The 229,413-nt window shown below is 66.6% G+C and carries 197 protein-coding genes, 9 tRNA genes and 2 pseudogenes (2 of these 208 running past the window's edge); 108 read left to right on the top strand and 100 right to left on the bottom strand.

Annotated elements, in window-relative coordinates; genetic code table 11:
• The 5 genes in view from ASE58_RS18140 to bglX are tightly spaced (at most 30 nt apart) and all read left to right on the top strand, a layout consistent with a single transcriptional unit that may run on beyond the window.
• A protein-coding gene (locus ASE58_RS18140; protein WP_055820752.1) for an alpha/beta hydrolase domain-containing protein crosses the window boundary here: on the top strand, positions 1-1,760 show its 3' portion. 208 nt of this gene lie to the left of the window's left edge; only the last 1,760 of its 1,968 coding nucleotides appear in the window; its start codon lies off the left edge, out of view; it ends in the stop codon at positions 1,758-1,760.
• Positions 1,747-3,258, top strand: coding sequence for a tannase/feruloyl esterase family alpha/beta hydrolase (locus tag ASE58_RS10485; protein ID WP_055820749.1), 1,512 nt, complete (start codon positions 1,747-1,749; stop codon positions 3,256-3,258). Before ASE58_RS18140 ends, ASE58_RS10485 begins: the two co-directional genes overlap by 14 nt.
• Entirely contained in the window at positions 3,255-5,477 is a 2,223-nt protein-coding gene (locus ASE58_RS10480; protein WP_327196338.1) for a glycoside hydrolase family 3 C-terminal domain-containing protein, read from the top strand. Before ASE58_RS10485 ends, ASE58_RS10480 begins: the two co-directional genes overlap by 4 nt.
• Positions 5,478-5,507: 30 nt before the next feature.
• Entirely contained in the window at positions 5,508-7,172 is a 1,665-nt protein-coding gene (locus ASE58_RS10475) for a carboxylesterase/lipase family protein (RefSeq protein ID WP_055820746.1), read from the top strand.
• 25 nt (positions 7,173-7,197) lie between these two features.
• Positions 7,198-9,552, top strand: a complete 2,355-nt coding sequence (gene bglX / locus ASE58_RS10470) for a beta-glucosidase BglX (RefSeq protein WP_200909334.1) — start codon at positions 7,198-7,200, stop codon at positions 9,550-9,552.
• Between the two features lie 538 nt (positions 9,553-10,090).
• On the opposite strand, the gene ASE58_RS10465 is transcribed toward bglX, so the two are convergent.
• The 7 genes from ASE58_RS10465 to ASE58_RS10435 form a co-directional block, all read right to left on the bottom strand.
• A complete protein-coding gene (locus ASE58_RS10465) occupies positions 10,091-11,170 on the bottom strand; it encodes a PLP-dependent cysteine synthase family protein (RefSeq protein WP_055820744.1) in 1,080 nt (359 codons plus the stop codon).
• Positions 11,160-13,196: a M3 family metallopeptidase gene (locus ASE58_RS10460; RefSeq protein ID WP_055820741.1), complete on the bottom strand. Its 2,037-nt coding sequence runs from the start codon at positions 13,194-13,196 to the stop codon at positions 11,160-11,162. Before ASE58_RS10460 ends, ASE58_RS10465 begins: the two co-directional genes overlap by 11 nt.
• 25 nt (positions 13,197-13,221) lie before the next feature.
• Positions 13,222-14,067, bottom strand: coding sequence for a hypothetical protein (locus ASE58_RS10455; RefSeq protein ID WP_055820738.1), 846 nt, complete (start codon positions 14,065-14,067; stop codon positions 13,222-13,224).
• The gene (locus tag ASE58_RS10450; RefSeq protein WP_055820735.1) at positions 14,064-14,390 is read right to left on the bottom strand and encodes a thioredoxin family protein; all 327 of its coding nucleotides are present in this window, start codon (positions 14,388-14,390) and stop codon (positions 14,064-14,066) included. The genes ASE58_RS10455 and ASE58_RS10450 overlap by 4 nt, the downstream gene beginning before the upstream one ends.
• Before the next feature lie 46 nt (positions 14,391-14,436).
• Complete coding sequence (locus ASE58_RS10445; RefSeq protein ID WP_235513570.1) at positions 14,437-16,239, bottom strand: ABC transporter ATP-binding protein/permease; 1,803 nt, start codon at positions 16,237-16,239, stop codon at positions 14,437-14,439.
• A 17-nt stretch (positions 16,240-16,256) separates the two neighbouring features.
• A complete protein-coding gene (locus ASE58_RS10440; protein WP_082467890.1) occupies positions 16,257-18,566 on the bottom strand; it encodes a TonB-dependent siderophore receptor in 2,310 nt (769 codons plus the stop codon).
• A 71-nt stretch (positions 18,567-18,637) separates the two neighbouring features.
• Positions 18,638-21,421 carry a M16 family metallopeptidase gene (locus tag ASE58_RS10435; RefSeq protein ID WP_082467888.1) on the bottom strand — a complete coding sequence of 928 codons (2,784 nt, stop codon included), beginning with the start codon at positions 21,419-21,421 and terminating at the stop codon, positions 18,638-18,640.
• A 53-nt stretch (positions 21,422-21,474) separates the two neighbouring features.
• On the opposite strand from ASE58_RS10435, the gene ASE58_RS10430 reads away from it, so the two are divergent.
• Positions 21,475-22,902: an aminotransferase-like domain-containing protein gene (locus ASE58_RS10430; protein ID WP_055820724.1), complete on the top strand. Its 1,428-nt coding sequence runs from the start codon at positions 21,475-21,477 to the stop codon at positions 22,900-22,902.
• A 28-nt stretch (positions 22,903-22,930) separates the two neighbouring features.
• Here ASE58_RS10430 and ASE58_RS10425 read toward each other — a convergent pair whose 3' ends face one another.
• The gene (locus tag ASE58_RS10425) at positions 22,931-26,479 is read right to left on the bottom strand and encodes a hydantoinase B/oxoprolinase family protein (RefSeq protein ID WP_235513568.1); all 3,549 of its coding nucleotides are present in this window, start codon (positions 26,477-26,479) and stop codon (positions 22,931-22,933) included.
• A gap of 112 nt (positions 26,480-26,591) precedes the next feature.
• On the opposite strand from ASE58_RS10425, the gene ASE58_RS10420 reads away from it, so the two are divergent.
• The 12 genes from ASE58_RS10420 (at position 26,592) to ASE58_RS10360 (ending at position 37,723) form a co-directional block, all read left to right on the top strand.
• The gene (locus tag ASE58_RS10420) at positions 26,592-27,101 is read left to right on the top strand and encodes a winged helix DNA-binding protein (protein WP_055820721.1); all 510 of its coding nucleotides are present in this window, start codon (positions 26,592-26,594) and stop codon (positions 27,099-27,101) included.
• 11 nt (positions 27,102-27,112) lie between these two features.
• Positions 27,113-27,778, top strand: coding sequence for a DUF969 domain-containing protein (locus ASE58_RS10415; protein ID WP_055820718.1), 666 nt, complete (start codon positions 27,113-27,115; stop codon positions 27,776-27,778).
• Positions 27,775-28,740, top strand: coding sequence for a DUF979 domain-containing protein (locus ASE58_RS10410; RefSeq protein WP_055820715.1), 966 nt, complete (start codon positions 27,775-27,777; stop codon positions 28,738-28,740). Before ASE58_RS10415 ends, ASE58_RS10410 begins: the two co-directional genes overlap by 4 nt.
• Positions 28,737-29,723: a DUF2891 domain-containing protein gene (locus ASE58_RS10405; protein ID WP_055820711.1), complete on the top strand. Its 987-nt coding sequence runs from the start codon at positions 28,737-28,739 to the stop codon at positions 29,721-29,723. The genes ASE58_RS10410 and ASE58_RS10405 overlap by 4 nt, the downstream gene beginning before the upstream one ends.
• A gap of 863 nt (positions 29,724-30,586) precedes the next feature.
• Entirely contained in the window at positions 30,587-31,012 is a 426-nt protein-coding gene (locus ASE58_RS10395; protein ID WP_055820709.1) for a curli assembly protein CsgF, read from the top strand.
• Entirely contained in the window at positions 31,012-32,091 is a 1,080-nt protein-coding gene (locus tag ASE58_RS10390; RefSeq protein WP_055820706.1) for a CsgG/HfaB family protein, read from the top strand. The genes ASE58_RS10395 and ASE58_RS10390 overlap by 1 nt, the downstream gene beginning before the upstream one ends.
• Positions 32,092-32,385: 294 nt before the next feature.
• Positions 32,386-33,816: a hypothetical protein gene (locus tag ASE58_RS10385; RefSeq protein WP_055820704.1), complete on the top strand. Its 1,431-nt coding sequence runs from the start codon at positions 32,386-32,388 to the stop codon at positions 33,814-33,816.
• A gap of 68 nt (positions 33,817-33,884) precedes the next feature.
• On the top strand, positions 33,885-34,451 hold the full coding sequence (locus ASE58_RS10380; RefSeq protein ID WP_055820702.1) for a hypothetical protein: 567 nt from the start codon (positions 33,885-33,887) through the stop codon (positions 34,449-34,451).
• Between the two features lie 23 nt (positions 34,452-34,474).
• Positions 34,475-34,984, top strand: a complete 510-nt coding sequence (locus ASE58_RS10375; RefSeq protein WP_156347690.1) for a hypothetical protein — start codon at positions 34,475-34,477, stop codon at positions 34,982-34,984.
• Positions 34,981-35,331, top strand: a complete 351-nt coding sequence (locus ASE58_RS10370) for a hypothetical protein (protein ID WP_055820695.1) — start codon at positions 34,981-34,983, stop codon at positions 35,329-35,331. The genes ASE58_RS10375 and ASE58_RS10370 overlap by 4 nt, the downstream gene beginning before the upstream one ends.
• Positions 35,332-35,543: 212 nt before the next feature.
• The gene (locus tag ASE58_RS10365) at positions 35,544-37,097 is read left to right on the top strand and encodes a PAS domain-containing sensor histidine kinase (RefSeq protein ID WP_235513566.1); all 1,554 of its coding nucleotides are present in this window, start codon (positions 35,544-35,546) and stop codon (positions 37,095-37,097) included.
• Positions 37,094-37,723 carry a response regulator transcription factor gene (locus ASE58_RS10360; RefSeq protein WP_055820692.1) on the top strand — a complete coding sequence of 210 codons (630 nt, stop codon included), beginning with the start codon at positions 37,094-37,096 and terminating at the stop codon, positions 37,721-37,723. The genes ASE58_RS10365 and ASE58_RS10360 overlap by 4 nt, the downstream gene beginning before the upstream one ends.
• Here the strand turns inward: ASE58_RS10360 and ASE58_RS17920 are convergent.
• Positions 37,684-37,992: a hypothetical protein gene (locus ASE58_RS17920; RefSeq protein WP_156347689.1), complete on the bottom strand. Its 309-nt coding sequence runs from the start codon at positions 37,990-37,992 to the stop codon at positions 37,684-37,686. The two genes, ASE58_RS10360 and ASE58_RS17920, sit on opposite strands and share 40 nt — an antisense overlap.
• 151 nt (positions 37,993-38,143) lie before the next feature.
• Between ASE58_RS17920 and ASE58_RS10355 the strand changes: the two genes are divergently transcribed.
• The 3 genes from ASE58_RS10355 to ASE58_RS10345 all read left to right on the top strand — a co-directional run bounded on the left by ASE58_RS10355 (position 38,144) and on the right by ASE58_RS10345 (position 41,060).
• Complete coding sequence (locus tag ASE58_RS10355) at positions 38,144-39,427, top strand: tyrosine-type recombinase/integrase (RefSeq protein ID WP_055820688.1); 1,284 nt, start codon at positions 38,144-38,146, stop codon at positions 39,425-39,427.
• A 493-nt stretch (positions 39,428-39,920) separates the two neighbouring features.
• Entirely contained in the window at positions 39,921-40,148 is a 228-nt protein-coding gene (locus ASE58_RS10350; RefSeq protein WP_055820685.1) for a helix-turn-helix transcriptional regulator, read from the top strand.
• Between the two features lie 123 nt (positions 40,149-40,271).
• A complete protein-coding gene (locus ASE58_RS10345) occupies positions 40,272-41,060 on the top strand; it encodes a DUF3987 domain-containing protein (protein WP_055820683.1) in 789 nt (262 codons plus the stop codon).
• A gap of 254 nt (positions 41,061-41,314) precedes the next feature.
• On the opposite strand, the gene ASE58_RS10340 is transcribed toward ASE58_RS10345, so the two are convergent.
• The gene (locus ASE58_RS10340; RefSeq protein WP_082467880.1) at positions 41,315-42,079 is read right to left on the bottom strand and encodes a DUF4145 domain-containing protein; all 765 of its coding nucleotides are present in this window, start codon (positions 42,077-42,079) and stop codon (positions 41,315-41,317) included.
• Between the two features lie 308 nt (positions 42,080-42,387).
• Here ASE58_RS10340 and ASE58_RS10335 point away from each other — a divergent pair, with 308 nt between their 5' ends.
• From ASE58_RS10335 to ASE58_RS17915, 5 genes are all read left to right on the top strand, one after another.
• On the top strand, positions 42,388-43,143 hold the full coding sequence (locus ASE58_RS10335) for a hypothetical protein (RefSeq protein WP_055820677.1): 756 nt from the start codon (positions 42,388-42,390) through the stop codon (positions 43,141-43,143).
• A gap of 29 nt (positions 43,144-43,172) precedes the next feature.
• Positions 43,173-43,670, top strand: coding sequence for a DUF5681 domain-containing protein (locus ASE58_RS10330; RefSeq protein WP_235513565.1), 498 nt, complete (start codon positions 43,173-43,175; stop codon positions 43,668-43,670).
• A 90-nt stretch (positions 43,671-43,760) separates the two neighbouring features.
• Positions 43,761-44,180 (top strand): hypothetical protein, encoded by a 420-nt coding sequence (locus ASE58_RS10325; protein WP_055820674.1) that lies wholly within the window; start codon positions 43,761-43,763, stop codon positions 44,178-44,180.
• Positions 44,170-44,358, top strand: a complete 189-nt coding sequence (locus tag ASE58_RS10320) for a hypothetical protein (RefSeq protein ID WP_055820671.1) — start codon at positions 44,170-44,172, stop codon at positions 44,356-44,358. Before ASE58_RS10325 ends, ASE58_RS10320 begins: the two co-directional genes overlap by 11 nt.
• An 83-nt stretch (positions 44,359-44,441) precedes the next feature.
• Positions 44,442-44,585, top strand: a complete 144-nt coding sequence (locus ASE58_RS17915) for a hypothetical protein (RefSeq protein ID WP_156347688.1) — start codon at positions 44,442-44,444, stop codon at positions 44,583-44,585.
• A gap of 501 nt (positions 44,586-45,086) precedes the next feature.
• Here the strand turns inward: ASE58_RS17915 and ASE58_RS17530 are convergent.
• Both ASE58_RS17530 and ASE58_RS10310 read right to left on the bottom strand, forming a co-directional pair.
• Positions 45,087-45,368, bottom strand: coding sequence for a hypothetical protein (locus ASE58_RS17530; RefSeq protein WP_082467878.1), 282 nt, complete (start codon positions 45,366-45,368; stop codon positions 45,087-45,089).
• Between the two features lie 40 nt (positions 45,369-45,408).
• Positions 45,409-45,498, bottom strand: a tRNA-Ser gene (locus ASE58_RS10310).
• A gap of 115 nt (positions 45,499-45,613) precedes the next feature.
• Here ASE58_RS10310 and ASE58_RS10305 point away from each other — a divergent pair.
• The 10 genes from ASE58_RS10305 to mazG all read left to right on the top strand — a co-directional run bounded on the left by ASE58_RS10305 (position 45,614) and on the right by mazG (position 54,752).
• A complete protein-coding gene (locus tag ASE58_RS10305; protein ID WP_055820665.1) occupies positions 45,614-46,636 on the top strand; it encodes a lytic murein transglycosylase in 1,023 nt (340 codons plus the stop codon).
• On the top strand, positions 46,633-47,400 hold the full coding sequence (locus ASE58_RS10300; RefSeq protein WP_055820662.1) for an SPOR domain-containing protein: 768 nt from the start codon (positions 46,633-46,635) through the stop codon (positions 47,398-47,400). The genes ASE58_RS10305 and ASE58_RS10300 overlap by 4 nt, the downstream gene beginning before the upstream one ends.
• A 17-nt stretch (positions 47,401-47,417) precedes the next feature.
• On the top strand, positions 47,418-48,584 hold the full coding sequence (locus ASE58_RS10295) for a D-alanyl-D-alanine carboxypeptidase family protein (protein ID WP_055820659.1): 1,167 nt from the start codon (positions 47,418-47,420) through the stop codon (positions 48,582-48,584).
• Positions 48,581-49,207 carry a dTMP kinase gene (tmk, locus tag ASE58_RS10290; RefSeq protein ID WP_055820656.1) on the top strand — a complete coding sequence of 209 codons (627 nt, stop codon included), beginning with the start codon at positions 48,581-48,583 and terminating at the stop codon, positions 49,205-49,207. The genes ASE58_RS10295 and tmk overlap by 4 nt, the downstream gene beginning before the upstream one ends.
• Positions 49,204-50,190 carry a DNA polymerase gene (locus ASE58_RS10285; RefSeq protein WP_055820653.1) on the top strand — a complete coding sequence of 329 codons (987 nt, stop codon included), beginning with the start codon at positions 49,204-49,206 and terminating at the stop codon, positions 50,188-50,190. The genes tmk and ASE58_RS10285 overlap by 4 nt, the downstream gene beginning before the upstream one ends.
• A gap of 11 nt (positions 50,191-50,201) precedes the next feature.
• Entirely contained in the window at positions 50,202-51,749 is a 1,548-nt protein-coding gene (gene metG, locus ASE58_RS10280) for a methionine--tRNA ligase (protein WP_055820650.1), read from the top strand.
• Positions 51,746-52,525 (top strand): TatD family hydrolase, encoded by a 780-nt coding sequence (locus ASE58_RS10275; RefSeq protein WP_055820647.1) that lies wholly within the window; start codon positions 51,746-51,748, stop codon positions 52,523-52,525. The genes metG and ASE58_RS10275 overlap by 4 nt, the downstream gene beginning before the upstream one ends.
• Positions 52,522-53,286 (top strand): MBL fold metallo-hydrolase, encoded by a 765-nt coding sequence (locus ASE58_RS10270; RefSeq protein ID WP_055820643.1) that lies wholly within the window; start codon positions 52,522-52,524, stop codon positions 53,284-53,286. The genes ASE58_RS10275 and ASE58_RS10270 overlap by 4 nt, the downstream gene beginning before the upstream one ends.
• Positions 53,283-53,888, top strand: a complete 606-nt coding sequence (locus ASE58_RS10265; protein ID WP_235513563.1) for a retropepsin-like aspartic protease family protein — start codon at positions 53,283-53,285, stop codon at positions 53,886-53,888. The genes ASE58_RS10270 and ASE58_RS10265 overlap by 4 nt, the downstream gene beginning before the upstream one ends.
• 144 nt (positions 53,889-54,032) lie before the next feature.
• Complete coding sequence (mazG, locus tag ASE58_RS10260; protein WP_055821118.1) at positions 54,033-54,752, top strand: nucleoside triphosphate pyrophosphohydrolase; 720 nt, start codon at positions 54,033-54,035, stop codon at positions 54,750-54,752.
• Between the two features lie 182 nt (positions 54,753-54,934).
• On the opposite strand, the gene hflX is transcribed toward mazG, so the two are convergent.
• From hflX to dusB, 7 genes and pseudogenes are all read right to left on the bottom strand, one after another.
• On the bottom strand, positions 54,935-56,221 hold the full coding sequence (gene hflX, locus ASE58_RS10255; protein ID WP_055820640.1) for a GTPase HflX: 1,287 nt from the start codon (positions 56,219-56,221) through the stop codon (positions 54,935-54,937).
• Positions 56,218-56,724, bottom strand: a pseudogene (hfq, locus tag ASE58_RS10250) (RNA chaperone Hfq); the annotation flags it as partial. The pseudogene hfq and the gene hflX, both read right to left, overlap by 4 nt.
• Before the next feature lie 116 nt (positions 56,725-56,840).
• Positions 56,841-58,223 (bottom strand): nitrogen assimilation response regulator NtrX, encoded by a 1,383-nt coding sequence (gene ntrX, locus ASE58_RS10245; protein ID WP_055756642.1) that lies wholly within the window; start codon positions 58,221-58,223, stop codon positions 56,841-56,843.
• Positions 58,220-60,487, bottom strand: coding sequence for a sensor histidine kinase NtrY-like (locus tag ASE58_RS10240; RefSeq protein ID WP_082467874.1), 2,268 nt, complete (start codon positions 60,485-60,487; stop codon positions 58,220-58,222). The genes ntrX and ASE58_RS10240 overlap by 4 nt, the downstream gene beginning before the upstream one ends.
• Positions 60,488-60,555: 68 nt before the next feature.
• Entirely contained in the window at positions 60,556-62,010 is a 1,455-nt protein-coding gene (gene ntrC / locus ASE58_RS10235; protein ID WP_055820633.1) for a nitrogen regulation protein NR(I), read from the bottom strand.
• Positions 62,007-63,077, bottom strand: coding sequence for a two-component system sensor histidine kinase NtrB (locus tag ASE58_RS10230; RefSeq protein WP_055820630.1), 1,071 nt, complete (start codon positions 63,075-63,077; stop codon positions 62,007-62,009). Before ASE58_RS10230 ends, ntrC begins: the two co-directional genes overlap by 4 nt.
• Positions 63,053-64,048 (bottom strand): tRNA dihydrouridine synthase DusB, encoded by a 996-nt coding sequence (gene dusB / locus ASE58_RS10225; RefSeq protein WP_055820627.1) that lies wholly within the window; start codon positions 64,046-64,048, stop codon positions 63,053-63,055. Before dusB ends, ASE58_RS10230 begins: the two co-directional genes overlap by 25 nt.
• A 92-nt stretch (positions 64,049-64,140) precedes the next feature.
• Between dusB and ASE58_RS10220 the strand changes: the two genes are divergently transcribed.
• The 3 genes from ASE58_RS10220 to ASE58_RS10210 are packed head-to-tail and all read left to right on the top strand — an operon-like array spanning position 64,141 to position 66,339.
• Positions 64,141-65,283: a bifunctional 2-C-methyl-D-erythritol 4-phosphate cytidylyltransferase/2-C-methyl-D-erythritol 2,4-cyclodiphosphate synthase gene (locus tag ASE58_RS10220; protein ID WP_055820625.1), complete on the top strand. Its 1,143-nt coding sequence runs from the start codon at positions 64,141-64,143 to the stop codon at positions 65,281-65,283.
• The gene (locus ASE58_RS10215; RefSeq protein ID WP_055820623.1) at positions 65,280-65,795 is read left to right on the top strand and encodes a hypothetical protein; all 516 of its coding nucleotides are present in this window, start codon (positions 65,280-65,282) and stop codon (positions 65,793-65,795) included. The genes ASE58_RS10220 and ASE58_RS10215 overlap by 4 nt, the downstream gene beginning before the upstream one ends.
• 4 nt (positions 65,796-65,799) lie before the next feature.
• Positions 65,800-66,339, top strand: a complete 540-nt coding sequence (locus tag ASE58_RS10210; RefSeq protein WP_055821115.1) for a CinA family protein — start codon at positions 65,800-65,802, stop codon at positions 66,337-66,339.
• Here the strand turns inward: ASE58_RS10210 and ASE58_RS10205 are convergent.
• Positions 66,261-66,761 carry a type II toxin-antitoxin system RatA family toxin gene (locus ASE58_RS10205; RefSeq protein WP_055820620.1) on the bottom strand — a complete coding sequence of 167 codons (501 nt, stop codon included), beginning with the start codon at positions 66,759-66,761 and terminating at the stop codon, positions 66,261-66,263. The genes ASE58_RS10210 and ASE58_RS10205 overlap by 79 nt on opposite strands.
• Entirely contained in the window at positions 66,761-67,687 is a 927-nt protein-coding gene (gene lipA, locus ASE58_RS10200) for a lipoyl synthase (protein WP_055756943.1), read from the bottom strand. The genes ASE58_RS10205 and lipA overlap by 1 nt, the downstream gene beginning before the upstream one ends.
• A 107-nt stretch (positions 67,688-67,794) precedes the next feature.
• Between lipA and ASE58_RS10195 the strand changes: the two genes are divergently transcribed.
• Positions 67,795-68,421: a carbonic anhydrase gene (locus ASE58_RS10195; RefSeq protein ID WP_156347687.1), complete on the top strand. Its 627-nt coding sequence runs from the start codon at positions 67,795-67,797 to the stop codon at positions 68,419-68,421.
• A gap of 44 nt (positions 68,422-68,465) precedes the next feature.
• On the opposite strand, the gene aspS is transcribed toward ASE58_RS10195, so the two are convergent.
• Positions 68,466-70,262: an aspartate--tRNA ligase gene (aspS, locus tag ASE58_RS10190; RefSeq protein WP_055821111.1), complete on the bottom strand. Its 1,797-nt coding sequence runs from the start codon at positions 70,260-70,262 to the stop codon at positions 68,466-68,468.
• A gap of 113 nt (positions 70,263-70,375) precedes the next feature.
• Here aspS and rnd point away from each other — a divergent pair, with 113 nt between their 5' ends.
• Both rnd and ASE58_RS10180 read left to right on the top strand, forming a co-directional pair.
• Complete coding sequence (rnd, locus tag ASE58_RS10185) at positions 70,376-71,551, top strand: ribonuclease D (protein ID WP_055756624.1); 1,176 nt, start codon at positions 70,376-70,378, stop codon at positions 71,549-71,551.
• The gene (locus ASE58_RS10180) at positions 71,548-71,835 is read left to right on the top strand and encodes an I78 family peptidase inhibitor (protein WP_055820614.1); all 288 of its coding nucleotides are present in this window, start codon (positions 71,548-71,550) and stop codon (positions 71,833-71,835) included. Before rnd ends, ASE58_RS10180 begins: the two co-directional genes overlap by 4 nt.
• Before the next feature lie 134 nt (positions 71,836-71,969).
• Here the strand turns inward: ASE58_RS10180 and ASE58_RS10175 are convergent, their stop codons facing one another.
• From ASE58_RS10175 to ASE58_RS10160, 4 genes are read right to left on the bottom strand one after another with little or no spacing between them, the layout of a single operon-like run.
• On the bottom strand, positions 71,970-73,466 hold the full coding sequence (locus tag ASE58_RS10175; RefSeq protein ID WP_235513562.1) for a Ppx/GppA family phosphatase: 1,497 nt from the start codon (positions 73,464-73,466) through the stop codon (positions 71,970-71,972).
• Positions 73,463-75,637, bottom strand: a complete 2,175-nt coding sequence (locus ASE58_RS10170; protein ID WP_055756620.1) for an RNA degradosome polyphosphate kinase — start codon at positions 75,635-75,637, stop codon at positions 73,463-73,465. Before ASE58_RS10170 ends, ASE58_RS10175 begins: the two co-directional genes overlap by 4 nt.
• The gene (locus tag ASE58_RS10165) at positions 75,634-76,272 is read right to left on the bottom strand and encodes a hypothetical protein (protein ID WP_055756618.1); all 639 of its coding nucleotides are present in this window, start codon (positions 76,270-76,272) and stop codon (positions 75,634-75,636) included. Before ASE58_RS10165 ends, ASE58_RS10170 begins: the two co-directional genes overlap by 4 nt.
• Entirely contained in the window at positions 76,269-77,507 is a 1,239-nt protein-coding gene (locus tag ASE58_RS10160) for a hypothetical protein (protein ID WP_055756616.1), read from the bottom strand. The genes ASE58_RS10165 and ASE58_RS10160 overlap by 4 nt, the downstream gene beginning before the upstream one ends.
• A 59-nt stretch (positions 77,508-77,566) precedes the next feature.
• Here ASE58_RS10160 and purM point away from each other — a divergent pair, with 59 nt between their 5' ends.
• The 4 genes from purM to ASE58_RS10140 are packed head-to-tail and all read left to right on the top strand — an operon-like array spanning position 77,567 to position 80,091.
• Positions 77,567-78,673, top strand: a complete 1,107-nt coding sequence (gene purM / locus ASE58_RS10155; RefSeq protein WP_055820610.1) for a phosphoribosylformylglycinamidine cyclo-ligase — start codon at positions 77,567-77,569, stop codon at positions 78,671-78,673.
• Positions 78,666-79,235 carry a phosphoribosylglycinamide formyltransferase gene (gene purN, locus ASE58_RS10150; protein ID WP_443024653.1) on the top strand — a complete coding sequence of 190 codons (570 nt, stop codon included), beginning with the start codon at positions 78,666-78,668 and terminating at the stop codon, positions 79,233-79,235. Before purM ends, purN begins: the two co-directional genes overlap by 8 nt.
• Positions 79,232-79,492 (top strand): hypothetical protein, encoded by a 261-nt coding sequence (locus tag ASE58_RS10145; RefSeq protein WP_055820604.1) that lies wholly within the window; start codon positions 79,232-79,234, stop codon positions 79,490-79,492. Before purN ends, ASE58_RS10145 begins: the two co-directional genes overlap by 4 nt.
• The gene (locus ASE58_RS10140) at positions 79,489-80,091 is read left to right on the top strand and encodes a hypothetical protein (RefSeq protein WP_055820600.1); all 603 of its coding nucleotides are present in this window, start codon (positions 79,489-79,491) and stop codon (positions 80,089-80,091) included. The genes ASE58_RS10145 and ASE58_RS10140 overlap by 4 nt, the downstream gene beginning before the upstream one ends.
• 228 nt (positions 80,092-80,319) lie before the next feature.
• Here the strand turns inward: ASE58_RS10140 and ndk are convergent, their stop codons facing one another.
• The 3 genes from ndk to ASE58_RS10125 form a co-directional block, all read right to left on the bottom strand.
• Positions 80,320-80,742 carry a nucleoside-diphosphate kinase gene (gene ndk / locus ASE58_RS10135; protein ID WP_055756278.1) on the bottom strand — a complete coding sequence of 141 codons (423 nt, stop codon included), beginning with the start codon at positions 80,740-80,742 and terminating at the stop codon, positions 80,320-80,322.
• Between the two features lie 81 nt (positions 80,743-80,823).
• Complete coding sequence (locus ASE58_RS10130; RefSeq protein ID WP_055820597.1) at positions 80,824-81,261, bottom strand: DNA polymerase III subunit chi; 438 nt, start codon at positions 81,259-81,261, stop codon at positions 80,824-80,826.
• Between the two features lie 58 nt (positions 81,262-81,319).
• Positions 81,320-82,789, bottom strand: coding sequence for a leucyl aminopeptidase (locus ASE58_RS10125; RefSeq protein ID WP_055821105.1), 1,470 nt, complete (start codon positions 82,787-82,789; stop codon positions 81,320-81,322).
• 170 nt (positions 82,790-82,959) lie between these two features.
• On the opposite strand from ASE58_RS10125, the gene ASE58_RS10120 reads away from it, so the two are divergent.
• The 4 genes from ASE58_RS10120 (at position 82,960) to rsmA (ending at position 88,487) form a co-directional block, all read left to right on the top strand.
• The gene (locus tag ASE58_RS10120; protein WP_055820594.1) at positions 82,960-85,197 is read left to right on the top strand and encodes an LPS-assembly protein LptD; all 2,238 of its coding nucleotides are present in this window, start codon (positions 82,960-82,962) and stop codon (positions 85,195-85,197) included.
• A gap of 86 nt (positions 85,198-85,283) precedes the next feature.
• Positions 85,284-86,645: a peptidylprolyl isomerase gene (locus ASE58_RS10115; RefSeq protein ID WP_235511759.1), complete on the top strand. Its 1,362-nt coding sequence runs from the start codon at positions 85,284-85,286 to the stop codon at positions 86,643-86,645.
• A 13-nt stretch (positions 86,646-86,658) separates the two neighbouring features.
• A complete protein-coding gene (gene pdxA, locus ASE58_RS10110; RefSeq protein ID WP_235511758.1) occupies positions 86,659-87,657 on the top strand; it encodes a 4-hydroxythreonine-4-phosphate dehydrogenase PdxA in 999 nt (332 codons plus the stop codon).
• Positions 87,654-88,487, top strand: coding sequence for a 16S rRNA (adenine(1518)-N(6)/adenine(1519)-N(6))-dimethyltransferase RsmA (gene rsmA / locus ASE58_RS10105; protein ID WP_055756596.1), 834 nt, complete (start codon positions 87,654-87,656; stop codon positions 88,485-88,487). The genes pdxA and rsmA overlap by 4 nt, the downstream gene beginning before the upstream one ends.
• A 27-nt stretch (positions 88,488-88,514) precedes the next feature.
• Here the strand turns inward: rsmA and ASE58_RS10100 are convergent, their stop codons facing one another.
• From ASE58_RS10100 to ASE58_RS10080, 5 genes are all read right to left on the bottom strand, one after another.
• Positions 88,515-89,036, bottom strand: a complete 522-nt coding sequence (locus ASE58_RS10100) for a tetratricopeptide repeat protein (protein ID WP_055756934.1) — start codon at positions 89,034-89,036, stop codon at positions 88,515-88,517.
• Positions 89,037-89,065: 29 nt separating this feature from the next.
• Positions 89,066-90,247 carry an RsmB/NOP family class I SAM-dependent RNA methyltransferase gene (locus ASE58_RS10095; protein ID WP_055820590.1) on the bottom strand — a complete coding sequence of 394 codons (1,182 nt, stop codon included), beginning with the start codon at positions 90,245-90,247 and terminating at the stop codon, positions 89,066-89,068.
• 128 nt (positions 90,248-90,375) lie between these two features.
• Positions 90,376-91,833 (bottom strand): IMP dehydrogenase, encoded by a 1,458-nt coding sequence (guaB, locus tag ASE58_RS10090; RefSeq protein ID WP_055820586.1) that lies wholly within the window; start codon positions 91,831-91,833, stop codon positions 90,376-90,378.
• 18 nt (positions 91,834-91,851) lie between these two features.
• Entirely contained in the window at positions 91,852-93,303 is a 1,452-nt protein-coding gene (locus ASE58_RS10085; protein ID WP_055820582.1) for a M28 family peptidase, read from the bottom strand.
• A 37-nt stretch (positions 93,304-93,340) separates the two neighbouring features.
• On the bottom strand, positions 93,341-94,141 hold the full coding sequence (locus ASE58_RS10080) for an HpcH/HpaI aldolase/citrate lyase family protein (RefSeq protein ID WP_055820577.1): 801 nt from the start codon (positions 94,139-94,141) through the stop codon (positions 93,341-93,343).
• A 51-nt stretch (positions 94,142-94,192) separates the two neighbouring features.
• Here ASE58_RS10080 and ASE58_RS10075 point away from each other — a divergent pair, with 51 nt between their 5' ends.
• The 3 genes from ASE58_RS10075 to ASE58_RS10065 are packed head-to-tail and all read left to right on the top strand — an operon-like array spanning position 94,193 to position 97,478.
• A complete protein-coding gene (locus tag ASE58_RS10075) occupies positions 94,193-95,170 on the top strand; it encodes an SPFH domain-containing protein (RefSeq protein WP_055820573.1) in 978 nt (325 codons plus the stop codon).
• Positions 95,167-95,601, top strand: coding sequence for an NfeD family protein (locus tag ASE58_RS10070; protein ID WP_055820570.1), 435 nt, complete (start codon positions 95,167-95,169; stop codon positions 95,599-95,601). The genes ASE58_RS10075 and ASE58_RS10070 overlap by 4 nt, the downstream gene beginning before the upstream one ends.
• A gap of 56 nt (positions 95,602-95,657) precedes the next feature.
• A complete protein-coding gene (locus ASE58_RS10065) occupies positions 95,658-97,478 on the top strand; it encodes a DUF885 domain-containing protein (protein WP_055820568.1) in 1,821 nt (606 codons plus the stop codon).
• Between the two features lie 39 nt (positions 97,479-97,517).
• Here the strand turns inward: ASE58_RS10065 and ASE58_RS10060 are convergent, their stop codons facing one another.
• Positions 97,518-98,645, bottom strand: coding sequence for a mechanosensitive ion channel family protein (locus ASE58_RS10060; RefSeq protein ID WP_235513559.1), 1,128 nt, complete (start codon positions 98,643-98,645; stop codon positions 97,518-97,520).
• Between the two features lie 77 nt (positions 98,646-98,722).
• Here ASE58_RS10060 and gyrA point away from each other — a divergent pair, with 77 nt between their 5' ends.
• Together gyrA and ASE58_RS10050 are read left to right on the top strand one after the other, a co-directional pair.
• Positions 98,723-101,506: a DNA gyrase subunit A gene (gyrA, locus tag ASE58_RS10055; protein WP_055820562.1), complete on the top strand. Its 2,784-nt coding sequence runs from the start codon at positions 98,723-98,725 to the stop codon at positions 101,504-101,506.
• Positions 101,507-101,544: 38 nt separating this feature from the next.
• A complete protein-coding gene (locus ASE58_RS10050; RefSeq protein ID WP_055821103.1) occupies positions 101,545-101,850 on the top strand; it encodes a DUF952 domain-containing protein in 306 nt (101 codons plus the stop codon).
• Between the two features lie 132 nt (positions 101,851-101,982).
• Here ASE58_RS10050 and ASE58_RS10045 read toward each other — a convergent pair whose 3' ends face one another.
• Positions 101,983-102,414 carry a DUF488 domain-containing protein gene (locus ASE58_RS10045; protein WP_156347685.1) on the bottom strand — a complete coding sequence of 144 codons (432 nt, stop codon included), beginning with the start codon at positions 102,412-102,414 and terminating at the stop codon, positions 101,983-101,985.
• A 95-nt stretch (positions 102,415-102,509) separates the two neighbouring features.
• On the opposite strand from ASE58_RS10045, the gene trmFO reads away from it, so the two are divergent.
• On the top strand, positions 102,510-103,829 hold the full coding sequence (trmFO, locus tag ASE58_RS10040; RefSeq protein WP_055820557.1) for a methylenetetrahydrofolate--tRNA-(uracil(54)-C(5))-methyltransferase (FADH(2)-oxidizing) TrmFO: 1,320 nt from the start codon (positions 102,510-102,512) through the stop codon (positions 103,827-103,829).
• Here the strand turns inward: trmFO and ASE58_RS10035 are convergent.
• The 4 genes from ASE58_RS10035 to ASE58_RS10020 are packed head-to-tail and all read right to left on the bottom strand — an operon-like array spanning position 103,826 to position 108,193.
• The gene (locus ASE58_RS10035; protein WP_055820554.1) at positions 103,826-104,077 is read right to left on the bottom strand and encodes a DUF3325 family protein; all 252 of its coding nucleotides are present in this window, start codon (positions 104,075-104,077) and stop codon (positions 103,826-103,828) included. The genes trmFO and ASE58_RS10035 overlap by 4 nt on opposite strands.
• Positions 104,074-105,660 (bottom strand): PepSY-associated TM helix domain-containing protein, encoded by a 1,587-nt coding sequence (locus ASE58_RS10030; RefSeq protein WP_055820552.1) that lies wholly within the window; start codon positions 105,658-105,660, stop codon positions 104,074-104,076. Before ASE58_RS10030 ends, ASE58_RS10035 begins: the two co-directional genes overlap by 4 nt.
• Positions 105,657-105,971 (bottom strand): hypothetical protein, encoded by a 315-nt coding sequence (locus ASE58_RS10025; protein WP_055820549.1) that lies wholly within the window; start codon positions 105,969-105,971, stop codon positions 105,657-105,659. Before ASE58_RS10025 ends, ASE58_RS10030 begins: the two co-directional genes overlap by 4 nt.
• Complete coding sequence (locus ASE58_RS10020) at positions 105,968-108,193, bottom strand: TonB-dependent siderophore receptor (RefSeq protein ID WP_235513558.1); 2,226 nt, start codon at positions 108,191-108,193, stop codon at positions 105,968-105,970. The genes ASE58_RS10025 and ASE58_RS10020 overlap by 4 nt, the downstream gene beginning before the upstream one ends.
• A 125-nt stretch (positions 108,194-108,318) precedes the next feature.
• On the opposite strand from ASE58_RS10020, the gene ASE58_RS10015 reads away from it, so the two are divergent.
• Positions 108,319-108,945: a hypothetical protein gene (locus ASE58_RS10015; RefSeq protein ID WP_055820545.1), complete on the top strand. Its 627-nt coding sequence runs from the start codon at positions 108,319-108,321 to the stop codon at positions 108,943-108,945.
• 40 nt (positions 108,946-108,985) lie between these two features.
• On the opposite strand, the gene ASE58_RS10010 is transcribed toward ASE58_RS10015, so the two are convergent.
• Both ASE58_RS10010 and ASE58_RS10005 read right to left on the bottom strand, forming a co-directional pair.
• Entirely contained in the window at positions 108,986-110,944 is a 1,959-nt protein-coding gene (locus tag ASE58_RS10010; protein WP_055820542.1) for a sialate O-acetylesterase, read from the bottom strand.
• 88 nt (positions 110,945-111,032) lie between these two features.
• On the bottom strand, positions 111,033-111,773 hold the full coding sequence (locus ASE58_RS10005; protein WP_055821097.1) for a FadR/GntR family transcriptional regulator: 741 nt from the start codon (positions 111,771-111,773) through the stop codon (positions 111,033-111,035).
• Positions 111,774-112,103: 330 nt separating this feature from the next.
• Here ASE58_RS10005 and ASE58_RS10000 point away from each other — a divergent pair, with 330 nt between their 5' ends.
• From ASE58_RS10000 to ASE58_RS09990, 3 genes are read left to right on the top strand one after another with little or no spacing between them, the layout of a single operon-like run.
• The gene (locus ASE58_RS10000) at positions 112,104-113,687 is read left to right on the top strand and encodes a glycoside hydrolase family 43 protein (RefSeq protein WP_082467866.1); all 1,584 of its coding nucleotides are present in this window, start codon (positions 112,104-112,106) and stop codon (positions 113,685-113,687) included.
• A 1-nt stretch (position 113,688) separates the two neighbouring features.
• Positions 113,689-115,038: a glycoside hydrolase family 27 protein gene (locus tag ASE58_RS09995; RefSeq protein WP_055820539.1), complete on the top strand. Its 1,350-nt coding sequence runs from the start codon at positions 113,689-113,691 to the stop codon at positions 115,036-115,038.
• A gap of 31 nt (positions 115,039-115,069) precedes the next feature.
• Positions 115,070-116,710 (top strand): glycoside hydrolase family 43 protein, encoded by a 1,641-nt coding sequence (locus tag ASE58_RS09990; RefSeq protein ID WP_055820536.1) that lies wholly within the window; start codon positions 115,070-115,072, stop codon positions 116,708-116,710.
• Between the two features lie 59 nt (positions 116,711-116,769).
• On the opposite strand, the gene ASE58_RS09985 is transcribed toward ASE58_RS09990, so the two are convergent.
• Positions 116,770-116,846: transfer RNA gene (locus tag ASE58_RS09985), tRNA-Arg, on the bottom strand.
• Positions 116,847-116,982: 136 nt separating this feature from the next.
• Positions 116,983-117,059, bottom strand: a tRNA-Arg gene (locus ASE58_RS09980).
• An 83-nt stretch (positions 117,060-117,142) separates the two neighbouring features.
• Between ASE58_RS09980 and ASE58_RS09975 the strand changes: the two genes are divergently transcribed.
• On the top strand, positions 117,143-117,637 hold the full coding sequence (locus ASE58_RS09975) for a hypothetical protein (RefSeq protein ID WP_055756561.1): 495 nt from the start codon (positions 117,143-117,145) through the stop codon (positions 117,635-117,637).
• A gap of 4 nt (positions 117,638-117,641) precedes the next feature.
• On the opposite strand, the gene ASE58_RS09970 is transcribed toward ASE58_RS09975, so the two are convergent.
• The 3 genes from ASE58_RS09970 to hemB are packed head-to-tail and all read right to left on the bottom strand — an operon-like array spanning position 117,642 to position 121,347.
• Positions 117,642-119,837 carry a fused MFS/spermidine synthase gene (locus ASE58_RS09970; protein ID WP_082467943.1) on the bottom strand — a complete coding sequence of 732 codons (2,196 nt, stop codon included), beginning with the start codon at positions 119,835-119,837 and terminating at the stop codon, positions 117,642-117,644.
• Positions 119,834-120,364, bottom strand: coding sequence for a GNAT family N-acetyltransferase (locus tag ASE58_RS09965; protein ID WP_055820533.1), 531 nt, complete (start codon positions 120,362-120,364; stop codon positions 119,834-119,836). Before ASE58_RS09965 ends, ASE58_RS09970 begins: the two co-directional genes overlap by 4 nt.
• Entirely contained in the window at positions 120,361-121,347 is a 987-nt protein-coding gene (gene hemB / locus ASE58_RS09960; RefSeq protein ID WP_055820530.1) for a porphobilinogen synthase, read from the bottom strand. The genes ASE58_RS09965 and hemB overlap by 4 nt, the downstream gene beginning before the upstream one ends.
• Positions 121,348-121,430: 83 nt before the next feature.
• Between hemB and ASE58_RS09955 the strand changes: the two genes are divergently transcribed.
• Entirely contained in the window at positions 121,431-122,315 is an 885-nt protein-coding gene (locus tag ASE58_RS09955) for a diacylglycerol/lipid kinase family protein (RefSeq protein ID WP_055820526.1), read from the top strand.
• A gap of 19 nt (positions 122,316-122,334) precedes the next feature.
• Here ASE58_RS09955 and ASE58_RS09950 read toward each other — a convergent pair whose 3' ends face one another.
• Together ASE58_RS09950 and ASE58_RS09945 are read right to left on the bottom strand one after the other, a co-directional pair.
• Positions 122,335-123,384, bottom strand: a complete 1,050-nt coding sequence (locus ASE58_RS09950; RefSeq protein ID WP_055820523.1) for a Glu/Leu/Phe/Val family dehydrogenase — start codon at positions 123,382-123,384, stop codon at positions 122,335-122,337.
• 26 nt (positions 123,385-123,410) lie between these two features.
• Positions 123,411-123,487, bottom strand: a tRNA-His gene (locus ASE58_RS09945).
• Positions 123,488-123,568: 81 nt separating this feature from the next.
• Here ASE58_RS09945 and ASE58_RS09940 point away from each other — a divergent pair.
• Positions 123,569-124,240 carry a prolyl hydroxylase family protein gene (locus ASE58_RS09940; protein WP_055820520.1) on the top strand — a complete coding sequence of 224 codons (672 nt, stop codon included), beginning with the start codon at positions 123,569-123,571 and terminating at the stop codon, positions 124,238-124,240.
• Between the two features lie 57 nt (positions 124,241-124,297).
• Here ASE58_RS09940 and ASE58_RS09935 read toward each other — a convergent pair whose 3' ends face one another.
• The 5 genes from ASE58_RS09935 to lon all read right to left on the bottom strand — a co-directional run bounded on the left by ASE58_RS09935 (position 124,298) and on the right by lon (position 132,170).
• Positions 124,298-127,105 carry a TonB-dependent receptor domain-containing protein gene (locus ASE58_RS09935; protein ID WP_055820517.1) on the bottom strand — a complete coding sequence of 936 codons (2,808 nt, stop codon included), beginning with the start codon at positions 127,103-127,105 and terminating at the stop codon, positions 124,298-124,300.
• A 103-nt stretch (positions 127,106-127,208) separates the two neighbouring features.
• Positions 127,209-128,840 (bottom strand): hypothetical protein, encoded by a 1,632-nt coding sequence (locus ASE58_RS09930; RefSeq protein ID WP_055756549.1) that lies wholly within the window; start codon positions 128,838-128,840, stop codon positions 127,209-127,211.
• Positions 128,841-129,103: 263 nt separating this feature from the next.
• Positions 129,104-129,178: transfer RNA gene (locus ASE58_RS09925), tRNA-Val, on the bottom strand.
• Between the two features lie 51 nt (positions 129,179-129,229).
• Positions 129,230-129,502: an HU family DNA-binding protein gene (locus tag ASE58_RS09920; protein ID WP_055756411.1), complete on the bottom strand. Its 273-nt coding sequence runs from the start codon at positions 129,500-129,502 to the stop codon at positions 129,230-129,232.
• Between the two features lie 184 nt (positions 129,503-129,686).
• On the bottom strand, positions 129,687-132,170 hold the full coding sequence (gene lon, locus ASE58_RS09915; protein WP_055820513.1) for an endopeptidase La: 2,484 nt from the start codon (positions 132,168-132,170) through the stop codon (positions 129,687-129,689).
• A gap of 94 nt (positions 132,171-132,264) precedes the next feature.
• Here lon and ASE58_RS09910 point away from each other — a divergent pair, with 94 nt between their 5' ends.
• Together ASE58_RS09910 and ASE58_RS09905 are read left to right on the top strand one after the other, a co-directional pair.
• On the top strand, positions 132,265-133,944 hold the full coding sequence (locus tag ASE58_RS09910; protein WP_055820510.1) for a M1 family metallopeptidase: 1,680 nt from the start codon (positions 132,265-132,267) through the stop codon (positions 133,942-133,944).
• The gene (locus ASE58_RS09905; protein ID WP_055820507.1) at positions 133,941-134,168 is read left to right on the top strand and encodes a hypothetical protein; all 228 of its coding nucleotides are present in this window, start codon (positions 133,941-133,943) and stop codon (positions 134,166-134,168) included. Before ASE58_RS09910 ends, ASE58_RS09905 begins: the two co-directional genes overlap by 4 nt.
• A gap of 1 nt (position 134,169) precedes the next feature.
• Here the strand turns inward: ASE58_RS09905 and ASE58_RS09900 are convergent, their stop codons facing one another.
• The 7 genes from ASE58_RS09900 to ASE58_RS09870 form a co-directional block, all read right to left on the bottom strand.
• The gene (locus ASE58_RS09900; protein WP_235513557.1) at positions 134,170-135,336 is read right to left on the bottom strand and encodes a calcium:proton antiporter; all 1,167 of its coding nucleotides are present in this window, start codon (positions 135,334-135,336) and stop codon (positions 134,170-134,172) included.
• A gap of 69 nt (positions 135,337-135,405) precedes the next feature.
• Positions 135,406-136,104 carry an HAD family hydrolase gene (locus tag ASE58_RS09895; protein ID WP_055820505.1) on the bottom strand — a complete coding sequence of 233 codons (699 nt, stop codon included), beginning with the start codon at positions 136,102-136,104 and terminating at the stop codon, positions 135,406-135,408.
• A gap of 146 nt (positions 136,105-136,250) precedes the next feature.
• Positions 136,251-137,516 (bottom strand): ATP-dependent Clp protease ATP-binding subunit ClpX, encoded by a 1,266-nt coding sequence (clpX, locus tag ASE58_RS09890; RefSeq protein WP_055756400.1) that lies wholly within the window; start codon positions 137,514-137,516, stop codon positions 136,251-136,253.
• A 129-nt stretch (positions 137,517-137,645) separates the two neighbouring features.
• On the bottom strand, positions 137,646-138,275 hold the full coding sequence (locus tag ASE58_RS09885; protein WP_055756397.1) for an ATP-dependent Clp protease proteolytic subunit: 630 nt from the start codon (positions 138,273-138,275) through the stop codon (positions 137,646-137,648).
• A gap of 94 nt (positions 138,276-138,369) precedes the next feature.
• On the bottom strand, positions 138,370-139,308 hold the full coding sequence (locus tag ASE58_RS09880; protein ID WP_055820501.1) for a glycosyltransferase family 2 protein: 939 nt from the start codon (positions 139,306-139,308) through the stop codon (positions 138,370-138,372).
• A gap of 105 nt (positions 139,309-139,413) precedes the next feature.
• Positions 139,414-141,024: a trigger factor gene (gene tig, locus ASE58_RS09875; protein ID WP_055820498.1), complete on the bottom strand. Its 1,611-nt coding sequence runs from the start codon at positions 141,022-141,024 to the stop codon at positions 139,414-139,416.
• Positions 141,025-141,091: 67 nt separating this feature from the next.
• A tRNA-Leu gene (locus ASE58_RS09870) sits at positions 141,092-141,176 on the bottom strand.
• 136 nt (positions 141,177-141,312) lie between these two features.
• Here ASE58_RS09870 and ASE58_RS09865 point away from each other — a divergent pair.
• Both ASE58_RS09865 and ASE58_RS09860 read left to right on the top strand, forming a co-directional pair.
• Positions 141,313-141,540, top strand: a complete 228-nt coding sequence (locus tag ASE58_RS09865; RefSeq protein WP_055756392.1) for a hypothetical protein — start codon at positions 141,313-141,315, stop codon at positions 141,538-141,540.
• 1 nt (position 141,541) lies between these two features.
• Positions 141,542-141,760 (top strand): hypothetical protein, encoded by a 219-nt coding sequence (locus ASE58_RS09860; RefSeq protein ID WP_055756390.1) that lies wholly within the window; start codon positions 141,542-141,544, stop codon positions 141,758-141,760.
• 89 nt (positions 141,761-141,849) lie between these two features.
• Here ASE58_RS09860 and ASE58_RS09855 read toward each other — a convergent pair whose 3' ends face one another.
• From ASE58_RS09855 to gatC, 4 genes are all read right to left on the bottom strand, one after another.
• Positions 141,850-142,476: a peptidylprolyl isomerase gene (locus ASE58_RS09855; protein ID WP_156347683.1), complete on the bottom strand. Its 627-nt coding sequence runs from the start codon at positions 142,474-142,476 to the stop codon at positions 141,850-141,852.
• Positions 142,476-143,960, bottom strand: a complete 1,485-nt coding sequence (gatB, locus tag ASE58_RS09850) for an Asp-tRNA(Asn)/Glu-tRNA(Gln) amidotransferase subunit GatB (RefSeq protein ID WP_055820494.1) — start codon at positions 143,958-143,960, stop codon at positions 142,476-142,478. The genes ASE58_RS09855 and gatB overlap by 1 nt, the downstream gene beginning before the upstream one ends.
• Positions 143,961-144,112: 152 nt before the next feature.
• Positions 144,113-145,594 (bottom strand): Asp-tRNA(Asn)/Glu-tRNA(Gln) amidotransferase subunit GatA, encoded by a 1,482-nt coding sequence (gatA, locus tag ASE58_RS09845; RefSeq protein ID WP_055820491.1) that lies wholly within the window; start codon positions 145,592-145,594, stop codon positions 144,113-144,115.
• The gene (gatC, locus tag ASE58_RS09840; RefSeq protein ID WP_055756383.1) at positions 145,594-145,881 is read right to left on the bottom strand and encodes an Asp-tRNA(Asn)/Glu-tRNA(Gln) amidotransferase subunit GatC; all 288 of its coding nucleotides are present in this window, start codon (positions 145,879-145,881) and stop codon (positions 145,594-145,596) included. Before gatC ends, gatA begins: the two co-directional genes overlap by 1 nt.
• A 107-nt stretch (positions 145,882-145,988) precedes the next feature.
• Here gatC and ASE58_RS09835 point away from each other — a divergent pair, with 107 nt between their 5' ends.
• Genes ASE58_RS09835 through ASE58_RS09820 form a run of 4 tightly spaced genes read left to right on the top strand, consistent with a single transcriptional unit; the run spans position 145,989 to position 149,794 of the window.
• Entirely contained in the window at positions 145,989-147,098 is a 1,110-nt protein-coding gene (locus tag ASE58_RS09835; RefSeq protein WP_055820488.1) for a DUF3089 domain-containing protein, read from the top strand.
• Entirely contained in the window at positions 147,095-147,565 is a 471-nt protein-coding gene (gene ruvX, locus ASE58_RS09830; protein WP_055820485.1) for a Holliday junction resolvase RuvX, read from the top strand. Before ASE58_RS09835 ends, ruvX begins: the two co-directional genes overlap by 4 nt.
• A gap of 40 nt (positions 147,566-147,605) precedes the next feature.
• The gene (locus tag ASE58_RS09825) at positions 147,606-148,595 is read left to right on the top strand and encodes an aspartate carbamoyltransferase catalytic subunit (RefSeq protein WP_055756377.1); all 990 of its coding nucleotides are present in this window, start codon (positions 147,606-147,608) and stop codon (positions 148,593-148,595) included.
• Positions 148,592-149,794: a dihydroorotase gene (locus tag ASE58_RS09820; RefSeq protein WP_055820483.1), complete on the top strand. Its 1,203-nt coding sequence runs from the start codon at positions 148,592-148,594 to the stop codon at positions 149,792-149,794. Before ASE58_RS09825 ends, ASE58_RS09820 begins: the two co-directional genes overlap by 4 nt.
• Before the next feature lie 43 nt (positions 149,795-149,837).
• Here ASE58_RS09820 and ASE58_RS09815 read toward each other — a convergent pair whose 3' ends face one another.
• The 3 genes from ASE58_RS09815 to ASE58_RS09805 are packed head-to-tail and all read right to left on the bottom strand — an operon-like array spanning position 149,838 to position 152,260.
• Entirely contained in the window at positions 149,838-151,148 is a 1,311-nt protein-coding gene (locus ASE58_RS09815; RefSeq protein WP_055820478.1) for an SPOR domain-containing protein, read from the bottom strand.
• Entirely contained in the window at positions 151,145-151,549 is a 405-nt protein-coding gene (locus ASE58_RS09810) for a hypothetical protein (protein WP_055820476.1), read from the bottom strand. Before ASE58_RS09810 ends, ASE58_RS09815 begins: the two co-directional genes overlap by 4 nt.
• Before the next feature lie 3 nt (positions 151,550-151,552).
• Positions 151,553-152,260 (bottom strand): AAA family ATPase, encoded by a 708-nt coding sequence (locus ASE58_RS09805; RefSeq protein WP_055756370.1) that lies wholly within the window; start codon positions 152,258-152,260, stop codon positions 151,553-151,555.
• 154 nt (positions 152,261-152,414) lie between these two features.
• Between ASE58_RS09805 and ASE58_RS09800 the strand changes: the two genes are divergently transcribed.
• Positions 152,415-153,344, top strand: a complete 930-nt coding sequence (locus tag ASE58_RS09800) for an SPOR domain-containing protein (RefSeq protein WP_055820472.1) — start codon at positions 152,415-152,417, stop codon at positions 153,342-153,344.
• Between the two features lie 4 nt (positions 153,345-153,348).
• Here ASE58_RS09800 and serB read toward each other — a convergent pair whose 3' ends face one another.
• Positions 153,349-154,230 (bottom strand): phosphoserine phosphatase SerB, encoded by an 882-nt coding sequence (gene serB, locus ASE58_RS09795; protein ID WP_055820469.1) that lies wholly within the window; start codon positions 154,228-154,230, stop codon positions 153,349-153,351.
• Here serB and miaA point away from each other — a divergent pair.
• From miaA to ASE58_RS09770, 5 genes and pseudogenes are all read left to right on the top strand, one after another.
• Positions 154,229-155,161: a tRNA (adenosine(37)-N6)-dimethylallyltransferase MiaA gene (gene miaA / locus ASE58_RS09790; RefSeq protein ID WP_200909346.1), complete on the top strand. Its 933-nt coding sequence runs from the start codon at positions 154,229-154,231 to the stop codon at positions 155,159-155,161. The two genes, serB and miaA, sit on opposite strands and share 2 nt — an antisense overlap.
• 85 nt (positions 155,162-155,246) lie before the next feature.
• Entirely contained in the window at positions 155,247-156,992 is a 1,746-nt protein-coding gene (locus ASE58_RS09785) for an acetolactate synthase 3 large subunit (RefSeq protein WP_055820464.1), read from the top strand.
• A 144-nt stretch (positions 156,993-157,136) separates the two neighbouring features.
• A complete protein-coding gene (ilvN, locus tag ASE58_RS09780; protein ID WP_055756359.1) occupies positions 157,137-157,652 on the top strand; it encodes an acetolactate synthase small subunit in 516 nt (171 codons plus the stop codon).
• A 39-nt stretch (positions 157,653-157,691) separates the two neighbouring features.
• Positions 157,692-158,729 (top strand): annotated as a pseudogene (gene ilvC, locus ASE58_RS09775) (ketol-acid reductoisomerase); the annotation flags it as partial.
• Between the two features lie 335 nt (positions 158,730-159,064).
• Positions 159,065-159,670, top strand: a complete 606-nt coding sequence (locus tag ASE58_RS09770) for a YceI family protein (protein ID WP_055756354.1) — start codon at positions 159,065-159,067, stop codon at positions 159,668-159,670.
• A 21-nt stretch (positions 159,671-159,691) separates the two neighbouring features.
• Here ASE58_RS09770 and ASE58_RS09765 read toward each other — a convergent pair whose 3' ends face one another.
• The gene (locus tag ASE58_RS09765; RefSeq protein WP_235513556.1) at positions 159,692-160,099 is read right to left on the bottom strand and encodes a BLUF domain-containing protein; all 408 of its coding nucleotides are present in this window, start codon (positions 160,097-160,099) and stop codon (positions 159,692-159,694) included.
• Positions 160,100-160,338: 239 nt separating this feature from the next.
• On the opposite strand from ASE58_RS09765, the gene leuA reads away from it, so the two are divergent.
• Complete coding sequence (gene leuA / locus ASE58_RS09760; RefSeq protein ID WP_055820458.1) at positions 160,339-162,015, top strand: 2-isopropylmalate synthase; 1,677 nt, start codon at positions 160,339-160,341, stop codon at positions 162,013-162,015.
• A 120-nt stretch (positions 162,016-162,135) separates the two neighbouring features.
• On the opposite strand, the gene ASE58_RS09755 is transcribed toward leuA, so the two are convergent.
• The 4 genes from ASE58_RS09755 to ASE58_RS09740 are packed head-to-tail and all read right to left on the bottom strand — an operon-like array spanning position 162,136 to position 167,818.
• Complete coding sequence (locus tag ASE58_RS09755; RefSeq protein ID WP_055820455.1) at positions 162,136-164,946, bottom strand: valine--tRNA ligase; 2,811 nt, start codon at positions 164,944-164,946, stop codon at positions 162,136-162,138.
• Between the two features lie 46 nt (positions 164,947-164,992).
• Positions 164,993-165,547, bottom strand: coding sequence for a DUF2497 domain-containing protein (locus tag ASE58_RS09750; RefSeq protein ID WP_235513555.1), 555 nt, complete (start codon positions 165,545-165,547; stop codon positions 164,993-164,995).
• A 20-nt stretch (positions 165,548-165,567) separates the two neighbouring features.
• Positions 165,568-167,139, bottom strand: coding sequence for a TolC family outer membrane protein (locus tag ASE58_RS09745; protein ID WP_055820452.1), 1,572 nt, complete (start codon positions 167,137-167,139; stop codon positions 165,568-165,570).
• A gap of 7 nt (positions 167,140-167,146) precedes the next feature.
• The gene (locus tag ASE58_RS09740; protein ID WP_055820449.1) at positions 167,147-167,818 is read right to left on the bottom strand and encodes a protein-L-isoaspartate O-methyltransferase family protein; all 672 of its coding nucleotides are present in this window, start codon (positions 167,816-167,818) and stop codon (positions 167,147-167,149) included.
• A gap of 169 nt (positions 167,819-167,987) precedes the next feature.
• Between ASE58_RS09740 and ASE58_RS09735 the strand changes: the two genes are divergently transcribed.
• Positions 167,988-168,061 (top strand) — tRNA-Cys (locus tag ASE58_RS09735).
• Between the two features lie 85 nt (positions 168,062-168,146).
• Here ASE58_RS09735 and ASE58_RS09730 read toward each other — a convergent pair.
• Together ASE58_RS09730 and ASE58_RS18200 are read right to left on the bottom strand one after the other, a co-directional pair.
• Positions 168,147-169,742 (bottom strand): isocitrate lyase, encoded by a 1,596-nt coding sequence (locus tag ASE58_RS09730; protein ID WP_055820446.1) that lies wholly within the window; start codon positions 169,740-169,742, stop codon positions 168,147-168,149.
• A gap of 120 nt (positions 169,743-169,862) precedes the next feature.
• Positions 169,863-170,018, bottom strand: a complete 156-nt coding sequence (locus ASE58_RS18200; RefSeq protein WP_200909333.1) for a hypothetical protein — start codon at positions 170,016-170,018, stop codon at positions 169,863-169,865.
• 231 nt (positions 170,019-170,249) lie between these two features.
• Here ASE58_RS18200 and cysS point away from each other — a divergent pair, with 231 nt between their 5' ends.
• From cysS to ASE58_RS09715, 3 genes are all read left to right on the top strand, one after another.
• The gene (gene cysS, locus ASE58_RS09725) at positions 170,250-171,689 is read left to right on the top strand and encodes a cysteine--tRNA ligase (RefSeq protein WP_055820443.1); all 1,440 of its coding nucleotides are present in this window, start codon (positions 170,250-170,252) and stop codon (positions 171,687-171,689) included.
• A gap of 108 nt (positions 171,690-171,797) precedes the next feature.
• Positions 171,798-172,238, top strand: coding sequence for a TM2 domain-containing protein (locus ASE58_RS09720; protein WP_055820442.1), 441 nt, complete (start codon positions 171,798-171,800; stop codon positions 172,236-172,238).
• Between the two features lie 98 nt (positions 172,239-172,336).
• The gene (locus tag ASE58_RS09715; protein ID WP_055821074.1) at positions 172,337-173,710 is read left to right on the top strand and encodes a class II 3-deoxy-7-phosphoheptulonate synthase; all 1,374 of its coding nucleotides are present in this window, start codon (positions 172,337-172,339) and stop codon (positions 173,708-173,710) included.
• A gap of 45 nt (positions 173,711-173,755) precedes the next feature.
• Here ASE58_RS09715 and paoC read toward each other — a convergent pair whose 3' ends face one another.
• On the bottom strand, positions 173,756-175,933 hold the full coding sequence (gene paoC / locus ASE58_RS09710) for an aldehyde oxidoreductase molybdenum-binding subunit PaoC (protein ID WP_055820439.1): 2,178 nt from the start codon (positions 175,931-175,933) through the stop codon (positions 173,756-173,758).
• A gap of 12 nt (positions 175,934-175,945) precedes the next feature.
• A complete protein-coding gene (gene mutL / locus ASE58_RS09705) occupies positions 175,946-177,721 on the bottom strand; it encodes a DNA mismatch repair endonuclease MutL (RefSeq protein WP_055820436.1) in 1,776 nt (591 codons plus the stop codon).
• 140 nt (positions 177,722-177,861) lie between these two features.
• Between mutL and ASE58_RS09700 the strand changes: the two genes are divergently transcribed.
• From ASE58_RS09700 to ASE58_RS09670, 7 genes are all read left to right on the top strand, one after another.
• A complete protein-coding gene (locus ASE58_RS09700) occupies positions 177,862-178,902 on the top strand; it encodes a rod shape-determining protein (protein WP_055756338.1) in 1,041 nt (346 codons plus the stop codon).
• A gap of 17 nt (positions 178,903-178,919) precedes the next feature.
• Complete coding sequence (mreC, locus tag ASE58_RS09695) at positions 178,920-179,819, top strand: rod shape-determining protein MreC (RefSeq protein ID WP_055756337.1); 900 nt, start codon at positions 178,920-178,922, stop codon at positions 179,817-179,819.
• Positions 179,816-180,316, top strand: coding sequence for a rod shape-determining protein MreD (gene mreD, locus ASE58_RS09690; RefSeq protein WP_055820433.1), 501 nt, complete (start codon positions 179,816-179,818; stop codon positions 180,314-180,316). The genes mreC and mreD overlap by 4 nt, the downstream gene beginning before the upstream one ends.
• Positions 180,313-182,349: a penicillin-binding protein 2 gene (gene mrdA / locus ASE58_RS09685; protein WP_055820429.1), complete on the top strand. Its 2,037-nt coding sequence runs from the start codon at positions 180,313-180,315 to the stop codon at positions 182,347-182,349. Before mreD ends, mrdA begins: the two co-directional genes overlap by 4 nt.
• On the top strand, positions 182,346-183,482 hold the full coding sequence (rodA, locus tag ASE58_RS09680) for a rod shape-determining protein RodA (protein WP_055756334.1): 1,137 nt from the start codon (positions 182,346-182,348) through the stop codon (positions 183,480-183,482). The genes mrdA and rodA overlap by 4 nt, the downstream gene beginning before the upstream one ends.
• A gap of 112 nt (positions 183,483-183,594) precedes the next feature.
• Positions 183,595-183,670, top strand: a tRNA-Lys gene (locus tag ASE58_RS09675).
• A 13-nt stretch (positions 183,671-183,683) separates the two neighbouring features.
• Positions 183,684-183,759: transfer RNA gene (locus ASE58_RS09670), tRNA-Lys, on the top strand.
• Positions 183,760-184,022: 263 nt separating this feature from the next.
• Here the strand turns inward: ASE58_RS09670 and ASE58_RS09665 are convergent.
• Positions 184,023-187,337, bottom strand: coding sequence for an autotransporter domain-containing protein (locus tag ASE58_RS09665; RefSeq protein WP_235513554.1), 3,315 nt, complete (start codon positions 187,335-187,337; stop codon positions 184,023-184,025).
• A 329-nt stretch (positions 187,338-187,666) separates the two neighbouring features.
• On the opposite strand from ASE58_RS09665, the gene ASE58_RS09660 reads away from it, so the two are divergent.
• Positions 187,667-190,963, top strand: coding sequence for a glycosyltransferase (locus tag ASE58_RS09660; protein ID WP_055820426.1), 3,297 nt, complete (start codon positions 187,667-187,669; stop codon positions 190,961-190,963).
• A gap of 15 nt (positions 190,964-190,978) precedes the next feature.
• On the opposite strand, the gene ASE58_RS09655 is transcribed toward ASE58_RS09660, so the two are convergent.
• From ASE58_RS09655 to ASE58_RS09635, 5 genes are all read right to left on the bottom strand, one after another.
• Positions 190,979-191,332 (bottom strand): hypothetical protein, encoded by a 354-nt coding sequence (locus tag ASE58_RS09655; protein WP_055820423.1) that lies wholly within the window; start codon positions 191,330-191,332, stop codon positions 190,979-190,981.
• Between the two features lie 38 nt (positions 191,333-191,370).
• Positions 191,371-191,676: a hypothetical protein gene (locus tag ASE58_RS09650; RefSeq protein ID WP_055820418.1), complete on the bottom strand. Its 306-nt coding sequence runs from the start codon at positions 191,674-191,676 to the stop codon at positions 191,371-191,373.
• 61 nt (positions 191,677-191,737) lie between these two features.
• Positions 191,738-193,057, bottom strand: a complete 1,320-nt coding sequence (locus ASE58_RS09645) for a sensor histidine kinase (protein ID WP_235513553.1) — start codon at positions 193,055-193,057, stop codon at positions 191,738-191,740.
• A gap of 23 nt (positions 193,058-193,080) precedes the next feature.
• Complete coding sequence (locus ASE58_RS09640; RefSeq protein WP_055756286.1) at positions 193,081-193,764, bottom strand: winged helix-turn-helix domain-containing protein; 684 nt, start codon at positions 193,762-193,764, stop codon at positions 193,081-193,083.
• The gene (locus ASE58_RS09635) at positions 193,736-194,140 is read right to left on the bottom strand and encodes a PDZ domain-containing protein (RefSeq protein WP_055820415.1); all 405 of its coding nucleotides are present in this window, start codon (positions 194,138-194,140) and stop codon (positions 193,736-193,738) included. The genes ASE58_RS09640 and ASE58_RS09635 overlap by 29 nt, the downstream gene beginning before the upstream one ends.
• Before the next feature lie 130 nt (positions 194,141-194,270).
• Between ASE58_RS09635 and ASE58_RS09630 the strand changes: the two genes are divergently transcribed.
• The 6 genes from ASE58_RS09630 to ASE58_RS09605 all read left to right on the top strand — a co-directional run bounded on the left by ASE58_RS09630 (position 194,271) and on the right by ASE58_RS09605 (position 200,656).
• Positions 194,271-195,314, top strand: coding sequence for a LacI family DNA-binding transcriptional regulator (locus ASE58_RS09630; RefSeq protein ID WP_082467936.1), 1,044 nt, complete (start codon positions 194,271-194,273; stop codon positions 195,312-195,314).
• Positions 195,315-195,448: 134 nt separating this feature from the next.
• On the top strand, positions 195,449-196,453 hold the full coding sequence (locus tag ASE58_RS09625) for a ferritin-like domain-containing protein (protein WP_055820413.1): 1,005 nt from the start codon (positions 195,449-195,451) through the stop codon (positions 196,451-196,453).
• A gap of 20 nt (positions 196,454-196,473) precedes the next feature.
• Complete coding sequence (locus ASE58_RS09620) at positions 196,474-197,487, top strand: ferritin-like domain-containing protein (RefSeq protein WP_055820410.1); 1,014 nt, start codon at positions 196,474-196,476, stop codon at positions 197,485-197,487.
• Positions 197,488-197,512: 25 nt separating this feature from the next.
• The gene (locus ASE58_RS09615; protein ID WP_055820407.1) at positions 197,513-198,841 is read left to right on the top strand and encodes an Nramp family divalent metal transporter; all 1,329 of its coding nucleotides are present in this window, start codon (positions 197,513-197,515) and stop codon (positions 198,839-198,841) included.
• Between the two features lie 253 nt (positions 198,842-199,094).
• Positions 199,095-199,670, top strand: a complete 576-nt coding sequence (locus ASE58_RS09610; protein WP_055820405.1) for a manganese efflux pump MntP — start codon at positions 199,095-199,097, stop codon at positions 199,668-199,670.
• Between the two features lie 38 nt (positions 199,671-199,708).
• Entirely contained in the window at positions 199,709-200,656 is a 948-nt protein-coding gene (locus ASE58_RS09605) for an NAD(P)H-dependent flavin oxidoreductase (RefSeq protein ID WP_055756275.1), read from the top strand.
• A 2-nt stretch (positions 200,657-200,658) separates the two neighbouring features.
• Here ASE58_RS09605 and ASE58_RS09600 read toward each other — a convergent pair whose 3' ends face one another.
• Complete coding sequence (locus ASE58_RS09600) at positions 200,659-201,117, bottom strand: DUF1465 family protein (protein WP_055756274.1); 459 nt, start codon at positions 201,115-201,117, stop codon at positions 200,659-200,661.
• 82 nt (positions 201,118-201,199) lie between these two features.
• Positions 201,200-201,397, bottom strand: coding sequence for a DUF465 domain-containing protein (locus ASE58_RS09595; protein ID WP_055756272.1), 198 nt, complete (start codon positions 201,395-201,397; stop codon positions 201,200-201,202).
• 152 nt (positions 201,398-201,549) lie between these two features.
• Here ASE58_RS09595 and ASE58_RS17525 point away from each other — a divergent pair, with 152 nt between their 5' ends.
• Positions 201,550-201,705: a YdcH family protein gene (locus ASE58_RS17525; RefSeq protein WP_082456888.1), complete on the top strand. Its 156-nt coding sequence runs from the start codon at positions 201,550-201,552 to the stop codon at positions 201,703-201,705.
• A gap of 45 nt (positions 201,706-201,750) precedes the next feature.
• Here ASE58_RS17525 and dksA read toward each other — a convergent pair whose 3' ends face one another.
• The 3 genes from dksA to ASE58_RS09580 all read right to left on the bottom strand — a co-directional run bounded on the left by dksA (position 201,751) and on the right by ASE58_RS09580 (position 203,983).
• The gene (gene dksA, locus ASE58_RS09590) at positions 201,751-202,218 is read right to left on the bottom strand and encodes an RNA polymerase-binding protein DksA (RefSeq protein WP_055756271.1); all 468 of its coding nucleotides are present in this window, start codon (positions 202,216-202,218) and stop codon (positions 201,751-201,753) included.
• 331 nt (positions 202,219-202,549) lie between these two features.
• Positions 202,550-203,434 (bottom strand): hypothetical protein, encoded by an 885-nt coding sequence (locus tag ASE58_RS09585; RefSeq protein ID WP_055820402.1) that lies wholly within the window; start codon positions 203,432-203,434, stop codon positions 202,550-202,552.
• Positions 203,435-203,551: 117 nt separating this feature from the next.
• Complete coding sequence (locus ASE58_RS09580) at positions 203,552-203,983, bottom strand: host attachment family protein (protein ID WP_055756267.1); 432 nt, start codon at positions 203,981-203,983, stop codon at positions 203,552-203,554.
• 96 nt (positions 203,984-204,079) lie between these two features.
• Between ASE58_RS09580 and serS the strand changes: the two genes are divergently transcribed.
• From serS to ASE58_RS09555, 5 genes are all read left to right on the top strand, one after another.
• The gene (gene serS / locus ASE58_RS09575) at positions 204,080-205,357 is read left to right on the top strand and encodes a serine--tRNA ligase (RefSeq protein WP_055820400.1); all 1,278 of its coding nucleotides are present in this window, start codon (positions 204,080-204,082) and stop codon (positions 205,355-205,357) included.
• Between the two features lie 65 nt (positions 205,358-205,422).
• Complete coding sequence (locus tag ASE58_RS09570; RefSeq protein ID WP_055820397.1) at positions 205,423-206,499, top strand: M23 family metallopeptidase; 1,077 nt, start codon at positions 205,423-205,425, stop codon at positions 206,497-206,499.
• On the top strand, positions 206,496-207,506 hold the full coding sequence (locus ASE58_RS09565) for a potassium channel family protein (protein ID WP_055820394.1): 1,011 nt from the start codon (positions 206,496-206,498) through the stop codon (positions 207,504-207,506). Before ASE58_RS09570 ends, ASE58_RS09565 begins: the two co-directional genes overlap by 4 nt.
• A 59-nt stretch (positions 207,507-207,565) precedes the next feature.
• A complete protein-coding gene (rimO, locus tag ASE58_RS09560; protein ID WP_055820391.1) occupies positions 207,566-208,897 on the top strand; it encodes a 30S ribosomal protein S12 methylthiotransferase RimO in 1,332 nt (443 codons plus the stop codon).
• A gap of 171 nt (positions 208,898-209,068) precedes the next feature.
• Entirely contained in the window at positions 209,069-210,451 is a 1,383-nt protein-coding gene (locus tag ASE58_RS09555; protein ID WP_055820389.1) for a leucyl aminopeptidase family protein, read from the top strand.
• A gap of 141 nt (positions 210,452-210,592) precedes the next feature.
• On the opposite strand, the gene ASE58_RS09550 is transcribed toward ASE58_RS09555, so the two are convergent.
• Complete coding sequence (locus ASE58_RS09550; RefSeq protein ID WP_055820385.1) at positions 210,593-212,044, bottom strand: ATP-binding protein; 1,452 nt, start codon at positions 212,042-212,044, stop codon at positions 210,593-210,595.
• Positions 212,045-212,138: 94 nt separating this feature from the next.
• Here ASE58_RS09550 and ASE58_RS09545 point away from each other — a divergent pair, with 94 nt between their 5' ends.
• Positions 212,139-212,564 (top strand): ribosomal maturation YjgA family protein, encoded by a 426-nt coding sequence (locus ASE58_RS09545; RefSeq protein ID WP_082467860.1) that lies wholly within the window; start codon positions 212,139-212,141, stop codon positions 212,562-212,564.
• On the opposite strand, the gene ASE58_RS09540 is transcribed toward ASE58_RS09545, so the two are convergent.
• From ASE58_RS09540 to ASE58_RS09530, 3 genes are read right to left on the bottom strand one after another with little or no spacing between them, the layout of a single operon-like run.
• Positions 212,489-212,815, bottom strand: a complete 327-nt coding sequence (locus ASE58_RS09540; RefSeq protein WP_055820383.1) for a 2Fe-2S iron-sulfur cluster-binding protein — start codon at positions 212,813-212,815, stop codon at positions 212,489-212,491. The genes ASE58_RS09545 and ASE58_RS09540 overlap by 76 nt on opposite strands.
• Positions 212,812-213,921, bottom strand: a complete 1,110-nt coding sequence (locus ASE58_RS09535) for a cysteine desulfurase family protein (protein ID WP_200909332.1) — start codon at positions 213,919-213,921, stop codon at positions 212,812-212,814. Before ASE58_RS09535 ends, ASE58_RS09540 begins: the two co-directional genes overlap by 4 nt.
• A complete protein-coding gene (locus ASE58_RS09530; protein WP_055821061.1) occupies positions 213,903-214,865 on the bottom strand; it encodes a cysteine desulfurase family protein in 963 nt (320 codons plus the stop codon). The genes ASE58_RS09535 and ASE58_RS09530 overlap by 19 nt, the downstream gene beginning before the upstream one ends.
• Before the next feature lie 128 nt (positions 214,866-214,993).
• Here ASE58_RS09530 and ASE58_RS09525 point away from each other — a divergent pair, with 128 nt between their 5' ends.
• On the top strand, positions 214,994-215,650 hold the full coding sequence (locus ASE58_RS09525; protein WP_055756254.1) for an alpha/beta hydrolase: 657 nt from the start codon (positions 214,994-214,996) through the stop codon (positions 215,648-215,650).
• Positions 215,651-215,831: 181 nt separating this feature from the next.
• Positions 215,832-216,050 (top strand): hypothetical protein, encoded by a 219-nt coding sequence (locus ASE58_RS09520; RefSeq protein WP_055820378.1) that lies wholly within the window; start codon positions 215,832-215,834, stop codon positions 216,048-216,050.
• Positions 216,051-216,058: 8 nt separating this feature from the next.
• Here ASE58_RS09520 and ASE58_RS18195 read toward each other — a convergent pair whose 3' ends face one another.
• Both ASE58_RS18195 and ASE58_RS09515 read right to left on the bottom strand, forming a co-directional pair.
• Positions 216,059-216,226: a hypothetical protein gene (locus ASE58_RS18195; protein ID WP_200909331.1), complete on the bottom strand. Its 168-nt coding sequence runs from the start codon at positions 216,224-216,226 to the stop codon at positions 216,059-216,061.
• The gene (locus ASE58_RS09515; RefSeq protein ID WP_055820374.1) at positions 216,223-217,185 is read right to left on the bottom strand and encodes a threonine ammonia-lyase; all 963 of its coding nucleotides are present in this window, start codon (positions 217,183-217,185) and stop codon (positions 216,223-216,225) included. The genes ASE58_RS18195 and ASE58_RS09515 overlap by 4 nt, the downstream gene beginning before the upstream one ends.
• Before the next feature lie 139 nt (positions 217,186-217,324).
• Here ASE58_RS09515 and ASE58_RS09510 point away from each other — a divergent pair, with 139 nt between their 5' ends.
• Together ASE58_RS09510 and ASE58_RS09505 are read left to right on the top strand one after the other, a co-directional pair.
• Positions 217,325-218,566: a type III PLP-dependent enzyme gene (locus ASE58_RS09510; protein ID WP_082467858.1), complete on the top strand. Its 1,242-nt coding sequence runs from the start codon at positions 217,325-217,327 to the stop codon at positions 218,564-218,566.
• Positions 218,567-218,750: 184 nt separating this feature from the next.
• Positions 218,751-219,803: a 1,9-bis(guanidino)-5-aza-nonane synthase gene (locus tag ASE58_RS09505; RefSeq protein WP_055756247.1), complete on the top strand. Its 1,053-nt coding sequence runs from the start codon at positions 218,751-218,753 to the stop codon at positions 219,801-219,803.
• A 75-nt stretch (positions 219,804-219,878) separates the two neighbouring features.
• On the opposite strand, the gene ASE58_RS09500 is transcribed toward ASE58_RS09505, so the two are convergent.
• Complete coding sequence (locus tag ASE58_RS09500; RefSeq protein WP_235513552.1) at positions 219,879-222,686, bottom strand: DUF3857 domain-containing protein; 2,808 nt, start codon at positions 222,684-222,686, stop codon at positions 219,879-219,881.
• Positions 222,687-222,836: 150 nt separating this feature from the next.
• On the opposite strand from ASE58_RS09500, the gene ASE58_RS09495 reads away from it, so the two are divergent.
• Complete coding sequence (locus tag ASE58_RS09495) at positions 222,837-223,805, top strand: alpha/beta hydrolase (RefSeq protein ID WP_055820368.1); 969 nt, start codon at positions 222,837-222,839, stop codon at positions 223,803-223,805.
• A gap of 50 nt (positions 223,806-223,855) precedes the next feature.
• Here the strand turns inward: ASE58_RS09495 and ASE58_RS09490 are convergent, their stop codons facing one another.
• The 4 genes in view from ASE58_RS09490 to ASE58_RS09475 are tightly spaced (at most 1 nt apart) and all read right to left on the bottom strand, a layout consistent with a single transcriptional unit that may run on beyond the window.
• Positions 223,856-225,742, bottom strand: a complete 1,887-nt coding sequence (locus ASE58_RS09490) for an XrtA/PEP-CTERM system amidotransferase (protein ID WP_055820365.1) — start codon at positions 225,740-225,742, stop codon at positions 223,856-223,858.
• 1 nt (position 225,743) lies between these two features.
• Positions 225,744-227,264 (bottom strand): exosortase A, encoded by a 1,521-nt coding sequence (gene xrtA, locus ASE58_RS09485; RefSeq protein WP_055820363.1) that lies wholly within the window; start codon positions 227,262-227,264, stop codon positions 225,744-225,746.
• Positions 227,261-228,418, bottom strand: a complete 1,158-nt coding sequence (locus ASE58_RS09480; protein WP_055820360.1) for a TIGR03087 family PEP-CTERM/XrtA system glycosyltransferase — start codon at positions 228,416-228,418, stop codon at positions 227,261-227,263. The genes xrtA and ASE58_RS09480 overlap by 4 nt, the downstream gene beginning before the upstream one ends.
• Positions 228,415-229,413, bottom strand: partial view of a FemAB family XrtA/PEP-CTERM system-associated protein gene (locus tag ASE58_RS09475; RefSeq protein WP_055820358.1) — the 3' portion only. 51 nt of this gene lie beyond the right edge of the window; 999 of the gene's 1,050 nt are visible here — the last part of the coding sequence; the start codon falls outside the window, past its right edge — the gene reads right to left on this strand; its stop codon occupies positions 228,415-228,417. The genes ASE58_RS09480 and ASE58_RS09475 overlap by 4 nt, the downstream gene beginning before the upstream one ends.

The following is a 229,413-nucleotide window of genomic DNA, read 5'->3' as shown; positions in this document are numbered from 1 at the left end:
GGACGGTCGCCTATGGCGCGACCTTCGCGATCGTACGGCCGAACGATCCGGCGCAGACCAGCGGCGTGCTGTTCTACGACGTCCCCAATCGCGGCAACGCCCGGATCGAGCCGGACCCTGCCGGCCACATCCGGGTCGTCAGCGGCTGGCAGGGCGATATCGCGCCGCAGCCGGGGGTACAGACCGCGACGGTACCCATCGCCGCCGGACTGACCGGGCCGGTCCTGCAACGCTTCGTCGGCGTCGCGACCGGCAGCGGTAGTGTGCCGATCGTCGGCGGCATCGTCCGCCCGGTCGCGCGTCCGCTGCCGGTATCGCTCGACACCCGCACAGCGCGGTTGTGGACGCAGACATCCGACACGGCGCCGCTGGTCCCGGTCGCGGCGGGCGACTGGGCCTTCGCAGATTGTCGCACGCGCCCGTTCCCGGGGACGCCGGACCCGCGACAGCTCTGCGTACGGGGCGGTTTTGTCACGGACCGGGCCTATACGCTGGTCTATACCGGGCGCGATCCGCAGGTGCTGGGCATCGGTTTTGCGGCGGTGCGCGATCTGGTCGCGTTCCTGCGGCACGGATCGTATGACGATCATGGCAACGCCAATCCGGTCGCCGATCTCGTCCGCTGGCCGATCGTTACCGGCACGTCGCAGTCGGGCAATTTCGTCAAGAGCTTCCTGCATCTGGGCTTCAATGCCGATGAAGCCGGTCGGCGGGTATTCGACGGCGCCAATCCCGATATCGCTGCGCGGCAGGTGCCACTCAACATCCGCTTCGCCGTGCCGGGCGGCGGCGCCGACCTGTTCGAACTGGGCAGCGAGGGCGCGCTGTGGTGGCGCCGCTACCATGACCGCACGCGCGGACGCGGTACCTCCAGCCTGCTCGACCGGTGCCGCGCGAGCAACACCTGTCCCAAGGTCATCGAGACGATTGGCTCGGCGGAAATCTGGGGCTTGCGCCTGTCGCCGGGGCTGGTCGGCACCGATGCCCGCCGCGACCTGCCGCTGCCGGCCGATGTGCGGCGCTATTATTTCGGATCGGTCACCCATGGCGGGTCGCAGCGCGGCGGCTTTCCGCTGGCCGGTGAAGCGACCCCGCCGGGTTATCCGCCCTGTGCGCTGCCGCTGAACCCGGTGCGGACTGCCGATGTCCGCCGGGCACTGCTCGCCCGGCTGGTCGAATGGGTCCGCGACGATCGCACGCCGCCCGACAGCCGCTATCCGACGATCGCCGACGGCACGCTGGTGCGGCCCGGTGCAGCGGCGATGGGATGGCCGGCGATACCGGGCGTGCCGTTGCCGCAGACCGCGCTAAACCTCATGCCCGATTACGACGTGGGGCCCCGGTTCCGCTATGTCGACGAAAGCGGCGTGGCGTCGCGCCAGCCACCGCGCATCCGCCGCATCCTGCCGGCCCGCGTGCCGCGCGTCGACCGCGACGGGAACGAGGTCGGCGGTGTCCCGCTGGTCGCGCTAGCGGTGCCTATCGGTACCTATACCGGGTGGAACGTCCGCACCGCCGGCTATGGCCGTGGCGGGTCGTGCGGCTTTATCGGCGGCTTCGTGCCCTTCGCCCGAACCGAGGCGGAGCGGCGGCAGCGCGGCGATCCGCGTCCGTCGCTGGCGGCACGCTATCGCGACCATGCAGGCTTCGTCGCACAGGTCCGCGCCGCTGCACAGCGGCAGGTGCGCGACGGGTGGCTGCTGCCCGAGGATGCCGCCCGCACTATCGCCGAAGCGGAGGCCAGCGATGTCCTGCGCTGACCCCGCCCGCCTTGCCGGTATCGCCACGGCGATCGCGGCAGTGCTGGTCGGATCGGTCGATGCGACCGCCCGATCCTGTGCCGCGCTGGCGGGACGGGCGACGACGGTGACCGAGGTGGGTGGCGTCTGCCGGGTGAGTGGCGTGCTGCGGCCGGTTGCCGGGTCGCGGATCGGGTATCAGCTGTGGTTGCCCCCACGCGCTGCGTGGAGCGGACGCATGGTGATGCTCGGCAATGGCGGCTATTCGTCTCGGCTGCCGCTGGTTGCAATGACCGAGCAACTGGCGCGGGGCGCGGCGGTGGTCGCGACCGATACCGGCCATGACGGCGACGATCCTGATTTCGCGCTGGGACGACCGCAGGCGATCGTCGACTGGGGCTGGCGCGCGGTGCATCTGAGCGCGGCTGCCGCCCGTCGCGTCTCCACGCGCTATTACGGCCGGGCGCCGCGCTACCGTTATTTCAACGGCTGTTCGACCGGCGGGCATCAAGCGCTGATGGAGGCGCAGCGCTTTCCAGGTGATTTCGACGGGATCGTCGCGGGCGCGCCGGGCGCGGCGCGGGTCCGGCTGAATGCTGCATTCCTGTGGCAATATCGCGCCAACCATCCCACAGGCGACGACTCCCGTGCGATCCTCGGCCAGCGCGAACTGGCGTTGCTGCAACAAGGCGCGCTGGCGACCTGCCGGGTCGAGAACGGCTCCGCCGCGGGCGGCCTTGCCGGCAACAACTGGCTGAACGATCCCGCCGCCTGCCGCTTCGATCCAGGCGTCCTTGCGTGCGTACCCGGCCGGGCCGAACCGTGCCTGTCCGCCGAACAGGTCACGGCCGCCCGCCAGATGTATCGCGGCGCAGTCGCCCCGCGCAGCGGCGTGCGGGTCACCAACCCGTGGCTGCCGGGCAGCGAAGCGGGCTGGGCGGCCTATCTGTCAGACGGTGGGCGACCGCAGCCGGCGCGGACCAGTTTCTGGCGCGTCTGGGCCTTTGCCGATCCGGCATGGTCGTGGTGGCGGTTCGATTTCGGCCGCGACCTCGATCGCGCGGTTCGCACGCTGTCGCCGGTCATCGATGCGGTCGACCCGAACCTAACCCGCTTCCGCGCGTCCGGAGGCAAGCTGCTCCATTATCACGGCCTGGCCGATCCGGTGGTGTCGCCGCTCGATTCCGTTGAATATCATGCTGCCGTCGCCGCTCGCATGCCGACCGCCGATTGGTATCGCCTGTTCCTTGCCCCGGGCATGGGCCATTGCGGTGGTGGTCCGGGCTTCACGCGCTTCGATCCGCAGCAGGCGATCGAGGCATGGGTCGAACAGGGACGCGCGCCCGACCGGCTGATCGCCCGCCGAACCGATCCGGCGGCGAACACCACCCGCCCGCTCTGCCCCTATCCAGCGCGGGCCGTCGAGATCGGCGGCGACCCGGCACGAGCCGACAGTTTCGCCTGCCGCCGTACGACCGACACGAACCAGAACAAAAGAGTGAGGGAGAAGATCGCTTGAAACCCCTGCTGCCCATTGTTGCGGGTATCGCGCTCGCCGCGTCGATGCCGATGCCTGCGGCTGCCCAGACGGCTCCTGTCGCGACCGGCCCGTGGATGGACGAGCGCCAGCCGACCGAGGCGCGCGTTGCTGCGTTGTTGGGGGTGATGACGGCTGAGGAGAAGATGACGTTGATCTTTGGCCAGTTTGCCACCGACTTTCCGCCCAAGCAGTTCACCGCCCCCGCCGGCGCGCGCGAAGGGTCGGCGGGATATGTTCCCGGCATCCCCCGGCTCGGCATTCCGGCGCAGTGGCAGGCGGATGCCGGGATCGGTGTCGCCAGCCAGGGCGGGGCCAAGCGCAAGCGTGAGCGGACCGCGCTCCCCTCCGGCCTCGCCACCGCCGCGACGTGGAACCCGGACCTCGCCAGGCGCGGCGGGGCGATGATCGGGGCGGAAGCCTATGCCTCGGGCTTCAACGTCCTGCTCGGCGGCAGCGTCAACCTGACGCGCGAGCCGCGCAACGGGCGCAATTTCGAATATGCGGGGGAAGACCCGCTGCTTGCGGGCACCATGGCGGGCGCGCAGATCGCGGGCATCCAGTCGCAGCACGTCATCTCGACGATGAAGCATTTCGCGCTGAACGATCAGGAGACCGATCGCAACGCGGGCAATGCGGTGATCGACCCGAAGGCAGCGCACCTGTCCGACCTGCTCGCCTTCGAAATCGCACTGGAACGCGGCGATCCGGGCGCGGTGATGTGCGCCTATAACCGTGTTAACGGCCCGTTTTCGTGCGAGAATCCGTGGCTGCTGACCAAGGTGCTGCGAAGCGACTGGGGCTTCAAGGGTTTCGTCATGTCCGACTGGGGCGCGACCCATTCGACCGAGGCGGCATCGGCGGCGGGGCTGGACCAGCAATCGGGCTATCCCTTCGACGTGAAACCGTTCTTCGGCGAGGATATGCGCCGCGCCATTGCCGAGGGGCGGGTGCCGCCCGCGCGGATCGACGCGATGGTCGGGCGCATCCTCTATGCAATGCTGCGCCACGGCCTGTTCGACCATCCGGTAACCGCCGCGCCATTCGACCTGCCCGCCGACATGCTGGCGCGCAACGGTGCGGTCAGCCGCGCCGATGCGGCCGAGGCGATCGTGCTGCTGAAGAACAGTGGCAACGTCCTGCCGCTGGCGGCGAGCGCGAAGCGGATCCTCGTGATTGGCGGCCATGCCGACAAGGGCGTGCTGGCGGGCGGCGGATCGTCGCTGGTCTATCCCAAGGGCGGCAATGCCGTTCCGGGGCTGCAACCCGCCTTCTGGCCGGGGCCGGTCATGTATTATCCGTCCTCTCCGCTGGAAGCGCTGCGCCGTCGCCTGCCCGGCGCGACGATCGATTTCGTCGACGGCACCGATCGCGCGGCAGCGGCCGCTGCTGCCGCACAAGCCGACCTCGCCATTGTGTTCGCGACCCAATGGGCGGGGGAGGCGTTCGATGTGTCGTTGACGCTGGCGGATAATCAGGACGCGTTGATCGATGCGGTGGCCGGCGCCAATCGTCGCACCGTCGTCGTGCTGGAAAATGGCGGGCCGGTGCTGACGCCATGGGCACCGCGCGTCGCCGGCATCCTGACCGCCTGGTATCCGGGGACGGAGGGCGGGGAGGCGATCGCCGACGTGCTTACCGGGCGGGTCAATCCGTCGGGCCACCTGCCGATGACCTTCCCGGCCACCCTCGACCAGCTGCCCCATCCGCAGCCACCGGTAAAGGGCGAGTTCCGGTATACCGAAGGCGCGACGGTCGGCTATAAATGGTTCGATGCGAAGGGGCTAACCCCGGCCTTCGCCTTCGGCCACGGCCTGTCCTACACCGACTTCCGCTACAGCGATTTGACCCTGACCGCGAAGAACGGCACGATCGAGGCGAGGTTCAAGGTTGCGAACATCGGCCGCGTCGCCGGCAAGGCGGTAGCCCAGCTCTATGCCGCCGCGCCGGGCTGGGAGGCACCCCGCCGCCTCGCCGGCTTTGCCAAGGTCGATCTGGCTCCCCGCCAGGGCCGCACGGTCAGCATCGCCGTCGATCCGAGATCGGTGTCCGACTATGACGTCGCCGGCAGCTGCTGGCGACCGACGACCGGCCGAATCGGCTTCACCCTCGGCGGATCGTCCGCCGACCGCGCCGCCCAAGCCGATCTGACCCTTCCCGCCGCGGCGCTGAAGGGCGCCCGGCTCTGCCCCGCTTTCTGACCTCGCCCAACCCGGAGGGATTCTTAACCGATGAACCGCATCACCAAAGCATTGATCGTCGCCACCGCGCTGACCGCCATTCCCGCCGCCGCCCAGTCGACCGGCCCGACGATCCGTACCGTTAACGGTACCGTCCGCGGCCAGCTGGCCGAGGGCGTCGAAAGCTGGAAAGGTATTCCCTTCGCCGCCCCGCCGGTCGGCCCGCTGCGCTGGCGTGCGCCGCAACCGGCCGCGAAATGGACCGGGGTGCGCGACGCCACGCAATATAGCGCGGACTGCATGCAGAAACCGTTCCCCAGCGACGCCGCGCCGCTTGGCACCACCCCGGCCGAAGACTGCCTTTACGCCAATGTCTGGCGGCCGGCAGGGGCAAAGGGCAAGCTGCCGGTGCTGGTGTGGATCTATGGCGGCGGCTTCGTGAACGGTGGCGCGTCGCCGCCGACCTATGCCGGTGCCAACATGGCGAAGAAGGGCGTGGTGTTCGTCAGCTTCAACTACCGCGTCGGCCGGTTCGGCACCTTCGCGTTGCCGCAACTGACCGCGGCGAATGCCGATGGCGGGCGGCTGGGCAATTACGGGATCATGGATCAGGTCGCGGCGCTGCAATGGGTGAAGCGCAACATCGCATCCTTTGGTGGCGATCCGGCGAACGTGACCATTTCGGGCGAGAGCGCCGGCGGCATCTCGGTCCATGCGCTCGTCACCTCGCCCGAGGCGAAGGGCCTGTTCGACAAGGCGGTGGTGATGTCGGGCGGCGATGCGAAGGCATTCACCGGCAACACGTTGGCGGACGTGGAAAAGATCGGCGGCAACTTCGCCCGGACCAAGGGCATCGACCCTGCCGCCCCCGACGCACTGCAACGGTTGCGGGCGCTGTCGGCGGAGGATGTGCTCGACGGGCTGAACATGGCGCAGATGTCCGGGCGCAACGGCGCCCCGCCGACCAATTCGGGACCGTTCGTCGACGGCAAGGTCGTGGTCGATGTGCGCAAGGCGTATGAGCAGGACCGGTTCGCCCGGATGCCGATGATGATCGGGGCGACCAGCGCCGATATCGGTGGCAAGAGCGGCTTCATGATCGCCGGCGGGCGCGAGGCATCGGCGATGATCGCCGACAAGGGCGTGCCGGTCTATGGCTATCGCTTCTCCTACGTCGCCGATTCCATCGGGCAGGGCGGGGCGCAGCACGCGACCGATATCCCGTATTTCTTCGACAACACCCGCATCAAATATGGCGCGCAGACGACCGCCAAGGATGAGGGCGTCGGCGAAGCGATGAGCAGCTATCTCGCCAATTTTGCCAAACGCGGCGATCCGAACGGCGGCACGCTGCCCAACTGGCCGCGCTTTACCCGTGCCAACGACACGATCGCCGACTTCGCCGCCGACGGGAAGGTCGTGGTCGCGCGCGATCCGTGGGGTGCGGATATCGATCGGCTGTCGCAGGCATTGGCGGCGGCCAAGGCATCGGGGCGCTACACGACGCTGACGACGCCGATCGGCGAACTGCTCGACAATCCCGCGACGCGCGCGGTGCTCGAACGGCATGTCCCCGCCTTCCTCAAGAACCCGCAGCTCGACATGGCGCGCGGCACGACGCTGTACGGGCTGCAGACCTATCTGCCCGACCAGTTCACCGACCCGTTGCTCGCAACGATCGACCGCGATCTCGCGGCCGTTCCGGTCAAGAAGTAAGATGACGAACGGGGGGAGGATCGGAATGCGCAGGATGATGATGGCCGCCGGTGCAGTGGCACTGGCGGCGGGTGCGGTCGCCGCCGGAACGCCGCTTGCCGCGCGGCAGGCCGGGGCGGCGGCGCAACCGTGGATGAATGCCCGGTTGAGCGCCGAACAGCGCGCCGACCTGCTGCTGCGCGCGATGACGCTGGAGGAAAAGGCCGGGCAGGTGTCGCAGCAGTTCATGTTCGGCGCGTTCGAACAGTTCGCACCGGTGGTGAAGCAGGGCAAGGTCGGGTCGCTGCTGTTCGTCACCGACCCCGCCGTCATCAACCGGTTGCAGCGGGTTGCGGTCGAAGAGACCCGGCTGAAGGTGCCGCTGATCTTCGGCTATGACGTCATCCACGGGTTCCGCACGATCTTTCCGGTGCCGATCGCCAATGCCGCATCGTGGGACCCGGCGGGCGTCGAGCGGGCGCAGGCGGTCGCCGCGGCCGAAGCGCGCGCGGTCGGCATCCACTGGGCATTCGCGCCGATGGTCGATATCGCGCGCGACCCACGCTGGGGCCGGATCGTCGAGGGCGCGGGCGAGGACCCGTTCCTCGGATCGGCGATGGCGCGCGCGCAGGTGAAGGGGTTTCAGGGGCCGGCGATCGGTGCGCCCGGCCATATCGTCTCCGGCCCCAAGCATTTCGCCGGCTATGCCGCAGCAGAAGGTGGTCGCGATTACGACAGCGTCTATCTCTCGGAATCGCAGCTCTACAACGTCATCCTGCCGCCCTTTGCCGCGGCGGTACAGGCGGGCGCGGGTAACGTCATGAGCGCCTATATGGACCTGAACGACGTGCCGGCGGTCGGTAACAAATGGCTGTTGACGGATGTGCTGCGCGACCAGATGGGCTTTGACGGCTGGGTCGTGTCCGATGCCAACGGCACCAAGAATCAGGTCGTCCAGCATTTCGCCCGCGACGAGGCCGATGCCGCGGTGCGCAGCATCGATGCCGGCAACGACATGGAAATGTCGTTCGGCCCCGCGGCTTCGGCGGAGACGCTGGCGACGTCGGTGCGTGCCGGGAAACTGACCGAAGCGGTGCTCGACCGCGCGGTTCGCCGCATCCTTACGACCAAATTCCGCATGGGGCTGTTCGAGAACCCCTATGTCGACGAGGCGCAGGCGAAGGTGACGCTGGCCGACCCTGCCCATCGCCGCGAGGCGCAGGCGGCAGCCGAGCGTTCGTTCGTGCTGCTGAAAAACGAGGGCGGCGCGCTGCCGCTGGTGGCGGGCGCGCACAAGCGGGTTGCGGTGATCGGGGCGATGGCCAATTCGAAGCGCGACATGCTGGGGCCTTGGGCGTTCCAGTACGATCTGCCCGAAACGGTCACGGTGTTCGAGGGCGTCCGCGACCGGCTGGGGTCGGCGGCGACGGTCGAGACGGCGCCGGGCGTACAGCTCAAGCGCAACGTGCCGTCGATGTTCGAGGCGATCACCATCCCCGGCGTCGCCAAGCCCGAACCGCGCTGGGACGCGGCGCGTGCCGCGAACGAGTTCGACCGCGCGGTGGCGCTTGCCAAGCGTTCCGACCTGATCGTCCTGACGCTGGGCGAGGCGGAGGATATGAGCGGCGAGGGGGCATCGCGCTCCGATCTCAAGCTGCCGGGTGACCAGTTGCGCCTGTTCGAGGCGATGCTGGCGACCGGCAAGCCGGTGCGGGTGGTGACGATGAGCGGCCGTCCGCTCGAACTGGGCGCGGTGCTGGAGCGCGCGCCGGCGATCCTCCATGCCTGGTATGGTGGTACCCGCGGCGGCACCGCGATCGCGCGCACGCTGTTCGGCGACGTCAATCCCGGCGGGAAGCTGCCCGTGACATGGCCGCGCACCGTCGGGCAGGTGCCGATCTATTACGCGCACAACACGACCCATGCGCCCAAGGAGCAGGGCAAGCGTTATTGGGATATTCCGTCAACGCCGCAATTCCCGTTCGGCTATGGGCTGAGCTATACGACCTTCGAGATCGGCGCGCCGGTGCTCGACAGCGCGACCATGGCCCCCGGCGGGCGGGTCGTCGTGTCGGTACCGGTAACCAACCGCGGCACCCGCGCCGGGGACGAGGTGGTGCAGCTCTACCTCCACCAGCAATCGGGCAGGGCGTCGCGGCCGGTCCGCGAGCTGAAAGGGTTCGAACGCGTGTCGCTGCGCCCCGGCGAGCAGCGAACGGTCCGCTTCGAGCTTGACGAACAAAGCCTGCAATATTGGAGCAGTGCCGCCAGGGGATGGGTGGTCGATCCCGGCACGTTCGATCTCTGGGTCGGTGCAAGTTCGAGTGCCGACGCGCACACGACGTTTCGAGTGGCCGGTCTTCCCCGGCCGGGCCTTGGCTGGCGGGCTGGGAAAAAATGAACTAACGGCGGGTTGTGGGTTACCTCACTGCGACGGGGGATGGCGGCGGTCAGGATTTGCCCGACGTCGACGCACGCCCTCGCGAATCCTCGCTGATAAACGTGGCGGGCGTGTCATTGTCGCTGCGCGTGTCGGCAAGGTCGACGCCGGTCATGATTGGTATAGCGCATGTTGAGAGTCTGTTCGCCTTCGCTGGCCCACCGCCCCGACAACGCGACCGTCACTGCACCCGATCACAGCATCGCTGAAGGTCCGCCGCCCTTGACCACCGGTGCATCACCGGTGCCCTCGACAGAGACGAGCGGGCCGCTGGAGCCCGGCTGGCACGCCGTCAGCAACAATGGGACCGCTTGATGGGCTGAGCTATTTTTCGACGGGTCTCGCTATTGGGCCCGCCGAAATCGCGATCGGTCTTCAGCCAATTAGCGCACTGAAAGGCTTCCACCGCGTCCAGTGTCGTGGATCGACTGCGTCCGACAAGTCCGGCGGCATGATACGCGTCGAGATAGTCCAGCGCTACTAATCGGTCCCGTATGGCCTAGATCGCAGTCGTCATCGCCCGGATCGCTGCTTCGGCTGCCCGCCATTCGATACCACGGGCTTCCAGCCAGCGATCGTCGTGGTAGGTGCACGAATAGCGTTCGCCGCCGTCGCACAGGATGGTGACGATCGAACCCTGTTCGCCTGCCGCGTGCATCTCGGCAACGATCCGCGCACAGGCGACAAGGTTCGTGCCGGTCGATCCGCCCACGCGGCGTCCCAAGCGGTCGGAGATCGCGCGCATGGCGCCAATGCTGTCGCCGTCCCCGACCGCGATCATCCGATCGATCACGGAGGGTATGAAGCTGGGTTCGACCCGCGGCCGGCCGATCCCCTCGATCCGGCTCGCACAGCCATCCGCCAGCGCTGTCACCGAGCGATCTTCGAAATGGCGATGGAATACCGAATTAACCGGATCGGCAACGCAAAGGCGGGTCGCATAGCGCCGATAGCCGATATACCGGCCGATCGTGGCCGACGTGCCCCCGGTTCCAGCACCGCAGACAACCCAGGCCGGAATGGGCTGCTCCTCCGCCGCCATCTGTGCAAAAATGCTCTCGGCGATGTTGTTGTTGCCGCGCCAGTCGGTGGCCCGCTCAGCATAGGTGAACTGGTCGAGATAATGCCCCCGCGTCTCGGCGGCAAGCCGGTGGGCGACGTCGTAGACGGTTCGCGGATCGTCGACTGCATGAATTTCGCCACCGTGGAAACGGATCGCGTCGAGCTTGGGTGCGGCTGTGGCCGCCGGCACCACCGCAATGAAGCGCAGCCCCAGCATCCGCGCGAAATACGCTTCGCTGACGGCGGTCGATCCCGACGAGGCTTCGATGATGCAGGTGTCCGGCCCGATCCAGCCATTGCACAGCGCGTAAAGGAACAGCGACCGCGCGAGGCGATGCTTCAGGCTGCCGGTCGGATGGCTGCTCTCGTCCTTCAGATACAGGGTGATGCCCGGATAGCGCGGCAGGTCCAGCCGTATCAGGTGTGTGTCCGCCGATCGGTTATAGTCGGCCTCGATCCGGCGGATCGCTTCGCTACGCCATGACCGGACGCCGTCGCCGTTCGGATCAGCGGGCATCGGCGGTCAGTCCATGGCGGACCAGCATGGCGGCCGGGTCGGCATCGCGCCCGCGAAACGCGCGGAAACTGTCGGCGGCCGGGCGACTGGCCCCGCGTGCCAGGACCTCCTTGCGAAATTTCGCGGCGACGGAACGGTCGATCCGCCCTCCTTCAACAAAGTGCTGGAAACCGTCGGCCGCAAGCACTTCAGCCCATAGATAGCTGTAATAGCCCGACGCATATCCGGACGCGAAGATGTGCAGGAAGGCATGGGGGAAACGATGCCATGCCGGCGGGTGCACCACTGCCACTTCCGCACGCACGGCCTCCATCACCGCGATCGGATCGTCGCCCAGCGTGCCGAGATGAAGCAGCAGGTCGAACAGCGCGAATTCGATCTGCCGCACGAGGAACATCCCCGCCTGGAAATGACGCGCGCCAAGCATCCGGTTGAACAGTGCGTTCGGCAAAGGCTCGCCGGTCTGGTAATGGCCTGACATGCCGGTCAGCATGTCGCGGTCCCACGCGAAATCTTCCATCAACTGGCTCGGCAGTTCGATCGCGTCCCATTCAACCCCGGAGGTGCCGGCGATGCTCGGCCGGTCGACCTCGGTGCACAGAAGATGGAGGCAATGGCCGGTTTCGTGCAGCAGCGTCACGACCTCGCGGTGGGACAGCAGCGCCGGAGTGTCGGAACCGTTGGGCGCGAAATTGCAGGTCAGATAGGCGACCGGCACCTGGCGGACATTGCCGTCGTTCAGCCGCGATCGCGCGCCCGCCATCCACGCGCCGCCCCGCTTGCCTGGCCGCGCATGAAGGTCGACATAGAGGCCCGCAAACACCGTGCCCTCCGCATCCACCGCATCGTAATAACAGCCATCGGAGTGCGGCAGCGCCACGTCGTCGCGCGCGACGAAGCGGATGCCGTACAGCCGCTCGACCAGACCATGCCAGCCGGCGATGACACGGTCGACCGGGAAATAGGCGCGTACCTCCGCCTCGTCGATGGCGTGACGCTGCGACCGCAGCCGGTCCGATGCGAAGCCGACATCCCATGGCTGGAGGTCGTCGATCTCCAGTTCCATGGCGGCGAAATCCCGCAATACCGCCATCTCGCGTTCGGCGAACGGGCGAGCGCGAGCGGCGAGATCGCGCAGGAACGCCAGCACCTCGCCGGCATTCGGTGCCATCTTGCTCGACAACGACCACTCGACCGGATCGGCAAAGCCCAGCAGCGCGGCGCCTTCGCGCCGGAGCGCGACGATCCGGGCGATCCGTTCACTATTGTCGAACTGTCCGGCATGCGGTCCCTGGTCCGACGCCCGCGTGTTGAAGGCGTGATAGACCCGTTCGCGTAAGGCCCGGTTCTCAGCAAAGGTGAGGATCGCGCCGACGCTGGGCTGCTGCAACGTCACCAGCCAGCCGTCCAGCCCGCGTGTCCGGGCAGCGGCGGCGAACATCGCCTTGTCGCGCGGCGACACCCCGGCGAGCAGCGCTTCGTCGGTCACCTGTTCGCTCCACGCATCGGTCGCATCGAGCACTGCGCTGGCAAACCCATTGCCGAGTGCCGAAATCTCCATCGAAATCTCGGCAAAGCGCGCCCGCGCCTCGGGTGGCAGCGCGACGCCCGACAAGGTGGCATCGCGGATCGCATGTTCGACCGCCACCCGGTCGGCCAACGGCAGGGTGGCGAAATCGGGCGATGCCGCCAGCTTGACGTGCAGGTCGTGCAGGTCACGATTCTGCTGGATGCGCATTCCCGCCGCGACCAGCTGTGATTGGGCGGCGGCATGGGCCGCACGCAGGGCGGGGGTGTCGGCGACCGCCTGCAGCTGGGTCACCGCCGACCAGAGCGCGTCGATCGCGACGCTGCCGCGCTCCATCGGCAGCCAGGCCTCGGCAAAGCTGGCCGGCGCGGTTGCGATCAGATGCGCGACGGTCGCCTCCTGCTCGGCCAGTAGCGCGGTGACGGCGGGGCCGATCGCTTCCGGCGTGATCGCCGGAAAGGGCGGCAGGGTGGTGGCGTCGGCAAGGGGGTGGGTCATCGGAAATCCTGCACGGTATCGGAAATCAAAGCGTCGTCGCGGCGAGGTGCCACAGCACGATGGCGGGAACCGATCGGGCGCGGACGGTGTGGCGATCATTGGCCCGCGCCAGCTGCGCCTCGAACGCCCAGGCCATTTCCGGGCTGCGCGCACGGAAAAGGGCCGGGATGTCGACCGGTTCGCCCGCTTCGCGTAGCGGTTCGGTCTCGCTGAAAATCTCACCGAGCATGGCAAGAGCGCTGGCGCGCTCCTCCTCGCCAAATTCCGGGTCGGGCGTGCGGTTCACGTCCTGGATCCAGGCAGCGATCAAGGTCGTGAGCACCGATGTACTGGTTCGCAGCGGCCAGCAGGCAGTGGCGCAGGCCTTCAGCGCGGCACGCACGTCGCTGCTTGGCGCTTCGCCCTCCGCCGCCTGCTCCAAGCGCTCGCGCAGCGCGGACCAGGTGCGCCGCGCCGGAGGCGCATCCTCGTCTTCGGCACGGTACAGGCTGCGCAGATCGTCGTAAAAGGGCGTCGCCAGGCGATCGGCTTCCATCGCGATCAGGAAATGCGCGGCGATCCGCTCCGGCACGAACGACAGGTCGGCACCGACCGCGACATCGTGCACCCATTGCAGCGCCACGTCGGCGCGATCATATTCGCTCGCCCAACCGGTCAGCGGATCGAGCAGGCCGGCCAGCGCCATCGGATAGCCAAACCGCTCCGCATAATCGGCGCTGCTCCCCCCCTTCGTCGACACGCCCAGCGGCGAACCGCTGTGGCCGTCCCATTGCGTCGCCCCGAAGCGCAGCGATCCTTCGGCGGCATGGCGTTCGAGCCGCGCCAGCAGCGCCGCCTTGACCGCCGCGTCCCCCCTGAACGCTCCGCTCACAAATGGCTCTCCAGCCACAGGGTCAACTGCGCGCGCGACCGTAGGCCGACGATCCGGTCGATTTCCACGCCGCCCCGGCACAGCGCCAGCGTAGGCAGGGAGCGGGCGGCGAAGCGTTCGGCCAGAGCCTGGTCGCGGCTGACATCGGCCTTGTACACCTGCACCTCGCCGGCGAAATCGGCGGCCAGGTCCTCGAGGATCGGTGCTAGCGCCTTGCATGGCGCGCACGTCGGCGACCACAGGTCAAGCAGGACCATTGCCGCCCCGTCCGCCGTGGCGGTCGCGAAATCCATGCCGGTAATGTCGGTAATTTTGGCAGCCATCTATCTTCCTTGCGCGGCGCAGAGGCGCGCCATCCGGGACGCGATGTCAGTCGCGCGGGAGTGAATCCTCGACGGCGGCGGCATGCGCCTGACCATCGGCGAAGGTGAGGGTGTGGGTGTGATGCGCCAGCAGCGTCTCGTCATGGACGACGCTGATGACCGTCGCCTCCGGGAGATAGGTGGCCAGGCTGTCGTAGAAATTCCGGGCGTTGCCGGCGTCGAGCGCGCTCGTCGCCTCGTCCAGCACCAGCAGCGTCGGGCGGTGCAGCAGCACCCGTGCCAGCGCGATGCGCTGCTGCTCGCCGGGGGACAGTTCCTCCTGCCACAACCGCACGCCGTGCAGTTCCCCGGCCAGATGGCCCAGCCGCACCCGGTCGAGCAGCGCGGCGATATGCGCGTCGTGATGATCCTCGGGCTGGTCGGGGAAGCACACCGCCGCCTTCAGCGTACCCAGCGGCAGGTACAGGCGCTGCGGGACGAACATCGCGCGGCTGTCGTCGGCCAATGCCACGCTGCCCGCGCCATCGGGCCAGAGGCCGGCGAGCGCACGCACCAGCGTCGACTTGCCGGTGCCCGACGCGCCACGCAATGCCCAGCGTTCGCCCGCGCCGATGCTCCAGTCACCGATCGTGACCAGGGCACCCCCATGCGGGCGGTTCAGCGCCAGCCCCTGCGTCGCGAGCACGATTCCGGCGGGCGTCCCGGCCCCGACCGCGATACCGGCCGGCCGCGCATCATCGATCGCGTCGTCCAGCCCCTTGATACGGTTGAAGTAGCTGACCTGCTGACCGATCAGCTGATAGCTGCGCACGAAATAGCCGAGCTGCATGCCGAGCTGCGAAAAGGCATCGCGCCCTGCCATCAGCTGGCCGAATGTCATCCCACCCGCGAAATAGCCCGGCACCATGATGAACAGTGGCAGCACCGTGCCCATCCGATCATAGATGCTGCTCGCGGCAGTGATGCCGAGCGAGCTGTAGATGACCGAACGGAAGTTCAGTCGTACCGAGTCGAACGACCGCTCCACCGCCTGACGCTCGGTCGCGACCGCACCGGCCAGACCGATCTGGGCGGCGTTGCGGCGGACATGGATCAACCCGGCGCGGAAATCCGCCTCACGATGCTGCTGGCGCATCATCGCGCGGATGAAGGGCTGGCCGATCCTAGTCATCAGCCACGAACCGACGATCGCATAGGCGACAGCATACCACACCGTACTGCCGGGGATCGAAACGGCCGTACCGCCGAGCGAGAAGGTGATCGGCGGCGCGGTTTCCAGAAGCACCATGGCAAAGGTCACGGCGGTCACGATCGATCCGATCAGCCGCAGGACGATATGCAGCGCGCCGATATTCATGCCGACCGCGGCGGTGATGTTGTTCAGGTCGTCGGCGATCCGCTGGTCGGGATTGTCGATGATCCGCAGCCGTTCGATCTCGGCATAGCGGTTCCGGTTCATCCAGCGGTCGAGATAGTCGCGCGTCAGGTAGGTTCGCCAGCGGATCGACAACAGCCCGTCGATCAGGTTCTCCGTCAGGATCATGACGATCTGCATCGCCATGATCCCGAGGAAGACGAGCATCAGAGGAACCAGCTGCGCCTGATCGCGCTGTTCGATCACGTCGAAGAACTGCTGCTGCCAACGATTGGCGCGCAGCAGGATGAAGGCCGTGCCGAATTGGAAGAACAGCAGCGTGATCAGGGCGAACCACGCGAATTTCCAGTCCGGCGACGTCCAGTAGCTGCTGACCAGCCGCCACGCGTCGCGCCACCTGGCGGTAGCGGCCTGGGGTTGGGCGAGGCCCGTCTCGCGACGGACCTCCCCACTCTGCGTCGGCTGTGGCATCATGGGCTAAAGATCCTCGATCAGAAGAAGCGATAGCCGACGGTAAGCCGCCAGGTACGCGGTTCGCCAAGCGGAACATAGCTGGTGGCGCGGGTCGGGTTGAAATTCTCGCGGTCGAACAGGTTGCGCACGCCGATGTTCAGGTCGAGCCGACCGATGGACAGGAACCCGTTCAGGTTTGCCTGAACCGCAGCCGGCAGGGTGTAGAGGCCACGCGTGTCGATGAACGAGCTCGACCGCCCGGTGACCCCGGCACCCAGCCCGGCCTTGGTCGTCCCTCCGAACCGATGCTCGTACGATGCATAGAGATTGTAGACGTCGCGCGGTTCACCCGCGGTCACGAGCCCGACACTCGCCGACGTCTGAAGCAGGCGATATTTGGTGCGGGTGAACGCCCCGGATACCGTCAGCCCGCGCAGTGGTTCGCCGCTGATGTTCAGGTCGACGCCACGGCCCAACATGCCGGGGATAGCCCGCTGGAACGATGGGCTTACCGGGTCGCGTTCCAACGAGATGTTCTGACGGATGCTGAACCAGGACGCGTTGATGAGCACCCGCTTGTTGAACAGATCCCATTTCACGCCGGTTTCGGTGTTCCGGCTTTCGATATCGGGCAGACGATTGCCGAGCCGGTCGAACGTGAATGTCGGCCGGTACCCGTAGGCAAGCGTGCCGAAGACCGAAAAATTGTCGCTGATGTCGACGACCGCGCCGTAATTTGGCGTCGTCGCCGCAAGATTGGTTGAGGACGAGCTGGGCCGGCGGCCGGTGATGACGCTGCTCGTCTTGATTTCGTTGCGGCGCAGGCCGGCGGACAGGTGGATGGAACCAAGGCCGACGAGATACTGGCCGTAGAAGCCGGTTTGCAGCGTGCCGATCGTCCCCGTTTCGTTGCCGAACTTGATCGCCAGCGCCGGCAGCTCCTGCGGGGGAGTCGTCAGGAAATTGTACGGGAACATGCCCCCGTCATCAGCATAGAGCGCCTTCACGTCCGTGTCGGTCCGGGTAAAGCCGGCGACCAGCTTGTGGGTGACGCTGCCGGTTTCGAACGCGATGCGGGCGAAGCTGTCGATCGCATCACTTTTCGACGTCTGTCGCGTGCCGCTGCGCGACAGCAGCAGCAGGCCGCTGTTGTTGAGCACGGCGAAAGGCGAATACTGGCGCAGCGCGAAGCTGACGTTCTGATGCTGGACGCGAGCGACGACGGTCAGCCAGTCGGTAACCTTCTGCGTGATTTCGCCGTTGAATTGGGTGGTGCCGATCTGCACGCCCTGGTCCGGCCCGCCCACCAGCCGGCGCCCTCCGGGCAAGTCGAACGGCTTCCCCGTCGCGGTGTTGAGAAGCGTGTAGGGGACCATGCCGAACAGCTGGGCGCCGATCGACGCCGACACGATGACGTCGGTCACGGCGTTCTTGTACCGGATCGATGGCGCGAACAGGTAATCCTCGTCACCGCGATAGCCGCCGAAGTTACGATCGGCATCGGCGACCGTTGCGATGATGCGGGCGCTCAAGCGGTCATCGCTGGAAATCGCACGATTGGCGTCAAGCGTGCCGCGGATCAGCCCGAACGATCCGGTGTCGAACGATGCGTATAGCCGCTCCTGTGCGTTTGGCTTCTTGGTGACGATGTTGATCGTACCGCCCAGGTTGTCGCCGCCCAGCAGGATCGCGTCGGGGCCCTTCAGCACCTCGATCCGTTCGATGTTGGCGAGCGACTGGGTCGTGCCCGCCGCGAAAGTCGAATTGGAGGCCGACGGTAACCCGTTGACCGCGCCCTGCGCCGAAAATCCGCGCACCGTATAGCCGACGCCGCCCTGCACGGTCGCGGTGTTGACCACCACGCCGCCCGCGTTGGCCAGCGCCTCGGTCATCGACTGCGCCTGTTGCTGCTGCAACAGCTTGGCAGAGATCACCTGCGTATTGCGCGCCTGGTCGCGCAGCGACTGCCCAAACCGCGACGAGCTGGTGCTGCCACGGACCAGCACGTTCAGTTCCGCCTCGTTCGGCCGCGCCGTCACGATGATGTCGTTGGCGATGGTGATGACCCCCGCATCATCCACCATGACCGCGACGGGCAGGCCGCGGGTAGCCTGCGCAACGGCATCGCGTTCCGACGTGGCGTCCTTCACCGGACGCGAGGTGATGCCGCGCACCGCATCGGGATCGATGTTGACCGGCTTGCCCCATTCGGCGGCGATACGCTGCAAGGCTTCGCTGAGCGGCAATGCCGGCTGCGACAGGCTCCGTGCCTGGGCCAGCGCCATTCCGGGCACGGAGGCGGCGGCAAGCACCAGCATGCTGGCGGCGACAACGTGACGTGTACGCATGTTTTTCCCTTCCCCTTTTTGATATTCGTGCCCTGCCCGGTCGCCCGTTGACGATCCGGCACGAATGAATTTCAGCGCTCCAGCCTGACCACCGTCGGTGTGCCGAGCTTCAGCGTTGCGAACTGGTCGCGAATGGCCTGCCAATCGCCGACCAATACCCAGTGCACCTTGTCTGGATCGACCAGCGCCGCCGCCGCGCGACGCACCTGATCGGGCGTCAGCGCCTGCAGGCGCACCGGCTGCCGCACGATGTCGTCGACCGGCAGGCCATCCGACTGCGCATCCGCCATCGCCGTCAGCAGGTCTCCGTCCCCTTCGAGCTTGGCCGCGCTCTGGTTCGCGGCGGTCGTGGCCAGCCGGGCCAGCTCGCTGGTTTCCGGACCATGCTCGCCGCTCAGGCCGCGCATCTCCTTGATCAGCTCGGCCACCGAATCGCCGCTATGGTCGCGATTGACCGTGCCGGCCAACACCCAGCGCCGATCGCTGCGCGTGTCGTACAGCCCCGAGCCGATGCCATAGGTCCAGCCCTTGTCGGTGCGCAGGTTGCTGCCGATCCGCGCGGTCGAATTGCCGCCAAAGATTTCGTTCGCCGCCCAGATCGCGGTCGCATCGGCCGTCCCCGGTCGCGCCGTGGCCGGTACGGCACGCCCGGCCATGACATAGGTCTGCGCGGCGCCCGGCGTGTCGTACACGGTCAGCGAGGGCGATGTCTGTGCGCGGGCCGGCGGGATGACCGCGGCCGGTGCCGGGGCGCCCCGCGCCTGCCACCCGGCCAGCGCCTTTTCCAACTGGGGCCGGAGCGTCGCCATGGTCGTATCCGCCGCGACATACAGTGTCGCCTCGTCCGGCCGGACATGGCCGCGAAGCCATTCACGGATCGCCGGCGGGTCGATCGCCTGGACCGCTGCGCTCTCTGCTGTCGTCGTGAGCGCCGGGGCATAGGGGTGGCCAGCGCCATAGCTGGCATTAGCCAGCGCCCGGTCGGCCATGCGGTGGCCATTGCCGCGCAGCGCGGTCAGCGCGTCCATTGCCGCCTTTTTCAGGCTGTCGACGGTGGCCGGCGTAAGGTCGGGCTGTGTGAGCACTTCGCCGAACAGCGCCATTCCCGCCGCGCGCTGCTGCACGCTCCAGCCCATGGACAGATCGGCGTCGTCGGCGTCGCTTGCGCTGTTGATCCATCCCCCCAGCGCCTCCGCCCGTTCGGCGCGCAGGCGCTGGGCCGGCGTCGTGCCGCGATTGGCGAGCAGCCCGGTCGCGATCGGGGCGATGACCTGGTCGGCGCCGGCGGAACCGGCATGGTCAAGGCGCAGCAGCATGGTGTCGGTCATGCTACCCGGACGCGGCACCAGCACGACCTTCAACCCGTTCGACAGTTGCCCACGCTCCACCACGGGAAACGCGATCGGTGCCATCGCTCCCATCGGCGGCGGCCCCTTGGCAAGGTCGTAGCCGCTCGTGGCAGTCTGCAACGCGGGCTTGGGCCGCGCGATCAGACGATAGCCGGGCCTGCCATAAACCGATTCAGCCACGCGCCGAACGCTCTCGACCGAGGCTGCCCGCAACTCGCCAAGATAAGCTTCGGCATATTCGACGTCGTCGGGCTGACCGACCCCGCGCGCAAGGACGAACGCCTTACCCGACGTGCTCGTCTGCAGCCCGAAAACATATTGAATCCGCGCCGCTCGCGCGCGTTCCAGTTCGTCGGGTGCCGGCCCCTTTGCCACATACTCCGCGATGACCGCATCGATCTCCGCCTCGGCCTGCGCCATCCGGTCGGGCGCGATGCCATCGACGGCAAAGCCCATCCGGCTCGACAAGCTGCCTTCGTCGAAGGTGACATAGGCCGTCTTGGCGATGCCCAGTTCCTCGATCAGGCGGCGGTTCAGCCGCGATCGTACGCCGGCCGCCAGCATGTGCGCCGTCAGGTCGAGCGCTGCGATCGCCGATGATCCCTTGGCCGGCGCGATATAGGTCGCGTAGATGCGACCCAGCGGTACGGCGCGGAATACTTCCCGCCGGACCGGACCGGGCAGTGGCACGATCCGCTTCACCAGGCGGTCGACCGGCAGGCGCGGTGCGAGACCACCGAAATACTTCCCGACCAATCGGCGAGCATCCTCCGCGCTTACGTCTCCGGCAAGGATCAGGGTTGCATTCGACGGACCATAATACCGGCCGAACCATTGCCGCGCGCCATCGACCGTCACTCCGTTCAGATCGGCTTCCTCGCCGATGACGCTGTGATGATAGGGATGATCGGCGGGATACATGTCGCCGAAGGTAATTGCATCGTCGGTACCATCCGGCCGGCCCCCGCGCAGCCGCTTCTCGCTCAGCACCACGCCGACTTCGCGCTTGATTCGCTCCGGGGTCAACGCACCGCCGATATAGCCCATCCGGTCGGCCTCGAGGAACAGCACCCGTTCCAGCGCCGCGCTCGGAAAGGTTTCGTACAGGGTCGTGGTGTCCTGATTGGTGGCGGCGTTGACGTTGGTCGCCCCCAGATCGCGCAGCGATACGAACGCGCTCTGGTTCCAGTGCTCACTGCCATCGAGCATCAGATGCTCGAACAGGTGCGCATAGCCGTGCTGGCCGGGCTGCTCGTCCTTCGACCCGACGTTATAGACCAGCGTGGCGGTGATCAGTGGCACGCGCCGGCTGGTCTGGACGACGACCTTCAGCCCGTTGGGCAGGGTAAAGCGGGCAACGGGGTCGCTGATCGCCGGACGAAGGCCGGACTTCGACGCCGTTCCGACGTGCCGGACGGGTGCGGGCGTCCGGTCCTGTGCGCGCGCAGCGACAGTTCCCAACAAGGCGAGGGTTGCTAGCGCAACATACGGGAAGCGGTGGGCCATGACGCGACATTAGCAATTGCGTGCGCCGTGGCTTCAGGCCAAAACAACAAAATATGACCAGCCTGTCCTACCCGAATGACAAGGACAGTTGCGGTGATGCCGGCAATGCCACCGGCAAGCACGGCAGTCAGGTCGACCGCATCATACGTGCCATCGCGGAAGCGATCGTTGCCGGTCGGCTGACCCCCGATCAGCGGCTGCCATCGGTACGTACGACCGCCGCCGACCATGGGGTCAGCAGGGACACCGTACAGCGGGCATATGACAAGCTGGTGGCAGGCGGTCATGTTCATGTGCGACGCGGTGCTGGATTTTATGTATCCGCGCCGGCCCCGTCGCGGGCCGACCCCATTGCACCGCCGCAGGTCGATCTGGCACCGTTCCAGCTGATCCATCCCGGCCTGCCGCCGGATCGTTGCCCGGGCAGCGGCGTCCTGCGACACGACGACTCGTCGGTCGAGGAAATCGGCCGGGTCCTGAAACGGGTGGCGGGCAGCCGCCAGCGTCTCGGAAGCTATGGTGACCCGTCGGGGTATCTGCCGCTGCGGGAGGAGTTGCAGAAAAAGCTGCAGATCGAGGGGGTCGATACGACCGTCGGCATGATCATGACCGTGCCTGGCTGCGTCGCGGGGCTGAGCCTGATCATCCGGTCGTTCGTGCGGCACGGGGATTTCGTCGTGGTCGAGGACCCGGCGTCCTTTGCCCATGTCTCGGCCCTGCTGGCGCAAGGCGCGGCGATATTGCGGGTTCCGCGTGAACCCGATGGCCCCGACCTCGATGTGCTGCGCCTGTTGTGCGAACGGTATCGGCCCCGGATGTTCCTCCTCATGTCGCAGCTGCACAACCCGACCGGCAGCAGCTTGTCGCTGTCCAAGGCCCGCAAGCTGATCGAACTTGCGGCGGAGTTTGACATCACCCTGGTCGACGACGCGAGCTATGCCGATCTGAAACCGTCGACCGCTGGTCCGCCGACCGTGCCGTTGATCGTGCTCGATCAGGTCGACCGGGTGATCCATGTCGGTGGATCGTCACACATTCTCGCGCCGGAGCTTGGCACCGGCTGTATCGTGGCCAGCGAGCGCTACATGCCGATGCTGCGCCTGTACCGCCCGCTGCAGGGCATGGGCAACATGCTGATCCAGGAACGGGTCCTCTACAGCTTCCTGCACGAAGGCCTGTTTCGCCGCCGCTGCGACCGCATCCGCCTCCGCCTCGCCGAAGAGGCCGCCGTCGTCCGGCAGTTGTTTTCATCCACACCCTTTCAGCCGGCGATGGCGGTTGGCGGCATGTTCCTGTGGGTCGACCTTGGCAGCGGCGTCAACGTCACCGCTGTGGCGGAACGGATGCTGGCCAAGGGCTATCTGACTGCGCCGGGATCGCATTTTCGCGAATCGAAGGCGGTGGAATCGCGAATGCGTTTCAACGTGACGACGACCACCGCAGCGGCCGTCGAAGCGCTGGTCGAATCGGTTCACAACTGACCCCGGCCCCGACCGATATGCACGGCCCTCAGGGCACGCCGTAGCCGCCGCCGCCCGGCGTTTCGATGACGAAGCAATCACCAGGCGCGAGTTCGACCTGATCGACCCCCGTCAGGTGCCGGATGCTGCCATCCTGTCCCTCGACACGTTGCGTGCCGGCCGCGCCATCGGCCCCGCCGGCCAAGCCGAACGGGGCGATCGTACGGCGGGAGGCGACGATGGTGGCCGTCATCGCCTCCAGCGCGGTGATCGCGCGGATCACGCCGTCACCACCCGGTCGAGCGCCGCCCCCGCCCGAACCACGACGGATCGCAAACCGGTCGAGCCGCACGGGATAGCGATGCTCGAGAATTTCGGGGTCGGTGATCCGCGTATTGGTCATGTGGCTGTGTACGGCAGAAGTACCTGCGAAGTGGGCACCGGCGCCCGTGCCGCCGCAGATCGTCTCGTAATACTGGTACCGGTCGTTACCGAACAGGAAGTTGTTCATCGTTCCCTGCGCTGCCGCCGATGCTCCCAAAGCTCCCAGGAGCGCGTTGCACACGGCCTGGCTCACTTCGGTATTGCCCGCCACCACCGCGCTGCCGGGCGGAGGCGACAGGAAGGAACCGTCCTCGATGACGATGGTCAGGGGGAGGAGACAGCCTTCGTTGAGCGGCAGGTCTTCGCCCACCAGACAGCGAAAGGCATAGAGGACGACCGCGCGGGTGACGGCGGGCGGCGCGTTGAAGTTGCCGGTGCTCGCCGCGCCGGTACCGGTGAAATCGATCGTTGCGGCACGCGCCCCGCGGTCGATCGTCACACGGACCCGGAGCGGTGTGCCGTCGTCCATGACATAGTCGAAGGCTCCGTCCGATAGCCGGGTGAGGACGCGGCGAATGCTTTGCTCGGCATGGGTCATGACATGCCCCATATAGGCCCGCACCACCGGCCAGCCGCTGGCGGCGACCAGCGCGGTCAGTTCGGCAATGCCGGTCGCATTGGCCGCGAGCTGCGCCTTGATATCGGCGAGGTTCGTGTCGGGGCTGCGCGCCGGGTAGCGGGCCTGCGACAGCAGGGCGCGGAACGCCTCCTCCTGCAAGTCGCCGGCATCGACCAGCAGGAAGTCGTCGATCACCACGCCTTCCTCTTCCAGCGTATGCGAATTGGGCGGGGTCGATCCGGGGGTCAGGCCGCCAATATCGGCATGATGGCCGCGATTGGCGACGAAGAAGCGGATGTCGCGGCCGGTTTCGTCGAACACCGGGGCGATGACGGTTACGTCGGGCAGATGGGTGCCGCCGTTGAACGGGTTGTTGAGCGCGACGACATCGCCGGGCTTCAGCGTCGCGCCGCGGCTGGCAAGGATGGTGCGCACGCTCTCGCCCATCGCGCCCAAATGCACCGGGACATGCGGCGCATTGGCGATCAACCGTCCCTCCGCGTCGAACAGCGCGCAGGAGAAATCGAGCCGCTCCTTCATGTTCACGCTGCTCGCGGTATTGCGCAGCACGACGCCCATCCGTTCGGCGATCCCCATGAAGCGGGTGTTGAACAGTTCGAGCTGGACCGGATCGACGGCGACAGGGTCGATCGCCTCCTGCGCCGCCGCGCCGTGGTGACGCATCAACAGTTCGCCGCCATCGCCCACCGAGACCGTCCAGCCTGGCTCGACCATCGTCGTCGCGATCGCTTCCCGGATCAGTGCCGGGCCAATAATGCGGTCACCGGGGCGCAGGCCTGCGCGGTCATGCACCGGCGTGCGATGCTCAGCCCCAGCGGTCCAGACGGTGACATGATCGAGCGGCGCGGGCAGTCCGCCGTCCCGCGGGGGCAGGGGCGGGGGTGTGACCGGTTCGCCCGCGACGACCGCCTCGACCACCACGCTCTCGATGACGATGGCGCGATCCGGGCTGATAAAGCCGAACCGGGCGCGATGGGCAGCCTCGAACGCAGTACGCATCGCAGCAACATCGGCCCGGTCGACGGCCAGCGCGGTATCGGTGCCGGCATAGCGCAGGTACACGGTCGCCACCTGCCGGCCCCCCGGGCCGACTTCCTGCTCCGCCTCCGCGCCAAGCATGGCGACAAGATCATCCAGCGGCGCGCCCAGCGGAAGCTCGACCGAACGCTGGCGGATCGCGACCTTGTCGGCCAACCCCATGCCATAGGCCGACAGCACGCCGGCAAAGGGATGGATCAGGACGGTGCGCATCCCCAGTGTCTCGGCGACACGACAGGCGTGTTGGCCGCCCGCACCGCCGAAACATTGCAGCGCGAAAGTGGTGACGTCCTGACCGCGTTCCAGCGCAACGCGCTTGATCGCGGCGGCCATCTGCGCGACCGCGACTTCCAGAAACCCCTCCGCGACGATGCGCGGATCTTCCCCGCCGATCGCGGCGGCCAGCGCGGCAAAGCCAAGCCGCGCCGCCTCGCTATCGAGCGGTGCGTCGCCGTTTGGCCCGAACACGGCGGGAAAATAGGCAGGCTGAACCTTGCCGACCAATATGTTGGCGTCGGTCACGGTCAGCGGCCCGCCCCGTCGATAGCAGGCAGGGCCAGGGCAGGCGCCCGCACTGTCGGGGCCGACGCGGAACCGTGCCCCGTCATAGTGGAGGATCGAGCCGCCGCCGGCGGCGATCGTTTCGATCGCCATCATCGGCACGCGCATCTCGACCCCGGCGACCTCGGCGTCGAGCTGCCGTTCGAACCGACCGGCATACAGTACGACGTCGGTGGAGGTGCCACCCATGTCGAACCCGATCACCCGGTCGAACCCGGCGGCTTCGGCGGTCCGGGCCGCCGCCACGACGCCACCGGCGGGACCGGACAGGATCGCATCCTTGCCCTGAAACGCCTGCGCATCGGCCAGTCCGCCGCTCGACTGCATGAATTGCAGCGGGACCGGGCCGAGCGCGCCTGCAACCAGGTCGACATAGCGCCGCAGCACCGGCGACAGATAGGCATCGACCACCGTCGTCCGCCCGCGCGCCACCAGCCCGATCAGCGGGCTGACCGCGTGGCTCGCCGACACCTGCGCAAAGCCCGCTTGGCGGGCGAGGTCGGCAACCCGCGCCTCGATCGACGAATGCGCCCAGCCATGGGCAAGCACGATCGCCACCGCCTCAAGGCCTTCTGCACGCTTGGCGGCAAGCAGGGCGCGTGTTTCGGCTTCGTCGAGCGGTGTAACAACGACACCGTCGCGATCGACCCGTCCGCCAATCTCGATGACATCGTCGTACAGCGGCGCGGGGCGATGAATGGCCAGGTCGAACAACCGTGGCCGGGTCTGGTCACCGATCACCAGCAGGTCGGCAAAACCGCGATCGACCACCAGCAGCGTCCGCGCGCCCTTGCGCTCCAGCAGGGCGTTCGTCGCGACGGTCGTCCCCATCTTCACCGCGTCGATGCGCTCCACCGGCAGCGGCGCGTCGTCGCCAAGCGCCAGAATCATGCGGATGCCCGCGATCGCCGCATCGGCATAGCGTTCGGGGTTCTCGCTCAACAGCTTGGCAGTTTGCAGCGATCCGTCAGGCGCGCGGGCGACGACATCGGTAAAGGTGCCGCCCCGATCGATCCAGAAAGACCATCCTGCCACGTGCACCGCTCCTGAAAGACGAATCGTCGATAAATTATCAACGAATGTTAGTACTGGATTGACAGATTTACGCACTGGCGCAACCCTCCGCCGACAACAGGGGGACGTCGACATGGCAGGGGACAAGTGCGCCATCGTATCATCGGCGCATCTGGCCGATGGATCGGCGCCGGCGCTGTCGGAGCTGGAATTCAGCCTGACGCTCGCCGCGGCGGCCTATCAGCGGTGGATCGCGCGTTGTGCCGCAGCGGCCGGACATGCGCTGTCGCCGCTGGAAGTGCTGATCCTGCACACCGTCCGCCATCGCGACCGGGCGAAGCGGATCGCGGATATTACCCTCGTCCTCGATATCGAGGATACGCACCTCGTCACCTACGCCATCCGCAAGCTGGCGCGCGGCGGACTGGTCGCGACCCACCGTGCGGGCAAGGAAAAACTCGTGGCCGCGACCGATGCCGGGCGCGAGTTCTGCGCGCGGTATCGCGACATTCGGGAGCGGGTGCTTGCCAGCGTCGTCGTCGCCGACGGACCTGCCGACCCGCATCTGTCCGAAGCCGCGGACCTGCTGCGCCGCCTGTCGGGCCAGTATAACCAGGCGGCTCGCGCCGCCGCGACCTTGTAGGAGGATAGGGCATGCTGGTCCTGTCGGGGATCGCGATCATCATCATCGGCTTCGCGCTGGGCGTGAACCCGCTGCTCGTCGTCACCGTCGCCGCGTTGGCCAGTGCGGCGGCAGCGGGCCATGGCCCGGTCGAGGTCGTGGCGATGATCGGCAAGGCGTTCGTCGACGCGCGTTTCCTTGCGATCCCGTTCCTCGCGCTGCCGACGATCGGCTTGCTGGAACGGGCCGGGCTGCGGCGCAGGGCGCGTGTGATCGTCCAGGGGTTGCGGCGGGCGACGACGGGCCGGGTGCTGCTCGGCTATCTCGCGCTGCGCCAGATTACGGCCGCGCTGGGCCTGATCTCCCTCGGCGGTCACGTGCAGATGGTGCGCCCGATCGTCGCGCCGATGGCCGAGGGGGCGGAGGAGCGCGACGAACATCGTCGGCTCGATCCCGAAACGCGCGATCATATCCGCGCGCACGCCGCCGCCGTCGACAATATCGGCGTGTTCTTCGGCGAGGACGTGTTCATCGCGATCGGATCGATCCTGCTGATCCGCGCGATCCTCGAACAGGACGGGGTGACGGTCGCGCCGCTCGACGTGGCGGTCTGGGCGATCCCGACCGCGATCGCCGCGTTCGTCATCCATGGTGTGCGGCTGCTGCTGCTCGACCGCCGCCTGAAGCGTCGCGCGTGATCGGGCTGGATGCGCTGGGCATCGCGGCGGCGACTCTACCGGCGGCGGTCGCGGCCCATCATGCGCTCGATCGAACCGAGCCGACGCGGTGGCGCAACACCGGCTTCTGGGGTGTGTTCGCCGTCCTGCTCGGGGCCGGGCCATGGTTGCCGGACCTGCTGAACGGTTGCCTCGTCCTCGTCATGGTCGGGCTGGCAACCCGGGGACTCCGCCCGTCGCCGCCCGCCGGCAGCGATGCACCAGCACAGGCCGGGCAGGGATCGCGCCTCGGCAACTGGCTGTTCGTGCCCGCGCTGGCGATACCGGCGGTGACGCTGGCCGGGACGCTGTCGATCGGCGACGGACGCATCGCAGAGTTTGCCGCGATCGAGCCGAAGCAGGTGACGCTGGTCGCGCTGACCGCCGGTGCGGTCGTCGCGCTGCTGCTCGCCATGTACCTCACCCGTCCGCCGCGTTCCGCGCCGGTGGCAGAGGCGCGGCGGCTGGTCGATGCGATCGGGTGGGCGATGGTGCTGCCGCAGATGCTGGCGGCGCTGGGCGGTGTCTTCGCGCTGGCCGGCGTGGGCAGGGTGGTGGCGGACGGGGTGGTCGGCCTCGTCGCGCTCGACACGCCGCTCGTCGCCACCATCGCCTACTGTGTCGGCATGGCGCTGTTCACGATGGTGATGGGCAATGCCTTTGCCGCCTTTCCGATCATGACCGCCGGGATCGGCCTGCCGATCGTCATTCGCCAGTTTGGCGGTGATCCGGCGATCGTCGCTGCGCTCGGCATGTTGTCGGGGTTCTGTGGTACGCTGATGACGCCGATGGCAGCCAACTTCAACATGGTCCCGGCCGCCGTCCTCGAACTGCGCGACCGGTTCGGCGTCATCCGCGTGCAGTGGCCGACCGCGCTTATCCTGCTGGCATTCAACATCGCGGTGCTCACCTTGTGCGCTTTTCCCGGAGGACTGGTTCCATGACCCCCAATGACGCAGCAGCGCTTGCCCGGATCGCGCTCGGCCATGTGACGCGCGAATATCCGCACAAGGCGGATCACGTGATGAACGGCGATGACGATGCGTATCTGCCCCGCCGGGTGCATCCGATCTTCTTTGGCAGCTTCGACTGGCACAGTTGCGTGCATGGCTATTGGCTGCTCACGCGTATTCGGCGGCTATACCCCGATCTGGCGGAGGTCGCGGCGATCGACGCGCTGTTCGCCGATGCCTTTACCGTGGGCAAGGTCGCGGCGGAATGCGCATATCTCGACCAGCCGACGTCGCGGGGGTTCGAACGACCCTATGGCTGGGCATGGCTGCTGATGCTGCACAGCGAGCTGGTCGTCGCGGAGAGCCCGCACGGGGCGACGCTGCGCCCGCTGGCCGACGCCTTTGCGGATCGATGGCGGTCGCATCTGCCGCTAATGACCTATCCGGTGCGGGCCGGCACCCATGCCAACACCGCCTTCGCATTGGTGCTGGCCGAGCGATACGCACGGGTCGTCGGCGACGCCGACTTGCGGCAGGGGATGGCGGAACGCGCGCAGCACTGGTTCGGCGCCGATCGTGCCGCACAGGCGTGGGAGCCGAGCGGCGAAGATTTCCTGTCGCCGGTGCTGATGGAGGCGATGGCGATGCAACGCCTGCTGCCCGCGGACGCCTTCGCTGCCTGGTTCGCGGATTTCCTTCCCCGGCTATCCGATGGCGAGCCTTCCTCGCTGCTGACCCCCGCGCGGGTAAGCGACCGCAGCGACGGGCGGATCGCGCATCTCGACGGGCTGAACCTCAGTCGCGCCTGGGCGATGCGGGCCATCGCGCCGGCGGTGGGCGGCGCGGCGGGGCAGGTGCTGGCGACCGCTGCCGACGATCACCTTGCCGTCGCACTCGACCAGGTGGCCGGAGACTATATGGGCGAACACTGGCTCGCCAGCTTCGCGTTGCTGGCAATCACGGGTACCGAATAAGGCCAGCTGCAAAGAAACTACCGGTTTCAGGCCGCAGAGGACGTTGTTTGTTCACCAGAATAAACGGTCGGTTTTCGGACGGGCGGGTACCGGTCCCTTTCCGTTGACGCTTATGACGCGATCCTGAGCATATGCCCCGCATTCGGCGCGATGAACGAATGGCGGAAGTTGGGAAGCGGACAACGGTCACTTAGCGTCGGCTTCTGGGTCAACTTGGTGAGAGCGCGGCCCACCGGAACACGCATCTGAAGGCGCACCCCGCGGCAGCCAGCCTGCTCTAAAATGGCGTCTTCCCCGATGTATCGGACGCACCCGGGGGCGCCCTGAACTCCTGGCTGCACGCCATCTGCGAAAATCTTGGACGCCCCCGCGTCATGTCGCTCCGGGGACGGACAGGTCAAAGACTACAAGGGGGCAGCCTTCATAGTCGAGGCGATGCCGCCCGCTTTAGTACTGCTCGCCGAGCGAGACACCGCCCCTGCATGCCGTCAAGCAAGTGCCGCAAGGTGCCGATCCCCCTTGCCACCGCCCTTTACCGGCGTCGCCACAGGATCGACACCATGTTCGGATGTCTCAAAGACTGGCGACACATCTACACCCGCTATGACCGGTGCCCCCGCACCATAATGTCCGCCATCGCCCTCGATGCTACCGTCATCGTCTGGATCAATCAGTGATTCTTGAGCCTCGCATCCCGTGCCAAGGTGAGACACCAATCAGCTGCTACGTAATCCTACGCATATGGCGAATCGTTAATTATGGGTAAATAACGATCAAGATCCGCAGGAGATCCTGCCCATAAAAATTAGATCGATTGGTGAAATCTTCGTCGATGTACGAAGGTTTCAGCGAGGGGAGGCTGTATGACTAGGCTGAAAATCTCCATTTCCTTTGCGTGTAGTTTTTTTGCAATTGCGCCGGCGTTCGCTTCGGACATCGTTTACACGCCGATCAATCCGTCCTTTGGAGGAAGTCCGTTCAACTCCGCCCACTTGCTCGGTATCGCATCCGCACAAAACAAGTACAAAGACCCGGTAACTGATTCCAAAAATAGTCCGGCGGACCAGTTCGTCCGGACGCTGCAAAGTCGGCTGCTTTCCTCGCTCTCCACGCAGATCACGAATCTGATATTTGGCGAGAACGCGAAAGATAGCGGCCTCATCAAATTCGGCGACCAGGAGATTTCGTTCGTCCGAGGGCTCGACTCGGTGACGCTCACGATCACCAACCTGTCGGACGGCAGTGTGACCGAGATTGTCGTGCCGTTGCTGACCGATGGTGGTTTCTGATGCGCCGGGGCAACGGGATGCGGGGTCTGGCGCTGGCGGCGCTGGCCTGGTCGACCGGCGGTTGCGCCGTGCACAACCAGGCGGTGTGGGAGCCGGCCCAGGCGACCCGGCCGACACCGGCGACGAAGCAGCTGGGTCTCCTCCCCCCGGCGGGCGAGCGGGTGTCGGTCGCGGTCTACAACTTCGTCGACCAGACCGGACAGTTCAAGACGAGCGATAACGTCCAGACGCTGTCGCGCGCCGTGACGCAGGGATCGACCTCGATCCTCATCAAAGCACTGCAGGAGGCCGGTAACAACAGCTGGTTTACGGTGATCGAGCGCGAGAAGCTCGACAACCTGCTGCGCGAACGGGCGGTGATCCGCGAAATGCGCGCGGCCTATCTGGGCGAGAAGAAGGTCAATCCCCAGGCGTTGCCGCCGCTGCTGTTCGCGGGCGTGCTGCTGGAGGGTGGGATCATCGGCTATGACAGCAACACCAAGTCGGGCGGTTCTGGCGCGCGATTCCTCGGCATCGGCGGCAGTACGCAGTACCGTGAAGATACCGTCACCATCTATCTGCGTGCGATCAGCGTGCGGACGGGCGAGGTGCTGACCAATATCAGTGTGCGCAAATCGATCGCGTCGGTCGGCATCAACGCCAACGCCTTTCGCTATGTCGCGTTCAAGGACCTGCTCGAGCTGGAGGCGGGGATCGCTTATAACGAGCCCGATGCACTGGCACTGCAATCGGCGATCGAGACGGCGGTCTATGGCCTGATCGTCGAGGGCGCCACGATGAACCTGTGGTGCCTGAACACGACGCCCGATTATGCCCAGGGGGTGCTGCGCCGCTATTACGCCGAACGCGACAATATCCCTGCGGACAAGGTCGTGCTGCCTACCGGGCCGAGGGGCGTGCCGGTCGACGGCTCCTGCACCAGCACGCAGCTTGTCGCGCAGCGCACGGCGGCGGCACGCCTCGCCGCCAACGCGGTACCCCGCCCGATGACATTACCGCCACAACGATCTTCGCCGCCGGCACCTTTCCATCCCAGTGGCAACGCCGAGCCGGCGGCGAGGACGGCCAAGGATATGTAGCTTATCGGCCAGGATACGAAAGAAATCGACGGACCCGTCGGCGCTAAGGATTGGCGTCTCGACACCGGCGGGTCCGGATCAGTTCGGTTACGGGAACCGAGCTGGCGTGAGACCAGGCTCACCCGGACACCATGCGCGCTTGCCCCTTTGGCTGCAAGCCCCGTCATGCGGTTCGCCACGCCTGTTTCCCCGCGATGTCCCGTCGGTCGCGCCATGCCGGAGGCGTGATGGTTCATTCATCCGGCACAGAACAGGGCGGCGATCATCGACGCCCGCAAAAACGGGAGAGAAGACGTGAAAACCATCCTGCTCGGCGCCGCTTCGGCGCTTGCTCTCACCATCTCGTCGGGTGCGTTTGCGCAGTCGACCAGCAGTGTGACGCAGACCAACGTCAGCAATACCGCGAATGTCGATCAGCTGGGATCGGGTGCCGGTGCCGCGTCCGTCGTCAATCAGTCGGGTGCGCGCAACACCGCCGGAGTGACGCAAAGCGACGACGGTTCGAACTTCTCCACCGGATCGATCCCGCCCGCCAGCGACTCAACGATCACCCAGTCCGGCAGCGACAATGTGGCTGGCGTGACGCAGATCACGACGCTCAGCTACAATCCGAACGCGTCGACCATCAACCAGCTCGGCAACGCGAACACTGCCTATGTCACCCAGGTCGATGACGAGAACAGCTCGACCATCGACCAGACGAGCAGCAACAACGACGCCAACGTGGCGCAGGGGGATGCTACCGCCGCGCTAAGCGATTCGAGCTGGGGCAATGCGAGCAGCATCACACAGGCGGGCGCCGGCAACCACAGCGCGACCGTGACCCAGCCCGGCCGGCAGAATGACAGCACGGTTGCGCAGCTGGGCGATACCGATACCGCCATCGTTGCACAGTCCGGCGTGCAGAACGGTTCGACCGTTCTGCAGAGCGGCACGACCGACGTCGCCGACGTGGCACAGTCGGGCGACGGCAATATGTCGGACGTGATCCAGGCCGGCACCGACGTGTTGGCCACCGTGCGTCAGTCGGGCGATGGCAACACGTCGCTGGTCAATCAGACCGCTCCGGGCGGCGTCCGGCCGATCGATTCGGCAGCCTATGTCAGCCAGGCGGGCAACAACAACAACTCGGACGTCTATCAGCGCGCCAATTCGGGCTATGCCGAAGTGCTGCAGAACGGCAACAACGGCGACGCGCTGGTCCGCAACTATGGCAACCGCTCGGTCGCCTATGTGTGGCAGTTGTCGGGCAATAATAACGACGCGACGATCGAACAGCGCGGCGAGGACAGCGATGCGCTTGCCTTGCAGACCGGCAATCGCAACACGGCCAATATCATCCAGCGCGAAGACAGCCCGCCGACCGAGAATTATTCGGCAGCGATCTATCAGAGCGGCGACGATGGCATGTCGTCGATCGATCAGGACGGCGACAACCATGTCGCGGTCAACGTCCAGAGCGGCGACGACAATGACTCGTCGATCCTGCAGACCGGATCGCACAGCTATGCCGGCGTTGCCCAATATGGCGACGACAATGATTCCGACGTCACCCAGGCAGGTACCGGCCAATATGCGCTGGTGATCCAGTCGGGTTCGGGCAACGCGTCGAGCGTCAACCAGAGCGGCACCGGCAACGCCGCCTTCGTGACCCAGACGTCGAACAACGATATGTCCACCGTCCTGCAGAGCGGATCGTCGAACCTGGCGACCGTGGTGCAGTGAGCGGGGCCCGGCCCGGAATGCCATCCCCCTGTCGTCCGGGCCGGGTTTCTCTGTTTGGGAGCAATGTCATGCGGAACCACCTCTGCCTCGGCTTGACCGCCATCCTGTTGCTGCCCGCGACGGCTGGCGCGCAATCGACCACGACCATCCGACAGGGCGGCACGAGCAACGAAGCTCGCGTCGATCAGGCCGAAGCCGCTGGCACGATCGACATCGCGATGGACGGTGCTGAACAGCGGTTGATTGCGCGGCAACGGGATTTGGCATCGCTCGATGCCCGGCTGAACGGCGTCGACAACCGGCTGACGGTCTACCAGGGCGGTGCGGTTTCCGACGGCAATACCGCGCTGGTGACGATGCAGGGCAGCAGCAACGAAGCGACCCTGCACCAGATGGCCGACGGGATCGGGCATAATGCGACCCTCCAGCAACAGGGGGCGGCCAATGTCGCGCTGCTGTGGCAGGATGGCAGCGCCAGCAGCGTCAGCCTGACCCAGATCGGCGACGCGAACCAGGCGAGCATATCGCAACGGGGCGTCGGCAACGACGCGATCGTAACGCAGATCGGCAATCTGCTGGGTATCGCAATCGATCAGATGGGCGGTGCGCAGATCAGCGTGACGCAAACCCAATGAACGCGCGGGCCAGGATCATGCCGATGGTGCTGCTATCCTCCGCGATCGCGGCAACCGCATGTGCGCAGGCGGTCCACCGCGCGGCGCAGCGGCAGACGGAAGCCGCCGGGCAGATCGGTGAGCGCCAAGGTGGCAGCGAACGAACCGGCATGGCGCAGATTGCGCGACCCACCGCCGATACGCGGGTTGGAGCGATCGGGGTCGAGCGCCGGTCGACAGAGGTCAGCCAATTGCCGCCGCTGCTCGAAATCGGCCCGAACGAAGCCGCGCCCGAAGCCGAACTGGAAGCGCCGCCGGTCGATCCCGACCGCGCCCTGCAGGCAGAAGTGATGCATACATGGCAGTCGCTGCGACAGCGGGGGCAGCAACCGACGCCGGAACTTGTCGCGAAGGAAATCGGCCCCGAAGCGCTGGCGCGGTTCCTGGCGACCTCGCCCGGCGCCGAGCGCCTGTTCGACGGGCACACTGCGCCACCCGCTCCGCCGCCGACACCGACCCCAGGCGATAGCGAACCGGACGGGGGACGACCATGAACGGTCTCTTCGCGCTGCTGGTCGGATTGATCTGCATAGGCCCTGTTGGGAAGGAGAAGGACGGGATGCACATCACGACACGCCCCTTGGTTCTGGACGTCATCGGCGATGGGCCAACGACCACGCTGATCGTCGCGGGCAGCGCGCCCGAACTGAAGCGGGTCCGCTATTCGCTGGTCGTCGAGGGTCAGTCTTATACCCGCCATGCCGGTTCGGCGACGCTGTATGGCGAACGCCAGATCATCTCCCGCGTGCGACTGCAGGCTGGCGAGCGGTGGACCGCTACGCTGATGGTCGAAGCAGAGGGAAATCCGCCCTACCGCCTGGTCCGGACCAGCGCGCACTGACCGTTAATCGGATCGAAGGTCCTTTTGAGTAAGGTCCTCGGGATTATACGAATAGCGACGGCATCACGGAGATGATATCGATTGTTATGCGGAGGAGGGATCGTGGCAAACACGACCGGTTTGCAGGGGAGAGGCGGGGTATCGATGGTGTCGCGCAATCACGAGGTCGCGCCGCGGGTTCCGCATGATCTTTGTTGCAGGATGCAGGGTTGATGGCGTTCCTTGCCCTGCCAACGGCGATGTTCGCCCCCGCAAAACCTCCCACGGGCACGTTGTCGGCCGATCCGGACACGCGCGAGGCGTTGGCATTGTTTGCAGCCAATGTCGCGGATCGTGCGGTGCTGCTGACCGACCTGGATGGCAAGATATTGTTCTCCAACAACGGTGCGGAGCGCCTGTTCGGATACGACCCGCAAGACCTGTTAGGTCGCGATATTGTGACCCTGCTGCGCGGCTACGCGGGGCAGCCGCGCCAGCATGATGAGCGCGCAATGGAGTTCGCGACGGTTCGGTTTGAAACGTGCTGCCAGCGGATCGATCACGGAATGTTCGATGCCGATGTGACCATCACGCCAATCCCCGGTGTGGATCGTCGGCCGCAAGGCTTTGGCTACAGCATCTTCGACATCAGCGACCGTAAGGCGGCCGAACGCAAGCTTGCGGAAAGCGAGGCGCATATGCGTTCGGTCCTTGCTACCGTACCCGACGCCATGGTCGTCATGGACGCCCGCGGCCGGATCCAATCATTCAGCGCCGCGGCGGAGCGGCTGTTCGGCTATTGTGAGCGCGAGGTTGTCGGCAGCAACGTCAATGTCCTGATGCCGCTGGATCACCGTGCGCGACACGACGCCTATATCTCCCGCTATCTCAGGACCGGCCAGCAACGGGTTATCGGCAACGGACGCATCGTCGTCGCACGGCGCAAGGACGGCAGCGAATTTCCCATGGAGCTGTCTGTCGGTGAGGCGAAAAGCGGAAGCGGGCGGATTTTTACCGGCTTTATCCGCGACCTGTCCGACAAGCAGCGGGCAGAACTGCGCGTCCGTGAATTGCAGGACGAGCTGATCCATGTATCGCGGCTGAGCGCGATGGGCACCATGGCATCCACGCTGGCCCATGAACTGAACCAGCCGCTCACGGCCATCGCAGCCTATCTCGCCGCGGCATATCGCCTCATTCCTGAACAGGCCCGCGATGGCGCGCTGGTGGGGGAGGCGATGGATGCCGCCGGCCGGGAAGCGGTGCGGGCAGGGGATATTGTCCGCCGGCTGCGCACGTTCGTCGCGCGTGGCGAAAACGAGAGGCATGTCGAACCACTGGTGCCCTTGATCGAGGATGCCAGCCGCCTCGCACTGACCGGTACACGCGAATGCGGTGTCCGCACATTTTATCGGTTCGACCCCGCTGCCGCCCAAATCTTCGCCGATCGGGTGCAGGTGCAGCAGGTTCTGGTCAATCTGATCCGAAATGCCGTCGATGCGATGGGCGGGGCGGCGATCGCCGACTTGACCATTGCTACCCGGCTGGACGGGGAGATGATCCGAATTTCGGTCATCGACACCGGGTCGGGCCTGCGGTCCGATCAGATACCGCGTCTGTTCGAAGCCTTCGAAACCACCAAGCCCGATGGCCTTGGACTTGGCCTGTCCATATCCCGCACGATCGTGGAGGCGCATGGCGGTCGCATTTGGGCAGAGCCTGGTGCGATAGCGGGCAGCGCCTTCCACTTCACCTTGCCCACGGCCCCACCGGTAGGCAAATCGTGACGAAGCAACGCACGATCCATCTGATCGACGACGACGAGGCTGTCCGTCAATCGGTTGCCCTTCTCCTGTCGACCTACGATATCGATGTCGTGTCTTATCCATCCGGTGCGACATTCCTGGCCACAAGGATGAATGCGGCACCAGGTTGCCTGATGCTGGACATTCGGATGCCGGAGATGGACGGGCTGGAGATGCAGCGTCGTCTCGTGGACGAATCGTTCGATTGGCCCGTCATCTTCCTGACCGGTCACGGCGACGTGCGGATCGCGGTGGAGGCGATGCAAAACGGCGCGGTCGATTTCGTCGAAAAGCCTTTCTACGGTGCTCGACTGATAGAAGCAGTCGAGTCGGCATTCCGAAAGTTCGACAGAACGAACGAAGCACGGCGCGCGACACAACTGCTCGACAGCCTCAGCGAGCGGGAGCGCCAAGTCCTTGTCGCGCTAGTGGATGGATCGGCGAATAAGGCGATCGCCCGGTCTCTCGGAATTTCGGCACGTACGGTTGAGGCACATCGGGCGCACATCATGGACAAACTACACGCCGAAAGCTTTGCCGACGTTCTCCGAATTGCGCTAACTGCCGGTCAACCGCTTACTTCGTCAGGGAATCCAACGCGTATGTGATCGTTAAAGGTCTTGCCTGATCTGCCGCCCGTTTCCAAAACAGCTTTTAGCCGCAAAATACCATCTGTTTCATGCCCATTTGCCCATGGCGTCAGGCGCATTTCGACGAAGCGTTGCGCGCACTCGGCAATACATACGCAATAATAGGCCGTATTTTCCCGGGACTTAAGAGAAAGCAGGAGAACGATCGCGAACGTCGGCGAAATCAGCTCTGGCGGAAGAGGTGGGATTCGAACCCACGGAACGGTTGCCCGCTCGCCGGTTTTCAAGTTTATCGCAAATCGTGTTTACAGAGGTTTGCGCATGTTGGCACAAGTAGCCAAGGCACTGAGATAACACGTTTTTCGTCGCGGGCACCGGCGGCATAGGTTAGTGTGCGTTTGCCCCCGCTGCTTACGGGGTGCTTACGAGGAACGCGACGTGCCACAACTTAAGCTCACAAAGACGAACATCGACGGGAAGGCGGTTGCGGACGCTCGCGAACGTCCGAATGACATTCTCTATTGGGATACGGAGGTGAAGGGCTTCGGTGTTCGCGTCACCCCGACAGGCAAGAAGGTGTTTATCGCGCAGGCGCGCGCGAGCGCTGATACCGCTCCGGTGCGGCTCACAATCGGTCTGTATGGTGTCTTCACGGTCGATCAGGCGCGTGACGTTGCCCGCGAACATCTGCGCTCGCTGCGTATGGGAAACGACCCCCGCGACATGAAGAAGCAAAGCGACGCCATGCAGGTCAGTTTGCAGGCGGTGTGCGATGCGTATGTGGCGCGCCCAGGTAAGCTGAAGGAGACGAGCAAGGCGGCGATCACGCGGCATGTGGCCACAACCTTCGCAGCGTGGAAGGACAAGCCGGTCGTCAGCATCACCGAGGATATGTGCCGCACCCGGTATCGCGAGATGCTGACGAAGGGTCTGCGTGGTAATCGTGAGGGCGGGTCACCGGGGCAAGCAAATCAGGCGTTCTCGGTCCTTGGGGCGCTGCTGAACTACGCCGGTCGCCAGCATAAGCGGGCCGACGGGTCGCCTCTGATCGCCCACAATCCCGTTGGCATCCTGCGGGACGACAAGGTGCGGTTGAAGCCGCGCACCGCCCGCATCCTGGACAACAAGGTCGGTGCCGCTTGGCACGCGCTGACGGAATGGCGCGCTACCGCCCATAACCGCGACACCATGTCGAGCATCGACCTTGTCCGGTTCCTGATGCTCACGGGCCTGCGCATCAGCGAGGCGTCTTCGCTCAAGTGGAGCCAGGTGCATCTGGATGACGGGTACTTCCACCTCCCGAACCCTAAGAACAGCAACCCGGTGTCCATGCCGCTGTCGACGCAGGCGGTGGAGCTGCTGAAAGCCCGCCCGAAGGTCGAAGACAACCCGTTCGTGTTCCCGTCATGGGGCAAGCTGGGTCATATCAAAGACCCGCGTGACCTGATGAAGAAGCTGAGCGTGGTCGCCGGTATGCCGATCACCCCGCACGCCCTGCGCCGGACGTACACGAACGTCGCGCTGCGCCAGTGCCGGATCGAGAAGTTCCGCACCGACCTGCTCACGAACCACATCACTCGTGACGTGTCCGCCGAGCACTACTTCGACACGACCAACCTCCAGTGGCTCCAGCCGGAAGCTCAGAAGATCGGCGATCACCTCGACCTTGAAGCGAAGAAAGCGGCTGGCGCCAACGTGGTGGTGCTGGCGCAGCGCGCGTGACGCACACGCTGGGCCGCGCAGCCGCCGCTACAGCGGTGAGGCCGGGGTCGCTGCCGGGGTAGGGGCGGCGGGGTGCCGATCGCGCCCCACGCCAGCCTCTAGCCGAGAGGCCGTCTCGGTTCGGTCAAACTCGACCTTTTCGGCCTAAATCGCACGATCGGCCCGACCCCGGCCAAATCGCCCCCACCTCGGCTTAGAGAGAGAAAAAATCTCGTCGGGCTTGCCGACCGCACGCGCTCCCCGATCGGGACAGCCGACCCAACATTTTATCCAACATTGGCTCCCTAGCCTGTGCTAACACTGTTGCTGTCCCCGGCTATCCGGGGGCCGCAGCCCGGCTCGCGCCCACGAGGGAAGACCCGGAAACGACGCCGGATATGCGGGAGGGTGAAAGTCCCTCTTAGTCCCCCGGCCACTGCCAGAGTGAGCGTTCGGCTCTTCTGGTGCTGTTGACCACAGCGCAATGCACATCGCTTGCCGTGGAATCACCGCTATGACTCCCAAGGTTATCAATCACAACGACGCCGCCGCCATGATCGGCGTGACTCCAGCCACGCTTCGCTTCTGGCGCTGCAAGGGCAAGGGTCCGCGCTTCATCAAGCTGGGCGAATCCAAGCAATCGGGCGTTTGCTACGACCCCGCCGACATCGAAGCGTGGAAGGCCGCGCGCAAGTTCGCGTCGACCAGCGCCGCGACCCTGAGCCACCCTGGCAATGCGTAAGAGCGCAGTCGCGAAAAGCGGCCGGGTGCTTGCCTTCACCCGACCGCCTCATCCGAGAGTCCCGCATCCTCGTCCAAGGACCAGTGACATGCACACCATGCGACAGGCCGCCGAAGGTCCGCAATGGCCTCCATTTACGAGTCGATTACCGACGCTATGATGCGTGACGGCTTCATGTCCCGGTTCTGCGTCATTGAATATAGCGGGGAAAGACCGGCGAAGAACCCTACACCCGTTCAGCAGCCACCCCAGCCTATTGTCGACCGGCTGGTGCCAATCATTAGTCATGCGGGATTAGCAGCGGCGAACAACGCATATCAGGAGGTGGCATTCAGTGACGGAGCGCGGGCGCTGCTCGATCGCTTTGAGGATGAATGTGATGCTGCGATCCATCACGCCGGGGACGACGAGAACCTTCGGCAACTATGGAACCGCGCGCACCTCAAGGCGCTTCGGGTTGCCGCGCTCCTCGCGGTGGGTGAGGCTCACCTGAATCCCATTGTTTCAGCCGCGCAGGCAGAGTGGGCCGTAATGCTGATGCGACATGGCATTGCAGCTTTCGATAAGCGCATTCGTCAGGGTGAAGTGGGCGAGGGCAGCGACGGCGGACGTGAAGCTAAGGTTCTTGATATATGTCGAGAGTTTTTGCGTCCCGGCGCGAAGATGCCCTCGGGGTTATCGAATGGGGAGCAGATGCGTGAGAGCGGCATTGTCCCGCGCAACTATTTGCAGACCCGGACCCAGCGCGTCGCGGCGTTTGAGAAGCACAGATTTGGGGCGAAGGCGGCGCTAGATATGGCTATCACCACCGCGATCGCGAATGGACGAATCATGGAGGTGAAGCACGACAAGCTAGTCGATCTCTTCAGTTTTCATGGCAAAGCATATCGAGTGCTCAATCTCGCTGTATGACCACGATGGACGCTAATGCCGCCACTTGCATTAGCGTCCCCATCCGTTACCTGCGACTAGAACTATGCTATTTCTAGCGTACTTTAGCGGGGCGAGGGCTAATGCCGCAAACCCGCGAAAATCCTCGGGAAAGTCACTTTAATACACACAACATTAGTGCATTAGCCTAGAGGCCTCCACCCTTGGTCTATTCACGGCAACTTGGTGTGGCTAAGGACAGGGGCGGCGCTAATGTGCTAATGCGCTAATGCAACTCACAGTGTCGCGGGTGGTGCCGCCGGTGGCGTGATAGGCGCAGGCAGGCGCTTCGGCTTGGCCGGTATGCTACCTTTGATGCCCAACGCCGCTTGCCCGACGATAAAAGCGCGATGGAGAAAGACTTCCATCGAAGAGACCAATTGAGTGATCTCCTGGCTGTCAGGCTCCCATCCGCGATGCGCGGCAGCGTTCCCCGCATCGGTCACGACACCGAGAATGTCGCGCTCCGTTTGGCCGATCCAACCGCCATCGCGTAGTTCGTTGAGCTTCTCATCGAACGTCTTGGCCGGGTCGATACCAAGGCATTCGGTTGCGCGGTCGAGCGCCGTTCGCAGGACGATGGCCGTGAGAATATGAGCATTATTGTCGAGAGCGACATACATCTGATTCAAGATGTTATGCAGTTGAGGATCTTTTTTCTGCATGGCATCGAACCAGACGGGCTTCGTTTTAGTTTCAGGCTTGGGGTAGGTCGAAAACTCTTTAGATACCTCGTATTGAGTCTCGCCCATGGTGTCGTAGTACGGATCAACCTCTTCGCTATTCCAGCTTTCCGTTTGATAGAAGACGGTCTCGCAGCCGAGACATTCTAGCAAGGAGTGGTCAACACCACCATTCATCGAATGGCCGTGATACTTATCCTCCCAATCCCATGCTTTGTAGATTGAACCGTGGTGAGTGCAATTGCGCTCACCGTCGCATTTCGGGCAATGCGCCTTGATAGTCTTTTTCTCAACGGGCTTGGTTTCTGCGTGAGCCATGCCTCACCGATACCATATGGCGGCGCGTTCGCAACGGTGCCAGCGGCGCCGGGGCTGGGGGCACGAAAGCCGCACCGCCGCCTGCAAGGTAGGGGCAACCCAGCGCACTCGCTGTAACGGCCCGCAGCGCCGCATAAGTTGCTGTAGTTCAAGCCCAAAAGTCACGACCGACAAATAGTGTATTTGCGGCCGTGAGCGCCTGAACCGACCTAAGCGATTGTTATAGAATAATAAATGCTTGCGGACCTTCGCGCAGCATTCCTACCCATAAGCCTACCGTAATTCTTGTCCGAGAACGGGAGGCCCCAATGTCCGATATTATTGACGTTCGTATCTCGCCCACGCTGCATCCCGGCATCACTGGCGAGATTGCCGATTACGACGACTACACCCGCCCGTTGCTTGGTGCGACCGAGACGGCGGTAGACGAGGCGTTCAAGGCGCTCCAATCCATCCACGATGCGAAAGCGGGGGCGGAGAAGAACCCCACTTGGAATGACGCCGCCCGGCTAGTTGCGACCGACTCGCACGCCACCAAGGTGATGAGCAAGGTCTATGGCTCGTGGTCACGCACGGTCGATACGCTGGACGCCAACATCACGAAGCTGGAAGGCGAACTGAACGCGCCGGTCGAGCAGCGTGCCACCGCTTCGATGGCATCGGAAATCCGGTCCTACTTCCGCAGCCTCGATCCGGGTCCGCGCATGAACGCGCTTCGGCAGGCTATCGAGGCAGGCGATGACACCACGGTCACGGCGGTACTCGGCGGTCGCCCGTACCTGTCCGGTCTCGAACCCGACCTGCACGCCGAGTTCCTGCACGACTGGCACAACGCCCAGCGCCCAGTTGATGCAAAGAAGCTGCGCGCGATGAAGGCGGCGGCTGAAATGCTGAACAACCGATACAAGCTGCTGACCAAGGCGGTGACCGAAGCGGTCGGGGACATCAAGGTCTACGAACCGTCGAAGGTCGATGGCCGACCCGTCCTCTTCAAGACGATCACCCCGGCGCAAGTGCGCAAACAGGTGAAAGAGTCCAACGAAGCCTTCGCCATCCCGGTCTGACCGTTCTTCTAATCAATTGAGGTAGTTCGATGACGACCGCAATCCAGCCCCCTTGGGGCACGGACTGGAAGCCTGCGCCTCCGCCCATTGCTGCTGAACCGCGCGGCCCCGGCAACCCCGCGTGGACACCCGGCTGTCCGTCACCGAACCCGAAGGGGCGACCGGCGGGCTTGCCCGACAAGCGCCTGCTCGCCACACAGGCGGCGTTGGACGAGATAAAGGCCATTGTGCAAATGCTCGTCGGTCGCGCGCTCGAAGGAGACGTGAACGCTGCCAGCATTGTACTCGCCAAGGTGCTGCCCTCCGTGAAGGCGCAGGCCGAGAAGGTGGCATTCGACTTCGATCCGACCGCTCCCATCAGCGAGCAGGTCGCCCAAGTGTTGCAGGCCGTAAGCGAAGGTAAGCTCGCCGCCGATGTTGGGCGACTAATCTGTGACAGCATTGCCCGGCTGGCAGACGTGCGCGCCACCGAGGAACTGGCTGCTCGGATCGAGGCTCTTGAGGAGGCCCGCGATGCCCGAGGGTAAAACCGAACAATTTGCGCGCCGCGTGCAAAAGTCGGCGATGCGAACGGCCTGCGGGCAGATTGACCCACACCCCCACGATGGAGGTCAGCCATGACGATCATAAACACACAGCGGAACCGCGTTCACGCCCACGCCATTGGCGACGACGATGTGTTCGTGCGCGTGTCGTGGATCGGGTACGACGAGGCGGGTAACCGCGTCCTGCGCCACCTGCCATACCAGCCCATCAGCGACTATCAGGCTGCGGTCGATTGGGCGGTCAGCATGGCCGACAAGATGGCGCACCCGCTTCACGTCGTTCCCTTCAACGGCGACGACATGCTCGCGCCGGGGCGGTTCCTGCCCATCTGCGATGCCGTTGCCGCCATGACCGATCAGGAGCGCGGCGCAATGCGTCGTGCTGTGACCACGACCTGCGCGACCGTCATGCGCGACTGCGACAACCCTACCATCCGCGCGGAGTGCTTCGATGTTCTGCGCCAACTCAAGGTGATCCACGATGAAGGCTGATATTCCCTTGGCCGAGCGCCAGCGTCTGCAAGCGGAGGAAGGGCGGGAGCTACGCGGTGCCCTCGTCCGCCGCCATGTGCAGGTGCTGGACGAGCGGGACGCAATCGAAGCGGTGCAGATCGCCATGGACGTGCGCAGTCCGGCGTTCAGGGCACTGGCTGATCGGATTCGCGGCTAGCCACAGTGTCGCTCCGGGCGCTCCAACGCCGCGTGAAGCGGATAGAGACAGCTCGGAAGCCGCGACCATCGCCGATCGTGGTCATGTGCGGTACGTTCGACACCTTCGCTGACGCGGCATACGCGGAGGTGGAGGCGGGCACGCTGGCAGGGGAGTTCCTGCCGATCCTCGACATTCTGCGTGAGTGGGACGCGGGCGGTGTGTGGGTGCTGGCTCATGCTCGCTGACGGTGATCCCGCGTGGCTGGTAGGGTGGCAGCGCCAGCAAGATCAGCCCCGGCCAGCACCAGCGCCCAAACCGCGACCGCCGAAGCCAGCCGGTGCGCTGCATGTGCCGCTTCGTATGCGCGGGCAGGCAGCGGCCATCGGTATCATCGAGCCTGACCCTTGGCCGTTCGACGGGTGCAAGCGCCGTGAGCCGGTGATGGATGCCGACGATCCGCTTCGCGTGGTCAGGAAGGTGGGCTTGCACCGCTGCATGAAGTGCCGCCGTCCATTTTTCTCGGAGGACGTGCTGCGCCTACGGCTGTGCAGCGGCGCGCAAGGATGCAGGGGCGACGAAGACAGATATTCATGACGAGATAGCGCGGGGGTAATTCATCTTCCTGCCGCGCCGGGGTTAAGGACACCGACCCCCGAGCCATAACATCGGGTCCAGCAGCGGGGGTATCGACTTTCCCGACTCTGACGCTGCCAGCACCCTGCGCCCTCGGGCGTGGGGTGCTGCTACTATTTCCTCGGATACCGCTTGCGACCGTCGATCTTCGATCCGCACCAAGGGCAGTGCTCGATCACAACACCCTTGCTTCGAACGAGATAACCCTCGGAGTCGACGGGCATCATGTAGAAGGTGTTTGAACCCTCTGCCCCGTCCACGAAATTGCTGACGAAAATGAAACGGTCGTCGTCAACTGCCAGCTTGAGCCTGTCACAGCAAGATGGTTCGCGCTCCCACTTGAACTTGCCGCCTACATGGTCGGCATTTTGTTCGATGTTGATCCTGTCGGCCATAACGTTCTCCTCCGACAGAAAGATAGGTATTTCGGCATGGTGGCGGAAGAGGTGGGATTCGAACCCACGGAACGGTTGCCCGCTCGCCGGTTTTCAAGACCGGTTCCTTAAACCACTCGGACACTCTTCCCTCGTCGTCGCTGCGCCTAGAGCGGGTAGGCGGCTTTGTGCAAGCCTTTGTCGCGCGGGGGGTTCATCCGCGTGGCACGCTGTGCCAATACCGGCGGGTAGCGGGAGGCCGGTGTATGCGTTTGGCGAAGGCGGGGTTGGCGGTCGTGCTCAGCCTGATGGCGGGGGCTTCGGCGTCGGCGCAGGATGCGGAGGGGTTTCAGGCCTATCTGCGTGAGGTCGCGGTGCGCGCACGGGCGCAGGGCGTGCAGCAATCGACACTGGATGCCGTGCTGCCGACGCTGACCTACAATCCGCGCGTCGTCGAGCTCGACCAGCAACAGCCGGGATCGTCGAACACCACCACCGTGTCGCGCTTCGCCCCCTATCGCATGCGGCATGTCGATGCGGCGCGGATCAGCCGGGGTCGTGCCGCCTATGCCGCACAGCGCCCGAAACTGGCATCGATCGAGCGGCAGACCGGTGTGCCCGAAGAGATCATGGTCGCAATCTGGGGTCATGAAACCAACTACGGCAGCTATACCGGCGATTTCGATCTGCCGCGCAGCCTGGCCACGCTGGCCTATGAAGGGCGGCGGCGGTCGCTGTTCGAGCCGGAGTTCATCGCGACGCTGAAGATGATCGACCGCGGCGTCCCGCGCGACCGGTTGAAAGGAAGCTGGGCCGGCGCATTCGGCTATCCGCAATTCCTGCCGTCCATCTATCTGCGGGTGGCGCGCGATGGTGACGGCGACGGGATAGCCAACATTTGGTCCAATCCGGCGGACACGCTGGCGTCGATCGCCAATTATTTCGTCGATGCCGGCTGGCGGCCGGGCCAGCCGTGGGGCTTTGCGGTGCGCGTGCCGGCCGGGTTCGACCGGTCGGTCCTGACGCCCAAGTCGCTGTCGCCGCGCTGCCCGCGCGTGTTCGAGCGGCATAGCCAGTGGCGGACGCTGGCCGAATGGCAGGCGCAGGGCGTGGTGCCGAACGACGGGCGGCAGGTCGACCCGACGATCCAGGCGACGCTGATCGAACCCGACGGGCCGGGGGAAACCGCCTATCTGCTGACCGGCAATTATCGGGTGATCCTCGATTATAATTGTTCAAACTATTACGCGCTGTCGGTCGGCCTGCTGGCCGATGCCATCGCCCGATGAGCGTCGGTGCGGCCGTGTTGTTGCTGGCGACCCTGGGGCAGGCCGGGGCGGAGCCACCGCCGCCGGTCGTCCATGAGCAGCGGCTGGACGACGTCGGGCCGGTGTCGATCGGTAGCGACGCGGCGAAGCTGACCATAGCGCATCGGACCCTACCCACCGGCAGCTTTGCCGAGGTCACCGACCTGAATAGCGGGCGCACGGTCATCGCGCTGGTCGAGGCCGATACTGCGTCGACAGGCGACGCAATCGGCCGCCTGTCGGCAGGCACCGCTCGTACGCTCGGCTTGGGCGCAGGCGCGACGGCGAACGTCCGCATCCGCCCGGCGGTGCCGTCGCCGGCGGAACAGGCGGCGGTGCGGAGCGGCACGGCGGTCAACCGCCTCGACGCACCCGCACCGCTCCTCGCCGCGCTGCGTCGCAGACTGCCCCAGCCGGCACCGGTTCCGCAAATGGCTCCGGCGCCCGCCCCGATCGCCGCACCGGCCCCGAAGCCCGTGCCGAGCGCGCCAGCACGACAGCCGCAGCGCTCAAAAAAGACAGTGCCCATCGTCGCCAGCGGCCGCTGGTTTGTTCAGGTCGCCACCCTGTCCGACGCTGCCCGCGCCGCCACGCTCGCAAAATCGGTCGACGGCGTTGTGCGTTCGGCGGGCAGGCTGTACCGGGTTCAGGCAGGCCCATTCGCCACCCGAGCCGCTGCCGAAACCGCCCGTGCGTCGATCGCCCGTCGTGGCTTCGGCGACGCCCGAACCATCGCCCAGGACTGAACGGAAACTCGTGCCCCATGCGTAAGATCGCCCTTTCGAGCATCGCCGCCATCGCCATTGCCACCCCCGGCATCGCCGCCGCGCCGCCGTTCGATACGCCGGCACCGGTTGCGTTTATGACCGACCTGTCGTCGGGTGCGACGCTGTACGCAAAGGATGCCGACCGCCGGATGCCGCCGGCGTCGATGGCGAAGATGATGACCGCCTATGTCGCGTTCGACCTGATCAAGAAGGGCGAGCTGAAGCTCAGCGACACCGCGACCGTCGCGCCGGAAACGTGGAAGAAGTGGCACGGGCCCCAGGCGGGTTCGACGATGTTCCTGTCGGTGAACGAGAATGTCAGCGTCGAGAACCTGCTGTACGGCATTATCGTTCTGTCCGGAAACGACGCCTGCGTCGTGCTGGCCGAAAAGATTGCCGGTTCCGAGGAAGCGTTCACCAACCTGATGAACCAGCGGGCCAAGGAACTGGGCCTCAGCAACAGCCATTTCGGCACGTCGAACGGTTGGCCGGACGAGGGTCGCACCTATGTGACCGCACGCGACCTGGCGAAGCTCGCCACCGCGACGATCCAGAACCATCCGCAGCTATACAAGAAATTCTATTCGAAGACCGATTTCACCTGGGGCAAGACGCTGGGCGAAGGGGCTGCGATCACCCAGGCGAACCGCGATCCGCTGCTCGGCCGCGTGCGCGGGGCCGACGGCCTGAAGACCGGCCATACCGAGGAGGCCGGCTATGGCTTCACCGGTTCGGCCGAACAGGATGGTCGCCGCTTGGTGATGGTCGTCGCCGGGCTGACCAGCGCGAACCAGCGGATCGCCGAGTCGGTAAAGTTCATGAACTGGGGCTTCGGCGCATGGCGCGCGCGCCCGATCGTGGCGGCCGGCAAGCGGGTCGAGACCGCCGAGGTGCAACTGGGTGATTCGGCGACGGTCGGGCTGGTCGCGCCGCGCGCGCTGACCGTGACCATGCCGGCGGGCACCAACAGCCCGATCACGGCAAAGGTCGTCTATACCGGCCCGATCAAGGCGCCGATCGCCAAGGGCCAGCACATTGCCGACCTGGTGATCGCTTCGCCCGACACGGGTGAACAGCGCATGCCGCTGGTCGCGGAAAAGGACGTGGCAGAGGCCGGTTTCTTCGGTCGCGTCTGGGCAAGCCTGACCTCGCTGTTCGCTTGAGCGCGGGCCGGTTCCTGACGCTGGAGGGTGGGGAAGGGGTCGGCAAATCGACCCAGGCCCGCGCCCTCGTCGCGGCGCTGGAAGCGCGCGGCATCCATGCGGTGCTGACGCGCGAGCCGGGCGGCAGCGAGGGCGCGGAGGCGATCCGCGCCCTGCTGATGCAGGGTGACGTCCGCCGGTGGAGCGCGCATGCCGAAGCGTTGCTCTTTGCCGCTGCGCGCGCGGATCATGTCGAAAAGCTGATCCGGCCGATGGTCGATGCCGGCAGCTGGGTGATCTGCGATCGCTTCCTCGACAGCACCCGCGCCTATCAGGGGGCACAGGGGATCGATGACGCCGCGATCCTTGCGCTGCATGGGTTTGGATCGCGTGGGCTTCTGCCCGACCGGACGCTGTTGCTGACCCTGCCCGATGGTGAGGGCGATGCGCGGGCGCAGGCACGTGACGGCGCGGCGGCGGATCGCTTCGCGGCGCGCGACGATGCTTTCCATCGCTCGGTCGGCGCGACCTTCGCGCGGATTGCGGAAGCTGAACCCGACCGCGTACGCCGGATCGACGCAGCAGGTGCGGTCGAGGACGTCACGGCGCGGCTGATCGACGCGATCGCCGACCTGCTGCCGTGACCCTGATCGGCAACGACGCCGCGCGGGAAGCCTTTGTTGCGGCGGCCGAGAGTACCGCGCTGCATCACGCATGGCTGCTGACCGGACCGGAGGGGGTCGGCAAGGGCGGCTTTGCACGGGAAATGGCGCTGCGCCTGCTGGCGACAGCGCTCGACGGGCGCAGCCGGATGCGCGGCGAAATTACGGACGACCACCGCGTCACGCAGTTGATGGCGGCGGGCGCCCATCCCGATTATCGCGCGCTGGTGCGCCTGCCCAAGGACCCGGACAAGCCCGACCAGGACATCGCCCGCAGCATCAAGATCGATCAGGTCCGCACGTTTCAGCCGATGTTCGCGACCAAGCCGGCGCTGTCGTCGCGCCGCGTCGTGGTGATCGATGCGATCGACGATCTGGAGCGGCCCGGTGCCAATGCCCTGCTGAAGAATCTGGAAGAACCGCCGGTCGGCACGATCTTCCTGCTGGTCAGCCATTCGCCCGGCCGGTTGCTGCCGACCATCCGCTCGCGTTGTCGGCAGTTGCGCTTCGATCCGCTGCGCGACGGCGAAGTCGCACAGGTGCTGCGCAATACCCTGCCGGAGATCGACGGCGCGGAGATCGACGCGCTGGTCGCGGCGGCGGATGGATCGCCCGGACGGGCGCTGGCCTATGCTGGCCTGTCTGTCGCCGCGCTGGACCGCGATCTGGCGACGATCGCCGAGACGGGCGATGCCGACAACCGCATCCGGTCGCGCCTGGCCAAGGCGCTGGCGGGCAAGACCGCGCAACCGCGCTATGCCGTATTCCTCGACCGTGCACCGGCGCTGATCGCGGCAGCGGCGCGGACGCGCACCGGATCGCCGTTGCGCGATGCGCTGGATGCCTATGACAAGGCGCGGGCATTGGCGGCGATGGCACCGGCCCTGTCGCTGGTCGCGGAAACGACCGTATTCGAGATGGCGGGCCTTGTTGCGCGACTGGCGCCCGCGCGCGGGATCGCCTAGAGGCTCGGGCCATGTCCGATCCATTCTACATCACCACCGCGATCCATTATCCCAACGGTCGGCCGCATATCGGCCACGCCTATGAAATGATCGCCGCCGACTCCATTGCCCGTTTCCAGCGGCAGGCCGGGCGCGACGTGTTCTTTCAGACCGGCACCGACGAACACGGCCTGAAAATGGTCAAGACGGCGCGCGACCGGGGCGTCGAGGTGCGTGACCTTGCCGATGAAATGTCAGGATATTTCCGTGACATGGCGGGCATTCTCAACATTTCGTGCGATCGCTTCATCCGCACGGTCGAACCGCAGCACTACGCCGCGTCGCAGGCAATCTGGACCGCGATGCGCGATGCCGGCGACCTGTATCTCGACCGCTACGAAGGCTGGTATTCGGTTCGGGACGAAGCGTTCTACGAGGAAAAGGAACTGACCGAAGGCGAGGGCGGGGTGCGTCTTTCGCCGCAGGGTACGCCGGTCGAATGGACCGCCGAAGAGACGTGGTTCTTCCGGCTGTCGAAATATCAGCAACCGCTGCTCGATTTCTACGCCGCCCATCCGGACTTCATCCAGCCTGAAAGCCGTCGCAACGAGGTGCTGCGCTTCGTTGAGGGCGGGCTGACCGACCTGTCGGTGTCGCGCACCAGCTTCGACTGGGGCGTGCCGGTGCCCGACAGCCCTGGTCACGTCATGTATGTCTGGGTCGATGCGCTGACCAACTATCTGACCGGTGCAGGGTACCCCGATGCCCCTAACCGCTATTGGCCGGCTGCGTTGCACCTGATCGGCAAGGACATTGTCCGGTTCCACGCCGTCTACTGGCCCGCCTTTCTGATGTCGGCCAAGCTGCCGCTGCCGCAGAAGGTGTTCGGCCATGGCTTCCTGCTAAATCGCGGGGAAAAGATGTCGAAGTCGACCGGAAACGTGGTCGACCCGATCAAGCTCGCCGAACTCTATGGCGTCGATGCACTGCGCTATTTCCTCCTGCGCGACATCAGCTTCGGGCAGGACGGGACGTTTTCGGACGAAGCGATCGTCACCCGCGCCAACAGCGATCTGGCCAACAGCTTCGGCAATCTCGCGCAGCGCACGCTGTCGTTCATCGCCAAGAACCTCGACGGGGCGCTGCCCGGTGACGGTCGCAGCGATCCGGCGGACGCGGCGCTCCTGACCGCGGCCAGCGAAGCGATCGAGGGCTATCGCACGGCCTTTGCCGACCTCGCGCTGGGACAGGCGCTGGAGGCGTGGATGCGCGGCGTGTTCGCCTGCAATCAGTATATCGACGTGCAGGCGCCCTGGGCGTTGCGCAAGACCGATCCCGACCGGATGCACGCGGTGCTCGGCACACTGGTCCGCGCGATCCGCGACCTTGCGATCGCCATCGAACCGGTCGTTCCGGCCTCTGCTGCCGCGCTGCTGTCGCAGCTTGGGCAGTCGGGGCGGGGGCATGACGCACTTGGCGATCATGGCTGGTATGCCGAGCAGCGTGCAGCGGGCTACCGCATCGCGCCGCCCACGCCGATCTTCCCGCGTCTGACCATTGCCGAGGTCGAACCGGCATGAAGCTGGCCGACAGTCACTGCCACCTGAACTACAAGGGCGTTGCCGAGGCGTCGCCCGACATTCTGGCGCGCGCGCGGTCGACCGGGGTCGTCGCGATGCTCAACATCTCGACCCGCGAAAGCGAGTGGGATGCGGTGGTCGGCACCGCCGAGCGCGAGGCCGATGTGTGGGCCACGGTCGGCATCCATCCGCACGAGGCGGACGACCATCCGCATGTCGACACCGCCCGCCTGATCGCCGCCGCCGCGCACCCGCGCGTGGTCGGCATCGGCGAAAGCGGCCTCGATTATTATTACGACCATAGCGACCGCGGCGCCCAGCAGCGCAGTTTCCGGGCGCACCTTGCCGCGTGTCGCGACACCGGCTTGCCGATCGTCGTGCATACCCGCGATGCGGAGGAGGATACCGCCGCGATTCTGCGCGACGAGCTGGGGAAGGGGGCCTTTCCGGGCGTCCTGCACTGCTTCACCGGCTCGGCAGAACTGGCGCAAATCGCGCTCGATCTCGGTTTCTACATCTCGATTTCGGGGATCGTGACGTTCAAGAGCGCGCAGGATCTGCAGGCGGTGGCGCGCGACCTGCCGCTCGACCGGCTATTGATCGAAACCGATGCTCCGTTCCTTGCACCCGTCCCGCACCGCGGCAAGCCGGGCGAACCGGCTTTCGTCGCCGACACCTGCCGCTTCCTCGCGCAATTGCGTGGCGAGGACCCCGACGCGTTGGCCGACGCCACGCGCGAGAATTTCCATCGCCTGTTCAGCAAGACGCTGGCATGAAAATCCGCATCCTCGGCTCTGGTACGTCTTCCGGTGTGCCGCGGATCGGGAATGATTGGGGGGCGTGCGACCCGACCGAGCCGTGCAATCGGCGGACGCGCGTATCCGCGCTGATCGAATGTGACGGCACCCGCATCCTGATCGATACCGGTCCCGACATGCGCGAGCAGTTGCTGGCGGCCGATGTGGCGACGGTTGATGCCGTGTTGTGGACCCACGACCATGCCGACCACTGCCACGGCATCGACGATTTGCGTCAGCTGTTCCACAATGCCCGAACGCCGGTCGCAGGATTTGCGCGGAGCGCGACGCTCAAGAGCCTGCAATCACGCTTCGATTATGTCTTTGCCGGGCGGGCAGGGTATCGCGCGACCGTTTCGGGCAACCTGTTGCCCGACGAGCTGACACTCGGCGCGATCACGATCCGCTGCACCGATCAGCCGCATGGATCGATCGAGTCCGCTGGATTGCGGTTCGATACCGATCGCGGCTCGATCGGCTACGCAACCGATTTCAGCGCGGTGACGCCGGCTATGCTCGACCTCTACCGCGACGTCGACATTCTGGTTGTCGACGCACTGCGCGTCGCGCCGCATCCGACCCATCCGTCGCTCGACGAAGCGATCGCGTTCGCGCGGAACTGTCGGGCGGGTCGAACCGTCCTGATCCACATGGATCACTCGATGGACTATGCCACGCTGCGCGACAGCCTGCCGACCGGCGTCGAACCGGGATATGACGGGCTGGAACTGCATTTGTGACCGACGACCGGGCGATCTATGTGCTGCTCGGGCTGCTGATGCTGGTCCTGCCGCTATCGTCGCTCATCGCCAGGCGTCCATCGGCCGGCAGCGTGGTACGGGCGCTGATCGGTTGGGCGGTCATCGTCGGTGTGTTGTACGTCGGCTTCATCAACCGAAACCGAATTTCCGATGCAATGGGAACATTGGGAGAACGGCTGGGTCTGGCCGAGCAGAGCGTCGAGGGCGACACGGTACGCATCCGCCAGTCGGTCGACGGGCATTTCTGGGCGGTGGCGCGGTTGAACGGCGTCGAACGGCGGATGCTCATCGACAGCGGCGCCACGTCGACCGCAATATCCGAAGCGACGGCCAAGGCGATCAGCGTCACGCCGCGGCGCGTTCCGCCGGTGTTGCTGACCACGGCCAATGGCACGATCGAGGCAGCACGCGGCCGGATCGACACGGTACGGATCGGATCGCTGGAGACGCGTGATCTGCCGGTGGTGATTTCGCCTGCATTTGGCGAGATGGATGTGGTCGGCATGAACTTTCTGTCGCGGCTGGGAAGCTGGCGTGTGGAAGGTGGGACCCTGATCCTCGAAGCGCCAAAGCCACACTGATTTTACATAATGTTTATTATCGGAGTTTGAACAATGGGCGTTGCTCTGGGGGAAACTGGCGATCTTGCCAACGAACCTGCGACGGATCGGCCGGACGCGGTTGTGCCGCCCTCCAACGACACCGTCGGTCGGATCGTTGCGATCATGGCGCGGTTGCGCGATCCGGCGCATGGCTGCCAATGGGATCGGGTCCAGACCTTTGCGACGATCGCGCCCTACACGATCGAAGAAGCCTATGAGGTAGCCGACGCCATCGCCCGCGGTGACATGGCCGACCTGAAGGACGAACTGGGCGACCTGTTGCTACAGGTGGTGTTCCATAGCCGGATCGCCGAAGAAGCCGGACTGTTCGACCTGCGCGACGTCGTCGACGCGATCAGCGACAAGATGGAACGGCGCCACCCGCATATCTTTGGTGACGCGGTGGTCGGTGGCCATCATCTGTGGGAGCAGGTCAAGGCGGCCGAGCGCAGCCGCAAACCGGGGCAGACTGGTGCGCTGGCCGGGGTCGCGCTGGGGATGCCGGCACTGGCCCGGGCGGAGAAATTGCAGAAGCGGGCGGCGCGGGTCGGGTTCGATTGGCCGGACGCAACGGGGCCGAGGGCCAAGATCGACGAAGAACTGCGCGAGGTCGAGGCGGCGAGCGATGCCGAGCGGCACGAGGAGGTCGGCGACCTGTTGTTTTCCGTCGTCAACTGGGCGCGGCATCTGGGCATCGATGCTGAAGCGGCGTTGCGGGACGCCAACGCGAAATTCGAACGCCGGTTCGCCGCCATGGAATCCGAAGATGCAAACTTCGCGGAACGGTCGCTGACCGAACAGGAATCCGCCTGGGCTCGCGCGAAAAAGAGCCCCCTTCCCTGACGTTTTTCGAAAAATGCCCGAAAGCTGCCCATGGAGTCGCTTGGGCACCCGCCGATAGCTAGCATCGGGAAGTATCCAAACGACTCCAGGCGGCCGTTTCCGGACTCTGGCGGACTCCTGCCCTTTCCAGCGGATGAATCGAGACATCGCGAACGCGTCCCCTCACCCGGCGGAATGCCCGGTTAGCGTGTCAGGAACCGGTCGTAATCGGCGGGCGCCAGGCGGACGTCATACACGGCATGGTCATCGTCGATCCAGTGATCGGTGACCTCCCCATGCGCGTGGAGCCACGCCGCACTGGCACCATCCTCGGGTGCAAGCGCAATGCGATAGCGGCGATGCCCCTCAGTCAGGCGACCGCCGACGGTGCGGATCAGCCGATCGACGCCCTCCCCCGTCAACGCGGACAAGGCGACGATATCCTCGCGGTGCGCCGCCTCCCCCAGCATCTCGATCCGATCGTCTTCGCTGAGCAGATCGAGCTTGTTCCACGCCTCGATCCGGGGTGTCGTATCGTCGACGCCGATTTCCTTCAGCACCGCTTCCACGTCCGATGCTTGCGCTGCGGTATCGGGATGGGCCACGTCGCGGACGTGGATCAGCAGGTCGGCCGACACCACCTCTTCCAACGTCGCCTTGAACGCCGCGACCAACTGGGTCGGCAGGTCGGAGACGAACCCCACCGTGTCGGACAGGATCGCCTTGTCGATACCCGGCAGCGAAACTTGCCGCAGCGTGGGGTCGAGCGTGGCGAACAGCAGATTTTCGGCCATCACCTCCGCCCCGGTCAGGCGGTTGAACAGCGTCGATTTGCCGGCATTGGTATAGCCGACCAGCGCAACGACCGGCCAAGGCGCGCGCTGGCGACGGTCGCGGTGCAGCGTGCGGGTGCGCGATACGCCGTCCAGTTCGCGCCGCAACCGCGCCATCCGATCGCGGATCAAGCGGCGATCCGCCTCGATCTGGGTTTCACCCGGACCACCGAGGAAGCCGAAGCCGCCGCGCTGGCGCTCCAGGTGGGTCCAGCTGCGCACGAGCCGCCCGGCCTGATAATCAAGGTGGGCCAGCTCCACCTGCAACCGCCCCTCGGCAGTACGGGCGCGTTCACCGAAGATTTCCAGGATCAGCCCGGTTCGATCGATGACCTTGCACCCGAGCGCCGTTTCCAGGTTGCGCTGCTGTACCGGAGTCAGCGCCGCATCGAACACCGCCAGTTGCAAATCTTCATCGCGGACCATCTGTGTCAGTTGATCCACCTGCCCGCTGCCGATCAGCGTCGCCGGCTTTGGCGCGCGTACCCGGAACGGCACGCGGTGGCGCACGTCGACACCAATCGCCAGCGCCAGCCCGGCAGTCTCCTCCAAGCGGGCGTCGGCGTCACGCGCCGATCCGCCCATATCGGGCAGGACGACGATGGCGGCAGCGCCGCGCGTAAATTCCTGCGCGTCGCGGTCGAAACCGTTGCTCAAGCTTCGTCCGCCCCCGACGCCTGTTCCTCGGCCAAGTTCAGCGGGTTCGCCGGCTGAATGGTCGACACGGCGTGCTTGTAGACCAGCTGCGACATGCCTTCGCGCTGCAACAGCATGCAGAACAGGTCGAACGCTGCGATCTGCCCCTGCAGCATGACGCCGTTCACCAGGAACATGGTGACATTTTCCTGCGCCTTGCGAACGGCGTTCAGGAAGATTTCCTGCAACGGCGCGTGCTTCGACGTATTTTCCGACGCAGCCTCGATCACCGACGACAGGTCGGTCGGGCCCGCCGGCATGATGGTCGAAATCGCATGTTTGTAGATCAGCTGCGATTGTCCGTCGCGGCGCAGCAACACCGAAAAATTGTCGAACCACGTCACGATGCCCTGGAGCTTTACGCCCTTGACCAGAAACATCGTCACCGGGGTTTTCGACCGGCGCAGCGAGTTGAGAAACAGGTCCTGAAGCGACCCCTGCCGTTCGGCCATGACTTGCCCTTGTTCTTGGCGGGAATTTCCCGCTGAGTGTCTTTAACCGTCACCCGGTTGCCGCGCCCCTGTGGCGCGGAGCCGCCAATTTAGGCCCGACCCCGCGCCGCCGCAATGGTCCCCGCGCGCTATTCGTCGCCGCGGGTTTCGGTGATGCCGAGCAGCTTCAGTTTGCGGTGCAGCGCGGAGCGTTCCATGCCGATGAACGTCGCCGTACGTGAGATATTGCCCGAAAAGCGCCGAATTTGGACGCGCAGATATTCGCGTTCGAACGATTCGCGTGCCTCGCGCAGCGGCGACCCCATGATCGCACTGGCGGTCGCGCCCCCTGCCCCATCGCCCGCCGATCCAAGCACTTCGGGCGGCAACAGGTCGATGTCGATCCGCGCGATGCGGTTACCCGGCGCCAAGATGACGGTGCGCTCGACGACGTTGCGCAGCTGGCGGACATTGCCCGGCCATTCATAGCTTTGCAGCGCGATCATCGCATCGGGCGCGACTTCGGGCGTTTGGACCCGGCGTTCGTTGGCATAATGCGCGACGAAATGCTCGACCAGCGGCGGGATATCTTCGCGCCGTTCGGCCAGCGACGGAATCTGCACCGGCACGACGTTCAGCCGATAATAGAGGTCTTCACGGAAATTGCCGTCGATAATCTCCTGCTGGAGATCGCGTGCGGTTGCCGAAACGACGCGGACGTCGACCTTCACCACCCGCGTACCGCCGACGCGGGTGAAGCTCTGATCGGTCAACACTCGCAGGATGCGGGCCTGCGTCGCGATCGGCATATCGGCGATCTCATCGAGGAACAGCGTGCCGCCATGAGCCTGTTCAAGCAGGCCGGGACGGACGAGATTGCCGCCCTCCTCGACACCGAACAGTTCCTCATCGACGCGTTCAGGAGTCATCCGCGCGGCGCTGACGATGACGAACGGTGCCTGTGCCCGCTGGCTCCAGCCATGGAGCAGGCGCGCGGCGACTTCCTTGCCGACCCCGGCGCCACCCGTGATGAGGACGCGGCTACCGGTGCCGGCTACACGTTTCAGTGTCGCGCGGACGCTGTTGATCGCGGTCGAGCTGCCGGTCAGGTCGTCTTCACGACCAGCCGAGGCGCGCAGCGACGCGACTTCGCGGCGCAGACGTTCGGTTTCGGTGGCGCGCTGGACGAGGAACAGCAGCCGTTCCGCCTCGAACGGCTTTTCGATGAAATCGACTGCACCGCGCCGGATTGCAGCGACGGCGGTGTCGATATTGCCGTGGCCGGAAATTACGAGCACCGGCAGCGACGGATCGCGCGCCTTCAGCTCGTCGAGCAGCTCCAGCCCGTCGAGCCGCGATCCCTGCAACCAGACGTCGAGCAGCACCAGCGACGGCCGGCGCGTCGCCACCGCCTCCAGCGCGGCGTCGCTGTCGGCGGCACCGCGCGTTTCATACCCTTCGTCCTCCAGCACACCGGCCACGAGTTCGCGGATGTCAGTTTCATCGTCAACGACGAGAATGTCGAGCTTCATGCGGGCGTTCCGGTCCGGGTAAGCATGGGGTGGCGCGTTGTAACCTCCTGTAGATCGTCCTCTTCGGCCGTGCCGGTCCCGGCCAATGCGGCCAGGATCGCGGGGTCGAAGATGATCGATACGATCGTCCCTCCTCCGGGACGGTCGGCGAACGATATGGTTCCGAAATGTTCCTCGACGATCTTGCGAACGATGGCGAGGCCGAGGCCGGTGCCGCCCTTGCGCGTCGTCATATAGGGTTCGGCGATGCGGTCGCGCTCGACCGGCAGGCCGATGCCGTTGTCGCTGGTGTCTATATGCATCCGCCCCTGCGCGTCATAGCGGACGTCCATCTCGATCCGGCCGCGCGGGGCGCCTTCGGGACGGGCGGCAACGGCTTCGGTGGCGTTCTTGACGATGTTGGTCAGCGCTTGGCCCAGTTGGCGGCGGTCGCAGACGAGCGGTGCGGCACCGGCGGAATCGAGCGCAAAGTCGATATCGGGATGAGCGACTTCGTGCAGGAACAAGCTCTGTCGCGCGAGTTCGGCGAGCGATTCGTGGCGGAACACGGGCTTGGGCATCCGCGCGAACGACGAGAACTCATCGACCATGCGGCGCAGGTCGCCGACCTGCCGCACGATCGTTTCGGTCAACCGCGCGAAGGTGCCGTCATCCTCAATGAGCTTGGTGCCATAGCGACGCTGGAGCCGTTCGGCAGCCAGCTGAATCGGGGTCAGCGGGTTCTTGATCTCATGCGCGATGCGGCGAGCGACGTCGGACCACGCAGCGCGGCGCTGGTCGAGCAGCTGCTGGGTAATGTCGTCGAAGGTCAGGATGTGCTGGCCATCGTCGCGGGTGATGCGGACGGCCAGCGTCTTCGCCTCGCCGCCCGCCGCCAGCTGGATGATCGCATCCTGCGTCTCGCCGCCCAGCAGGTCGCCCAGTTCGGGAGCGACATCGGCGAGCGGGCGACCGACCAGCGGGGTGCTGCCAGTCTTGAGCAGCGCGGTTGCCGAGCTGTTGGCGAGCTGGATCGTGCGGTCGCGCCCGACCGACACGACGCCCGCGCTGACCCCCGACATCACCGCCTCGATCAGGGCGCGGCGGCTGTCGATCTGGGCGTTGGCGGCGACGAGTTCGCCGGTCTGTTCCTGCAAGCGCTCGGTCATGCTGTTGAACGCGCTGGCGAGCGTGCCGATCTCATCCTTCTGCCGCGTGCCATTGGGTTCGGGCACGCGCGCAGACAGATCGCCACCGGCAACTCGGCGGGCGGCGCCGACCAGCGCGCCCACCGGTCGGACGAGACGGTCGGCGACGGCCAGCGCCACGAACACCGCCAGCCCGACGATGATGAGCGAGACGATGAACAGCGCGATATTCAACTGGAGTTGGACGCTGCGCGACCGGACGAGCAGCGCGTCATAGTCCGACAGGATCGCACGCGTGCGCGTGAGGCGTTCGGCATAATCGGCAAGGTCGAGGTCGCGCGCCGAATAGACGTAATAGGGCGTGTCGATGACGCGGGTCACCGACTGGACCTGCCGGTTGCGCACGCTGACATAGCTGGTCTTGCCCGAGCGTAATGCCGCGATCGATTTGGGATCGATGCTCCAGCGCAGCGGGCCTTCGTAAATCGAGGCCGACGCCAGCGAACGCGGACGGCCGTCCGACGGTATCTCGAACACCACCGAATCGCTCAGCGACCGGAATACGATGCTGTTCTGGTATAGCAGGCGAAATTCGTCGCTGTCGATCGAATAGCGATTGTTGAGCAGCATCCGACGAATGTCGGAGGCGACCGCGACATTCTGCCCGTCCACCGCGTCGAGAAATTCGTTGTAGGAGGACTGCGCCAGCACCTGCGCGTTTTCGAAGATGCCGCGCGCACGCTGCGACGACCAGAATTCGACGCCATATTGGAACAGGAACGACGCGACGATCGTGACCAGCAGCATCGGCACGCTGGCGAGGATCGAGAATAGCGCGACCAGGCGGACGTGGAGCGTGCCCGTACCCCCGATCTGCGACCGAGCCGCGCGCCGCATCGCGATCCGCCGCCCGACCAAGACCAGCAGCGCCATTGCCGGGATGAGGTTGGCGATCAGCACCAGCGCCATCAGCGACGGGCTCGGCAGCCGCCCCCGTGCACTTTGCGATCCATCGAACAGCAGATAGCTGCCGACACCGACGGCGATCACCGCCGCCAATACAGCGACCTCGATCGCCGGGAACCACCGCGCCGGGATCGATGTGGCGCGCCTCGGTTCCGTTAACGCTGCAACCATAGTTGCCGTTTTACAACATTCGCGCGCTAAAGCACGTCAAATCGCAACATTATCGCAACTGGGACGGATTAGCGTTCCTTCTCCGCATGATAGGCGCGCACGGCAGGGTCAATCCCCAGTTCGTCGAGCCGCTTGCGCAGGGTATTGCGGTTCAGCCCCATCGCTTTTGCAGCACGCAACTGGTTGTTGGCATGGCGATCGAGCATCGCTTCGATCAGCGGGCGTTCGACGTCGGAAATCAGTCGGTCGTACAGCGTGCCGTTCTCCAGCGTCACCGGCTCTTCGCGTGCGATACGGCGCAACCATGCGCGCACCGCGTCGTCAAGATCGGCGTCCGGCTGTGCCGCCGGTCGCGGCCCGGCCTCCCCCAGCGTTCCACGCAGCTCGCTCGCCTCGATCGCGGTATCGCGGCCGAGGACGGCGACACGCCGCATCAGGTTCTCCAGCTCGCGGACATTGCCGGGCCAGTCATGCGCCTCCAGCAACGCCTGCGCGTCGGCGGTCAGCGTCTTGCGCGGCAGGCCATCGCGTGCCGCCTGGTCGAGAAAGTGGCGGGCGAGGAGCGCCACGTCCTGTCGCCGCTCGCGCAAGGGCGGCAGGGCAATCGGCACGACGTTCAGCCGATAGAACAAATCCTCGCGGAACTGGCCCGACTGGACCTGCACGGCCAGCGTCTTGTTGGTCGCCGCGACGATGCGGACATCGGCACGGATGACGCGCGCGCCGCCGACGCTGGTGAATTCGCCCGATTGCAACACGCGCAGCAGCCGGGTCTGCGCTTCCATCGGCATGTCGCCGATCTCGTCAAGGAACAGCGTGCCGCCCGCTGCCTGTTCGAACTTGCCGGCCGAGCGTTGCGCCGCGCCGGTAAAGGCGCCGCGCTCGTGGCCGAACAGTTCCGCCTCGATCAGCTCACGCGGGATCGCGGCCATGTTGAGTGCGATGAACGGTGCGCGGCGGCGGCGGCCCAGATCGTGGATCGCCCGCGCCACCAGTTCCTTGCCGGTGCCCGATTCACCCGTCACCAACACCGTCAGGTCGGTCGCGACGACCCGTGCGATGACCCGGTACACGTCCTGCATCGCCGGCGAGCGGCCGATCAGCGGCAGCGATGAATCGATCGCGTCGACCGGCTGTTCTTCCGCCCCGCGCGATCGCCGCGCCAGCGCACCCCGTACCGCCAGCGCCAGCGTATCGAGGTCGAACGGCTTGGGCAGATAGTCGAACGCCCCCGCCTCTGTCGCGCGTACGGCGGTGGTCAGTGTGTTGCGCGCCGACAGCACGATGATCGGCAGGTCTGGAAATTCGGTATTGAGCTTCGCCGCCATCTCCAGCCCGTCGCCGTCAGGCAGCACGACGTCGGTCACCAGCACGTCCGGTAACCCCGCACGCAGTTCAGCATGCAACTGGCCCAGCGTGCCGACGCTCTGCACCGCATGCCCCTCGCGGCGGAGCGCCTGTGCCACGACGGTACGGATCGCCGCGTCGTCGTCGACCAGCAGGATGCGCGATGAACCGGTCATGCGCGCGGCAGGTGGAGGCGGAACACGGTCATCGGCGGATATCCTTCGCGGCTATAGCGGACGAAGCCATTCATCTCCCCCACCAGTTTCTCGACCATCGGCAGGCCAAAGCCGCGCCCCTCGCGCTTGCCCGACACGAACGGTTCGAACAGGTGGCCAGCGATGTCGGCGGGTGCGCCGGGGCCATTGTCGGTCACGGTCAGCTCGATCGGCACCGCGCGCCGTTCGCCGTTGCCAACGCCGTGCGACATGCCGTGGCGAAAGGCGGTGCCGAGGATGATGCGGGGTTGCTCGACCTTTTCCAGCGCTTCGGCGGCGTTCTTCAGCAGGTTGACCATGACCTGGACGAACGCATCGCGATCGATCCGCACCGGCGGCAGCGATGGGTCGAAGCGTTCCTCGATCACGATCCCGCGCGCAAAGCCGGCCGAGGCCAGCTGCACGGCATGGGCGAGGACGGGATAGATATTCTGCGCCTGCAGCGCGCGCGGCCGGTCGTCGGTGAAATCCTGCATCCGGTCGATCAGCGCGGCAATGCGGTCGACCTCGGCGATGATAAGGTCGGTCAGGACGCTGCGGTCGTCGACCTCGCCGGCCAACAGCTGCGCCGCACCGCGAATGCCCGACAGCGGGTTCTTGATCTCATGCGCCAGCATCGCGGCGGCTCCGATGGCGGCACGGGCGCCGGCCGCGCGCGACGCGCTATGGGCATCGCGAATGCCGTAGAGCATGACGACGCGCCATGCCGATCCGTGCGCCGCCGGACTGTCGTGGAAATCGACGCGCAACCGCCCGCCGCGCCGCAGCTGCAATTCGCAGTCATAGCTGGCGAAAGCCCGTCCGTCGCGCGGATCGCTATAGCCCGGCGGGACCGAGACGACCTGTTCGAGCGACAGCCCACGCATCGCCCGATCAGATTGGTTGAGCAGCAACTCCGCCGCGACATTGGCGTGGGCGATGCACCCTGTATCGTCCAGCACCAGCGCCGCCACCGGCAGGCCGGCGAACAGTTCGGCGAACGAGGGCAGCCCCTCGACCGCGCTCACGCCGCCGCGCGCGTGCACCACGGCGCGTAGAAATCGGCGAGCATGCCCAGCACGGTGCGGGAATCGGGCTGCTGGTTCACCTTGTTGCGGAACTCGGCCGAGCCGTGCAGCCCCTTGGTGTACCAACCGATATGCTTGCGCATCATGTTGACGCCGGTTTCCTCGCCATAATGGTCGAGCATCATGTGGTAATGCTCGACGATCAGGCGATATTGTTCCTCGACCGAGGGATCGGTCGGTGCCGTGCCGCCCGACAGTGCGGCCATGACCTGCGCCAGCAACCACGGCCGGCCATAGGCGCCGCGCCCGATCATCACGCCGTCCGCGCCCGACTGGTCAAGCGCGGTGCGGGCATCGTCGACCGAGCAGATGTCGCCGTTGACGATCACCGGCACCTTCACCGCGTCCCTCACCCGGCGGACGAATGCCCAGTCGGCATGGTCGCGATACATCTGGTTGCGCGTACGGCCATGGACCGTCACCATCTGCGCGCCCAGATCCTCGGCGATATGCGCCAGTTCCGGGGCGTTGAGGCTGCTATGATCCCAGCCCATCCGCATCTTCACGGTAACCGGCACGTCGACCGCCTTCACCACCGCCGCGATCAGGTCGGCGGCGAGCGGCAGGTCACGCATCAGTGCCGACCCGGCATCGCCGTTCGTCACCTTGCGTACCGGGCAACCCATGTTGATGTCGATGATCGCCGCGCCCTTGTCCTCGGCGAGCTTGGCGGCCTCCCCCATCTCGATTGGCGTGCAGCCGACGAGCTGCATCGACACCGGCTCCTCGGCCGGGTCCCACATCGCCTTCTGAATCGACTGGCGTGTCTCGCGGATCGCGGCCTGGCTGGCGATCATCTCCGTAACGTTCAGCCCCGATCCGTGCCGCCGCACCATCTTGCGAAACGGCAGGTCGGTGACACCGGTCATTGGCGCGAGGATCACCGGCGTATCGATCACGACGTCGCCGATGCGGATGGGAGCTAGGGTCATGGATTGTGCCTGAAAATTGGGCAGCACCTTACCGCATCCGCCACCCAAGGGCAAGGCTGGCGGGCCGCCACGGCTTGCGCTAGGCGGACGCCATGCAGACCGGTCCAACCATCGCCCTGATCGTCGCCGCCGGAACCGGCGTCCGATCGGGCAGCAGCCTGCCCAAGCAATATGCCCCCATCGCCGGACGGGCGATGATCGCCCACGCCTACGCGGCACTGGCAAGCCATCCCGGCATCGACCGGGTGCTGGTCGTGATTGGCGAGGGGCAGGAAGCGTCGCTGCGCGCGGCGGTCGGCGAGGTCGAGTTCGTCATCGGCGGGGCGACGCGGCGCGAGAGTGTCGCTGCCGGGCTGGCGGCGATAGGCGATGCCGGCCGGGTGCTGATCCATGACGCGGCGCGGCCGCTCCTGCCCGGCGCCGTGATCGATCGGTTGCTGGCGGCACTGGACAATGCACCGGGCGCGGTGCCGGTCCTGCCGGTTGCCGATACGTTGGCGCTGGGTGGTGCCGCGCTGAGTGACGTAGTGCCGCGCGACCGGCTGGTCCGGGTACAGACGCCGCAGGCCTTTGCAGCCGGTGCCATTCGTGACGCCCATGCCGCGTGGGATGCGTCCGCCGAGGCGACTGACGACGCCCAGATGCTGCGCGCGATCGGACTGGACGTGGCGATGGTCGAAGGGGACAGCATGCTCGAGAAGATCACCTTTCCGGCCGATTTCGCCGCCGCCGAAGCCCGCATGCTGCCGGCGCTCGTGTCGCGCAGCGCCACCGGTTACGACGTCCACCGGTTGGAAGCGGGCGAGGAATTATGGTTGGGCGGCGTGCTGATCCCGCATGATCGCGGCCTGTCGGGGCATAGCGATGCCGATGTCGCGCTCCATGCGATCACCGACGCGCTGCTCGGCACGATCGGTGCGGGCGATATCGGGACGCACTTCCCGCCGAGTGATCCGCAATGGCGTGGCGCGGAGTCGGGGCAGTTTCTCCAGCACGCCGCCTCGCTGGTCCGGGCCGAGGGCGGCATCATCGATTTCGTCGACCTGACGCTGATCTGCGAAGCGCCGAAGATCGGCCCACACCGCGCGGCGATGCGGGCGCGGGTGGCCGCCTTGCTGGAGCTCACCGAGCGGCAGGTGAGTATCAAGGCGACGACCAGCGAGCGGCTGGGCTTTACCGGCCGACAGGAAGGGATCGCCGCGCAGGCCATCTGCACCGTGCGGGTGCCGGCATGAAGCGGCTTGCCGCGCTGCTGGCGCTGGCCGCCTGTGGCAATGCCCCGGTACAGGCCACGCAATCCTGCGTCACCTCGGCCGAGGCCGAGGCGCTGGTGCTGTTCGTCGCGCCGGAACTGATCCGGCAGGCTGGTGCCCGCTGCGCCAACGCCCTGCCGCCGACCGCACTTCTGCGGCGGAGCGGCGGGCCGTTCCTGTCCCGGTATGAAGCCGAGACTGACGCAGCCTGGCCGCAGGCCAAGGCGGCGCTGTCGCGCCTGACCGCGCCACAGGCGATCCAGCTGCTCGATTCGGCGTTCGCCGCGCCGATCGTGGCGTCGCTGATCGCACCGATGGTCGTCGGCAATATCGATGCCGCCGACTGCCCCCGGATCGAACGCGCCGCCACTCTGGTACAGGCGCTGCCGCCTCGTAATGTCGCCGGCCTGATCGTACTGTTTGCCCAGGTCGACGCCGACCGCCCCAACCCCCAGATGCGGCTGCCCTTGTGTCGGCAGGCCGCCCGGAATTGATGTGATGGATAGCATACTCCCCCCCGAACTGGTCGAAGCCGCGCGTCGCGTGGTCGAGGAAAATCGCGCCGCCGGGCGCCGCGTCGCGCTGGCCGAAAGCTGCACCGGCGGGCTGGTCGCCGCCGCGATCACCGAAATTCCCGGCTGTTCGGATGTGTTCGAGGCCGGGTTCGTGACCTATTCGAACGAGGCCAAGATCGGGCTGGTCAAGGTCAGCTCCGACGTGATCGAGACGTTCGGCGCGGTATCGATCGCGACGGCGTGGAGCATGGCGCAAGGCGCGCTGGAAGTGACGCAGGCCGATGTGGCGGTGGCGATCACCGGCGTCGCGGGGCCGGGCGGCGGCAGCGAGAAGAAGCCGGTCGGCACCGTGGTATTTGCACGCGCCGAAAAGGGTGGCGATCCGGCAAAGGTCGTCGCCGACCTGCGCCAGTTCGGTGATCTGGGCCGCGGGACGATCCGGCTTCAGGCGGCGTTGTGCGCGCTCGAACTGTTGCTGCCGCCCGATGTCGCCCCGGAGGAACCCGTCGACGAATCGCCGTAAAGCTGGGCGGCGCGATCCTCGAAAGCGCCGATCATCTTGCGGAGCGCCCGGTCGAAGACCTGACCTGCCAGCATCTCGAACACGCGGTTCTTGAACTGGAAGTCGACGCAGAATTCGACCAGCGTGCCGCCCTGCCCGTCCGGCTTGAACCGCCAGTCATTGTTCAGATATTTGAGCGGCCCATCGAGATAATCGACGCGCAGATGGCCGGGGCGCTCCTTCTGCACTTTCGACGTAAAGCTCTCGCGCAAGCCCTTGAAGCCGACGATCATGTCGGCGACCATCTCCGTCGCGCTGTCCGACCGCACCCGGATCGCGCTGACCCACGGCAGGAACTCGCTGTAGCGACCGACGTCCGCCACCAGGTCGAACATCTGCTCCGGCTTATAGGGCAGATGCCGGGTTTCGCTATGCTTCGGCATTACGCGCGGACGACGCCCAGCTTGGCGTCGCGGTTGGCCCGCATCCGTTCGAAATCGTCGCCCGCGTGATAGCTCGACCGGGTAAGCGGCGACGATGCGACCAGTAGGAAGCCCTTCGCACGGGCGATGGCGGCATAACTGTCGAACGCCTTGGGCGTCACGAAGTCGATGACCTTCGCATGCTTCGGCGTCGGTTGCAGATACTGGCCCATCGTCAGGAAATCGATATCAGCCGAGCGCATGTCGTCCATCACCTGATGGACCTCCATCCGCTCCTCGCCCAGCCCCAGCATGACGCCCGACTTGGTGAAGATCGACGGATCGAGCTTCTTGACGCTCTCCAACAGGCGCAGCGACGCGTAGTAGCGGGCACCCGGACGGATCGTCGGGTACAGGCGCGGCACGGTTTCGAGGTTGTGGTTATAGACGTCCGGGCGGGCCGCCACGATCATCTCGACCGCCGCTTCATGCTTGTTGCGGAAGTCAGGCGTCAGGATTTCGATCGTCGTGGTCGGGTTCGCGGCGCGGATCGCTTCGATCACCTTCACGAACTGCTTGGCGCCGCCATCGGGCAGGTCGTCGCGATCGACCGAGGTGATGACGATATGGTTCAGCCCCATCGCCGCCGCCGCTTCGGCGACATGCTGCGGCTCCATCGGGTCGACCGCGCGCGGCATGCCCGTCTTCACGTTGCAAAACGCGCAGGCGCGGGTGCAGGTGTCGCCCAGGATCATGACGGTCGCATGCTTCTTCGACCAGCATTCGCCAATATTCGGGCAGGCCGCTTCCTCGCACACCGTGGTCAGGCTTTTCGACCGCATCAGCGCGCGGGTTTCGGCCACGACTTTTCCAGTCGGAGCCTTTACGCGAATCCAGTCGGGCTTGCGTTCTCGCTGCGGGCGGGGGAGCGGCGTCATCTCGTTCATGGGCGTCAGATAGCGATGCGCGGGCAAACGAACAACCGCCTGCAACATTCCCGGCCCCCATGCGTCATAGCGCGCGAGGGAAGAGCACAACTTATGATGGAGATTCTTTGATGCACTTCAGCGACCTCAAGGAAGGGTATTACCGTTTCCGCGGCACCGAATGGCAGCAGGAACGCGAACGCTGGAGCGAACTCGCCACCGGGCAGAGCCCCAAGGTGATGGTCATTGCCTGTTCCGACAGCCGCGTCGATCCGGCGACCATCTTCGGCGCGCGTCCGGGCGAGATTTTCGTGGTCCGCAACGTCGCCAACCTGGTCCCGCCGTTCGAGGATGACGGCGGCCGGCACGGCGTGTCGGCGGCGCTGGAATTCGCCGTCACGAAGCTGGAAGTCGAGGAAGTCCTAGTGCTGGGTCACGGTGCGTGCGGCGGCGTGAATGCGTGCCTGACGCAATCGCTCGCCAATACCAAGCCGGGCGAAGGCGGCTTCGTCGCCCACTGGATCGACCTGCTCGACGAGGCCCGTGAAAAGGTCGTTGCCGAGCATGGCACCGGGCCCGAGGGTCAGAAGGCGCTGGAGCAGGAAGGCGTGAAGGTTTCGCTCAACAACCTGATGACCTTCCCGTTCGTGAAGGAACGGGTCGAGGCCGGTACGCTCAAGTTGCACGGTGCGGTGTTCGCGATCGACGACGGACGCCTGCGCGTGCTCGAAGGCGAAACGTTCGAAAACGCCTGAATCGGATCGCGGGGCGGGGCTATCCCCCACCCCGCGAAACGTCTTTAGCCCTCTTTCGGGCCGTCGGCGGTCACCCGGATATTCAGCTCACGCAGCTGCTTGGGCGTCGCATAGTTTGGCGCACCCATCATCAAATCCTCGGCCTTCTGCGTCATCGGGAAGGTGATGACCTCCCGGATATTCGGTTCGTCGGCCAGCAGCATGACGATGCGGTCGACGCCCGGTGCCGAACCACCGTGCGGCGGCGCACCGAACTTGAACGCGTTGATCATGCCCGCAAAGTTCGTGTCGACGTCTTCCTGCGTGTAGCCGGCGATCTCGAACGCCTTGTACATGATTTCCGGGCGGTGGTTCCGGATCGCGCCCGACGACAGCTCCACGCCGTTGCACACGATGTCGTACTGATAGGCGAGGATATCGAGCGGGTTCATCGTCTCCAGCGCTTCCATCTCGCCCTGCGGCATCGAGAACGGGTTGTGGCTGAAATCGACCTTCTTCGCGTCTTCGTCATATTCGAACATCGGGAAGTCGACGATCCAGCAGAACTCGAACCGCTTGTCGTCGATCAGGCCCAGCGTGTCGGCAACGCGGGTGCGGGCAAGGCCGGCGAGCTTGGCCGCCTGTGCTTCCTTGCCGGCGGCGAAGAACACACCATCATCGGGACCAAGGCCGAGCGCCTCAGCGACCTTTGCCATGCCCTCCTCGCCATGGTTCTTGGCGATCGGGCCACCCCATTCGCCGCCCTTGCGCGTGGCATAGCCCAGACCGGCAAACCCTTCGGACTGTGCCCAGGCATTCATGTCGTCGAAGAACTTGCGGCTCTTGTCGGCGGTCTTGGGCGCCGGCACCGCGCGGACGACGTCGCCCGCCTCGACGATCGAGGCGAAGCGGCCGAAGCCCGACCCTACGAAGTGCTGTGAGACGTCGGTGATGATGAGCGGGTTGCGCAGGTCGGGCTTGTCATTGCCGTACTTCAGCATCGATTCACGGTAGGGGATGCGCTGGAATGGCAGCGGCGATACGGTGCGGCCCTTGCCCTGCCAGTTAGCATATTCCTCGAACACGCCGTGCAGAACTGGTTCGATCGCGGCGAACACGTCTTCCTGCGTGACGAAGCTCATTTCGAAATCGAGCTGGTAGAACTCGCCCGGCGACCGGTCGGCGCGGGCGTCTTCGTCGCGGAAGCAGGGGGCGATCTGGAAATAGCGGTCGAAGCCGGCGACCATCAGCAGCTGCTTGAACATCTGCGGTGCCTGCGGCAGCGCATAGAACTTGCCCGGATGGACGCGGCTGGGGACCAGATAGTCGCGCGCGCCTTCGGGGCTGCTCGCGGTCAGGATCGGCGTCTGGAATTCGGTGAAGCCCTGATCGATCATCCGGCGACGCAAAGACGCGATGACGTTCGAGCGCAGCAGGATATTGGCGTGGAGCCGCTCGCGCCGCAGGTCGAGGAAACGATAGCGCAGGCGAATGTCTTCCGGGTACTCGGCTTCGCCCGCGACCGGCATCGGCAGCTCCTGCGCCGCCGACTGGAGCGTCGCCGAGCGCGCGTAGATTTCGATCGCGCCGGTGGCCAGGTTCGGGTTCTTCGTTGCCTCGCTGCGCAGCTTCACATTGCCATCGATGGTCAGCACCGATTCGGTGCGCGCCGATTCGAGCAGCGCGAGCGCGGGCGAATCGCTGTCGGCAACGATCTGGGTGATGCCGTAATGGTCGCGCAGGTCGATGAAGAGCACGCCGCCATGGTCGCGCTTGCGATGCACCCAACCCGACAGGCGGACGGTATCGCCGTCGTTCGCGTCGGTCAGTTGGCCGCAGTTATGGGTGCGATAGGCGTGCATCATTCGGAACCTTATGGCCGGGAAACTTCCCAGTCTGGAATAATTCGGATGCGCGCCGCTTCCCCCCCTCACCCCCTTTTGTCAAGGCGCGGAACCCTTGCTATGCGGAGCCGATGCACATCCATCCGTTGATCGAGGACAGCGCGACCCTCGCCGCCCTCTGTACCCGCCTCGCCCAGTCCGACTTCGTTGCCGTCGACACCGAATTCATGCGCGAGAACAGCTATTGGCCGGAACTCTGCCTGATCCAGATCGCCAATACCGAGGAAGCCGCCGCGATCGACCCGATGGCGCCGGGCATCGACCTGACCCCGCTGCTCGAGCTGCTGACCGATAACGACGAGGTATTGAAGGTCTTCCATGCCGGCGGGCAGGATATCGAGATCGTCTATAACCTGACTGGCAAGACCCCCTTCCCGATGTTCGATACCCAGGTGGCGGCGATGGCGCTGGGCCAGGGGGAGCAGGTCGGCTATTCGAATCTGGTCGATGCCTATCTGGGGATCACGGTCGACAAGGGCGCGCGCTTTACCGACTGGTCGCGCCGCCCGCTGGACGACCGGCAGATCGACTATGCGATCGCCGACGTGACGCATCTCTCGGTGATTTTCCCCAAGATGCTCGGCAAGTTGCGCAAGACCGGACGCGGGCTGTGGCTGGATGAGGAGATGGAGCGGATCGCCGATCCCTCCAACTACTTCAACGACCCCGAACAGGTGTGGCAGCGCATCCGCGTCAACAGCCGCAAGCCCGAGGTGCTGGGCCGGCTGAAGGCGCTGGGCAAGTGGCGCGAGCTGGAGGCGCAGGGCAAGAACCTGCCGCGCGGCCGCATCGTCAAGGACGAGACGATCGCCGACCTCGCCGGCAACCCGCCGCGCAAGCAGAGCGATCTGGCAAAGGTGCGCGGGCTGTCGGCGGCGTGGGCGCATAACGATATCGGCGGACGGATGATGGACGCGCTGGCGAATGCCAAGCCGCTGCCCGCCGACCAGATGCCGGGCCGCGACGAGCGCAAGCCGGCGCTGGGCAAGGAAGGGGCGCTGGTCGCCGACCTGCTGAAACTGCTGCTGAAGATCCGCGCGAACGAGATCAAGGTCGCGTCGCGGCTGCTGGCGCGGTCGGACGATCTGGAGGCGCTGGCCGCCGGGCAGCGCGAGGGGCTGTCGATCCTGAACGGCTGGCGGTTCGAACAGTTCGGCTGCGATGCGCTGGCGCTGGTCGAGGGTCAGCTGGGGTTCACCGTGCTGGGTGGAAAGCTGAAGATGACCCGAGCGGAGGTAGTGGAATGAAGCCGACCATCCTGATCGCAGCATTGGCGCTGGGTGCCTGCGCGACGACGAAGCCGAGCAACAGCGCGCCGGCTCTGGCCGATTCGTGCGATACCAGCATCCTGGCGGCGCTGGTCGGCAAGCCGTTCTCGGCAGCGGTCGAGGCCGAGGCGAAAAAGCAGTCGGGGCTGACCAACGTCCGCGTGATCCGGCCGGGCATGGCGGTGACGATGGATTTCCGGCCCGGCCGGCTCAACATCGACATCGATGAGAAGGGCGTCGTGACCGGATTTCGCTGCGGCTGACGTCCAAAGTTCACAAAGTTCACACTCGCACACTGTTTGTGCCACTATCCTCCGAACGCCGCTCCCGCGAGGGCTGGTATGGCGGGCGCGAGGGCAGAGGCTAGCCAAGCCCTGCAGTGTAGGAAAGCACCGCGTCAGCGGGTGACGAGCGCCGCGTCCATGCCCAGTGCCGTCGCCAGTGCACGATGCCGTTTCTGCACCGCTTCGCCATAGAGCGCCACGTCCGCCGTCGGGACGACCAACTCCACCTGCCCGCGCTTGCGCCGAACGTCGGTGCGTTGCAGCGGGGTCGCGACGCCGCCGCTCAACCGCTGGCCCAGCCGCATCGCGAGGCCCCAGCGATGCGCCGCCTCCAGCGCGGCGATCGGCGCCAATCGGCCGAGCGGTTCGGGCGGCCCCTCGGCGCTGCCGCCGCCCAGGCAGCTGTGCAGCGCCTGCGCGACGATCGCGCGGCCGGCGGCGTCGATCGCGACCCAATTGCCGTGCAGCGCGATCTCCACGCCGCGTTCCGCGCGGAATTCGGGGTTCGCATGCCAGCCCACATCGGCCAGCAGGCAGGCGGCATGGCGCAGCCGGACGGCGGCGGGGTCGTCGTCGGGGAATAGTGGCGCGATCCATTTGTGGAGCAGGTCGCCATGTTCGACGAAGCGCCCCTGCCGCGCCCCTTCGTCATGGGCGGCGACGATCAGCGGGTCCTGCTTGCGCACTTCAGCGGGCATCGCGGCGTAGAGCAGCCCTTCGCGCAGGCCATAGGCGGAGATCATCGTCGTCGCGCTGCCCAATTGTCGCGCCATCGCCGACAGCACGGCAGTGGCATTGTCGAGCGTCGGCACGCGCCCGCCCGACAGGTTCGGCACGGCCTTCAGATCGGCACGCTGCGTATCGGCGATGATCCGCTCCAGCTCGGCAATCCGCCCGAGTGACATGGTATAGCCATGTGCGATCGGCAGCGGATAGCCGGTCAGGTGCATGTCGAAGCGCGCCAGCGTGCGCCACGATCCGCCGACCAGATAGAAGGGCAGCCCCTTCCCCCGCCCGGTCCAGCCGGCATCAGCCACCAGCCGCTGCACCACCCGGTCGAGTTCGCCCGCGCGGCGTTCGCGGATCGCGCCGATGCGCAGGACGCCCAGCGGGAACGACACGCGGTCGCCGATCTTGCCGTTCTTGATACGGACCAGTTCGAGGCTGCCCCCACCCAGGTCCCCGACGATCCCGTCGGCATCGGGAATGGCGGACAGCACGCCGTGGCCGGCGGCCTGCGCCTCTTCCTCGCCGGTCAGCGTCTCGACCGTCAGGCCCAGCGATTCGGCCAGCGCCACCAATTCGTGGCCATTGGCAGCATCGCGGACGGCTGCGGTGGCGACGGTGCGGACGACCTCGACCTGCATTTCGCGGGTCAGCCATGCGAAGCGGCGCAGCGCGGTGCTGGCCAGCGCCATCGCCTCCGGCTCGATCCGACCGGTTTCTGCAAGCGAGCGACCCAAGCCGGCCAGGACCTTTTCATTGAACAGCGTGGCCGGAATCCGATCCGGCCCGCCATAGACGACCAGCCGGATCGAGTTCGACCCGATGTCGATGATCGCACTATGCGCCGCGCTGACCGGGCGGCTGATCCAGGGCAGGCGGATCAAGCCGCGCCGTCCCGTGCCGCTCGCCACGCGCGCAGCGACAGTTTCTGCGGCACGGTCGCCGATCCGCTCTCGATCGCGGCACCCCGGCCCGACAGCGAGGGATTGGTCATGAAATAGCGATGCAGGTTGAACGGGCGATCGCCCTTTGCCACACGGCGATAACTGCCATCGGGTCCCAGCTCCCAGGTCTGTTCGGTGTCGAGCAGGTTCGCGACCATGACCTGATCGAGCACCTGGTCGTGGACGGTCGGGTTGTTGATCGGCATCAGATATTCCACGCGGCGGTCGAAATTGCGGGGCATCCAGTCGGCCGACGACACATAGACCAGCGCGTCGTCATTGGGCAGCGCCTGTCCATTGCCGAAGCAATAGATCCGGCTGTGTTCGAGGAAGCGGCCGACGACCGACTTCACGCGGATGTTGTCGGACATGCCGGGTACGCCGGGGCGCAGGCAGCAGATGCCGCGCACGATCAGGTCGATCTGTACCCCTGCCGCCGATGCTTCGTAGAGCTTGTCGATCAGGGCGGGGTCGACCAGCGAGTTCATCTTCAGCCAGATCGAGCCTTCGCCGCCGGTGCGCGCGGTCTGGATTTCCCCCTCGATCAGCGCCTCCAGCCGGTTGCGCAGGTCGCGCGGGGAAATGGCAAGCTGTTGCAGTGACTGCGGTTCGACATAGCCGGTGATGTAGTTGAACACCTGCGCCGCATCGCGGCCGATCACCGGATCGGCGGTGAAGAAGCTGAGGTCGGTGTAGATACGCGCAGTGATCGGATGGTAATTGCCGGTGCCGAAGTGGCAATAGGTGCGATAGCCCTGCTCTTCACGACGGACGACCATCGAGATTTTCGCGTGGGTCTTCCACTCGATAAAGCCGTAGACGACCTGCACCCCGGCGCGTTCGAGGACCGAGGCGAGGTTCAGGTTCTGCTCTTCATCGAACCGGGCCTTCAGCTCGACGACGGCGGTCACCGACTTGCCCGCCTCTGCAGCGGCGACCAGTGCAGCGACGACGGCGGACTGCTTGCCCGCGCGGTACAGCGTCTGCTTGATCGCGACGACATCGGGGTCGGCGGCGGCCTGTTTCAAGAAAGCCAGCACCACGTCGAAGGTTTCGTACGGGTGGTGGACGACGATATCCTTCGCCCGGATCGCCGCGAAACAGTCGCCGCCATATTCGCGGATGCGTTCGGGGAAGCGGGGGCTGAAGGGCGGGAATTTCAGGTCGGGGCGGTCCTCGGCGACCAGCATCGACAGGTCGCCGATGCCGAGGAACCCGCCGGTTTCGGTGATAAGCGCGTCGCTGCCGCCCATTTCGTCGCGCAGCAGCTGGACCAGTTCGTCGGAAATACCCGATTCGATTTCGAGGCGGATGATCCGGCCACGCCGCCGCCGTTTGATCGCGGTGCGGAAGTAGAGGACCAGATCCTCGGCCTCTTCCTCCAGTTCGATGTCGCTGTCGCGGATGACCCGGAACGCTGCAGACGCGCGCACGGTGTAGCCGGGGAAGAACAGGTTGGAGAAATGGCGCAGGATCGTCTCGATCGCGACATAGCGCGCGGCCTTGCCCGGCAGGCGGACGAAGCGCGGCATGGCCGGTGGCAGCAGCACGACTTCGCGCACCTCCACATCGTCCGAGCGGCGGATCAGATCGAACAGCATCGCCGAGCCGAGGTTCGGGATGAAGGGAAACGGGTGCGCCGGGTCGAGCGCCTGCGGGGTCAGGACCGGGAAGACCTGTTCGCGGAAATGCCGTTCCAGCCAGACTTCGGTATCGCCATGGATCGCATCGGCCCCGAGCACGAATACGTCGGCCTCGGCCAGGCTGGCGGCGATGTCGCGCCAGATGCGCTGCTGGCTGTCGACCAGTCCGGCGGCATCGACGGTGATCGCGGCCAGCTGTTGCGAGGGCGTCAGGCCGTCGACCGATTCATGGCCGACCCCCTGGTTCTGCTGCCCCTTGAGGCCCGCCACGCGCACCATGAAGAATTCGTCGATGTTCGTGGCGGAGATCGACAGGAACCGCAGCCGCTCGAGGAGCGGATGGTCGGGATTGCACGCCTCGTCCAGCACGCGGCGGTTGAACGCCAGCCACGACAGCTCGCGGTTGAAATAGCGTGCTTCCGGCGCGGCGGCCACGGTGGTGCGGGCGGAGGGAACCGGATCGTTCACAGCAGGCGGTCCAGCAACAGCGGGCTGGAACCCAGCGCGGCGCGCGCGGTCGGGATCGTCAAACGGCGCGTCGAGCGCAACATTGCATCTTCCTCCAAAGCCTCGACGATCCGAAGCACCGCAAGGTGGCTCCGTTCGACGCGGCGGGCAAGCCAGCGCACGACATCCGGCGCGGCAACGAGTTCCTTCCTGTCGAACAGATATTGCAGCAGTGTTTCGATCAGCAGTTCATCGGGCGCTTCCAGCCGCAACACCGGCGTCGCCCCCATGCGCGAGCGGAGGTCAGGCAGGCCGATCCGCCAAATCGGCGGCGGGGCGTCGGCGACGATCAGCAACGGCTGCCCCTCGCTCTGCGCGCGGTTCCACGCGTGGAACAGTTCGGTCTCGTTCCAGCGTTCGGCATCGTCGGCGATCGTGCCGCCGCTGCGCGCGACGAACGAGCGGGCGAGCAATGTCCGGCCCGATTTGCGCGGGCCGACCAGCAGCGCGGCCTTGACCGGCCACGTTTCCCAATGGTCGAGATGGTGGACGGCGGCTTCGTTCGACGGCCCTACGAGGAACAGGTCCTGCCGGGCGCCGGCGGGCAGTTCGAGGGAGAAGGAAAGCTGAGCCGAACCGATACGCGACTGGGTCATCCCTGCGGCGTACTCGGCGGCGGGGGCGTTGGGGCGGCGCGGCGGCGGATGCGCAGCGCGCCGTCGCCCTGCTGCACCTGCCAGCCGCGTGCCTCCAGCGCGGCGGCGAAGATCGCAGCGTCGCCGTCGAAGGTGACGCGGAGCACCGAGACACCGCCCAGCGCCAGGCTGGAGGTCGCGGCGGCGCGGACGCCGGGTACCGCGCGCAATGCCGCTTCGGTCGATTCGACGGCGGCTGCGTTCGGCGTATCGGCCTGGATCGACAGGGTGATCGCTTCGGTCGCGGGCGCGGCGGTCGGCGTGGCGGTGGGATCGGGCAGCGCCGGGTCGACGGCTTCTTCCTCAACCGGGATGACCGGCGTGCCCGGTGGCGGGGCGGCGAGGACGACATCGGGGCGCAGCGTGCCGGCCTGCAACGCCTGCTGATACATGGCGTCGATCCGTCGGACCCCTTCGTCTAGGAGCGCGGGGATCGCATCGCCCTGATCGACGCGCAACGAGAAGCTGCCGAGCAGACGGTTGTCGGGGCCATACCCGGCGGTGAAGGTGCCGATCACCGGGCCGCCGGGCCATTGGCGGTACAGCCGGACCTGCGGGATCAGCACGTCGGACGCGCCGTACTGGTTGAGGACGGTGCGCCACCAGCCGCGTCCGCGCCGGGTCACCTGTCCGGCGTTCAGCAGCAGGCCGTCGGCGCCGGTGCCGCTGGGGCGGACATAATCCATGACGCTGCCCCCGGTGCGGAAGCGCGCCCATGCCGCCTGCCACGGGGTCGCCCGTTCGAACACGGTGCCGGTGCCGCCGTCCCAGATGAGGGGGAGGACCAGCATGGCGGGGCTGCGCTCCGACACGCCGGCGATGCCGAGGATCGACGCGGCGCGGCCACGATTGAACAGCACGCCCAGGCGCGCGATGTAGCGTTTCGGGCCAATCTGTTCGCTTTCGACGACGATCGCGCTCACCAGCGAATCGAGCGTGCCGTCGGGCAGCGAGCGTGCCTGACCCGTCAGCCGCTGCGACAGCATCTGCCAGCCCTTGCGCTGGGCGATGCGCCAGCCGGCGGTGCGGGCGGCGTCGGCGGAGGGGCCGGCGACGTCGACGCGGACCCCGTTCACCTCGAAACTGCCCGAGCTGTCGACGGCGGCGACACCGCCCTGTTGCGCCACGACCGCGCCGGTGGCGACGACGCCCAGGGCGACGGCGGCAAGGATGCGGCGGGGCTGATACGAAGTCATGGCTGCCTTTTGACGAAGCAGGCGTGGAAATCCAAGCGCGATGTAGCTAACCGGGCGACATGAGCAACGAAGCGGACCGCGGCGGCGGCTATACCTACGCACAGGCAGGCGTATCGATCGCGGCGGGCAATGCCCTGGTCCGCGCCATCGGGCCGTTGGCGAAATCGACACGGCGTCCCGGCGCGGATGCGGAACTGGGCGGGTTCGGCGGGGTGTTCGACCCCAAGGCTGCCGGGTTCAAGGACCCGTTGCTGGTCGCGGCGAATGACGGCGTCGGCACCAAGCTGAAGCTGGCGATCGAGCACAATGCCCATGATGGCGTCGGCATCGATCTGGTCGCGATGTGCGCCAACGACCTGATCGTGCAGGGTGCCGAGCCACTGTTCTTCCTCGATTACTATGCGACGGGGAAGCTGGTCGCCGAGACTGCCGAACGCGTGGTCGGTTCGATCGCGGAAGGGTGCCGTCAGGCCGGTTGCGCGCTCATCGGTGGCGAGACGGCGGAAATGCCGGGCATGTACGAGGGCGAGGATTACGACCTTGCCGGCTTCTGCGTCGGTGCGGTCGAGCGCGAACAACTGCTGACCGGCGACAAGGTGGCGGTCGGCGACGTGATACTCGGCCTCGGCTCGTCGGGGGTGCATTCGAACGGTTTCTCGCTCGTGCGGCGACTGGCGGCGGACAAGGGCTGGAAGATGGACCGCCCTGCCCTGTTCGATCAGGACGTGCTGCTGATCGATGCGCTGATGGCGCCGACCAAAATCTACGTGAAGTCGCTGCTGCCGCTGCTGCGCGAGGGGCGCATCCATGGGCTGGCGCACATCACCGGCGGCGGGCTGCTGGAGAATATCCCGCGCGTCTTGCCCGAGGGTGCCCATGCCCAGGTCGATGCCGATGCGTGGGAACAGCCGCGACTGATGGCGTTCCTGCAGGCGCAGGGCAATATCGAGCCGGAAGAGATGGCGCGGACGTTCAACTGTGGCATCGGCATGGCGGTGCTGGTCGCCGCCGCGGATGCCGATGCAGTTGCCGCCGCGCTGTCGCAAGCGGGCGAGACCGTCGTGCGGATCGGCACGGTCGAGGCGGGCGACAAGGGCTGCACCGTGAAGGGCAGCGCGGGCACGTGGAGCGCCCGTGCCGACTGGAGCGCGACGCACCTTGGCTAAGCACCGTGTCGGGGTCCTGATCTCGGGACGGGGGTCAAACATGGCGTCGCTGGTCGCAGCGGCGCGGGCGCCTGATTGCCCGTATGAGATCGTGCTGGTGGCGTCGGACAAGCCCGCTGCCGCCGGCCTGGCCCACGCCGCCGAACAGGGCATCGCGACCTTCGCCCATTCGCCCCGCGGTATCCCGAAGGCGGAGTATGAGGCGGCGATTGACGATGCGCTGCGGGACGCGGGCGTCGAGACAATCGCGCTGGCAGGTTACATGCGGCTGCTGTCGGGAGATTTCGTCGCGAAGTGGCGTGACCGGATCGTCAACATCCACCCCTCGCTGTTGCCAGCTTATAAAGGGCTCGACACCCACGCACGGGCGATCGCGGCGGGCGATGCCGAAGCGGGCTGTTCGGTGCATGTCGTCACCGAAGAGCTGGATGCCGGGAGCGTATTGGCCCAGGCGCGCGTTCCGATCCTGCCCGACGATACCGCCGATATCCTGGCGGCGCGGGTGCTGGTGGAGGAACATCGCCTCTACCCGCAAACCCTGGCGGAGTTCGTGACACGATGACCGAGATGCTCGACCTGATCCGTGAAGCCGCAAAGGTGTTGCCGGAAACGCAGGAACGCGAAGCGGGCGAGGCGACGGTCTTCACGGTCGAAGGGAATGATTTTGTGCGGATCGTCGGTGACAGCGCGACCGTGCGCGGCGATGACGGCTGGAGCGTGATCGACGCCGACAGCGATCCCGTCGCCATCGAGGATGCCGTGGCCCATGCATGGGAACTGGCCGCGCCGCGCGCGTTGCTGGAGGCCGGCGGGCGGTGAGCGACGCCGAGGACGCGCGGGCCGAGCGGCGGCGCTGGATCACGCTGGCCGAAGGCGTGGCGGTGGCCGGTGTCGTGATCGGCGGGCTGACGCTGTGGAACAACGTGTCCGAACGACGGACGGCGGATGCCGAGCGTGCGGCCGAGCGCGTGTCCTCGGCAAAGGCGAAGACCGCGCTTGCGATCGTCGCGACGCCGGATGGCGACGGCGAGCGGCTGGTGCTGAGCGCGGCCGACCGGCGGATCGAGCGGATCGACGTGACGTTCCCGCCAACGCTGAAGGTGCCGGCCAAGTCGGCGGTGGGCGATGTCGCGATCGCGGCCGATTGGGTGCGCGCTCCGTTGTTGGCGATCACCGATGGCGGTGCCGATGCGATCGAAGGGCGGTTGCCGGTTGCGGTGACGGCGACATGGTGGGACGGCGATACCCAGCGGCAGTCGAGCGCGATCTACGATCTGGTGTTTGCCACCCATGGACGGATCGTTGGCGGGCGGTCGCTGAAGCTCGTTGCGCTGGCGCGACGTGAGGGTGCGAGCGGCGGCGTGGCGCATCGGCTGGACACGTTGTGGGCGCAGGAATTGGGGCGGTTGGCGGGATAGCGCCTCCCGTTCGTGCCGAGTAGGGGCTGAGCGAAGTCGAAGACCCGTATCGAAGCACCTGTGGCACGGGTCCTTCGATACGCCATTTCGACAGGCTCAATGGCTACTCAGGACGAACGGTGGGTTGGTTCGCCACACGTTCTCGACAAGCTTTAAGCCGTGCGAGACAAAGAAAAAGGCCCGCCTCCCATCGGAAGCGGGCCTTTCGCATTTCAGCCGGGGCTGAAATCAGCCGACGATTTCTTCCGGCTTGAAGAAGAAGTCGATTTCGATCTTCGCATTCTCTTCCGAATCCGAACCATGGACCGAATTCGCTTCGATCGATTCGGCCAGTTCCTTGCGGATCGTGCCGGCATCGGCGTTGGCCGGGTTGGTCGCGCCCATGATGTCGCGGTTGGCCTGCACGGCGTTTTCGCCTTCCAGCACCTGCACGACGACGGGGCCCGAGATCATGAACGACACGAGGTCGTTGAAGAACGGACGCTCACGGTGCACGCCGTAAAAGCCTTCGGCCTGTTCGCGGGTCATCTGGATACGCTTCGAAGCGACGACGCGCAGGCCGGCTTCCTCCAGCATCTTGGTGACGGCGCCGGTCAGGTTGCGGCGGGTCGCGTCGGGCTTGATGATCGAAAAGGTACGGGTAGCGGCCATGGTGGTCGCGGCTCCTGCGTTCTGGTTGTTGGAAGGCTTGTCGCCGGTCCACCTAGTCGGGCGACGCGCGACAGGCAAGCGTTACGCCGCCTGTTCCCAGCCGCCATCGCCCTGCCGCCAGTACCGCCGCTCGACGTCCTCGCGGTCGGACAGCCCCTTCCACGCGGCACGCGCGGCGGCGATGTGATCCTCGCCGAAGAAGTGGAACGCGCGGTCGAAGGTCAGCGCGTCGTCCCGCCAGCGGCCATCGACGATCGCGACGTTGCGCGCGGCGTTGGCGTCGGTCAATTCGGGAGCGATCAGCACCGCTTGCAGCGCGTCGTCGCTTGCTCCTGCCTCGGCGTGGGGCAGGAAGCTGTCGGGGGCGTAGGTCCACAGCAGCATGTCGAGGTGGCGGCGCTGGTCGGCGTTGTCGGACAGCAGCAACAGGCGCTCGCCATCATCATGCAGCCGTTGGGCGATGCGCGGCAGTACCCGGTCGAGCGGGCTGCGGGTCAGATGGTAGAAGTCGACTTTCATTTCCGTTCGCCTCCGTCATCCCGGCTTTCACCGGGATGACGGGTAAGGGTGGGTTCGGTCAGCCTTCGAAATTATCCGCCACGAACCGGTCGAGCAGGCGCACGCCGAAGCCGGTCGCGCCCTTGTCGTGGTGGTTGCCGGGCTTGTCGGCCCACACCATGCCGGCGATGTCGAGATGCGCCCAACGCACGCCATCCTCGATATAGCGCTTCAGGAACTGCGCGGCGGTGATCGAGCCTGCCCCGCGCGGGCCGATATTCTTCATGTCGGCGATCGGGCTGTCGAGCAGCTTGTCGTACGCCGGCGACAGCGGGAAGCGCCACAGCAGGTCGCCCGATTCGCGCGACGCCACCAGCAGTTCGTCGGCGAGCGAGTCGTCATTGGCGAACAGGCCGCCATGTTCGCTGCCGAGGCTGATGATCATGGCCCCGGTCAGGGTCGCGAGGTCGACGATCGTCTTCGGCCTGTGCGTCCGCTGGACCCAGGTCAGCACGTCGCACAGCACCAGCCGCCCTTCAGCGTCGGTGTTCAGCACCTCGATCGTCTGGCCCGACATCGACGTCACCACGTCACCAGGGCGCTGTGCCTTGCCGTCGGGCATGTTCTCGACGAGGCCGACGACGCCGATGACGTTCGCCTTCGCCTTGCGGCTGGCCAGCGCCTTCATCGCACCCGCGACCGCGCCCGCGCCGCCCATGTCCCACTTCATGTCCTCCATGCCGGGTCCGGGCTTCAGCGAGATACCGCCGGTGTCGAAGGTCACGCCCTTGCCGACCAGCGCGACGTCGACATCGCCCTCGCCCTTGCCGTTCCAGCGCATGGCAAGCAGGCGCGATTCCTTTTCCGAGCCTAGGCCGACGCCCAGCAGCGCGCCCATGCCCAGTTCGGCCATCTGCCGTTCGTCGAGAATGGTCAGTTCGACACCCAGCGCCTCAAGATCGCGGCACTTCTCGACGAAGCTGACCGGGTACAGGATGTTCGGCGGATCGGTAACGAGGGTGCGGGTGAGGTCCAGCCCCTTGGTCAGCGCGTCGGCCGCAACGAACGCGTCGTCGATCCCGTCCGGAGCGCCGACGATGGTCAGGCCGGTCAGCGTCGGCTTCGATTTTTCAGGCAGCTTGGTGCGATAGCCGTCCTGCCGCCAGCCGCGCTGCGCCGCCGTTGCCGCAAAGCGCGCGATCGCCTTTGCCGACACGTCGCTGCCGGTAAAGTCGACGGTCAGGTCGGTCAGACCCGAAACGAGGAAGCGTCCGGTCAGCGCGCCGCCCGCCTTTTCCAGCGCCGGCCCTTCCCCGTCGCCGATGCCGAGCAGGATGACGCGGCCGGCGCTGTCGCCTTCGCCGGGGACAAAGATTTCCGCGATCGACCCGGCTTCGCCCTCGAAGCGTCCGGCACGCGCGGCACCGGCCACCAGCGTCGCGACGTGCGGCTCCAGGCCCGCCGCGTCGATCCGGTCGAGCCCGCCGGTGGCGATGGGCAGGACGAGGGCGGTGGCGGTGCCCCGCTGGGGCGCGAACTGGATCGAAATCGACATGGGTTTCCTCTGGATCTTGGCGCACGGGGCGCGGGCACCTTCTAGGCGCGTCGCGACCGGCAGGTAAAGCGGGCCAAGGGCGATTGCGGTTCCGCCCGCACGATGCAATAGCGCGGAACGAACGTCCGCACGTCGGACGGCAACGGTTTGGGGAAGCGAGACTAGTGAAGCGTTCGTTGGGGTCGCTTGCCCTTGGCCTTTCGCTGGCGATCGCCGGCCCTGCGGTCGCACAGGATCTGCAGGATCGCAGCCAGCCGCCCCCGCCGCCGGAAAGCGCGCTGCCGACGCCCGCGACCCAGGACCAGATCGATTTCTCGTCTGACCTGCTGACCTATGACAGCAATACCGACGTGGTGACCGCGACCGGCGAAGTCCAGTTGCTGCGCGAGGGCAACCGGCTGCGCGCCGACCGGGTGACGTGGAACCGCAAGAGCGGACAGGTGGTGGCCGACGGCAACATCGCCGTCACCAACCCGCAAGGCGACGTGGCCTATGGTGACCGGATCGAACTGACCGACAGCCTGAAGGACGGCGTGGTCGACAACATGCTGGTCGTCCTCGACGAAGGCGGCCGGATCGCGGCCAAGCGCGGCACCCGGTCGGAAAACGGCGTCGTGACGGTCGAAAGCGCGGCCTATACCCCATGCGCCGTCACCAATTCCGCCGGGTGTCCCAAGGAACCGTCGTGGAAGATCACCGCGTTGAAGGTCCGCTACGACCCGACGCGTAAGCGCATCCGCTATACCGGTGCAGGCCTCACCATCTTCGGCCTGCCGACCATTCCGTTGCCGTCCTTCTCGCATTCGATCGGCGATGGCAGCGATTCGGGACTGCTCGCGCCGTCGATCCGGCTGGACCGGGTGAACGGGCTGGAAGTCGCGGTCCCCTATTACATCAACCTCGCGCCCAATCGTGACCTGACGATCACCCCGCACGTCTTTACTGCCGTGCTGCCCATGCTGCAGGCCGAATACCGGTCGCTGTCGTCCAAGGGTGCGTACCGGGTGCAGGGATATGGCACGATCAGCCGCCGCAGCGACGATCTGGTGCTGGGCGCATCGCCGACCGGTACCGAACGGTCGTTCCGCGGCTATGTCGATGCGGTCGGCCGGTTCCAGCTCGATCCGAACTGGAGCGTGTCCGGATCGCTACGCTACACCACCGACCAGACGTTCCTGCGCCGCTACGACATTTCGCGCGACGACCGGCTGCGCAACAATGTGACCGTCGAGCGGATCGACCGCGATTCGATGCTGTCGATCAGCGGCTGGGCGGTGCAGACGCTCCGGGTCGGCGATAATCAGGGGATGCAGCCGGTCGCGCTGCCCGAACTCGATTATCGCCGCCGTTTCAACGGCTTGCTGGGCGGCGTCGCGCAGATACAGCTGAACACGCTGGCGATCGGCCGAAGCGAAGGACAGGACACGCAGCGTGCCTTTGTCGCCGCGCGGTGGGACCTGACGCGCTATACGCCGCTGGGGCAGGAGGTGACCTTCACCGCCTATGGCCGGGCCGATGCGTATAACGCGCACGACACCATCGATACGGCGGTGCTGAGCTATCGCGGGGACGAAGGCTTTACGCCGCGCGGAATCGCGGCGGTTGCGGTCGATGTCCGCTGGCCATTCATCGGCGCGATCGGACGCGGGACCCAGCGGATTTCCCCGCGCGTGCAGCTGGTCGCATCGCCCAAGATCGCCAACCTGGCCGTGCCGAACGAAGATGCGCGGGCGGTCGATCTGGAGGATTCGAACCTCTTCGCGCTCAACCGCTTCGCCGGATATGACCGGTTCGAGGATTCGTCGCGCGTAACCTATGGCATCGACTATGCGCTCGACCTGCCGGGCGTGGCGGTGTCGGCGACGGTCGGGCAGAGCTATCGCACCAGCCAGCGTGCCAGCATCCTGCCGAGTGGTACGGGACTGGACGACCGGTTTTCCGATATCGTCGGCCGCACCGATATCCGTTTCCGCGAGTTCGTGACCTTCACCCATCGCTACCGGCTGGACAAGGACGGGGCGAAGATCCGCCGCAACGAGCTGGACGCGACGATCGGCAGCCGGCGGACCTATTTCCAGGTCGGCTATCTGCGGCTGAACCGCGATATCGACGAGCTGGAGGATTTGCAGGATCGCGAGGAAGTGCGCGTTGCCGGGCGGGCGGCGTTCGGGCCGTTCTGGTCGGCCTTCGCATCGGCCACGATCGACCTGACCGACAAATCGGAGGATTCGCTGTCGATTTCCGACGGGTTCGATCCGATCCGTCACCGCGTGGGTGTCCAATATGAGGACGACTGCCTGCGGCTGGGCCTGACGTGGAAGCGCGATTACCAGCGGATCGGCGACGCGCGCAACGGCAGCAGTTATCTGGTAACGCTGGCATTGAAGAACCTGGGACGATAAGGCTCTGTTCAGGCGCGGCGGGCCATGCAATTGCCCCAATGATGCGGCACCGCCCTGACCATCCGCGCATGGGATATGACGACCAAGTGACCAAGAACATCGTGAATGCCGGCCGTATCGGCCGTTCGATCGCCGGTTTCGTCGCGATCGCCGCCGCCGCCACGCTGGCCGCCCAGACGGTCAACGACGGTCAGGACGTGCCCGGCGCGAACCTGAACCTTCCGGGCAACCCGACAATCTTCGGCAAGCTGGACCCCAATATCCGCAAGCCGACCGCGATCGTGAACGACACGGTGCTGACCGGCACCGACGTCGATCAGCGCATGGCGCTGATCGTCGCCCTCAACGATTACAAGCTGAGCGCCGAGGACCGCGAAGTGTTGCGCGCGCAGGTCGTGCGCCAGCTGATCGACGAGACGCTGCAGATCCAGCAGGCGAAGGCCAAGGATATCACCGTCACGTCGGCCGAGCTGGAACAGAGCTTCGACCGGTTGGCCAAGCAGCGCTTCAAGCAGACGCCCGAGCAGCTGCGTGCCTATCTGCGCACCGTCGGCTCGTCGGATCGCTCGCTGCGTCGCCAGATCGAGGGCGAGCTGGCGTGGAGCCGGCTGCTGCGCCGGCAGGTCGAACCGTTCGTGAACGTCGGCGAGGAAGAAGTCGCCGCCGTTATCAAACGGATGGAGGAGTCGAAGGGCACCGAGGAATACAGCCTTCGCGAAATCTACATGGCGGCAACGCCCGATCGCGCAGCCGAAGTGCAGGCGGCGATGCAGAAGATGATCGAGCAGATTCGCCAGGGCGCACCGTTCGAATATTTCGCGCGCAACTTCTCCGAAGCATCGACCCGCGCAGTCGGCGGGGACCTGGGCTTCGTGCGCCTGAACATGCTGCCCGACCAGCTGCAGCGCGCCGCGACCCAGATGCAGGTCGGCCAGATCGCCGGCCCGATCGAGGTGCCGGGTGGCTATTCGATCCTGTACCTTGCCGACAAGCGGCAGGTGCTGATGGCCGATCCGCGCGACGCCAAGCTGGCGCTGCGCCAGCTGTTCCTGCCGTTCGCCCCCGGCACGACCGAAGCGCAGGCGAGTGCAAAGGTTGCGGCCTTCACCGAAGCGACGCAGGCGATCCGCGGTTGCGGTGATGCAACCAAGATTGCGCAGGCACAGAAGGCCGAGGTGGTCGACAACGACGCGGTGGTGCTGCGCAGCCTGCCGCCCGCGTTGCAGGACATCATCCTGAAGCTGAACGTCGGACAGGCGACCCCGCCCTTCGGTTCGCCCAAGGACGGCGTGCGCGTGCTGATCCTGTGCGGTCGCGAAGATCCGCGCACCGCGGGCATTCCCACCGCCGCGCAGATCCAGGCCGGGCTGGAGCAGGAGCGCGTCAATCTGCGGGCGCAGCGCATGATGCGCGACCTGCGGCGCGACGCCGTGATCGAGTATCGCTGAGGCGGCGGGTCGGATGCCGATGGTCGCGCCGCTCGCGATATCGATGGGCGATCCGGCCGGCATCGGCCCGGAAGTGATCGCAAAGGCATGGGCGCGCCGCGACAGCGAGGCGCTGCCCTGTTTCTTCGCGGTCGGCGATGTCCGGGCGGTGTCGCAGGTCTGGACCGGCCCGGTCGAACGGATCGACGATCCGCGCGATGCGGCGCGCGTCTTCCCCCGCGCCCTGCCCGTCGTATCGGTCATCGACGGCGACGCGATCGTCCCCGGGCGGCCCGATATCGGCGGTGCTCGGTGCGCGCTGCAATCGCTGGAAATGGCGGCGGGGCTGGCACGGTCCGATGCCGCGTCGGGGCTGGTAACCGCGCCGATTTCGAAGGCCGAACTCTATCGCATCGGCTTCAACTATCCCGGCCAGACCGAATTCGTCGCCGAACATTGCGGCGTGTCGCGGGAGAATGCGGTGATGATGCTGGCCGGGCCGACGCTGCGGGTGGTGCCGATCACCATCCATGAACCGCTGGCCGCCGTGCCGACCGCGCTGACCGTCGACCTGATCGTCGCGCGGGCGCGGGCGACGGCGCGTGGGCTGGTCCGTGACTTCGGCATCGATGCGCCCCGGCTGGCGCTGGCCGGGCTGAACCCCCATGCCGGCGAAGGCGGTGCGATCGGCCGCGAGGAGATCGAGGTGATGCAACCGGCGGTCGCGCAGTTGCAGGCCGAGGGGATCGATATCGTCGGGCCGCTGGCCGCCGACACGATGTTCCACCCGCGCGCGCGGGCGAAATATGATGCCGCCCTGTGCGCCTATCACGACCAGGCGCTGATCCCGATCAAGACGCTGCATTTCGACGATGGCGTGAACATCACGCTGGGCCTGCCGATCGTGCGGACCTCGCCCGACCACGGCACCGCGTTCGACATTGCCGGGCAGGATGTGGCCGAGCCGGGCGCGATGATCGCCGCGATCCGCATGGCCGGCGAAGCCGCCGCACGCCGCGCCGCCGCCGCATGACGCTCGCCCCGCTCACCGCGCTGCCCCCCTTGCGCGACGTGATCCAGCGCCACGGCCTGTCGGCGAACAAGGCGCTGGGGCAGAATTTCCTGTTCGACCAGCAGCTGCTCGACCGGATCGCGCGGGTGCCCGGCGACCTGCACGATCAGGAGGTGCTGGAGGTCGGGCCGGGCCCCGGCGGCCTGACGCGCGCGCTGCTGCTGGCCGGGGCAAAGGTGACTGCGATCGAGCGCGACCATCGCTGCATCCCGGCGCTTGAGGAACTGGGCGCGGCCTTTCCCGGACGGTTGCGCGTGATCGAAGGCGACGCGCTGGAGGTCGATGCGCCGTCGTTGTTCGAGGGGCGACCGCATATCGCGTCCAACCTGCCCTACAACGTCGGCACCGCGCTGTTCGTCGGGTGGTTGTCCGCCGACTGGCGGCCATGGTGGCAGAGCCTGACGCTGATGTTCCAGCGCGAGGTTGCCGACCGGATCGTGGCCAGCGCCAATGACGATGCCTATGGGCGGCTCGCCGTCCTGGCGCAATGGCGCAGCACGGCGCGGATCGCGATGCCGGTCCATCGCAGCGCCTTCACGCCGCCGCCCAAGGTCATGTCGGCGGTGGTGCATGTCGTGCCGACCGATGCGCCCGACGGCGTGGCGCTGAAGGTACTGGAACGGTTGACGGCGGCGGCGTTCGGCCAGCGGCGCAAGATGCTGCGGCAGAGCCTGAAGGCGGTGCCGGGCGCGATCGAGGCAGCGGAAACGGTCGGGATCGATGTGACCCGCCGCGCGGAGACGGTTTCGGTGGCCGAGTTCGTCGCGATGGCGCGGGTTCTGTCGGCCTAGGAGGCCGGGACCTCCTGACGACAGTACCTATTGCGGCGTCGCTGGTGCCGGGGTGCCCGGAACGGCGGGAGGAGTCTGCTGCGCCGTGGCGGTAACCGGCGGTCCCTTCGCAATGACGGCCGCGAGTTCGTTCGCCGCCGGGCACGTCGCACCGCAGACGGTCTTCAACTTGGCCAGGGTGTCACGGGCGCGATTGACCGCGCCCTTCTGCACCAGTGCCTCGCCCTCGCCCTTCAGCGCGGCGACGTCGTTAGGCTCAAGGCTCAGCGCTTCGCGGTACAGGCGGATCGACTTGCCGGGCAGGCCCTGCACCCGCGCGATATCGGCGAGGCTGATGTAGGCGGCACGATTGCGCGGATCGATCACCAGCGCACTTTCGATCAGGCCGGTCGCGCCAGCGGTGTCGCCGGCGGCCTGCGCCGCGCGCCCCTGCTGGAGCAGCGCCATCGAGCGCGGATCGATCTGGTTATCGGGGCGCTGGCCGCTCAGCGACGCCGATGCGCAGACCAGCACGAGTGCCCCCGCGACCGCAACCGAGGTGAACCGCATCAACATCTCCGACCTAAGGACTGACACGCTCAGGCCCGGCCGAGCCGTGCGACGAAGAAGCCGTCGGTAGAGTCGGATGCCGGGGTCAGGCGCATTCCCCGACCGTGGACGCGCCCGCGCGGCAATGCAAGCGGCAGCGCACGCCATCCGGCATGGCGCGCCAGAAACGCATCGACCTGCCCCGCCCCTTCGGCATCGAGCAGCGAGCAGACGACATAGGTGATGGTCCCGCTCGGCGACGTCAGTCCGGCGGCGACGTCGAGCAGCCGCGCCTGCGTCGCCACCACCCGGTCGAGCCGTTCGGGCGTCAGCCGCCAGCGCGCTTCGGGATTACGGCGCCATGTGCCGGTTCCCGAACAGGGCGCATCGACCATCACGCAGTCCGCCTGCCCCGTGACATCGGCCAGCATCGCCGCTTCCCTGCCCGGATCGAGCAGGCGCGGCTCGGCAATCGTCACCCCGGCACGCGCGGCGCGCGGGGCAAGGCGCGACAGACGCGCGCGGTCGGTATCGGTTGCGAGGATGCGGCCGCGGCCTGCCATCTGCGCGGCGATGGCCAACGTCTTGCCCCCGCCGCCCGCGCACAGGTCGATCGCCAGGCCATCGGGCAAGGCGCCGACCGCGAGCGACACAATCTGGCTACCGAAATCCTGCACCTCCGCACGACCGTCATGCAGCGCAGCGTCGTGGTCGAGCGGGGTGTCCGGCGGCAGGCGGATCGCATCGGGCAGGTCGGCGGCCGGATCGCCGCCCAGTTCGGCGAGGATGGCGTCGCGATCGGCGCGCAGGCGGTTGACCCGGATGTCGAGCGGTGCGCGTTCCAGCAGCGCGGCCAGATCTTTATCGTCCAGCCCCGACGCGCGAAAGGCATCCACCAGCCATGCCGGGGCATAGCCCGGTTCGGCACGCGGTTCGTCGGCCGTGATCGGCTGCGGACCATAGGACGACCCGTCGAACGTCGCCGCGAGATCGGGATCGCCATCGGCGATCGCGACGACCGTGGCACGGCCTGACACCGGCACCGCGCCGAAACGCCGCACCGCGTCATAGGCAAGCGTACGGATCGCGCGCCGATCCTTCGACCCCGCATAGCGTCGCGCGGCGAAGAAGCGCTTCGTCACCTGATCCGCCGCAGCGCCGCCGCCACGCGCGGCATCGATGATCGCATCGATCAGGTCGATCGCCGCCTGGGTACGCGCAGCCGGGTTCATTGCAGAAGGTCCTGAAAATCCATGCGCGACGCTACCAAGATAACCTATGTCAATCCAGTCGGATACGAAACCGCGCCCGCCGGCGAGCCGGGGGCGCGGTCGATCCTGTGTCCGAACGGTGTGCCCGATCAGCGCGTTGGGTAGTTCGGTGCCTCGCGGGTGATCGTCACGTCATGGACGTGGCTTTCGCGCAGGCCCGCATTGGTGATGCGGACGAAGCGGGCGCGCTCCTGCAGGTCGGTGATGGTGTGCGATCCGGTATAGCCCATCGCCGCCTTCACGCCGCCGACCAGCTGGTGGATGACGTCCTTTGCCGGGCCCTTGAACGCGACCTGCCCCTCGATCCCTTCGGGGACGAGCTTCAGCTGGTCCTTGATATCCTGCTGGAAATAGCGGTCGGCCGACCCCTTGGCCATGGCACCTACCGATCCCATGCCGCGATAGCTCTTGTACGCGCGCCCCTGATACAGAAACGTCTCGCCCGGTGCCTCTTCGGTGCCGGCCAGCAGCGATCCGATCATCACCGCCGACGCGCCGGCGGCCAGCGCCTTGGCAACGTCGCCCGAGGTGCGGATGCCGCCATCGGCGATCACCGGTACACCCGTGCCCGCCGCCGCCTTCGCCGCGTCCATCACGGCGGTCAGCTGCGGCACGCCGACGCCGGCGACGACGCGGGTGGTGCAGATCGATCCGGGGCCGATACCGACCTTGATGCCGTCCGCCCCCGCATCGATCAGCGCGCGGGTGGCGTCGCCGGTCGCGACGTTGCCGGCGATGACCTGTACGTGCGGCGCGATCGCCTTCACCCGCTTGACCGCTTCGGCGACCTGCCGGTTATGGCCGTGCGCGGTGTCGATGACGATCAGGTCGCATTCGGCGTCGATCAGCGCCTCGGTCCGCTCATAGCCCTTGTCGCCGACCGTGGTTGCGGCCGCGACGCGCAGGCGGCCGGTGCCGTCCTTGGTCGCGTTGGGATAGGTTACCGCCTTCTCGATATCCTTGACGGTGATGAGACCGACGCAGTGATAGGCATCATCGACCACCAGCAGCTTTTCGATGCGGCGCTGGTGCAGCTGACGACGCGCTTCCTCCTGGCTGACGCCGATGCGGACGGTCGCGAGGTTTTCATGCGTCATCAGCTCGGCGACGGGCTGGTTCGGGTTTTCGGCGAAGCGGACGTCGCGGTTGGTCAGGATGCCGGCCAGCTTGCCCGATGCCTCGACGACCGGGATGCCGCTGATCCGGTGGCGTTCCATCAGCGCGCGCGCGGCCGACAGCGGCGCATCGGCGGTGATGGTGATCGGGTTGACGACCATACCGCTTTCGAAGCGCTTGACCGCGCGCACCGCCGCGCACTGTTCCTCGACGGTCAGGTTGCGGTGGAGCACGCCGATGCCGCCCAGTTGCGCCATGACGATCGCCATGTCGGCTTCGGTCACGGTGTCCATCGCGGACGACAGGAACGGGATGTTGAGCGCCAGGTTGCGGGCGACGCGGGTGCGCGGGTCGGCCTGGCTGGGCAGCACGTCCGATTCCTGCGGAACCAGCAGCACGTCGTCGAAGGTCAGGCCGAGGGTGATATCCATGGGAAGCGTCGTCTCGTATCAGTTGGCGGGGTAGCGGGCGGGATCGGCAAGCGCGCGGGCGAGCGCCACGTGCAGGTCGGCGTCCTCGGCGGCACCCGACAGGTCGATGTGCGCGAGGTCGTCATTGGGTTTGTGGTATGGGCCGTCGAGATAGGCGAACAGCTGCTTCATGTCGCTGACCGAACCGGTCGCCATGATCGCGGGGATGCCGCGCTTGCCGAACGCCCAGCCGTCCTGCCGCTGGATCATGATGTTCGCTTCGGTGTCGGTATCGACCTTGCGGCCCAGCGACCGGGCGGTTTCGTCGACGATCGCGTCGATCTTCGGATGGTTGCCGCGCCCGACGATCGCGACCGGCGTGCCGGTCGGAATGATCGCGGTCGTGTCGATGTTGAGGTTCGCCACGACCTTCAGCGGGGTGTCGGCGATCGCGGCGGCATAGGCGTCGGCGCCCAGCAGCCCCTTCTCCTCCGCCGTGGTCGCGACGAAATAGAGGCTGCGCGCCGGGCGAGCGCCCTTGGCGAGCACCCGCGCCACTTCGATCAGGATCGCGGTGCCGCTGGCATTGTCGGCCGCGCCGTTACAAATCCGGTCGGGCGCGCCTTCGGGACGGCAGATGCCGATATGGTCCCAATGCGCCGACAGCAGGACGGCTTCGTTCGGACGCTGCGTGCCCGGGATCATGCCGACGATGTTGGCGGTGGTATAGCGGCGGGTGGTGCCGGTTGCGGCAATGTCGATCGTCGCCTTGCCCCGGAACGGGCGGAAGTCCGGCGCGATCGCGGCCTTGCGCAGATCGGCGGCGGAGCGACCGAACAACGTTTCGGCAAGGGTTGCCGGCACGACGCCGCTGAAGTCGGGACGGCGCGGGGTGCCGACGATCGTCGCGCTCGAAAAGCTGGGCGTGATGTCCGCCCATGGCGTCTTCGGCGGCGCGATCAGCAGGACACCGACCGCACCCGCCGCCAGCAGCGTCGCGTTACGCTCGGCCGAGGGCACTTGCGGCGCGTCCGGCGCGGTCCCGCCGATTACGACCGCGACCGCACCCTTCAGGTTGGTACCCGTCATCTGATCGGGGGCGCCGCGCCCGACGAAGACCAGCGGCGCGCGCCGGATCGCAGTGGTCGGGGACAGGCCAAGGCCGGCAATCTGGTTGGCGGACAGGGGCGTGCTGCGCCCGCCCTGCTGCACGGTCGCGCTGACCAACCCGGCGCGGTGTTCGGCCATCGCCACTTCCTGTCGCCAGCGGCCATCGGGCACGCCGGGTTTCAGGCCGGCATCGGCGAACGCCTGCAGCACATAGGCTTCGGCACGGTCGCCGCCGGGGGTTCCGGGTTCGCGCCCCTCATACGCGTCGCTGGCAAGGACGGCGACATGGCCACGCAGCATCTGCGGCGTGATCGATTGGGCCAGGACCGACGTCGTGCTGCACAGCAGGGCGGCGAGTCCGAGGATCGGGCGGAGCGTCATGCGCCCCACTATCGACCCGAACCGTTACGGGCAAGCGTCAAGGCGCGCGTTGCAGCATCCGGCGTGCCATTTCGACGTGCATGTCCTCGATCATCCGGTCCTGGAACCGTTCGGCACCGCCGCGCGCCGCCGCGACGATCGCGCCGGCTTCCTCCAGTTCGGACGGTGTCGGTGAAAAGGCGGTGTTGGCGACCGCGATCTGGTCGGGATGGATCAGCGACTTGCCGTCGAATCCGGTCATGCGCCCGTCGGCACATTCGCGCGTCAGCCCGTCGCGATCGTTCAGCGCATTGAACACGCCATCGATCGCCCAGCCGCCGGCCGCGCGCGCCGCAAGGACGACCGCCTGCAAAGCATAGGCCAGCGGCCCCCGCCCCGCACCCAGCGGCAACCGCAGCGAATCGGCGAGGTCGTTGGTGCCGACCATCAGCCCGACGACACCCGGCGTCGCCGCGATCGATGCCGCCGCCAGCACGCCCCGCGCCGTTTCGATCATCGCCAGCACCGGACGGCCATCGAGCAGGGCGAGGTCGTCGGGCGACTCCACCTTGGGCACCACCGTCAGCGCAACGCCGGCGGTGGCGATCGCGGCCAGATCGGCGGTGAAATGCACCGTATCGGGCGCGTTGATCCGCACGGCGGCGCCGCGCCCGTGCAGCAGTTCCAGCGACACCGGCAGTGTTTCGCGCGCCGTCACCTTGTCCGCATCGCGCACCGAATCCTCAAGGTCGAGGACGATCAGGTCGGCGGCCAGCCCCGCCGCCTTCGCGACCATGCTGGGCCGGATCGCGGGCACGAACAAAACGCTTCGCGGGGCAAGGGTTATCGCTGGTTCCATCACGCGGTCATGCTAGACAGCGTTGGACAAAACACAAGCAGGGGACGACCGATGCTCTTGGGCCTGATTGCGGCGATCGTGGCGATGGTCTTGCTGTATCTGTTCGCGAGCGTGAAGATCGTCACGCAGGGGCATCAATATACCATCGAGCATTTCGGCCGCTTTACCGCCGTCGCCAAGCCGGGGTTCAATTTCTACCCCGCCTTCTTCTATCGCGTCGGCCGCAAGGTGAACATGATGGAGCAGGTGATCGACATTCCGGGGCAGGAAATCATCACCCGCGACAATGCGATGGTGTCGACCGACGGCGTAGTGTTCTTCCAGGTGCTGGACCCGGCCAAGGCGGCCTATGAGGTGTCCGACCTGTATGTCGCCCTGCAACAGATCACGACGACCAACCTGCGCACGGTGATGGGGTCGATGGACCTCGACGAAACGCTGTCGAAGCGCGACGAGATCAACGCCCGGCTGCTGGGCGTCGTCGACCATGCGACGAATCCGTGGGGCGTCAAGATCACCCGCGTTGAGATCAAGGACATCCGCCCGCCCGCCGATATCGTCAACGCGATGGGCCGCCAGATGAAGGCCGAGCGCGAGAAGCGCGCCAACATCCTTGAGGCGGAGGGAACGCGCGCCTCCGAAATCCTGCGTGCCGAGGGGCAGAAGCAGGCCCGCATCCTGGAGGCCGAAGGGCGGCGCGAATCCGCCTTCCGCGATTCCGAAGCCCGCGAACGCGCGGCCGAGGCAGAGGCAAAGGCGACGCAGGTCGTCAGCGACGCGATCGAGGCCGGCGGCACGCAGGCGATCAACTACTTCATCGCGCAGAAATATGTCGAGGCGGTCGGCAAGTTCGCCACCAGCCCCAATGCTAAGACGATCCTGTTCCCGGTCGAGGCGACGCAGCTGATCGGTACGCTGGGCGGCATCGGCCAGCTGGCGAAGGAAGCCCTGAGCGAGAGCAAGGCGCCCGCCCCTGCCCAGCCGGCCCGTGAACGCCCCGCCGGCCCGTTCGAACCGCCCGCGCGATGATCGACAGCGGCTATGCCTGGCTGCTGCTGGCGGTCGCGCTGGGCGTGGCGGAGCTGGCGGTGCCGGGCGTGTTTCTGGTGTTCATCGCCCTTGCGGCGGGGGTTACCGGGCTGCTGACCTTGCTGTTCCCCGCGCTGACGCTGCCGGCAGAACTGGCGGTGTTCGGGGCGTGGAGCGTGGTGACGGTGCTGGTCGGGCGACGCTGGTACACCGATTATCTGGTCGACAGCGACGATCCGCTGCTCAACGATCGGGGCGCGCGGCTGATCGGGCAGACGGTGGTCGTCGTCGATGCAATCGCCGGCGGCACCGGCCGGGTTCGCGTCGGCGACAGCGAATGGATCGCGCGGGGCCCCGACCTGCCCATCGGCACGCGGGTCCGCATCGTCGGCGTGTCCGGCGCAGTGCTCAGCGTCGTCGCCGACGATTGACGCGGCCGGCGCGGCGCGGGACACGTAGGCGCAAACAGCCCTGCAAGGATGCCCCGATGGAACTCACCCGCCGCGACTGGATCGCCGGTGCCGCCGCCTCGACCCTGACCGCCGCGTTGCCGGTTCGCGCACAGGGCGCGGCCGCTCCGGCCGACAAGGCGGCGGAGGCCACCCTGTCGAAGATCGCCGACGCCATGCTGCTCGATTCACCGGAGGCGGCCAGCAGCCTCGGCATCGATACCGGCGCGCGGGCGGCGCTGAAGTCGCGGCTGGGTGACCGGTCGGCGGCCGGGCAGCGGGTCATTGCCGATCACCTGCGCGGGCATGTTGCCACGCTGAAGCGGATCGACACCGCGCCGCTTTCCACCGCGACGCGCACCGATATCGATGTGGTGAAGACCGCGTTCGAAACCGCACTCGACGGCTTTGCCCTGCCCTATGGCGACGTGGCGGTCGGGGGGTGGCGCAACACGCCCTATGTCGTGATCCAGAATGTCGGCGCGTATCTCGACGTGCCGCGCTTCCTCGACAGCGATCACAGCATCGCCACGCGCGTCGATGCCGACGCCTATCTGGCACGGCTCGACAGCTATGCGCGGCAGCTGGACGGGGAGACGCAGCGGGTGCGCGCCGCCCTCGCGCTCGGGGTGGTGCCGCCGGACTTCCTGCTCGACAAGACGATCCGCCAGCTCGAACAATCGGTGTCGGGCGATCCGGCCGGATGGGACATCGTGACCTCGCTGTCGCGTCGGACGAAGGCGATTCCGGGCGACTGGACCGCAAGGGCCACCGCCATCGCCCGCGACCGGGTGAAGCCCGCGCTCGAACGGCAACTTGCGACGATCCGCGCCAGCCGGACACAGGCGAAGTCCGACGCCGGCATGTGGGCGCGGCCGGATGGCGATGCCTGGTATGCCTGGGCGCTGCGCGCGTCGACCACCACGACGATGACCCCGGACGAGGTCCATGCGCGCGGCAAGGAGGAATTGGCCGCGTTGCAGGCGCAGATGGACGTGATCCTGAAATCGCTGGGCTATACCAAAGGCAGCGTGGGCGAGCGGATGACGGCGCTGGGCAAGGACCCGCGCTACACCTTTCCCAATAACGATGCCGGCCGGGCGCAGATCATGGCGCTGGTGCAGAACCGGCTGAGCGATATCCGCGCCCGGATGCCGCGCGCCTTCAACACGCTGGCACCGGGCAACGTCGAGGTGAAGCGCATCCCGGCGGTCGAGGAAGCCGGTGCGCCGGGCGCCTATGGCGGGGCGGGGTCGATCGATGGGAAGGTGCCGGGCAAGATGTGGATCAACCTGCGCACGACCGAGCTGTGGACCCGCTATTCGCTGCCGACCTTGGTCTATCACGAGGCGATTCCGGGCCATGTGTGGCAGGGCGAGTACAGCTTCCGCCTGCCGCTGATCCGGTCGCTGTTGCAGTTCAATGCCTTTTCGGAAGGCTGGGCGCTGTATTCCGAACAGCTGGGTGACGAACTGGGTGCGTACGAGGGCGATCCGGTCGGGCGGCTGGGCTATCTCCAGTCGATCGCGTTCCGCGCCTGCCGCATGGTGGTCGACACCGGGCTGCACGCCAAGCGCTGGACCCGCGGACAGGCGGTGCAATGGTTCGCCACCACCAATGGATCGAGTGTCGAGGAAGTATCGGGCGAGGTCGACCGCTATTGTTCGTGGCCGGGCCAGGCGTGCGGCTACAAGGTCGGTCATTCGGAGATCAACCGCCTGCGCGACCGGGCAAGGACAGCGCTGGGGCCGCGTTACGATTTCAAGGCGTTCAACGACCTGGTGGTGCAGGGCGGCGGGGTGCCGATGACCGTGCTCGGGCGCAATGTCGATGCGTTCGTGGCGGCGCGGAAGGCCTGAAACCGTACTCCGTCATTCCGGCCTGCGCCGGAATGACGGTCAGTTGGACCGGGCAGCTTGTCCATCCACCGCCACCCGCCGCCGCGGCAGCGCCTCGGGCATCTCGTCGCGGATATAGGCAAGCACCCCCTCGCGCAGCGAACAGCGCAGGTCAAACGCGCGTGCCGCGTCCGATGCGGTGGCGAGGATGCGGACCTCGATCGCATCGGGCTTGGTATCGGTCACCTGCAACACATATGCCCGCCCGTCCCACAGTGGATCGGCCTTCACCAGTTCCTCGAACCTTTCGCGCAGGCGGGGGATGTTGGTCGTCGGATCGAGCCAGAAAAAGGCGGAGCCGAGCAGCCCGCTGGTCGTGCGTGTCCAATTCTGGAAGCTCGCTTCGAGGAATTTGGAGACGGGCACCACCAGCCGCCGTTCGTCCCACAACCGGACCACGACATAGGTCAGGCGGATTTCCTCGATCCGGCCCCATTCGTTCTCGATAATGACCACATCGTCGATGCGGATCGGTTCGGTGAACGCCATCTGCACGCCGGCGATGATGTTCTTCAGCGCAGGCTGGGCGGCGGCACCGACCGCCAGCCCGGCAAGCCCCGCCGACGCCATCAGCGTCACGCCGATCGACCGGATGCTCGGGATCGACAGCAGCATCAGGCAGACGGTGATGAAGCCGATCGCGATGATCGCGATACGGCCCAATATGGCGCTGCGCGTCCGTCGCCGGCGGGCCTGCAGATTGTCGGCGACGGTGATGTCGGTCGCGACCTCGATCGCCTGTACCGATGCGCGGATCATCGCGATCGCGAACCAGCCCATCAGCAGCGGCACGGTCAGCCCGGCCATTTGCGTCCACAGGTCGTCCCACCGTTCGGGCAGGCGGAGCGGGCGGCGGACGCTGGCCAGCGCCATCGCGACCAATATCCACCGCATCGGCCGCCACGCATGGTCGACATAGACGTCATCGACCGACCCCGGCGTGCGCGCGGCAAAGCGGCGCAGGACGCGGAACGTCGCGGTGTGCAGCAGCAACGCCGCCAGCAGCGACAGGGCAATGGTGCCCAGGTCGACCGCCGCCGGTGGCAGGGTGTTCAGAAAACGGTGTAGCTCGCGCATCACCCCGCCAACACGTTGCGCCGCACCATGTTCCGAAACGGGGTATGCCAAGGTCGCAAGACTTGGCTTTCGCGACCCGACCGGCTAGGTTGTCGCCCAACCGAAACATTCCCCGAAAGCATCGAACTTTGACAGACGCGACGCTGATCGCCGACCCATCCGATATCGCCCCCATCTCGATCGTGGACGAGATGCGGTCGAGCTATCTCGACTATGCGATGAGCGTGATCGTCGCCCGTGCGTTGCCCGACGTTCGCGACGGATTGAAGCCGGTGCATCGCCGCATCCTGTTCTCCGCGCAGGAGAGCGGGTTCGTTCCCGGCAAGCCGTATCGCAAATCGGCACGCATCGTCGGTGACGTGATGGGTAAATATCACCCGCATGGCGACAGCGCGATCTATGAGGCGCTGGCGCGCATGGCGCAGCCATGGTCGCTGCGCCTGCCGATGATCGATGGTCAGGGCAACTTCGGATCGATGGACCCCGATCCGCCCGCCGCGATGCGTTACACCGAAGCGCGTCTCGCCAAGTCGGCGATGGCGCTGCTCGACGATCTCGACAAGGATACCGTCGATTTCGTGCCGAACTATGACGGGTCGGAGCGCGAGCCTGCGGTGTTGCCCGCGCGGTTCCCCAACCTGCTCATCAACGGCGCGGGCGGCATCGCGGTCGGCATGGCGACCAATATCCCGCCGCACAATCTGGGCGAAGTGGTCGATGCCTGCCTCGCGACGATCGACCGCCGGGTCGAGGGTGGCGAACCGCTGACCCATGAAGAACTGTGCGAGATCGTGCCCGGCCCCGACTTCCCGACCGGCGCGATGATGCTCGGTCGGGCCGGCGCGCGCGCGGCGTATGCCGGTGGACGCGGCTCGATCATCCTGCGTTCGCGCCATATCGTCGAGGCGCGTGGCGAGCGGCGTTCGATCGTGCTCACCGAAATTCCGTATCAGGTCGGCAAGTCCGGGCTGGTCGAAAAGATCGCCGAGGCCGCCAAGGACAAGCGGATCGAGGGCGTCAGCGACATTCGCGACGAATCGAACCGCGAAGGCGTGCGGATCGTCATCGACCTGAAGCGCGATGCGACCCCCGACGTGGTGCTGAACCAGCTGTGGCGGCACACCCCGGCGCAGTCGAGCTTTGCCGCGAACATGCTGGCGATCCGGGGCGGCCGTCCCGAACTGCTGAACCTGTCGCAGATCATCGACGCCTTTGTCGGCTTCCGCGAAGAGGTCATCACCCGCCGGTCGAAGTACGAACTGGCCAAGGCGCGCGAGCGGGCGCACCTGTTGCTGGGCCTCGTCATCGCGGTCACCAACCTCGATGAAGTGGTGCGGATCATCCGCGGGTCGGAAAGCCCCGCCGCCGCCCGCGCCGCGTTGCTGGCGCGCGAATGGCCGGTCGCCGAGATCGCGCCCTATCTGAAGCTGGTCGAGGCGGTCGAATCGGACACGACCGGCGATTATTACCAGCTGTCGGAACTGCAGGTTCGTGCGATCCTTGATCTGCGCCTGCACCGCCTGACCGCGCTCGGCCGCGACGAAATCGGCGAGGAGCTGAAGGAGCTGGCCGGGTCGATCGGCTATCTACTCGATATCCTCGCCAACCGCGCCAAGCTCTATGCCGTCATGCGGCAGGAACTGGTCGACGTCCGCGCCGAGTTTGCGACGCCGCGCCGGACCGAGATCGCCGGTGCCGCCGATGGCATCGATGACGAGGACCTGATCGAGCGCGAGGACATGGTCGTCACCGTCACGGTGCAGGGCTATATCAAGCGCACCCCGCTCGACGCGTTCCGCGCGCAGAAGCGCGGCGGCAAGGGCCGCGCCGGCATGGCGACCAAGGACGAGGATGCGATCACGAACCTGTTCGTGACCAGCACCCACACCCCGGTGCTGTTCTTCTCGACCGCCGGCAAGGTGTACCGCATGAAGGTGTGGCGCCTGCCCGAGGGGGGGCCGGCGACGCGCGGTCGCCCGATGGTGAACCTGCTGCCGCTGGCCGCCGGAGAGACGATTTCGACCGTCCTGCCGCTGCCCGAGGACGAGGATCGCTGGGCCGACTTGCATGTCATGTTCGCCACCGCCAACGGCACCGTCCGCCGCAACTCGATGGATGCGTTCGCGAATATCCCGACGGCGGGCAAGATCGCGATGCGATTCGACGACGATAGCGACGATCGCCTGATCGGTGTCGCGCTGCTGACCGAGACCGATGACGTGCTGCTGGCGACCAAGGCGGGCAAGGCGATCCGCTTTGCCGCGACCGATGTGCGCGAGTTCCAGAGCCGGACCTCGACCGGCGTGCGCGGTATCTCGCTGGGCACCGGCGACGAGGTCATCTCGCTGTCGATCCTGGGCGGGTTCCAAGCGACGGCGGAAGAGCGCGAGGCGTATCTGAAGGCTGCTCCGTGGAAGGAAGGCGACCGTGAAGTTACGCTGTCGGTGGAACGCATGGGCGAGTTCGAAGCGGCCGAGGAGTTTATCCTGACCGTCACCGCCAATGGCTTTGGCAAGCGCACCTCGGCATATGAATATCGCCGTACCGGACGCGGGGGCCAGGGGATCACCAACATCGTGACCTCCGACCGCAACGGGCCGGTCGTGGCAAGCTTCCCGGCACATAATGGCGAGCAGCTGATGCTGGTGACCGATCAGGCCAAGCTGATCCGCACCACGGTCGGCGATATCCGCGTCGCCGGGCGCAACACGCAGGGGATCACCATCTTCCGCGTCGGCTTCGGCGAACAGGTCGTGTCGGCGGCCAAGATCGACGAGGACGAGACGCCGGAGAACGAAGCCGAGGCGATCGTCGCCGAGGAACGCGCCGCGATGCCGGCCGCCGAGGGCGACATCATGCTCGATGACGGTACCGGACCCGATACGATCAGCGAATCGGATATCGAGGAGTGACGCCCGCCACCGCGTTCAAGGTGCTGACCGGCGATCAGATGGCGAAGCTGGAGAAGGACGGTAGCTTTGCCGGCGCGCCGGTCGACCTGGCGGACGGCTATGTCCATCTGTCGACGCTCGACCAGCTGACCGAGACGGTCGACAAGCATTTCGCCGGGCAGGACGACCTGCATGTGGCGGAAGTCGACCTGGCGGCGCTGGGTGACGCGGTGAAGTGGGAGCCGTCGCGGGGCGGGCAGTTGTTCCCGCACCTTTACGCGCCGCTGACGCTGGATGCGGTGGTGGCCTACGGGCCGCTGCACCGGGACGAGGCGGGCAAGATCAAGCGACCGGTCACGGGATAAACTTGCTCCCCGGCACGGGGAGGGGGACCGCCGCGGAGCGGTGCTGGAGGGGGGCTTCCTCAAGTGGTTCGTTCGCGGACACCCCCCCTCCACCAGCCTGCGGCTGGTCCCCCTCCCCGTACCGGGGAGGGCTTACGCGTATAACTCCACCACCTCCGCCCCCTGCCCGACCGCTTCCAGCAACAACGTCCGGTGGCAATGCGCCGGCTCGCGTTCGAAACACAACAGCGCCGACGGCATTTCCGCTGCCATCCCGAGCATGATCGCGGCCTGCGCCTGTGCCTCGGGCAGCTCCAGCTGCTCGTCATAGACCGCGCGTAGCGTCAGCACGTCGCCCTTCTTCGCCGCATCGCGCCCGCGTTTGGGCGTGCCAAGCGCCTTCAGATGCACATAATCGATACCGTGCGTCGCCAGTTCGGCCGCCAGCGACGATTTGGAGAAACCCGGCCGGCGCGACAGCGGCAACGCGCGCACGTCGATCACGCGGCGTACTTCCGCCGCCTGCAACGCGGCGACGAATTCGGCAACGGTCACGCCTTCATAGCCGATCGTGTAGATCTTCATGCGTTCATCCTGTCGCTCCGGCATTCCGTCCATAAAACGATGGTCCGCCGCGTACGTTCATTGCCCGTTGTCGATCGGCGGCCTAGACGCCTGCCATGCAGTACGACGTACATATCATCGGCGGCGGCCTCGCCGGTTCCGAAGCAGCCTGGCAATTGGCGCAGGCGGGGGCCAAGGTCCGCCTGTCGGAAATGCGTGGCGGCGGGGACACGACCCCGGCGCATCAGGGCGACGATCTGGCCGAGCTGGTCTGTTCGAACAGCTTCCGATCGGACGATGCCGAATCGAACGCGGTCGGCCTGCTCCATGCGGAAATGCGGGCGATGGGCTCGCTCATCATGGCCAAGGGCGACGAGTACAAGGTGCCGGCCGGATCGGCACTGGCGGTCGATCGCGACGGTTTCTCGGCGGGAGTCACGGCCGCGCTGGCGGCGCATCCGAACATCACCATCGTTCGCGAGCGGGTCGACACGCTGCCCGATGCGGGCATGACGATCGTCGCCACCGGCCCGCTGACCGCGCCCGGCCTTGCCGGCGATATCGGCGGGGCGACCGGTGCGGAGGCGCTGGCCTTCTTCGACGCGATCGCTCCGATCGTCCATTTCGATTCGATCGACATGGAGCAGGCGTGGTTCCAGAGCCGCTGGAACAAGGGTGACGGCAAGGACTACATCAACTGCGCGATGAACCGCGAGCAGTATGAGGCCTTTCACGCCGGGCTGATCGCGGGCGAAAAGGCCGAGTTTCGCGAGTGGGAGAACGTCCCCTATTTCGAAGGCTGCATGCCGATCGAGGTGATGGCCGAGCGTGGGCTCGACACGCTGCGCTTCGGGCCGATGAAGCCGGTCGGGCTCGACGATCCGCGCACGGGACGCTGGCCGCATGCCGTCGTCCAGCTGCGGCAGGACAATGCGACGGGTACATTGTGGAACATCGTCGGGTTTCAGACAAAGCTGAAGCATGGCGAGCAGGTGCGGCTGTTCCGGACCATTCCGGGGCTGGAAAATGCCGAGTTCGCCCGGCTGGGCGGGCTGCATCGCAATACCTTCATCCGCTCGCCCGAGTTGCTCGATCCGACGCTGCGGCTGAAGGCGCGGCCGCATCTGCGCTTTGCGGGGCAGATGACCGGGTGCGAGGGCTATGTGGAGAGCGCTGCCGTCGGGCTGATGGCGGGACGCTTCGCTGCCGCCGAACTGGCGGGCAAGGACCTTGCTCCCCCGCCGGTCGAAACCGCGATGGGGGCACTGCTCCACCACATCACCGGCGCGGCGGTGGCGGAAACCTATCAGCCGATGAACGTCAATTTCGGGCTGATGCCGCCCATCCCCGGCCGGACCAAGAAGGCCGACCGCAAGAAGATGTACACCGCCCGCGCCCGCGATGCGTTCGGGGAATGGGCGGCGGCCGCGCTCTAACGCTGGGTGAGGTTGAGGGCGAGGAAGCTGACCCCCGCCCCCAGCATCAGCAAACCGAACGCGCCGATCGCACCATAGACCGGGCCCCATGCGGCAAAGGCGGTGACAAAGGTGAGCGCGACCAGCGCCCAGCCGCCACGCCGCCGCCACGCGACCGATCCGCCGGCCCAGCGGTGGCGATGCCGGTCGCTGGCCAGCGCCAGCAGGGCGAACGCACCGAGCGCGCTGATAAGAGCGAGGACGATCATTCGGCCGGTGCCAGGTTCGACGGGATGGTCGGGGTGCTTCGGGCAGCTCGCCGCGCCTTCGGACGGAAGCGATGGACCCGCCATGCGGCAAAGCCGAACCCGGCGCCGAGCGCAAGGAACGTCAAATCCGCACCCGCCAACACCCAGTCGCCCGCTGCGATGGTCGCGAACAATCCGGTAGGTAGCGCCACGATGTCGTAGAGGGGCAACGCGATCAGCAGCGCCGCCTGAACGGCCAGCAGTTCGACCCACGCCCGCGCAGGACGCCGGGCGAGCGCATACACGAAGATCGTGGCCCAGCCGGCGAACATCGCATTGACCTCCGCATCGGCACGACCGCCAAGACCGGTCGGCAGCAGGCGGTTGGCCCAGAGATAGAGCGTCATTGCCAGCGGGAAGCCGGCCACGAAACCGACGTTCAGCCGTTCGACAACGCGGAACCCGAATGGCGGCCGGGCAGGATCGGGCAGGCGTTCGCGACGCTTGACCGTCCAGAGCACCAGCCCGCTCGCAACCATCAGCGACCCGGCGATCCCGCACAGGAAATACAGCCACCGCGTCGGGTAATCGCCGAACCGCCCGGCATGAAGGCCGACCATCACCCCCTGTGTTTCGACCGCGCCGCCCGGCGGCGGGGCCTGCCACAACATCCGGCCGGTCACGCCGTCATAGGCGATGGCGGGACTGCGCGCCGACAGCATCGACGTACCCGATCGGGTGAGCGTGATCCGTGCCGCCGCGTCGCCGGGGTTGAAGACGCTGACATAGCCGACGGTCCCGCCCATCCGCCGTTCCGCGTCGTAGAGCACCGCGACCAGATCGGTCAGCGGTGCCGGGCGGCCGATCCGTTCGACGGCGGGTGCTTCGGGAAAGACGGCGGCATAGAGCTTTGATTCGTCGCTGTAATTGGCGACGATCGCCCATGGCATCAGCATCGCGATCAACGTGACCAAGCCGGTATAGGTAATCATCAGGTGGAACGGCAGCGCCAGCACCGCCGTCGCATTATGCCCGTCGAGCCACGATCGCTGCCCCTTGCCCCGGCGCAAGGTGAAGAAATCGCGGAAGATCTTCTTATGCGTCACGATCCCCGTAAAGATCGCGACCAGCATGAACATCGCGGCGATGCCGACGATCCAGCGCGCCCAGAAGACCGGCATGTAATGCAGGTCGAAATGAAACCGGTAGAAGAAGTCGCCGCCCCGGGTCTCACGCGCGCTGCCCTCCTGCCCGTCGCTGCCGATGAAGGCGCGGGTGTCGCGCCGTCCCCGCCGGCCACGCGGTTCGTCGCCGGGCTTGACCTGCGGCACCCAGAACAATTCGGCCCCGGCGCTCTGTGGCGTCGGCACGGGAATGAACCAGCTCTGCGCATCGGGTGCGGTGCGTGTCAGGAACGTCACCGCGCCGTCGACCACGCGGTCGGTGCTGTCGATCCGGGCCAGTTCGGGACGCGCCCAACGGTTCAGCGCCTCCCGCCAATAGGCCGCGGTGCCGGCGACGAACACCGCGAACAGCAGCCAGCCGAGCAGCAGCCCCGACCAAGTGTGGAGCGTCGATTGCGACTGGCGAAACCCCTTACTCACAGCCGCCCCCAGATCGCGACCGATCCCCAGCAGATGGCGCCCGCCACGGCGCCCGCCACGACCAGCGTCCACAACGCCCGCCAGCCGCTGCGCGCGGCATAGGCCCACATCGCGGCCAGCGCGCACAGGACCAGCGCGATCAGTGCAGCGGCGACCGTTGCCTGTGCCGGATCACCCGGCAGGATGCGGGCCAGCGCCATCGACCACAGGCTGGCCACCGCATAGCCCACCGGCAGCGCCGCGATCAGCCGCAGCGCATTGTCGCCGACCCGTCGCCACAGCACATGGCGTGCCCGTCCGCCGGCGCTCATAGCAGCTCTGCCCGGATGCTGGCGAACACGGTGCGCGGGGTCCCGTAATAATTGCCCCTGCCGGTGGAGAAAATGCGCGCATAATAGCTGCGGTCGAACAGATTGTTGACGTTGACCGCCAGCGACAGCCGCTCTGACAATTTATACCCGGCACGCAGGTCGGCGACGGCATAGGCCCCCAGCCGGACGATGGTCGATCGCGTGCGCAGCGTGCCGTTGGCGTTGTAGGCCGCCGGGTTGCCGCTCCACGTCGCATCGAACCACGTCACGCCCGCGCCGATACTGGCACCGGCAAGGGGACCGCCGCCCGCTTCGTAATTGGTGAACAGCTTGACCATGTGTTCGGGTATTACCGGCAACAGGCTCAATCCCTCCAGCACCGGATTGGCATCGGCCAGATATTCGGTGCGGGTGAAGCTGTAGCCGCCGTTGATCCGCCAGCCGGGCAGGATTTCGCCGCTCGCCTCCGCCTCGACGCCGCGCGCACGGACCTTGCCGGTCTGGAACACCAGGGTCGGGGTGTTGGGATCGTTGATGATCCGGTTGTTCTGCGTAATCTGATACACCGCCGCCGACAGCAGCAGGCGCTTGTCCATCAGTGACAGCTTGCTGCCCGCCTCATATTGATCGCCGATCAACGGCTCCAGCGCCCGGCCATCGGGGCGCACCCGCCCCGGTGCCGATTGCGGGGTGAAGCTGTCGGCATAGCTCGCATAGACGTTGAGGTCGCCGGTCACGTCCCACACCACGCCGGCATAGGGGGTGAAGCGCTCGTCAAAGCCGTAGCGGGTCGGCAACGGGATCGCCCCGCTCGCGACCCGCGTCGTGGTGACGGTCGTGTCCCACCACGTCATGCGCCCGCCCCCGACCAGCGTCAGTCCGGCCAGCGGGCTCAACCGCAGTTGGCCGTACAGGCCATATTGCTCGACCTCGGTCGCCGAACCGCCATAGACCTGCGTTACCGGGCCGGCCGGCCCCGGATAAGCGGGAAGCGGGCCGTAAGGGTCGAGCGGCGGTTCGGCGGGCGACACGGGATTGAAGACGTCGATCCGGGCGTAATTCGACAGACGGGTGAAATCCGAGGTCGCCGAGGTCGCCTGATATTCCGCACCGACGATCAGCGTTTGTTCGCGCCCAAAGGCAGGAAAGCTCCCTAGCCCATTGAAATCGAACGATCGGGTCTGCATCGCACTGTCACCGCGATAGGCGATGTGATTGGTACGGCCGTCGGTCGGCGTGATCGGCTGGTTGCCGATATAGCTGTAGATGTCGATCCGATCGACGTCGGTAAGCAGCCCCGTGGCGCGCAGTGTCCAGCGATCGCTGATCCGGTGCGCCAGTTCGACGAATCCCGACCAGCTTTCGGAACGGAACCGGTTCCAGTCGGCGCCGAGATAGGTGGAGCGGCGCACGTCGAGCAGCCGTCCGTCGCTGCCGTCCGCCCCGCCGATAATGCCCGGCAGGCCGGACTGGATCGCGGGTTTGAACAGGTCGTAATTGCCGCCGACGGTCAGCATGGTGGCATCGCCGATCTGCGTATCGGCGACGCCATAGGCGGCAAGCCGATAGCGGTGGGCCACGTCGAAGAACTGGTCCTGATCCTGCACCATCGCGCCCAGCCGGATGCCCGACCGGTCGTCGATCGGTGTCGACATGTCGACCTCGGCACGAACATTCCGATAGCTGCCATAGCCGGCAAGCGCGCTGATCCGACGTTCGTCCAGCGGACGCTTGCGGATCAGGTTGATGCTCCCCGCCGGATTGCCCGCACCGCTGAACAACCCCGCCGGCCCGCGCAAGACTTCTACCCGGTCGTACAGGAACAGGTCCGGCACCACCGCCGGGAAGCCGAGGGAGAGGGTCGGCACGCCGTCGACAAGGTAGTTGTTGATGGTGAAACCGCGCGACAGATAGGACGGGTCCTCACTGCTGACTCCGGTGATCGTGACCCCGTTGGTGGCGGTCAGCGCATCTTCGAGCGTGAACAGGTTGCGCTGCTGAAGCTGTTCCTGATCGATGACGGTGATCGTATTGGGCACGTCCTTCAGCGGGGTGACGGCCTTGCCCACCGCCTGACCATAGCTTTTGCCGACGACGACGATCTCTTCGCCGCGCGGGTCTTCGGCTGGCTCTTCGCGCAGCGGCTCCGCAAGCGCTGGCGTCGCGGGCAGCAGCCATACCGCCATGCCGACCAGCGCCGTCGATCGTACCGAATGCTTCACCCCGCCCCCTGCTGCGACTCACTTTCAATATGCAGCCTACTATGCGTCACAGGCGGGAATAGCAACGCTATTGCGACCTACTCTCATTATTACTATGGGTGGTGCCATCTTACAGGAGAGGTTTGATGCGAGGATGGGCGATGGTGATCGCGTTGGTGATACCGGCGGCGGCAAGTGGACATGAAGTCTGGGTGGAGCACGATGGCAGCGGCCCGGCGCGGATTTATCTGGGCGAACCGGCCGAAGCGATGCCGGTTGGCGGCGATCCGGAGTTCGCAAAGCTGACGGCGCCCCGAATCGTCGGACAGGCGTCGCCGCGCCTCAGCCGCCGATCGGGCTATATCGAGGCGGCGGTGCCGCCGGGCGATGTGCGGGTGACCGACGATGCAGTGTTCCAGCCATGGGGCGAGCCCGGCGCGAAGGAAGGCGTCGTCTATTATGCACGCGCCGGCCGCCGCGAGACGGGTACGCGCATGGCCTATGAGATTGCACCGCTGGCCGCCGGCAGTGACCGTTTCGCGCTTCGCCGCAACGGAACGCCGGTCGGCGGGGCGAAGGTGACGCTGGTGACGCCCGAACGGCAGAGCGTCGAACTGACCGCAGCCCAGGACGGCACCATCACCGTCCCCGTCAGCTTGAAGGGCCGGTATCTGTTGAGCGCGGCACAGGCGGAAACCGGCCGGCTGCGGGTCGCTGGCGGCCCGGTCGACAAGCTGCACCATATCGCCACGACGACGTTCGTGGTGCCGTGATCGGACGGGCGGCGGGGGTCGTGCCCCGCCGCCCCACGCTTCATCGCACCGGCAGGGTGAAGGGCGCGGCGGGCAGGTCGGCCCCGTCGAACAGGTTCACGAAGGGCGCATCCGACCATGCATAACGGATCGTCGTGACCTCCGGCCGGCTGGCACCGGGCAGGACCACCGCGTCCCCCTGCACCGCCCCGTCGACGAAGCTGCAGGTCGTGCCGGCGCAGCGTTCGAACCCGATAGCCGATGCCCCGCCATAGCGTTGCAGCCCCCCGCTTACGTTGCGGAAGCGGACCACGATGTCGCTTCCCTGTCGCACCGCCTCTGCCGCCTCCGGGCCACTGCGCAGGCCGGGCTGGCGATAGGCGACGACGCGCGCCAGCCGGGCGAGACGTTCGCCGACGACCTTCTTCTGCGCCGGGTGAATATCAAAGCGGTCGCCGACATCGAGCGTGACAGCCAGGCCGGCATTCGCATCGGCGGCAACCGCCTCTGCCTGCGCCTGTCGCAGCGCTGCCCAGCCCGAATCGGTCGGTGCGGTCTGCGGTTTGCCGAAGGCGGTCAGCTGCACGACGAAGAACGACAGGTTGCTCTGGCCAAAGGTCCGCCGCCAGTCTGCCATTAATGTCGTCAGCAGCCCGCGATAGGCGCCTGCCTCACCGGCATTGGATTCGCCCTGATACCAGGCGGCGAGCTTCAGGCCGTAGCCCGACAGCGGCGCGATCATGCCGTTATACAGCGTGGTCAGGCTGTTGGGCACTTCCCACGGGGCGGGTGCGACCTGCGCATCGCGGATCGGGCTGCCGATGCGATAGCGCCACGGGCCGTTCAGCGCGACGGTGCCGCCGTCCTTCAGGCCGATCATGCGGTTGGCCGTGTTGGTGAACGCCATGCGACCATTGGCACCGACCACCCGGATGGCGATGACGTTGCGCCCGGCCCGCAGCATTCCGCCCGACAAGCCGTAGTTGCGCCATACCCAATCGACGCTGCCACCGCCGACATAGCGACCGTTGATATAGGTTTCATCGAACTTGCCGATCGGGCCGAGCTGGATGCGCTGCGCCGCCGCGGCCTGTTCCGCCGTCAGGTCGACCGTGGTGCGCAGCCATACCACGCCCTCCAGCCCCGTGCGGTCGGCGGCGGGCAGCTGTCCGTCATCGGCCGGGAGCGTCGCCCAGCTACGATCGTCGAACGCCGCGTCCCGAAAGGGGCGTTCCTTGCGCGCGGCCGGGTCGATCGTCTCCCACAGCTTTTCGCGGCGTGCGCCCTCCCCGGCGACGGCGGCGGCCGGGTTGGAGCCGAAGGTCGCGACCGTCGCCAATCGGTCTGCAAAGCCCGGCAGCTTGCCGAGCGACGGTGCGCTGATCCAGCTTTCGATCCGCGTGCCGCCCCATTCGGAGGCAATGAAGCCCATTGGAACCTGTTCGGTCGACCGCAGCGAGCGCGCCATGAAATAGCAGACCGCCGATGCGTCGCCGACGGTTTCGGGCGACACGGCCTTCCATTCGGAACGCGCCGGCAGATCGGCGGCCGGAGCGGGTACGCTGGTGTCGGGAATGGTGACGAAGCGAAGCTGCGCGTCGTTCGACGACGGCACGACCTCCAGCCCGGTCGCGTGGCGAATCTGGAATTCCATGTTCGACTGTCCGCCGCACAGGAACACGTCGCCGACCAGCACGTCCGAAAGCTGCTGCGCCGGCGTCCCTGCCGCGCCGCCGACCGACAGGGTATAGGGCCCGCCCGCCTTCATCGCCGGCAGGACGGCGCGCCATTTGCCGTCGCGCCCGGCGACCGCCGTCACGCTGCGCTCGGCCAGCCTGACCGTCACCGTTTCACCCGGTGCGGCAGTGCCCCAGACCGTGATCGGCCGGTCGCGCTGCAACACGGCGTGATCGGCAAAGATATTGGCAAAGCTGGGCGCGGTCGCCTGCGCCAAGGCCGGCGCGCTTCCTGCCAGCAGTGCGGCGGTCAGACCGACTGCCCATCCCGTGAACGAACGCATTCCCTCTCCCCGATTCGCTGTGAGCGCTACCATGGCAAAGGCCGGATGCCGGCGCCAGCCATGCACCGCAGCGATCGGGCGAATGCAATCAGCCCATTGCCGAGCGGGTATCGTCCAGCGCCAGCGATACCAGCGCGTTCATCGCCTCCTCGGCAGCGCGCGCATCGCCCGCCACCACCGCGTCGAACACGCGGGCATGGTCGGGCACCGGGTCGCGCGGCAGCGCGCGTTGCCGCTGCTTGAACTGCGTGGTCCAATTGACCGCCGCGCCGATACTGGCGCTGAGCGCGACGAACGTCTCGTTATGGGTGGCGTAGATCAGCGCGTCGTGGAAATCGCGGTCGGCCGACCGCCCCGCTTCGGTCGCAAGCGTGTGGCGACGCATCCCGGCAAGCGCGGTCTTCAGCGCCTTGATATCGTCCTTGTCGCGCCGTTCGGCGGCCAGCCGGGCCACTGCCGGTTCGACGACCGAGCGCAGTTCGAACAGGCCGCGCACGAATGCGATGTTCGGCTCCCCTTCGAACGCCCAGGCGAGGACCATCGGGTCGAGGAAGTTCCAGCGGCGACGCGGCAGGACGCGGGTTCCGATCTTCGGCCGGCTTTCGACCAGCCCCTTGGCGGTCAGCACCTGCACCGCCTCGCGATACGCGCTGCGCGACACGTCCAGCGCCTCGGCATTGGCGACCTCGCCGGTCAGCAGTTCGCCCGGCGCGATCCGTCCGGAGACGATCGCCGTGCCCAGATAATGCGCCACCGCCCCGCGCAACCGGCGTCCCGACCCTTTGCGCGAGGGACCGGCCGGTTCGCCCAGCACGCCGGCCACATCCATCGCCGCGGTGGCACCTTCGTCCAGTGCGTCATCCGTCTTCACGCCGTTTCCTTTGTTGTCGGCACCGCTGCACATCGTTCGAGCGACCGGATCGATTTGTACAACTAATCTGTCGTTGCCGCTCGTATGAACGGGATGACCGGCACGCTAGGCATGGGAAACGTCGCCGTCAAACCATGCGGCACCGACGACGCAATCCCGATTGGCGACAAGTGCTTCGATCGCCCATCCGCCCGGTCACACTCGCCCACAAAAGACGTTGACCAATAATCCTCTAGCAAATAGCCAGACTAATAGCGGACGTCAGATACCGCGTTCACGGGAGGGACGATGCGGGGATCGATGACCATGGGCGCGGCCATGCTGGCGACCGCGCTGCTGACCGGCGGCACGGCAGCGGCGCAGGTGTGGCGATCCGACCAGGGGGACGGCACCTACCGCAATCCGGTGTTGTTCGCGGATTATCCCGACCCCGATATCATCCGCGTCGGCGACGATTATTATTTCGTCACCACGACCTTTGCCAATGCGCCGGGCCTGACGCTGCTGCATTCTAAAGACCTCGTGAACTGGCGGATTTTCAGCCATGTGGTCCTGCGGCTCGACGATCGGCCCGAATATCGACTGGCCGATGGCAAGGACGCCTATCGTCGGGGGCTGTTCGCCGCCAGCCTCAGGCACCATGACGGCATGTTCTACATCGTCGTGACCCCGGTCGGTCAGAATACGCGCATCTATCGGTCGCGCGATCCGCGGGGGCCGTGGTCGGTGAATGAGCTGGACCAGGCGGCGTTCGATCCGGGGCTGTTGATCGAACCCGACGGCACCGGTTATATCGCAACCTCGATCGGGTCGGACGGGACTATCCGCCTGCTGAAGCTCGATCCGACCTATCGACGCGTGATCGACGATCGCAAGGTGCATTATAACGCCGGGGCGGAAGGGTCGAAGATCGTCCGGCGTGGCGCATACTATTATCTGTTCAACGCCATTCCCCGCCGACTGGGCCTGACGGTATCGCGGGCGCGCAGCCTGTATGGCCCATGGGAGACGCGACCGCAGATCGACGATCGCAGCGGCGGGCATCAGGGCGCGCTGGTCGATACCGCCGATGGCAGATGGGTCGGCTTCGTCATGCTGGATGCCGGTGCGATCGGGCGGACGACGAACATCAGCCCAATCTTCTGGCAGGACGACTGGCCCGTCTGGGGCACGGCCGACGCGCCGAACCGCGTGCCGGCACGCGCGACGAAGCCGATCGCGGGTGCGCTCTTTGCCGAACTGGCCACGTCGGACGATTTTTCGACGCGGCAGCTGGGCGCACAGTGGCAGTGGAACCATAATCCGGACGACAGCCGCTGGTCGCTCAGCGAACGGCCCGGTTTCCTGCGCCTGCGACCGACGCGATCCGCTGGTCTCTGGTCTGCGCGCAATACGCTGACGCAAAAGGCGCAGGGCCCGCGCAGCCGGGCGGAGGTAAAGCTCGACATCCGCTATGTCGCGGCGGGGGATCGCTGCGGCTTCGGGACGTTCGGGCAATATAGCGCGACCCTGGCCGTCACGCGCAATGCGCGGGGCGCGGCCATGCTGACGATGGATATGGTCGAAAGCACGGAGGAGGGCCCGGTGGTCCGGAACCGGATGCCGGCCACGCCCTTTGCCGGGACCACGCTATGGATCTCCCTCGACCTCGACTTTACCACCGATCGCGCGCGATTGTCGTATAGCCGCGACGGGGTGCGGTGGCAGGCGGCGGGCGGCGATGTCCCGCTCGCCTTCGCATGGCGCACCGGTACCTTTCAGGGGCAGCAAATGGCGCTGTCCTGCTACAACTCGACGCCCGGCAGCGGTTATCTCGACGTGGACAGCTTCACGCTGCGCGCCCCGCCGGCCGACACCCCACGGAGCAAGTGACGTGACCGCAGATATTACCCGCCGCACCCTGATCGCCGGCGCCGCCATTGCGCCGGCCGCTGCCCACGCCGCGATCGCCGCACCGCGTGCGAAGCCGCGCCTGGCGCAGACGCCGCCGATGGGCTGGAACAGCTGGAACAGCTTCGCCACCACGATCACCGAAGCGCAGGCGCTGGAAACCGCGACGATCATGCGCGACCGGTTGCTGCCGGCTGGCTATTCGATCTTCACCATCGATATCCAGTGGTACGAACCGGGCGCGACCGGCTATGCCTACCGCGCCGATGCGGTGCCGGTGCTGGACGCCTATGGCCGGCTGCAACCCGATCCGAAGCGCTTTCCCTCCGCCGCCGATGGCAGGGGCTTTCGTGCCATCGCCGACCGGGTGCATGCGATGGGCCTGCAATTCGGCATCCACCTGATGCGCGGCATCCCGCGTGAGGCGGTGCGCCGGAACCTGCCCATCCTCGGCACCCGCTATCGTGCGCAGGACATTGCCGACCGGACCAGCATCTGTTCGTGGAACAGCGACATGTACGGCGTCGACATGCGCCATCCCGCCGCGCAGGCCTATTACGACAGCGTGTTCGCGCAATATGCCGACTGGGGCGTCGACCTGGTCAAGATGGACGATATGAGCCGCCCCTATGACGCACACGCCCCGGAGATCGAGGCGGCGAGCAAGGCGATCGCCCGATCCGGCCGCCCGATCCTGCTGAGCCTGTCGCCCGGTGAAACCCCGCTTTCCAGCGCCGACCATGTGCGGGCGCATGCGCAGATGTGGCGGATCAGCGACGATTTCTGGGACGAATGGCCGCTGCTCGACGCGCAGTTCGTCCGGCTGGAAAACTGGCAGCGCTTCGCCGGTCCCGGCGGGTGGCCCGATGCCGACATGCTGCCGCTCGGCCGGCTGGCGCTGGGCCAGCGCGATACGAAGTTTACACCCGCCGAACAGCGTACGCTGATGACGCTCTGGTCGATCGCGCGGTCGCCGCTCATCATGGGGGGTGACCTGCGCCATCTCGACGCGCCGACGCTCGACCTGCTGACCAATCCGGAGGTGATCGCGGTCAACCAGGCCAGTTCCGCCAACCGCCCGTTGCATGTGCAGGACGGCATGCGCGCCTGGACCGCGCGCAGCCCGACCGGCTCGACCTATCTCGCGCTGTTCAATCCGGGCGACAAGCCGTCGCGGCCGGGCGTCGACCTGCGCTGGCTGAACCTGCGCGGTCCCGTCCGGGTACGCGACCTGTGGGCGCATCGCGACGTCGCGACCGCCGCCAGCCGGGTCGAGGCCGATGTACCGCCCCATGGCGCCGCGCTGCTCCGCCTCGACGGTGTAACCGCCTGACCCCTTCCCGATCCAGCCGAAAGACCTGCCGATGCTGCGTACCCTGATGACCGGCCTGCTCCTGACTGCCAGTATCGGCGCGGCGCAGGCCGAACCGGCGCGCTTCAGCCGCTTCACCTATGACGGGCGCAGCGTCGAGCAGGCGACGCCGGGTCCAGACCAATATCGCAACCCGATCCTGTCGGGCTATTATCCCGACCCGTCGGTCATCCGGGTGGGGGAGGACTATTATCTCGCGCTGTCGTCCTTCGCCCATTATCCGGGCCTGCCGATCTTTCATTCAAAGGATCTGGTGAACTGGATCCAGATCGCGAACGCGATCGACCGGCCCGAACAGCTGGATTTCAGCGGGCGGCGGGTATCGGAGGCGGTGTTTGCCCCCGACATCAGCTTTCACGACGGCACCTTCTATATCGTCAACACCTGCGTCCAGTGCCGCGGGAACTTCGTCATCACCGCCAAGGACCCGAAGGGCCCGTGGTCGAACCCGATCTGGCTGCCGTTCGAGGGGATCGACCCGTCGATCTATTGGGAGGGCGACCGGGCCTATATCGTCAATAACCGCGCGCCCGACGAACCTCCGCGCTATGACGGGCACCGCGCGATATGGGTGCAGGAATATGACTGGCGCGCAGGCAAGATGGTCGGCGAATCGACGCAGCTTATCAACGGCGGCGTCGACCTGTCGAAAAAGCCGGTGTGGATCGAGGGGCCGCATATCTTCCGCAAGGATGGCTGGTATTATCTGACCGCCGCCGAAGGGGGCACCAGCGTCAACCATTCGCAGGTGGTGTTCCGGTCGAAGAATTTGCGCGGGCCGTTCGTGCCCTGGTCCGGTAACCCTATCCTGACGCAGCGCGATCTGCCCAACGACCGTGCCGATCCGATCTCGGCGGCGGGGCATGCCGAACTGGTCCAGACCCAGAATGGCGACTGGTGGGCGACCTTCCTGGCCGTCCGTCCCTATGGCGACGATTACTACAATATCGGGCGCGAGACGTTTCTGCTGCCGGTGACATGGAAGGATGGCTGGCCGACGATCCTGCCCGCCGGACAGCGCGTGCCGTTCGTCGGCAAGCGCCCGAACCTGCCACGCCAGCCGGCGCCGAAGCTGCCGACCAGCGGCGATTTCCGCTATGCCGACGAATTCGACGGCGGCACGCTCGCGATGCAGTGGATCGGCGTGCGGACCCCGAAGACGCCGGTCTATCGTTTGGCGAAGGGCGAATTGCTGATCGACGGCGGTGCGGCGATCGGCGACCAGACCGGCGTGCCGGGGTTCGTCGGGCGACGGCAGCAGCATCACATCGTGACCATGGCGACGACCGTCCGCTTCATGCCTCGGAACGACGGCGACCGCGCCGGACTGGTCGCGATGCAGAGCGACGAGAGCTATCTGTTCTTCGGCCTTACCCGGATCGCGGGCAAGCCGGTCGTCGCGCTCTACACCCGTGCCAGGGGCGCCGAGCAGCTGGTGGCCAGCACTCCATTAGGCGGCACCGCGCCGGTCACGCTGACGCTCCGCGCAGATCGCGGGACGATGGCGGTCGACTATGCGGTCGGCGGCCAGACCCGCACGCTGGCCAAGGATGTCGATATCCGCTTCCTCAGCACCCGGATGGCCGGCGGCTTCACCGGCACCGTCGTCGGCCCCTACGCCTATCAACGCTGATCGGCCGCACGCAGACAAAGAAAACCCCGCCAAGTCGACTGACCTGGCGGGGTTTTCCATGGCGCACCCGGAACGATTCGAACGTCCGACCCTCAGATTCGTAGTCTGATGCTCTATCCAGCTGAGCTACGGGTGCCCGGTGGAGGCCGCCTGTTAGAGAGGCTTTGTCGGTCTGGCAAGTCGTTTCGGCAGGGAAATTTGCACCGCCGTCGATCGTCCCGATCCGGACAAAGAAAACCCCGCCAAGTCGACTGACTTGACGGGGCTTTCCATGGCGCACCCGGAACGATTCGAACGTCCGACCCTCAGATTCGTAGTCTGATGCTCTATCCAGCTGAGCTACGGGTGCCCGGTGGAGGTCGCCTGCTACAGTCCGACCTTACGGCTGGCAACCCCGTTGTGCCAATTTTTTTGCGTGGGTATCGGTGGGCCATGACCCGCTTCGCATTCCCGTTCGTCCTATCCGCCGCCCTGCTGTCGGCCTGCGCCGCGCCGGCGGGGGATTATCCCTCGTTGCTGCCGCGACCGATCGAAAAGATCAGCCTGGCCGAACCGGTGCGCCCGGTCCCGGTGGCAACCCCCGACGCGGCGCTCGACGCGAAGATCGCGACGCTGGCGCGCGAGGCCACGGCCGCGAAGGCATCGTTCGACACGGCGGCCACGCGCGTCGGCAAGACGGTCGGTGCTGCCACGGGCAGTGCGGAGGGTAGCGAACGCTGGCTGGGCGCGCAGGTGGCGCTGGCCGAACTCGACGTCGCCCGAACCGCGATCGACGTGCCCTTGGCCGAGCTGGAACGGCTGGCGGTCGATCGCGCGGCGGCAGGTGCCCCGCCCTACCCCGCGCTCGACGCTGCACTGGCCAAGGCGAACGCTGACGCCACCGCCCAGCGCAAGACGATCGCGACCCTGACCAAACGACTCCGCTGAGACTTTAGCGCAGCGCGCGCAGCACCGGGAGGATCGACGCATAATCGTCGGTCCATGGTGCGGCGTCGGTCGCGGGCAGCGATTCCCACTGCCCGCCCGATGCCAGCAACGCACTCAACACCGCCGGGTCGCGCGTCAGCGCGATCCACAGCGAACCGGTGTCGTTCGGGTCCGTAGACTTCGGTTGATAAGCAAGCTGCGCCCCGGTCCACCCCACCGCCGTCCGCGCCACGACCGGTCCCAGGTCCAGATAGCGGTTCGAGACATGCACCAGCAGCAGCCCGCGCCGCCCGAGCACCCGGCCATAGGTGTCGAACGCCTCACGCGTCATCAGGTGCATCGGCACCGCGTCCGAGGAAAAGGCGTCGAGCGCGAGCAGGTCGAGACTGCCCGCGGGCTCCTCCGACAGCGTCAGCCGCGCATCGCCGACCGCGATCTGCGCATCCGGGGCACAGCGGCGCAGGAAAGTGAAGGCACCTGAATCGCGTGCGATCCGTACCACGACCGGATCGATTTCGTAAAAGCGCCAATGCTGTCCCGGTCGGGCATAGCAGGCGAGCGTTCCCGTCCCCAGACCGACGATCCCGATCCGTGCCGAACGACCATAAAGCGAGGGTGCGGCGCGCAATGCCTCCCCCACGCCGGAGTTCGGGACGTAATAGGTCGTGGGCGTGCGCTCACGCGCGGGCGTGCCGGTCAGTTGGATGCCGTGCAGCGTCGTGCCGTGCTGCAGTTCGTTGACCCCCTGCCCGCGCATGATCGTATAGACCCCGAAGTAGCTTCGCGTGCGGGCGCCCGGCTCCAGCGACAGGCTGATCGCGCGATAGCCGCCGAATACGAACAGCGCCGCCGCCAGCGCGAAGACGAACGGCGCACGCGCACCGATCGCAAACAGCCCGACCGCGACGATCGCGAAGAAGGCGGTGGCGTCGGGCTTGGCCCCCAACATGCCGCCGGGATTGGCCATCGCGACTGCGACCAGCGCACCGATGACGAGGATCGTCGCTACGCGCAGCTTCACGCCGCCCGCGACCCATAATTTCCGGGTCGCCGGCAACAGGAACGGCAGCGGCGCCAGCATGCCCGCCGCCAGGATCAGCAGTGGATATTCGTAGGTCCAGTCGAACAGCACCGGCGCGACCAGCCCGGCAAAGGCCCCGCCCAGCGCCCCGCCGACCGACATCGCAAGATAGAAGCCCGTCAGTCGCCCCGGTGCCGGCCGCAGCGCATACATGTGCGCATGGAGCGTCACCGACACCGCAAACAGCAGCAGGAGCGCCGCCAGCGCGCTCAACAGTGGAAATGCATGATTGCCGCCGATCATCATGCCGCCAAAGACAAGGATCGTGATCGGCGCATAGCGGGTGATCGCATCGGCCAGACCGCGCCGCGCCGCGAACGCCACGGTGAAGCTCAACAAATACAGCCCCAGCGGCAAGACCCAGAGCAATGGTACGGCGACGATGTCGGTCGTCAGGAAGGTCGACGTCGCGAGCATCAGCCCCGACGGCACCAGCGCCAGCACGATCCAGTGCAGCACCCGGCCCCGACCCGGCGCATCGCCCTTTTCCAGCGGAACCGCCTGTTCCCGCCAATGCGGGAGCAGCCAGCCGCAGCCGATCACCAGCAGGAACAGCAGCGCATAGCCGATGCTCCACCCCCAGCTTTGCACCCGCAGCGGCAGAAGCGGTTCGACCAGCAACGGATAGGCGAGCAGGCCGGCAAAGCTGCCGACATTCGATGCGGCATAGAGCGCGTAGGGGTCGCGCCCCGGACAGACGAAGGCGAACCAGCGCTGGAGCAGCGGCGCCTGCGCCGACACAGCGAAGAACAGCGGCCCGATCGATGCGGCGAGCAACCACGGCGTCCACAGCGCCGGATCGATCGCGGCGGGCGTCGGCGTCGTATTGACCCCGATCGGCAGCCATACCGCCGCGCAGAGCAGCAGCAGGATATGGACCGCCGCCTGCGCCTTCGGCATCAGCTTGCCCAGCAGATGGGCATACGCATAGCCACCGAGCAGCAGCGCCTGATAGACCAGCATCGCAGAGTTCCACACCGCCGGCGCCCCGCCCAGCTGCGGCAGCGCCATGCGCGCCACCATCGGCTGGACAAGGAACAGCAGGAACGATCCGGCAAGGATCGTGGTGACGAAGATCCAGCGGATCGGCCAGCCGGCAGTCCGGTCGGGCGTCGTCACGGACGCGTTTTCCAATAGGTGATGTGGCGTTTGAACGGGCTGTCGTTGGGCAGGATCGGATGATCGAAATCGGCGGCGTGATCGCGCACCATGCCGATCCGCTCCATCAGCCCCCAACTGCGGGTGTTGGGCAATATGGTGATCGCACCGATCCGATCGACCGGCAGGTTGGCGAACCCCCAGTCCAGCGCCGCCGCCGCCGCTTCGCGCGCGAAACCGCGTCCCCAATGGTCACGCCCGAACCGCCAGCCGATCTCGACCGCCCCTTCGACCGGGGTGCCGGGCGCACCGGGCTTCAACCCGCACACGCCGACGAACGCGCCGCTCGCCCGCTCCTCGACGCTCCAGAAACAATAGCCGTGATCGCGCTGATACCCGTTCTGCCGGGCGATCGCGGCGTCGACGTCCGCTTCAGTCGGCAGTGCGATCAGGAACCGCATGACCTCCGCATCGGCGACGTGCGACAGGATTACCGGACGATCGCGTACCTCATAGGGGCGAAGGACCAGCCGCTCGGTATCGATCATGCGCCCAGCAACCGCGCGGCGTGGGCGGCGTGATAGGTCAGCACCCCCGAACAGCCAGCGCGTTTGAACGCCAGCAGCGTTTCCAGCACCATCGCGTCACGATCCGCCACGCCCGCCGCCACGCCCGCCTCGATCAGCGCATATTCGCCCGACACCTGATAGGCGAAGACCGGCACCTCGAACGCCGCCTTCACCCGCGTGATGATGTCGAGATAGGGCAGGCCGGGCTTGATCATCACGCTGTCGGCACCTTCGGCGAGGTCGAGCGCGACTTCGCGCAACGCTTCCTCGCTGTTCGCCGGGTCCATCTGATAGGTCTTCTTGTCGCCCTTCAGCAGCCCGTGCGTGCCGACCGCATCGCGGAACGGACCGTAAAAGGCGCTGGCATATTTGGCGGCATAGGCCATGATCTGCACATTATGGTGCCCGCCGGTTTCCAGCGCGTCGCGGATCGCCGCGACCCGGCCGTCCATCATGTCGGACGGGGCGACGATATCGCTGCCCGCCTCCGCCTGCACCAGCGCCTGCCGCACCAGCGCCTCCGACGTCACGTCGTTCAGGACATAGCCCGATGCGTCGACGATCCCGTCATGCCCGTGCGATGTGTAAGGGTCGAGCGCGACGTCGGTCAGCACGCCGACCTCCGGCACCGCATCCTTGATCGCGCGGATCGCGCGGCACATCAGATTATCGGGATTGAATGCTTCCGCCCCATCGTCGCTGCGCAGGTCGCGCGGGGTATTGGGGAACAGCGCAACGACCGGAATGCCCAGATCACGAGCCTCGCGCGCGCGATCGACGATGCCGGCCAGGCTCCAGCGCGACACGCCCGGCAACGCCTTCACCGGCTCGCCTTCGCCTTCCGTCACAAACAGCGGCCAGATCAGGTCGGCCGGGGTCAGGATGGTTTCGGCGTGGAGCCGGCGGCTCCAGCCGGTGGCACGGGTACGGCGCAGGCGCAGCGCGGGATAAGCAGCGGACATGGCGCGACTTGTGGGCCATGCGGTTCGACCGATCAACCGAAAGTGACTTGCGTCGAATTTCGTTACGGGGCGTTACCGACGCCATGAACCGCATCCGCACTGCCGCCATGATCGTCAACGCCCGGTCGCGTAGCGGGCAGAACCAGTTCGCGCAGGCCTGCAGCGCGCTGAAGGGCGCCGCGTTCGAGGTCGACGCGCATGCCGTCGAAAACCCCGATCAGCTGGTCCCGACGCTGAAGCGCGCGCTGGCGGCCAAGCCCGACATGGTGATCCTGGGCGGTGGCGACGGGACGATCAGCAGCCTCGTCGACTATCTGCTGGGCCATGACGTGATCCTGGGCGTCCTGCCGCTCGGCACCGCGAACAGCTTCTGCCGGACACTCGGCATCCCGCTCGACATTCCCGGCGCGATCGAGGTGTTGAAGACCGGCGAGCCACGCCGCATCGACCTGGGCATGATCGACGGCGATTATTTCGCGAACTGTGCCGCGATCGGCCTCTCACCGCAGATCGCCAAGACCGTCCCGCATGGTATCAAGCGGCTGTTCGGACGGGTCGGTTATCTGGCGTGGGCGACGCTGCAATTCGCGAAATTCCATCCGTTCGAGCTGATCGTCGGACAGGGCGAGACCGCCAAGCGGATGATGGCGACCGAAGTGCGCATCTCGAACGGCCGCTTCCACGGCGGCACCGAACTGGTCGAGGAGGCGCGGCTCGACAGCGGGGAAATCATTGTTCAGGTCGTGGCGGGCCGCGGCAAGCGCAGCCTGGTGCGCAATTGGGCGGCCGGATTTTTCCGGCTCGATTCCCGCCGGGTCGACACCATCACCTTTCATGGGCAGGCACTGCGGATCGAGACCAATCCGCCGCTGCCGATCTCGATCGATGGTGAGGTGCTGGCCAAGACGCCGGTGATGGCGAAGATCGCCGCCGGAATCATCGAGGTCATGGCACCGGTCGAGCGCTGACGCCCGACCGGTAGCAGTATCACCCGCGACCGATCAGGCGGCGGGCAATGGCATCGGCGACGTCGGAATGCGGCTTGCCGCTCGCGTCGCTCTCGTCCCACACCTGCACCAGCCGGTCGGGGATGCGCGCGATCCGCGATTCCACTTCGGCGCGGTCACCCTGGCCGAGATATTCCAGCGCCACGTTGATGATGCCGCCGGCATTGATGACGTAATCGGGAGCGTACAGAATGCCGCGATCCTGCAGGCGCTTGCCCTCTGCCGCCGTCGCCAGCTGGTTGTTGGCGCCGCCGGCCACCGCCTTGCACCGAAGCGCCGCGATGGTTGCTTCGTCCAGCACCGCGCCCAGCGCATTGGGGCTGACGATATCGGCCTCCAGCGTCAGGACCGATGCCGGATCGGCGGTCGTCGCGCCCAGCTCGCTCGCCAGCGCTTCGGCACGCGCCTCGTTGACGTCGGCCAGCGTCAGGACGGCACCGTCCTTCGCCAGCAGGCGGGCGAGGCCGCCACCGACCGAACCGACACCCTGCACCGCAACGCGCACGCCACGCATGTCGTCGCTGCCCAGCGCCCGCTTGGCCGCCGCGCGGACGCCCAGATAGACGCCCATCGCGGTGAACGGGCCCGGATCGCCACCGGCATTGCCCGCCGCGACCGGGAGGCCCGACACGTACTTGGTCGAGCCGGAAATGGTGATCATGTCGGCTTCCGACATGCCGACGTCCTCGGCCGTGACATAGCGACCGCCAAGCGATTCGACCGCGCGGCCGAATGCGGCGAGCAGTTCGGGCGTCTTGGCACCACCCTCGGGCGCCAGCACCACGCCCTTGCCGCCGCCCATCGGCAGCCCGGCCATCGCGTTCTTGAAACTCATGCCGCGTGACAGGCGCAGCGCGTCGGTGACCGCCGCGTCGCTATTGGCGTAACGCCAGAAGCGGACACCGCCCGCCGCCGGACCCAGCGCGGTCGAATGGACCGCGATGACGCAGCGCAGGCCGGTCTGATGATCGGAAAAGAGGTGGATGCCCTCGTGATCGTCGAAGTCGGGATAACCCCAATCGGTCTGCACGGCGGCGGCTCCAGCGCTGTAAAGGATGGGGCGACCGACGGGACTTGAACCCGCAACTTCCGGCATCACAAGCCGGCGCTCTAACCAATTGAACTACGGTCGCCGTGGAGTGGCGCGCTTAGCGGTGCCTCGCGCATCGGTCAAGCAGTGGCGTAACGATAATCGTTCTGGCAGGAAATTCTTCATGCAAACGCCCCCTGCCCCCGCCCGGCCGAATCTGGGTTCCGGTAAGCCCTCCGAACCGGTCGTCGCCCACATCCTGGCCCAGCCGGGCGTACAGCGCGTGCCGAGCGCGAAACTGTCGCTGTTCATCCGCCGCGCGCTGATCCCCGCCGACCTGTGCACCGCGCTGATCGAACGGATCGATGCGAAGCGGCGGCCGTCGACCATCGCCGATGCCAATGGTGATCCGACCTTTCGCACCAGCGAGACCTGCGACCTCGATTCGAGCGACCCGGTGGTGGCGGCAGCGGAGGCGCTGATCTTCGATTTCTGCGGCCTCGACCCATCGCATGGCGAACCGCTCCAGGGGCAACGCTATGCCGTCGGGCAGGAGTTCAAGGCGCATACCGACTATTTCGACCCGCAGGGCGGCGACTTCGCGAAATATTGCTCGGTCGCGGGCAATCGGACGTGGACGGTCATGCTGTACCTGAACGAACCGAATGCCGGCGGTGCCACCCGGTTCAAGGCAATCGACAAGATCGTCCAGCCCGAAGCCGGCAAGCTGCTGGCGTGGAACAACCTGCGCGCCGACGGCACGCCCAACCCGGCGACGCTGCATCACGGGATGAAGGTGCGCGAAGGCACCAAATATGTCCTTACGAAGTGGTTTCGCGAACGCCTCTGGGGTTGAACGCGGACGGGCCGCCGGCATCGCTGCCGACGGCCCGTCCGGTCGCTTCGAACCGGATCAGAACTGGGCGGTGATACCCAACGAGAACATCCGACCGAGGTCGTAGCGATTGATATACACCGGATTGCCACCGAAATTCTGGCTTTCCGAATAACGCGTACCGGTCAGGTTGCGCGCTTCCGCCTTCACTTCGAGGTTCGCACCAGCGACTTCGAAGCCCTGCCGCGCCACAAGGTCAAGGCGGATGCCCGGACGCTCGACGATATCGGGCTGGAACCCCTGCCCCGACAGGTTCGACGGGCCACGGTTGGTCACGCGATCGCTGGCATAGTTGAAAAGCAGGGTGAGCTGCGAAAGGTTGGCGGTGTCCTCCAGCCCGACCTGCACGTTCACCAGATGGTCCGACTGACCGGTGAGCGGTGCGCCGTCGCGGAACAGCAGGTTGGCGCGACCAAAGCCTGCCGCGCAGCCGCCGATACCGGGCGAACCCAGCGCCGCCGCCGGATTGGGCACGCAGCTGCCATCCGCAGTGATCTGCGATTGGGTATAGGTGTAGTTCGCCAGCAGCAGCAGGCGCCGCGTCGCGAAGAAATTGCCGAGGCTTTCGAGCGGAATGTACTTCTGCGCTTCGACCTCGGCGCCCCACAGGGTTGCCTTGGGCAGATAGGTGAAGCCGGTCTGCAGCGTGGCGTCGGGACTGGGATAGAAACCGGCCTGTTCGATCGGGCGATCGATCCGCTTGTAGAAGCCGGCGGCCGTCGCGCGCTGGTCGCGGCCAAAGAACCATTCATAGCGTGCTTCGAGGTTCCACAATTCGGAGTCGCGCAGGTTCGGGTTACCGAAGAACAGGCGGTCGGAGTCGGGATCGCGGAACTGCTGTGGTGCCAGTTCGCGGAACTGCGGACGCGAGATCGTCTTTGCCCCGCTCAGCCGGGCCTGCATGTCCGACGCGAAATTCCACGTCAGCGTGCCCGCCGGCAGCCAGTACCCGTTCTTGAGGATCGTCGACGGATTGCCGATCGGCGTCACAACCTCACGCGCCGTTTCATAGCGCACACCGGCAACCGCGCGCAGTCCGTCGCTGATTTCTGCTTCGGCCTGCGCATAGCCGGCATGGATTTCGAGGCCGGCATCATAGGCATAGGCGCCGTTCTGCGTGTTGAACTGCAGCTGGATGGTGCAGGCCCCGGTCCCACGCTGCGGACAGGCGTTGAACAGCGAGTCCGGCGACAGCAGGTAATCGGGCCGGAGCAGGTTGTTGGGGAAACCAGGGGCCGTGCCCGCGCCATCGCTGGTCTGGTAGTTGAACTGAAGCCGGCGTGAATTGCGATCGGTGTTCGAATAGAAATAACCGGTCGACAACGTGATGGGTCGATCGGTCGGCAGCTTGTATGCCAGATCGGCCTGACCGGTGTAGAGGTTCTCGTTCAGCTCGCTGAACACCACGCTGGCGAAGGGCGAAAAGCGCTGCGTCACCTGATACGCGCCGTTGCAGTTGAACCCGCGCGAGAACGGAGCGCCATCGCTGGTGATCGAATAGCCGTTGGTGGTGCGGTTCGAGCAGAGATAGTCGAACTGCCGCTCATACGGCGCATTGCGCTTCGAATTGGCATACGCACCGCGCGCGTCGAACTTCAGCGCGTCGGTCAGCTTAAATTCGCCAACGATCTGCGTTTCGAGCAGCTGGCGTTCGAACCAGTTGGTGTTCTGCTGCAGGCGCAGGCCGCTGAAGTTGTTGTACGCTTCCGAGCCCGCAAGGCGGCCCTGCTTCAGCGTGTCGTGGATGTAGACGTTGGTCCAGCGCAGCGTGTTGTCGTTGAACTCATAGCCGAGGCCGACCAGCGCGTTCGCGACGATGCGATTATCGGTCAGCACGGTGCGGAAGTCGTTCCGGACGGTGCCGTTTTCGCTGACGCTATCCTGCTGGATCGCGTCGCGGGTGCGGAACGTGTTCGACAGGCCGAGCGAGGCGATGACGCCCAGCCGGTCGCTGCCGATATCGAACACCGACCCGCCGGCAATCTCGCCCGACAGGTTGGCGGGCAGCTGGTTGTTGACCTGCAACAACGTGGTGCGCGCGTTGTTCAGCTGTGCGACCTGCTGCGCATTGAAGATGCCCGAGCCGTTTTCCGCGTTGCGGATGAAGGCGGGAACGCCGCGCGTGCCGTCGTCATAGCCCAGCCAGTCGGCCTTGCCGCCGGCATAGACATAGCCCAGCTCGCTGGTCGTCACCGTATCGGCGGCGATCGATCCGCCGATCGACAGGAAGTTCTTCTTCGGGATCGCCTTCGACGTCAGGTTGATGACGCCGCCGCCGAATTCGCCGGGGAAGTTGACCGAATAGGTCTTCTGCACCAGCGCCGATCCGACGATCGACGTCGGGAAAATGTCCAGCGGAACCGAACGGCGCAGCGGTTCGGGACTGGGCAGCGGCGACCCGTTGAGCAGCGACGACGAATAGCGATCGCCAAGGCCGCGCACATACACGAAGCCGCCGCCGACGACCGACAGGCCAGTGACGCGGGTCAGCGCGCCGGCAATATCGCCGTCGCCGGTGCGGGCGATATCGGCCTCCGACAGCACCGACACGATCTGCGGCGTGGCGCGCACGACGTTCGGGATGTTGCGGCCGACGACGACGATTTCCTCTGCCGCCGATTCATCGAAACCGGGCGAGGAGACTTCGGCCGGGGCGTCGTTCGTGGCCCCGTCCTGCGGTGCTGGCGCGGCATCGGGCTGCGTCCCGGTCTGCACGACCGGCGGAGTCGCGGTCGTCGGCGCGGGTGCGGTCTGTGCCAGCACGGCCGGCGCGACCAGTTGCGAGGTTAGGAGAAGGAGCGTTGCATAGGCGCGACGGTGCTGCATGACCGGGGGTCCACCTGTTCAAGTCGTAAAGAGCGAATGCCGGGACGGGCGTTTCGGCCCGCCCCGGCATCGGCGTGTCATCGCTGGAGAGCGACGGGTCGGATCAGCGGCCGTTGCAGGCGAAGTAGATCGAGTTGAACACCGGCGGGCCGACGTCCTGCTTGCTGCTGTCGGCCGCACGGATCGTCGAGCGATCCGACGCGCTGGTTTCACCCGCAATCAGGTTGAGGCAGGGGACGCCCGACACCGACTTCACGACGCCGTTGACGTAGCGCATGTCCGAACCGCCGCGCTGACGGATCGCCGCCGGGGCGAGCGCGGTCTGGACGAAGGTGAAGTTTGCATAGGTGCTGTAGGTACGCGGCAGCAGGTCTTCGGCGTTGTTCGAGTCGATCTCGGTCGAGAACGAGTCAGCGGTCGCGCCCAGCACGCGCTGTGCCGCGATCATGAACTGCATGAAGCCGCGATAGCCGTTGTCGATGTCGAAGCCGTCATCGTCCGCGCCGGTGATCGCGATATACTTCAGGTTGGTGGTGCCACCGAAGATTTCGATGCCGTCATCGGCCGAGTTGTGGCTCTGGATGTGGTCCAGCACGGTACCCGAACCGGTGCCGCCCAGCGTCAGGCCCTGCAGTTCGTTGCCGTCGCTGATCGCGATGCCCGAATAGCGGATCTGGACGTAGGACATCTGGCCCGAGCTGTCGGCGGCGTTGGGGCCACCGTAGAAGCGACCGGTCACGCCTTCGATAGCCTGCTGGCAGGTCGTCGACGTGCCCGCAGCGACGTTCGGGCCGGTGCCGGTGGCGCAGACGGCGGTCGGCGCGCGGCCGAGCAGGATGATACCGCCCCACTGGCCCTGACTCGCGTCCGACACACCGTTGCTGACGGTGTTCTGCTGCGACGTGAAGATGATCGGGGCATCGCGCGTGCCGATCGCCGAAATCTTCGATCCGCGATTGATGAGCAGCAGGTCGTTGGTCGCTTCGGTCGAGTCGGCGGCGATCACGACGCCGGCAGCGATCGTCAGCGTCGCGCCGGTGCCGCCCGTGGTGCCGAGGTCGGTGCCGACTTCGGTCTGGCCGCGCAGGCGATAGACGACGCCCGCGATCTTCGGCAGCGACAGGTCGGTCGTGATGTTCTGCGGCAGGCGGCAGTAACGGATCGACGGGCTCGACGAGCTGTTGGTGCCATCATCGGTCGTGCCGGTCGGGCAGACCGAAGTCGCGGCGGCATAGGTGCCGATCGACGGAACCGCGGTGCAGCGCGCACCCGAGCCGCCGAATTCGGCCGAGGTCGAGTTGCAGGTCCAGCCCTGGAACGCGGTGTCGGTCGGCCCATTCAGTGCACCGACATAGTTGGTGCTGGTGAAGAAGCTGTTGATCGTCGACGGATCGGTCGCGGTGGCGAGCGAGGCGCTGCCGACCGGATAGACGCCGTTCATCGTCGAACCGACGCCGTTGACGTTGTTGTTGGTGCCCGCATTGACGATCGCGAGCTGTTCGTCGGCAGTGATCGAGATGCCGTTGACCGTCGTCGAGGTCGCGAACTGCGCAGCGGTGATCGCGCTCGGCGTGGCAGATGCGGTCGGGGTCGGCGTGGGGGCCGGTGCGGGGATGGTCACATTGATGGTGCCGGCACCCGGCGACGCGACGCCATCGGCGCCGCTGCACCCGGCCAGCGCGGCACAGGCCGTCGATGCCATGAGAATAAAGCCGATGCGCTTGCTGCTGGCCATCACCGAAGAACTCCCGAAACCTGGTTGTCATTGTGCGGGCGCTGTGACCCGGCGATCGACCAAGGCTCCCCCTGCGGTCGATCCACAGCCGCCGCGTTAGGCGCGCTGGATGACGGGAACGTGCGATTTCGATGAAGTTTCGAAGACGTTATGGTTTCTGATTTATGACATTTGCCAAAACTGCACGCCAAGTCCGGAATCAGGAACGGCCGCCCGGCACAGCGCCTCTTTACAGAGGTCGAAGTGCCGGACGGCCGTTGATCTGGTGGGCGCGACAGGGATTGAACCTGTGACCCCACCCGTGTGAAGGGTGTGCTCTACCGCTGAGCTACGCGCCCGGAAACCCGGAGGCCGGCTCCCTAGATGGGTCCGGCGATCGTGTCCAGAGGTTAATTCACCGAATCCTTCAGGCCCTTGCCGGCCTTGAACTTCGGCTGCGACGATGCCTTGATCGTCATCGGTTCGCCGGTGCGCGGATTGCGACCGGTCGATGCCTTGCGCTTCGACACCGAAAACGTACCGAACCCGACCAGGCGAACTTCGTCACCCTTCTTGAGCGCCGCCGAGATGACGTCGAATACCGCCTCGACCGCCTTCATCGCATCGCCGCGGGTAAGCCCCGAATGGTCGGCGACCTGCCCGATCAGCTCCTGCTTGTTCATCCCGTGGAACCCCCTTCATCCGTATGACAATATGGAAAACTCAAGCGCGGCACTAAGGCCGCGCGAACGCGCGCTGTCAAAGCAAATTGGGCGCAGCTGCGCAATCCAATGGTTTGCACCCCGCCGGATTGCCCGATCGCCCTGTCGAAAGGCGGGGCAGCCACCTGCCGCCCCGCCCCCTGGATCAATGCGGCCGCGACTCGCCGATACCCGGCACCGGGACCGGCGGCTGCGCCGCCAGGTCGTCGGCCTCGGTCCAGTCGATTGCAGTCAGCGGCTCGGTCAGCGCCAGCCGCAGTACCTCGTCCACATGCGCGACCGGAATGATCTCCAGTCCGGCGAGGACATTGGCCGGAATTTCCGCCAGATCCTTTTCGTTCTCGGCCGGGATCAACACCGTCTTGATCCCGCCGCGCAGCGCCGCAAGCAGCTTTTCCTTCAGGCCACCGATCGGCAATACCCGGCCGCGGAGCGTCACTTCGCCGGTCATCGCCACCTCGCGCCGCACCGGCACACCGGTCAGCGTCGACACGATTGACGTCACCAGCCCGATACCCGCCGACGGGCCGTCCTTCGGCACCGCGCCTTCGGGCAGGTGGATATGGACGTCCTTGCGGTGGAACAGGCTGGGCTTGATGCCATATCCGGGCGAGCGCGCCTTGACGTAGCTCCACGCCGCCTCGACCGATTCCTTCATCACGTCGCCCAGCTTGCCGGTCGTCTTGACCGATCCCTTGCCCGGCACCGTCACGCTTTCGATGGTCAGCAGCTCGCCGCCGACCTCGGTCCAGGCAAGCCCGGTGACGCCACCGATCTGATGCTCTTCCTCGCCGACGCCAAAGCGATATTTACGAACGCCCGCGAACTCGGACAGGTTGTCCGGCGTCACGGTAACCGAAGTCGCCTTGCCCTCGAGGATGCGGCGCAGCGCCTTGCGGGCCAGCTTCGCGATCTCGCGCTCCAAGGTGCGAACACCGGCTTCGCGGGTGTAGAAGCGGATCAGGTCGCGCAAGGCTTCCTGCGTCAGCTCGAACTCGCCGGCTTTGAGCCCGTGCGCGTCGACCTGCTTGGCGACCAGATGCCGTTCGGCGATCTCGACCTTCTCGTCCTCGGTATAGCCCTCCAGTCGGATGATCTCCATGCGGTCGAGCAGCGGCTGCGGCAGGTTCAGCGTGTTCGCGGTGCACACGAACATCACGTCCGACAGATCGATATCGATCTCCAGATAGTGATCGTTGAACTTCGCGTTCTGTTCGGGATCGAGCACCTCGAGCAGCGCCGATGCCGGATCGCCACGGAAATCCTGCCCCAGCTTGTCGATCTCGTCGAGCAGGAACAGCGGGTTCGACGCCCCTGCCTTCTTCAGATTGGTGGCGATCTTGCCCGGCAGCGAGCCGATATAGGTCCGGCGGTGGCCGCGAATCTCGGCTTCGTCGCGCACGCCGCCCAGCGACTGGCGGATGAACTCGCGTCCCGTCGCCTTGGCGATCGACTTGCCGAGGCTGGTCTTGCCGACGCCCGGCGGGCCGACCAAGCACAGGATCGGCCCCTTCAGCTTGTTGGTGCGCGCCTGCACCGCCAGATATTCGACGATCCGGTCCTTGACCTTCTCCAGCGCATAATGGTCCTGGTCGAGCACGCCTTGCGCGACGGCGATGTCCTTCTTCAGCTTCGACTTCTTGCCCCACGGCAGGCCCAGCAGCACGTCGAGATAGTTGCGCACGACCGTCGCTTCGGCGCTCATCGGCGCCATGGTCTTCAGCTTCTTGAGCTCCGACGTCGCCTTGGTCCGCGCTTCCTTGCTCAGTTTCAGCGTCGCAATCTTTTGCGTCAGCTCGGCGACCTCGTCGCCATCGCCATCTTCGCCCTCGTTGCCGAGTTCGCGCTGGATCGCCTTGAGCTGTTCGTTCAGATAATATTCGCGTTGCGTCTTCTCCATCTGACGCTTCACGCGGCTGCGGATCTTCTTCTCGACCTGCAGCACGCCCAGCTCGCCCTCCATGAAGGCGAACACCATTTCCAACCGCTTGTGCGGATCGGCCTCGACCAGCAGCGCCTGCTTGTCGGCGACCTTTACCGCGATATTGCCGGCAACCGCGTCGGCCAGACGCGAGGGATCGTCCAGCTCGGACAGCTGCACCGCGGTTTCGGCCGGCAGCTTCTTGTTGAGCTTCGCGTAATTCTCGAACTGGTCGACGACCGAGCGCATCAGCGCCTTCAGCTCGGCACTCGGCTGCACGACCGCCTCGGCGACGCGCTCCTCCATGCCCTCCTCGGCATCTTCCAGCGTGGTGTCGTCAGCTTCGGTCGGGGTGACCGTCGCGACCAGATAATTGTCGACCGTCTCCAGATCGGTCAGTGTCGCGCGCCCCTTGCCCGACACCAGCACGCGCACGGTGCCGTCGGGCAGCTTCAGCATCTGCATGACTTCGGCGGACACGCCAACATCGTACAGATCGTCGCGTGCCGGATCGTCCTCACCCGGATCGAGCTGCGCCACGAGGAAGATTTCCTTCGATCCGGCCATCGCGGCTTCCAGCGCAGCGACCGACTTGTCGCGCCCGACGAACAGGGGCACGATCATGTGCGGAAACACGACAATATCACGCAGCGGCAATACCGGCAGCTTCAGCGGCTCGGACGAAACGGAATTGGTAATCTCGGACATGGACACTCCACGACCCGGCCGAACTGCCGGACCCACGACCTTATATGGTGGCAATTGCCGCGCCATCAATCTCCGTTCGACGGCACGCTGACCCATGATGGCATCCTATGCGCTGGCGCTGGCCGCCGCGTTGCAGGCGGCACCGGCCGAACCGGCACCGCCGGTGCATCCGATGACGCTGCGGTCGGGCGGCCCAATCAGCGCCGATCGCGCCGCACTGCGCCTTGCCCATGCCGACCTCGCGATTGAGGCACTGCCGGCGCGGCGGATGCTGTCGGCGCGCGTCACGCTGACGCTGACGGCACAGGCCATGACGCCGCGCATTCCGATCGACCTCGACGATGCACTGGCGGTGCGGTCGATCCGGGTCGATGGTCGAGCGGTCGACCACACCCGCTGGCGGCAGGCCAATGGGCAGGTCGTCATCGACGCGCCCCTTGCGGCCGGACAGCGCGCGGTGGTGGAGATCGTCTATGCCGGCAGCCCGCATGTGGCGAAGCGCGCGCCGTGGGACGATGGCTTCGTCTGGAGCGAATGGCAGGGCAGGCCGTGGTTCGGCACGACCGCACAGGACAGCGGATGCGACCTGTGGTGGCCGTGCCTCGACTATCCTGCGGGCGAGCCGGCATCGGTCGACCTGCATCTGACCGTGCCCGCCGGCCTGTCCGCGCCGGCCAATGGCGTATTGCGCGGCATCGATACGCTGCCCGATGGCCGCACCACCTGGCACTGGCACGCCGGCCCGACCAATCCCTATGCGCTGGCGATCAGCGTCGGCCCTTACCGCGAGATCAAGGGCAGCTATCGCAGCCGGTTCGGGAACGTCATCCCGCTGCATTTCTGGCATTTGCAGGGCAAGGACGCGGAGGCGCAGCGGCTGTTCGACGAATTTGCCCCGACGCTGGATTTCTTCGAAGCGACCATCGGCCCCTACCCGTTCGGCGACCAGAAGGTCGGCGTGGTCGAGACGCCGTATCTCGGCATGGAGCACCAGACGATCAACGCCTATGGCAATGGTTACAAACCCGCGCCGGAGGGGTTCGACTGGCTGTTCCAGCACGAGTTCAGCCACGAATGGTTCGGCAACCAGACGACCGCCGCCGACTGGGACGATTTCTGGCTGCATGAGGCGTTCGCGTCCTACATGCAGCCGCTCTACGGCAAATGGCGCGAGGGTGATGCGCGATACCTGTCGATGCTGCTGATCCAGCGACAGCGGGTGGCGAACCGCGCGCCGATCGTATCGGGCAGGTCGCTGACCACGCGCGAAGTGAATGGCGAGGCCGGGCCGGGCACCGACGTCTATTTCAAGGGCGCGTGGATGCTGCACAGCCTGCGCCACCTGATCGGGGATCGCGCCTTCTTCGCGGCGACCCGGCGATTGGTCTATGGCCGCCCCGATCCGAAGCCCGGCAACTTCACGACCCGCTTTGCCACCACCCGCGATTTCGAAGCGGCGGTGGCGCAGGAGAGCGGGCAGAACCTTGGCTGGTTCTTCGACGTCTATCTGCGGCAAGCGGCGTTGCCCGACCTGATCGAACAGCGCAGCGACACCGCCCTCACGCTACGCTGGCAGGTGCCGGGCGACGGCCCCTTCCCGCTGCCGGTCGAGATCGAGATCGACGGGGCGCGCCGCACCTTGCCGATGACCGGGGGCAGCGCGACGATCACCGCACCGCGCGGCGCGCATATCGTGATCGACCCGATGGCCTGGCTGTTGCGGCGGTCGCCTGCGATCAAACGGATGCAGGCGCCGCGCGTTACGACGCCATGACCCGACTGTCCCAACGTGCCGCCGAAATGGCGGCGACCTTCATGATCGGCGATGGGCTGCTCGGCCTGTTGCAACCCCGGCGCCATGTCGCGCTGTGGCAGGAACAGGCGGGCGGCGCGCAGTGGCTGGTCCGCCCGTTTGTCGGCCGCCCCACGCTGCGCCGTGCCTATGCCGTGGCGCAGATCGCCGCCGGCCTGGCGCTCGCCGCCCGGCAGCGGCCGTAGATCAGGGAACGACGGTGATGAACAGATAGGCGGCAAAGATCGTCAGGTGGACGATGCCCGACAACACCGTCGTCCGCCCATTGCCCAGCGTCAGCGTCGATACGAGCAGCGACAGCGCGAACAGCACCATCGATTTGGCATCGATGCCCAGCGACAACGGCCAGCCCATCACCAGCGACACGATCGCCACGCTCGGGATCGTCAGACCGATCGTCGCCAGCGCCGACCCCATGGCGAGGTTCAGGCTGGTCTGCAGCCGGTCCTTGCGCGCTGCCTTCACCGCCGCAAGGCTTTCGGGCGCCAGCACCAGCGCGGCGATCAGGATACCGACGACCGCCAGCGGCAGTCCCGCACCCAGCACCGCCGATTCGATCGTGGGCGACAGGTCCTTGGCCAGCAGCACCACCCCGACCAGCGCGACCAACAGCACGCCGAACGCGATCCATGCCGTCCCCGCGCCGGGCGGTTCGGCATGGGCATCCTTCGGCAGCGAACCATCCACCGCCGGGAGGAAATAGTCGCGGTGCCGCACCGTCTGCACCATCACGAACGTCGCATAGAGAATGACCGAGATGATCGCGACGAACGTCAGTTGCGACGGCGACAGCGTGGGGCCCGCCACAGTCGAGGTATAGTTCGGCAGAACGAGCGACAGCACCGCCATCGCCGCCAGCACCGACAGCGCGGCGCTGACCCCGCGCAGCACGAAACGCTGCTCATGATGGCGGATACCGCCGACCAGCAGGCAAATGCCGACGATAAAATTCAGAATAATCATGATCGCGGCGAACACCGTATCGCGCGCGAGGGTGGCGACGTCGCCCGATCCCGACAGCATCAGCGACACGATCAGCGAGACTTCGATCACCGTCACCGCGACTGCTAGCACGAGCGTGCCGAACGGTTCGCCGACCTTGTGCGCAACGACCTCGGCATGATGGACCGCAGCGATCACGCAACCGATCATCACGGCGGCCGCCAGTCCAGCACCGACACCGCTCGCCTTGGCCAGATTCAGCAGGATCGCCACCAGCCCCAGCAGGGGGACGATCATCGACCACCATGGCAACGCCGTCCGGTCGAGCAACGCCCGTTTCGTTCCGGGGGCCACGACGACCTCCTCGCGTTCCGCCGCCATCATCGCGTCATGGTCCCGTGTCGCCGGCATCGTCACTCCCTGATCGTTACGCAAAGCCAATGCTTGGGACGCGCGATGTTTCCATGGGCGGCGGGGCGATCACCGGCCGATGGCGTCGATCCAGTTGGGTAACGCCGCCAGATCGGGCAACTGGCGGAAGCGGGGATGATCGACCGGCGCCTCGCCCGCCTCGTGCGACCAGGCCAGCGCCTGCGGCACATACGCCGCCCATGCCCCGGCAGCGAGCGCGGGCAGGACATCGGAACGCATCGAATCACCCGCCATCACCGCATGGTCGGGCGCGACGCCGTAGCGATCGAACACCCGCGCAAAGGTCTCGCTCGTCTTGTCGCTGACGATCTCGATACCCGCAAAGCGATCGCCCAGCCCCGATGCGGCGAGCTTCGCCTCCTGGTGCAACAGATCGCCCTTGGTGACCAGAACCAGTCGCCCCCGCCGGGCCAGCGCGTCCAGCGTCGCCTCGATCCCGTGCAGCAGTTCCACTGGATGCGCGAGCAGCCGCCGACCGGCGGCCAGGAGGTCGGCGATCACCCCACTCGGCAGCCGCTCGCCACCCAGTTCGAGCGCGGTTTCGATCATCGAGAGGGTAAAGCCCTTCGCGCCATAGCCATAGAGTTTCAGATTGCGGCTCTCGCACGCGTCCAGCGTCTCACGTGCGACGTCTGCGTCGGCGAACGGCCGCAGCATCGCGCTGAACGCGTCATGCGCCTCCTCGAAATGCCGCATGTTGTGCCACAGCGTGTCGTCGGCATCGAGGCAGATAAGGTCGATCGGCATGGGCGGGAGATAACGCGCGATACGTGCCGAGAAAAGTCGCCCACGTCTTCCCCGTCATTCCGCTCTTCGCCGGAAGGACGAACCAACGCAAAACGGGCGCCGGTTACCCGACGCCCGCTTGCTACTTGGAAAGACCAGCCCGCAGCTTACGCCGCGTCACCCGCCTTCTTCTTCTCGGCATAGACGCGTACCGGTTCCTTGCGACCCTCGATCACGTCCTTGTCAACCACGACCTCGTCCACCCCGTCCATCGACGGCAGGTCGAACATCGTGTCGAGCAGAATGCCTTCGAGGATCGAGCGAAGCCCGCGCGCGCCGGTCTTGCGTTCGATCGCCCGCTTTGACACCGATACCAGCGCCTCGTCGTTGAAGCCGAGCTTCACGCCCTCCATGTCGAACAGCTTCTGATACTGTTTGACCAGCGCGTTCTTCGGTTCGGTCAGGATCTTGATGAGTGCTGCCACGTCGAGATCCTCGAGCGTCGCGATCACCGGCAGACGGCCGACGAATTCGGGGATCAGTCCGAACTTCAGCAAATCTTCCGGCTCGGTCTGACGCAGCACCTCGCCGGTGCGGCGTTCCTCCGGCGCGGCGACATAGGCGCCGAAGCCGATCGACTTGCCCTGCAGACGATCCGCGATGATCTTTTCCAGACCCGCGAACGCACCGCCGCAGATGAACAGGATGTTCGTCGTGTCGACCTGCAGGAATTCCTGCTGCGGATGCTTGCGGCCACCCTGCGGTGGAACCGAGGCGGTGGTGCCTTCCATCAGCTTCAGCAGCGCCTGCTGCACGCCTTCGCCCGACACGTCACGTGTGATCGACGGATTCTCAGCCTTGCGGCTGATCTTGTCGATCTCATCGATGTACACGATGCCGCGCTGTGCCCGCTCGACATTATAATCGGAGGCTTGGAGCAGCTTCAGGATGATGTTCTCGACATCCTCACCGACATAGCCGGCTTCGGTCAGCGTCGTCGCATCGGCCATTGTGAACGGCACATCGAGGATTCGCGCAAGCGTCTGCGCCAGCAGCGTCTTGCCGCAACCGGTCGGCCCGACGAGCAGGATGTTCGACTTCGCCAGTTCGACGTCGGCACCCTTCTGACCGTGGTTCAACCGCTTGTAATGGTTGTGCACCGCGACCGACAGCACGCGCTTCGCCTGCTTCTGCCCGATGACATAATCATCGAGCACGTTGCAGATTTCCTGCGGCGTCGGGACCCCGCCGTCCTTCTTGGCGACCAGTGCCGACTTCGTTTCCTCGCGGATGATGTCGTTGCACAATTCGACGCATTCATCGCAGATGAACACGGTCGGACCCGCGATCAGCTTGCGTACCTCGTGCTGCGACTTGCCGCAGAACGAACAGTACAGGGTGCTCTTGGAGTCGCCGCCGCTGAGCTTCGTCATTCAATTCATCTCCCGCGCCACCGTGACGCGTCGTTGTGCCTGTCAGGATACACACAGGCTTGTATCCGGCAATGCATTAAAAGTTTACCCGCCCCGGCCGCCGGATGGGCCGCGGGGCGGGGCAACCGCTTATGCGGCCGGGGTCGCCTCTTCCGGCGCGCCTGGACGCTTGTCGAACACCTGGTCGACCAGGCCGAACGCCTTGGCCTCTTCCGCCTCGAGGAAGGTGTCGCGGTCCATCGCCCGCTCGATCTCTTCCAGCGGCTTGCCGGTGTACTTCACGTACAGCGCGTTCATCCGGTCCTTGATGCGCTGGATTTCCTTCGCCTGGATCTGGATGTCCGACGCCATGCCCTGCGCCCCGCCCGAGGGCTGGTGGATCATGATACGGGCGTTGGTCAGCGCAACGCGCATCCCCGGTTCACCGGCCGCCAGCAGGAAGCTGCCCATCGACGCTGCCTGCCCGATGCACACCGTGCCAACGCGCGGGCGGATATACTGCATCGTGTCGTGGATCGCCATGCCGGCCGTCACCACCCCGCCCGGCGAGTTGATGTACATCCAGATGTCCTTCTTCGGATTTTCCGATTCGAGGAACAGCAGCTGCGCGGTGATGAGCGAGGCCATATGGTCCTCGACCCCGCCGGTCACGAACACGATGCGTTCGCGCAACAGGCGCGAATAGATGTCGAAGCTGCGCTCGCCGCGGCTCGACTGTTCGATGACGATGGGGACGAGGCCGTCGTGGATATCTAGCATTGGGTTCCCGCTGAGTAGGTTTCGACGCCCTACATCGGCGCTCCCGCCAGATGGCGCAAGGGGCCAGCGTATCGCTACGCCCCCGTTATGATGGTTATCGCCCGGTCTTTCCGCCACCCGGCGCCGGATGGCCGAGATAGGCGAGTCGGCGAACCTCCCGCCGCCCACGCACCACCGTGTCGAGGATCAGGCCGGAGAACAGGCAGAGCGAGGCGAGGATGACCAGCCCGGTCGCGAGAATCGCGGTCGGGAACCGCGGCACCAGCCCGGTATGCAGGTAAGTAATGGCGAGCGGCACCGCGAGGATGACGGCGATCGCCGCCAGCAGCAGCCCGATCGCGCCGAAGAACCATAGCGGCCGTTCGATCCGGTACAGCGTCGCGATGGTTCGCGCGATGCGGAACCCGTCGCCATAGGTCGACAGCTTCGATGCCGAACCCTCCGGCCGGGCAAAATAACGAGTCGCGACCTCGGCGACCGGCATCCGCAACTCCAGCGCATGGACGCTGATCTCGGTCTCGATCTCGAACCCGGCCGACAACGACGGGAAGCTCTTGACGAACCGCCGCGAAAACACGCGGTAGCCTGACAGGATATCGGTGAAGCTGCGCCCGAACAACCGCGCCAGCATCCCAGTCAGCATCGCATTGCCGAAGCGGTGCCCCCGACGATATGCCAGCGCCGCCTCGCTCACCCGCTGCCCGACCACCATGTCGAGCTGTTCCTCGATCAGCCGCGCGACCAGGTCGGGCGCAGCCGCCGCATCATAGGTCGCGTCGCCGTCGGCCATGACATAGATGTCGGCATCCACATCGGCGAACATCCGTCGGACGACCGCGCCCTTGCCCTGAATACGCTCGCTGCGCACGACGGCACCGGCAGCGCGTGCGACCTCGATCGTCCGATCCGACGAATTGTTGTCATACACATAGATGGTTGCGTCGGGCAGCGCGGCGCGGAACCCCGCGATGGTCGCGCCGATCGCGGCTTCTTCGTTATAGCAGGGCAGCAGGACAGCGACGGTCGTGGACATGGCCCGCGTACAACACCGGACGCCGCCGAAAGCAAGCGCCGGACATGCAAAGGCCGCCCGCTCCCCAAGGAAGCGGACGGCCCATTGCCGCTAAAGATCGACCGATCAGCCTTCGCTGGTTTCGGTTTCGACCTTCTTCTTGGCGCGCGGCTTCTTGGCGGGGGCAGGAGCAGCTTCGCCCTCGGCGGCTTCGACCGGCGCGGCTTCCGCCTTCTTGGCCGGAGCCTTCTTGGCCGGGGCCTTCTTCTTCGGCGCTTCAGCCTCGCCCTCGGCTTCGGCCGGTGCTTCGGCGGCGGGCTTGGCCTTGGCGGCCTTCTTCACCGGCTTGGCGTGGTCATGATCATGGTCATGATCGCAGTCCGGGCCGTGCACATGCGGGACCGCACCGTCTTCGCTCTCGATCTCGGCTTCCAGTTCCTCGCGCGTCACTTCGCGCTCGGTGATTTCGGCTTTGCCGAACAGGAAGTCGACGACCTTGTCCTCGTACAGCGGGGCGCGCAGCTGCGCGGCCGCCATCGGCTCCTGCTGCACATACTGCATGAAGCGCTGGCGATCTTCCGGGCCGTACTGCTGCGCGGCCTGCATGATGAGGCGCTGCATTTCCTGCTGCGTCACTTCGATGCCGTTCTTCTGGCCGATCTCCGACAGGAGCAGGCCGAGGCGAACGCGACGCACCGCGATCTGGCGATAATCGTCACGCTCGGCTTCCAGCTCGGCACGGGCCGCTTCCGGATCGGCTTCGTGGCCAGCTTCATGCTGCAGCTGGGCCCAAATCTGCTCGAACTCGGCTTCGACCATCGACGGCGGAACGTCGAAGTCATGACCCGCGGCCAGCTGGTCGAGCAGCTTGCGCTTCATGTGGGTGCGGGTCAGGCCGTTCAGTTCCTGCTCGATCTGACCCTTGATCAGGCCACGCAGCTGCTCGAGGCTCTCGAGGCCCAGCGACTTGGCGAACTCATCGTCCGGGCCGCCCTCTGCAGGTACCTTCACGTCGGTGATCTTGAGGTCGAAGGTCGCCGCAGCGCCCTTCAGGTTTTCGGCTTGGTAATCGTCGGGGAAGGTGACATTGATCGTCTTCTCGTCGCCCTTCTTGACGCCGACCAGCTGGTCTTCGAAACCGGGGATCAGACGGCCCGAGCCGATTTCGATCGCCATGCCTTCGCCGGTGCCGCCGTCGAATGCCACGCCGTCGACCTTGCCGACGAAATCCATCACGACCAGATCGCCGGTCGCAGCCGCATGGCCTTCTTCGGCATCGTCATGATGCTTGTTGTTGCTGGCAAGCTGTTCGAGCTGCTGGTCGACCACCGCTTCGTCGACCGGAACGGTCAGCCGCTCCAGCTTCAGGTCGTCGATTGCGGGCGCCGGCACGTCGGGCAGCACTTCGAGCGATACGGTGACCGAAGCGTCCTTGCCCGGCGCATAGTCGCCTTCGAGCGACACCTGCGGCGCGGTGGCGGGGCGCAGCTTCTGCTCGGCGATCAGGGTCTGGATGCCATCCTGGATCGAGCTGTTCAGCGCGTCCTGCGACAGCGCTTCGCCGTGCATCTTGCGGATCAGGTTCGCGGGCACCTTGCCGGGGCGGAAGCCGGGCATCTTGATCGTCGGCGCAACGCGCTTCACTTCGGCGTCGACCTTGGCGTCGACCTCCGCAGCGGTGATGGTCAGCGTGTAGGCGCGCTTCAGGCCCTCGTTCAACGTCTCGACAGTCTGCATTCTCACGGCTTTCGTCAAAAGAATCGAATGGAGCGGCTCCAGCTTCGACAGGCGCTGGCGGCGTCACTGGTGCGGGCGAAGGGAGTCGAACCCCCACATCTTTCGATACTGGAACCTAAATCCAGCGCGTCTACCAGTTCCGCCACGCCCGCCGAGCGGACGCCGCCGGCACGGGCGCGTCTATAGCAGTCGTGTGCGCCGGGGCAAGTCGCCACGCTTCGCAGAGTTGCATCGATACCGCAACCCAGGCGCGCGGCGGGCGTTGGAGAGGGGAAGGAGAGACAGATCATGCCCGTCGAACCCCCGATCCCCGCCGAAACGCCCGCCCCCGACCCCGGCGTCGCCCCGACCACCCCTCCGCCCGAACATCCGGTGCCGCAGACCGAGCCGGGCCAGCCGACCGCTCCGCCGCCCGAAATCGACGTGCCCGGCCCCGACGTCGATGTGCCAAGCCCGATACCCGGCAATCCTGGTGTGACCCCCGTTCCGGTACAGCCGATCATGGGAGGCAACTGACATGAGCGACCGCGATCGCAACACCCATCCCGACAGCGCCCCGCAGGACGATACCGACCACCGCAGCGACATCGAGCGGGCGGTCGATGCCGTCAATGGCGACGTCGAACGCGGTGGCACCGACAGCGGCGCAACGTCGCCGACCGAGCCTACGGTTTCGCCGGATACGGCCGGCGGCTCAGGCGGCGTGGTGCGCAATCAGGAAAGCGACGGTCAGTAGGTTCGACCGCTTGTCGCGCGCGGAGTAAAACCTGAATTCAGGCGTGACCTCGCGCTTGCGTCGAAGTCACCAAGGCTCTGAGTAGCGGACTACTTCAACACCCGTCGCGCGGTGATCACCCTCACCGGCGCGGCGGGCATTTCGCCCTTGAAAGCACCATTGCTGGCCTTGGCCGGATCGACCGGCGTATCGAGGATTTTCACCAGCACGTCGCGCCCGTCGACGATCCGGGCAAAGGCGGCATAGCCCTGCCCATCCGCCGGCACACCCGGCGCAGCATCCAGCGCACGGCGCTGGTCCCCGATCGAAATCGTGAACTCGCCCCGCGCGGTGCCCAGCCCGAGCCGGGCGACGGACAGCGTACCGTCGGTATGCGACAGCCCGGTCTGCGTCGTGGGTTCATGCTTGATCGGCGGCAGCATCTTCTTTGCATCGGTATGCGGCCCGAACTGGACGAAACCGAATTCCGGCCCGACCTTCACGATGCGGTAGAAACTGACGCCATCCAGCCGCTTCTGGTCGACATAGCGCAGGAAATTGGCGGCGGTGATCGGCGCGCGCTTCACCTCGACCTCGACGGTCAGCGTGCCGGCAGTGGTGACGATCGTGACGCGCGGCAGCGGCGGCTCGGCTACCGGCCGGGGCGCCGGCGTCTCAGCGAGGGCCGGTCCGGCCAGAGCCAGTGCTACCAGCAGCGCACGTCGCGTTGTCTTCATCATCCCAGCGCCTTCTTGAGCAAATCGTTGACCACGCCCGGATTGGCTTTGCCGCCCATTGCCTTCATCGTCTGACCGACGAAGAAACCGAACAGCTTGTCCTTGCCGCCGCGATAGTCGGCGACCTTGTCTGCGTTCTTTTCCATCACCTCGGCGATCACCGCCTCGATCGCGCCGGTGTCGCTGGTCTGCTTCAGGCCGCGTTCCTCGACAATGGCATTCGCGCCCTGCCCGGTTTCGAGCATGATCTCGAACACCTGCTTCGACAGCGTGCCCGACAGCGTACCGTCGGCGACCAGCTTGAGCAGTTCCGCGCCCTGCGACGGAGACACCGGGCTGTCGACGATCCCCTTGCCGAGACGGTTCAGCGCACCATATAGGTCGGAAATCAACCAGTTGGCGGCCGACTTTGCCGGCACATCCGAACCGCATTCGGCCAACAGCGCCTCGAACCAGCGCGCCGTCTCGACCTCGGCGGTCAGCACCGCAGCGTTATAGGCGGACAGGCCCAGCTCCCCCTCGTACCGCCGACGCTTGGCGTCGGGCAGTTCGGGCAGCGACGCGCGGCACTCGTCGAGGAATGCATCGTCCAGTTCGAGCGGCAACAGGTCGGGATCGGGGAAGTAGCGGTAATCGTGCGCGTCTTCCTTCGACCGCATCGACCGGGTGACGCCCTTGTCCGGATCGAACAGGCGGGTTTCCTGCACGATACGGCCACCATCCTCCAGCACCGCGACCTGCCGGTTCGCCTCATATTCGATCGCGGCCATAACGAAGCGCACCGAATTGACGTTCTTCGTCTCGGTCCGCGTGCCTAGTTCCTCGCCGGGACGACGCACCGACACGTTGACATCGGCGCGCATCGACCCCTGGTCCATATTGCCGTCACACGACCCGACATAGCGCAGAATCGTCCGGAGCTTCGACAGGTAAGCCCCTGCTTCGACAGGAGAACGCATGTCCGGCCGGCTGACGATTTCCATCAGGGCGACGCCCGACCGGTTGAGGTCGACATAAGAGCGCGTCGGATGCTGGTCGTGCATCAGCTTGCCTGCATCCTGCTCGACATGGATGCGCTCGACACCGATGGTCTTGGTCGGGCTGTCGGGGTTCTTTTCGTCGAGGACGACGGTGATCGACCCCTCACCCACCAGCGGGTGATAGAGCTGGCTAATCTGATAGCCCTGCGGCAGATCGGCGTAGAAGTAGTTCTTGCGATCGAACCGCGACCATTTGTTGATGACCGCATCGATCGCCATGCCGGTACGCACCGCCTGGCGGATGCATTCGCGGTTCGGGGTCGGCAACATGCCGGGCATCGCCGCATCGACCAGCGACACCTGCGTATTCGGCTCCGCGCCGAAGGCGGTCGCCGCGCCGGAGAACAGCTTGGCGTTCGACGTGACCTGCGCATGGACTTCAAGGCCGATCACGACCTCCCAGTCGCCGGTCGCGCCACGGATGCGGTAGGTGGATTCAGTCATTTCGAGTGCAACTTCCGTTCAGCGCGCTTCGCGCGGCGCTTCTTCGAATAATAGCCCCATCCAAGTCCGACACAGACTCCGAACAGGTCCGCCACCAACATGGCAAGCGGAAGCGCCACCACCGCAACAGCAGCGATGGCAGCCTCTTCCATTTACCACCACTTGTCCGCGCGCGCGACGAAGCCGGCACGCTGTTCGATCGCAAGACCGGCATTCAGCACGCCCTGCTCATCCAGCGGACGGCCGATGATCTGCAACCCCAGCGGCAGCCCGTCCTTGTCGACGCCACCCGGCACGCTCATCGCGGGCAGGCCCGCCAGCGACGACGGCACGGTGAAGACGTCGTTGAGGTACATCGCGATCGGATCAGCGCTCTTTTCGCCCAGCGCGAACGCGGCCGAGGGCGCGGTCGGGGTTAGCAGCACGTCGCACTGCTCCCAGGCCTTTTCGAAGTCACGCGCGATCAGCGTCCGAACCTTTTGCGCCTGCGTATAATACGCATCGTAGAAGCCGGCCGAAAGCACGTAGGTGCCGATCATGATCCGGCGCTTCACCTCGTCACCAAAGCCGGCGGCACGGGTCGCGGCGTACATGTCCTGCAGGCCTGCACCATCGGGCAGCACCCGCTGGCCGAAGCGCACGCCGTCATAGCGGGCAAGGTTCGAAGACGCTTCGGCCGGCGCGATGATGTAATAGGCCGGGAGCGCGTACTTGGTATGCGGCAGTGAGACCTCGACGATCTCGGCCCCCGCATCCTTCAGCCAGTCGATACCCTGCTGCCACAGCGCCTCGATCTCGGGCGGCATGCCGTCGACGCGATATTCCTTCGGAATGCCGACGCGCTTGCCCGCCATGCTGGCGTTCAGGCCCGCTTCCCATGCCGGGACGGGCAGGTCGAGCGAGGTCGAATCCTTCGGATCGAACCCGGCCATCGCCTCCAGCATGATGGCGCAGTCGCGGACGTCGCGCGCCATCGGCCCCGCCTGGTCGAGCGACGAAGCAAAGGCAACGACGCCGTAGCGCGAGCAGCGGCCATAGGTCGGCTTGATGCCGGTGATGCCGACAAAGGCGGCGGGCTGGCGGATCGAACCGCCGGTATCGGTGCCGGTCGCCGCCGGGCACAGCCGCGCGGCGATTGCCGCCGACGACCCGCCCGACGATCCGCCCGGTGCCATCGGCGCAGTGTCGTTGGGGCGGCGCCATGGCGAAATGACATTGCCGAACGCGCTGGTTTCGTTGGACGATCCCATGGCGAACTGGTCGAGGTTCAGCTTGCCCAGCATCCCCGCGCCGGCATTCCACAAATTGCCCGAAACGGTCGATTCATACTGGGGCACGAACCCCTTCAGGATACCGCTCGCCGCCGTTGTCTCGACGCCCTGCGTGCAGAACAGGTCCTTCATGCCGATCGGCACACCCGCCAGCGGCCTCAGCGTCTCGCCGGCAGCGCGGGCATCGTCGGCCACCTTCGCCGCGGCCAGCGCATGGTCGGGCGTTTCGACGAGGAAGGCGTTGAGCGGCTTTGCGGCAGCGACGGCGGTGATGAACGCATCGGCCACGTCGCGCGCCGAAAAGGTCCCGGCACGCACGCCGTCGCGGATCGCGGCGACGCCAAGATCGGTCAGGTTCGACACTATTCGATCACTTTCGGAACGGTGAAAAAGCCATGCTCACCCTGCGGTGCGTTGGCCAGCACCTTGTCGCGCACATCGCCATCGGTGACGGCATCGTCGCGCAGGCGCAGATGGTTGGGGATGACGGCCGTCATCGGCTCGACGCCCTGGGTATCGACTTCGCCCAGCTGTTCGATCCAGCCAAGGATATTGCCGAGTTCGGGTGCCAGCTTTTCGGCTTCGGCATCGGTGATCGCGATACGGGCAAGGCCGGCCACGCGCTTTACGGTTGCAGGTTCGACGGACATGGGAAGGGCGGCTAGCATCCCGGCACGCCCCCCACAAGCGCCCGCAAAGCGGTTGCGCCCGTTCGCGCCTTCCCGCATCGAGTGGCCCAACAGCGGTGGAGTCCCGATTGGCGCGCAAATTCCTGTATATCGTGGCGACGCTGATCGTCCTCGTCCTTGCCGGGGCGGTCGCCTACCGCATGTTCGGCAACGACCTGCTGCGCCGTGCGATGGTGCCGGGCGTCGCGTTCCGCACCGAACCGACCATCCCGTCGCGGCTCTATGCCGACAAGGCGATGTGGTTCGCGCGACCGGGGCTGACAAACACGCCGGTCGACTGGTTGCCACCGGGCGTCGACCGCACGACGCCTGGCAAGGCGGAGATTTTCTTCGTCCATCCCACCTCGTTTGTCGGAACCGACCGCTGGAACGCAGCGCTGGACGATGCCGAGACGAACGACCGCGCGCGCATCTTCCTGCGCGGACAGGCAAGCGCGTTCAGCGCGGCGGGTCGGGTCTGGGCACCGCGCTATCGCCAAGCGACGTTCGGCGCGTTCCTGACCAGCGAGGCGGCGGCGGGCCAGGCGCTCGACCTTGCCTATCACGACATCGAATCGGCCTTCGACCGGTTCCTCGACGAAATCGATCCGAAGAAGCCGATCATCCTCGCCGGCCATAGCCAGGGCGCGCTGCACCTGACGCGACTGCTGCGCGAAAGGGTGGCGGGCACGCCCCTCGCCCGGCGAATCGTCGCAGCCTATGTCGTCGGCTGGCCGGTATCGCGCACCACCGATATCGCGTCGCTCGGCCTGCCCGAATGCAGGGCGGCTGATCAGGCGGGCTGCCTGTTGTCGTGGCAGAGTTTCGCTGAGCCGGTCGATCCGTCGCTGATTGTCGAGCAGTATGATGCCTCGACCGGGTTCGACGGGCGGTCGCGCGCGAACACGCCGATGGTCTGCACCAACCCGCTGACCGGTACGCCCGATGCGAAGGCGCCGGCGAGTGCCAATCTCGGCACGCTGATCCCCGACAAATCGCTCCGGACTGCGACGATGGCGCCGGGACTGGTGCCCGCCACCTGCGGGCCACGCGGGTTCCTGTCGATCGGCGACAATCCGCCGGACCTTGGCCCCTATGTGCTGCCGGGCAACAACTGGCACGTGTACGACTACAGCCTGTTCTGGGCGAATGTCCGCGCCGACGCGCTGCGTCGCTTGGCGGCATGGGAGAAACGATGATTACCGAAGACCGCGCCGTCTTTCGCGACGCCCTGCCCGAAGGGGGCCGGCTGATCGGCCTCGACGTCGGCACGAAGACGATCGGGACCGCGCTGTGCGACGCCGGCTGGAGCTTCGCCAGCCCCGCCGTGCTGGTCAACCGCACGAAATTCAGCGCGGACAAGGCACAGCTGGCGACGCTGATCCGCCAGCAATCGGTACGCGGCATCGTCATCGGCTTGCCGCTCAACATGGACGGCAGCGACTCGCCGCGAACGCAATCAGTGCGCGCCTTCGCCCGCAACCTCGACGACCTGAATCTGCCGGTCTTCCTGTGGGACGAACGCTGGTCGACGGTCGCGGTCGAACGACAAATGATCGCCGAGGACCTGAGCCGCGCCAAGCGGGCCGAGCGCGTCGACAAGCTGGCGGCCGCATACATCCTGCAAGGCGCGATCGACGCGCTGGTGAATGTCCCGCTAGCCTGAGCTTGCAAGGGCGCGCGACGCGGCCTAACCGGTCGCCTCGATGCCTATTTCAGACCACCGCCCCGCCGCCATGATCGATGGCGGTGCCGTTTTCCCGCATCGGCACCTGACCGGGATCGAGGGATTGCAGCCCCATGAGATCCTGTTCCTGCTCGACGAGGCAGAGCAATGGATCGATGCCAATCGCAGCCGTGCGGCCGGCGACCGGCGATTACAGGGGATGACCCAGATCAACGCCTTCTTCGAAAACAGCACACGCACGCTGCTGTCGTTCGAGATCGCAGGCAAGCGACTGGGCGCGGATGTCGTCAACATGCATGCCGGCCAGTCGAGCGTGAAGAAGGGCGAGACGCTGATCGACACTGCTGTCACGCTGAACGCGATGCGCGCGGACGTGATCGTCATCCGCCACAGCTCGTCGGGTGCGGTGCAGCTGATCGCGGACAAGGTGGACTGCCCGGTATTGAACGCGGGCGATGGCTGGCACGAACATCCGACGCAGGCGCTGCTCGACGCGCTGACCATCCGCCGGCGGCTGGGCGAGATCGCGCACAAGCGGGTCGTGATCTGCGGCGATATCCTGCACAGCCGGGTCGCGCGCTCCAACATCCTCGCGCTCACGACCCTCGCCGCCGAGGTCCGGGTCGTCGCCCCCGCCACGCTGATGCCGCACGCGATCGAATCGATGGGGGTCACCCCGTTCACCGACTTCGACGCTGCGCTGGAAGGGGCCGATGTCGTGATGATGCTGCGGCTGCAGAACGAGCGGATGAACGGTGGCTTCATCCCGTCCACCCGCGAATATCACCTGCGCTACGGCCTGACCCGCGAACGGCTGAAACGGGCCGAGCCGCATGCGATCGTCATGCACCCCGGCCCGATGAACCGGGGTATCGAGATCACCAGCGACGTGGCTGACGATCCGCAGCGCTCGACGATCACCGAACAGGTCGAAATGGGCGTGGCGGTGCGCATGGCCTGCCTCGACGTACTGACCCGGCGCAGCCGTGGCGTGGAGGGTTGGGCATGAGCAAGCGGTTCACCGGCGGCACGCTGGTCTGTCCGGTCGGCGGGATCGCCGAACGTGACCTGACGATTGAGGGCGACGCCATCGTCACCGACGCAGGCGATGCCGAGTCGATCGACGTGTCGGGCAAGCTAATCGCCCCAGCCATCGTCGATCTGGGCGTGTTCGGCATCGATGCCGCCGCCTGTCGTGCCGGGGGTATCGTTCGCGTGGGGCTGATGCCCGACCAGGCACCGGTGCTCGACGATCCGGGCATCGTCGCGCGCGCGGCGCATATGGGCAAGCCCGACATCTGGATTCATCCGATCTCCGCCGCGACGCAGGGCTTGCGCGGTACCGACCTCGCCGAAATGGCGATCAACGCCGAGGCGGGCGCGGTGGCGGTCGCGACCGGGCGGCACTGGATCGCCGACAGCGGCGTGATGCGCAAAGTGCTGGCCTATGCCCGCGACTGCAACCTGGTGGTCGTCGCCCATGCCGAGGATGGCGGGCTGGCGGGGGACGCGGTGGCGACGGCGGGTGAGACGGCGACCCGCCTCGGACTGCCCGCCGCCCCGGCGCTGGCCGAGGCGCTGGCGATCGCGCGCGACGTGATGCTTGCCGAGGATACCGGCGCACGATTGCATTTCCGGCAGGTGACGACCGCCGCTGGTTTCGACCTCATCCGCGCGGCCAAGCGGCGCGGGGTTCGCGTGACCTGTGGGATCACCCCGGCGCACCTCTATCTGTCGGATATCGCGATGAGCGATTTTCGGACCTTCGCCCATCTGTCGCCACCACTGCGCAGCGAAGGCGACCGACAGGCGGCACGCGCCGCGCTGGCCGATGGGACGATCGACGTGCTGTGTTCCGGCCACGATCCGCGCGGGCCGGAAGCGAAGCGCCTGCCCTTTGCCGACTCGGAGCCGGGCATGGCCGGGGCGGAGACGTTGCTGCCGCTCGGGCTGGGGCTGGTCCGTGATGGGGTGATCGGCCTTGATCGGCTGTTCGCGCTGGTGTCGCGCAATCCGGCGATGCTGCTGGGACTGGAGTCCGGTACGCTCGGCATCGGTGCGCCGGCCGATCTGATCGTGATCGATCAGGATGCGCCGTGGCAGGTCCGCGCCGACGCGCTGGCGGGCAAGGCGGCCAATACCCCGTTCGACGGCCTGCCGGTGCAGGGCCGCGTGGTGCGGGTAATGAAAGGCGGCGCATTCCTGTAATCAGGAACGCGCCGCCACCTCCTGGGAGAGGACCGGGAAAGACTTAGCGCGAGGCGAGGCGATCGGGGCGTGCCCAGGCGGCGAGCTGGTCGCCGGCATGGGTCCGCACGAAACACCGGTCGCCCTTGGCACGGACGCTGCCGCACAGCGAAGCCGCATCGGCGCGGGCGAGGCCACCGACCGACAGGCGATAGAAGCTGGACCCGCGGACGCTGGCCTGCATCCCTTGTGGTGCCAGCGCGGCGAGGCGCGGCACGTTCCGGCTCATCCGTCGCCACGCAGAACGGGCGACGCCGGCGTTGTCGAACGCGCCAAGCTGTACGTAATAATCACCCTTTGCCACGACGGCCGATGCCACCCGAACCGGCTGGGCGACAGGCTGCGATCGGGCCGCCATCCGCACCGGCTGCGCACCCTGCCGGTAACCACCGGGCAGCGCCTGCACGATCTCCCGACGCGGGGCGAAGGTGATCGCCGGACGCGCGACCGCCGCCATTTCGACGGGTGCCGGCACTGCGGGTACGACCGGCGTATCGCCGACCGGCTCGACCGCGACGACCGCCGCCGGCACTTCCGGCACCGGATCGGCCTTCGCCAGCGCGACTGGCGCTCCGCCGACCGGTTCGGCCAGCGCCAGCTGCATCGGCTGTCCGCGATCGCCCGCCGCCGGGGTTACGCCCAGCAGCGCCGCAACCTGTTGCGCGGCATGTTCGGGCCGGGCGAACGCCGCCCATTCCATCAGCCGCTGGTCGACCTGCGCCGGCGCCATATCGACCGACGCCACCGTGCGTGCATCCACCCAGCGCCCGTCGAGCGCGAGGGCGAGCGCCAGGTTCTGGCGGATCGTCGCGGTCGCGGCCGGATCGCGCGCGGCTTCGCTCAGCAAGGCGATACCGCCCGCCGGATCGCCCGCCAGCGCCAGCGCCAGCCCGCGATCCGCCGGCGAAATCCGCGCGGCATGGGCGGTCAGGGTCTCGCGCGCGGCGACCCATTCGCCGGTCGCGGTCTGCGCCAGCGCAAGGTTCAGCGCCGCGCGCGCATCCGCCGGGTTCAGCGTCAGGACGTCGGTAAACGCCTGCGTGGCCGATGCAAAGCGTCCGGCGGACAGATAGGCACGTCCCAGCAGCGTGCGATAGGCCGCGTCGCGCGGCGACAGCGCCACCGCCTGTTCGGCGAAGGTGACGGCATCGGCCGCGCGCTGCTTGCCCAACGCCTTCAGCGCCTTCACCGCGAATTTGCGCGCCGCGCCGTCCTCTGCGGACGCGACGGCCACCGTGCCGCTGCCGACCAGCGCCAGCGATCCGCCGAGCATGGCCGTCGCGAGGCCGATCGATACGAGCAGATGGGTCTTCATGGCTTGCCCTTCGTTGCCCCATCGGGGGCGAGGCGCTGAACGAGCGCCGCAATGTCGGATGCCGACGGGAGGGAGCGATCGAGCGCGTCGCGCACAAAGGCTTCCGGGGAAATATCGCGCACCGTCGCCGCCAGCTTCAGCCGGAGCATCCGATCCGCATCAAGGTCCAGCACCAGCGATTCGGTCGCTGGCGTGGGGGACGGCGCGGCCGCTGGCACCGCCTGCAACTTGGCACGATCGCGCAGGACCGCCGGCTTGGTGTCGCCCAGATCGTTCCAGCCCAGATCGTCGCCGTCACGACTGTCGGGTCCGGTGCCGTGCGGGCGCATCGCCGGGCGGGCTTCGCCCTTGCGCGCGAGCAACGCGGGATGGATCTGGGCCGGGGGGCGCTGCGTGCTCATCCCCTACCCCTGCCCCCGGCGACCGAAGCCACCCGCCGGCACCCGGACGGCGGTGGGCATCGTCGGCACGGCAAAGACCGTCCGGCGGAAATTCTTTTCGAGACGATCCTGCAGATAGGCCCACAGCGCCTCGATCTCGGCGCTCGACCGCGACTTCGGGTCGATTTCCATGACGGTGCGGCCATCGACCATCGACGATGCGAAATCGACGCGGTGATGGATCGTCACGGGGGCCACGGTCCCGTGCTGCGACAGGGCCATGGTCGCTTCGGTGGTGATCCGCGCACCCGGCGTGGCGGCATTGACGACGAACACCAGCGGCTTGCCTGCGCGGTCGCACAGGTCGACGGTCGCACCGACCGCGCGCAGGTCATGCGGGCTGGGCCGGGTCGGCACGACGATCAGCTCGGCAACGGCGATGACGCTCTGGATCGCCATGGTGATCGCTGGCGGGGTATCGATGACCGCCAGCTTGAACCCGTGGGCGCGCAGGGTCTCCAGGTCGGCGGCAAGCCGCGCAACCATCGTCTGCGCAAAGGCCGGCTCGTCGGTGACCCGTTCGTTCCACCATTCGGCCAGCGACCCCTGCGGATCGATGTCGATCATCACGACCGGCCCGGCGCCCGCACGTTCGGCCTGCACGGCCAGATGCCCGGACAAGGTTGTCTTGCCCGAACCACCCTTTTGCGAAGCCACTGCCAGAACGCGCATTGCGCCACCGTCTCCCGTAATCTCCACAACCCGATGCCATGGCTGCGGATAAGAACCAGTTAACGGCGGGCTTTCCATGACGGTCGTGCGAAAGGCTTTCAGAACATGGTGAACCGCTGATAGGGAAAGGGGCGAGGACGCAGAGGGGATCGTGATGCGCGTTTTGGTTGGGCTGGCGCTTGCGGGCGCGATGCTGTCGGTGGCGGCGGGCGCAGATGTGAAGGCCGGGGTCGACGCCTGGGCACGGGGCGACTGGGCCACGGCGGTGCGCGAATGGCAGCAACCCGCCGCCGCGGGCGATGCCGATGCGCAGTTCAATCTGGGCCAGGCCTATAAGCTCGGCCGCGGTGTGAAGATGGACATGGCCCAGGCCGAACGCTGGTACGCGTTGGCCGCGCAGCAAGGCCACGCCCAGGCCGAGGATAATTACGGCCTGATCCTGTTCCAGAACGGCAAGCGTGCCGATGCGGTCAAATGGCTGGAGAAATCGTCGCAGCGCGGCGAGGCACGCAGCCAGTTCGTATTGGGCACCATGCTCTTCAACGGCGATGCCGTGCCCAAGGACTGGCGCCGGGCCTATGCACTGATGACGCGCGCGTCGTCTGCCGGATTGCCGCAGGCGGCGGCGACGCTGGCGGAAATGGACCGCTATGTCCCGCTGCCCGATCGACAGGCGGCGGTGGTGATGGCCCGCGACCTTGAGCGCAATGCAGGACGGCCGGTACTGGCATCGGTGCAGCCCAAGGCGGCGACGCCGCGCCCGACGCCGATCGCAACGCTTGCGCCCAAGCCGACGCCCGCACCCCGCCCCGCACCGGTTGCGAAACCGGCCCCGGCATCCGCCGCAAAGCCCGCTCCGATCCGCGACGGCGGATGGCGGGTGCAGCTTGGCGCGTTCAAGGATGCCGGCAATGCCCGCCGGCTTTGGAGCACGGTGTCGGGCAAGTTCGCCGGGCGCCAACCCTATTACGAGGCGGCCGGTGCCAACACCCGGTTGCTCGTCGGCCCGTTTGCCAGCAGCGCCGAGGCGAGCCGCGCCTGCGCCGCGATCCGCCCGACGCCCTGCGTACCGATGAAGCGCTGACCGATCAGCCCGCCGCCCACTCGGCGGGTGCGATCCCCTGGATATAGAGCAGCGCGGTCAGGTCGTTGCGATCGATCCGCACGCCTGCTTCGGCGGCGACGACCGGCTTGGCGTGATAGGCGACGCCAAGCCCCGCGCGGCGGATCATCGGCAGGTCGTTGGCGCCATCTCCGACCGCCAGCGTTGACGCCGGATCGATGCCTAGCTCCTCGATCGCGCCCAACAAGGTCGTTTCCTTGGTCGTCGCATCGACGATCGGCTTGGCGACCTTGCCGGTCAACCGGCCATCCTCGATCAATAGCGTGTTCGCGATCATGCGGTGAAATCCGAGTTCGGTGCCGACCGGCTCGGCGAAGCGGGTGAAGCCGCCCGACACGAGGATCGTCGTCGCGCCGCGCGCGCGCATCGTTTGAATCAGCGTCCTGGCACCGGGCATCAGCTTGACCCGTTCGTCAAGGCACCGCTGGATCGCACTCTCCTCCAGCCCCGCCAGCAGCGCCACCCGCGCGTCGAGCGCCGATGCGAAGTCCAGTTCGCCACGCATCGCCCGTTCGGTGACCTCGGCGATCTGCGGCTTGATCCCGGCATAGTCGGCGAGTTCGTCGATACATTCGACGGTAATCATCGTCGAATCCATGTCGGCGATCAGCAACTGCTTTTCGCGGTTGGCGGCGGGCTGCACCGCGATATCGGTTCGGGCGAATACGCCTTCGAGCGCCGGTCGCGCAGCGGCGACGTCGCTGGCGAAGCGGATATCGGCGGCCTTGCCGTCCTCGATCCAGCTCCAGCCCTCGACTTGGCAGCCGGCGACGTCGAGCCGATCGGCGGCAGCGGAAATATCGCCCGCAGCGATCGATTCGGCTGCTATCAGCGTGGCGATGAACATGGTAACTTCCCCTGACCGTCCGAGGATCGCGCTCATCGCAGGCCCGACCGCCAGCGGCAAGTCCGCGCTGGCGATTGAGATCGCTCAGCGGCACGACGGCGTGGTCATCAACGCCGACAGCGCGCAGGTGTACCGCGACCTGCGCGTGCTATCCGCCCGTCCCTCCTCTGAAGAAGAAGCGCAGGCCCCACACCGCCTGTTCGGCCATGTCGATGGGGCCGAACCCTATTCGGCAGCGCTGTGGGCGCAGCAGGCGACAGCGGAGATCGACGCCGCCCATGCGGCGGGCAAGCTGCCGGTACTGGTCGGCGGTACCGGCCTGTATCTGCGCACGTTGATCGACGGCATCGCACCGGTGCCCGATATCGATCCGGAGGTCCGCACCCGCATTCGCGCGATGCCGCTCGACCAAGCCGTCGCCGAACTGGCCCAGCGCGATGCCGAAGCCGCCGCCCGACTGCGCCCGACCGACACCACCCGCATCGCACGGGCGCTGGAGGTCGTGACGTTCACCGGCCGCACGCTCACCGATTGGCAGCGTGACCGCATCGGCGGGATCGGCGATCGAATCGTGCTTTCGGCGATGCTGTTGCTGCCCGATCGCGCATGGCTGACCGAACGGTGCGACCGGCGACTGGCCGAAATGTTCGCGGGCGGCGCAGTGGAGGAAGTCCACGCGCTCCTCGCCCGCTGCGACATTCCGCCCGACGCACCGGTTCGCCGCGCCATCGGCGTCGCGGAAATCGCGCAATGGCAGGCAGGTAGCATCGATCGTGACGACGCGCTTGCGGCGGCACGCCACGCCACCCGCCAATATGCGAAGCGGCAGTATACCTGGTTCCGCAACCAGCCTCCGGCAGACTGGCTTCGCACTAGCGAAACGGAAAAATGCGCACTTACGCGTCAATTCGACACTTTATTACGCAATTGATGATTGACACGCATGTTTCATGCGACTAGCGACGCCACTCCAACGGTGCTATTGCGCCCGCGAAGTAATTGAGGAGCAAAGACCCATGCCTGAGAAGAGCGGAGCCGCCATTTTGGTCGAGGCCCTCGTCGACCTCGGCGTGGAAGTCGTGTTCGGCTATCCCGGTGGCGCGGTGCTGCCGATCTATGACGCGCTGTTCGAACATAGCCGGATCAAGCACATCCTCGTCCGCCACGAACAGGCTGCCACCCATGCGGCCGAGGGCTATGCCCGCTCGACCGGCAAGCCCGGCGTCGTGCTGGTCACCTCCGGCCCCGGCGCGACCAACGCGATCACCGGCATCACCGATGCGCTGCTCGATTCGATCCCGATGGTGGTCATCACGGGTCAGGTCCCGACCGGCCTGATCGGCACCGACGCGTTTCAGGAGGCCGATACCGTTGGCATCACGCGCCATTGCTGCAAGCATAACTATCTGGTGAAGGACCCGGCGAAGCTCGGCCATGTCATTCACGAGGCGTTCCATATCGCCACTGCCGGCCGCCCCGGCCCGGTCGTGATCGACATCCCGAAGGACGTGCAGGTCGCGACCGCGCGCTACACCAAGCCCGGCCCGATCCAGCACAAGACCTATCGCCCGAAGGTGAAGGCCGATCGCGCGCAGATCGAGCAGGTCGTCGACATGCTGGCGGCGGCCGAACGTCCGGTGCTTTATACCGGCGGCGGCATCATCAATTCGGGGCCGGCCGCGTCGCAGCTGCTGCGCGAACTGGCGCGGATCACTGGTGCGCCGGTCACCTCGACGCTGATGGGTCTGGGCGCCCTGCCCGCCTCTTCGCCGCAATGGCTGGGGATGCTGGGGATGCACGGCACCTATGAAGCGAACTTGGCGATGAACGAGGCCGATCTGGTCGTCGCCATCGGCGCGCGCTTCGATGATCGCGTGACGGGTCGGCTCGATGCCTTCTCCCCGCGCAGCCGCAAGGTCCATATCGATATCGATCGATCCAGCGTGAACAAGATCGTGCGCGCCGACCTCGGCATCATCGCCGATGCGGGCCATGCGATGGAGGACATGATCCGTGTCTGGAAATCGCGCCAGCATCCCAAGCCCGACCTGTCGGCATGGTGGGCGAAGATCGAGGACTGGCGGGCCAAGCGCTGCCTCGACTTCCCCGACAGCACGACCGAGATCATGCCACAGCGGGCGATCCGCGCGCTGTACGAGGCGACCAAGCATCGCGCGCCGATCATCTCGACCGAGGTTGGCCAGCACCAGATGTGGGCCGCGCAGCATTTCGGGTTCGAAGCACCGAACAAGTGGCTGACCAGCGGTGGTCTGGGCACGATGGGCTACGGCCTGCCCGCCGCGATCGGCGCGCAGTTGGGCAATCCGGGCGCACTGTGCATCGACATTGCTGGCGAGGCGTCGATCCAGATGAACATTCAGGAACTGGCCACGGCGACGCAATATCGCCTGCCGGTCAAGATCTTCATCCTGAACAACGAATATATGGGCATGGTCCGCCAGTGGCAGGAGCTGACTTATAGTTCGCGCTATTCGAACAGCTATTCGGACTCGTTGCCCGACTTCGTGAAGCTGGGCGAGGCCTATGGCTGGAAGGGTATTCGCATCGAGCATCCGGACGATCTAGATGCCGGCATCCAGGCGATGCTCGACCATGACGGCCCGGTGATCGTCGACTGCATGGTAGCAAAGCTCGCTAACTGCTTCCCGATGATCCCGTCGGGCGCGGCGCATACCGACATGATCTTGCAGGCCAACGAAGTCTCGGGCGAAATGGACGACGAGGCCAAGGCGCTGGTGTAACCGAACTGTCTTCCCCGGAATGGGGAGGGGGACCGCTCGAAGAGCGGTGGAGGGGGATCACCTCATACGTATCGCCGGTGGAGGCCCCCCTCCACCAGCCTGCGGCTGGTCCCCCTCCCCCGCGCCGGGGAGGAATTTTCAGAAATGCATATCAAGACCGAACAGACCGAACGGCACACGCTGGCCGTCCTCGTCGACAACGAACCCGGCATCCTGGCGCGCATCGCCGGGCTGTTCTCGGGCCGTGGCTATAATATCGAAAGCCTGACCGTCTCCGAAATCACGGTCGACAAGGCGGTCAGCCGGATCACCATCGTCACCAGCGCATCGCCGTCGGTGATGGAGCAGATCATCGCCCAGCTCGACCGGCTCGTGCCCGTCCACAAGGTCGTAGACCTGACCGTACAAGGCGCGCATGTCGAACGCGAGCTGGCGCTGGTCAAGGTCGTCGGCACTGGCGAGCATCGGATCGAGGCGCTTCGCCTTGCCGAAGTCTACCGCGCACGTGTGGTCGATGCGACCGTATCGAGTTTCGTGTTCGAGGTGACGGGATCGATCGAAAAGATCGACAAGTTCACCGAATTGATGGCCGAAGTCGGTCTGGTCGAGGTTGCTCGCACCGGCATCGCCGCCATCGCCCGCGGACGAGAGGCCGCCTGAACCCATCCATCGCGTGCCGCCGATGCCGGTCGCGCCAATTTTCGAAAGGGAACCAACATGCGTGTCTATTATGATCGCGACGCCGATCTGAACCTGATCTCGGACAAGAAGATCGCGATCCTCGGCTATGGGTCGCAGGGCCATGCCCATGCGCAGAACCTGCGCGATTCGGGCGTGAAGAACGTTGCGATCGCGCTCCGCCCCGGTTCGGCCAGCGCCGCCAAGGCCGAAGGTGCCGGTTTCAAGGTGATGCCGAACGCCGAAGCCGCCGCGTGGGCCGATATCCTCATGATCCTGGCCCCCGACGAGCATCAGGCCGCGATCTATGCCGACGACATTCATGCGAACCTGCGTCCCGGTTCGGCGCTGGCCTTCGCCCATGGCCTGAACGTGCATTTCGGCCTGATCGAGCCGCGTGCCGACGTCGACGTCATCATGATCGCGCCGAAGGGCCCGGGCCACACGGTGCGCAGCGAATATGTGAAGGGCGGCGGCGTTCCCTGCCTCGTCGCGATCCACCAGGATGCGAGCGGCAACGCGCACGACATCGCGCTGGCCTATGCTTCGGGCGTCGGCGGCGGTCGTTCGGGCATCATCGAAACCAACTTCCGCGAGGAATGCGAAACCGACCTGTTCGGTGAGCAGGCCGTGCTGTGCGGCGGCGTGACCCACCTGATCCAGGCCGGGTTCGAAACGCTGGTCGAGGCGGGCTATGCCCCCGAAATGGCCTATTTCGAGTGCCTCCACGAAACCAAGCTGATCGTCGACCTGCTGTACGAGGGCGGCATCGCCAACATGCGCTATTCGATCTCGAACACCGCCGAATATGGCGACATCGTCACCGGCCCGCGCATCATCACCGATGAGACGAAGAAGGAAATGAAGCGCGTACTGGCCGACATCCAGTCGGGCCGATTCGTGAAGAACTTCGTCCTCGACAACCGCGCCGGTCAGCCCGAGCTGAAGGCGGCGCGCAAGCAGGCCGCGGCGCATCCGATCGAAAAGACCGGTGCCGAACTGCGGGCGATGATGCCGTGGATCGGTGCGAATAAGTTGGTCGATCAGACCAAGAACTAACGGAGTTAGTTCGTACTGATCGGCCAGACCGGCCGGCGCGACAAAGCCCGCCCACAGGGCGCGGCTTTGCCGCGACCGACGGGCGGGCGGCGATCTTTCACCCCGTCATCCCGGCGAAGGCTGGGATCCATTGTGTCGGATGGTATCGGCTGATTGCAACCGTGCCGCGTCCATGGATCCCGGCCTTCGCCGGGATGACGGCAGTTGCCGTACCTACCTTTTCTCCCACGGCACCGAAACCGAAACCAATCGTTTCGCATCCGGTATTTGACCCGAAGCCCGGCACCTCCGACAACGGCGGCATCCTGACTTCGCCTCAACCGGAGAGCTTTTCCATGCGCACGCCCCTGATCCTCGCCGCCGCCTTGTTCGCGGTCGCTGCCCCGACCGTTGCCCAGCTGCCCGGCGCGCCCGACAAGGCACGCGTGACCGCCGGCAACTACACCGTCGACACCGCCCACACCCAAGTCGCATGGCGCGTGAACCATATGGGCTTTACGATGCTCGACGGCCTGTTCGGCGCGACCGGCGGCACCGCGACCTTCGATCCCAAGAACCCGGCCGCGACCAAGGTCACGATCGATTTCGACATCGCCAAGTCGCTGACCGTCACCAGCCCGCAATTCGCCGAACATCTCCAGTCGAAGGATTTCTTCGACGTCGCGAACCATCCGACGGCGAAGTTCGTGTCGACCCGCGTGCAGGCGATGGGCGACCATTGGATGATGGCGGGCAACCTGACCATCAAGGGCCAGACGAAGCCGGTGCAGCTGACCGTCCGCTTCATGGGCGCGGGCGAGAACCCGATGAACAAGAAGAAGAATATCGGCTTCACCGCGACCGGCAGCATCAAGCGCAGCGATTTCGGCGTCGGTGCCTATGCGCCGGTCGTGTCGGACAAGGTGGACCTGACGATCAACGCCGCATTCGTCGCAGCCTGATCCCGGCCGATGCGCGCGGTGTCACGCCGCGCGCATCGCCGCGAACCCTTCGAACGTGCCGCGCACGCCTGGCGAGGCATGTTCGACCAGCGACGCGACCTGCGCGACGATCCCGTCCGTATCGCGTCCGCTGTCGACCGCCATCGCCCAATCGCCGAACTCGCGCGTCGCAACCTCGCGACGCGACAGGATAACGATAGCGAAATGGCGCGGATCGGCGGCAATGCGGGCATAGGTTTTCTCAACCATGTCCGGCGCGCCCTCCAGCGCCTGTAGGAAACGCCGCCCCCGGTGATGCAGGAGGCCGGTGATCCCGTCGCGCCGGTTGTTGCGTTGCGACACGGCAAGAATCTGATCGACATCGATCGTCAATCCGCTGCGGGCCGTACTCACGTAGATCAATTGCAGCATCGCAGCCTCTTCACGCATACCCTTGGCTCCCCGCGATAGCTCGCGACCGGTTACCAACCGGTATCGCGCCCGGCCGCTATGGACATTCGCCGCGCTTTTCCCCACAGACGCGCCATGGTCCGTGCGATTGCCCGCCCCCTGCGACTTAGCCGCCCTTAGGGCAGGATCGCACGCGCGTGCGCCTTCCCTGAGGGAGTATCGAACCTTTCGGCAGATACCGGCGCTCGAACCAGCGCCTTCAACAGGCTAGAGACGACATGTTGCGCGATCCTTCGACCAAGTACCGCCCCTTCCCGACCGTCGACCTGCCCGACCGCCAATGGCCGTCGCGCTCGATCACGACCGCGCCCCGCTGGCTGTCGACCGACCTGCGCGACGGCAACCAGGCGCTGATCGATCCGATGGGCGCGGAAAAGAAGAACCGGTTCTTCGACCTGTTGCTGAACGTCGGGTTGAAGGAGATCGAGGTCGGTTTCCCCTCGGCGGGTGCGACCGAATTCGACTTCATCTCCGGACTGGTCCAGCAGAACCGCATTCCCGACGATGTGTGGGTGCAGGTGCTCACCCAGTCGCGCCGCGACCTGATCGAACGCAGCTTCGAAAGCCTCGATGGCGCGAAACAGGCGATCGTCCACCTCTACAACGCGGTCAGCCCGGCATGGCGGCGGATCGTATTCGGCATGGAACGGTCGGAAGTGCGCGAGATCGCGGTCAACGGCGCCAAGGTGCTGCGCGACGAAGCCGCCAAGCGCCCGAACACCGATTGGCGGTTCGAATACAGCCCGGAGACCTTCTCCACCGCCGAACTCGATTTTTCGGTCGAGGTCTGCGCGGCGGTGATGGACGTCCTGCAGCCGACGCCCGACAAGCCGCTGATCCTCAACCTGCCGGCGACGGTCGAGGCGGCAACGCCCAACGTCTATGCCGACCAGATCGAATGGTTCTGCCGCAATGTGCCGAACCGCGACAGCGTCGTCATCTCGCTCCACACCCATAACGATCGCGGCACCGGCGTCGCGGCGGCGGAGCTGGGGCTGATGGCCGGGGCCGACCGGGTCGAGGGCTGCCTGCTCGGCAATGGCGAGCGCACCGGCAATTGCGACCTCGTGACCGTCGCGCTGAACCTCTACACGCAGGGCGTTAATCCGCAGCTGGACCTGTCGGACATCGATGAGGTCGTGAACACGGTCAACTACTGCACCCAGCTGCCGGTCCATCCGCGCACGCCCTATGCCGGCGATCTGGTGTTCACCGCCTTTTCGGGCAGCCATCAGGACGCGATCAAGAAGGGCATGGCGACACAGGCCGTGCGCAACGACGGCCTGTGGGAAGTACCCTATCTGCCGATCGACCCCGCCGATCTCGGTCGCAGCTACGAAGCGGTCATCCGCGTCAATTCGCAGTCGGGCAAGGGCGGTGTCGCCTGGGTGCTGGAACAGGACAAGGGCCTGAAACTGCCCAAGCGGTTGCAGGCCGATTTCAGCCGCCATGTGCAGGCGATGGCCGACCGGCTCGGTCGCGAACTGAATGCCGCCGACATCTGGTCCGCATTCCATGACGCGTATCTGCCGCAGGGCAAGGACCGCTATGCGCTGATCGATTATGCCGAAACCCACGCGCCCGGCGGCGGCCCACCGCGCACGTTCGTCGGCCGCGTCCGGCTGGATGGCGAGGAACGCTCGATCTCGGGCAAGGGCAACGGGTTGTTGTCGGGACTGCTCGCCGCGCTGCGTGAAGAGGGCGGCATCGACATGGATGTGGTCGATTATAGCGAGCACGCCATCGGCCACGGCGCCGATGCGCAGGCCGCCGCGTATCTCGAATGCAGCCTGCCCGATGGGCGGCGCGTGTTCGGGGTCGGGATCGATGGCGACGTGGCTACCGCAACGGTGCGGGCGGCGCTGAGTGCCGCCAACGCGACGACGCGAGACTGAGCGACCGGCCCGCGCCGTCACGTCATCCCGGCCTGCGCCGGGATAACGTGATTTAGCCCAGACAGACTACGCCGGTACCCGTCATTCCGGTTTTCACCGAAACGACGGGCACGGCAGCGCTTAGCCCAACCGTCCCAGTGCTGCGTGCAACCGGGCCGCTTCGGTCATCTTGTCGGCGTGGTCCGCCCGCGCCTTTTCGACAGCTTCCGGCTTGGCGCGCTCGACAAAGCTCGCATTGCTCAGCCGCCCGGCCAGCGCATCGCGCTCCTTTTCCGCCGCCGCGATTGCCTTGATCAGGCGGGTGCGTTCGGAGTCGAGGTCGATGACCTCGCCCAGCGGCAGGACGAAGGTCGCCTCGTCCACCACGATCTGCAACGCACCGCCGGCCGGGGCATCGCCGTCGACGCGATCGACGCGTGCCAGACGCGCCAGCACCGCTTCCTGCCGCGCGAGCCGCTCGACCGTTTCGGCCGACGCATCGCGGACATGCAGCGGCAGGCGCGCGCCCGGCGGGACGTTCAGTTCGGTGCGCGCCGCACGGATTTCGCTGACCAGTCGGATCAGCCAGTCGATTTCCGCCCGCGCCGCCGGATCGATCGCGCGCGCGTCCGCCATCGGCCAGCGCGCGACAATCAGGTCGTTCGACCGTTCGCCAAGCGCGTGCCACAGCTCCTCGGTGATGAACGGCATGAACGGGTGGAGCATGACCAGGATCTGATCCAGCACCCAGCCCGCGACTGCGCGGGTTTCGTCACCGCCCTCGGCCCCACCCTGCAACACCGGCTTGATGAGTTCGAGATACCAGTCGCAGAACCGGCTCCAGGTGAACTGGTAGATCGTGTTGGCCGCGCCATCGAAGCGCAGGTCGGCCAGCGCCAGGTCCAATGCCTGCACCGTCTCGATCGTCTCGGCGATGATCCAGCGATTGACCGCCAGTTCGGCCTTGGGTGGCTCGATCGTCGCCGACGCGCCGATGCCGTTGGCCTGTGCGAAGCGCGTTGCGTTCCACAGCTTCGTCGCGAAGTTGCGATAGCCCTCGACCCGCTTTTCATCCATCTTGATGTCGCGGCCTTGGCTTTCCATCGCCGCCATGAAGAAGCGCAGCGCATCGGCGCCATAGCGATCGATCAGCCCCAGCGGATCGACGGTATTGCCCTTCGACTTCGACATCTTCGCACCATCGGCGGCGCGGACGAGGCCGTGGAGGTACAGCGTCTTGAACGGCACCTCCTTCATGAAATGGATACCCTGCATCAACATCCGCGCGTCCCAGAAGAACAGGATGTCGAAGCCCGAAATCAGTACGTCGTTGCTGTAGCGCCCGCCGAGCGTCGGGTCGGTATTCTCCGGCCAGCCCAAGGTAGCGAACGGCCACAGGGCGGAGGAGAACCAAGTGTCTAGGACGTCTTCGTCCTGAACAAGATAGACAGTATCATTCGTCGCGCGCGGAAAGGAGCCACCGACCACAACTTTATATTCACTGCCGTAATACTCGGAAGCTAATTTAACAGCTTCTATTTCCGTAGTGGCAACGAAAGGCTCACCACCAAAATTTGCTTTGATCGACCCATCACCTTGCAGTTCGTGATTTAGATCGCTCTTCAAGCCAACAGCGTCGCGGCTAGGGCCAAACCATGCCGGAATGCGATGCCCCCACCACAGCTGGCGCGACACGCACCATGGCTGGATGTTCTCCATCCAGTTAAAATAGGTCTTTTCCCACGACTTCGGCACGATCTTGACCGCGCCCGACCGCACCGCCTCGATCGCCGGCTGGGCCAGCGTCTCGGCGTCGACATACCATTGGTCGGTCAACCACGGTTCGATCACCACGCCCGAACGGTCGCCGAACGGCGTCTGGATGGTGCGCGGTTCGGCGTCGTGTTCTTCACCGTCCTTGTCGACATGCGGGATCAGGACGCCCTCGTCCTTCAGCCGCGCGACGACGGCCTTGCGCGCGTCGGCGCTGGACAGGCCGAGGAACGCGTCGGGGATCAGGCCGTCGGCGGTCTGCACAATGCGCGCCTTGGCATCGAGCATGTTGAGCATCTCAGCGGCCTTGAATCCGGCGCGCTTGCCGACCTCGAAGTCGTTGAAGTCATGCCCCGGCGTGATCTTGACCGCGCCCGATCCCAGCGCAGGATCGGCATGTTCGTCGGCAACGATGGGGATCAGCCGACCCGTGATCGGCAGGCGCACCTGGCGACCGACCAGCGCGGAGTAGCGCGTATCGTCGGGATGCACCGCGACCGCCATGTCGGCCAGCATCGTTTCCGGCCGCGTCGTCGCGACCTCGATCGAACCCGATCCGTCGGCGAGCGGGTAGCGTAGCCGCCAGAAGCTGCCCTTCACCTCGCGCGTTTCGACTTCAAGATCGCTGATCGCGGTGCCGAGGCCCGGGTCCCAATTCACCAGTCGCTTGTCGCGATAGAGCAGGCCCTGTCGGTGCAGTTCGACGAAGACCTTCAGCACGGCCTTCGAAAAACCCTCGTCCATCGTGAAGCGTTCGTTGGCCCAATCCATCGAACAGCCCAGCCGCCGCAGCTGGCCGGTAATCTGCCCGCCGCTCTCGGCCTTCCACTCCCACACCTTCGCCACGAAATCGTCGCGGGTGAAGTCGGTGCGCTTCTGCTGCTGCTGCGCCATCTGGCGTTCGACGACCATCTGCGTCGCGATGCCGGCATGGTCGGTGCCGACGACCCAGCGCGCATCCTTGCCCTGCAACCGGGCATGACGGACCAGAATGTCCTGCAACGTGTTGTCGAGTGCGTGACCGATATGCAGGCTGCCCGTCACGTTGGGCGGCGGGTTCACGATGGTCCACGGCGTCGCGTTGGGACGCTCGGGCCGGAACAGGCCGTGCTGTTCCCAATGGGCATACCAGCGCGCTTCGATGGCGGCGGGGTCGAAAGTCTTGGGCAGTTCGCTCATGCACCGCCGCATGGCGCGGATGCGGCGGCGTTGCAAGAGAGCGGCGTTATTCGCGCCCGCTGATCCGTGCGATCTCGCGCGCGACCATCGATTCGACGATGCCGGGCAGCTGCGCATCGAGCCATTCGCGCAGCATCGGGCGGAGCATTTCGCGCACCAGCCCTTCGAGCGAATCGGAACCCGGCGTTTCCGGCTTCACCAGCATCCGCGACAATTGGTCCAGCGCCCCCCGGCTGGCCTCGGCCGCGCGATCGGACACGATCGACGGATCGGCCTTGGCCGCAGGTGCGGCGGCGACCGGTTCGGGTTCGCTCTGCGGTTCGGGTGCACGCACCCGCTCGGCACGGGGCGGTTCGCCACGCGGCGGCTCGGCCCGCATCGCTTCGACGCGCGGCGGGGGCGGCGGCGCGGCGACGCTCTGGTTCAGCTCCAGCACCTCGTCCCGATCGTCGAGGTCGCGGACCTGCGCCGTGCGGATCGACTTGCGACCGCGCAACGCCTGGGCCGATCCCTCGCCCTCTTCGGCGATGATCCGCTTGATCGAGGACAGGATGTCCTCCATCGACGTTTCGTTGCTGATATCGCCCACCGCAACCCTCATCTCTATCGCCTCTCGAACGCTTAGCTGTCGGGGTTGGCGCGCGGCGTGTCAACGCCCTGCGTGGTGCGCGGCGCGCCGCCCTGCCGATTGGGGGCGTCGATGCCCTGCGTCGGGGTGTACGGATTGGGACTGCGTTGCAGCGACGGATCGAGTTCGCGGGTGACGACCGGGGTCTGTGCCGGGCTGTTCACCGTGCTGGGCGCGACCGGCACCGGGGCGGGATCGCCGCTCCAGTCCCAGATATTGTTGCGCACGCGGCTGTAATTGACCGTCGGATCGTACAGCGCCCCGCCGTCGAGGCCCAGATCGCGTGCCTCGGCCTTGCCCATCGCCGCCAGCAGCGCGAAGCCCGCGACATATGCGTCGCGCCGGGCCGAAACCAGCTGCACCTGCGAATTGAGCAGTTCCTGTTCGGCGTTCAGGATGTCGAGGATCGTGCGCGTGCCGACGCTGTTTTCGGCGCGCACCCCCTCCAGCGACAGCCGGTTGGCCGCGACCTGTACTTCCGACGACTGGATCACGCGCAGCGCCGACTGCCACGCCGCAAAGGCCGAGCGCGCATCGGACACGACCGATCGTTCGACCTGCGTGACCTGTTCGATCGCAGCACCCTCCAGCGCCTGCGCACGGCGGATCTGCGCGCTGGGGCGGCCGCTCTGCCACAGGGGCAGGCTCATCTGCACGCCGACCTGCGCCTGCCCGCCATCCTGCTGCAGCACCGTGCCGTTGATCGACTGGGCCGAACCGAGGAAGCTGGTGTAGCCACCACCACCGACCGCGCTGATCGTCGGCAGGCGGCTGGCACGCGCCACGCCCACGTCGAACCCGGCGGCATCGCTGGAACGACGCGCGGCGATCAGCGACGGATTGTTGGCCACCGCAACACCGACCGCCGCATTCGGATCGATCGGCAGGTTGGGCAGCACCGGCGGGGTATCCAGCGTCGAGGCGGACGCACCAGTCGTCTCGACATAACTCTCGCGGCTGCGGATCAGCGACGCTTCGGCGTTGCGCAGCTGCGCCTGCGCCGATGCCAGTCGCGCTTCCGACTGCGCCACGTCGGTGCGGGTCAGGTCGCCGACCTGGAACCGGTCCTTCGATGCCTGGAGGTTGACCTCCAGCACGCGGACATTCTGCTGGTTCAGTCGCACGATCGCTTCGTCACGGATGACGTCGTTGTAGGCGGCAACGACCAGCGTGAAGACATTCGCCTCGGTGCTGCGCAGGTTTGCGCGACCCGCGTCGACCCGCGCGTCGGCCGCGCGCACGCCATTGCGCACCGCGCCGCCCGCGAACAGCGACTGCGACACGCTGACCTGCACGCTGCCCTGGCGCGGCGCCTGGGTAAAACCGCGGCTCGATGGGGTCAGGACATTCTCGATGACCGAGCTTTGCGTCGTCACCTGCGGCAACCCCTGCGAACGCGCCAGCGGCACGCCTTCGTCAGTGGCGCGCTGGTTGGCGCGCGCGCCGGTCAGCTGTGGATTGGTGGCATAAGCGCGCGCCAGTGCCTCGCGCAGCGTCTCGGCGCTGGCCGGTCCTGCCAGCAGCGCCAGCGCCGCCACACCCCCGATGAACTTCCCCCCCCGCATCTTCTTCTTACCTTGCGAACTGAAATGTCTTGGGTTTGGCGAAGCCGGGCAGCTCGACACAGCCGAGATCGGCAAAGTCGACCAGCCCGAACCCGCCATCGGTACGCCGTCCCAGCGCCAGCCGGGTCACGCCGCGATCGACGATGCCGGTCGTCAGCCGCCCGCCGGGGGCCAGCTGATCGACGATCGCCTGCGGCACCGATTCGACCGCGCCGTCGATCACAATCACGTCATAGGGTGCCCCCTGCACCCAGCCGGCGTTGAGCGGCCCTTCGACCACATCGACCTTGGCGTCGGCGATCACGTCGCGGGCGGCAGCGGCCAGCGCGGCATCCTCTTCCAGCGCGACGACCGATCCGACGAGGCGCGCGAGAACCGCGGCACCATAGCCCATCGCGGCGCCGACCAGCAGCACGCGGTCGGTAGGCTGCAATTCGGCGGCGGTCAGCAAGCGACCGGTGATGAGCGGCGGATTGATCGCGCGGCCACCGGGCAGCGGCAACGGCGCGTCGCGATACGCAACGGCTGCCTGCGCCTTGGGCACGAAGGCTTCGCGCGGCACGTCACCCATCGCGGCGACGACGGCCGGGTCGCTGACGGCGCTGGTGCGCAACTGGCTGACGACCATCGCGTGGCGCATCGCATCGAAATCGGAATGGGTCGGGATCGAATCGGTCATGGTGCAATCCTGTCGCACAACTGCTTTAGCCGCGCAACACACATCACGCGTCAGCCGCTGTCTATCGCGACGCACGCCCGCCGCCAAGGACGCCCGCAGGTATAATTTACGCGCCGACGGTTGACACCGACGCGCGCGGCCCGCAAATGCCCGCCTCCCACCGTATCGAGGCGCGATGGCGGAGTGGTGACGCAGAGGACTGCAAATCCTTGCACCCGGGTTCGATTCCCGGTCGCGCCTCCAACGGTGGAAGTTTCCCGACAGCATCGGACGAAAAAACGGGGCCACGGCATCGCCGCGGCCCCGCAATCATTGGTTCGCCGACGGATCAGGCCGCGAACTGGTTCATCGTGTTATGCGCGCCGCCGGCCTTCAGCGCGGCTTCTCCCGCGAAATATTCCTTGTGGTCATCGCCGATGTCCGACCCGCTCATATTCTGGTGCTTCACGCAGGCGATCCCCTGGCGGATTTCCTGGCGCTGCACGCCCTTCACATAGCCGAGCATCGCCGCATCGCCGAAATATTCGCGCGCCAGATTGTCGGTGCTGAGCGCGGCGGTGTGGTAGGTCGGCAGCGTGATGAGATGGTGGAAAATGCCCGCCCGCGCGCTCGCCTCCTGCTGGAAGGTGCGGATCTTCTCGTCAGCCTCCAGGGCCAGTTCCGACGCGTCATAATCGACGCTCATCAATTTCGCCCGGTCATAGCCCGACACGTCGCGCCCCTCCCCGACCCAGCGGTCGTACACCTGCTGCCGGAAATTCAGCGTCCAGTTGAAGCTGGGCGAATTATTGTAAACCAGCTTGGCGTTGGGCACGACCGCGCGGATGCGATCGACCATCGACGCGATCTGTTCGATATGTGGCTTCTCCGTCTCAATCCACAGCAGGTCGGCCCCGTTCTGGAGCGAGGTGATGCAGTCCAGCACGCAGCGATCCGCACCGGTCCCCTCACGAAACTGGAACAGATTGGACGCCAGCCGCTTCGGCCGCATCAGTTGCCCGTCGCGCTCGATCACCACGTCACCGCGCAGGGTCGTCACGTCCTCGACCGGCTCGCAATCGAGGAACGCGTTATACTGGTCGCCCAGATCGCCCTTTGCCGTCGAGTAGGCGATCTGCTTGGTCAGCCCCGCGCCCAGCGAATCGGTGCGGGTGACGATGATCCCGTCATCGACGCCCAATTCGAGGAAAGCGTAGCGACAGGCGCGGACCTTCGCGAGAAAGTCCTCATGCGGCACGGTCACCTTGCCGTCCTGATGGCCGCACTGTTTTTCATCGCTGACCTGGTTCTCGATCTGCAGCGCGCAGGCGCCCGCCTCGATCATCTTCTTCGCCAGCAGATAGGTTGCCTCGGCATTGCCGAAGCCGGCGTCGATATCGGCAATGATCGGCACGACATGGGTTTCGTGCGCGTCGATCGCGTTGCTCAGCCGCTGCGCCTCAACGGCATTCCCGCTTGCCCGCGCCTCGTCCAGATCGCGGAACAACATGCCCAGTTCGCGGGCATCGGCCTGCTTCAGGAACGTGTAGAGTTCGGTAATCAGCGCGGGCACACTGGTCTTTTCATGCATCGACTGGTCGGGCAGCGGGCCGAATTCGCTGCGCAGCGCCGCGACCATCCAGCCGGACAAGTATAGATACCGCCCCTTGGTCGTGCCGAAATGCTTCTTGATCGAAATGATCTTCTGCTGCCCGATGAACCCGTGCCAGCAGCCCAGCGACTGGGTGTAGGCCGCCGGATCGGCGTCATAGGCCGCCATGTCGCGCCGCATGATCCCGGCGGTATAGCGGGCGATATCGATGCCGGTCAGGAAGCGGTTCTGCACCCGCATCCGCGCAACCGCCTCCGCATCGATCCCGTCCCAGGTGCCGCGATGCCGCTGGATCAGGGATGCGGCGCGGGCCGCCTGTTCTTGATAGGTCATGGTCGTTCCTTCGGAAGCGGTGCCGCGCGGGCAACAGGGGGCGGCCACCGGCGGCGATGTGCCACCGGCGCCGGGCCTGCGAGGATGGAAAGGATGCGCGGGACCGTCCCCGCGCAGGCGTCAGCCGAGGCGGCCGAGCCGATGATAGAGGTTGGAGAATTTCGACGACCGCGGCTCTTCCGCGATCTGCCGGACATAGGCGCCGACAGCTTCCTTCAGCAGACCGAAATCCTCGGTCGAGAAGACGGCGCGGCTGCGTGGCGGCTCGTTGGTCATGCTTCACACCCTTTCGCGGATGGCGAACCGTTCGCCACCGATGCAATGGTATGAACATGACAAGGACTACCGGGTAAACACGTCCAGGGCCCGAAACGGTGTCGCTGCGTACGGCCAAACCGATACATGGAGAGTAATGCTGTAATTTTTTTACAAGCCATGGCCGCATCGTCCGTGGATCGACCGACGCCCCGGATTTGCAGACGCGGCGCATCGCGCTACACGCGCGCCATGCACGGTGCCCCGCTCACGCTCCACAACTCGCTGACCCGCCAGGCGCAGCGTTTCGAACCGCTCGATCCTGCCAAGGGCGTCCGCGTCTATTCCTGCGGGCCGACGGTCTACAACTATGCCCATATCGGCAATTTGCGCGCTTATGTCTTCACCGACACGCTGAGCCGGGTGTTGCGGTGGAAGGGCTATCCGCTCACCCATGTCATCAACATCACCGATGTCGGCCATCTGACGTCCGACGCCGATGCCGGCGACGACAAGATGGAGGCGGCGGCAAAGGCACGCGCGCAGTCGATCTGGGACATCGCCGCGCATTATACGGCGGCGTTCAAGGGCAATCTGCGCGACCTGAACATCGACGATCCGACCCGTTGGTCGGTCGCGACCGATCACCTCGCCGACATGATCGCCTTTGCCGAAAGGATCGCGCCCGAACATTGCTACGAGATCGACAGCGGCCTGTATTTCGACAGCTCGACCGTGCCAGATTATGGCGCCCTGGCCGGCGGACAGGACGATGCCGGCGAAGGGCGGATCGATCCGGTCGCGGGCAAGCGCCATCCGCAGGACTTCGCGATCTGGCGCAGGACGCCGTCGGGCGAAAGCCGGCAGATGGAATGGGACTCGCCCTGGGGGCGGGGTGCGCCCGGCTGGCACCTCGAATGCTCGGTGATGAGCATCAAATATCTGGGTGCGCCGTTCGACATTCATACCGGCGGCATCGACCACCGCGAAATCCATCACCCCAACGAGATCGCCCAAAACCAGGCATTTTGCGGTTGCGCCGACAGCGGTGCCGCCTTCTGGATGCATAATAACTTTCTCGTCGAACGGTCGGGCAAGATGTCGAAGTCGAAGGGCGAATTCACCACGCTCCGGACGCTGATCGACGGTGGCGTACACCCCCTTGCCTATCGCCTGATGTGCCTGTCGGCGCAGTATCGATCCGAACTGGAGTTTTCGGCCGACAATCTGCTGGCGGCGCTGACCCGGCTGAAGCGGCTGGTGATGACCGTCGCGGCATTGCGGACCCGTGCGACCGTCGACGGCGATGCGGGCAAGGCGGCGGCCTATCGCGAGCGGCTGGATGCGGCGGTGTCGGACGACCTGAACACGCCGCGCGCGCTACCAGTGCTGGACGAGCTGCTGGCTGACAAGAAGCTGTCGCCCGCCGACCGGCTGGCGACGCTGGCCGATTTCGACACGGTGCTGGGCCTCCGGCTCGCCACGATCGAGCGCGCCGACCTGCGCGTCCGTCCGGCGGACGCCACGATCGATGCGACCTTGATCGAGGCCCGGCTGGCCGATCGCAAGGAAGCGCGCGCCGCCAAGGACTTCGCCGCCAGCGACGCGATCCGCGACGAACTGACGGCAGCGGGGGTGGAGGTAATGGACGGCGATCCGCTCGGCTGGGACTGGCGCCCGACTCTGGGCTAAGGGCGCGCACCCGCCCTTCCGGCAAGGGGTTGGGAAACCGTTCCTAACCCCTTGCTCCATCACCCGCTTCCCCTTCATACCCCGGCCCGCGAATCATCGGGGGTCGATATGCGGGGACAGGTGCTGGGCGTTGATCGGAACGGACGCGAGGGGCGGATCGCCGGCGACGATGGACAGCGTTACTGGTTCGAACCCGACGACTGGTCCGATCGCGTGGGACCGGCAGTCGGCGCGCAGGTCGATTTCGAGGTGTCGAACGGCCGGGCGCTGCGGATCTATCACGTGCCCGGCACCGTTGCGCCACGCCCCGCCGCCGATCCAGCCCGCCGCCGGGCGCGCAAGGACAAGATCGCGGCTGTGCTGTTCGCCTTCTTCCTTGGCACGCTCGGCGTCCATCGCTTCTATCTCGGCCGCACCGGGTCGGGCATCGTCATGCTGCTGCTCAGCTGCACCGTGATCGGCCTCTTCGTCACGGCCCCCTGGGCACTGATCGATGCGATCCGTTACCTCGTGATGGACCATGACGATTTCCAGCATCGCTATGGCTGATCGAAGCGGTCGATCGGGGCGATGAACCTTTCCTTCATTGCGCGAACGGTTCGTTTCGCGCATGGGAATTGCCCGAACCGACTTGGATGGAATGTGACATGGCCGCACTCTGGGCCCCCGACAGCTGGAAAAAAGCCGAAGCGCGCCAGCTCCCGACCTATCCCGACGCGCAGGCGCTGGACGCCACCACCGCACAGCTCGCCAGCTATCCGCCGCTCGTCTTTGCCGGCGAAGCACGCAACCTGACCGCCGAACTGGCGCAGGTGGCGGAGGGGAAGGCGTTCCTGCTGCAGGGCGGCGACTGCGCCGAGAGCTTTGCCGAATTCCATCCGAACTATATCCGCGATACCTTCCGCGTCATCCTGCAGATGGCAGTCGTGCTGACCTTCGCATCGAAGCTGCCGACGGTGAAGCTCGGGCGCATGGCGGGCCAGTTCGCCAAGCCGCGCTCGGCCGATATCGAAGTCATCGATGGCGTCGAGCTGCCGAGCTACCGCGGCGACAATATCAACGACATCGCCTTCACCGCCGAAGGACGCGTGCCCGATCCGCAGCGGATGATCCGGGCGTATTCTCAGGCGGCGGCGACGCTCAACCTGCTGCGCGCCTTCGCGACCGGTGGCTATGCGAACCTGCATCAGGTGCATCGCTGGACCCACGACTTCATGGGCCGCAGCCCCTGGGCCAAGAAATATGCCGACGTGGCCGACCGCATCGGCGAAGCGCTCGACTTCATGGCCGCCTGCGGCATCGATGCCGACAGCGTGCCGCAGCTGAAGGCGACCAGCTTTTACACCAGCCACGAAGCGCTGCTGCTCCCCTACGAACAGGCGCTGACCCGGCAGGATTCGCTGACCGGCGACTGGTACGACACGTCGGCGCACTTCCTGTGGATCGGTGACCGCACCCGCTTCGACGGGTCGGCGCATGTCGAATTCCTGCGCGGGATCGGCAATCCGATCGGCATCAAGTGCGGCCCGACGCTGGAGCCGGATGCGCTGCTCCGGATGCTCGACACGCTGAACCCGAACCGCGTGGCGGGACGCATGACGCTCATCACCCGCTACGGCCATGACAAGATCGAGGCAGGGCTGCCCAAGCTGATCCGCGCCGTCCAGCGCGAGGGGCATCCGGTGGTGTGGTCGTGTGATCCGATGCACGGCAACACGGTGAAGGCGACGACCGGTTACAAGACCCGCCCGTTCGACCGTATCCTCGCCGAAGTCCGCGGTTTCTTCGCGGTACACCGGGCCGAGGGCAGCCATGCCGGCGGCATCCATGCCGAAATGACCGGGCAGAACGTCACCGAATGCACCGGCGGCGCGATCGCGGTCACCGAACAGGCGCTGGCCGATCGCTACCACACGCACTGCGACCCGCGCCTCAACGCCGGGCAGAGTCTCGAACTCGCATTCCTGCTGGCCGAAATGCTGAACGACGAGATGGCGGAACGGCGCAAGGTCGCAGCCTGACGCGCATCGTCATCCCGGCACGGGCCGGGATGACGGGCGGCGCGGTCAGTTGAGCGCCGCCAGCACCTTATCGACGGTGATCGGATACTCCCGCACCCGCACCCCGCACGCATTATACACCGCATTGGCGATCGCCGCGCCGACGCCGCAAATGCCCAGCTCGCCCACACCCTTTGCCTTCATCGGCGACGAATAGGGGTCTTCCTCGTCGAGGAACACGACCTCCTGATGCGGAATGTCGGCGTGGGTCGGCACATGATATTCGGCAAAGTCGTGGTTGATGAACCCGCCCAGCCGCGGATCGACCACCAGTTCCTCGGTCAGCGCCGCGCCGACCCCCATCGTCATCGCGCCCAGAATCTGGTTACGCGCCGCCTTAGGGTTCAGGATGCGGCCGGCGGCGAACACGCCCAGCATCCGGCGGACGCGGACTTCCGCCGTGTCGGCATCGACGCCGACCTCGACAAAATGCGCGCCGAACGTCGCCTGCACGAATTTCTTGGTCAGGTCGCCGAAATCGATCCGGTCCTCGACCTCGATCCCCTTGCCGCCCGCCGCTTCGCCCAGCGCGACCGACTTGTTGCCCGACCATACCCGCCCGTCGGCAAAGCGCGCAGTGGCAGGATCGAAGCCGACCGCCTGTGCGATCCGGTCGCGCAACCCGACACACGCGGCATAGACGCCGGCGGTCGAGCTGTTCGCGCCGAACTGTCCGCCCGATCCGGCCGACACCGGAAAACCCGATTCTCCCAGCCGCACCGCAACCTGCTCCAGCTCGACGCCCAGCATCTCGGCGGCAGTCTGCGCCAGGATCGTATAGCTGCCGGTGCCGATATCGGTCATGTCGGTCGTCACCGTGACCCGCCCGTCACCGGCAATACCGACCCGCGCCGCCGACTTGAGCACCATGTTGCCGCGATACGCCGCCGCCATGCCCATCCCCACCAGCCAGCGCCCGTCGCGCCGCTGCCCCGGCGTGGGATTACGCGCGCTCCAGCCGAAGCGATCGGCCCCTTCGCGCAGGCACCCGATCAGGTCGCGGTGGGAAAAGCGCCGTTCGGGCTTTTCGGGATCGACCTGCGTATCGTTCAGCACGCGCAATTCGACCGGATCGAGCTTCAGCTTTTCGGCCAGCTCGTCCATCGCCGCCTCGATCGCCATCATGCCGACCGCCTCGCCCGGCGCACGCATCGCGCTCGATTCGGGGAGATTGAGTTCGGCAAGCCATTCGGTCACCCGCCGGTGCGGCGCGGCATAGAGTTGCCGGGTCTGCGCGCCAGCTCCCTCCGGACTGCCGCCGGGCAGGTCGCCCGACCAGCTTTCATGCGCGATCGCCTGCAACCGGCCATCGGCCGACGCCCCCAGCCGCAGCCGCTGGATCGTCGACGACCGATGCGTCGTGTTGTTGAAGATTTGCGGGCGGGTCAGCACGACCTTCACCGGTCGCCCAATCTGCCGCGCGGCGATGGCGGCCAGCACCGCATCGGCCCGCACCCACAGCTTGCCGCCAAATCCGCCGCCGACATGGTGCGCGACGATCCGCACCTTGTCCTTCGGCATGTTCAGGATCTTGGCCATGTCGCGCGCGGCCCAGTCGACCATCTGGTTCGCGGTCCACAGCGTCAGCGTGTCGCCGTCCCACGCCGCGATCGACGCATAGGGCTCCATCATCGCATGGGCATGGTCGGGGGTGGTGTAGGTCGCGTCGACCTGCACCGGCGCATCGGCAAAGGCGCGATCGAAATCGCCATGCCCGTTCGACCGGAACGGCTTGTCCGCGCCACGCTCCGCCGCATCGCCCAGATCGAACGCCCCGGCATCGGCGGCATAGTCGACCCGCACCAGCCGTGCGGCGGCCCGCGCCGCCTCGAAACTGTCCGCCACCACCAGCGCGACCGCCTGCCCCAGCTGATCGACCTGCGGCCCGGCCAGCATCGGCACCTTGTGATCGTCACCGATCCCCAGCGGTCCGGCATTTTCGTGCGTCACCACCGTCAACACACCCGCTGCGGCCAGCGCCTCCGCCGTATCGATCGACACGATCCGCCCCATCGCAATGGTCGCGCCGACGACGAAACCATGCACCTGCCCCGGCTGCGCGAATTCGGCAGCATAGGTCGCCTGCCCACTGACCTTCAGCGGCCCTTCGATCCGGTCGGTCGGACGGCCGAGCACCCGCATCGTATCGGTCGGGTTCGCTCCGGCGGCTTCGGTGAACTTCATGGCGCTATTTCCTCACTTCCGGCCGAACAGCTTTTCGATGTCGCCATGCGCCAGCTTGATCCAGGTCGGGCGACCATGGTTGCACTGGCCCGAATGCGGCGTCACTTCCATCTCGCGCAGCAGGGCGTTCATCTCGACCACCGACAACACCCGGCCGGCGCGAACCGATCCATGGCACGCCATCGTCGCCGCGACATGATCGATCCGTTCCTTCAGCGACAGCGCGGCATCGTGCGCACGAATCTCGTCGGCTAGGTCGGTGACCAGCCCGATCACATCGCCCTGCCCCAGCATCGCCGGCGTGGCCCGCACCAGCATCGCGCGCGGGCCGAACCGTTCCAGCTCCAGCCCGAATTCGGCCAGCTCCACCGCCTTGTCCTCCAGCGCGTCGCAGGACACTTCGTCCAGTTCGACCACCTCGGGGATCAGCAGCGCCTGCCGCGCGACGCCGCCGGTCGCCATCGCCGCCCGCATCCGCTCCAGCACCAGCCGTTCGTGCGCGGCGTGCTGATCGACCAGCACCAGTCCGTCCTCTGCCTCCGCAACGATATAGGTGCGCGCAACCTGCCCCCGCGCCGCGCCGAGCGGGAATTGCGTCGAGGCAGGCGGCGGCTCGACCGCGACCTCGGCCCGCGCTTGGGGCGGCGGCGCGAAGAAGGTCGGGCGACGATCATGAAAGGCGAACCCCGATGATCCGCTCGATTCGGCCAACGGCGGCAGGGAAGCAGCAGGCGCGGCGACCGGCGCGACCGGCTCGGTGGTCCACGCGGCCATCGCATCGGCCGCCGGGCGTTGCACCGCGCGAAATCCCGCCCCGTCCAGCGCCCGGCGCAACCCGCCGACGATCAGCCCGCGCGCAGCGGCCGGATCGCGAAACCGCACCTCGGTCTTGGCCGGATGGACGTTCACGTCGATCAGGTCGGGATCGACGTCGAGGAACAGCGCGACCACGGCATGGCGGTCGCGCGCCAGCATCTCGGCATAGGCACCGCGCACCGCACCGGACAGCAACCGGTCCTTCACCGGCCGGCCGTTGACGAACAGATATTGGTGATCGGCCACCCCGCGATGAAAGGTCGGCAGCCCGGCCACCCCGCCCAGCCGCATCCCCTCGCGCTCCCAATCCAGCCCGACCGAATTTATCGCCAGCGCCCGATCGGTTAGCGCCGCAACGCGTTCCGGCCGCGACTCGCCCGCCTGCACACCCAGCACGCGGCGCCCGTCATGTTCGAGGGTGAAGGCGATATCCGGCCGCGCCATGGCCAGCCGCCGGACCTGATCGACGCAGGCGGCGAATTCCGACCGGGGCGAGCGCAGGAACTTGCGCCGCGCCGGCACGCGGGCGAACAGCCCCTCCACCCGGATTCGCGTGCCCGGCGGCACGGCGGCGGGGCGATCCTCGACCACCTCGCCATTGTCGACGGTGCGCAGCCACCCCTCCGCCCCGGCCGGCCGGCTCTCGATCGACAGGCACGCGACGCTCGCGATCGACGGCAACGCTTCGCCGCGAAAACCCAACGTCGTAACCGCTTCGATGCGGTCGTCGGGCAGCTTCGAGGTGGCATGGCGTTCCAGCGCCAGCGCCATGTCGGCGGGCCCCATGCCGCAGCCATCGTCGCTGACCTCGATCAGATCGATGCCCCCTCCGGCAAGGCGCACGAGTATACGGCTGGCGCGCGCGTCGATGGCGTTCTCCACCAGTTCTTTCAGCGCGGAAGCGGGGCGTTCCACCACTTCCCCCGCGGCGATGCGGTTGACGAGATGCTCGGGGAGACGGCGTATTGACATGGGGGACGCTCTAGCCCAAGCGGCCTCATCCCGCGACCTGGAACTGCCGCCGTGCGACCGACCGGATAACCGGTCGGACAGGTCGAGGTACAAGCTGCGAACCGCCGCGTCGGGACACGCGGATAAGGACGGAAGTATCGATGGCCTTCTCGCGTTTCTTCAAGTTCATGTCGCACGATATGGCGATCGACCTCGGCACCGCCAACACGGTGGTGTATCTGCGGGGTCGCGGTGTCGTGCTGAACGAACCGTCGGTGGTGGCGGTCGAGACGCTGAACGGCGTGAAGCGGGTAAAGGCGGTCGGTGACGACGCCAAGCTGATGATGGGCAAGACGCCCGGTTCGATCGAGGCGATTCGCCCGATGCGCGACGGGGTCATCGCCGACCTCGACGTCGCTGAACAGATGATCAAGCACTTCATTCAGAAGGTGCATGGCCAGCGTCGTTTCATCCGCTGGCCGCAGATCGTGATCTGCGTGCCGTCGGGGTCGACCAGCGTCGAACGCCGCGCAATCCGTGACGCCGCGTCGAACGCCGGTGCGAGCCAGGTGTGGCTGATCGAGGAGCCGATGGCCGCCGCGATCGGTGCCGACATGCCGGTCACCGAACCGATCGGTTCGATGGTCGTCGATATCGGCGGCGGCACGACCGAAGTCGCGGTGCTCTCGCTGCGCGGCCTCGCCTATTCCACCTCGGTTCGCGTCGGCGGCGACAAGATGGACGAAGCGATCGTCAGCTATGTCCGCCGCAACCACAATTTGCTGATCGGCGAAGCCACCGCCGAGCGGATCAAGCAGGAGGTCGGCACCGCCAAGCCGCCGGCCGACGGGATCGGCACGCTGATCTACGTCAAGGGTCGCGACCTGGTGAATGGCGTGCCCAAGGAAATCCAGATCAACCAGGGCCAGATCGCCGAGGCGCTGTCCGAACCGGTGGCCGCCATCGTCGAGGGCGTACGCATCGCGCTCGAAAACACCGCCCCCGAACTGGCCGCCGATATCGTCGATCAGGGCATCGTCCTGACCGGTGGCGGCGCGCTGCTGCAGGGCATCGACGAAGTGCTGCGCGACGAAACCGGCCTGCCGGTGACCGTTGCCGAAGACCCGCTGACCTGCGTCGCGCTGGGCACCGGACGTGCGCTCGAGGATCCGATCTACAAGGGCGTCCTGCTCGCCGTCTGACATAGGGGTCCGGGGGCATGGCGCCGCCACGCAACCACCGTCCGGGTTTCTCGCGGCGGGCGCAATATACGGTGTTCGCCGGCTATGTGCTGGCGGCCAGCGGCGCGCTCGTCGGGGCGATCCTGCTGCTCATCTCGATCATCGACCCGCGTGCCTTCGCCGCCCTGCGCGGTGCGGTGCGGGAGGCGACGACGCCGGTTTCCTCGGGCGCCGACTGGGTATGGGACGGCGTGGCCTCGGTACCCGACGGCATCGGGGACTATTTCGGTGCCGTATCGGAAAACCGCCGGCTGCGCGCGCGTGAGGAAGCCACGCGGCGTTATCTGATGCAGGCGCGGCTGCTGAACCGCGAGAACGCCCGGCTGCGCACGTTGCTGAACCTGCGCGATCGTTCCGCCGCCCCGGTGGTGACCGCGCGGCTGGTCAACAGCTCGGCCAGCAGTACCCGCCGCCTCGCCACGCTGAACGCCGGATCGGGCCAGGGCGTGCTGCGCGGACAGCCGGTGCGCGGACCCAACGGCCTGATCGGCCGCGTCATCGAAACCAGCCCCAATACCGCCAGCGTCCTGCTGATCCTCGATCCGGAGAGCATCGTGCCGGTGCGTCGCACCCGCGACGGTCTGTCGGCGATCATCGTCGGCTTGGGCAACGGCATGGTCGAAGTCCGTGCCGCCGGTATCGCCAACGCCCCGCTGCTGGCCGGCGACGTGTTCGTCACCTCGGGCACCGGCGGGATCTATCCGCCGGGCGTGCCGGTCGCCCGCGTCTCGCGGAGCCAGCGTGACGTGGCACCCGCCCGCGTCTTCGCCGAACCCGACGGGCTGGACTTCGCACTGGTCGAGCGCGCCTTCCTGCCCGCGCCGGTGCCCCGCCCGACCCCCAGCGCGACGCCGACGCCCAAGCCTGCCGCCGAATGAAGCTGCTCGGCCCCGACGACGATCGGTCGGAACGTATCCTTACGCGAAAGGCGGTCGCCAGCATCCTTGCCGGATCGCTGGTCACGTTGTTGCCGGTCGTGGCGACCGTGCCGTTCCTGCCGCCGTTCGGCCTGTTGATGTTCCTCGGCTGGCGCCTGCTGCGCCCCGGCGCGCTGCCCGTCTGGGCGGCAGCACCGCTTGGCCTGTTCGACGACCTGGTGAGCGGTCAGCCGCTGGGCAGCGCGGTGCTGTTGTGGCAGCTTTGTTCGCTGATGCTCGATCTGGTCGACACCCGCCTCGTCACCCGCGATTTCTGGCAGGACTGGTTGCTGGCCGGCGGATCGATCGCCGTCTGCCTGGTCGCCGGCCGTGCCTTCGCCACCAGCCTGTCGGCGCATGTCGATACCGTGCTGATTTTTCAGATCGTGGTTTCGATAGCGTTGTTCCCCGCCGCCACACGGCTATGTACGGCACTTGGCGGTAGCGAGGATGAATGAGCAAGATCGTCACCGAGGCGGCGCAGGCGTTCAGCTTTTCCCGGCGCGCAATGGTGCTGGGCGGGGCGCAGGTGGCGGTGGGCGTCGTGCTGGCCAGCCGGATGGCATGGCTGTCGGTCGCCGAGAACGAGCGCTATAATCTCCTCGCCGAGAGCAACCGTGTCAACCTGACCATGATCCCGCCCCGGCGCGGCTGGATCATCGATCGCCACGGCGCGCCGATCGCCAACAATCGCACCGACTTTCGCGTCGACCTGATCCCCGACCGGATGGAGGATGGCGACCGCGTGCTGGGCGAACTGCGCCAGCTACTCGCGCTGACACCCGAGGACATGGCCCGAATTCAGACCGACCTGAAGCGCGCGGGCAAGTTTACGCCGGTGCAGGTCGCCGAGAATCTCGACTGGGAACGCTTTGCCGCGGTCAGTGTCCGGCTGCCCGAACTGCCGGGCGTGCAACCGACCCGCGGCTTTTCGCGCAGCTATCCGCCAGGGGCCGCGGTCGCGCACCTGACCGGCTATGTCGGCGCGGCCACTGCCGAACAATTCAGGGAAACGCGCGATCCCCTGATGGTCACACCGGGTTTCAAACTCGGCAAGGACGGCCTTGAAAAGGCGATGGAATCCCAGCTGCGCGGCACGGCGGGCGCAAAGCGGGTAGAGGTTACCGCGCGGGGCCAGATCGTCCGCGAACTCGATACCCGGCCCGACAAGCAGGGCCGCAACGTCCGCCTGACCATCGACCTTGGGCTGCAGGAATATGCTGCCCGGCGGTTGGGTCCGAACTCCGGATCGGCGGTGGTGATGGATGCGGTCACCGGCGACGTGCTGGCGATGGTGTCGATGCCCGCCTACGACCCCAACAGCTTCTCGGACGGCATCGGCCGGCTGGAATGGAAGATGCTGTCGGGCGACGACCATATCCCGCTGATGAACAAGACGCTGCAGGGGCTGTATCCGCCGGGATCGACGGTGAAGCCGATGCACGGCCTCGCCATCCTGAAGGCCGGGATCGACCCGCATCGCCGCGTCAATTGTTCGGGCGTGTTGCAGGTCGGCACCGGGCGCTTTCACTGTCACAAGCGCGGCGGCCACGGGCCGCTCGACATGATCGGCGCGGTCGCGCAGAGCTGCGACATCTATTTCTACACCATGGCGCGCGAGCTGGGTTACGACGCCTTCGCGACCACCGTGCGCCAGATGGGGCTGGGTGAGAAGTTCGAGCTTCCTTTCCAGTCGCAACGCTATGGCACCGTGCCAGATAGCGCGTGGAAGCTGCGCAAATATAAGCAGAAATGGACCGTCGCCGATTCGGTCAACGCCTCGATCGGTCAGGGCTATGTGCTCACCAATCCGCTACAACTGGCGGTGATGGCCGCACGCCTAGCGCAAGGGCGGCAGGTGATACCGCGCCTGCTGCTCGACACCCCGCACACGCCAGCGCCGTCGATGGGTATCGACCCGGCGATGCTGGCGACAGTGCACAAGGCGACCTGGGCCGTCGTCAATGGCGGCGGCACCGGCGGGCGCTCACGGTTCCAGGGGCTGCCGGCGGGCATCGAACTGGCGGGCAAGACCGGCACCGCGCAGGTGCGCCGCATCACCATGGCGGAACGACGCACCGGCGTGCTGGGCGACGGTGCCGTCCCCTTCCGGATGCGCGACCACTCGCTGTTCATCGGCTATGCCCCCGCCGCCGCCCCGCGCTACGCGGTGTCGGTCGTGCTGGAGCATTCAGGCCATATCTACACTGCCGCGCCGATCGCCAGCGACATCCTGTCGTGGCTGTTCGACCGCGACAAGGCGATGGCCCGTCTCGAACCGCTCGAACGCGAATGGGGTGGCAATGTACAGACGCGGATGGATGCCCAGTGGAAGGCGTTCGAGGCCGAACAGGCCGCACCGATCACCACCGTGCCCGCCACGCCCGCCGACGTCGAAGGTGCGACCAGCAATGTCGTCGATACCGCCTCGAACCAGAGCGAACCCGACACCGCCGTCGCCCAATCCAATGTGACCGAACGCACCGAATGAAGCGCATCAACCAGACGACCTCGCACGGACTAGGCTTCGTTCCGGCGCCACTCGCGCGTCTGCCGTGGCGGGTATTGTTCCTGCTGATCGCGATCGGCGGCTTCGGACTGGTGGTGCTGTTCTCCGCCGCCGGGGGCAGCGTACAGCCCTGGGCATCGCGGCAGGGGCTGGCCTTTGCCATCTTCCTCCTCGCCGCCATCGGCATCTCGCGCATCCGCATGAGTTTCTGGCAGGGGATCGCCCTGCCAGCCTATGCCGTCATCACTGTCATGCTGGTGCTGGTCGAGCTGGTGGGCGCGGTGAAGGGCGGGTCGCAGCGCTGGCTCGACCTCGGCTTCATCCGGGTACAGCCATCGGAATTTATGAAACCGGCCATCGTGCTGGCGCTCGCCCGCTTCTACGACCTGCTGCCCGCCGGCGAGATACGCCGCTTCGGCGCGGTGTGGCCGGCAGCGGCCATGCTCGGCATCCCTGTGGTGCTGGTGATGCTGCAACCCGACCTCGGCACCGCGCTGATGATTACCGCCGGCGGCTTGACGGTCATGTTCCTGGCCGGCCTACCCCTCCGCCTCTTCATCGGTGGCGCGCTGGGCGTCGCGATCGCCGCGCCGCTCGCCTTCAACTTCCTGCTGCACGATTACCAGAAGAACCGCGTGCTGATCTTCCTCAACCCCGAGAGCGATCCACTCGGCACCGGCTATCACATCAGCCAGTCGAAGATCGCGATCGGATCGGGCGGTATCTTTGGCAAGGGATTCCTGAACGGCACGCAGAGCCATCTCGACTATCTGCCCGAAGGGCATACCGACTTCGTGTTCGCGACCATGGCGGAGGAGTGGGGCCTGATCGGCGGCATCTTCCTCATCACCGCCTTCATCCTGCTCGTCCGCTGGGGCGTAGGCGTCGGCGTGCGGGCGGAAGGACGTTTCTCGAAGCTGGTTGCCGGCGGCCTCGCCACCACCATCTTCTTCTATGTCGCGATCAACCTCGGCATGGTCATGGGGCTGGCACCGGTCGTCGGCATCCCCTTGCCGCTGGTTAGCTATGGCGGATCGGCGCAGATGACGGTGCTCGGCTGTATCGGCATCCTGATGGCGATCGACCGCGAAAACCGCGACCGGGTCCGGTTCTGACGCTTTTTTCATGCGATTTGAAAATTAGGGTTTGCGCGCGGCCAAAGGTTCGCTAAAGGCCCCGCTCCAACGGCGGATCGGCCAGCCCGGCCCGCCCCATCGCCCAGGCGACGGACGCATAGCTCAGTTGGTAGAGCAGCTGACTCTTAATCAGCGGGTCCTTGGTTCGAGCCCAAGTGCGTCCACCACCTGTCCGCGTATGGACGCATAGCTCAGTTGGTAGAGCAGCTGACTCTTAATCAGCGGGTCCTTGGTTCGAGCCCAAGTGCGTCCACCACCCCTTCCAGTTCCGATATCGATGGTCCGCCACGAACGCGGCGTCTTGGCTGCTTTGTGCCGTCGCGGTTGTCGCCTCGGCAGAAACTGAGCCCTCAGGCCAATGCCTCGTGGCGACCTACGTCCGCTGCGATGACACCTGGCTCGCGCGGCTTGCCCGTCGTCTCGACGTGATACAAAAAAGGCGGCAGCCCGATCGGGGCCGCCGCCTTTTCCTGTTCCACCGGTTCGCCCGACGCAGATGCCCGCGCCGGGCTGTTCCTGTCAGAAGCGCACCTTCACCGTACCGCGATACGACTGGTTGCGGATGTCGCGTTCGATCGTGGTGTCGGCCGCGACCGAGAATTCAACCTTTTCGCTGCCGAACGCGAAGCCGCCACCGACTTCGCCCCATTCCTTGTCACGGCTGGGCAGTGCGAAGGCGGCGCTCGGCCCGATGCCGTTGGCGAAGTTGGCGGTGAAGAACGCCGCGCCGTCGTCGAACTCCCGGACATAATAGGCCGAGGCGAACGGGCGGAAACCACCGAACGCGCCGTCCAGCACCGCACCGGCGCGGCCCTGGAGGCTGGTGTAATTCTCCGCGTCATAACGAAGCGCCGGGCCACCACCGGTTTCGACCGTCGGCGTGAAGCCCAGCTGGCTGGCACGTACCGCCACGCGCGGGCCGATATGCAGCTGGTCGGTGCCGAACAGATAGCCCGCCCCGACCTCTGCGGAGAGCGCCAGCGCATTGTCGCGGGCGCGCAGCGTAAAGGGCGTGGCGCCCAGCGTCACGTTACGGCTCGTACGCGCCTGATACACACCGGCACCGAACTGCGCATCGACCGTGACGCCCATCGGCGCCTGCACCTTGCCATACAGCGTGCCCTGGATCAGCTCGCCCCGCGCGATCTGGCCAAAGCGCTGCTGCCCGTCGACATCGCTGTACGACAGGCCGAAGCCGAGCACGGCGGTATCCGACAGCGCCTTTTCGACACCGCCCGCGATATAGAAGCCGTCGAATTCGTCACGGCCGCCCATCGGGTTGGCGGTCGGCATCCCCGGCACACTGCCGCGAATATAGCCGCCCGCCAGGAACGCGCTGGCGTCGTCCGGCAACACGCCCTCGCGGATCGACGTGACCGACGCATCGGTCTGCGCCGCGACGCCCATGGTCGGGGTCATCACCGCGCCGACGACCACATCGGTCGGTCGGCCCATCACCGCCAGCGTGCCACCCAGCGGCTGCGCCGGATCGATCGCAGCCAATCGCTCACGATAGAAGCGGGCGACGTTATCCATCGCCGCCGTGCCGATCGCGCGCTTGGTCGCCTCGGTACGCGGTGCCAGCCCCTCGAGCGACGCCTGGATACCGGCCTGCGTCTGCAGGTCGAGGATGCCATAGGCTTCGGACACCGCCGAATAATTGCCGCGGTTCTGGTCGAGCAGCTGCGCATAGGCGGTCTGGATCGGCGTCTGCGCGACGACATTGGCATAGCTGCCCGCATCGATCCGCGCGGTCACACTGTTGGCGGTGTAGCTCAGCACCGGCCGCAGGATCGCGCTCAGCGCTCCCGGCTGGGCAAAGCGGCCACGGATTTCGCCGGCGGCGGTCAGGATCGTGTAGCTGTTGTTATAGCGGATGGTGCTGCCGGCGACCGGATTGAACAGCACCGACCCGCCGATGCTGGCCAGACCGTCGGTCGTGCCATTGCGGACGACGGCGATGCTGTCCGACACGCCACTGTTGCCGATATCGATCGCCAGCTGCGTGCCCGATGCGAGGATCAGGTTACCGCCGATGGTCAGCGTACCGACTGTGCCGAGCGTTCCCGGCGCGACCGTGCCGCTGACGCTGGTCAGGAAGCGCGAATCGACCCGGCCCGACCCGCTGAGCAACCCACCCAGCAGGAAATAATCGCCACCGGTGCGCACGCGCCCGTCGACGATGGTCTGGCCGTTCAGCTGGTTGATCTCGATCAGGCTGGTGAGCGAGCCGGTGCTGGTGACGTTCAGCCGTGCCTGGCTATTGGCGATCGACAGGCGGTCGATGGTGGCGGTGGTATCGAGCGTCGTCGTACCCGCCGCGCCCAGCGTGACGTCGAAATAGCGCGCGACGATCCCCGATGCCTTCACCGGATCGCTGTTGGTGGGCACGAAATTTGAAGCACCCGGCAGGCCGTTGGCCAGCGTCGCCGCACCAACCGCCTTAGCGGCGGGGCCGGTGTCGACCGGATCACGCGCGACTGCAACGCCATCCTGATAATAGATGCCGGTCGCCAGGTCCTTGCAGATCGAGCCGGACGCATCGTCGAAGCACAGCTGCCCGAAATCGCCGCCCGATCCGGCTTCCCCCTGTCCGGCGGTGGTCGGCACGCCGTTCACCAGCTTGCCGTTCTGAATGACCTGATAGCTGGGGTCGAGCTCGGTCTGCCAATGGGTGGCGTCGCTCCACTTCGCATCGCCCGCCTTTGCGCTGACATAGCGATAGGGGTTCGATGCGACGATATAGTCCCAATAGAGGTACAACGGCTGGTAGAAGGACGTCGTGCCATAAGACGAAGACGGTTGCGCGGCATAATAGCGCGTGCCGCCCGACAGCACGCCCAGCACGACCGGCTTGCCCAGCGCCTTGTCGAGAATCAGCGGGCCGCCCGAATCACCGCCCGCGGTGATGCCTTCGTTGGGAAGCGCATTGTCCTTGAACAGGTTGAAGTCGAACCGGCTGGCCGAGGACGTGCCGCGCCGCGGATCGTCGAGATCGGTCATGTACAGGTTCTGGTTCAGCGTGCGCGCGGTATCGCCGTACAGGAACATGTCGACGTCGCTGAGCGAGGTCAGAGCGCCCAGATAGTTTTCCGCCACGCGACGGCGATAATCGATCCCGCCGGTATCGCCGTTCAGCCCGGTGCCGTTACGGCCATAGCCGGTGATGACGACGTGATAGCCGGTACCGGTCGCGTTGTTGATCAACGACGGCGCAGGCAGCGCGGAGAACAGCAGCGCCCATGCGGGAATGCCGACCGCCGGCGTATCCAGCGTCGCGATGGCGACGTCGGATTGCAGGAAGCCGCGATTTTCGGTCTTCAGCGAGTCGGTCAGGTACGACACCTGATTGACGTTGAACATGGCATTGGCCGGGGTCGAACGGAACGCGGTGACGCCCGTCGTCGCATTACCGAACAGCCAGTCGCGCACGCCCTGCAGATTGTCGGCCTTGAAGCCGAACGCCATCTGCTTGTTGCCGGATTCGGTGCCATAGGCGCTGGCCGGGCTGGTGTTCATGCAGTGCGCGGCAAGGATCACCATGCGCGGATTGACCAGCGTGCCGGTGCACAGGCTCAGGCTGCCACCGCCCTGGTTGATGAACATCTGGCCCACGCCGGTGATGTCGTTCGGATCGCGCGCGGTCGTGGGCGTGCCCGGCGGATTGATGACGACCTGCGGCTCATCGACCGACGATCCGCCCGGCATGACGCCACCCGGCGACACGCTGAGCGGCGCGGTGCTGACCGGCGCGGCGGAAATCGTCCCGACATGTGGCGCGTCGAACGATTCGACCGGACGTTCCTGCGCCTGCGCCTGCATGGCGAAGGGCATGACCGATGTGAGCAGCGCGCAACGAGCTACCCGGCGAAAACCCGCCGACCGACGCAATACCATCTACTATCCCCCAGACTGCAAACGGCCATAAATCGCCGTGATTTGGGCATCCTATGCTTTGTCATCGGGCTGTCAATTCATGCCCGGCGGTATCGATCATCAATAAAGGTGGAACGCTGCATCTGTTGTAATCCGGCATCACTGCCCTTCCCCACGCGGGTGACCAAAAGTTCATGTGGCGCTCACCGGCCTGCCCGGTGCCATCGCCTAACGCGGCAATACAGGGCCGCATTTTGCGGCCGGCACAGCCTTGAGGTCGCCGCCACGTGAGCAAGCCCATCTTCTTCGATCCCACCGGCCGGCGCGGCATATGGGCACGGCGCGGCGTCGCGCTGCTGATCCTGGCGGTCGTGCTGGCGGCGATCGCCTTTGCGACGACGCTGGTGCTCACCCCGCGCACGCTGGGCATGCCGCTGCCGTTCGCAAGGCGGCATGGCGAGACGTTCACCCCGCGCGGCGATGGCCTTGCCAAGCACCGAAGCTGGCTGCCGCGCAGCTCCGCGCCATCGCCCAATTCGCCGCTGACCATCGGTTTCTACGTGCCCGATACCGCCGGCGGGCTGTCGTCGTTGCAGCGGCACATGGCGGGCATGGATTGGGTCGTGCCGGCATTCATCACGGTCGTCGGGCAGCAGGTCCATGCGATCGACGATCCGCGCCTGGCCCAGTTGCTCGCCGGCACGCGCCATGCGCCCAAGGTGCTGCCGATGGTGCAGAACCTGACCGACGAGAATTGGGACGGTGCCGGTGCCGCGCGGATGCTGGCCGATCCGACGGCGCGCGCGGCGCTGGTCGCGCAGCTGGCCGGCTATGTGCAGGCGCATCATTCGGCCGGGCTGGTGATGGACTACGAAAGCCTGCCGACCGCCGCCGTCGCCCATTATCCTGCGTTCCTGGCACAGCTGCACGCCGCGCTGCCCAAGGGGGCGACCCTTGCCGTCACGGCGCCGGCGGGCGATCCCGATTGGCGGCTGCGCGATGTCGCCCGTGCGACCGACCGCGTGATCCTGATGGCATATGACGAACATTGGGAAAGCGGCACGCCAGGGCCCATCGCGTCGCAGCCATGGTTCGTCGGACAGGTCGAACAGGCGATGCGCCAGGTCGGTCGCGACAAGCTGGTCGTGGCGCTGGGCAGCTATGCTTATGACTGGCACGACGGCGGCGCCGATGCATTGTCGATCGAGGAAGCGTGGCTGGCCGCGCATGATTCGTCGGCGCAGATCGGGTTCGACCGGTCGAGCGGCAATGCCGGCTTCACCTATGACGACGAACGCGGCAGCCGCCACCAGGTGTGGATGCTGGACGCGGCCACCAGCTGGAACGAGCTGGCGGCACTCCGGCGGATGGGGCTGGACGATGTGGCGCTGTGGCGGCTGGGCAGCGAGGATGCCGGCATCTGGAACGACCTTGCCGCATTCCGCACCGCCGACCGCGTGCCCCGGATCAACCGGCTGCAAAGCGCGGTGAACGTCGATGTCGAGGGGTCGGGCGAGGTGCTGCGCATCACCAACCGGCCGACCGACGGACAGCGCGCGTTGCAGTTCGATCGGAACGGCATGATCGCCGACGAACGCTACACCGACCTGCCCACCCCCTATGTGGTACAGCGCGCCGGCGCGGCCGATCCCAAGGCGATCGCGCTGACGTTCGACGATGGCCCCGATGCGACCTGGACGCCGCCGATCCTCGACGCGCTGGAAAAGGCCGGCGTTCCCGCCACCTTCTTCGTGATCGGTGAGAATGCCCTCGAACATCCCAGCCTTTTGCAGCGGATGGTGCGGGATGGAGACGAGATCGGCAACCACAGCTATACCCACCCAAACCTGGCGACCACCGGCGAACGGACGACCAAGCTGGAGCTGAATGCAACGCAGCGGCTGATTCAAGCCTATACCGGGCGGTCGACCACTCTGTTCCGCGCGCCCTATTTTGGCGATGCCGAACCGACGACGATGGATGAAATCGCCCCGGCGCTGCTGGCGCAGGACCTAGGCTATACCGTCGTCGGGCTGCACGTCGATCCCAACGACTGGCAGCGGCCGGGCACCGATTCGATCGTCCGCCAGGTCGTTGAGCAGGTCGAGGAAGCGAGCGTCGACAGTTCGCGAAATGTCGTGCTGCTGCACGATGGCGGCGGCAACCGGCAGCAGACCGTCGAGGCGCTGCCGTGGATCGTCAAGATTTTGAAGGCTAAGGGCTATCACTTCGTCACCGCGTCGCAGCTGGTCGGCGTGCCGCGCGCGGCCGCGATGCCGGCGGTGACCGGGCGCGATCTGGTGGCGGTGCGCACCGATGTCGCGATCTTCATCGTGCTGGCGGCGATCTCGGTCGGGCTGGCGTGGCTGTTCTACCTCGCAATCGGCCTCGGCATGGCGCGCGCGGTGCTGATGGCGGCGCTGGCATGGTTCCAGTCGCTGCGCCAGCGGCCGACCCCGCCCGACTATCACCCCAGCGTCTCGGTCATCATCCCGGCCTATAACGAAGAGCGCGTGATCGCCGATTCGGTCGCCCGCGTGCTGGCCAGCGACTATCCGGGATTGCAGGTGATCGTCGCTGACGACGGATCGAAGGATGCGACCAGCCAGGTCGTGCGCGACCGCTTCGCCAGCGATCCGCGCGTCACACTGCTGACGCTGGTGAACGGCGGCAAGGCGGCGGCGCTCAACCGCGCATTGTTGCAGGCGGAGGGTGAGGTCATCATCGCGCTGGACGCCGATACGCAGTTCGAACCGACGACCATTGCCCGGCTGGCGCGCTGGTTCGCCGATCCGAAGCTGGGCGCGGTCGCGGGCGATGCGCGGGTCGGCAACCGGGTGAACCTCGTCACCCGCTGGCAGGCGGTCGAATATATCGCCGCGCAAAACCTCGAACGCCGCGCGCTCGCCGGGTTCGATGCGATGACGGTGGTGCCGGGCGCAGTCGGCGCATGGCGGCGGGCGGCGCTGGATGCGGTCGGCGGCTATCCGGAGGATACGCTGGCCGAGGACCAGGACCTGACCATCGCCATCCAGCGGGCCGGTTGGCGCGTCACCTACGACCCGCGCGCCGTCGCATGGACCGAAGCGCCCGAAAGCTTCAAGGCGCTGGCCAAGCAGCGGTATCGCTGGGCGTTCGGCACGCTGCAATGCCTGTGGAAGCACCGCCGCGTGCTGATGACGGGCAAGCCCGGCGGCCTCGCCCGGATCGGCCTGCCGCAGGCATGGCTGTTCCAGATCTTCTTTGCCGCCATCTCACCACTGATCGACCTTGCGCTGATCCTGTCGATCGTCGGCACGGCGGTGCGGGTGGCGCAACATGGCTGGGCGCAGACCAGCGGCGATGTCGGGCAGATGGGGCTGTACTGGCTGTGCTTCACCGCGATCGACGTGGCGTGCGGCTGGGTCGCGTACCGGCTCGACGGCAACAAGGCGCGCTATCCTGCACACCTGCTGGTCGCGCAGCGGCTCGTGTACCGTCAGATCATGTACTGGGTGGTACTGCGCGCCATCGCATCGGCGATCGGCGGGTTCGTGGTCGGCTGGGGCAAGCTGGAGCGTAGTGGCCGGGTGGAGGCCGCGTAAGTCCGGCGGGGCGGTCTACCCGGCCGCCCCGTCCTCCGCCGCCAGCCGGTCGAACCACGCCTGCGCCTGTCGCGGTTCGCCCATCGCCTGCGGCCCGACCGGCCCGCGCGACTTCAGGAATTGCTGGCGCAGCTCGAACGGCGGCAGGCCCAGCTGGTCGCGCGCCGCGTCGATCGCATCACCTAGCTCCTCCAGGTGCTCGATCACCGGGGCGATCGCGGCGCGCGTCTTGCGATCCGCCTGGTGATCGAACAGCCCCCATTTGCCTGCGGCTGTGCGGCGCAGCGCCTCGATCAATGCGGTGCGATATTCGGTTTCCTGTTCCAGCCGGAGGTCGTCCAGCCGGGCGAGACGATCTGCCTTTGCCATGAAGTGCCCTTAGGCCACCCGGCGGATCGGCGCCACCGTCAGAAGGCGATCCGCAACCGCGCCATCAACCGAGGAATGGTGACACCGCCGGCAAGGCCCGCACTCTCCCCCTCGGCCGACAGCGTCGCCGTGTCCGACAGGCGAACCAGCGCCCTGCCCGATTCGTCGAAGCGCCGATCCGGCATGGCAGGGAGGCGGTAGCGACGGTCATCGCGTTCACCGCAGACGACGATCTCGCCCTCGTTCGCGTTCCGGCAACAGGTGGGATCGGGCATCAGCGGCTTCAGGTCGATCCGCAGCGGCGGTTCGGCGGCAGCCTGTACCAGCATCAGCAACGCCAACATCGCCCGTCTCCCATGTCCCCTGCACTGTCCCGCGCAAATGCGGCGGCACAAGGGCGGGCAGTTACCGCGCCACCGTCATCCGCGCGGCCAGCCCCGGCGTATTGTCGCCCAGCTCCAGCGTGCCGCCGTGCAGATGCGCGACGGCGGCGACCAGTGACAGGCCCAGCCCCGCCCCGCTTTCGGTACGCGCCGCGTCCAGCCGCCCGAAACGGCGCAGCGCATCGCCGCGCCGGTCGGCGGGGATGCCGGGGCCGTCATCGGCAACCGTGATCGTCACCGCGCCATCCGCCTCTACAACGCCCATGCGGATCGTACCCGCACCGTATTTCAATGCGTTATCGACCATATTTGCCACCGCCTGTCCGATCATCTCGCGATTGGCGGGCACGGTGATGGCGGGCGCTTCGGCCACGACGATCGCCAGCCCGCGATCCTCGGCCAACGGTTCGAACATATCGGCGACATCGGCGACCAGCGCCGACAGATCGACCGGCTGGAACGCCTCCCGCCCGATCCCCGCCTCCGCACGGGTGATGCGCAGCGCGGTGTCGAGCATGCCCAGCAGCCGGTCGCCCTCCTCCATCGCCCGCAGCACCGCGACGCGCCCCTCCTCGCTCTCCGCCGCCGCCAGCGCGCGTTCCAGCGTGGCGCGCAGGCGGGTCAGCGGCGAGCGCAGGTCATGCGCCAGCCCGTCGGTCGCCAGCTTCAGTTCGCCGACCAGCATCGCGATCCGGTCGAGCATCGCATTGACCGATCGTCCCAGCGCCTCGAACGCATCACTGCCGCCGTCCAGCGCGACCCGCCGGTCGAGGTCGCCGGCCGTCACCGCCGCCACCGTCTGCGCCGTCCGCCCCAGCCGTGCGGCGATCAGCTTGGCCGCCGCCCATCCGGCCAATCCGGCAAGCAGCAGGGCGACGATCATCGCCGCGACCATCGCCACTTCCATCGCGCCGACAAAGGCCAGTTCGCCCTCGATCACATGGCCGGTCAGCAGCCGCGTCCCATCGGGCAGGACGGTGCCGATCACCCGCATCGCTTCGGGCTGGTTGCGCGCCACGCGAAAGATTTCGACGGTGACCGGTGGGCCGATCGCGACGTTGGGCGGCCACGCCGCGACATTGCCCGCCATCACCCGGCCATCGCGGCGGATCACCAGCACGACCGATTGCGGCCGGTCGCTGCGGTCCAGCCGCGTCTCCGCCGCACGCGCCAGCGCATCGACGCCGCCCGACGCCCATCCTTCCAGCAGCGTGGCACGCAGCCGGGCCGCCTGATCGGTGGCACTGGCGGTCAGCCGATGCTCGGTGATCGTGCGGACGGTCAGCAGCACCACCGCCGACCCGGCGATCTGCAGCGCGAACACCAGCACGGCGAAGCGCAACGTCGCCGATCGGCTCCGCCGGATCAGGACTCTGCCCCCAGCTTGTAGCCCGACCCGCGCACGGTGTGGAGCAGGCGGCGTTCCTCGCCTTCGTCGATCTTGCGCCGCAGCCGGCTGATATGCACGTCGGTCACGTTGCTGCCGGGGTCGAAATGATAATCCCACACGCCTTCCAGCAGCATGGTTCGCGTCACGACCTGTCCGGCATGGCGCAGCAGATATTCGAGCAGGCGGAATTCGCGCGGTTGCAGGTCGATGGTCCGCTGTCCCCGGCGTACCCGCCGGGCAAGCAGGTCCATCTCCAGATCGTCGCAGACGAGCTTCGTCTCGACCGCCGGGCCACCTGCCTGTTGCCGCCGGGTGAGCAGACGGACGCGGGCGAGCAGTTCGGCAAACACGAACGGCTTGGTCAGGTAATCGTCGGCGCCCTGGGTCAGCCCGGCGACGCGGTCGTCGGGCGACCCCATCGCCGACAGGATCAGGACGGGCGTCGCGACCCCGGCCGCGCGCATCGCCGCGACCGCCGCCATGCCGTCCATCTGCGGCAGCATCCGGTCCATGACGATGCAGTCGTACCCGCCGTCGATGGCGTGGAACAGGCCGTCGCGGCCGTTCGCGGCGCGATCGACGTTGAACCCGGCCTCGGTCAGCCCCTTGGCGATATAGCTCGCGGTTTGGTCATCGTCCTCGACGATCAGGATCTTCACCTTGGCCCTCCTCCGGATGCCGCATTAACAGCGTCCGGGCGGCGGCGTCACCCCTTGCCGCGACATGTAGCACGGCAAGGTCACCGTCCTCGGCCTGCTCCAGCATCGCGGGCGTCGGCGCATCCAGCCCATCCACCCGGTCGATCACGTCGCCGACCCGCAACCCCGCCACCTGCGACGCGCCCCCGGTTTCGAGGCTGGTGACGACCAGCCCCGCCGGACTGTCGCTGGTGGCCAGCGTCGCGCCGCCCGCCGTTACGGCAGGCGGCGTCGCATCGAGCGCATTCCACGCGGCAAGCGCGATGGCGCCACCGACGACCGCGCTGAGCGCAATCCGGCGCAGCGGCTGCCCAAATCCACTCTCGGCCCGGTCCATCGGCGCATCCTTTCGTGCGTATCGTGCCCGATCCGGCCGGTACGGGGGATGGGCGGAAGATGAAGAGCCTGTCATGTTCGATGATCGGAGCGGTTGACACGGCCGCGGCAGCGTGGAGGAGATGCCGGCCATGAATTCCCCCCGATCGCGGCCGTCGCGGCGCATCACCATCGTCGACGTCGCGCGCCATGCGGCCGTATCGACGAAAACCGTCTCGCGCGTGCTGAACGGCGAACCGCATGTGACCGATGCGGTGCGCGACCGGGTGCGCGAAGCGGTGCGCGTGCTCGATTACCACCCGAACATCATGGCGCAGGGGCTGGCGCGGCAGCGGTCGTACCTGATCGGGCTGGTCTATGAAAATCCCTCGCCCAGCTACGGCGTCGACCTGCAGATGGGCGTGCTCGACCGGCTGCGCGGCGAACGCTACCGGTTGGTCGTGCTGCCCGTGCGGTCGGTCAACGACCATGCCGACGAAGTGGTCGGGCTGCTGCGCTCGGCGGCGATCGACGGGGTGGTGCTGGCGCCGCCGGCATCGGACAGCCGCCGCATCCTCGACGAACTGGTCGGGATCGGGATGCCGTTCGCGCGCATCTCCCCCACCCGCTTCGACGATATCGTGCCCGGCGTGGTGGTGGACGATGTGATCGCCGCCGCCGAAGTCGCCAGCGCCGTGCTGGCGCAGGGCCATCGCCGGATCGGCATCATCAAGGGCGATCCGACCCACGCGGCCAGCGCGGCGCGCATGACCGGCTATGCCGATGCCTTTGCCGCCGCCGGTGTCGCCATCGACCCGGGCCGGGTGATCGACGGGCTGTTCACCTTCGATTCGGGCATCGCCGCCGCGCGGACGTTGCTCGACCGGCCCGACCGGCCGACCGCGATCCTGGCGCAGAACGACGATATGGCGGTCGGCGCGCTGATGGCCGCGCGCGAAGCCGGGATCGACGTGCCCCGCGACCTGTCGATCGTCGGCTTCGACGATTCGGAAATCGCCCGCATCACCTGGCCCCGGATCACCACCATGCGGCAGCCGGTGTTCGACATGGCGGTCAGCGCGACATCGCTGCTGCTCGACCAGCTGGCCGGAACCCCCGTCCCGGCGACCATCGCGCACGAACATCGCCTGATCCTGCGCGAATCGATCGCCCCCGCCCCCGACCTTGGGGGGTAGCGTCGGGGGCCGACAGCCAATACAGCACGCACAATCGGTATGCCGGTCGGCCACGGTCGCATATCAGGGAGAGGTCCGGGTCGTTCCGCCATTCAGGGGGAGCGGGACCGCCAAGGGTTTAAGGGAACCGGTAGATGACCGACGAGACACAGATGGTTGCAGCCTTCGACGCGCGGGTGCGCCGACGCGCGGAACGCCGCGACTTTTTCCGCGCCTTCGGTGCGGTGGCGGCGGTCGGTACCGGCCTTGCGCTCACCTCGTGCGGCGGGAGCGGCACGTCCCTGACGCCCTCGCCGACGCCAACCCCGACTCCCACGCCGACCGCGACCAATTCCAGCGGGTTCACCGACAATGACGTGCTGAACTTCGCGCTGAACCTCGAATATCTCGAAGCGCAATTCTATGCCTTTGCCGCCAATGGCACCGGCCTTGCCTCGACGCTGCTGACCGGCGCGGGGACGGCGGGGACCGTGACGGGTGGCAAGAAGGCCAATCTGACCGACCCGATCGTCGCCAACTACGCCCGCGAAATCGCGCAGGACGAGGTTGCGCACGTCGAATTCCTGCGCAACGCGCTCGGATCGGTGGCGATCGCCATGCCGACGCTGGATATCAGCGCGACGCCGACCAGCGCCTTTTCCAACGCCGCCCGCGCGGCCGGGCTGATCGGGCAGGGCGCGACGTTCGACCCGTATGAGAATGACGACAATTTCCTGCTCGCCGCCTTCCTGTTCGAAGATGTCGGCGTCACCGCCTATCGCGGCGCGATCGGCGGCATCGCCAATACGCTGATCCGTCAGGTCGCCTCGGGCATCCTCGCCGCCGAATCCTATCACGCGGCGATGATCCGTTCGGCGCTGTACATGCGCGGGCTCACCACCCCGACGCTGATCGATTCGACGGAGGCGATCTCGACCGCGCGCGACGGGCTGGACGGCGCCAGCGACATCGATCAGGGCGTGCGCCCGATCGGCGACCAGTCGAACATCATGCCGTTCGATTCCACCACCGGCCTGCCCTATGGCCGCACCACCGGACAGGTGCTCAACATCGCCTATCTGAACCGCAACGCCGTCACGGCCGGGGGTTTCTTCCCGTCCGGCGTCAACGGCGCCATCAAGTCCAGCGCGGCGAACTGAGCCTTTCGGGAGCGACCCAAATGACCAACGAATCGATCCTGTCGGTGCTCGACACCAACGACAACCGTCGCGCCGATCGCCGCGATTTCCTGCGCAACGCCGGCAGCGTGTCTGCCGTTGTAGCCGGCGCGTCGCTGCTGGCGGCATGCGGCGGCAACAACAGCAATCCGGCACCGACGCCGACCCCCACGCCGACCGCAACCGGTTCGGCGACGCCCACGCCGACGTCCAGCCCGCTGACCGATGCCGACATCCTGAACTTCGCGCTGAACCTCGCCTATATCGAGGCACAGTATTTCAGCGTCGTCACGACCGGTGCCGGCCTGTCGGCCAACCTGTTGACCGGCACCGGCACCGCCGGCACCGCCAGCGGCGGTCGCCAGCGGACCTTCGCCGATCCGGTGTTCGGCCAGTTCGCGCGCGAAATCGCCGCCGACACGCGCAACCACGTCTCGCTGTTGCGCGGCGTGATCGGCTCGACGGTCATCGCCCAGCCGTCGATCGACCTGGGCGTTACCGCGACCAGCGCCTTTTCGAACCTGGCCCGTGCGGCGCAGCTCATCACCACCGCCTCGGCGACCTATGACGTTTATGCCAGCGACGAACAGGTCATGCTGGGGGCGTTCGTCTTCGCGGACGTCGCCGTCAGCGCCTATCGCGGGATCGCCGCCGGCGTGACCGGTGCGGCCTTTGTCGACGCGGTGGCGGGTATGGTGGCGGCCAAGTCGTATCACGCCGGCCTGATCCGCGCCGCGCTGTATCGCAAGGGGATCGCCACCGCGTCGATCATCGACGCGACCGAGGCGCTATCCGGCGCACGCGACAGCCTCGACGGCGTGACCGACATCGATCAGGGCGTGAAGCCGGTCAACAACGCGTCGAACATCGTGCCGACCGACGGCAGCGGCCTGACCTTTGCCCGCTCGCCGGCACAGGTGTTGAACATCCATTACCTGACCCGCGCGTCGGTGTCGGCCGGGGGCTTCTTCCCGGCGGGCGTCAACGGCGCGCTGAAGACCAGCAACGCCTCGTAAGGCGCTGCATTCGGGAGCGTATCGCATGGCCCCTCCGACCAGCGCCGACGCTCCCGAACGGCGGCCCAGCCTGCCGGGATCTTTCCGTACGGTCCCGGTACCGGCGGGTGCCGGGCAATTCTGGCGCAAGCTCGGCGCCTTTGCCGGACCCGGCTATCTGGTCGCGGTCGGCTATATGGACCCCGGCAACTGGGCGACCGACATCGCCGGCGGATCGGCGTTCGGCTATTCGCTGCTATCGGTCATCCTGCTGTCGAACATCATGGCGATGGTGCTGCAATCGCTGTCGGCGAAGCTCGGCATCGTCACCGGGCTCGACCTGGCGCAGGCATGCCGCGAATATTATCCCGCGCCCGTCCGCTGGGTGTTGTGGGCACTATGCGAACTGGCGATCATCGCCTGCGACCTGGCCGAGGTGATCGGCACCGCCATCGCGCTGCAACTGCTGTTCGGCATCCCGCTGGTATGGGGGGTGTGCATCACCGCCGTCGACGTGATGCTGATCCTGCTGCTCCAGCAATATGGCTTTCGCAAGCTGGAGGCGTTCATCGTCGCGCTGCTGGTGATAATCGCTGGCTGTTTCGCGGTCGAGCTGTTCCTCGCGCAACCGTCGATCGCCGCCATCGCGAACGGCCTGATCCCCACGACCGCGATCGTCACCAACCCGGTGATGCTGTATATCGCGATCGGCATCCTGGGCGCGACGGTGATGCCGCACAATCTCTACCTCCACTCCTCGATCGTACAGACGCGCAGCTTCGATCGCAGTCCGGAGGGGCGGCGCGAAGCGGTGAAGCTGGCGACGATCGACAGTTCGATCGCGCTGATGCTGGCGCTGTTCATCAACGGGTCGATCCTGATCCTCGCCGCCGCGACCTTCCACACCGCTGGGCGAACCGATGTTGCGGAGATCCAGGATGCCTATCAGCTGCTGACGCCGATGCTGGGTGCCGGGGCGGCCAGCATCCTGTTCGCGGTCGCCCTACTCGCCTCGGGACAGAATTCGACGATCACCGGGACGCTCGCCGGGCAGATCGTGATGGAAGGGTTTCTGAATATCCGCCTGCCCGCATGGTTGCGACGGATCGTTACCCGCCTGCTCGCGATCATCCCGGCGGTCGTCGTCGCCAGCCTGTATGGCGACAGTGGCACCGCGAAGCTGCTGATCGGCAGCCAGGTCGTGCTGAGCCTGCAACTGCCCTTCGCCGTCTACCCGCTGGTCCGCTTCACCGGCGACCGCAGCCGGATGGGCGATTTCGCCAATCGCCCGGTGCTGGCAATCGCCGCCTGGACGATCTGCGCGGCGGTGATCATGCTGAACTCGGTACTGCTCTATCAGGTCGTGACCGGATAAAAGCGTTCGATTAATCGGACTGAATTGATCGCATTTTCCGGGTTGCGGCTCCAGCCTCCACAACATATTGCGACCCTACTCTTGGGGAGTAGCTACCCGCGGTGTCGCGGGGTTATCGTCAACAGGATTGCCCCTTCGGGTGCATGGCGATGACAGCGGGATATCCCGCCCGGCGAGACCAACGATACGCATGTCACGCTTCGTGGCCACGGACATGCGCGTCGTTCGGACTCTGGCCCAGAAAGTACCATCCATGCCCGGCATCCTGACCCTTGGCGCGCTCGGCGCCAGCCTGTCCGTCGACGCCTTCGCCGCCGCACTCGGCAAGGGCGCGGCCGAACGGCGCAGCAGCCTGTCCGACGCGCTGAAGGTGGGGGCCGTGTTCGGCTTTTTCGAAGCGATTACGCCCGCGATCGGCTGGCTGCTCGGCTTCCTGCTCAACGATTGGATCGCCAGCTACGATCACTGGGTCGCCTTCGGCCTGTTGCTCGCGGTCGGTGGCTATATGTTGCGCGAAGCGATCCAGGGCCACGCCGACGATGCCGCCCCCGTCGATGGTGCCGTGAAGACCAGCTACCTTCGTCTCGCCGCGACGGCCATCGCCACCAGCATCGATGCGGCGGCAGTCGGCATCTCGCTGGCGCTGATGGACGTCAACATCTGGGTCGCATGCCTCGTCATCGGCGGCACGACCACCTTGATGGCGACGATCGGTGTGATGCTTGGCAAGCATATCGGCCCCTATCTCGGCCGCTATGCCGGCATCCTCGGCGGACTGGTGCTGATCGCGATCGGTGGATCGATCCTGGCACAGCACCTGTCGGCCTGACCACTGGACAGCGAACATCGTTGCGCTATGAAACTCATATGGCGCTTCCTTCCTTGTTCGACAGGCTGACGATCCCGGTCATCGGGTCGCCGCTGTTCATCATCTCCGGTCCCGATCTGGTGATCGCCCAGTGCAAGGCGGGGATCGTCGGGTCCTTTCCGGCGCTGAACGCCCGGCCGCAGGCGCAACTCGACGAATGGCTCCACCGGATTACCGAGGAACTGGCGGCGCACGACCGCGCCCATCCCGATCGACCCGCCGCACCCTTCGCCGTCAACCAGATCGTGCATCGCTCGAACGACCGGCTGGAAGCGGACCTTGCCACCTGCGCCAAATGGAAGGTGCCGATCGTCATAACCTCGCTCGGCGCGCGGGAGGATCTCAATACCGCCGTCCATGGCTGGGGCGGGATCACGCTACATGACGTCATCGACGACCGCTTCGCGCACAAGGCGGTCGAAAAGGGTGCCGACGGGCTGATCCTGGTCTGTACCGGTGCCGGCGGCCATGCCGGGCGGTTGAACCCGTTCGCCTTCACGCAGGAAGTTCGCCAGTGGTTCGACGGGCCGCTGGCGCTATCGGGCGCGATCGCCAATGGCGGTGCGGTGCTGGCGGCGCAGGCGGCGGGGGCCGACCTCGCCTATGTCGGCTCCCCGTTCATCGCGACCGCCGAAGCCAATGCGGTCGCAGCCTATAAGCAGGCAGTGGTCGACGGCCGCGCGGGCGATATCGTCTACAGCAACCTGTTCACCGGGGTGCACGGCAATTACCTGCGCGCGTCGATCGTTGCCGCCGGGCTCGATCCCGATGCCCTGCCCGACAGCGATGCGTCGGCGATGAATTTCGGGTCGGGTGCGAAGGCGTGGAAGGATATATGGGGCGCGGGCCAGGGGATCGGCGCCGTCAATGCCGTCGTGCCCGCCGCCGACCGCATCGCGCGGATGGCGGAGGAATATCACGCCACCCGCCGCCGTTTGCTCGGATAGCGCTACAGCTGCATCGCCAGGCGTTCGAACATCGCCCGCGCCGGACTGGCAGGGGGTGGGCTGGCCTTTGACCGCTCGATCCGTTCGGCGCGGCGATACAGGTTGATGCTGGCGCGGATCAGCGTCTGCGTACCCTCCGGCATCGTCGCCAGTACCGTCTCTTCGGTCACCGGCGGCGTGGCCAGCGCGCGCAGCGGATCGTCGTCGACATCGGGCACGATCTCGCCCGCGTCGATCGCCCGCTGGGTCAGCAGCCACGCGATGACGTGCATCAACCGGGTGGTGATCTTCAGCGACTCGCACGACAGCACGACCCGCGCCATCGGGTCGAGCAGCGCGCGATCCCCCTGCCCGGCATCGTTGAAATAGGACCGCGCCTCATCGGCCAGCAGCATCGCTTCGACATAGAGCGAGTCGATCAGTCGGCGATGAACGACCGTTCCGGTTCCGGTTGCTTCCATGCCCGCATCGATGCCACGCCCGTCGACCGCGGGACAAGGGGATGATCGCGCGCCAGCGTCCCTGAACGCGACGCTTTGGCGGTCAGGCGATGATGTCGGGGATCAGCTGGTCCTCGATCGCGGCGATTTCATCGCGCAGGCGCAGCTTGCGGCGCTTCAGCCGGGCGATCTGCAGCTGATCGACCTGCGGCGCGAGGGCAAGCGCGGCGATGGCATCGTCGAGATCACGATGCTCGATACGCAGCAACCCCAGGCGCTGTTCAAGGTCCGAATCGTCCATTGCCCGCCACTTTCGCTTGGTGCCCGGTCGCTGGCAACGGCCCGTCGGCGATTTTCGCACGTCGTGTCGAAAATGATCGAACGGGTATGGCGACAACCGGGCGCGGCTGTGTTCTATTCATTCCCCCAACAGCCAAGCAGGAGGATGCAACGATGCAGTCTGCCCACCTCACCGCCCTCGAAACGAAGCATGCGACGCTTGATCGTCAGATCGCCGCCGAGGCGCAGCGGCCCTCGCCCGATCAGTCGCTGTTGTCCTCGCTCAAGAAGCGCAAGCTGATGGTGAAGCAGGAGATGACGGCGCTCTGACCCGACCTGCGCGCGGGGTCTTGCCGGCCCCGCGCTTCGTCCAAGTCAATCTTCGCGCGACACCTTTTCCTGCCGTTCGTGGCGGCTCTGCGCCTCCACCGTCATCGTCGCGATCGGGCGCGCTTCCAGCCGGCCCAGCGCGATCGGCTCGCCGGTCACTTCGCAATAGCCATATTCGCCATCGTCGATCCGGCGCAGCGCCGCCTCGATCTTGGCGATCAACTTGCGCTGACGATCGCGGGTGCGCAGTTCGATCGAAAAGTCGGTTTCGCTCGACGCGCGGTCGGTCAGATCCGCCTCGCGCAGCGATTCGTTCTGGAGATGGGCCAGCGTGTCCTGCGCCTCGCGGTGGATGGCGTCCTTCCACGCGAGCAGCTTGGCGCGAAAATACGCCTGCTGCCGGGGGTTCATGAACGGCTCGTCCGCATGGGGACGATACCCGGTGCCATCGTCGTTCGCCGGCGGCGGTGGCATGTCGAGAGGTTGTTTCGTGTCGCTCAAAACCGTAGCCATCCCCATGTCTCCACCCGGGGGCGTCCCGCTACGAAGCCCGCAGGGTCGCCCTCTCTAGTCCCGCGCGCCTATATCGAGCGGGGGGCGGCTCCACAAGCGTTGCGGAACGATGCACCGTCTGTTCACCGCGCAAGTCGCGGTTTTCGATGGGGTTCTACTGTCGCAGTCCGTCCCTTTACGGCACGTTAACCGTACCGAAGTGCTGGCGCGGCGCAGGTTTCACAAATATGACCGTACCAACAGGGTCATTATGGCTTGAACTTTACGGTTTCTTTCGCCTTGGTGATGCAGGACAGGCTCGCGCGTGGCTGCAATCACGTACGTCAGGGTCTTATGGGAAGAGTGGTGCGGAAATGTCGGTAAAGATGGCATTGGCGAAACTGTGCGCATGTGCCTGCGGTGGCGCCGTCATCGGCGGTGGCGCGGTGCATGTGGCCGAATCGTCGCACAACCGCGAAATCACGAAGCGGGCGATCACCAAGCGCGCGATCACCAAGCGGGTCGCCGCCCGCCCCGCGCCCAAGCGCATCGTCAAGCGGATCGTGACCCGGACCAAGACGGTTTGCGCACCGACGGTGGTCACCGTCGCCAGCCAGGCCGATCCGGTACCGCTGCCCCCCGCCTTCCTGAACGCCGACATGCCGCAACTGTCGGGCGGTGGCTTCGGCCCCGGCCCGGTGCTGGTCGGTGGCACCGGTGGCGGCGGGATCGGCGGCGGCTTCTTCGCCGGCGGTTTCTTCGGCGGCGGCAGCGGATCGGGCGGGTCGAGCGGCATCGTCGTGTCTTCGACCTCCAGCACCAGCGGCTCCACCTCCACGTCGGCAGGCGGATCGTCCACCAGCACCGGCGGTGTATCGAGCACGAGCAGCACGTCGTCGGCATCGGGCGGCAGCAGCGGCAACGTGTCCAGTTCGTCGAGCGGCAATGTTTCCTCGTCGTCGAGCGGCAACGTATCGACCTCCACCTCGTCGAGCGGGAACGTCTCCACCTCCACGTCGTCCAGTGGCAACGTGTCGACGTCGACCTCCACGTCGTCGAGCGGCAACGTGTCGACCAGCACGTCGTCGGCCTCCTCGGCCTCGACCAGCGCATCCACGTCGTCGTCGACCTCGACCTCTTCGTCCTCGAATGGCCACACACCGCCGGGCCCGCCGACGCCGGTACCGGCTCCGCCGATGCTGCTGCTGTTCGGCGGGGCCGCCGCCGCGCTGGTCATGCGCAAGCGGTTTGCGCGCAAGGCCAGCAGCGACGCCGCCTGATCGCATCGACCGGACAGCAAAACGGGCCGCGTGGAACCCCCACGCGGCCCGTTTTTCATTCAGGCGTTTACCGTTCAGGCGTTGGCGAGCAGCTTTTCGATCTGGTCGACCGGATGGCCGGTCAGGTCCTTGTCGAGTTCACCGGCCAGCTTGTCGCTGACCGCCTTGTGATAATGTTTGCGCATCTCGCCCAGCGTCTTGGGCGGCGCGACGATGATGAGCGATTCGAAGTCGTTGGCAAGCGCCCGCTTGCGCAGGATTTCGGCCGCTTCCGCCGCGAACCGGTCTTCGGCCTGCTGGTGGAAATCCACCTCGCCCATCGTGCCGCCGGTGGTCGACGACGCCTGGCCCGCCGCATCCGTCTTCTGATGACGGTCGGCGGGGTTCGCCTGCAGCTTCTGATCCTCGACGATCAGGTTCGGCGCGTCCGCATCGCCTTCGTTGCGGAAGAACAGCATCTTGCGACCGTCCGCGACCAAAATACAGGCGCCATGGGGAATGCGCATCGTCCATCTCCTTGCAGGTGTGTGGGCGGCTGAACGCGCCGGGGGGCGCGGCGGTTGCGGCTTGCATGGCCCCGCGTGCCTCGCCATAGCCCGGCCATGCACGATATCCGCCTGATCCGCGACGATCCCGCCGCCTTCGACGCCGCCCTTGCCCGCCGGGGCCTCGACCCGCGATCGGCCGGGATCGTCGCGCTCGACGAACGCCGTCGCGCGCTGCTGACCGAGGTGCAGGTGGCACAGGCCCGCCGCAACGAAGCATCGAAGGCGATCGGCGCGGCCAAGGCGAAGCGTGACGAGGACACCGCCGCCGCGCTGATGGCCGAAGTCGCTGCGATCAAGGAACGGATGCCCGCGGTCGAAGCGGAGGAAACCGCGCTGGGCGAAGAGCTGAACGGCGTGCTGGCGGCAATCCCCAACCTGCCGCTCGCCGATGTGCCGCAGGGTGCGGGCGAGGACGAGAATGTCGTCGAAAAGACGGTCGGCGACCCGACCGCCTTCGGCTTCGACGCGCAAGAGCATGACGCGATCGGCCCGGCCATTGGGCTCGATTTCGAAACCGGGGTCAAGCTGTCGGGTGCACGCTTCACGCTGGTCCGGGGAGCGGCGGCCAAGCTGCACCGCGCGCTCGGCCAGTTCATGCTCGATACGCTGACCGGCATCCATGGCTATGAAGAGGTCGTGCCGCCGGTGCTGGTGCGCGGCGATGCGCTGTACGGCACCGGACAGCTGCCCAAGTTCGCCGAGGACCTTTTCAAGACCACCGGCGACCACTGGCTGATCCCGACCGCCGAGGTGTCGCTGACCAACATCGTCGCGGGCGAAATCCTGGCCGAGCGCGAACTGCCGCTGCGCTTCACCGCGCTCACCATGTGCTTTCGCTCGGAAGCCGGTGCCGCCGGGCGCGACACGCGCGGCTTCATCCGCCAGCACCAGTTCGAAAAGGCGGAGATGGTGTCGATCACCACCCCCGATCAGTCGGACGCCGAACATGAGCGCATGACGCAGGCAGCCGAGGATATCTTGAACCGCCTCGTCCTGCCGTTCCGCCGGATGAAGCTGTGCACCGGCGACATGGGCTTTTCCGCCGCGCGCACCTACGACCTCGAAGTATGGCTGCCGGGGCAGCAGCGCTACCGCGAGATTTCGAGCTGTTCGACCTGCACCGATTTCCAGGCGCGCCGGATGAACGCACGCTACCGACCGGAGGGAGAAAAGGCGACGCGCTTCGTCCATACCCTCAACGGATCGGGACTGGCGGTCGGCCGCACGCTGGTCGCGGTGCTGGAAAATTACCAGCAGGCCGACGGGTCGGTCGTCGTGCCCGACGTGCTGCGCCGCTATGTCGGGCAGGATGTGCTGACGCCCCATCGCTGACGGCTTTTCCGCAAGGGTCGCGATGGTTAAGGTCGCGTCCGGGATGGCAGGCAAGGGGGGGGGCGATGAGGTTGGGTACGCGGGGCGCGGTGGCGCTGATCGTCATGGGCGCGGCCAGTGGCTGTATCCCCGCCTCGCCCGGCTATGACCCCGCCCCCGCCGTGCCGCAGGCACCACCGATCGCGGCACCCGACACCCCGCCCGCGACCACGCAGCAGGGGGATGGCGTGACCGCGCTCCCCTCCCCCCCACCGGCATGGGAGGCGCGGCGGGTCGTCGCCAATGCCCGTACGATCCCCGAAAGCAGCTATGTCGTGCGCCCCGGCGACACGCTGCGCGGCGTCGCCAATGCGACCGGTGCCGGATCGGAAGCGATCGCCCGCGCCAACGACCTGCCCGCCCCCTTCACCATCCGCGCCGGCCAGCGGCTGACCATTCCCGGCGGGCGCTATCACACGGTGCATGAGGGCGAGACGGGCATCGCCATCGCCCGCGCCTACGGCGTCGACTGGTCGCGGATCGTCAGCGCCAATGGATTGAGCGAACCCTATATCCTGCGCACCGGACAGCGCGTCCTGATCCCCGGCGAAGCCCTGCCGCGCTCCGCCGCCGAACGCGCCGCCGCGTTCCGGCTCGACATCGACGATATTCTGACCGGCGGCGAACCCGCGATCCGCCCGAACGAGAAGCCGGCGGTGGCGGTCACCTCGCCCCGCCGCGTGCTACCCTCGACCGCCGCGATCGCCGCGCCGACGACCACGCCTGGCACCTTCGCATGGCCGGTCGACGGGCGCCTCTACAAACGCTTCGGCGCCGGGGCGAGTGGGGAGCGCAACGACGGCATCAAGATCGCCGTGCCGATCAACACCCCGATCGGCGCGGCGGCCGACGGCACGGTCGCCTATGTCGGGACCGGCGTGCCGGGGCTGGGCGGCGTGGTCATCGTCCGCCATGGCGGCGGGCTCACCACCGTCTATGGCCATGCCAGCCAGCTGCTGGTCCAGCGGGGCCAAGCGGTGAAGAAGGGGCAGCAGATCGCGCTGTCGGGTGACTCGGGCTTTGCCGACCGGCCGATGGTGCATTTCGAAATGCGCGCGGGCCGCACGCCCGTCGATCCGCTCACCCGGTTGCCGCGCCGGTGAGGCAGCCCGGCCGGCGGGCGATCCTGCGGCAATCGTCGGCGCTGCCGGTCTGGGCGTCGATCCTGTGGCGGGTCGTCGCGGTGCTGGGGCTGGTCGGGATCGCGATCGGCGTCCACTGGTTCGACCGCGAGGGCCTTCGCGACAATTACGACGGCGCGGTCAGCTTCATCGACGTCATCTATTTCACGATGATCTCGATCACGACCACCGGCTATGGCGATATCGCGCCGGTCACCGAACGCGCGCGACTTTTCGACGCGTTGATCGTTTCGCCGATCCGGGTGTTCGTCGTGCTGCTGTTCATCGGCACGACCTATCAATTCGTCATCAGGCGCGGGTGGGAGCGTTGGCGCATGGCGCTGTTGCAGGAAAAGCTGACCGGGCACATCGTCGTCGCCGGCTTCGGCAAGACGGGATCGGAGGCGGTCGACGAACTGATCGCGCGGGGCGAGGATGCCCGGCGCATCGTCGTGGTCGATCCGGTGCAGACCAATATCGACGCCGCGCAGAACCTCGGCTGCATCGTGCTGCGGGCCGACGCCACGCGGGACGCGACGCTCAACGACGTCTGCGTCGCCAAGGCCCGTGCGCTGATCGTCGCGACGGGGCGCGACGACACCTCGATTCTGGTGACGCTGACCGCCCGCCACCTTGCCCCCGACCTGACGATCAGCGTGATCGTGAAGGCGGAGGATAATGAATTTCCCGCGCGCGCCGCCGGGGCGACCACGGTCATCAACCCGGTCAGCTTTGCCGGGCTGCTGCTCGCCGGATCGTGCAAGGGGCCGCATATCGCCGATTATCTGCTCGACCTCGCCTCGATCGGCGGGCCGGTCGCGCTGGCCGAACGGCCGGTGGCGCCGCACGAGGTCGGCAAGCCGCTGTCGGCGATCACGACCGGGCTTGGCCTGCGCGTCTATCGCGGCGACGGCAAGCTTCGGTTCGACAGTCCCGAAGTCCAGACCCTCCGGAGCGGCGACACGATCGTCGAAGTTGTGACCAGATAAGGACAGGCAACGCACGCCCCTATCGTTTTGCCGCGAAATCGCTATATAGCCGGCCGATCATGGCAACTCGTCTTCCCTCGCCCCCCCGTGTCGGGATGGTTTCGCTCGGCTGTCCCAAGAACCTGGTCGACAGCGAACGCATCCTGACCAAGCTGCGCAGCGACGGATATCAGATGTCGCCCGACTATGCCGGCGCGGATGTCGTGCTGGTCAACACCTGCGGATTCCTCGATTCCGCCAAGGAAGAGTCGCTGGAGGCGATCGGCGAGGCGATCGCGGAAAACGGCCGCGTCATCGTGACCGGCTGCATGGGGCAGGAGGCGGAAACGATCCGCGCCCGTTTCCCGCAGGTGCTGGCCGTCACCGGCGCGCACCAGTATGAACAGGTGGTCGAGGCGGTGCATGAGGCCGCCCCGCCGATCCCGTCGCCCTTCGTCGATCTGGTGCCCGAAAGCGGGCTGAAGCTGACGCCACGCCACTATAGCTATCTGAAGATTTCGGAGGGCTGCAATCATCGCTGCTCCTTCTGCATCATTCCGTCGATCCGCGGCGATCTCGTCAGCCGCCGGCCCGACGCGATCCTGCGCGAAGCGGAAAAGCTGGTCGCGGCGGGCACGAAGGAACTGCTGGTCATCAGCCAGGACACCTCGGCCTACGGCATCGATATCCGCCGCGAGCCCCGCGCGTGGAAGGGACGCGAGGTCGTGCCGCACATGACCGACCTCGCCCGCGAACTGGGGCAGATCGCCCCGTGGGTGCGGCTGCACTATGTCTATCCCTACCCCCATGTCGACAGCGTGATCCCGCTGATGGCGGAAGGGCTGGTGCTCCCCTATCTCGATATTCCGTTCCAGCATGCCTCGCCGAATGTCCTGAAGGCGATGAAACGCCCGGCCAACGATGCGAAGGTGCTGGAGCGCCTGCGCGGCTGGCGGGAAATCTGCCCCGACATCGCGATCCGCTCGTCGTTCGTCGTCGGTTTCCCCGGTGAGACCGAGGCCGATTTCCAGTATCTGCTCGACTGGCTGGACGAGGCACAGCTCGACCGGGTGGGTGCGTTCCGTTTCGAACCCGTGGAAGGGGCCGCCGCCAATGCGCTGCCCGATCCGGTGCCGGAAGCGGTGAAGGAAGAGCGCTACGCGCGGATCATGGAGAAGACCGCCGCGATTTCGGCCGCCAAGCTCGCGGCGAAGATCGGCCGGACGATCGACGTCATCATCGATGAAGTCGGCGATGAAGGCGGCGCAACCGGTCGCAGCACCGCCGATGCGCCCGGTATCGATGGCGAGGTATTCCTGCGCGATGCGGGTCATCTGGCGCAGGGCGATATCGTCAAGGTTGAGGTCGAGGACGCCGACGAACACGACCTGTACGGCGTGCCGGTAGCCTGAAAGCTCCTCCCTGGCACGGGGAGGGGACCAGCGAAGCTGGTGGAGGGGGATGTCCGCATACGGAACCCTAGCGCTGCAAGGCGCGCCACCTCCACCACCGCTTCGCGGCGGTCCCCCTCCCCGTGCCGGGGAGGATTGCGCTGATCCACGGGTCGGTCCTACATCCACCCCATGACACCGACGATCACCGCCGACCGGGGGCAGGACGCCCACACCCTCCACCTGATCGACCCGGCCGGCTATGACGCCTGGCTGACACAGCAACCGCCCCGCATCCTCGCCGCCGTCACCGCGCAGCGCCTGATCCCGAAGCCGGGCAAGACCGCCACCCTGCCCGGCGAGCAGCCCGACGACTGGTCGGTCGTCACCATCGTCGCCGACACCGCGAACCTGACGCCATGGTGCCTAGCCCACCTCCCCGCGCAACTCCCGCCCGGCAACTACCGCCTCGCCACCGGCACGCCGGGCGCGGCCAAGCTCGGCTGGGCCACCGCGCAATATCGCTTCACCCGCTACAAGAAGGCGGACGACGACACCCCGTGCATCCTCCTGTCGCGCGACCCGGCGCAGATCGACGAAGCGCTGCGTCAGGCCGCCGCCACCGCGCACGTCCGTGATCTGGTCAACACCGCCGCCGCCGATCTCGGCCCGGCCGAACTTGCCGCCGAAGCGAAGGCACTCGCCGAAGCGCACGGCGCGGCCGTCACCATCACGGCCGGCCGGGACCTCGAAACCGGCTATCCGATGATCCATGCGGTCGGAAAGGCAGCCGCGAAGGGTCGCGAACCGCGCCTGATCGAACTGACCTGGGGCAATCCCGCGCATCCCAAGGTCGCGCTGGTCGGCAAGGGGGTGTGCTTCGACAGCGGTGGTCTTGACATCAAGCCGTCGGCGGGCATGCGGCTGATGAAGAAGGACATGGGCGGCGCGGCGCATGCGCTGGCGCTCGCCGGGCTGGTAATGGAAACGCACCTGCCGGTCCGGCTCCATCTGCTGATCCCCGCGGTCGAGAACAGCGTGTCAGGCGACGCCTTCCGTCCCGGCGACGTGCTGAACAGCCGCAAGGGGCTGACGGTCGAGAATACCAATACCGATGCGGAAGGGCGGCTGATCCTCGGCGATGCGCTCACCCGCGCGTGTGAGGAAACGCCCGAGCTGCTGATCGACTTCGCGACGCTGACCGGTGCGGCGCGCGTCGCGTTGGGGCCGGACCTGCCCGCGACCTTCGTCAATGACGAAACGCTCGCCGCCGACCTGCTCGCGGCCGGCATGGCGGAGGGCGACCCGTTGTGGCGGATGCCGCTATGGGACGGCTATGACGACATGCTGAAGTCGGACATCGCCGACATGGTCAACGCGCCCGAAGGCGGCATGGCCGGCGCGGTCACCGCTGCGCTGTTCCTGCGGAGGTTTGTGATGCCGGGCACGGTCTGGGCGCATCTCGACACCTTTGCGTGGCGTGCGACGGCGAAACCAGGTCGGGCGAAGGGTGGCGAAGCCTATGGCCTGCGCGCAACATGGCGGTTGCTGAAGGACAGGTACGCAAGGCCCTAAGCTCCTCCCCGGCACGGGGAGGGGGACCGCCGCGAAGCGGTGGTGGTGGGGGCTGTCGAGGTCCACGACGGTTGCGTTGCGTGGCCACCCCCCTCCACCATGCTACGCATGGTCCCCCTCCCCGCGCAGCGGGGAGGATCGTTAAGCCGCCTCGGCCGCTTCGGTCGTCCACCCCAGATGCGGCAACGCAATCGATCGCTTGCCCGCCAGATCGACCCGGCACACCAACAGGTCGCGCCCCTCGATATAGGCCAGCATCCGCTTCACCCGCCCGAGCGAACTGGTGCCATAGGTCCGCGCGATCGCGGCATCGCTGGGGCACGGTCGCCCCTCGCGCGCTGCCCGCGCGATCAGCATGAACGCGCCCAACATATCGTCGGGGAGCACATCGGCGATCGCCAACGCCTGCGCCCATTCAGCATCCGGCGCATCATAAATCCCGGCCCGCGCGCAGGCCAGCCGCCGGGTGAAGGCCGGCAGATCGAGCGGCGGACGCGCCAGGCCGACCATACGGCAGCGCACGTCGAAATCCTGATACAGCACCGCCGCCGCGCGCTGCTGCTCGCCTTCATCCTCCACCAGCGCGCGCAGCACGTCGGCGACGATCGTATCGGTCTCGTCCGCCGATCGCTCCGGCAAATCGGGTGCCACATTGGCGCGTGGGGGGGCGGCGATTGCGGCCTCCACCGCCTCGGGCGGGGCGACGTGCCGGATCGGCGGCCCCAACGGCAGCATTGCCTCGACCGGGGCCAGTAACAGCCCCTTGATATCGGCCACCGGCGCAGTCGGCAGCGGGGTCAGCTTGGGACTGCCGCTGCGTGCCGAGGTCTGCACCGGCCCGATCTTGATCGACAAGGGCCGCCGGGACACCGCCGGTCCCAGCGCGAGGAAATGCCCGCGCTGCAGATCGCGGATCGCCTCCGCCTGCCGCCGCTCCATGCCCAGCAGGTCCGCGGCGCGCGCCATGTCGATGTCGAGAAAAGTCCGCCCCATCAGGAAGTTCGACGCCTCGGCCGCGACATTCTTGGCGAGCTTCGCCAGCCGCTGCGTCGCAATCACGCCGGCAAGCCCGCGCTTGCGCCCGCGACACATCAGGTTGGTCATCGCCGACAGCGAGGCACGGCGCACTTCCTCGACCACTTCACCACCGCCCGCCGGCGCGAACAGCTGCGCTTCGTCGACCACCACCAGCGCCGGATACCAATGCTCGCGCGGGGCATCGAACAGCGCGTTCAGGAACGACGCGGCGCATTTCATCTGCCCCTCCGCCTCCAGCCCCTCAAGGCTCAGCACGACCGACGCGCGGTGTTCGCGTGCCCGCGTCGCGAACTTCGCGACCTCGCGCTCGCTATGGTCGGCGGCCTCGATCACGACATGGCCGTATGCGCCGGCCAGCGTCACGAAATCGCCTTCGGGATCGATCACCACCTGCTGCACATGGCCGGCGCTGCGCTCCAGCAACCGGCGCAGCAGATGCGACTTTCCCGATCCCGAATTGCCCTGCACCAGCAGGCGGGTGGCCAATAATTCTTCCAGATCAAGGGGAACGGTCTTGCCCGCCGGGTCCGTCCCCATATCGACGTTCACGGTCATCGCGGGTCTTTAGGCTGCGGGGCCATGCCGGGGCAAGCGGTTGCATCGCGGCCCGTCGCACGCCATGGCGCGGCAGGGTCCGGGGAGAAACAGGATGCGGTTCGACAGGGGCTATGCCGCGCTCACCCTGGCGCTGTTGCTGACCGAAATCCTGATCGCGCTGTTCGTGCGCGACGCGATCGTGCGGCCCTATGTCGGCGATGCGCTGGCGGTGGTGCTGGTTTATGCCGGGCTGCGGACGATCACCCGGCTGGGCGTGCTCCCCGCGACGCTGCTCGCCCTGCTGACCGCCATTACGATCGAATTCGGCCAGTATGTCCACCTGCTCGACCATATCGGTCTGGCGGGCAATCGCTGGGCGCGGATCATCCTCGGCAGTGGGTTCGATCCGCAAGACTTCATCGCCTATACCGCCGGTGCCGTGGTGGTGGTGTTGGTAGAACGCTACCGCCGCGCGTCGCGCGCCGCGGCCGGCACACGTACGGTCAGGTTGCCGAGCGACTCGTCCAGCACGATCTGACACGCCAGCCGACTGGTCGCGACCGCGCCCTCGGCGAAATCCAGCATGTCCTCCTCCTCCTCGCTCGCGGGCGGCAACCGCGCGAAATCGGCGGGATCGACGATGACGTGGCAGGTCGAACACGCCATCTGCCCGCCACACGTCCCCTCCAGCGGCAGGTCATAGGCCTGCGCCAGATCGAGCAGCCGATCGCCGCCCGCGCCCCGCGCTTCCTCCACCCGGCCATCGGCGCGCACGAAGCGGACGATCATCGCTGCCCCCGCGCGGCCCGGTCGATCGCCTGCAATGCTTGCACCAGTTCGTCCTCCTGCGTGTAGCGCCCGAAACCGATCCGCACCGACGACCGCGCCTCCCGCTCGCTCAGCCCCAGCGCGCGCAGCACATGGCTGCTGCGCCCCGATCCGCTGGAACACGCCGACCCTGCGGAAAAGGCGATGGTACGGCATTCGCTCATCAGCCGCGCGACGTCGAGGCCGTCCATCCGCACGTTCAGATTGCCGTGCCAGCGCTGCTCCGCGCTGCCGTTCAACACCCAGTCCGGCGCGGACAGGATCGCACGCGCAACGCTCCATAATCTTTCGGCCTGCACCCGGTCTTCGGCCGACAGTAAAGTCGCCGCCACCCCGAACCCGGCGCACAGCGCAGGGCTGAGCGTACCCGACCGCAAGCCACCCTCCTGCCCGCCACCAAGCAGGATCGCCGCCGGCTCGGCGCCGTCCCGCACCCACAGCGCGCCGATCCCCTTCGGGCCGTACACCTTGTGCGCCGACACAGCGATCAGGTCGCAGGCATCGACCGGCAGGTCGACGCGGCCGAACCCCTGCACCGCGTCGCAGAGCATCACCGCCCCCGCCGCGCGCGCCAGTTCGCCCAGCCACGCGATCGGCTGCACCACGCCGATCTCGTTATTGACCAGCATCGCCACGACGATCGCCGTCCGGTCGTCGATCGCCGCCAGCGCCACATCGCGATCGACCAGCCCGTCCGGCCCGACCGGCAGCACCACGACCTCCGCCGCCAGCGCCCGAGCGGTGTCGAGGACACAGGCGTGTTCGGTCGCAATCGTCACGACTTTCGGCCGCTTGCCGCCAATCCGCGCGAACGTGCCGGTGATCGCCCAGTTCGCCGCCTCGGTCGCGCCGCTGGTGAAGAACAGCTGCCCGCCGGTCGCACCCAGCGCCGCCGCCACCTGCCCGCGCGCTACCTCGACCACCGCCTTCGCCCGGCGACCTTCGCGGTGGGGGGAGTGTGGGTTGGCATGTTGGTCACGTAGCCACGGCACCATCGCGGTAAAGGCTTCAGGCGCGAGCGGCGTCGTCGCCTGATAATCGAGATAGGTCACGCCATCGCGCTCCATGCGGCGGCAAAGGCGTCGACCTCCGCCGCCGTGGTATTCCACCCGACGCTGACCCGGATCACCTCGCTCGCCGCCTTCGCATCCATCCCCATCGCCGACAGTACGTGGCTGGTCTTAAGCGTGCCCGACGAACATGCGCTTCCTGCCGACACCGCAAAGCCGGCGCTGTCGAGCCGCATCAGCTGCGCCGCCGCCGACCGTCCGGGCAGGCGATAGGCGGCAATGGTGGCGATCCGAGGGGAGGCGTCCGCCACGATCTCCCCACCCCCGGCGCGGATCTTCGCATCGAGGCCGGCCCGCAACACCGCCGCCCGCTTGAACCAGTCGCGCGGCGCCTCCAGCGCGGCGGCAAAGCCCAGCGCCCCCGGCAGGTTCTCCGTCCCGCCGCGATAGCCCTGTTCCTGCCCACCGGTCGGCGTCAGCAGCGCGAAGTCGCGCACCAGCAGCGCCCCGATGCCCGGCGGCCCCCCCAGCTTGTGCGCCGACACCACGATCAGGTCGGCGTCCGGCAGGTCCAGCTTGCCCGCGCTCTGCGAACAATCGGCGACCAGCACGCCCGCACGCGCCGCCACCTCGGCCAGCGGCTGCAACACGCCGGTCTCGCTATTGGCCGACTGCACCGCCACGCGGCGACCTTCCGGCACCCCCGCCGGATCGATCCGGCCATCGGACCCCACCGGCATCCGATCGCCGCCCACGACCCGCAGTACCGCATCATGCTCGACGCTCGACGCCACCGCGTCATGCCCGCGCAGCGCGATGGCCAGTGCCTCGCTCGCCCCGCTGGTCAGGATCACTTCGCCGTCCCAACCCAACGCAGTGGCGATCCGCGCCCGCGCATCCTCCAGCGCCCGCCGTGCCGCGCGCCCCTCCGCATGGGGGCTCGACGGGTTGGCCCAGCGCGCCATGCCCCCGGCCACGGCGGCGATCGCTTCGGGCCGCATCGGGGTGGTCGCGGCATGGTCGAGATAGATGCGGGTCGTCAAAACACTTCCGTTCCGATTGCGTCCGCCTATATAGCCGGCAACTCCCGTCGCGCCATCCGCGCGCCCAGATCATAACAGGACGTCCCATGCCAGAAGTCATCTTCCCCGGTCCCGAAGGTCGACTGGAAGGGCGGTTCGCCCCGGCACCGCGCCCGCGCGCACCTGTCGCGATGATCCTGCACCCGCACCCCTCGTCGGGCGGCACGATGAACAACCGCATCGTCCAGGAACTCTACAAGACGTTCCAGCGCCGCGGCTTTGCAACGCTGCGCTTCAACTTCCGCGGCGTAGGCAAGAGCCAGGGCACGTTCGACAACGGCGTCGGCGAGCTGTCGGACGCGGCGTCCGCGCTCGACTGGGTGCAGAGCTTCCACCCCGAAGCGCAGACGACGTGGATCGCGGGCGTCAGCTTCGGCGCGTGGATCGGGATGCAGCTGCTGATGCGCCGCCCCGAAATCCGCGGCTTCATCTCGATCGCGCCGCCGGCCAACATGTACGACTTCACCTTCCTCGCGCCCTGCCCCTCGTCGGGCATCATCATCCAGGGCGACGCGGACGAGGTGGTGACGCCGGTCGCCACGCAGAAGCTGGTCGACAAGCTGCGCACCCAGCGCCACATCACGATCCATCACGACGTGATCCCCGGCGCGAACCATTTCTTCCAGAACGAAATGCCCGAACTGATGGGCAGCGTGGACAAGTATCTGGACATGCGGCTGGACCCGAACTCGCCGATCAAGTGAGGCTCGCTGCAGCGGATTAGCGCCGCTAATCCGCGCCCGGCGGCGAGACCGGCCGGCGTCGCCCAAGCGACGACCGACGACGCGGCAGAGCCGCGTCGCGCCCGTCCGCCAAAACATGCTTGCCATATTGCATCGCCGACATAGGATGCCACCGACATCCTCTCGTCGGACCACCCGCAACATGCTGACGTTCCTGCTCATTTTCGGTGCCGCCCAGGCACCTGCCGCTCCGGCCCAGCCGCCGGAAAAGCCCATCTGCCGCCGTGAAGTCCCGCTCGGCTCCAACATGACGCGCAAAATCTGCCATACCAAGGCGGAGTGGGCGCAGATCGACGCGGCCAATGCCGGCAACAGCGAACGGGCGCTGTCGCAGCGGGTAAACCGCCCCGGCGCCCAGTAAACGGTTGGCTACACCGTCCAGATCGCGACGTTCCCGATCATCACGACGGCGCACACGATCATCAGACTGCCGTTGCGCCGTTCACCGCGCGCGATCATCCTGACGCCGAACACCACCAGCAACCCCGCGACCAGCATCAGGATCGCGAGGAGCGTCCCCGCCGGCCCCTGCGTCATGCTGCCAGCACCTTTGCATAGGCGGCGGCATCGACATTGCCGCCGGACACCAGCACCAGCGTCCCCGGCACCACCGCCACCCGCCGCGACAGGATCGCGGCCAGCGCCACCGCCCCCCCCGGTTCGACCACCGTACGCAGGTGCCGCATCGCCCAGCGCTGCGCCTCGCCAATGTCCCCCTCGCTGACCGCCACCCCGGTCGCGCCGCGCCGCGACAACACGTCGAACGTCCGCTCGGCCACGCGCATGGTCTGCAGGGCGTCGCAGGCGGTCGGCGGCGGCGCATCACCAACCGGTTCGATCCATCCCGCCTCCAGGCTGCGGCGCATGTCGTCCCAGCCCTCCGGCTCAACCGTCACCACCTCTGCGTCGGGCAGCGCCAGCGCGATCCCGGCGGCCAATCCACCGCCACCGCAGGGCACCACGGCGCGCGTCGGCGCGGGCAGCCCTGCCGCCGCCATCTGCGCCGCCGCCTCGATCCCGGCCGATCCCTGCCCCTCGATCACCCAGGCATCATCGAAGCTCGGCACCAGCACGGCACCACGCGCATGGGCCAGATGCGCCGCGATCTTCTCCCGGCTCTCGGTCGCGCGGTCATAGCGGACGACCTCCGCGCCCAGCGCCAACGTCGCCGCCAGCTTCGCCTGCGGGGCGTCCGACGGCATCACGATTGTCGCGGCGATGCCCAGCCGTTTCGCCGCCCACGCGACCCCTTGCGCATGATTACCCGACGAGAACGCAACGACACCGCGCGCCCGCGATTCGTCGTCCAAAGCGGTCAAACGATGCCATGCGCCGCGCAGTTTGAATGCGCCGACCGGCTGCAACGCCTCCATCTGGAAAGCTACGGCCAAGCCATTGATTTCCCGTACCATTAACGGTGACGGCGGCAGGATTTCCGCGATCTTTGCGGCGGCGTCGCGGACGCCGGCTCGGGTGGGTTGTCGCATAATCGTCATAAATTACACTTTCCGCCGCACAAACACTTTACATCAAGGTTTGTCGGTCATAGATCGCGCCTCCGCTGCCCCATGGGACTTCCAACCGCAAGGCAGCTTTTGTCACCGTATGCCGAAAGGCAATTGGAGGTCCCTTGAATTGGCCAAGCACTATAGCGCGCTGGGGCTAGCTGCCCCCTTTATCGCCCGTGACTCCTCCTTCGAGCGCGGGATCGACATTGCAGAGCGCCGGCCGGTCGAACCGGTTACGCTCGTTCGCCCGCACGCCGCAGCGCGCGCAGCCCGATTCTTCGTAGAGAAGTTTCCGGGGCGCTCAATGTATGCGGTAAAGGCGAACCCGTCGCCCGACCTGCTCCGTGTCCTATGGGACAACGGCATCGCCCACTATGACACCGCGTCGATCGGCGAAGTGCGTCTGGTGAAGGCGACGCTGCCGGAAGCGACCTGCCACTTCATGCACCCGATCAAGGCGCCGGAAGCGATTGCCGAAGCCTATTTCGAGCATGGCGTGCGCACCTTCTCGCTCGACAGCATGGATGAGCTCGAAAAGATCGTCGCCGCGACCGACGGCGCAACCGACCTTACGCTGTGCGTCCGGATGCGCGTTTCGTCGGAATATGCGAAGCTGTCGCTCGGGTCGAAGTTCGGCGTCGGCCAAGCAGACGCCCGGCAGCTGCTGATGGCAACCCGCCAGGTCGCCGATGCTTTGGGCATCTGCTTCCATGTCGGCAGCCAGACGATGGCCCCTGACGCCTATGCCAATGCGATGGAGCGCGTGCGCGCCGCCATCGTCGATGCGGGCGTTACCGTCGACGTGATCGATGTCGGTGGTGGCTTCCCGTCGCGCTATCCGGGCATGACCCCGCCGCCGCTGGAGCGTTTCTTCGAAACGATCCACCGCGCGTTCGAAAGCCTGCCGGTCAGCTATTCGGCCGAACTCTGGGCCGAACCGGGTCGTGCGCTATGCGCCGAATATGCCTCGGTCGTCGTGCGCGTCGAACATCGTCGCGGTGCCGAGCTGTTCATCAACGACGGCGCCTATGGCTCGTTGTTCGATGCGGCGCATATCGGCTGGAAATATCCGGTGCAGCTGCTGCGGCAGCCGGAATCGGACGCCCGCGACATGGACTTCAGCTTCTGGGGTCCGACCTGCGACGATATCGACCAGATGAAGGGCCCGTTCCCGCTTCCGGCCGATACGCGCAGCGGCGACTATTTCGAAGTCGGCATGCTCGGCGCCTATGGTTCGGCCATGCGCACCGCGTTCAACGGTTTCGGCAATGGTGAGACCGTCGCGACCGACGACGAACCGATGGAATCGATGTACATCGAACTCGATCCGGTTCCGGCGTTCGTGTCGAACAACGTCGTCAAGCTGTAACCAGCCTCCCCTAACCGACCACCTCCCCCTTCCCGCAAATCGCGGGAGGGGCCGGGGGTGGGCTTTGCATGGCTTTGCCGCTATGCGACCGCCATCGGCTCCTCCCGCATCCGTGGGCAGGAGGCCAAACCGGGTTTCCGCGTCCCCATAACGACGACGGCTTATCGATGATGATGGGACCATCATGACCGACACGACGATCAACGACACCCGCAAGGCGGAACTGCTTTCGACCACCGTCGAGCATGTCGACATCACCAAGTTCGACGCCCGCCCGATCATCGACGCCATGGGCAAGATGAGCTTCACCAGCCGCGACCTCGCGCGCGCCACCCGCATCTACAACCAGATGCTGGAGGACAAGGACTGCTCGATCTTCCTCGTGATCGCCGGGTCGACCTCGGCCGGCGGCTGCATGGACCTGTATGCTGAGCTGCTGCGCTCGAACATGATCGACGGCGTGGTCGCCACCGGCGCGTCGATCGTCGACATGGATTTCTTCGAAGGGCTTGGCCACAAGCACTATCAGGCGCTGGAAATTCCCGACGACAACGTGCTGCGCTCGCTCTACATCGACCGCATCTACGATACGTACATCGACGAAGAGCAGCTGCAGGATTGCGACCACACCATCGGTGAGATCGCCAATTCGCTCGAGCCGAAGGCCTATTCGTCGCGCGCGTTCATCCGCGAGATGGGCAAGTATCTGTCGGAGCACGGCAAGAAGGAAAATAGCCTCGTCAAGCTCGCCTATGAGCATGACGTGCCGATCTTCTGCCCGGCGTTCGTCGACAGCTCGGCCGGGTTCGGCCTGGTCAAGCATCAGGTCGACCGCGCGAAGGAAGGCAAGCCATACATGGTGCTCGACGCCATCGCCGACTTCCGCGAACTGACCGACATCAAGATCAAGGCGGGTACCACCGGCCTGCTGATGATCGGCGGCGGCGTGCCGAAGAACTTCATCCAGGACACCGTCGTCTGCGCCGAAATCCTCGGCCATGACGATGTCGAGATGCACAAGTACGCGGTGCAGATCACCGTCGCCGACGTGCGCGACGGTGCCTGCTCGTCGTCGACGCTGAAGGAAGCGGCCAGCTGGGGCAAGGTCGACACAGCGCTCGAACAGATGGTCTTCGCCGAAGCCGGGTCGGTCATGCCGCTCCTCGCCTCCGACGCATATCACCGCGGCGCGTGGAAGAACCGTGCGAAGCGCGCGTTCGGCAAGATGTTCGACTGATCGGTCGACACAGCCCGGATACCGAAACGGCGGGGGAGCGATCCCCCGCCGTTTTTCGTTTGGGCCGGCAGCGCCCTACATCTTGAACCCGTACCGCGCATATTGCCGGTCGACCGTCGGATCGATCCGGCGCGCCAGCACCAGGTCGGCCGCCGCCTCCGCATCGCGCTGCGTTGCCCTGTAGACGGCCGCACGCAGGTAGAGGCTGTTGGCCATGTCAGGATCGGCGGCCAGTACGGTATCGAGGTCGGCCAACGCCTCGGGATAGCGCCCCATGCGATACCAGACCAACGCCCGGCTATCGAGCGCCTGCAGCGTATCGTCGCTCAGTTCGATCGCCTTCGTGCAATCCTTCAGCGCCGTGTCGAGCATGACGTTGCGCGTTCCCTTTGCCCAGCATCGCCCGTTCAACAAGGTGGGCGTGCCCGGCTTGGCGGCGATCAGCGTGTCGTACAGCGCGATCCCCTCCTTCGGATCACCGAATTCGCCGAGCAGTTCCGCCTTCTTCTCCCGCAGCGACACCCGCGATTCGCCGCCCGCCGCGATGCGTTCGTCCAGCAGGATGATCGCGCTTTTCAGGTCGCCCATCTCCGCACGGGTTTCCGCCACCGCTTCGATCGCACCTTCGGCTGCGGGATCGAGGGCGCGCGCGCGTTCGGCATCGGCCAGCGCCGTGGCAAGATCTCCCAGATTCGAGTGCACCCCGGATCGCGCCAGATAGAGTTCGACCGTGGGTTCCTTCGCGATCACCTTGTCCAGATCGGCCAGTGACGCGCGATAATTGCCGATGCCGGATTCGAACGCGGCCCGGCTCTGATACCCGCTCATCTCGTCGGGATCGGCGGCGATCGCCTTGCCAAAGATGGCGCGGATCGCCTGCACCTGGCTCGATTTTGCCAGTGTGGCACTGTCCAGCGTCCAGCGGCGCGGCGTGTCGACCGGTGCGACGACGCGCGGCACATTGGCCTTGGCGGTCGCCACCGCGTCGCGTTCCGCCGCGATCCGCGTTGCCGGCACCTCGGCACCGGTGGCGTCGAAGCGCTCGTCCATGGCGATCGTCCCGCCCGTCAGCCGCGTCGTGCGCTTGACCAAGAAGCCTGCCAGCCGCTGGTCGGTATCCGCCGTCCCCTCCAGCGTGAAGCCGCGCCCGCCATCGGGCAACTTCACCCGCACATGCCGCTCCAGGCCGATCGGCGGGGACCCGGCAACGGGAATGGCGTTCCAGTCGGGCCTGCTGCGGTCGGGTGCGAAGTTCATGTCGGCCAACTGCCCGCCCAGCGACCGCTTGCGCCGCCGGTCCTCAATGCTCCAGTTCGTGGTGACCACCCCCTTCGCGCGCACCACCACATCGCCGCTCGCGGCATCGGGCGTGATTGTGCCGTCGGCGAACTGCCCCTCGCCGACCGCCTGCTGCAGGATGGTCGAGATCAGGTCGCGCTGTTCGTTCGGCCCGATCAGGCTCTTCGCCGCGCGCAACTGCGCCGCCATCGGGCCGTGCGTGACCATCGTCACCTCGATCGGGCTGGGCAGGTCGAGCGCGCTGCTCTCGTCCGCCACGATCGTCACGCTGGCGATCGGGCGGGCATTGGGATGCGTTTCGATCAGGATCGGCGTCGCGCCGGCCGCACGGATCGGCAGGACATAGCCGACGCCCGGCGTGTCGCGGATGTCGGGCAGCCGTGCGTTGCTGCCCGTCCCGTCCAGCCACAACACCTGCCCATCTATCGTCGCGCGCACGAAGACATGGTTGAATGCCGCAGCACTCGGCAACCGCTCCGGCACCGCGTCGCCCAGCCCGATATTGGCGACCACCGGCTCCGCCTCGATCCCCATGGCGTGCAGCATCGCCAATAGCATCAGCGTCTTTGCCTTGCAGTCGCCGTAGCGTACTTCCCACGTCTTTGCAGGGGTTTGCGGCACATAGTTGCCGCCATCCATCCCAACCGCGAGATAACGGATCTTGTCCTGCACCAGCTCCAGCGCACGCTGCGCCCGGCCGATCGGGGTCGCGTCCGCCTTCTGGATCGCGGCAACCTCGTTCGCCAGCGGGCTGCCCGGCGCGATCAGCCCGTCGGTCTTGTACAGCGGTACGAACGTCCGCGACACATCGGCCCAGTCGGCAAAGCTCGCCACCTCGATCAGCGGCGGCCGGCGATAGCGTGCCGGTGCATCCTCGGGCATGTCCTTGGGCTTAGGCGCGGGCATCGCGAGGGTCAGCTCCGTCAGGTCGCCCTTGCGCACCGGCGTCGCGGTCACGCCGTCCGCCAGGATCTTGTATTTGGGCGCGCTGTCGCTGGACCACAGGTAGCGTACCCGCCCGGCCCCGATGCGCAGCGGCAGCGCGGGCAGCGGCACCACGTCCTGCACCCGTCCGCCCAGCGCCGGATCGCGCCCCGTGACCGAGAAGCGCAGATCGAGCTGATCGCCCACCTCCAGCCCCTCGACCGCCAGCGTCGCGGTCAGGATACCGGTCAACTCGCGCTGCTCCAGCGACTGTTCGCGGCGCAGGACCGTGAATTTCTGCCCCTTGGCCAACAGGTCGATCCGCTGGTCCCCGCGCAGGATGGTCAGGCCATGGATGATGAGGTCGCCCTTGTCCGGCGCCCATGGCAGCGTCAGCGTCGCCGCCTGCGACAACAGCTCCGCGCTCGCGATCCGGGTGCGCTGATGGACATAGGAGGTCAGCCGATCGCCTTCGATCCGCTTCTGGAAATCGAGCAGGACCAGTGGCGGCAGTTCGTCGACCGGCGTCGCGGGGATCGCGGGCGGCGCACTGACCCATGCGGGTGCCGGCTGATAGAGCGGCGTTTCACTCGCCCAGGCAAGCGCCGGCAACCCCGCCGCCGCCAACGCGACCGCCTTCACCACGGCAAAACGCTTCACTCGAAATCCCCCCGACACGCGGCGGCCCCCGCCGACTTCGCAAAGGTCTATCGACCCGCTGCCGATTGTCGAGCGCTTTGCTCAGAGCCCCGCTTTTCCTCCGCGCTTCGGGCAGTTAGGCTGCGGGAAAACGAACAGGGAGTGGAGCGGATGATCGACCGGCGGACCATCTTGGGCGCGAGCCTGGCGTTGCCCCTGGCGGCAAAGGCGGCGGCCCAGACGGCGCAACCGACGCCGGGCAGAGAACGCCTCACCCCCTGGCCCCCGCGCGAACATTTCCGCCTGTGGCCCGGCCGCGCGCCCGGCGCCCGCGCGACGCTGCCGACCTATGCCCCGTCGATGAACGGCCGCCCCGACCTGCGCGAACTTTGGCTGCGCGGCGTGTCCGATCCGGTGGTCGGCGTATTCCGCCCGGCCCGGCCCAACGGCACCGCCGTCCTATCGATCCCCGGCGGCGGATACGGCTTCGTCTCGATCGAGAATGAGGGGATCGACGTGGCGAAGGCGCTGAACCCCGCCGGCATCACCGTCTTCGCGCTCGCCTATCGCCTGCCCGGCGAAGGCTGGGACAATCAGCAGGACGTGCCGCTGCAGGATGCGCAGCGCGCGATGCGGCTGATCCGCGCCAATGCCGCGCGCTATGGCATCGATCCGGCGAAGCTCGGCATTTGCGGCTTTTCGGCGGGCGGGCATCTGGCGGGATCGTTGACGGTCGCGCATGACGATCCGGTGTACAAGCCGATCGACGCCGCCGACCGTCAGTCGGCGCGACCGGCCTTCACCGGCCTGATCTATCCTGTCACCAACATCGCCGCGATGGCCCGCGAAGGCTCCGGCCAGCCCGACGGGCCGATGACCGTCTATCGCCGCTACAATATACCCATGGGGGTCACGCCGCAGACGCCGCCGGTGTTCCTGGCGCATTCGGTCGACGATCCCGTCTGCCCGGTCGACCAGTCGCTGGAAATGCTCGCCGCCTGCCGCCGGGCGAAGGTGCCGGTCGAGGCGCATCTGTTCGAACGGGGCGGCCATGGCTGGGGGGCGCTGCATTCGCCGATGGACAGCCCGCAGCGGCTCTGGACCGACCTATTCCGGCGCTGGATCGCCGAACGCGTCTGACACCAAGTTACCGTCACCCCGGACCCGATCCGGGATGACGGTAGCGCGAATTACCCGAACAGCCGCCGGGCACTCCGCTCCAGCATCACCAGCTGCCACAACGTCCGCCCATGCTCCGCCCGACCGGCGCGATGTTCGGCCGCCAGCCGCTCGATCGCGTGGGGGTCAAACCACGTCGCCAACACCGGCGAGCGCGCCAGCCCCGCTGCCTCGTCCGCCAGGGTCCCACGAAACCACGCGCTGACCGGCGTCACGAACCCCATCTTCGGCCGGTACAGGATTTCGCGCGGCAACCACGGCTCCAGCGCCTTCTTCATCAGCCATTTGCCCTCGCCGCCGCGCAGTCGCAGCTTCGCAGGCAGCGTCGCGCAAAACTCGATCAGCCGATGGTCGAGCAACGGCTCGCGCGCCTCCAGCGCCACCGCCATGCTCGTCCGGTCGACCTTGGTCAGGATATCACCCGGCAGCCAGTGGCGGAAATCGGCGTACTGCGCCCGGTCCAGCGCATCGCGCGCCGGCGCCTGCCGCATCGCCGCGACATAGCGTTCCTCGCCGCGATACCCGCCCAGCTGCCGCGCCATCGCCGCCCCGTACAAGCCCTGCCGCACTGCCGGGGTCGTTACGCCGACCGCCTGCGCATAGGCTTCGTCGCCATCCTGCGCGAGCGCCAGCAGCGTCGTCTTGGCGCGGAACGGGCGCGGTGCCCAGTCGGCCTTGGGATAGACATCGCCCAGCGCGCCGAACACCGGCTCGCGCAAGGACTGCGGCAGCAGCGAGCGCACCCGCTCTTCCGCCGCATGGAATTTGTACCGGCGATACCCGGCCAGCGCCTCGTCCGCGCCATCGCCCGACAGCGCGACCGTCACCCGCTCCCGCGCCAGCGCACAGACCTGATAGGTCGCCAGCGCCGACGCATCGGCAAAGGGTTCGTCGAACGCCGCAACCAGCGTATCGATCAGCCCGAAATCGTCCGACCGCACCGTCCGCACCGCATGGTCGGTGGCAAAGCGCCCCGCCACCAGCCCGGCCGGGCCACGCTCGTCATGGCCCGCTTCCTCGAACCCGATGGTGCAGGTCTGCACCGGCGAGCGGCTCGCCTCCGCCATCAACGCGACGACCGCCGACGAATCGACCCCGCCCGACAGGAACGCGCCCAGCGGCACATCGGCGACCATCCGCGACCGCACGCCCTCGCGCATCCGCTCGACCAGTTCGGCCTGCAGATCGCGCGTACTACTCTTGGCTCGCTTCGAAAAGTCGACATCCCACCACTGTACCGGCTGCGGCACACCGCGCCCGCGCTCGATCAGCAGGAAATGGCCGGCGGGCAGCTTCTTCACCCCCGCCACGATACAGGCGTCGTCGGGCACATAGCCCAGCGCCATATAATCCTCGATCGCCGCCACATCGGGCGTGCGCCGCACCAGCGGATGGGCAAGCAGCCCCTTCAGCTCCGACGCGAACGCCACCGCGCCGTCGCCCAGCTCGACATAATGGAGCGGCTTCACCCCCATCCGGTCGCGGGCGAGGAACAGCGCCTGCCGCCCCGCATCATGGATCGCAAAGGCGAACATCCCGTTCAGCCGCGCCAGCATGTCCGGCCCCCATGCGACCCAGGCGTGGAGCAGCACTTCGGTATCGCCCTGGGTACGGAACACCGCGCCCTTGCCCTGCAACTCGGCCCGCAGCTCGGCGAAGTTATAGATTTCCCCGTTGAAGCTGATGACGAACTGTTCGCCCGGCAACGCCATCGGCTGCGGACTGCCCGCGACGTCGATGATCGACAGCCGGCGATGGCCCAGCCCCACACCCGGCGCAGTCCACACGCCGGAACCGTCGGGGCCGCGATGCGCCTGCACATCGGTCATCGCCGCAATCCGCGCCGGATCGACCGGCTTGGGTTGGGCGCTGTGATAGAGGCCGGCGATCCCGCACATCTCAGCGCATCCCCGCCGCGTGGTCGGCAATCGCGTCGATCGGCCCGGCCGCCTTTAGGAAATCGGCAATCGCCTGCCGCGGGGCATTCCCGTCCTTGCACGCCGACAGCAGCACCGCGACCCCGCGCTGCGGCCCGCCGAGCAGCTTCGCCTTCAGCGTCTCCAGCTTCACCCGGTCGGCGCTACCTGTCGTGACCGACCCGATCCGATACCAGGTCGCGACCTCACGCTCGACCGGGCCGGGTGCGGCCATGCGCAGCGACGCGCTGCCGGCGATCGGCGCGGTGTCGGCGATCCGTACCCAGCGGTCGTTCTCACGAATCGCGCCTGTTCCGAACCCTACCAATTCATGCCCCTCGCCCTGCCAACCATAGACCGCGACGACCATGTCGACGCTGCGGCCCCGGCTATCCCCATAGCGCCCGATCAGGAAATGGTCAGCGCCCGGAAAGTTCGGCACCCACGGCTCGCCATCGACCGCTACCCGCTGCCACCCCGGCACCTGCGGCAACTCGATCTGCGCCGGCAGGACCTGCGCCCGCCGATCGACCACCCAGCCCCATCCGGCAAAACCGACCGCCACCGCCAATGCCGCCGCCGCCGCAATCGACCGATCGGCCGCGCGCATCGGCATCGCCTGCACCACGCCCACGTCGAACCACGCCGCATCCGGATCACGGTCGAACCAGCGCCACCCGATCGCCAGCACCCCGGCCATCGTGATAGCGAAGAAGACCCAGCCATAGACGACATGGTCGAACCCGGTCGCCGCCTCGACCGAGGTCAGATGGGCGGCGTAGATCGTTCCTGCCGCACGAATGCCGTTGGCGATCACCGGCACGACCAGCGCGACGGCCATGAACGCCACCCGCCGCCCCCACGCGACGTAGCAGACATTGGCGACTAGCATGCCGTACGCGACCATGGCGATGACGAACTTCGATCCCGAACATGCCTCGGCCACTTCGAAATAGCCGTTGGGGATGGTGATCAGCACCCCGTCGACCGCCGCCGGCACGCCCAGCAGGTGCAACAGCGGCATGGTCAGCGACACCGTCGCCGATTGCAGCCAAGGTTCGAGAAAATCGCCGAACGGCACGAGGAACACCATGTACGCCAGCGGAAAGGCAATGCCCCGCGCCACCCGCGCACCCAGCAGCGTGACCACCACCCCCTGCAACATCGCGACCAGCCCGACATGGCGGAACAACGCAACCGCCGCCGCCTCCCCGACCAGCCACACCGCGCCACCGCCGGCAACGATGGCCAGCCCCGGCCACCACGCCTGCGGGGTCAGCTGCGCCAGTTCCCGCCGCCGCTGCCATACCAGCCAACCGATGATCGGAGGCACAAACAGGCAATGGCCATAGGTAGTCGAATTCCACCAGATATCGGCCATGCCGGCAGCATCACGGTGAAAAATCGCCAGCAGCGCCACCCAGACGCCACCCAGCGCCAGCAACGCCCGCCGCCATGCCGGGTCGATCGCGACGCGCGGCCGCTCGAGCGCCATGCTGCTCATGCCAGCCCCAACAGCCCGGCGAGCGGCGCCAGTCGCGCCTCCCAGCCATAGCGCGCGATCGTCCGCGCCCGCGCCGCCTGTCCGAGCGCGTCCGCTGCCACCGGATCGGCCAGAACCTTGCCAATCTCCTTGGCGAATCCGGCTGCATCTTCGGCGACACGGATCGTGCCCTGATGGTCGATCCCTTCCGCCGCCGCGACCGAAGCGACCACCGGCCGCGCCATCGCCATCGCCTCCAGCACCTTGTTCTGGATACCGCGCGCCAGCAGCAGCGGCGCGACGACCACCGCCGCAGCCGCGATCCAGCCGCGCACATCGGCGACCTCGCCGGTCACGACCACCCGTTCGCCCGCCAGCGCCCGCACGGCAGCGGTCGGACTGCGCCCGACGATCGCAAAGCGCGCTTGCGGGATCAGCGGCAACACCTCACCCACGAACCAGCGCACCGCCTCGACATTCGGTCGATAATCCATCTGCCCGGTGAATACGATCAGCGGCCCGGCCGCATCGACCGGCACGACGCTGGCGGGGTCGAAGAACGCCGTATCGATCCCGTTCTCGATCGCAACGACACGATCCGCCCCCGATGTCCGCCGGAACAGAGCAGCCTCGGCTTCGCTCACCAGCAGCGAAGCGCGCGCCCGGCCCGCGACAGCCGTCTCGAACGCCGCCAGCTTACGCGCCTCGCGTCGCATCATCCAGCGCATCGGCCCCTTCGCATCATCGGCATAGGCCGCAAACTTCGCCGAATCCATGTCCACAAAGTCCATCACGAACGGCAAATCAGCGGGCAGATACTGCGCCATCTGCCCCGAATAGACATAGACCGCAGCATAATGCCGCGCGGCCATCAGCTCCGCCACCGCGCCCCGCATCGCCGCACTGTCGAACGCCGCCTCCGACACCGTGCGCCCGCTCGCCAGCGCCTCGACCGCCGCCCGCGCATTACCCTTGGTCCGGGGCAGCACCTTCACGCTGGCGCACCACTGCCCCAGCGCGTCCTCATGCCCCATGTCGCGCGGATCGTCGGCGAAGGTCGCCAGATGCACCCGGCCCAGCCCGCTCAGATGCCGCAAAACATGGTGGCTGCGCACCTTGTCGCCACGATCGGGAGGATAGGGAACGCGGTGGGCGAGGAACAGGATGTCGCTCACCCCAGCCCCTTCGCAATGAACGGCCCGACACGATTGGCGACCGCGAGCGGCAGCTTCTGCCACGCCGCGATCTTCAGCCGGTATTTGGGGTTCAGCGGGCTGGCATCGCGCGGTGCCGCGCCATCGGCGGTCCAGGTCGGGTAACCCAAAGGCTCGCCGACAAAGCCCCAATTCTTCTTGTACGCCGCCGGCCCGGTCCCGACCTTAGACCGCCCGAAATCGAACGCGGTGCAGCCTTTCGCGCGGGCATGGCGCATCAGTTCGAAATACATGCGTTCATTGGCCCGCAACCCCCGCGCCGCCGCCGTGCCCCCGCCCCAATAGGGATAGACCGTGCCCCGCCAATACACCGACAGGACGCTCGCCACCGCTTCACCGCCATGGCGCACGGTCAGCACATCGGCGTCCGCGCCGAACCGGCGGATCACCTCGGCAAACAGCGCCTTGGGAAAGACCGGCGTACCGAGGTTACGCACCGACGTGCCATAGACCCGGAAATGCTCTGCCAGCGCCCTCCGGTCCCGGCCGACCGCCACCTCGAACGGCTCGGCCAGCGCCTTGCGCACATCCGCCCGCTGCTTGCGCGGGATCGCCAGCAATTCGGCATCGTCATCGCCCGCCAGCGGCCGCACGAACCCGACATAGCGCGTGTCGTCCCATGTCCAGCCCGGCCCTTCGATCGGTACCCCGCCGCGCATCTCGATCGTCGGGCACTTCAGCTCCCGCGCGACCTCGACCGCCGCCGCCGCCAGCGCCACGCCCGCCGCCGGATCACTCGCCAGCACACCGCCGCCCACACCAAAACCGGTCGACACCAACGCCGCCCCGAACAACGGAGAGCGGACATGCGTCAGCGGCACGATGCCCTGCAATGCACCACCGGCCTCGGCCAGCAGCATCCGGAAATCCTGCCCACAGCCCGCCGCCGTCGCCTCGCCCCACACGGGCAGGTGAAAGGGAGTTCCCTGGGGATGCGCCGCGACGAACGCCTCTAC

The sequence above is a fragment of the Sphingomonas sp. Leaf9 genome (assembly GCF_001421355.1).
In the GTDB taxonomy this organism is placed as follows: Bacteria; Pseudomonadota; Alphaproteobacteria; order Sphingomonadales; family Sphingomonadaceae; genus Sphingomonas.
This window is presented reverse-complemented; position numbering and strand designations above follow the sequence as displayed.

What these genes read in the sequence shown, in the direction of transcription:
- ASE58_RS10485 (WP_055820749.1), top strand. Translation starts at nt 1,747, where the DNA reads ATGTCCTGCGCTGACCCCGCCCGCCTTGCCGGTATCGCCACGGCGATC.
- ASE58_RS10475 (WP_055820746.1), top strand. Translation starts at nt 5,508, where the DNA reads ATGAACCGCATCACCAAAGCATTGATCGTCGCCACCGCGCTGACCGCC.
- bglX (WP_200909334.1), top strand. Translation starts at nt 7,198, where the DNA reads ATGCGCAGGATGATGATGGCCGCCGGTGCAGTGGCACTGGCGGCGGGT.
- ASE58_RS10465 (WP_055820744.1), bottom strand. Translation starts at nt 11,170, where the DNA reads ATGCCCGCTGATCCGAACGGCGACGGCGTCCGGTCATGGCGTAGCGAA.
- ASE58_RS10460 (WP_055820741.1), bottom strand. Translation starts at nt 13,196, where the DNA reads ATGACCCACCCCCTTGCCGACGCCACCACCCTGCCGCCCTTTCCGGCG.
- ASE58_RS10450 (WP_055820735.1), bottom strand. Translation starts at nt 14,390, where the DNA reads ATGGCTGCCAAAATTACCGACATTACCGGCATGGATTTCGCGACCGCC.
- ASE58_RS10445 (WP_235513570.1), bottom strand. Translation starts at nt 16,239, where the DNA reads ATGATGCCACAGCCGACGCAGAGTGGGGAGGTCCGTCGCGAGACGGGC.
- ASE58_RS10440 (WP_082467890.1), bottom strand. Translation starts at nt 18,566, where the DNA reads ATGCGTACACGTCACGTTGTCGCCGCCAGCATGCTGGTGCTTGCCGCC.
- ASE58_RS10435 (WP_082467888.1), bottom strand. Translation starts at nt 21,421, where the DNA reads ATGGCCCACCGCTTCCCGTATGTTGCGCTAGCAACCCTCGCCTTGTTG.
- ASE58_RS10430 (WP_055820724.1), top strand. Translation starts at nt 21,475, where the DNA reads ATGACCAGCCTGTCCTACCCGAATGACAAGGACAGTTGCGGTGATGCC.
- ASE58_RS10420 (WP_055820721.1), top strand. Translation starts at nt 26,592, where the DNA reads ATGGCAGGGGACAAGTGCGCCATCGTATCATCGGCGCATCTGGCCGAT.
- ASE58_RS10415 (WP_055820718.1), top strand. Translation starts at nt 27,113, where the DNA reads ATGCTGGTCCTGTCGGGGATCGCGATCATCATCATCGGCTTCGCGCTG.
- ASE58_RS10405 (WP_055820711.1), top strand. Translation starts at nt 28,737, where the DNA reads ATGACCCCCAATGACGCAGCAGCGCTTGCCCGGATCGCGCTCGGCCAT.
- ASE58_RS10395 (WP_055820709.1), top strand. Translation starts at nt 30,587, where the DNA reads ATGACTAGGCTGAAAATCTCCATTTCCTTTGCGTGTAGTTTTTTTGCA.
- ASE58_RS10390 (WP_055820706.1), top strand. Translation starts at nt 31,012, where the DNA reads ATGCGCCGGGGCAACGGGATGCGGGGTCTGGCGCTGGCGGCGCTGGCC.
- ASE58_RS10380 (WP_055820702.1), top strand. Translation starts at nt 33,885, where the DNA reads ATGCGGAACCACCTCTGCCTCGGCTTGACCGCCATCCTGTTGCTGCCC.
- ASE58_RS10375 (WP_156347690.1), top strand. Translation starts at nt 34,475, where the DNA reads ATGGTGCTGCTATCCTCCGCGATCGCGGCAACCGCATGTGCGCAGGCG.
- ASE58_RS10370 (WP_055820695.1), top strand. Translation starts at nt 34,981, where the DNA reads ATGAACGGTCTCTTCGCGCTGCTGGTCGGATTGATCTGCATAGGCCCT.
- ASE58_RS10365 (WP_235513566.1), top strand. Translation starts at nt 35,544, where the DNA reads ATGGCGTTCCTTGCCCTGCCAACGGCGATGTTCGCCCCCGCAAAACCT.
- ASE58_RS10350 (WP_055820685.1), top strand. Translation starts at nt 39,921, where the DNA reads ATGACTCCCAAGGTTATCAATCACAACGACGCCGCCGCCATGATCGGC.
- ASE58_RS10345 (WP_055820683.1), top strand. Translation starts at nt 40,272, where the DNA reads ATGGCCTCCATTTACGAGTCGATTACCGACGCTATGATGCGTGACGGC.
- ASE58_RS10340 (WP_082467880.1), bottom strand. Translation starts at nt 42,079, where the DNA reads ATGGCTCACGCAGAAACCAAGCCCGTTGAGAAAAAGACTATCAAGGCG.
- ASE58_RS10335 (WP_055820677.1), top strand. Translation starts at nt 42,388, where the DNA reads ATGTCCGATATTATTGACGTTCGTATCTCGCCCACGCTGCATCCCGGC.
- ASE58_RS10330 (WP_235513565.1), top strand. Translation starts at nt 43,173, where the DNA reads ATGACGACCGCAATCCAGCCCCCTTGGGGCACGGACTGGAAGCCTGCG.
- ASE58_RS10325 (WP_055820674.1), top strand. Translation starts at nt 43,761, where the DNA reads ATGACGATCATAAACACACAGCGGAACCGCGTTCACGCCCACGCCATT.
- ASE58_RS10320 (WP_055820671.1), top strand. Translation starts at nt 44,170, where the DNA reads ATGAAGGCTGATATTCCCTTGGCCGAGCGCCAGCGTCTGCAAGCGGAG.
- ASE58_RS17915 (WP_156347688.1), top strand. Translation starts at nt 44,442, where the DNA reads ATGTGCGGTACGTTCGACACCTTCGCTGACGCGGCATACGCGGAGGTG.
- ASE58_RS17530 (WP_082467878.1), bottom strand. Translation starts at nt 45,368, where the DNA reads ATGGCCGACAGGATCAACATCGAACAAAATGCCGACCATGTAGGCGGC.
- ASE58_RS10305 (WP_055820665.1), top strand. Translation starts at nt 45,614, where the DNA reads ATGCGTTTGGCGAAGGCGGGGTTGGCGGTCGTGCTCAGCCTGATGGCG.
- ASE58_RS10300 (WP_055820662.1), top strand. Translation starts at nt 46,633, where the DNA reads ATGAGCGTCGGTGCGGCCGTGTTGTTGCTGGCGACCCTGGGGCAGGCC.
- ASE58_RS10295 (WP_055820659.1), top strand. Translation starts at nt 47,418, where the DNA reads ATGCGTAAGATCGCCCTTTCGAGCATCGCCGCCATCGCCATTGCCACC.
- metG (WP_055820650.1), top strand. Translation starts at nt 50,202, where the DNA reads ATGTCCGATCCATTCTACATCACCACCGCGATCCATTATCCCAACGGT.
- ASE58_RS10275 (WP_055820647.1), top strand. Translation starts at nt 51,746, where the DNA reads ATGAAGCTGGCCGACAGTCACTGCCACCTGAACTACAAGGGCGTTGCC.
- ASE58_RS10270 (WP_055820643.1), top strand. Translation starts at nt 52,522, where the DNA reads ATGAAAATCCGCATCCTCGGCTCTGGTACGTCTTCCGGTGTGCCGCGG.
- mazG (WP_055821118.1), top strand. Translation starts at nt 54,033, where the DNA reads ATGGCGCGGTTGCGCGATCCGGCGCATGGCTGCCAATGGGATCGGGTC.
- ntrX (WP_055756642.1), bottom strand. Translation starts at nt 58,223, where the DNA reads ATGAAGCTCGACATTCTCGTCGTTGACGATGAAACTGACATCCGCGAA.
- ASE58_RS10240 (WP_082467874.1), bottom strand. Translation starts at nt 60,487, where the DNA reads ATGGTTGCAGCGTTAACGGAACCGAGGCGCGCCACATCGATCCCGGCG.
- ntrC (WP_055820633.1), bottom strand. Translation starts at nt 62,010, where the DNA reads ATGACCGGTTCATCGCGCATCCTGCTGGTCGACGACGACGCGGCGATC.
- dusB (WP_055820627.1), bottom strand. Translation starts at nt 64,048, where the DNA reads ATGACCCTAGCTCCCATCCGCATCGGCGACGTCGTGATCGATACGCCG.
- ASE58_RS10220 (WP_055820625.1), top strand. Translation starts at nt 64,141, where the DNA reads ATGCAGACCGGTCCAACCATCGCCCTGATCGTCGCCGCCGGAACCGGC.
- ASE58_RS10215 (WP_055820623.1), top strand. Translation starts at nt 65,280, where the DNA reads ATGAAGCGGCTTGCCGCGCTGCTGGCGCTGGCCGCCTGTGGCAATGCC.
- ASE58_RS10210 (WP_055821115.1), top strand. Translation starts at nt 65,800, where the DNA reads ATGGATAGCATACTCCCCCCCGAACTGGTCGAAGCCGCGCGTCGCGTG.
- ASE58_RS10205 (WP_055820620.1), bottom strand. Translation starts at nt 66,761, where the DNA reads ATGCCGAAGCATAGCGAAACCCGGCATCTGCCCTATAAGCCGGAGCAG.
- lipA (WP_055756943.1), bottom strand. Translation starts at nt 67,687, where the DNA reads ATGAACGAGATGACGCCGCTCCCCCGCCCGCAGCGAGAACGCAAGCCC.
- aspS (WP_055821111.1), bottom strand. Translation starts at nt 70,262, where the DNA reads ATGCACGCCTATCGCACCCATAACTGCGGCCAACTGACCGACGCGAAC.
- rnd (WP_055756624.1), top strand. Translation starts at nt 70,376, where the DNA reads ATGCACATCCATCCGTTGATCGAGGACAGCGCGACCCTCGCCGCCCTC.
- ASE58_RS10180 (WP_055820614.1), top strand. Translation starts at nt 71,548, where the DNA reads ATGAAGCCGACCATCCTGATCGCAGCATTGGCGCTGGGTGCCTGCGCG.
- ASE58_RS10165 (WP_055756618.1), bottom strand. Translation starts at nt 76,272, where the DNA reads ATGACCCAGTCGCGTATCGGTTCGGCTCAGCTTTCCTTCTCCCTCGAA.
- ASE58_RS10160 (WP_055756616.1), bottom strand. Translation starts at nt 77,507, where the DNA reads ATGACTTCGTATCAGCCCCGCCGCATCCTTGCCGCCGTCGCCCTGGGC.
- purM (WP_055820610.1), top strand. Translation starts at nt 77,567, where the DNA reads ATGAGCAACGAAGCGGACCGCGGCGGCGGCTATACCTACGCACAGGCA.
- ASE58_RS10145 (WP_055820604.1), top strand. Translation starts at nt 79,232, where the DNA reads ATGACCGAGATGCTCGACCTGATCCGTGAAGCCGCAAAGGTGTTGCCG.
- ndk (WP_055756278.1), bottom strand. Translation starts at nt 80,742, where the DNA reads ATGGCCGCTACCCGTACCTTTTCGATCATCAAGCCCGACGCGACCCGC.
- ASE58_RS10130 (WP_055820597.1), bottom strand. Translation starts at nt 81,261, where the DNA reads ATGAAAGTCGACTTCTACCATCTGACCCGCAGCCCGCTCGACCGGGTA.
- pdxA (WP_235511758.1), top strand. Translation starts at nt 86,659, where the DNA reads ATGCCGATGGTCGCGCCGCTCGCGATATCGATGGGCGATCCGGCCGGC.
- rsmA (WP_055756596.1), top strand. Translation starts at nt 87,654, where the DNA reads ATGACGCTCGCCCCGCTCACCGCGCTGCCCCCCTTGCGCGACGTGATC.
- ASE58_RS10100 (WP_055756934.1), bottom strand. Translation starts at nt 89,036, where the DNA reads ATGCGGTTCACCTCGGTTGCGGTCGCGGGGGCACTCGTGCTGGTCTGC.
- ASE58_RS10095 (WP_055820590.1), bottom strand. Translation starts at nt 90,247, where the DNA reads ATGAACCCGGCTGCGCGTACCCAGGCGGCGATCGACCTGATCGATGCG.
- guaB (WP_055820586.1), bottom strand. Translation starts at nt 91,833, where the DNA reads ATGGATATCACCCTCGGCCTGACCTTCGACGACGTGCTGCTGGTTCCG.
- ASE58_RS10085 (WP_055820582.1), bottom strand. Translation starts at nt 93,303, where the DNA reads ATGACGCTCCGCCCGATCCTCGGACTCGCCGCCCTGCTGTGCAGCACG.
- ASE58_RS10080 (WP_055820577.1), bottom strand. Translation starts at nt 94,141, where the DNA reads ATGGAACCAGCGATAACCCTTGCCCCGCGAAGCGTTTTGTTCGTGCCC.
- ASE58_RS10075 (WP_055820573.1), top strand. Translation starts at nt 94,193, where the DNA reads ATGCTCTTGGGCCTGATTGCGGCGATCGTGGCGATGGTCTTGCTGTAT.
- ASE58_RS10070 (WP_055820570.1), top strand. Translation starts at nt 95,167, where the DNA reads ATGATCGACAGCGGCTATGCCTGGCTGCTGCTGGCGGTCGCGCTGGGC.
- ASE58_RS10065 (WP_055820568.1), top strand. Translation starts at nt 95,658, where the DNA reads ATGGAACTCACCCGCCGCGACTGGATCGCCGGTGCCGCCGCCTCGACC.
- ASE58_RS10050 (WP_055821103.1), top strand. Translation starts at nt 101,545, where the DNA reads ATGGCGAAGCTGGAGAAGGACGGTAGCTTTGCCGGCGCGCCGGTCGAC.
- ASE58_RS10045 (WP_156347685.1), bottom strand. Translation starts at nt 102,414, where the DNA reads ATGAAGATCTACACGATCGGCTATGAAGGCGTGACCGTTGCCGAATTC.
- trmFO (WP_055820557.1), top strand. Translation starts at nt 102,510, where the DNA reads ATGCAGTACGACGTACATATCATCGGCGGCGGCCTCGCCGGTTCCGAA.
- ASE58_RS10035 (WP_055820554.1), bottom strand. Translation starts at nt 104,077, where the DNA reads ATGATCGTCCTCGCTCTTATCAGCGCGCTCGGTGCGTTCGCCCTGCTG.
- ASE58_RS10025 (WP_055820549.1), bottom strand. Translation starts at nt 105,971, where the DNA reads ATGAGCGCCGGCGGACGGGCACGCCATGTGCTGTGGCGACGGGTCGGC.
- ASE58_RS10015 (WP_055820545.1), top strand. Translation starts at nt 108,319, where the DNA reads ATGCGAGGATGGGCGATGGTGATCGCGTTGGTGATACCGGCGGCGGCA.
- ASE58_RS10010 (WP_055820542.1), bottom strand. Translation starts at nt 110,944, where the DNA reads ATGCGTTCGTTCACGGGATGGGCAGTCGGTCTGACCGCCGCACTGCTG.
- ASE58_RS10005 (WP_055821097.1), bottom strand. Translation starts at nt 111,773, where the DNA reads ATGGATGTGGCCGGCGTGCTGGGCGAACCGGCCGGTCCCTCGCGCAAA.
- ASE58_RS10000 (WP_082467866.1), top strand. Translation starts at nt 112,104, where the DNA reads ATGCGGGGATCGATGACCATGGGCGCGGCCATGCTGGCGACCGCGCTG.
- ASE58_RS09990 (WP_055820536.1), top strand. Translation starts at nt 115,070, where the DNA reads ATGCTGCGTACCCTGATGACCGGCCTGCTCCTGACTGCCAGTATCGGC.
- ASE58_RS09975 (WP_055756561.1), top strand. Translation starts at nt 117,143, where the DNA reads ATGACCCGCTTCGCATTCCCGTTCGTCCTATCCGCCGCCCTGCTGTCG.
- ASE58_RS09965 (WP_055820533.1), bottom strand. Translation starts at nt 120,364, where the DNA reads ATGATCGATACCGAGCGGCTGGTCCTTCGCCCCTATGAGGTACGCGAT.
- hemB (WP_055820530.1), bottom strand. Translation starts at nt 121,347, where the DNA reads ATGTCCGCTGCTTATCCCGCGCTGCGCCTGCGCCGTACCCGTGCCACC.
- ASE58_RS09955 (WP_055820526.1), top strand. Translation starts at nt 121,431, where the DNA reads ATGAACCGCATCCGCACTGCCGCCATGATCGTCAACGCCCGGTCGCGT.
- ASE58_RS09940 (WP_055820520.1), top strand. Translation starts at nt 123,569, where the DNA reads ATGCAAACGCCCCCTGCCCCCGCCCGGCCGAATCTGGGTTCCGGTAAG.
- ASE58_RS09935 (WP_055820517.1), bottom strand. Translation starts at nt 127,105, where the DNA reads ATGCAGCACCGTCGCGCCTATGCAACGCTCCTTCTCCTAACCTCGCAA.
- ASE58_RS09930 (WP_055756549.1), bottom strand. Translation starts at nt 128,840, where the DNA reads ATGGCCAGCAGCAAGCGCATCGGCTTTATTCTCATGGCATCGACGGCC.
- ASE58_RS09920 (WP_055756411.1), bottom strand. Translation starts at nt 129,502, where the DNA reads ATGAACAAGCAGGAGCTGATCGGGCAGGTCGCCGACCATTCGGGGCTT.
- lon (WP_055820513.1), bottom strand. Translation starts at nt 132,170, where the DNA reads ATGTCCGAGATTACCAATTCCGTTTCGTCCGAGCCGCTGAAGCTGCCG.
- ASE58_RS09910 (WP_055820510.1), top strand. Translation starts at nt 132,265, where the DNA reads ATGATGGCATCCTATGCGCTGGCGCTGGCCGCCGCGTTGCAGGCGGCA.
- ASE58_RS09905 (WP_055820507.1), top strand. Translation starts at nt 133,941, where the DNA reads ATGACCCGACTGTCCCAACGTGCCGCCGAAATGGCGGCGACCTTCATG.
- ASE58_RS09900 (WP_235513557.1), bottom strand. Translation starts at nt 135,336, where the DNA reads ATGCCGGCGACACGGGACCATGACGCGATGATGGCGGCGGAACGCGAG.
- ASE58_RS09895 (WP_055820505.1), bottom strand. Translation starts at nt 136,104, where the DNA reads ATGCCGATCGACCTTATCTGCCTCGATGCCGACGACACGCTGTGGCAC.
- clpX (WP_055756400.1), bottom strand. Translation starts at nt 137,516, where the DNA reads ATGACGAAGCTCAGCGGCGGCGACTCCAAGAGCACCCTGTACTGTTCG.
- ASE58_RS09885 (WP_055756397.1), bottom strand. Translation starts at nt 138,275, where the DNA reads ATGCTAGATATCCACGACGGCCTCGTCCCCATCGTCATCGAACAGTCG.
- ASE58_RS09880 (WP_055820501.1), bottom strand. Translation starts at nt 139,308, where the DNA reads ATGTCCACGACCGTCGCTGTCCTGCTGCCCTGCTATAACGAAGAAGCC.
- tig (WP_055820498.1), bottom strand. Translation starts at nt 141,024, where the DNA reads ATGCAGACTGTCGAGACGTTGAACGAGGGCCTGAAGCGCGCCTACACG.
- ASE58_RS09865 (WP_055756392.1), top strand. Translation starts at nt 141,313, where the DNA reads ATGCCCGTCGAACCCCCGATCCCCGCCGAAACGCCCGCCCCCGACCCC.
- ASE58_RS09860 (WP_055756390.1), top strand. Translation starts at nt 141,542, where the DNA reads ATGAGCGACCGCGATCGCAACACCCATCCCGACAGCGCCCCGCAGGAC.
- ASE58_RS09855 (WP_156347683.1), bottom strand. Translation starts at nt 142,476, where the DNA reads ATGAAGACAACGCGACGTGCGCTGCTGGTAGCACTGGCTCTGGCCGGA.
- gatB (WP_055820494.1), bottom strand. Translation starts at nt 143,960, where the DNA reads ATGACTGAATCCACCTACCGCATCCGTGGCGCGACCGGCGACTGGGAG.
- gatC (WP_055756383.1), bottom strand. Translation starts at nt 145,881, where the DNA reads ATGTCCGTCGAACCTGCAACCGTAAAGCGCGTGGCCGGCCTTGCCCGT.
- ruvX (WP_055820485.1), top strand. Translation starts at nt 147,095, where the DNA reads ATGATTACCGAAGACCGCGCCGTCTTTCGCGACGCCCTGCCCGAAGGG.
- ASE58_RS09825 (WP_055756377.1), top strand. Translation starts at nt 147,606, where the DNA reads ATGCCTATTTCAGACCACCGCCCCGCCGCCATGATCGATGGCGGTGCC.
- ASE58_RS09820 (WP_055820483.1), top strand. Translation starts at nt 148,592, where the DNA reads ATGAGCAAGCGGTTCACCGGCGGCACGCTGGTCTGTCCGGTCGGCGGG.
- ASE58_RS09815 (WP_055820478.1), bottom strand. Translation starts at nt 151,148, where the DNA reads ATGAAGACCCATCTGCTCGTATCGATCGGCCTCGCGACGGCCATGCTC.
- ASE58_RS09810 (WP_055820476.1), bottom strand. Translation starts at nt 151,549, where the DNA reads ATGAGCACGCAGCGCCCCCCGGCCCAGATCCATCCCGCGTTGCTCGCG.
- ASE58_RS09805 (WP_055756370.1), bottom strand. Translation starts at nt 152,260, where the DNA reads ATGCGCGTTCTGGCAGTGGCTTCGCAAAAGGGTGGTTCGGGCAAGACA.
- ASE58_RS09800 (WP_055820472.1), top strand. Translation starts at nt 152,415, where the DNA reads ATGCGCGTTTTGGTTGGGCTGGCGCTTGCGGGCGCGATGCTGTCGGTG.
- miaA (WP_200909346.1), top strand. Translation starts at nt 154,229, where the DNA reads ATGGTAACTTCCCCTGACCGTCCGAGGATCGCGCTCATCGCAGGCCCG.
- serB (WP_055820469.1), bottom strand. Translation starts at nt 154,230, where the DNA reads ATGTTCATCGCCACGCTGATAGCAGCCGAATCGATCGCTGCGGGCGAT.
- ASE58_RS09785 (WP_055820464.1), top strand. Translation starts at nt 155,247, where the DNA reads ATGCCTGAGAAGAGCGGAGCCGCCATTTTGGTCGAGGCCCTCGTCGAC.
- ilvN (WP_055756359.1), top strand. Translation starts at nt 157,137, where the DNA reads ATGCATATCAAGACCGAACAGACCGAACGGCACACGCTGGCCGTCCTC.
- ASE58_RS09770 (WP_055756354.1), top strand. Translation starts at nt 159,065, where the DNA reads ATGCGCACGCCCCTGATCCTCGCCGCCGCCTTGTTCGCGGTCGCTGCC.
- ASE58_RS09765 (WP_235513556.1), bottom strand. Translation starts at nt 160,099, where the DNA reads ATGCGTGAAGAGGCTGCGATGCTGCAATTGATCTACGTGAGTACGGCC.
- leuA (WP_055820458.1), top strand. Translation starts at nt 160,339, where the DNA reads ATGTTGCGCGATCCTTCGACCAAGTACCGCCCCTTCCCGACCGTCGAC.
- ASE58_RS09755 (WP_055820455.1), bottom strand. Translation starts at nt 164,946, where the DNA reads ATGAGCGAACTGCCCAAGACTTTCGACCCCGCCGCCATCGAAGCGCGC.
- ASE58_RS09750 (WP_235513555.1), bottom strand. Translation starts at nt 165,547, where the DNA reads ATGAGGGTTGCGGTGGGCGATATCAGCAACGAAACGTCGATGGAGGAC.
- ASE58_RS09745 (WP_055820452.1), bottom strand. Translation starts at nt 167,139, where the DNA reads ATGCGGGGGGGGAAGTTCATCGGGGGTGTGGCGGCGCTGGCGCTGCTG.
- ASE58_RS09740 (WP_055820449.1), bottom strand. Translation starts at nt 167,818, where the DNA reads ATGACCGATTCGATCCCGACCCATTCCGATTTCGATGCGATGCGCCAC.
- ASE58_RS09730 (WP_055820446.1), bottom strand. Translation starts at nt 169,742, where the DNA reads ATGACCTATCAAGAACAGGCGGCCCGCGCCGCATCCCTGATCCAGCGG.
- ASE58_RS18200 (WP_200909333.1), bottom strand. Translation starts at nt 170,018, where the DNA reads ATGACCAACGAGCCGCCACGCAGCCGCGCCGTCTTCTCGACCGAGGAT.
- cysS (WP_055820443.1), top strand. Translation starts at nt 170,250, where the DNA reads ATGCACGGTGCCCCGCTCACGCTCCACAACTCGCTGACCCGCCAGGCG.
- ASE58_RS09720 (WP_055820442.1), top strand. Translation starts at nt 171,798, where the DNA reads ATGCGGGGACAGGTGCTGGGCGTTGATCGGAACGGACGCGAGGGGCGG.
- ASE58_RS09715 (WP_055821074.1), top strand. Translation starts at nt 172,337, where the DNA reads ATGGCCGCACTCTGGGCCCCCGACAGCTGGAAAAAAGCCGAAGCGCGC.
- paoC (WP_055820439.1), bottom strand. Translation starts at nt 175,933, where the DNA reads ATGAAGTTCACCGAAGCCGCCGGAGCGAACCCGACCGATACGATGCGG.
- mutL (WP_055820436.1), bottom strand. Translation starts at nt 177,721, where the DNA reads ATGTCAATACGCCGTCTCCCCGAGCATCTCGTCAACCGCATCGCCGCG.
- ASE58_RS09700 (WP_055756338.1), top strand. Translation starts at nt 177,862, where the DNA reads ATGGCCTTCTCGCGTTTCTTCAAGTTCATGTCGCACGATATGGCGATC.
- mreC (WP_055756337.1), top strand. Translation starts at nt 178,920, where the DNA reads ATGGCGCCGCCACGCAACCACCGTCCGGGTTTCTCGCGGCGGGCGCAA.
- mreD (WP_055820433.1), top strand. Translation starts at nt 179,816, where the DNA reads ATGAAGCTGCTCGGCCCCGACGACGATCGGTCGGAACGTATCCTTACG.
- mrdA (WP_055820429.1), top strand. Translation starts at nt 180,313, where the DNA reads ATGAGCAAGATCGTCACCGAGGCGGCGCAGGCGTTCAGCTTTTCCCGG.
- rodA (WP_055756334.1), top strand. Translation starts at nt 182,346, where the DNA reads ATGAAGCGCATCAACCAGACGACCTCGCACGGACTAGGCTTCGTTCCG.
- ASE58_RS09665 (WP_235513554.1), bottom strand. Translation starts at nt 187,337, where the DNA reads ATGCCCTTCGCCATGCAGGCGCAGGCGCAGGAACGTCCGGTCGAATCG.
- ASE58_RS09655 (WP_055820423.1), bottom strand. Translation starts at nt 191,332, where the DNA reads ATGGCAAAGGCAGATCGTCTCGCCCGGCTGGACGACCTCCGGCTGGAA.
- ASE58_RS09650 (WP_055820418.1), bottom strand. Translation starts at nt 191,676, where the DNA reads ATGTTGGCGTTGCTGATGCTGGTACAGGCTGCCGCCGAACCGCCGCTG.
- ASE58_RS09635 (WP_055820415.1), bottom strand. Translation starts at nt 194,140, where the DNA reads ATGGACCGGGCCGAGAGTGGATTTGGGCAGCCGCTGCGCCGGATTGCG.
- ASE58_RS09630 (WP_082467936.1), top strand. Translation starts at nt 194,271, where the DNA reads ATGAATTCCCCCCGATCGCGGCCGTCGCGGCGCATCACCATCGTCGAC.
- ASE58_RS09625 (WP_055820413.1), top strand. Translation starts at nt 195,449, where the DNA reads ATGACCGACGAGACACAGATGGTTGCAGCCTTCGACGCGCGGGTGCGC.
- ASE58_RS09620 (WP_055820410.1), top strand. Translation starts at nt 196,474, where the DNA reads ATGACCAACGAATCGATCCTGTCGGTGCTCGACACCAACGACAACCGT.
- ASE58_RS09615 (WP_055820407.1), top strand. Translation starts at nt 197,513, where the DNA reads ATGGCCCCTCCGACCAGCGCCGACGCTCCCGAACGGCGGCCCAGCCTG.
- ASE58_RS09610 (WP_055820405.1), top strand. Translation starts at nt 199,095, where the DNA reads ATGCCCGGCATCCTGACCCTTGGCGCGCTCGGCGCCAGCCTGTCCGTC.
- ASE58_RS09605 (WP_055756275.1), top strand. Translation starts at nt 199,709, where the DNA reads ATGGCGCTTCCTTCCTTGTTCGACAGGCTGACGATCCCGGTCATCGGG.
- ASE58_RS09600 (WP_055756274.1), bottom strand. Translation starts at nt 201,117, where the DNA reads ATGGAAGCAACCGGAACCGGAACGGTCGTTCATCGCCGACTGATCGAC.
- ASE58_RS09595 (WP_055756272.1), bottom strand. Translation starts at nt 201,397, where the DNA reads ATGGACGATTCGGACCTTGAACAGCGCCTGGGGTTGCTGCGTATCGAG.
- ASE58_RS17525 (WP_082456888.1), top strand. Translation starts at nt 201,550, where the DNA reads ATGCAGTCTGCCCACCTCACCGCCCTCGAAACGAAGCATGCGACGCTT.
- dksA (WP_055756271.1), bottom strand. Translation starts at nt 202,218, where the DNA reads ATGGCTACGGTTTTGAGCGACACGAAACAACCTCTCGACATGCCACCG.
- ASE58_RS09585 (WP_055820402.1), bottom strand. Translation starts at nt 203,434, where the DNA reads ATGACCAGCGCGGCGGCGGCCCCGCCGAACAGCAGCAGCATCGGCGGA.
- ASE58_RS09580 (WP_055756267.1), bottom strand. Translation starts at nt 203,983, where the DNA reads ATGCGCATTCCCCATGGCGCCTGTATTTTGGTCGCGGACGGTCGCAAG.
- serS (WP_055820400.1), top strand. Translation starts at nt 204,080, where the DNA reads ATGCACGATATCCGCCTGATCCGCGACGATCCCGCCGCCTTCGACGCC.
- ASE58_RS09570 (WP_055820397.1), top strand. Translation starts at nt 205,423, where the DNA reads ATGAGGTTGGGTACGCGGGGCGCGGTGGCGCTGATCGTCATGGGCGCG.
- rimO (WP_055820391.1), top strand. Translation starts at nt 207,566, where the DNA reads ATGGCAACTCGTCTTCCCTCGCCCCCCCGTGTCGGGATGGTTTCGCTC.
- ASE58_RS09555 (WP_055820389.1), top strand. Translation starts at nt 209,069, where the DNA reads ATGACACCGACGATCACCGCCGACCGGGGGCAGGACGCCCACACCCTC.
- ASE58_RS09550 (WP_055820385.1), bottom strand. Translation starts at nt 212,044, where the DNA reads ATGACCGTGAACGTCGATATGGGGACGGACCCGGCGGGCAAGACCGTT.
- ASE58_RS09545 (WP_082467860.1), top strand. Translation starts at nt 212,139, where the DNA reads ATGCGGTTCGACAGGGGCTATGCCGCGCTCACCCTGGCGCTGTTGCTG.
- ASE58_RS09540 (WP_055820383.1), bottom strand. Translation starts at nt 212,815, where the DNA reads ATGATCGTCCGCTTCGTGCGCGCCGATGGCCGGGTGGAGGAAGCGCGG.
- ASE58_RS09535 (WP_200909332.1), bottom strand. Translation starts at nt 213,921, where the DNA reads ATGGAGCGCGATGGCGTGACCTATCTCGATTATCAGGCGACGACGCCG.
- ASE58_RS09530 (WP_055821061.1), bottom strand. Translation starts at nt 214,865, where the DNA reads ATGCGGCCCGAAGCGATCGCCGCCGTGGCCGGGGGCATGGCGCGCTGG.
- ASE58_RS09525 (WP_055756254.1), top strand. Translation starts at nt 214,994, where the DNA reads ATGCCAGAAGTCATCTTCCCCGGTCCCGAAGGTCGACTGGAAGGGCGG.
- ASE58_RS09520 (WP_055820378.1), top strand. Translation starts at nt 215,832, where the DNA reads ATGCTGACGTTCCTGCTCATTTTCGGTGCCGCCCAGGCACCTGCCGCT.
- ASE58_RS18195 (WP_200909331.1), bottom strand. Translation starts at nt 216,226, where the DNA reads ATGACGCAGGGGCCGGCGGGGACGCTCCTCGCGATCCTGATGCTGGTC.
- ASE58_RS09515 (WP_055820374.1), bottom strand. Translation starts at nt 217,185, where the DNA reads ATGACGATTATGCGACAACCCACCCGAGCCGGCGTCCGCGACGCCGCC.
- ASE58_RS09505 (WP_055756247.1), top strand. Translation starts at nt 218,751, where the DNA reads ATGACCGACACGACGATCAACGACACCCGCAAGGCGGAACTGCTTTCG.
- ASE58_RS09495 (WP_055820368.1), top strand. Translation starts at nt 222,837, where the DNA reads ATGATCGACCGGCGGACCATCTTGGGCGCGAGCCTGGCGTTGCCCCTG.
- ASE58_RS09490 (WP_055820365.1), bottom strand. Translation starts at nt 225,742, where the DNA reads ATGTGCGGGATCGCCGGCCTCTATCACAGCGCCCAACCCAAGCCGGTC.
- xrtA (WP_055820363.1), bottom strand. Translation starts at nt 227,264, where the DNA reads ATGAGCAGCATGGCGCTCGAGCGGCCGCGCGTCGCGATCGACCCGGCA.